The 169,417-nt window shown below is 39.0% G+C and carries 161 protein-coding genes, 2 pseudogenes and 4 riboswitches (1 of these 167 running past the window's edge); of the genes and pseudogenes, 116 read left to right on the forward strand and 47 right to left on the reverse strand.

What is annotated here, in order from left to right:
* Positions 1 to 3,158: the 3' portion of a lamin tail domain-containing metallophosphoesterase family protein gene (locus BKO01S_RS04050; protein WP_066048983.1), read on the forward strand. Its footprint begins 1,432 nt before the window's first position; the window shows 3,158 of its 4,590 coding nt (coding positions 1,433-4,590); its start codon lies off the left edge, out of view; it ends in the stop codon at positions 3,156 to 3,158.
* Positions 3,159 to 3,212: 54 nt separating this feature from the next.
* Here BKO01S_RS04050 and BKO01S_RS04055 read toward each other — a convergent pair whose 3' ends face one another.
* Entirely contained in the window at positions 3,213 to 3,572 is a 360-nt protein-coding gene (locus tag BKO01S_RS04055) for a Lin0512 family protein (protein ID WP_066049581.1), read from the reverse strand.
* Positions 3,573 to 4,252: 680 nt separating this feature from the next.
* Here BKO01S_RS04055 and BKO01S_RS04060 point away from each other — a divergent pair.
* The 6 genes from BKO01S_RS04060 to clpP all read left to right on the forward strand — a co-directional run bounded on the left by BKO01S_RS04060 (position 4,253) and on the right by clpP (position 9,121).
* A complete protein-coding gene (locus tag BKO01S_RS04060; protein ID WP_084361934.1) occupies positions 4,253 to 5,188 on the forward strand; it encodes a prolyl oligopeptidase family serine peptidase in 936 nt (311 codons plus the stop codon).
* A gap of 142 nt (positions 5,189 to 5,330) precedes the next feature.
* The gene (locus BKO01S_RS04065; RefSeq protein WP_066048985.1) at positions 5,331 to 6,107 is read left to right on the forward strand and encodes an ABC transporter permease subunit; all 777 of its coding nucleotides are present in this window, start codon (positions 5,331 to 5,333) and stop codon (positions 6,105 to 6,107) included.
* Between the two features lie 2 nt (positions 6,108 to 6,109).
* Positions 6,110 to 6,865 (forward strand): ABC transporter ATP-binding protein, encoded by a 756-nt coding sequence (locus tag BKO01S_RS04070; protein ID WP_066048988.1) that lies wholly within the window; start codon positions 6,110 to 6,112, stop codon positions 6,863 to 6,865.
* A gap of 90 nt (positions 6,866 to 6,955) precedes the next feature.
* Complete coding sequence (locus BKO01S_RS04075; protein ID WP_066048991.1) at positions 6,956 to 7,648, forward strand: hypothetical protein; 693 nt, start codon at positions 6,956 to 6,958, stop codon at positions 7,646 to 7,648.
* 163 nt (positions 7,649 to 7,811) lie between these two features.
* Positions 7,812 to 8,519: a sigma-70 family RNA polymerase sigma factor gene (locus BKO01S_RS04080; RefSeq protein WP_066048992.1), complete on the forward strand. Its 708-nt coding sequence runs from the start codon at positions 7,812 to 7,814 to the stop codon at positions 8,517 to 8,519.
* A gap of 26 nt (positions 8,520 to 8,545) precedes the next feature.
* On the forward strand, positions 8,546 to 9,121 hold the full coding sequence (gene clpP, locus BKO01S_RS04085; protein WP_066048994.1) for an ATP-dependent Clp endopeptidase proteolytic subunit ClpP: 576 nt from the start codon (positions 8,546 to 8,548) through the stop codon (positions 9,119 to 9,121).
* 37 nt (positions 9,122 to 9,158) lie between these two features.
* Here the strand turns inward: clpP and BKO01S_RS04090 are convergent, their stop codons facing one another.
* Both BKO01S_RS04090 and BKO01S_RS04095 read right to left on the reverse strand, forming a co-directional pair.
* Positions 9,159 to 9,473 carry a DMT family transporter gene (locus tag BKO01S_RS04090; protein WP_066048997.1) on the reverse strand — a complete coding sequence of 105 codons (315 nt, stop codon included), beginning with the start codon at positions 9,471 to 9,473 and terminating at the stop codon, positions 9,159 to 9,161.
* The gene (locus BKO01S_RS04095) at positions 9,473 to 9,814 is read right to left on the reverse strand and encodes a DMT family transporter (protein ID WP_066049000.1); all 342 of its coding nucleotides are present in this window, start codon (positions 9,812 to 9,814) and stop codon (positions 9,473 to 9,475) included. The genes BKO01S_RS04090 and BKO01S_RS04095 overlap by 1 nt, the downstream gene beginning before the upstream one ends.
* Before the next feature lie 66 nt (positions 9,815 to 9,880).
* Positions 9,881 to 9,978, reverse strand: a riboswitch (guanidine-I (ykkC/yxkD leader).
* 143 nt (positions 9,979 to 10,121) lie between these two features.
* Positions 10,122 to 10,164, forward strand: a riboswitch (PreQ1 riboswitch).
* A 52-nt stretch (positions 10,165 to 10,216) separates the two neighbouring features.
* Between BKO01S_RS04095 and queC the strand changes: the two genes are divergently transcribed.
* The 4 genes from queC to BKO01S_RS04115 all read left to right on the forward strand — a co-directional run bounded on the left by queC (position 10,217) and on the right by BKO01S_RS04115 (position 13,438).
* Positions 10,217 to 10,870, forward strand: coding sequence for a 7-cyano-7-deazaguanine synthase QueC (gene queC / locus BKO01S_RS04100; protein ID WP_066049003.1), 654 nt, complete (start codon positions 10,217 to 10,219; stop codon positions 10,868 to 10,870).
* A gap of 3 nt (positions 10,871 to 10,873) precedes the next feature.
* Positions 10,874 to 11,353 carry a 6-carboxytetrahydropterin synthase QueD gene (gene queD, locus BKO01S_RS04105; RefSeq protein WP_066049007.1) on the forward strand — a complete coding sequence of 160 codons (480 nt, stop codon included), beginning with the start codon at positions 10,874 to 10,876 and terminating at the stop codon, positions 11,351 to 11,353.
* Complete coding sequence (queE, locus tag BKO01S_RS04110; protein ID WP_066049010.1) at positions 11,350 to 12,078, forward strand: 7-carboxy-7-deazaguanine synthase QueE; 729 nt, start codon at positions 11,350 to 11,352, stop codon at positions 12,076 to 12,078. Before queD ends, queE begins: the two co-directional genes overlap by 4 nt.
* A gap of 151 nt (positions 12,079 to 12,229) precedes the next feature.
* Positions 12,230 to 13,438, forward strand: coding sequence for an MFS transporter (locus BKO01S_RS04115; protein ID WP_066049013.1), 1,209 nt, complete (start codon positions 12,230 to 12,232; stop codon positions 13,436 to 13,438).
* Between the two features lie 33 nt (positions 13,439 to 13,471).
* Here the strand turns inward: BKO01S_RS04115 and BKO01S_RS04120 are convergent, their stop codons facing one another.
* Positions 13,472 to 14,815: an MFS transporter gene (locus BKO01S_RS04120; RefSeq protein WP_066049016.1), complete on the reverse strand. Its 1,344-nt coding sequence runs from the start codon at positions 14,813 to 14,815 to the stop codon at positions 13,472 to 13,474.
* Positions 14,816 to 15,184: 369 nt separating this feature from the next.
* Between BKO01S_RS04120 and abnB the strand changes: the two genes are divergently transcribed.
* From abnB to BKO01S_RS04135, 4 genes are all read left to right on the forward strand, one after another.
* On the forward strand, positions 15,185 to 17,278 hold the full coding sequence (abnB, locus tag BKO01S_RS04125; protein WP_157077283.1) for an arabinan endo-1,5-alpha-L-arabinosidase AbnB: 2,094 nt from the start codon (positions 15,185 to 15,187) through the stop codon (positions 17,276 to 17,278).
* Complete coding sequence (locus BKO01S_RS24240; RefSeq protein WP_157077284.1) at positions 17,250 to 17,537, forward strand: LamG domain-containing protein; 288 nt, start codon at positions 17,250 to 17,252, stop codon at positions 17,535 to 17,537. The genes abnB and BKO01S_RS24240 overlap by 29 nt, the downstream gene beginning before the upstream one ends.
* A 183-nt stretch (positions 17,538 to 17,720) precedes the next feature.
* Complete coding sequence (locus BKO01S_RS04130; RefSeq protein ID WP_066049018.1) at positions 17,721 to 18,449, forward strand: SGNH/GDSL hydrolase family protein; 729 nt, start codon at positions 17,721 to 17,723, stop codon at positions 18,447 to 18,449.
* A 60-nt stretch (positions 18,450 to 18,509) separates the two neighbouring features.
* A complete protein-coding gene (locus BKO01S_RS04135) occupies positions 18,510 to 18,968 on the forward strand; it encodes a DinB family protein (RefSeq protein WP_066049019.1) in 459 nt (152 codons plus the stop codon).
* Positions 18,969 to 18,992: 24 nt separating this feature from the next.
* Here the strand turns inward: BKO01S_RS04135 and BKO01S_RS04140 are convergent, their stop codons facing one another.
* The 3 genes from BKO01S_RS04140 to BKO01S_RS04150 all read right to left on the reverse strand — a co-directional run bounded on the left by BKO01S_RS04140 (position 18,993) and on the right by BKO01S_RS04150 (position 21,278).
* Positions 18,993 to 20,045, reverse strand: coding sequence for an iron-containing alcohol dehydrogenase family protein (locus BKO01S_RS04140; protein ID WP_084361937.1), 1,053 nt, complete (start codon positions 20,043 to 20,045; stop codon positions 18,993 to 18,995).
* On the reverse strand, positions 20,045 to 20,698 hold the full coding sequence (locus BKO01S_RS04145; protein WP_066049028.1) for an MtnX-like HAD-IB family phosphatase: 654 nt from the start codon (positions 20,696 to 20,698) through the stop codon (positions 20,045 to 20,047). The genes BKO01S_RS04140 and BKO01S_RS04145 overlap by 1 nt, the downstream gene beginning before the upstream one ends.
* Before the next feature lie 106 nt (positions 20,699 to 20,804).
* The gene (locus tag BKO01S_RS04150) at positions 20,805 to 21,278 is read right to left on the reverse strand and encodes a hypothetical protein (RefSeq protein WP_066049032.1); all 474 of its coding nucleotides are present in this window, start codon (positions 21,276 to 21,278) and stop codon (positions 20,805 to 20,807) included.
* A gap of 43 nt (positions 21,279 to 21,321) precedes the next feature.
* On the opposite strand from BKO01S_RS04150, the gene BKO01S_RS04155 reads away from it, so the two are divergent.
* The 19 genes from BKO01S_RS04155 (at position 21,322) to BKO01S_RS04245 (ending at position 41,384) form a co-directional block, all read left to right on the forward strand.
* On the forward strand, positions 21,322 to 22,323 hold the full coding sequence (locus BKO01S_RS04155; protein ID WP_369690980.1) for a D-2-hydroxyacid dehydrogenase: 1,002 nt from the start codon (positions 21,322 to 21,324) through the stop codon (positions 22,321 to 22,323).
* 178 nt (positions 22,324 to 22,501) lie between these two features.
* The gene (locus tag BKO01S_RS04160; protein WP_066049038.1) at positions 22,502 to 24,208 is read left to right on the forward strand and encodes a methyl-accepting chemotaxis protein; all 1,707 of its coding nucleotides are present in this window, start codon (positions 22,502 to 22,504) and stop codon (positions 24,206 to 24,208) included.
* A gap of 25 nt (positions 24,209 to 24,233) precedes the next feature.
* Positions 24,234 to 25,289, forward strand: coding sequence for a sugar ABC transporter substrate-binding protein (locus BKO01S_RS04165; protein WP_066049040.1), 1,056 nt, complete (start codon positions 24,234 to 24,236; stop codon positions 25,287 to 25,289).
* Positions 25,290 to 25,681: 392 nt separating this feature from the next.
* On the forward strand, positions 25,682 to 27,031 hold the full coding sequence (locus BKO01S_RS04170) for an MATE family efflux transporter (RefSeq protein ID WP_066049042.1): 1,350 nt from the start codon (positions 25,682 to 25,684) through the stop codon (positions 27,029 to 27,031).
* 196 nt (positions 27,032 to 27,227) lie between these two features.
* A complete protein-coding gene (locus BKO01S_RS04175; protein WP_066049046.1) occupies positions 27,228 to 28,994 on the forward strand; it encodes a methyl-accepting chemotaxis protein in 1,767 nt (588 codons plus the stop codon).
* Between the two features lie 112 nt (positions 28,995 to 29,106).
* Positions 29,107 to 29,218: riboswitch (TPP riboswitch) on the forward strand.
* A gap of 121 nt (positions 29,219 to 29,339) precedes the next feature.
* Positions 29,340 to 30,158: a hydroxyethylthiazole kinase gene (thiM, locus tag BKO01S_RS04180; RefSeq protein ID WP_066049049.1), complete on the forward strand. Its 819-nt coding sequence runs from the start codon at positions 29,340 to 29,342 to the stop codon at positions 30,156 to 30,158.
* 13 nt (positions 30,159 to 30,171) lie between these two features.
* Positions 30,172 to 30,804: a thiamine phosphate synthase gene (thiE, locus tag BKO01S_RS04185; protein ID WP_066049052.1), complete on the forward strand. Its 633-nt coding sequence runs from the start codon at positions 30,172 to 30,174 to the stop codon at positions 30,802 to 30,804.
* Positions 30,805 to 30,822: 18 nt separating this feature from the next.
* On the forward strand, positions 30,823 to 31,635 hold the full coding sequence (gene thiD, locus BKO01S_RS04190) for a bifunctional hydroxymethylpyrimidine kinase/phosphomethylpyrimidine kinase (protein WP_066049055.1): 813 nt from the start codon (positions 30,823 to 30,825) through the stop codon (positions 31,633 to 31,635).
* A gap of 6 nt (positions 31,636 to 31,641) precedes the next feature.
* Positions 31,642 to 31,738: riboswitch (TPP riboswitch) on the forward strand.
* A gap of 101 nt (positions 31,739 to 31,839) precedes the next feature.
* Positions 31,840 to 32,610, forward strand: a complete 771-nt coding sequence (locus BKO01S_RS04195) for a thiazole synthase (protein WP_066049058.1) — start codon at positions 31,840 to 31,842, stop codon at positions 32,608 to 32,610.
* A gap of 9 nt (positions 32,611 to 32,619) precedes the next feature.
* Positions 32,620 to 33,735 carry a 2-iminoacetate synthase ThiH gene (thiH, locus tag BKO01S_RS04200; protein ID WP_066049059.1) on the forward strand — a complete coding sequence of 372 codons (1,116 nt, stop codon included), beginning with the start codon at positions 32,620 to 32,622 and terminating at the stop codon, positions 33,733 to 33,735.
* A gap of 13 nt (positions 33,736 to 33,748) precedes the next feature.
* On the forward strand, positions 33,749 to 34,816 hold the full coding sequence (locus BKO01S_RS04205; protein WP_066049062.1) for a LuxE/PaaK family acyltransferase: 1,068 nt from the start codon (positions 33,749 to 33,751) through the stop codon (positions 34,814 to 34,816).
* Complete coding sequence (locus BKO01S_RS04210) at positions 34,807 to 36,240, forward strand: acyl-CoA reductase (protein WP_066049065.1); 1,434 nt, start codon at positions 34,807 to 34,809, stop codon at positions 36,238 to 36,240. Before BKO01S_RS04205 ends, BKO01S_RS04210 begins: the two co-directional genes overlap by 10 nt.
* Positions 36,241 to 36,255: 15 nt before the next feature.
* Positions 36,256 to 37,008: an ABC transporter ATP-binding protein gene (locus BKO01S_RS04215; protein WP_066049068.1), complete on the forward strand. Its 753-nt coding sequence runs from the start codon at positions 36,256 to 36,258 to the stop codon at positions 37,006 to 37,008.
* Positions 37,005 to 37,772: an ABC transporter permease gene (locus tag BKO01S_RS04220; protein WP_066049071.1), complete on the forward strand. Its 768-nt coding sequence runs from the start codon at positions 37,005 to 37,007 to the stop codon at positions 37,770 to 37,772. Before BKO01S_RS04215 ends, BKO01S_RS04220 begins: the two co-directional genes overlap by 4 nt.
* Positions 37,769 to 38,752: an ABC transporter substrate-binding protein gene (locus tag BKO01S_RS04225; protein WP_232311153.1), complete on the forward strand. Its 984-nt coding sequence runs from the start codon at positions 37,769 to 37,771 to the stop codon at positions 38,750 to 38,752. The genes BKO01S_RS04220 and BKO01S_RS04225 overlap by 4 nt, the downstream gene beginning before the upstream one ends.
* 11 nt (positions 38,753 to 38,763) lie before the next feature.
* Positions 38,764 to 39,540 (forward strand): SDR family oxidoreductase, encoded by a 777-nt coding sequence (locus BKO01S_RS04230; protein WP_084361938.1) that lies wholly within the window; start codon positions 38,764 to 38,766, stop codon positions 39,538 to 39,540.
* Between the two features lie 10 nt (positions 39,541 to 39,550).
* A complete protein-coding gene (locus BKO01S_RS04235) occupies positions 39,551 to 40,162 on the forward strand; it encodes a thiamine phosphate synthase (protein ID WP_066049076.1) in 612 nt (203 codons plus the stop codon).
* The gene (thiS, locus tag BKO01S_RS04240; protein WP_066049079.1) at positions 40,159 to 40,362 is read left to right on the forward strand and encodes a sulfur carrier protein ThiS; all 204 of its coding nucleotides are present in this window, start codon (positions 40,159 to 40,161) and stop codon (positions 40,360 to 40,362) included. Before BKO01S_RS04235 ends, thiS begins: the two co-directional genes overlap by 4 nt.
* A 5-nt stretch (positions 40,363 to 40,367) precedes the next feature.
* Complete coding sequence (locus BKO01S_RS04245; protein ID WP_066049598.1) at positions 40,368 to 41,384, forward strand: thiazole biosynthesis adenylyltransferase ThiF; 1,017 nt, start codon at positions 40,368 to 40,370, stop codon at positions 41,382 to 41,384.
* Positions 41,385 to 41,440: 56 nt separating this feature from the next.
* Here the strand turns inward: BKO01S_RS04245 and BKO01S_RS04250 are convergent, their stop codons facing one another.
* Both BKO01S_RS04250 and BKO01S_RS04255 read right to left on the reverse strand, forming a co-directional pair.
* Positions 41,441 to 41,896: a hypothetical protein gene (locus tag BKO01S_RS04250; protein WP_066049082.1), complete on the reverse strand. Its 456-nt coding sequence runs from the start codon at positions 41,894 to 41,896 to the stop codon at positions 41,441 to 41,443.
* 11 nt (positions 41,897 to 41,907) lie between these two features.
* Positions 41,908 to 43,827, reverse strand: coding sequence for a peptidoglycan-binding protein (locus BKO01S_RS04255; protein WP_084361939.1), 1,920 nt, complete (start codon positions 43,825 to 43,827; stop codon positions 41,908 to 41,910).
* 130 nt (positions 43,828 to 43,957) lie between these two features.
* Here BKO01S_RS04255 and BKO01S_RS04260 point away from each other — a divergent pair, with 130 nt between their 5' ends.
* The 6 genes from BKO01S_RS04260 (at position 43,958) to BKO01S_RS04285 (ending at position 48,846) form a co-directional block, all read left to right on the forward strand.
* Complete coding sequence (locus tag BKO01S_RS04260) at positions 43,958 to 44,587, forward strand: HAD-IA family hydrolase (protein ID WP_232311154.1); 630 nt, start codon at positions 43,958 to 43,960, stop codon at positions 44,585 to 44,587.
* 75 nt (positions 44,588 to 44,662) lie between these two features.
* Positions 44,663 to 45,298, forward strand: a complete 636-nt coding sequence (locus BKO01S_RS04265; protein WP_066049085.1) for a FusB/FusC family EF-G-binding protein — start codon at positions 44,663 to 44,665, stop codon at positions 45,296 to 45,298.
* Positions 45,299 to 45,359: 61 nt separating this feature from the next.
* Complete coding sequence (locus BKO01S_RS04270) at positions 45,360 to 45,974, forward strand: TetR/AcrR family transcriptional regulator (protein WP_066049088.1); 615 nt, start codon at positions 45,360 to 45,362, stop codon at positions 45,972 to 45,974.
* A gap of 14 nt (positions 45,975 to 45,988) precedes the next feature.
* The gene (locus tag BKO01S_RS04275; RefSeq protein WP_369690981.1) at positions 45,989 to 46,510 is read left to right on the forward strand and encodes a GNAT family N-acetyltransferase; all 522 of its coding nucleotides are present in this window, start codon (positions 45,989 to 45,991) and stop codon (positions 46,508 to 46,510) included.
* 122 nt (positions 46,511 to 46,632) lie between these two features.
* A complete protein-coding gene (locus BKO01S_RS04280; protein ID WP_066049094.1) occupies positions 46,633 to 48,117 on the forward strand; it encodes a phytoene desaturase family protein in 1,485 nt (494 codons plus the stop codon).
* Positions 48,118 to 48,234: 117 nt separating this feature from the next.
* Positions 48,235 to 48,846 carry a YitT family protein gene (locus tag BKO01S_RS04285; protein WP_066049097.1) on the forward strand — a complete coding sequence of 204 codons (612 nt, stop codon included), beginning with the start codon at positions 48,235 to 48,237 and terminating at the stop codon, positions 48,844 to 48,846.
* Positions 48,847 to 48,848: 2 nt separating this feature from the next.
* Here BKO01S_RS04285 and BKO01S_RS04290 read toward each other — a convergent pair whose 3' ends face one another.
* Both BKO01S_RS04290 and BKO01S_RS04295 read right to left on the reverse strand, forming a co-directional pair.
* Complete coding sequence (locus BKO01S_RS04290) at positions 48,849 to 50,087, reverse strand: MFS transporter (protein WP_066049100.1); 1,239 nt, start codon at positions 50,085 to 50,087, stop codon at positions 48,849 to 48,851.
* 23 nt (positions 50,088 to 50,110) lie between these two features.
* Positions 50,111 to 50,611 carry a DUF3231 family protein gene (locus tag BKO01S_RS04295; protein WP_066049103.1) on the reverse strand — a complete coding sequence of 167 codons (501 nt, stop codon included), beginning with the start codon at positions 50,609 to 50,611 and terminating at the stop codon, positions 50,111 to 50,113.
* 176 nt (positions 50,612 to 50,787) lie between these two features.
* Here BKO01S_RS04295 and BKO01S_RS04300 point away from each other — a divergent pair, with 176 nt between their 5' ends.
* From BKO01S_RS04300 to BKO01S_RS04310, 3 genes are read left to right on the forward strand one after another with little or no spacing between them, the layout of a single operon-like run.
* Positions 50,788 to 51,768, forward strand: coding sequence for a sulfonate ABC transporter substrate-binding protein (locus BKO01S_RS04300; protein WP_066049106.1), 981 nt, complete (start codon positions 50,788 to 50,790; stop codon positions 51,766 to 51,768).
* Between the two features lie 26 nt (positions 51,769 to 51,794).
* Positions 51,795 to 52,559: an aliphatic sulfonate ABC transporter permease SsuC gene (gene ssuC, locus BKO01S_RS04305; protein ID WP_157077285.1), complete on the forward strand. Its 765-nt coding sequence runs from the start codon at positions 51,795 to 51,797 to the stop codon at positions 52,557 to 52,559.
* 19 nt (positions 52,560 to 52,578) lie between these two features.
* Positions 52,579 to 53,340: an ATP-binding cassette domain-containing protein gene (locus BKO01S_RS04310; RefSeq protein WP_232311171.1), complete on the forward strand. Its 762-nt coding sequence runs from the start codon at positions 52,579 to 52,581 to the stop codon at positions 53,338 to 53,340.
* 42 nt (positions 53,341 to 53,382) lie between these two features.
* Here BKO01S_RS04310 and BKO01S_RS04315 read toward each other — a convergent pair whose 3' ends face one another.
* Both BKO01S_RS04315 and BKO01S_RS24245 read right to left on the reverse strand, forming a co-directional pair.
* Positions 53,383 to 53,649, reverse strand: a complete 267-nt coding sequence (locus BKO01S_RS04315) for a YqhV family protein (protein WP_066049116.1) — start codon at positions 53,647 to 53,649, stop codon at positions 53,383 to 53,385.
* 84 nt (positions 53,650 to 53,733) lie between these two features.
* On the reverse strand, positions 53,734 to 53,904 hold the full coding sequence (locus BKO01S_RS24245) for a hypothetical protein (RefSeq protein WP_157077286.1): 171 nt from the start codon (positions 53,902 to 53,904) through the stop codon (positions 53,734 to 53,736).
* A gap of 130 nt (positions 53,905 to 54,034) precedes the next feature.
* Here BKO01S_RS24245 and BKO01S_RS04320 point away from each other — a divergent pair, with 130 nt between their 5' ends.
* Complete coding sequence (locus BKO01S_RS04320; RefSeq protein WP_066049119.1) at positions 54,035 to 55,024, forward strand: DUF3231 family protein; 990 nt, start codon at positions 54,035 to 54,037, stop codon at positions 55,022 to 55,024.
* Between the two features lie 34 nt (positions 55,025 to 55,058).
* On the opposite strand, the gene BKO01S_RS04325 is transcribed toward BKO01S_RS04320, so the two are convergent.
* Complete coding sequence (locus tag BKO01S_RS04325) at positions 55,059 to 56,024, reverse strand: alpha/beta hydrolase (protein ID WP_066049122.1); 966 nt, start codon at positions 56,022 to 56,024, stop codon at positions 55,059 to 55,061.
* Positions 56,025 to 56,036: 12 nt separating this feature from the next.
* A complete protein-coding gene (locus BKO01S_RS04330; protein ID WP_066049125.1) occupies positions 56,037 to 56,570 on the reverse strand; it encodes a helix-turn-helix domain-containing protein in 534 nt (177 codons plus the stop codon).
* Positions 56,571 to 56,802: 232 nt separating this feature from the next.
* On the opposite strand from BKO01S_RS04330, the gene BKO01S_RS04335 reads away from it, so the two are divergent.
* The 4 genes from BKO01S_RS04335 to BKO01S_RS04350 all read left to right on the forward strand — a co-directional run bounded on the left by BKO01S_RS04335 (position 56,803) and on the right by BKO01S_RS04350 (position 60,161).
* The gene (locus tag BKO01S_RS04335) at positions 56,803 to 57,024 is read left to right on the forward strand and encodes a hypothetical protein (RefSeq protein WP_232311155.1); all 222 of its coding nucleotides are present in this window, start codon (positions 56,803 to 56,805) and stop codon (positions 57,022 to 57,024) included.
* Between the two features lie 57 nt (positions 57,025 to 57,081).
* Positions 57,082 to 57,525, forward strand: coding sequence for a hypothetical protein (locus BKO01S_RS04340; RefSeq protein ID WP_066049128.1), 444 nt, complete (start codon positions 57,082 to 57,084; stop codon positions 57,523 to 57,525).
* Positions 57,526 to 57,543: 18 nt separating this feature from the next.
* A complete protein-coding gene (locus tag BKO01S_RS04345) occupies positions 57,544 to 58,092 on the forward strand; it encodes a GrpB family protein (protein WP_066049131.1) in 549 nt (182 codons plus the stop codon).
* 95 nt (positions 58,093 to 58,187) lie between these two features.
* A complete protein-coding gene (locus tag BKO01S_RS04350; protein ID WP_066049134.1) occupies positions 58,188 to 60,161 on the forward strand; it encodes a methyl-accepting chemotaxis protein in 1,974 nt (657 codons plus the stop codon).
* An 18-nt stretch (positions 60,162 to 60,179) separates the two neighbouring features.
* Here BKO01S_RS04350 and BKO01S_RS04355 read toward each other — a convergent pair whose 3' ends face one another.
* Positions 60,180 to 61,079, reverse strand: a complete 900-nt coding sequence (locus BKO01S_RS04355; RefSeq protein ID WP_439951028.1) for a Gfo/Idh/MocA family protein — start codon at positions 61,077 to 61,079, stop codon at positions 60,180 to 60,182.
* A gap of 216 nt (positions 61,080 to 61,295) precedes the next feature.
* Between BKO01S_RS04355 and BKO01S_RS04360 the strand changes: the two genes are divergently transcribed.
* The 10 genes from BKO01S_RS04360 to BKO01S_RS04405 all read left to right on the forward strand — a co-directional run bounded on the left by BKO01S_RS04360 (position 61,296) and on the right by BKO01S_RS04405 (position 70,181).
* Complete coding sequence (locus tag BKO01S_RS04360) at positions 61,296 to 62,096, forward strand: Cof-type HAD-IIB family hydrolase (RefSeq protein ID WP_066049140.1); 801 nt, start codon at positions 61,296 to 61,298, stop codon at positions 62,094 to 62,096.
* Between the two features lie 251 nt (positions 62,097 to 62,347).
* Positions 62,348 to 62,956: a TetR/AcrR family transcriptional regulator gene (locus BKO01S_RS04365; protein ID WP_066049143.1), complete on the forward strand. Its 609-nt coding sequence runs from the start codon at positions 62,348 to 62,350 to the stop codon at positions 62,954 to 62,956.
* An 11-nt stretch (positions 62,957 to 62,967) separates the two neighbouring features.
* Positions 62,968 to 63,579 carry a TetR/AcrR family transcriptional regulator gene (locus tag BKO01S_RS04370; protein WP_066049146.1) on the forward strand — a complete coding sequence of 204 codons (612 nt, stop codon included), beginning with the start codon at positions 62,968 to 62,970 and terminating at the stop codon, positions 63,577 to 63,579.
* Between the two features lie 149 nt (positions 63,580 to 63,728).
* Positions 63,729 to 65,243 carry a carboxypeptidase M32 gene (locus BKO01S_RS04375; protein WP_066049149.1) on the forward strand — a complete coding sequence of 505 codons (1,515 nt, stop codon included), beginning with the start codon at positions 63,729 to 63,731 and terminating at the stop codon, positions 65,241 to 65,243.
* Between the two features lie 72 nt (positions 65,244 to 65,315).
* The gene (locus BKO01S_RS04380; protein ID WP_066049150.1) at positions 65,316 to 66,191 is read left to right on the forward strand and encodes a GNAT family N-acetyltransferase; all 876 of its coding nucleotides are present in this window, start codon (positions 65,316 to 65,318) and stop codon (positions 66,189 to 66,191) included.
* A gap of 246 nt (positions 66,192 to 66,437) precedes the next feature.
* Complete coding sequence (locus BKO01S_RS04385; RefSeq protein WP_066049152.1) at positions 66,438 to 66,824, forward strand: hypothetical protein; 387 nt, start codon at positions 66,438 to 66,440, stop codon at positions 66,822 to 66,824.
* Positions 66,825 to 66,844: 20 nt separating this feature from the next.
* Positions 66,845 to 67,495, forward strand: a complete 651-nt coding sequence (locus BKO01S_RS04390; RefSeq protein ID WP_066049155.1) for a PspA/IM30 family protein — start codon at positions 66,845 to 66,847, stop codon at positions 67,493 to 67,495.
* A 116-nt stretch (positions 67,496 to 67,611) separates the two neighbouring features.
* Positions 67,612 to 67,806, forward strand: coding sequence for an IDEAL domain-containing protein (locus BKO01S_RS04395; protein ID WP_066049157.1), 195 nt, complete (start codon positions 67,612 to 67,614; stop codon positions 67,804 to 67,806).
* Positions 67,807 to 67,924: 118 nt separating this feature from the next.
* Positions 67,925 to 69,712: an oligoendopeptidase F gene (gene pepF, locus BKO01S_RS04400; RefSeq protein WP_066049160.1), complete on the forward strand. Its 1,788-nt coding sequence runs from the start codon at positions 67,925 to 67,927 to the stop codon at positions 69,710 to 69,712.
* A gap of 172 nt (positions 69,713 to 69,884) precedes the next feature.
* Positions 69,885 to 70,181: a hypothetical protein gene (locus BKO01S_RS04405; RefSeq protein WP_066049162.1), complete on the forward strand. Its 297-nt coding sequence runs from the start codon at positions 69,885 to 69,887 to the stop codon at positions 70,179 to 70,181.
* A gap of 69 nt (positions 70,182 to 70,250) precedes the next feature.
* Here BKO01S_RS04405 and BKO01S_RS04410 read toward each other — a convergent pair whose 3' ends face one another.
* Entirely contained in the window at positions 70,251 to 71,915 is a 1,665-nt protein-coding gene (locus BKO01S_RS04410; RefSeq protein ID WP_066049167.1) for a YrzE family protein, read from the reverse strand.
* Between the two features lie 166 nt (positions 71,916 to 72,081).
* Between BKO01S_RS04410 and BKO01S_RS04415 the strand changes: the two genes are divergently transcribed.
* On the forward strand, positions 72,082 to 72,747 hold the full coding sequence (locus BKO01S_RS04415) for a hypothetical protein (RefSeq protein WP_066049170.1): 666 nt from the start codon (positions 72,082 to 72,084) through the stop codon (positions 72,745 to 72,747).
* A gap of 245 nt (positions 72,748 to 72,992) precedes the next feature.
* Here BKO01S_RS04415 and BKO01S_RS04420 read toward each other — a convergent pair whose 3' ends face one another.
* Positions 72,993 to 73,244 carry a phage holin family protein gene (locus tag BKO01S_RS04420; protein ID WP_066049172.1) on the reverse strand — a complete coding sequence of 84 codons (252 nt, stop codon included), beginning with the start codon at positions 73,242 to 73,244 and terminating at the stop codon, positions 72,993 to 72,995.
* 200 nt (positions 73,245 to 73,444) lie between these two features.
* Here BKO01S_RS04420 and BKO01S_RS04425 point away from each other — a divergent pair, with 200 nt between their 5' ends.
* The 24 genes from BKO01S_RS04425 (at position 73,445) to ltaS (ending at position 106,438) form a co-directional block, all read left to right on the forward strand.
* Complete coding sequence (locus tag BKO01S_RS04425) at positions 73,445 to 73,588, forward strand: YvrJ family protein (protein ID WP_066049175.1); 144 nt, start codon at positions 73,445 to 73,447, stop codon at positions 73,586 to 73,588.
* A 219-nt stretch (positions 73,589 to 73,807) separates the two neighbouring features.
* On the forward strand, positions 73,808 to 74,008 hold the full coding sequence (locus tag BKO01S_RS04430) for a cold-shock protein (RefSeq protein WP_066049178.1): 201 nt from the start codon (positions 73,808 to 73,810) through the stop codon (positions 74,006 to 74,008).
* A 151-nt stretch (positions 74,009 to 74,159) separates the two neighbouring features.
* A complete protein-coding gene (locus BKO01S_RS04435; RefSeq protein ID WP_066049181.1) occupies positions 74,160 to 75,299 on the forward strand; it encodes an exonuclease SbcCD subunit D in 1,140 nt (379 codons plus the stop codon).
* A gap of 1 nt (position 75,300) precedes the next feature.
* On the forward strand, positions 75,301 to 78,438 hold the full coding sequence (locus BKO01S_RS04440) for an AAA family ATPase (RefSeq protein WP_066049184.1): 3,138 nt from the start codon (positions 75,301 to 75,303) through the stop codon (positions 78,436 to 78,438).
* A gap of 137 nt (positions 78,439 to 78,575) precedes the next feature.
* A complete protein-coding gene (locus BKO01S_RS04445) occupies positions 78,576 to 79,301 on the forward strand; it encodes a YwaF family protein (protein WP_066049187.1) in 726 nt (241 codons plus the stop codon).
* Positions 79,302 to 79,359: 58 nt separating this feature from the next.
* Complete coding sequence (gene selB / locus BKO01S_RS04450) at positions 79,360 to 81,240, forward strand: selenocysteine-specific translation elongation factor (protein WP_066049190.1); 1,881 nt, start codon at positions 79,360 to 79,362, stop codon at positions 81,238 to 81,240.
* A 57-nt stretch (positions 81,241 to 81,297) separates the two neighbouring features.
* On the forward strand, positions 81,298 to 81,552 hold the full coding sequence (locus BKO01S_RS04455; RefSeq protein WP_066049193.1) for a hypothetical protein: 255 nt from the start codon (positions 81,298 to 81,300) through the stop codon (positions 81,550 to 81,552).
* A gap of 556 nt (positions 81,553 to 82,108) precedes the next feature.
* Positions 82,109 to 82,993, forward strand: a complete 885-nt coding sequence (locus BKO01S_RS04460; protein ID WP_066049197.1) for a nitrilase-related carbon-nitrogen hydrolase — start codon at positions 82,109 to 82,111, stop codon at positions 82,991 to 82,993.
* Between the two features lie 45 nt (positions 82,994 to 83,038).
* On the forward strand, positions 83,039 to 84,412 hold the full coding sequence (locus BKO01S_RS04465) for an NAD(P)-dependent oxidoreductase (protein ID WP_066049198.1): 1,374 nt from the start codon (positions 83,039 to 83,041) through the stop codon (positions 84,410 to 84,412).
* A 32-nt stretch (positions 84,413 to 84,444) separates the two neighbouring features.
* Entirely contained in the window at positions 84,445 to 85,731 is a 1,287-nt protein-coding gene (gene preA / locus BKO01S_RS04470; RefSeq protein ID WP_066049199.1) for an NAD-dependent dihydropyrimidine dehydrogenase subunit PreA, read from the forward strand.
* 23 nt (positions 85,732 to 85,754) lie between these two features.
* Positions 85,755 to 87,170: a dihydropyrimidinase gene (hydA, locus tag BKO01S_RS04475; RefSeq protein ID WP_066049202.1), complete on the forward strand. Its 1,416-nt coding sequence runs from the start codon at positions 85,755 to 85,757 to the stop codon at positions 87,168 to 87,170.
* A gap of 90 nt (positions 87,171 to 87,260) precedes the next feature.
* Positions 87,261 to 88,733 carry an NCS1 family transporter gene (locus BKO01S_RS04480; RefSeq protein ID WP_066049205.1) on the forward strand — a complete coding sequence of 491 codons (1,473 nt, stop codon included), beginning with the start codon at positions 87,261 to 87,263 and terminating at the stop codon, positions 88,731 to 88,733.
* A gap of 17 nt (positions 88,734 to 88,750) precedes the next feature.
* Positions 88,751 to 88,972 (forward strand): hypothetical protein, encoded by a 222-nt coding sequence (locus BKO01S_RS04485; protein ID WP_066049208.1) that lies wholly within the window; start codon positions 88,751 to 88,753, stop codon positions 88,970 to 88,972.
* Positions 88,973 to 89,044: 72 nt separating this feature from the next.
* Positions 89,045 to 90,691 (forward strand): PucR family transcriptional regulator, encoded by a 1,647-nt coding sequence (locus BKO01S_RS04490; RefSeq protein ID WP_066049210.1) that lies wholly within the window; start codon positions 89,045 to 89,047, stop codon positions 90,689 to 90,691.
* A gap of 105 nt (positions 90,692 to 90,796) precedes the next feature.
* Positions 90,797 to 92,263 carry a CoA-acylating methylmalonate-semialdehyde dehydrogenase gene (locus tag BKO01S_RS04495; RefSeq protein WP_066049216.1) on the forward strand — a complete coding sequence of 489 codons (1,467 nt, stop codon included), beginning with the start codon at positions 90,797 to 90,799 and terminating at the stop codon, positions 92,261 to 92,263.
* A 32-nt stretch (positions 92,264 to 92,295) separates the two neighbouring features.
* Positions 92,296 to 93,654: an aspartate aminotransferase family protein gene (locus BKO01S_RS04500; RefSeq protein ID WP_066049219.1), complete on the forward strand. Its 1,359-nt coding sequence runs from the start codon at positions 92,296 to 92,298 to the stop codon at positions 93,652 to 93,654.
* A gap of 48 nt (positions 93,655 to 93,702) precedes the next feature.
* Positions 93,703 to 94,806 carry an alanine dehydrogenase gene (ald, locus tag BKO01S_RS04505; protein ID WP_066049222.1) on the forward strand — a complete coding sequence of 368 codons (1,104 nt, stop codon included), beginning with the start codon at positions 93,703 to 93,705 and terminating at the stop codon, positions 94,804 to 94,806.
* Positions 94,807 to 94,825: 19 nt separating this feature from the next.
* Positions 94,826 to 96,067 carry a M20 family metallo-hydrolase gene (locus BKO01S_RS04510; protein WP_066049225.1) on the forward strand — a complete coding sequence of 414 codons (1,242 nt, stop codon included), beginning with the start codon at positions 94,826 to 94,828 and terminating at the stop codon, positions 96,065 to 96,067.
* 246 nt (positions 96,068 to 96,313) lie between these two features.
* Entirely contained in the window at positions 96,314 to 99,022 is a 2,709-nt protein-coding gene (locus BKO01S_RS04515; RefSeq protein ID WP_066049228.1) for a tetratricopeptide repeat protein, read from the forward strand.
* Between the two features lie 202 nt (positions 99,023 to 99,224).
* Positions 99,225 to 101,660 (forward strand): nitrite reductase large subunit NirB, encoded by a 2,436-nt coding sequence (nirB, locus tag BKO01S_RS04520; protein WP_066049231.1) that lies wholly within the window; start codon positions 99,225 to 99,227, stop codon positions 101,658 to 101,660.
* A 76-nt stretch (positions 101,661 to 101,736) separates the two neighbouring features.
* Entirely contained in the window at positions 101,737 to 102,057 is a 321-nt protein-coding gene (gene nirD, locus BKO01S_RS04525) for a nitrite reductase small subunit NirD (protein WP_066049237.1), read from the forward strand.
* 48 nt (positions 102,058 to 102,105) lie between these two features.
* On the forward strand, positions 102,106 to 103,575 hold the full coding sequence (gene cobA, locus BKO01S_RS04530; RefSeq protein ID WP_066049240.1) for a uroporphyrinogen-III C-methyltransferase: 1,470 nt from the start codon (positions 102,106 to 102,108) through the stop codon (positions 103,573 to 103,575).
* 23 nt (positions 103,576 to 103,598) lie between these two features.
* A complete protein-coding gene (locus tag BKO01S_RS04535) occupies positions 103,599 to 104,225 on the forward strand; it encodes a precorrin-2 dehydrogenase/sirohydrochlorin ferrochelatase family protein (protein ID WP_066049245.1) in 627 nt (208 codons plus the stop codon).
* Positions 104,226 to 104,467: 242 nt separating this feature from the next.
* Positions 104,468 to 106,438, forward strand: coding sequence for a lipoteichoic acid synthase (gene ltaS / locus BKO01S_RS04540; RefSeq protein ID WP_066049248.1), 1,971 nt, complete (start codon positions 104,468 to 104,470; stop codon positions 106,436 to 106,438).
* Positions 106,439 to 106,469: 31 nt separating this feature from the next.
* On the opposite strand, the gene BKO01S_RS25155 is transcribed toward ltaS, so the two are convergent.
* Positions 106,470 to 106,931 (reverse strand): CBO0543 family protein, encoded by a 462-nt coding sequence (locus BKO01S_RS25155; protein WP_066049251.1) that lies wholly within the window; start codon positions 106,929 to 106,931, stop codon positions 106,470 to 106,472.
* 164 nt (positions 106,932 to 107,095) lie between these two features.
* Entirely contained in the window at positions 107,096 to 108,748 is a 1,653-nt protein-coding gene (locus BKO01S_RS04550) for a glutamine--tRNA ligase/YqeY domain fusion protein (RefSeq protein ID WP_066049254.1), read from the reverse strand.
* Positions 108,749 to 109,191: 443 nt separating this feature from the next.
* Here BKO01S_RS04550 and BKO01S_RS04555 point away from each other — a divergent pair, with 443 nt between their 5' ends.
* Positions 109,192 to 109,965 carry a C40 family peptidase gene (locus tag BKO01S_RS04555; protein ID WP_066049259.1) on the forward strand — a complete coding sequence of 258 codons (774 nt, stop codon included), beginning with the start codon at positions 109,192 to 109,194 and terminating at the stop codon, positions 109,963 to 109,965.
* A gap of 71 nt (positions 109,966 to 110,036) precedes the next feature.
* On the opposite strand, the gene BKO01S_RS24250 is transcribed toward BKO01S_RS04555, so the two are convergent.
* Together BKO01S_RS24250 and BKO01S_RS04560 are read right to left on the reverse strand one after the other, a co-directional pair.
* The gene (locus tag BKO01S_RS24250; protein WP_157077287.1) at positions 110,037 to 110,210 is read right to left on the reverse strand and encodes a hypothetical protein; all 174 of its coding nucleotides are present in this window, start codon (positions 110,208 to 110,210) and stop codon (positions 110,037 to 110,039) included.
* Positions 110,211 to 110,280: 70 nt separating this feature from the next.
* Positions 110,281 to 111,333: a M42 family metallopeptidase gene (locus BKO01S_RS04560; RefSeq protein WP_066049261.1), complete on the reverse strand. Its 1,053-nt coding sequence runs from the start codon at positions 111,331 to 111,333 to the stop codon at positions 110,281 to 110,283.
* 121 nt (positions 111,334 to 111,454) lie between these two features.
* On the opposite strand from BKO01S_RS04560, the gene BKO01S_RS04565 reads away from it, so the two are divergent.
* On the forward strand, positions 111,455 to 112,846 hold the full coding sequence (locus tag BKO01S_RS04565) for a PAS domain S-box protein (RefSeq protein ID WP_066049264.1): 1,392 nt from the start codon (positions 111,455 to 111,457) through the stop codon (positions 112,844 to 112,846).
* A gap of 19 nt (positions 112,847 to 112,865) precedes the next feature.
* Here the strand turns inward: BKO01S_RS04565 and BKO01S_RS04570 are convergent, their stop codons facing one another.
* Positions 112,866 to 113,477, reverse strand: a complete 612-nt coding sequence (locus BKO01S_RS04570; protein ID WP_066049267.1) for a YczE/YyaS/YitT family protein — start codon at positions 113,475 to 113,477, stop codon at positions 112,866 to 112,868.
* A gap of 165 nt (positions 113,478 to 113,642) precedes the next feature.
* Here BKO01S_RS04570 and BKO01S_RS04575 point away from each other — a divergent pair, with 165 nt between their 5' ends.
* The 4 genes from BKO01S_RS04575 to helD all read left to right on the forward strand — a co-directional run bounded on the left by BKO01S_RS04575 (position 113,643) and on the right by helD (position 118,804).
* A complete protein-coding gene (locus BKO01S_RS04575) occupies positions 113,643 to 113,879 on the forward strand; it encodes a group-specific protein (protein ID WP_066049269.1) in 237 nt (78 codons plus the stop codon).
* 149 nt (positions 113,880 to 114,028) lie between these two features.
* Positions 114,029 to 114,982 carry a Gfo/Idh/MocA family protein gene (locus BKO01S_RS04580; RefSeq protein ID WP_066049272.1) on the forward strand — a complete coding sequence of 318 codons (954 nt, stop codon included), beginning with the start codon at positions 114,029 to 114,031 and terminating at the stop codon, positions 114,980 to 114,982.
* Positions 114,983 to 115,067: 85 nt separating this feature from the next.
* A complete protein-coding gene (locus tag BKO01S_RS04585; RefSeq protein ID WP_232311156.1) occupies positions 115,068 to 116,363 on the forward strand; it encodes an MFS transporter in 1,296 nt (431 codons plus the stop codon).
* Between the two features lie 155 nt (positions 116,364 to 116,518).
* Positions 116,519 to 118,804 (forward strand): RNA polymerase recycling motor HelD, encoded by a 2,286-nt coding sequence (helD, locus tag BKO01S_RS04590; protein WP_157077288.1) that lies wholly within the window; start codon positions 116,519 to 116,521, stop codon positions 118,802 to 118,804.
* Positions 118,805 to 118,820: 16 nt separating this feature from the next.
* On the opposite strand, the gene BKO01S_RS04595 is transcribed toward helD, so the two are convergent.
* Positions 118,821 to 120,197: a dipeptidase gene (locus BKO01S_RS04595; protein ID WP_066049278.1), complete on the reverse strand. Its 1,377-nt coding sequence runs from the start codon at positions 120,195 to 120,197 to the stop codon at positions 118,821 to 118,823.
* Between the two features lie 159 nt (positions 120,198 to 120,356).
* Between BKO01S_RS04595 and BKO01S_RS04600 the strand changes: the two genes are divergently transcribed.
* From BKO01S_RS04600 to mscL, 3 genes are all read left to right on the forward strand, one after another.
* Positions 120,357 to 123,716 (forward strand): hypothetical protein, encoded by a 3,360-nt coding sequence (locus BKO01S_RS04600; RefSeq protein WP_066049280.1) that lies wholly within the window; start codon positions 120,357 to 120,359, stop codon positions 123,714 to 123,716.
* Between the two features lie 79 nt (positions 123,717 to 123,795).
* Positions 123,796 to 124,236, forward strand: coding sequence for a peptidylprolyl isomerase (locus tag BKO01S_RS04605; protein WP_066049283.1), 441 nt, complete (start codon positions 123,796 to 123,798; stop codon positions 124,234 to 124,236).
* 379 nt (positions 124,237 to 124,615) lie between these two features.
* Positions 124,616 to 125,194, forward strand: a complete 579-nt coding sequence (gene mscL / locus BKO01S_RS04610; RefSeq protein WP_084361941.1) for a large conductance mechanosensitive channel protein MscL — start codon at positions 124,616 to 124,618, stop codon at positions 125,192 to 125,194.
* Between the two features lie 23 nt (positions 125,195 to 125,217).
* Here the strand turns inward: mscL and BKO01S_RS04615 are convergent, their stop codons facing one another.
* The 7 genes from BKO01S_RS04615 to BKO01S_RS04645 all read right to left on the reverse strand — a co-directional run bounded on the left by BKO01S_RS04615 (position 125,218) and on the right by BKO01S_RS04645 (position 131,769).
* Complete coding sequence (locus BKO01S_RS04615) at positions 125,218 to 125,865, reverse strand: glycoside hydrolase family 25 domain-containing protein (protein WP_066049286.1); 648 nt, start codon at positions 125,863 to 125,865, stop codon at positions 125,218 to 125,220.
* Positions 125,866 to 125,941: 76 nt separating this feature from the next.
* Positions 125,942 to 126,553, reverse strand: coding sequence for a class D sortase, LPxTATN-specific (gene srtD / locus BKO01S_RS04620; RefSeq protein ID WP_084361942.1), 612 nt, complete (start codon positions 126,551 to 126,553; stop codon positions 125,942 to 125,944).
* Between the two features lies 1 nt (position 126,554).
* Positions 126,555 to 127,529 carry a processed acidic surface protein gene (locus BKO01S_RS04625; RefSeq protein ID WP_066049294.1) on the reverse strand — a complete coding sequence of 325 codons (975 nt, stop codon included), beginning with the start codon at positions 127,527 to 127,529 and terminating at the stop codon, positions 126,555 to 126,557.
* A 16-nt stretch (positions 127,530 to 127,545) separates the two neighbouring features.
* Complete coding sequence (locus BKO01S_RS04630; RefSeq protein WP_066049296.1) at positions 127,546 to 128,349, reverse strand: processed acidic surface protein; 804 nt, start codon at positions 128,347 to 128,349, stop codon at positions 127,546 to 127,548.
* Positions 128,350 to 128,496: 147 nt separating this feature from the next.
* Positions 128,497 to 130,116, reverse strand: coding sequence for a PhnE/PtxC family ABC transporter permease (locus tag BKO01S_RS04635; RefSeq protein ID WP_066049299.1), 1,620 nt, complete (start codon positions 130,114 to 130,116; stop codon positions 128,497 to 128,499).
* Positions 130,113 to 130,871 carry a phosphonate ABC transporter ATP-binding protein gene (locus BKO01S_RS04640; protein ID WP_066049302.1) on the reverse strand — a complete coding sequence of 253 codons (759 nt, stop codon included), beginning with the start codon at positions 130,869 to 130,871 and terminating at the stop codon, positions 130,113 to 130,115. The genes BKO01S_RS04635 and BKO01S_RS04640 overlap by 4 nt, the downstream gene beginning before the upstream one ends.
* A 10-nt stretch (positions 130,872 to 130,881) precedes the next feature.
* Entirely contained in the window at positions 130,882 to 131,769 is an 888-nt protein-coding gene (locus BKO01S_RS04645) for a putative selenate ABC transporter substrate-binding protein (protein WP_066049304.1), read from the reverse strand.
* Between the two features lie 339 nt (positions 131,770 to 132,108).
* On the opposite strand from BKO01S_RS04645, the gene BKO01S_RS04650 reads away from it, so the two are divergent.
* Together BKO01S_RS04650 and BKO01S_RS04655 are read left to right on the forward strand one after the other, a co-directional pair.
* The gene (locus BKO01S_RS04650; RefSeq protein WP_066049309.1) at positions 132,109 to 133,305 is read left to right on the forward strand and encodes a glycine C-acetyltransferase; all 1,197 of its coding nucleotides are present in this window, start codon (positions 132,109 to 132,111) and stop codon (positions 133,303 to 133,305) included.
* 19 nt (positions 133,306 to 133,324) lie between these two features.
* Complete coding sequence (locus tag BKO01S_RS04655; RefSeq protein ID WP_066049312.1) at positions 133,325 to 134,275, forward strand: L-threonine 3-dehydrogenase; 951 nt, start codon at positions 133,325 to 133,327, stop codon at positions 134,273 to 134,275.
* Between the two features lie 37 nt (positions 134,276 to 134,312).
* Here the strand turns inward: BKO01S_RS04655 and BKO01S_RS04660 are convergent, their stop codons facing one another.
* Together BKO01S_RS04660 and selD are read right to left on the reverse strand one after the other, a co-directional pair.
* Positions 134,313 to 134,606 carry a hypothetical protein gene (locus tag BKO01S_RS04660; RefSeq protein WP_066049315.1) on the reverse strand — a complete coding sequence of 98 codons (294 nt, stop codon included), beginning with the start codon at positions 134,604 to 134,606 and terminating at the stop codon, positions 134,313 to 134,315.
* A 118-nt stretch (positions 134,607 to 134,724) separates the two neighbouring features.
* The gene (selD, locus tag BKO01S_RS04665) at positions 134,725 to 135,762 is read right to left on the reverse strand and encodes a selenide, water dikinase SelD (protein ID WP_084361967.1); all 1,038 of its coding nucleotides are present in this window, start codon (positions 135,760 to 135,762) and stop codon (positions 134,725 to 134,727) included.
* A 230-nt stretch (positions 135,763 to 135,992) separates the two neighbouring features.
* Here selD and BKO01S_RS25160 point away from each other — a divergent pair.
* Positions 135,993 to 136,175: pseudogene (locus BKO01S_RS25160) on the forward strand (Rdx family protein); the annotation flags it as partial.
* Between the two features lie 62 nt (positions 136,176 to 136,237).
* On the opposite strand, the gene BKO01S_RS04670 reads toward BKO01S_RS25160, so the two are convergent.
* Positions 136,238 to 136,609, reverse strand: a complete 372-nt coding sequence (locus BKO01S_RS04670) for a hypothetical protein (RefSeq protein WP_066049324.1) — start codon at positions 136,607 to 136,609, stop codon at positions 136,238 to 136,240.
* Positions 136,610 to 136,718: 109 nt separating this feature from the next.
* Here BKO01S_RS04670 and selA point away from each other — a divergent pair, with 109 nt between their 5' ends.
* The gene (gene selA / locus BKO01S_RS04675; protein ID WP_066049327.1) at positions 136,719 to 138,143 is read left to right on the forward strand and encodes an L-seryl-tRNA(Sec) selenium transferase; all 1,425 of its coding nucleotides are present in this window, start codon (positions 136,719 to 136,721) and stop codon (positions 138,141 to 138,143) included.
* A gap of 24 nt (positions 138,144 to 138,167) precedes the next feature.
* Here the strand turns inward: selA and BKO01S_RS04680 are convergent, their stop codons facing one another.
* Complete coding sequence (locus BKO01S_RS04680; RefSeq protein ID WP_066049328.1) at positions 138,168 to 138,314, reverse strand: small acid-soluble spore protein P; 147 nt, start codon at positions 138,312 to 138,314, stop codon at positions 138,168 to 138,170.
* A 110-nt stretch (positions 138,315 to 138,424) separates the two neighbouring features.
* Here BKO01S_RS04680 and BKO01S_RS04685 point away from each other — a divergent pair, with 110 nt between their 5' ends.
* Positions 138,425 to 138,685 (forward strand): hypothetical protein, encoded by a 261-nt coding sequence (locus BKO01S_RS04685; RefSeq protein WP_066049330.1) that lies wholly within the window; start codon positions 138,425 to 138,427, stop codon positions 138,683 to 138,685.
* A gap of 53 nt (positions 138,686 to 138,738) precedes the next feature.
* Here the strand turns inward: BKO01S_RS04685 and sspO are convergent, their stop codons facing one another.
* Positions 138,739 to 138,888 (reverse strand): small acid-soluble spore protein SspO, encoded by a 150-nt coding sequence (gene sspO, locus BKO01S_RS04690; protein ID WP_066049333.1) that lies wholly within the window; start codon positions 138,886 to 138,888, stop codon positions 138,739 to 138,741.
* Between the two features lie 332 nt (positions 138,889 to 139,220).
* Between sspO and acnA the strand changes: the two genes are divergently transcribed.
* The 10 genes from acnA (at position 139,221) to BKO01S_RS04740 (ending at position 148,170) form a co-directional block, all read left to right on the forward strand.
* Entirely contained in the window at positions 139,221 to 141,929 is a 2,709-nt protein-coding gene (acnA, locus tag BKO01S_RS04695) for an aconitate hydratase AcnA (RefSeq protein WP_066049336.1), read from the forward strand.
* A gap of 115 nt (positions 141,930 to 142,044) precedes the next feature.
* Positions 142,045 to 143,097 (forward strand): S-methyl-5-thioribose-1-phosphate isomerase, encoded by a 1,053-nt coding sequence (mtnA, locus tag BKO01S_RS04700; protein WP_066049339.1) that lies wholly within the window; start codon positions 142,045 to 142,047, stop codon positions 143,095 to 143,097.
* Between the two features lie 64 nt (positions 143,098 to 143,161).
* Positions 143,162 to 143,590 carry a hypothetical protein gene (locus tag BKO01S_RS04705; RefSeq protein WP_066049341.1) on the forward strand — a complete coding sequence of 143 codons (429 nt, stop codon included), beginning with the start codon at positions 143,162 to 143,164 and terminating at the stop codon, positions 143,588 to 143,590.
* 23 nt (positions 143,591 to 143,613) lie between these two features.
* Positions 143,614 to 144,120 (forward strand): peroxiredoxin family protein, encoded by a 507-nt coding sequence (locus BKO01S_RS04710; protein ID WP_066049343.1) that lies wholly within the window; start codon positions 143,614 to 143,616, stop codon positions 144,118 to 144,120.
* A gap of 130 nt (positions 144,121 to 144,250) precedes the next feature.
* Positions 144,251 to 144,382: an FbpB family small basic protein gene (locus BKO01S_RS04715; protein ID WP_066049346.1), complete on the forward strand. Its 132-nt coding sequence runs from the start codon at positions 144,251 to 144,253 to the stop codon at positions 144,380 to 144,382.
* Between the two features lie 64 nt (positions 144,383 to 144,446).
* Positions 144,447 to 144,590, forward strand: a complete 144-nt coding sequence (locus BKO01S_RS04720; RefSeq protein WP_066049349.1) for an acid-soluble spore protein N — start codon at positions 144,447 to 144,449, stop codon at positions 144,588 to 144,590.
* A gap of 169 nt (positions 144,591 to 144,759) precedes the next feature.
* The gene (gene tlp / locus BKO01S_RS04725) at positions 144,760 to 144,996 is read left to right on the forward strand and encodes a small acid-soluble spore protein Tlp (protein ID WP_066049352.1); all 237 of its coding nucleotides are present in this window, start codon (positions 144,760 to 144,762) and stop codon (positions 144,994 to 144,996) included.
* A 97-nt stretch (positions 144,997 to 145,093) separates the two neighbouring features.
* On the forward strand, positions 145,094 to 147,421 hold the full coding sequence (locus BKO01S_RS04730; RefSeq protein WP_066049355.1) for an AAA family ATPase: 2,328 nt from the start codon (positions 145,094 to 145,096) through the stop codon (positions 147,419 to 147,421).
* Positions 147,421 to 147,855, forward strand: coding sequence for an acyl-CoA thioesterase (locus BKO01S_RS04735; protein WP_066049358.1), 435 nt, complete (start codon positions 147,421 to 147,423; stop codon positions 147,853 to 147,855). The genes BKO01S_RS04730 and BKO01S_RS04735 overlap by 1 nt, the downstream gene beginning before the upstream one ends.
* Positions 147,856 to 147,870: 15 nt before the next feature.
* Positions 147,871 to 148,170 carry a hypothetical protein gene (locus BKO01S_RS04740; protein WP_066049361.1) on the forward strand — a complete coding sequence of 100 codons (300 nt, stop codon included), beginning with the start codon at positions 147,871 to 147,873 and terminating at the stop codon, positions 148,168 to 148,170.
* Positions 148,171 to 148,195: 25 nt separating this feature from the next.
* On the opposite strand, the gene BKO01S_RS04745 is transcribed toward BKO01S_RS04740, so the two are convergent.
* The 4 genes from BKO01S_RS04745 to BKO01S_RS04760 all read right to left on the reverse strand — a co-directional run bounded on the left by BKO01S_RS04745 (position 148,196) and on the right by BKO01S_RS04760 (position 152,114).
* Positions 148,196 to 148,483: a HesB/YadR/YfhF family protein gene (locus BKO01S_RS04745; RefSeq protein ID WP_066049364.1), complete on the reverse strand. Its 288-nt coding sequence runs from the start codon at positions 148,481 to 148,483 to the stop codon at positions 148,196 to 148,198.
* 76 nt (positions 148,484 to 148,559) lie between these two features.
* Positions 148,560 to 149,294: a hypothetical protein gene (locus BKO01S_RS04750; protein ID WP_066049366.1), complete on the reverse strand. Its 735-nt coding sequence runs from the start codon at positions 149,292 to 149,294 to the stop codon at positions 148,560 to 148,562.
* Between the two features lie 132 nt (positions 149,295 to 149,426).
* Positions 149,427 to 150,599 (reverse strand): CapA family protein, encoded by a 1,173-nt coding sequence (locus tag BKO01S_RS04755; RefSeq protein ID WP_066049369.1) that lies wholly within the window; start codon positions 150,597 to 150,599, stop codon positions 149,427 to 149,429.
* Positions 150,600 to 151,058: 459 nt separating this feature from the next.
* Positions 151,059 to 152,114, reverse strand: coding sequence for a phosphatidylglycerol lysyltransferase domain-containing protein (locus BKO01S_RS04760; RefSeq protein ID WP_066049372.1), 1,056 nt, complete (start codon positions 152,112 to 152,114; stop codon positions 151,059 to 151,061).
* A gap of 176 nt (positions 152,115 to 152,290) precedes the next feature.
* Here BKO01S_RS04760 and BKO01S_RS24575 point away from each other — a divergent pair, with 176 nt between their 5' ends.
* Entirely contained in the window at positions 152,291 to 152,461 is a 171-nt protein-coding gene (locus tag BKO01S_RS24575; protein ID WP_198158759.1) for a hypothetical protein, read from the forward strand.
* A gap of 60 nt (positions 152,462 to 152,521) precedes the next feature.
* On the opposite strand, the gene BKO01S_RS04765 is transcribed toward BKO01S_RS24575, so the two are convergent.
* From BKO01S_RS04765 to plsY, 3 genes are all read right to left on the reverse strand, one after another.
* Complete coding sequence (locus BKO01S_RS04765) at positions 152,522 to 152,722, reverse strand: hypothetical protein (RefSeq protein ID WP_066049375.1); 201 nt, start codon at positions 152,720 to 152,722, stop codon at positions 152,522 to 152,524.
* A 90-nt stretch (positions 152,723 to 152,812) separates the two neighbouring features.
* Entirely contained in the window at positions 152,813 to 153,502 is a 690-nt protein-coding gene (locus tag BKO01S_RS04770; RefSeq protein ID WP_066049377.1) for a two-component system sensor histidine kinase NtrB, read from the reverse strand.
* A gap of 119 nt (positions 153,503 to 153,621) precedes the next feature.
* On the reverse strand, positions 153,622 to 154,209 hold the full coding sequence (plsY, locus tag BKO01S_RS04775; RefSeq protein ID WP_066049610.1) for a glycerol-3-phosphate 1-O-acyltransferase PlsY: 588 nt from the start codon (positions 154,207 to 154,209) through the stop codon (positions 153,622 to 153,624).
* Positions 154,210 to 154,420: 211 nt separating this feature from the next.
* Between plsY and BKO01S_RS04780 the strand changes: the two genes are divergently transcribed.
* The 4 genes from BKO01S_RS04780 to parC all read left to right on the forward strand — a co-directional run bounded on the left by BKO01S_RS04780 (position 154,421) and on the right by parC (position 161,402).
* Positions 154,421 to 156,142 carry a glycosyl hydrolase family 18 protein gene (locus BKO01S_RS04780; RefSeq protein WP_066049380.1) on the forward strand — a complete coding sequence of 574 codons (1,722 nt, stop codon included), beginning with the start codon at positions 154,421 to 154,423 and terminating at the stop codon, positions 156,140 to 156,142.
* A 96-nt stretch (positions 156,143 to 156,238) separates the two neighbouring features.
* Positions 156,239 to 156,652: a CoA-binding protein gene (locus BKO01S_RS04785; RefSeq protein ID WP_066049381.1), complete on the forward strand. Its 414-nt coding sequence runs from the start codon at positions 156,239 to 156,241 to the stop codon at positions 156,650 to 156,652.
* Positions 156,653 to 156,978: 326 nt separating this feature from the next.
* Positions 156,979 to 158,958 carry a DNA topoisomerase IV subunit B gene (parE, locus tag BKO01S_RS04790; RefSeq protein ID WP_066049385.1) on the forward strand — a complete coding sequence of 660 codons (1,980 nt, stop codon included), beginning with the start codon at positions 156,979 to 156,981 and terminating at the stop codon, positions 158,956 to 158,958.
* Positions 158,955 to 161,402, forward strand: coding sequence for a DNA topoisomerase IV subunit A (gene parC, locus BKO01S_RS04795; RefSeq protein ID WP_066049386.1), 2,448 nt, complete (start codon positions 158,955 to 158,957; stop codon positions 161,400 to 161,402). Before parE ends, parC begins: the two co-directional genes overlap by 4 nt.
* A 58-nt stretch (positions 161,403 to 161,460) precedes the next feature.
* Here the strand turns inward: parC and BKO01S_RS04800 are convergent, their stop codons facing one another.
* Positions 161,461 to 162,303 carry a GNAT family N-acetyltransferase gene (locus tag BKO01S_RS04800; RefSeq protein WP_066049389.1) on the reverse strand — a complete coding sequence of 281 codons (843 nt, stop codon included), beginning with the start codon at positions 162,301 to 162,303 and terminating at the stop codon, positions 161,461 to 161,463.
* A gap of 120 nt (positions 162,304 to 162,423) precedes the next feature.
* Between BKO01S_RS04800 and BKO01S_RS04805 the strand changes: the two genes are divergently transcribed.
* From BKO01S_RS04805 to BKO01S_RS04815, 3 genes are all read left to right on the forward strand, one after another.
* Positions 162,424 to 163,293: an NAD-dependent epimerase/dehydratase family protein gene (locus tag BKO01S_RS04805; RefSeq protein WP_066049391.1), complete on the forward strand. Its 870-nt coding sequence runs from the start codon at positions 162,424 to 162,426 to the stop codon at positions 163,291 to 163,293.
* 85 nt (positions 163,294 to 163,378) lie between these two features.
* Positions 163,379 to 164,155 carry a YybI family spore inner coat protein gene (locus BKO01S_RS04810; RefSeq protein ID WP_066049393.1) on the forward strand — a complete coding sequence of 259 codons (777 nt, stop codon included), beginning with the start codon at positions 163,379 to 163,381 and terminating at the stop codon, positions 164,153 to 164,155.
* 77 nt (positions 164,156 to 164,232) lie between these two features.
* Positions 164,233 to 164,712 carry a staygreen family protein gene (locus BKO01S_RS04815; RefSeq protein WP_066049398.1) on the forward strand — a complete coding sequence of 160 codons (480 nt, stop codon included), beginning with the start codon at positions 164,233 to 164,235 and terminating at the stop codon, positions 164,710 to 164,712.
* Positions 164,713 to 165,492: 780 nt separating this feature from the next.
* Here BKO01S_RS04815 and BKO01S_RS04820 read toward each other — a convergent pair.
* The 3 genes and pseudogenes from BKO01S_RS04820 to BKO01S_RS04835 all read right to left on the reverse strand — a co-directional run bounded on the left by BKO01S_RS04820 (position 165,493) and on the right by BKO01S_RS04835 (position 168,379).
* Complete coding sequence (locus BKO01S_RS04820) at positions 165,493 to 165,726, reverse strand: hypothetical protein (protein ID WP_066049400.1); 234 nt, start codon at positions 165,724 to 165,726, stop codon at positions 165,493 to 165,495.
* Positions 165,727 to 166,453: 727 nt separating this feature from the next.
* Positions 166,454 to 166,624, reverse strand: coding sequence for a hypothetical protein (locus BKO01S_RS24255; protein ID WP_157077289.1), 171 nt, complete (start codon positions 166,622 to 166,624; stop codon positions 166,454 to 166,456).
* A 1,088-nt stretch (positions 166,625 to 167,712) separates the two neighbouring features.
* Positions 167,713 to 168,379: pseudogene (locus BKO01S_RS04835) on the reverse strand (HAD family hydrolase).
* A 207-nt stretch (positions 168,380 to 168,586) separates the two neighbouring features.
* On the opposite strand from BKO01S_RS04835, the gene BKO01S_RS04840 reads away from it, so the two are divergent.
* On the forward strand, positions 168,587 to 169,075 hold the full coding sequence (locus tag BKO01S_RS04840) for an SRPBCC family protein (protein WP_066049409.1): 489 nt from the start codon (positions 168,587 to 168,589) through the stop codon (positions 169,073 to 169,075).
* The last annotated feature ends 342 nt before the right edge of the window (positions 169,076 to 169,417 follow it).

The raw sequence follows: 169,417 nt of genomic DNA on the forward strand, positions 1-169,417 counted from the left end.
ATTTTCGTACGGATTTAATAGAAAACGAGGATATCGTTCGCATTTATACCAGCGGGATGGCAAATGGTAGTATACGAGGCCTAGTGTTTGCAACGAACACTGGCAAAGAAAGGGCTGTCGCTTATTATAATGATGAATCCAATGTAGATGATACATTTGCAGACAAAGGAATTCAGTATAGGTATCCTACCGATAAAAGTAACAAGATGCATAAGCTAACGATTGAACCAGCAACACCTGGTAGTGTAAGGTCTGTACAAGTTCCAGTAACTCCACGAGAATACCCAGTTGATTCAACCAAGCCGGTAGTTGAAAACCTAACGGACGTCTCATCCGTTAATCAAAAAGAAAATATCGAAGTCATTGCAAAAGCAAGTGATGATAGTGAAGTGAAAACAGTTAAAATCTTTTACAAAATATCAGGTCAAACGGAGTTTACGGAAGCCATTGTGAAAGAAAATTTTGATGATAATTTCTTTCACCAAGTGATATACTCACCAGAGCTTATCGGAAAAGAGTATGTAGACTATTATCTTTTTGCATCCGATGGCACTAATGATGTAATAAGTGAGACATACCGAGTACAGATTACAAACGACTTGGATCAGTCTAGTCTACGCCTAAATATTAAAGAGGGAGAAATGGTAGCTGGGGAAAAAGTAGTTAAAGCAACCTCAACAGTCGATGCTCCTGAAAATGTTCAGGTATCTATCGATGATCAAGAAGTGACAACAAACTTGTATTCCTCTCTGGAACATACGGCTTATCTCGCATTTGAGGCAAATGGACTAAACACCTATTTCCAAAATGCCGTTACAATGGGTGAGGAAATTTTATATTTAATGAATAAAGATTGGCTATCAGCCTGGAAAACATTCTCTGTACCAATTACGCCGGACCGTTTGCAGATAGGAGACAATATCATCACGATCCGTTCAGGAAATAAAGCTTCTCCATTTGAGCTTAGTTCAGCAGAAAATCGGGATGATTATGATCTTCGTAATGTAAGGCTCGTATTAGCAGATGGAACCGTTATTAAGGACACAGCCTTTAACGATCCTGCGCGTATTTTAAAAATGAATGATGCTCATCCCTTTGTTGATTTTCATTTTCAGATTACCGAGGAGCACGCAAGGTCAAAGTCTTTTACGTGGAATACAACTACTGTTACAGATGGGGAACATACACTTACAGTTTCGGACCTTGATGAAGAAGTGAGTGCAACAGTATTAGTCGATAATACCATTCCTACCATCAATACGAATATCAAGGAAGGTAAAACCTATAAAGGGGCCTTTACGATTGAAGCAAAAGCAAAGGATGCTGGTGCTGGGGTTGAGTTGATGGAAGCATTTTTAGACGAGGAACCTATTAAACTACCGCTTGAAACTGCTTCATCAAAGCTCACAGCAGGTGAACACAAACTCTCTATTCAAGCAAAGGATTCAGTTGGGAATACAGCAACAACGATTGTACATTTTTCAGTTGTTAATGAAAATCCAGAGCAGCCAATCAATGAATCCTCCTTTGGAGAAACTCCTGTGAATGGAACCCCTTTACTCAAGGTAAAGGTAGCTGACCCAACCAATGATAAAATGGACGTCTCCTTTTATGAAGGGTTCCAATACGATGCAGGTGATAAATTACAAGTAACAGGCTATTCAAACGTTGCCAATGTGGAGCCACCTAACGAACCATCTCCTCAAGGAGAGGAGATATTTTCAGAGGAGCAAATTTCTCTCACCGCACAGCAAGACGGAAAATATGCAACGAAGGATTCGAGCGAAGGTTTTCCTTATCACCGATTTGATGTCACTGTTGATGAAAAAGTGGATTCAAATGATGTAGTTGAACTTTTTTGGAAAGGAAATTCTCTTCCTGGAAGAAAGGTATCTATGTACGCTTGGAATCATCTGACAAGTAAGTGGCAGTTAATCGATTATAAGATTGCTGGAGAAGAAGATTTTTCGTTAAAAGGACATGTTGAAGTGGAAGCATTTGTTCACGAACGGAAAATCAATGTACTTGTTCAAGACGAGATTCCTACCTCACCAACGGAGTATGACTACACCTTTGTTTGGATGTCGGATACACAATATTACTCGGAAAGTTATCCATATATTTATGAACAGCAAACCAAATGGATTGCAGAGCATCAAGATGATATGAAGATCAAATATGTGTTTCACACAGGGGATCTTGTGAACATCTCAACCGATATGACCCAGTGGAGCCGCGCAAATGAGTATATGATGGTGCTTGATGATCACAACGTTCCTTATGGTGTATTAGCAGGAAATCACGATGTTGATCAAGTTTCTACAGACTATACGAACTATTATCAATATTTTGGCGAAGATCGTTTTATGAATAAACCGTATTATGGTGGATCCTATTTGAATAATCGGGGACATTATGACCTCATCTCGGTAGGCGGAAATGATTATATCATGGTGTATCTAGGATGGGGCGTCACAGATGAAGGGATCCAATGGATAAATGATGTGTTACAAGCTCATCCGGACCGGAAAGCCATTCTAAACTTCCATGAATACCTTCTAGCCACAGGTACACGACACCCACTTGGAGAAAAGCTATACAATGAAATCGTCGTTCCAAACAAAAACGTCATGGCAGTATTAAGCGGACATTATCATGAAGCACAAACACTAATCGATGAAATCGATGACAATGGGGATGGAACACCTGATCGAAAGGTATACCAAATGTTAGCTGACTACCAAGCTGGTCCTGAGGGAGGCCAAGGCTATATGAGGTTATTACATTTTGATGTGGATCAAAATCGTGTGTTCGTCAATACGTACTCTCCATATTTGGATGATTACAATTTTTATAATACGGATACGTATGGTAGCAAAGATGAGTTTGTGATGGATTTAGACCTCGCCGCAGCCGACAAACGAGTGGCAACCGATTATTTTTCCGTTAACATTTACACAGATACCTTAATCGGGGAAGACCGAAATGTAAAAAGCGGGGAAATAGCCGAAACAGTCTGGAAGGGACTTGAGGAGAATCAAACGTATTCCTGGTACGCTGTGGCATCTGATAGATACACAGGGAAAACGACATCACCTATCTGGACCTTTTTGAAGGGAAAGAAGAGGATTAATGAAGGAAAACGAAGGGGCAAATAAGCTAAAAAGGAAAAACGAAGAAGGGCGGAGAATTTAATCTCCGCCCTGTTCTTATTAATAGCCAACCTCAACAGCTGCTACAACTATGTACATTAAATCATTTTTGTCTTCTTTATCAGGAAGAACAATCCCGCTTGTGGTAAGCATGCCGCCATCTTGAACCTGTACGGTCACCTCACCATATGGAAGTACTGCCTTTACTGCTTCAATATCAAGTAACTCCTTGTCACCAGGGACAGCCAATTTGACATTCACCTTCATATTTTCAAGCTTGTTCTCTGGAAGAACGGTACGAATACCAGGCATTGAGTTGAAATGAATCGCATTTTGGACCGCGCGTATAGCTGCTTTCGTCACGTTTTGGCCATGAACATCTATTCCCATTCCTGTTTCAATAAACATAATCTGATCCATGATTTTCCCTACCTTTATCATTTTTCTCCTTTTAAGGATAACGCAAATGACTCATTTAACCAACTATAAGGATGGAACAAACTAATAAAATAGAATAATTTGGTTAATTTATAAAATAAAGCAGTTTTAAAGTGGGAATGAAGACCTTAATCGGAGAAACGGCTGTACCCTCCAAATAAGAGTCCGCATGAAGTCTGATTAGGACTACAATGGTGCCTCCAACTAATTCACTGTCCGAATAACGGTCTGATTAGGACAGCAATAGCAGCTTAAACTGATTCACAGTCCGAATGACGGGCTGATTACGACAGCAACAGCAACGTAAACTGATCCAGAGTCCGAATGACCGTCTGATTAGGACAGCAACAGAAATTCCAACTAATTCACAGTCCGAATGGCGGTCCGATTAGGACAACAACAGCAGCTCCAACTAATTCACAGTCCGAATGACGGCCTGATTAGGACAGCAATAGCAGCTTAAACTGATTCACAGTCCGAATGACGGTCTGATTAGGATAGCAATAGCAGCTTAAACTGATTCACAGTCCGAATGACGGTCTGATTAGGACAGCAACAGCAGCTCAAACTAATTTTCAGTCCGAATGACCGTCTGACAAGGACAGCAACTGCCACACAAGCATCACCTTAATCAATCCAAAATAACAAAACGAGTTGATCGGATGAAAAAAAGCGTACTTTTAGTATTCATAATCGTGTTAACGAACTTAATAACAAGCTTCTCTTTTGCTGAAAACAACGTGGGTATTCAAACCATTCAAACGAAAAAGTCTGATTATAATGGTGTTCATCTTAAGGAGAACATTGTGTATGCGAGGACTGAAAGGAAACCGTTACATCTGCACATCCTACTACCAAAACAAAAGTCAACACCTCGTCCATTGATTGTGTTTATTAAAGGAGGGGGCTGGGGTTTCCATCATCCTCAAAGAACATTTGAATTTATCCCACAGTTAGTACCCTTTTCAAAAAACGGCTATGTGGTGGCAAGTATCGAGCATCGGACAAGTCACGAAGGCAAATTCCCGACGCAATTATTTGATGTTAAATCAGCGATTCGATATTTACGAGCGCACTCAGCTGAATACAATATCGATAAAAATCGGATCGGTGTCTGGGGTAACTCTTCTGGGGGGCACTTGGCAGCTCTACTCGGTACAACTGGCGGAGTAGAGGAATTGGAAGGCAATGGTGAATACTTGAGCGAATCAAGTAAGGTACAAGCAGTGGTTGATTGGTACGGACCAACCGATTTGTTACAGATGAGTAAATATCCCTCAGACTTTGATTTTGACTCCCCGGATTCAGCAGAATCGGTGTTAATTGGTGGCGCGCTTCAGGAAAATAAGGACAAAGTGAAGAGAGCGAACCCTATTACCTATATCACAAGTGACGACCCTCCGTTTCTAATTATGCACGGGGACAAGGATCGTCGCGTTCCATTCAATCAAAGCGTTCTCCTCTTTGACGCATTAAAAAAAGCAAACATAGAAGTGACTATGTATAAAATTAAAGGCGCGGGTCACGGTGGATTTTCACAACCTGAGATTCTAAAAACCGTACAACAATTTTTTGATACGCATTTACAGGGAAGGTGAGCCACTAGGTTCACCTTTTTGCATTCTACCTACATTGTTACATATATGGTAACAGAATCTTCATATTTATCCTTTTAAATGAGATAGAACAAACTACCAAGCTAAAAAAGTATCAATAGCAATGAAATGGGAGGGAAAGGGAATGTTTAATTGTACTTGGAGGCAAAAGCTAATTCCTTGGTTGATTCCTTTCTTTATCCTTGGGTTTTGGCAGATTTTTAGTATGAACGGGCTATTTCCAGCTACCATTCTTCCTTCACCTTTTGCGGTGATCCAAACAGGAGTAAAATTAACCGCATCAGGAGAATTAATCAATCACATTTCTATTAGTCTAGGGCGTGCCTTCATTGGCTTTATCATTGGAGGGATATTAGGATTTTTCTTCTGTTTAATGAATGGATTATGTAAACCAATGAATCTACTATTGCAACCTACCATTCGTATACTGAGAAGCATCCCGCATATATCTTTACTTCCGCTGGTGATCTCTTGGTTTGGCATGAATGAAGTGTCTTTCGTATTTCTAGTCACCTTAGGGGTTCTTTTTCCTATTTATATCCATACATATCAAGGGATCAAATCGGTTGATAAGAGACTTATTGAAATGGGAAGAGCTTATGGGCTGAAGGGTTATACCCTCTTCTTTCATGTGATGTTACCAGGTGCGTTATCTTCTATCTTTGTAGGAATCCGATATGCACTTGGTATGATGTGGATGACATTAATAGTGGTAGAGACCATCCCAGCGAATTCTGGAATCGGTTATTTGACCATGAACGAAAGGGAGTTCATGCAAATAGATATGATACTTCTAAGCATACTCATTTACTCCTTACTCGGAAAACTATCGGTTTGGATGGCCAAACTCTTTGAAAAGAAATGGTTGCTGGGGAAGCAATTGTCCCAAGAAGGAGAGTGATTATGATGGATTTTAACCCAATCTTACATGTTAATAATGTGCAAAAAAAGGATGGAAACCAGTCTGTATTAAAAGGAATTAACCTTTCTATTTATGAAGGGGAGTTTGTTTCCATCGTTGGGAAAAGTGGGTGCGGAAAAAGTACACTGCTTCGTATTATAGCTGGGCTAGAAGATAGTAATGAGGGATTAGTGAAAGTTAACGGAGAAAGGCTAACTTCTATAAATAACTATGCAAGAATCATGTTCCAAGATGGAAGGCTGATACCGTGGAAAACCATCCTGCAAAATGTCGGCTTGGGCTTAACAGGTGATTGGAAACCAAAAGCCATGTATGTATTACATCATGTTGGTTTGAAGGAACGTGCCAACCATTACCCTTCGTCGCTATCAGGCGGACAAAAGCAAAGAGTAGCACTCGCTCGTGCACTTGTCCATGAACCAAAACTATTACTGTTTGATGACCCACTGGCGACAGTTGACGCCTTAACACGTATAGACCTGCAAAACCTATTCGAGTCTGTATGGAAAGAAAATCGACTCTCAGCCATTCTGGTCACTCATGATGTGGAGGAAGCGCTCCTTCTATCCGACCGAGTGATCATTATGAGAGATGGAGAAGTGGTGTTGAATAAACTGATTGATTTGCCAAGGCCTAGAAGTCGATCCAATCCAACCTTCCATCATTATTCCGAGGAAATTCTTGATATGATTATGGGAGAGAACAAAGAAAAGAAGAATGGCTATAAAATAGTTTAATGATTCTTTCATCATTTGTTCATAAATTGGTAATAATTTCTGGACATCCTACCTTCTGTAGTACAAAACATAAGTTGAAGGAGGAAAGACATGGTGAAAAAGATTAGTGGATTATTTGTGATTGCTCTAGTTTTTGGATTGCTGATTTCCGTTCAAGCACTTGCTGCACCGGAGGACAAGAGTGAAGTTGAATCAAAGGAAGCGCATGCTCATAAGGGGCACTACCACCACAGTCCAGAGTTTCTTGAGAAAAAAGCAAAAGAGTTAGGGATTTCAACCGAAGGAAAAGATTCTGAGACGATCGCAAAAGAAGTAAGAGAAGCTATGATTAAGAAAAAAGCTGAGGAGTTCGGAATCCATACAGAAGGCAAGGACTTTGAAACCCTCGCGAAGGAAGTTAAAGAAACCTATATAAAAAAACAAGCAGATGAGCTCGGAATCAAAACCGAGGGGAAAGATATTGACACGTTAGCAAAAGAAGTACGAGAAACGAATATTAAAACAAAGGCAAAAGAACTTGGCATTTCCACTGAGGGTAAAGAACTGAAAGCCCTAGCGAAAGAATTACGAGAAGCCAGCATAAAGAAAGAAGCAAAAGAATTGGGAATATCTACAGAGAATAAGGATTTCCATCAATTAGCTCATGAAGTACGAGATGCAAAAATTCTGCAAACCGCAAAGAAATTAGGTATTTCTACGGAAGATAAGTCAACCGAGGAAATTCTTGAAGAGATTATGACCAATCATGAAGAGGAAGCAAAAAAGTTAAAACTGCTTCATTGAAGTGAAAAGTGACTATTCTTAAAATGAGTAGTCACTTTTTTATGTTCCAAATAGTGGTGCGAACGCATTCATTTCGTATAAACTAAAAAAAGAATGGTGACCCCGTATCTTTTCATGGATGTTCTTCGTTATAAGGATAGAGAGTGCTGAAGGAGTGGTGATTGTGCAAAGGAAAGTTAGGAAGAACGAGACGGATATACAGGAACATCCGAGTCCTACTCAAATGGAAGAGATGTATCCAAAGCTTTTGCGTTATTGTTTGTTTCTGTCCCAAAACAGCTGGGATGGAGAGGATTTGGCTCAGGAATCTTTCTTAAAGGCTTGGCAACATTATCAATATCAGTCGGATCTCTCTGCTGCGCTAGTGAATAAGATTGCTCATAATGAATGGATTGACACCATAAGAAGACGCAGCAAGGAATCTCTTGAAGACATTCCGGAACAATCTCAAAATGAAACAGAACAACTTGTTAACCGATTTGAAGTGATTCAACAGCTGATCCATCAATTAACACCAAAACAAGCGATCATGTTTGTTTTAAAAGAGGGCTTTCAGTTCCAACTGTCTGAAATAGCGAAGCTTTTGGATTCGTCAGAAACGGCTGTTAAGGCCGCCATATATCGGGCCAAACAGCGTATTGAGAAGAAGGATACTGACCATAAGAACCCTCTAATTGAGCAATATTGGAACGAAGAAGAAAGACAACAAATCGAATTCATTCTCCATGAATCTATTAAGTCTCAAGACCCGTCGATTCTCATTCATTCGATTCCAAACATTCGCTCGTTACAAAAAGGTCATCCTACTTGCACAATACAAAAATCACCTCGCTCTTATCATCCTTCACGCACTGTCTTTATGGCTGCTTAATTCGAAACGAAGGAGGAAAAACAAACATGAGTTTAATTCCATATGTAATTGAACAATCAAACCGCGGGGAACGCTCGTACGACATTTACTCTAGACTGTTAAAGGATCGGATCATTATGATCGGTGAGGAGATTAATGATGCTGTCGCTAATAATGTTGTGGCACAATTATTATTTTTAGCAGCCGATAATCCGGACAAAGACATTTCTATCTATATTAATAGTCCAGGCGGTTCTACAACAGCTGGCTTTGCGATATTTGATACGATGCAATACATTAAACCCGATGTCAGAACCATCTGTACTGGAATGGCTGCTTCCTTTGGGGCTATGCTTTTACTTGCTGGAACAAAAGGGAAACGGATGGCCCTTCCAAATAGTGAAATCATGATCCACCAACCTTTAGGTGGGGCCCGTGGGCAAGCTACCGAAATCGAAATTTCAGCCAAACGAATTTTAAAACTTCGTGAACATATTAACCGGATTATTTCCGAACGAACGGGCCAGCCTGTTGAGAAGATAGCAAGAGATACGGACCGAGATTATTTTATGACTGCGGAAGAAGCGAAGGAATATGGCATTATCGATGAAATCATTAGATAAAACAAAGAGGAGTAGCCTTCTATAGGGGCTACTCCTCTTATGATACTAGTTTTAATCCAATTACTGAGCCTAACACCATAGCAATAAAGAGCATACGTTTCCAATCTCCCGATTCACCGTAAAGCATAATGCCGATAATTGCACTGCCTGCAGTCCCAATCCCAGTCCAAATCGCATACGCAGTCCCCATCGGTATAGATTTCATCGCAAAGGAGAGTAGAAAAAAGCTCACTCCAAAACCAAGAACAACAAGAGCGAGTGATTGCAGGTTCCGTTTTAGATTGAATTGATTAATCAAGCTCACACCTACGATTTCAAACATTCCGGCTAAAATTAAAGCAAACCACGCCATTAGTTTTCCTCTCCTTCCTGAACCTTTTCCCCCGTGACTATTTTAAGCCCAATAATTCCTACTAATAAAATGAAAATAAGTACAATTTTTTCTATTTTAAATGATTCACCAAAAAACAAGATATCAGACAATACTGTACCGACGGTTCCGAGACCGACAAAGACCGCATACACGGTTCCAACAGGTAGTGTACGGCTAGCTTGCAAAATCACATAGAAGCTGACAGCAATGGAAACCACTGTCCCTATCCACCCCCATAGATTGTCGGCATGCTTTAAGCCAATGACCCAAAACACCTCAAAAAATGCAGCAATGACTACCATGAGCCAATTCTTATTCATTTAGATCCCTCCAAAATTATTATTCCCACAAAATAAAAAAGCCCGAGAGCTACTGAAAAATCAGTTACCTCCCGGGCTTTTATCCCTCCGTGACACAGAAAAAACTGTGAGTTTTCTCTCGGTCCAGGCCAACGAGCTGTTGCGGAACCCTAGAAAACATTTTCCATATATAACAAAATACATTATACACAAATATAAATGTAACGCAAATAGGTTACATAGTTTCTAGTTTTATAAATAAGTATAATAGTAAGATCAAATCATCTACCACTTTTGTCGAAATGTGATATAATTCTCAAGGGATAAATAAAAAGAGGTTCTAGCTACCCTCTCTAAAAAACTAAGGAAAACAGTGCTGCTTTCTTAGTGGCACTTTTTTTCCGTTAAAAAGGAGTATGCAAATTGAAAAACGATAAAGCAATTGTTGTGTTTAGTGGCGGGCAAGATAGCACGACATGTTTATTTTGGGCAATAAAGAACTTTAAAGAAGTCGAGGCTGTGACGTTTGACTATAATCAAAGACATAGCTTAGAAATCGAATGTGCAAAAAATATAGCGAATGAATTAGGTGTAAGACACCATATTTTAGATATGTCACTCCTTAATCAATTAGCACCAAATGCGTTAACACGCTCGGATATTGAAGTAAAAGAAGGGGAAGAAGGCGAACTTCCATCAACGTTCGTTCCAGGAAGAAACCTTTTATTCCTTACCTTTGCTGGTGTATTAGCACGCCAAGTAGGTGCAAAGCATTTAGTCACGGGCGTTTGCGAAACGGATTTTAGCGGGTATCCAGATTGCCGTGACATTTTCATTAAATCGTTAAATGTAACATTAAATCTTTCCATGGATGAGCAATTTGTGATTCATACCCCTCTTATGTGGTTAAACAAGGCAGAAACATGGGCATTAGCCGATGAACTTGGAAAGCTTGAATACGTACGTGAGAATACATTAACTTGCTACAACGGCGTCATTTCTGATGGGTGTGGAGAATGCCCAGCTTGTGTGTTACGTAAAAGAGGACTTGATGATTTTACCAACGGGAGGTTTTAACACATGTACGGATTTCGCATCGTAGAGAATCTTCAGAAGATTGATCAGGACATCAAACGGTCCGAATTAAAGTATCATACTAAGCGGGTACTTGTGAGCAAGGAATTTACGTTTGATGCTGCACACCATCTGCATTGCTATGAAGGGAAATGCAAAAATCTTCACGGCCATACGTACAGGGTCATTTTTGGCATTAGTGGCTTTGTTGATGATAGAGGGTTAATGATGGATTTTGGTGACATTAAGGACATTTGGAAAAATGAAATTGAAATTTTCCTTGATCATAGATATTTAAATGAAACTTTACCAACAATGAACACTACGGCGGAAAATATGGTTGTGTGGATCTATGAAAAAATGAAAGAAGCTGTTTCAACAGAAGAACGCCAAAAGCTTTATCATGGGGCCAGAGTGGAATTTGTTAAACTCTATGAAACTCCTACAAGTTACGCGGAAGCAAGAAGGGAGTGGATGGAGGAATGAGTAAGATTCCTGTTTTAGAAATTTTTGGTCCAACGATTCAAGGGGAAGGTATGGTCATTGGACAAAAAACGATGTTTGTCCGTACAGCCGGATGTGATTATTCGTGCAGCTGGTGTGACTCTGCCTTTACATGGGATGGTAGTGCCAAGGACGATATTCGCATGATGGAAGCAGAGGAGATATGGCACGAACTAAAAGAATTGGGCGGAGACAATTTTTCGTTTGTAACGATTTCTGGTGGGAACCCCGCACTGTTAAAAAATCTAGACGAATTGATTGGTCTGCTTAAAGATAACCAAATCAGTATCGGGATTGAAACACAGGGTAGTCGTTGGCAGGATTGGTTTTTACAAATCGATGAGCTGACCCTTTCTCCGAAGCCACCAAGCTCAGGAATGGAGACAAACTTTGAAGTGTTGGACAGTATTTTCGCCAACCTACAAGCCGGTGAATTTGCCAATCAAGTTAGTGTAAAAGTGGTAATTTTTGATGATAAGGATCTAGAATATGCTAAAATGGTCCATTCTAGATATCCAGCGATTCCATTTTACCTACAAGTAGGGAATGATGACCTGACTAACACAAATAACGATGATCTTGTGAAAAAGCTATTAGAAAAATATGAATGGCTAGTGGATCGTGTGGTTGCTGATCCTGAGCTAAATAATGTAAAAGTTCTGCCACAATTACATGCGTTTTTATGGGGTAATAAGCGCGGAGTATAAGATAAAATGGAAGCATTCACCTTTACGGTGGATGTTTTTTTATTTCAACCACCGAATATTTCGGGAGTGAAAATAATTCCATTTTATGTTAGTATATATAGATATAATTCTTGTACGTATTTGCGAATGATCAAAATTGGAGATGTAAAGGATGGAAATATGGAAACGAAATTTGTGGGTACTTTGGATTGGCGTCTTTTTTACAGCAGCTAGTTTCTCAATGGTCATTCCTTTTTTACCTATTTTTTTAATTGAGATTGGTGTTCACGACCATACCGAAATGTGGTCCGGATTATTGTTTAGCTCCGCCTTTTTTGCAGGAGCTATTGCTTCACCATTTTGGGGAAGAGTAGCAGATAAGTACGGAAGGAAACCAATGATTGTGAGGGCCGGGATTGTCCTGTTCTTCATTTATACTCTTATGGCCTTTGTAACCAATCCTTATCAAATATTGGTTCTTCGGATCCTACAGGGCTTACTAAGTGGCTTTATTCCTGGGGCGATTGCGTTAATCGGTACAAACACCCCAACCAAACACGTAGGAAATGCTTTATCACTCATATCGACAGCATCAGCATCCGGTATGATAGCAGGGCCGTTAATTGGTGGAGCCATCGCGGAGTGGGTAGGGAACAGATGGGCGTTTGCCACCGGCGGAATCATTGTATTCATCGCCACCGTTCTTATTATACTATGGGTAACAGAAGAAAACTTTGTTCCTAGTAAAGAAAGAGGATCGGTTAAGAACGATATTAAACTAGCGATGGCCAATCGTCCACTTATGATGGTCATTGTCCTCACTATTATTACCAGCTGTTCCATCATGACACTCGAGCCTGTTCTCCCATTGTATGTGGTAAAAATCGGTGGATCCTATGAAAATACTTCTCTATTAGCAGGAATCATCTTCTCCTTGCCTGGAATTGCTAGTGCCTTGTTTGCTCCGATATGGGGCAAATGGGCGGATAAGGTTGGTTTTCACAAGGTATTGTTTATCGGTCTTCTCGGCGGGGCCATTGGGATGCTCGCACAAATTGCTTTTACTCAAATTTGGGGATTTAGCATTGTACGCTTCTTGTTCGGCATCTTCTTCTGTGCCGTTTTCCCAGCCCTAAATGGTCTTGTGGTGAAAGCGACAGAGGAGGATTTCCGAGGGAGAGCCTTTGGATTGAACCAAACAGCCAATCAAATAGGCGGGATGATTGGACCGATGATTGGTGGAGCGATCGGTGGCCTTTTTCCTATCCAAACGGTTTTCCTTGTTACCGCAGTTTTATTATTTGCAGCAACGGCTTTTGTCTTCTGGAGTGGCAACAATGTTCAAAGCACAATGAAGAGAAGAGTCGCCCATAGCAAGTAAAAAAGGACGCCCAATGAGCATCCTTTTTTCATATTATCCTATTTTGGCAGCTTGAGTTGATTGCTCGGCTGCTTTTTTTTGAATGAGAAAAGAAGTGAATAGAGCCAAAATACTCCCAATAAATCCAAACTGAAACAAGTGATGAATTCCTTCCATATCTGTTGCACCTGTGGTTAACAAATACCCCATGACCGTAACCCCAATAACGGTTCCCATGTTACGGCAAAGCATAAAGAACGCCGTTGAAACTCCCTTTTCATGTACCCCCACTAGTTGTTGAACCCCAATGACTCCAACGGTGGATAGCATTCCAAAGGCGATACCTTGAATGATCATCACAAAGAATACAAACCAAAAGCCATGACCTGGGTTTAGAAGAAGTAACAATAGTCCAGAAATGAACAAGAATGCATTCCCAATAATAAGTAATCTTCGATAGCCATATTTAAGTATCCATTTTCCTGCAGGTACAGCTGCTGCCATCCAGCCAATAGCCGAACCAAGGAGTGCCACACCACTAAGGAAGAGAGAAAGGCCTGCAATATTTTGTAGAAATAATGGGATATAACTAGCTGTTCCAAAAAGGGCTAGATTCCCTATAAAACCATTAAAATTAATTCTAGAAATCATTTTGTTTTTAAACATAGAAAATGGAACAATGGGGGAAGCTTGTTTTTTCTCGAAGAAATAAAAACCTACCAGCAGAACCACTCCAACTGCCGCATAAATCCATCTACTTTCCTCAACGACAGTCACTAGAAGGAGACTAGTGATGCTAGCGCCAAATAAGATCGCACCAAAATAATCGACCTTAGCCTTCTTTGGTTCATATTCCTCCTTATAAGCCATCAGAGTGACAAAAGAAATAAGGCATATGGGTAGGTTAATATAGAATATCCACCTCCATGTTAACACTTCAACAAAAAAAGACCCTAACAGGGGGGCGAGTACAGCAGATAATCCCCACATACCTGTAAATAATGCCTGAATTTTCCCTCGTTTTTCAACAGAGAAAAGGTCTCCTGCAATAATAGCTGGAAAGGGCATCATAAACCCAGCTCCCATCCCTTGTACGGCTCGGAAAATAACCAATTGAATCATATTTGCGCTCATCCCACATAAAAGGGATCCAGCTAAGAAAAGTAAAATCCCGAAGCCGAACACTTTCTTTCTACCGAACAGATCTGATAATCTTCCAGCAACCGGGGATAAAATAGTACTAGCAATCATATACGAAGCAAAAGACCATGCATACAGATCAAAACGACCAAGCTCTTTAGCAATCACGGGCATGGTAGTATTCATGATCGTTGTATCAATGGATGCAACTAGCATAGCGAGTACGATACTAACCATGACGGTTACTCTACTTTTCATAAAAAAATCTCCTTTAGTTGAGTTAATCATTATTTATTACTTCGATAATAGAAGTATCTTGAACTTGAAGTATATTAAAACAATTGGGTGATTATGTCAAGGGGAAACTTGGATTTATTAGTTTCATATAATTTTGTAAACTTGATTGTACATATAATTACTAGTCTTTCCGTAATATAAATAACTTGACCGTACAAATATAGGTATTTAGTCACATTGATAGATTAGTAGTACTTAGTGTACTCTGTATTTAGGTTAGGTTGAAAGCGCTTAATCTAACTATGGTTGTACGTACATATAAAATAAAAAGGAGGAAGCTATTGTATTTATAGTGAAATCAGAATCTAAATCGGAAAGCGAGAGGAAAAGATGAGTAAACGAACTTTGCAAAAATTATTTATGGGTATTGTAGCGATTCTTTTAATTATTCCGATCTCGGCATTTGCAACTAGTAAAAATACTTCAGAGGTAACCCCAAGTAAAGCTCCAACTTTTAAAAATGCATCTGTACACGATCCATCCGTTATTAAAGCTGACGATACGTATTACGTGTTTGGATCTCATTTAGCAGCCGCTAAATCAAAGGATCTTATGCAATGGGAACAGGTAGCCAATGGAGTTAGCAGCAAAAATCCACTTTTTGAAGATGTGGTTAAAGAATTAAAAGAGACCTTCGATTGGGCTCAGTCAGATACCTTATGGGCAGCTGATGTGATTCAGCTCGAGGATGGAAAGTTTTATATGTATTACAATGCCTGTAAAGGGGACTCACCACGATCAGCACTTGGTATAGCAGTAGCTGATAGTGTAGAAGGCCCTTATAAAGATTTAGGAATCATTTTAAAATCCGGTATGTGGGATCAAACGAGTGAGGATGGGACCATTTACGATGCTAGAATTCATCCAAATGCCGTTGATCCAGATGTATTTTTTGATAAGGACGGAAAGCTTTGGATGATGTACGGTTCGTATTCCGGCGGTATCTTTATAATGGAAATGGATCCTGAAACAGGTAAGCCATTGCCAGGCCAAGGCTACGGGAAGAAATTATTAGGTGGAAATCACAGTAGAATTGAAGGCGCTTACGTCTTATACAGTCCAGAAACAGACTATTATTATATGTACCTATCATTTGGAGGTCTTGACGCCGTAGGTGGATATAATATGCGTGTTGTTCGCTCTGAGAATCCAGATGGTCCTTACTATGATGCAGAAGGCAATGACATGATCCATGTGAAGGCCGACCCTAGCCTTCCTATATTTGATGACAAGTCAATTGAGCCATATGGAGTAAAAATCATGGGCAATCACCTGTTTGATCGAAAGATTGGTGATGCAGGGATAGGAATCGGTACAGGTTATGTGTCACCGGGCCACAACTCTGCCTACTATGATCCTGAAACAGGTGAACACTTCTTGATTTTTCATGCTCGTTTCCCGCAACTTGGTGAAATGCATGAAATTCGAGTACATCAAATGGCTATGAATAAAGATGGTTGGCCAGTAGTTGCTCCTTATCGTTATGCAGGTGAGAAATTAGAGAAAGTATACCGTGAAGAAATCATTGGTGACTACAAATTAATCAATCACGGGAAGGAAATATCTGCAGAAATTAAGAAAACTGTAGATATTACGCTTGAGAAAAACAATAAGATTACCGGTGATGTAACAGGAACATGGAAGAAGACGGACCATAACTCAGCAGAGCTGACAATTGATGGAAGTACGTATAAAGGGGTATTTTTACGTCAGTGGGACCCAACCTCAGAAACATATGTGATGACCTTTAGTGCCTTATCTCGGGAGGGAATTGCTGTTTGGGGAAGCAAAGTTCCAACAAAAACCGATAAAGAAATCGTATCAGACATTGTAGCGGATTTAGCTATTGGTGACACGACTGCTGTTATTAATAATATCGAGCTTCCAACTGAAGGAACAAGAGATTCCGTTATTAGCTGGTCATCTTCAAATGAAGGTGTCGTTACAAACACTGGAATCATCACACGTCCTGAAGCCGGTTCTGACCCTACAGAAGCAACATTAACAGCAACAATTCAAAAAGGAAGCGAAACCGCAACAAAGGTCTTTACCATTACCGTTCTTCCAGGAAAGGCAAGTGGGGAGATTGCACACTATTCCTTTGAAGGAGATTTAACCGATTCATTAGGTAAAGTTGGAATGGGAACAGAGACCGGAGACCGTATTGATAATACAGGCGGAATCATTAGCTTCTCAGAAGGAAAAAATGGAGATGCAGCTGTTTTTAACGGCGCGTCAGGAGTACGATTACCAAATGGATTAATCTCAAGTGACTCCTATTCCGTTGCACTATGGTTAAAGCCTGAACAGCTAACACCATTTACAACAACCTTCTTTGGCGCAAGAGACGCAACTAACTGGCTGAGTCTTGTTCCAATGGGTTGGCAATCAAACGATGATTTGGTCTGGCACAGCCTGGTATGATGCCGTTACAGGTTTAACGATTCCAGCTGGCGAGTGGACACATCTTGCATTTACAGTCAACGAAGGGCAAATTTCGGTGTATGTAAATGGCGAAGAGAAGTTTAACAAAGGCGGCTTCCCGAATGTATTTACAACGACGAACGGAACCTTTGGTCTAGGAGTAAACTATTGGGACACACCATTTAAAGGTTTAATCGACGAATTACATGTCTATGAAGGGGCATTAACGGCGGAACAAGTAGCAGAATTAAGTAAGTAAATAGGAAATCCAACTCGCTGGTTTATAGCGAGTTGGATTTTTTAGTTTTTGGTATGAATAGAATGAAAGGATTGGCAAAAAATAACGAATTCTTCATTTAATAAAAAAATTATAGTGCCAATAGGAATTTTCGTTCTTAATCACGAATTAAAATAAAGAATAAGAAAAGGGGGAGAAGTGAATATGAAGAATAAAATTTTACGTTCTATGTTAATTGGTTCACTATTAGCATCCTTTCCGATGACAGCGTTTGCTAATGGCAGTAAACATGTCGATTATGTAGCTTTAGGTGATTCACTAGCCGCTGGGGTAACACCATATCATTCTATTGATAAAGGGTACGCTGATTTTCTAGTCAATCGCTTTGAACAATCGCAATACGACATACAATTAGATAACTACGGTTACCCAGGATACAAGACAACAAATATTGTAAATGAACTTCTTAATCCTACCAACCCAAAGTACGGGCCACTACGAGAATCCATAAAAGAAGCTGAGCTTGTTACAATTGATATTGGAGCCAATGACTTATTAGCCAATTTAGACAATATCAAGCAAAATCCGTCTACAGCACCAGCCGTATTAAATACAATCACCCAAAATGTATACCTTATTTTAAGTGAAATCGATAAAATCAATCCTAATATAAAGGTCTATGTCATGGGCTACTACAACCCATTCCCTCATTTCTCAAAGGAAGAGCAGGCTGCCCTACTTCCATTATTAGATGCCCTGAATCAAGCCATTGAAAAAGTAGCATCCGTCAACGGCGATGAATTTGTTCCAACTGCAAAAGTGATTGAAAAATATGAAACCGTTTATATACCTAACCCTAATGACATCCATTTAAGTCTAGAAGGATATCAGGCCGTGGCAAAAGAATTTTGGAAGGCGATACAAGAAGAGTAAAGTGGTACGACCTATCTTCACCATGAATAGGGCGTACCACTTTTAGAAGGAGAAGATAGAATGAAATCCATTCAAAGTATGTTTGATCATTTACATTGGGCAAATGTACGTATCATCAATACCTTACTTACACTAAATGAACCCAATAAACAAGCAGAAACATTATTCTCTCATATTCTTTTAGCAGAACGAGTTTGGATAACAAGGTTGATGGAGAAGAGCAGTTCTCAACTCCCGATATGGTCAGACCTATCGTTAGAAGATTGTAACGAACTGCTACAGGAAAATCATACGCATTATCGGTCTTATGTAACAAGATTAACAGAACTAGAGATAGAAAAAACGGTTACCTATAAAAATAGCAGGGGAGAGGAGTTTCATAACACGATTAGAGATATCCTTGTCCATGTAGCACTACACGGACAGTATCATCGAGGACAAATCAATCTCCTTCTCAGGAATAATGACGAAGAACCCATTGCCACAGACTATATCCTTTATAAAAGAGAAAAAGAATAAAGCGGATGCTGGCTAGCATCCACTTTATTCTTTAAATAAGGCCTTCAGTATAGCATCTTCATCCAGTAACTGTTTCGCTTTTTCCCGATACTTTTCTTCGTGTAAAAATGTATACCGATTTGGCTTGATGGTTGGTGCCAAATCAATGGCTTGTCGGTATTCTTCTTTATGTAATGATAATGTTTGAACATAATCAAAAAAGCCTGTACGTTCAAGCACCTTTCTTACGCGTTCAAATCTGTGATTCTGGACATTTGCTACGATATAGGTTGCGATCCCCACTTGAACACCGTGCATTTGAGGGGTAACAGATATTTTATCTAACGCATGTGAAATAAGATGCTCCGAGCCGCTAATCGGTGCGCTATTTCCGCTAATGTCGGTTGAGATTCCACCCATTGTCATCGAGCTTACTAATTCTTTTAAAAAAATTGGATTCTTAATGTCGGTCATCGGTGTTCGGATAAAGCTATTCACAGCTTTTTTACTTAACATGGCGGCAAATGCATTTACATAACCAACGCCATGTTTTTCTTCAAAATCCCAGTCATATAGTGCCGTAATATTCGACATTAAATCCCCGATCCCTGCTAGAATCATTTTTGTTGGAGCAGTCTGAATAATGTCAAGATCGACCACAATCCCATAAGGAATTTGAGCAGGAACGGTCGTTTTTTTGTTATTTACTACAATTGAACAATTGGAACTTGCAAATCCATCATTTGAAGCGGAGGTAGGGATGCTGATAAACGGAAATTTCCTAACAAAAGCAATATATTTCCCGTAATCGACTAGAGCACCACCACCCATGGCAAGGACCACATCATAGTTCTTTAACGAAAAGGCGACTTGGATTAGGTCATTTATACCCATACTTGAGTCCAAAACCTGGGTATGGAGAGAGATGCGTGAAAAGCTGGATTGAATCGATTCAGCAAAAGCTTCATTCGTGAATTCATCAAAAAAGATAATGGCTTCACGAAAGCCATGCTTAATTAAATGTGCTTCTAAATGGTGAATTACCCCACTGCCAATTTCTAATAATGAAGGAATCGAAACATTTGTACCTTGACGCATTATCGTGAAATCAGCCCTTTATTTATCAAATATTCTTCTATCTCTGTGAATTCTTCAACAGAGATGTAAGGAACCCCTTTTTCCTCAAGCATATCTTGAAGGGCATCCTTAGCAAATGTAAGATCAGCAAACACAGCCGGATGTGAGTCTGGTTCACTGTCACCAGCAAAAAACACAAGTTCGTATTCCTCTTTTAATTTTTGAATTACCTTCGATTTATCAATTCCATAGCGCTCAGAATACTTCCAATCATTTTGATCAATGCGCATATGAATATTTTTTTCATGAAAAAACCCTTCATTTGAAAACACAGTGACGTTTTTAATGTCGTATTTCTTAAGAATATGGTGAATATAATAATCTGTACCTGCGCTTAGGATGTAAAAATCTCCACCATTTTCTTGAACATTCTTGATAAAGTGAGGGACGTACTCGTCAATTGGAATTGTATGTATCTCCTCAATAATATGTGCTTCCTCCTGGTGAATCGATTGGAAAACGGTAGCAAGAAAGTCAATGTCTTTGATTTTACCAGCCTTCCAGTCCTTAAATAGCTCTTTGCCTTCTGAAAAATATTTATCAATTACCATCCAATAAAAATCCTTTTTCGAAATCGTACCATCAAAGTCAGATACAAATGCCCATTTTTTCATTCATGAAATCTCCTTTTATGAATTTAGGTGTTTCTCATATTATAAGCATAATTCGATAAACAAACGTAAAGAAATTATAAAAGACCCATGATTCGTTCATGGGCCATTAGCTGCTTGAGGATTGGTTTAAGTCTTTTTCGGGTTGAAATAACTTTGTGGATACAGCATTTAATTTATTTAAAAACCGATTAAAGCCAAAGCCGACAAAGAAAGCGAAACTAATTTGTGCATACGGTGTGTCTTCATATTCAATAAATTGAATTAATAAGATTCCACTTTGTATGAGGGTAACTGCCACCACGGCTGTTCCAGTAGCAAATATCGGGTAAAAAATATACATAATCCACTTTCGATAATCCGTTAATTCGCCTTTCATATAATGAGAACAAAACATATATAGGTGTCGTAGTGAACCACCAATGGCTCCCGCAAAGAAATAATATAAGAAAATTTCTATTTTTGAAACCTCCGGAATCCACTGTTCAATACTTCCAGTCCATAACAATCCTACAGCAATAAAACTTCCGAAAAATAAAAGGGATAAGTAGACGAGTATCACAATTTTTAACCATCTCTTCATATGATCACCCCGTTTTATATCGTATGAAGAAGGAGACCTCGAAATGTCAAAAGTCTACACCAATCCATCAAGCTATAGTAAAATACAAATAATCAGATATTCGGAGGTTCGTATGAACATACATAATATTCTCATAGCAGGAGAGTATCAGCGAGAATTTGAAACATTGTTTCCAAACAGAAAACAAAGAAAATTCCGATTTTTACCAGTAGAGGAGATAAAAGAACAGGACTTAGACTGGGCAGATGCATATGTGGGATTCAAACCTTGCCCTAACTTTCAATTGTCAAAGCTAAAATGGGTTCATTCATTTAATGCAGGTGTGAATAATTACTTAGACTTACCGGGTTGGAAAGAGAATCAAGTCATTCTCACTCGAACGATTTGTTCCTTTGGAGAAAGAATAAGTGAATACTGTTTAAGTTTTATCCTAAAAGACCTGCAACACCATTCACAATTTCAGAACCAGCAACAACGAAAAAAATGGATACAAAGTACACCAAAAATGCTTAAGGATATAACCATCATGATTTTTGGTACCGGGGCAATCGGTCAAGAAGTAGCTCGCACATTTACCCATTTTGGATCAACCGTTATTGGCATTTCCGAAAGCGGGAAGCAAAAGGATTCCTTTCATCAAATTGTCCCGATAGGTTCAGCATCCTCACTGATTGGAGAAGTAGACTGGATCATCAGTACTCTTCCACTGACCCAAAACACAAATAAGCTATTTACTGAGGAATATTTTTCTCGAATGAAGTCCGTTGGCTTTATAAATGTAGGTAGAGGAGCAACCGTTGATGAAAAAGCGCTTATCGGTGCATTAGATTCAGGGAACATCCATACTGCGATACTAGATGTAGTTGAGGTAGAACCATTACCAGAGCATTCAACACTTTGGCAAAGAAAAGAAGTGGTCATTACTCCACATATTTCTGCCGTCACAGAGCTGAATGAAGCGATTGATTGCTTTGCCCAAACGTTACACGCCCTCGAAACCAACCAACCCTTACCTAATCAAGTTAATTTTGATAAAGGATACTAAAAAAGATATAGCCTGTTTCTATCATTTATATAATGAGGGAAACAGGCTTTTCTAGTACATGATTCCTATCTTGCAATAAAATTGGAAGAAAACTTAACAAACTATTGTCCCAGACCGATAAGAAAATAGACGAATTTTGTCGAAAGGTAGATGTAACCACTAGGTCAGGGGGAGTTGTATGTTAAGTAAAATAAAATGGTCCAACATAAAAATTGGTGGTAAGTACATGGTTATCTTCTCATTTATGACCATTGCTTTTTTGATTTCTGTTGTTGTAACGGGAATTTTCATTAAAGACACGAGTCTTAAAATGGAAGATACAGTAACGAGAAATCAAGTAGCTGTAGATGCTGGAAACTTGGTAACCCTTTATCATGAAAAGTACTTGCTGGTTCCGGAATACATACTTTTATCTGATGAAGTAAAGCTAAATGTATATTTGGACCATAGCCAACAGTTTGTTAGCATTGCAAAAAAACTAAAGAAAAATCTAACAAGTGATCAATTAAAAACGTTTAATCAACTTATTGAAAATAATCATAAACTCGACGAGTATTTTTTTAGTACTATCGTCCCGAAGGTACAACAAATTAATACAGAAGAGTTCGCAACATTGGAAAACCAGGCAAGAGAACTGAAAAATGAAACCATCAAACTAGGATATGAGCTAAAAGAAACGGCAACTAAAAACAGCGAAGCTGACTTAGCAGCCGCAAAAAATCAACTGGAAAGACTGTATCTGATTCTTATTATTTCGTCCATCGGATCCATCGTTCTTTCTTTAATACTGATTTTCCTCCTAAGCCGAAAAATCAAGAAGAACCTAGAAGAAATCGTTGTACAAAGTAATGAGATAGCTAGTGGACGGTTAAATAATGAGGAATTAACCTATCGTGGGACTGATGAAATTGGACAGCTCGCTCATTCTATTAATATGATGGCTTCTAGCTTACGAGCAATGATTTCAGAAATCTCTACGCTTTCAGCTGACGTGGATAAGCAAAGTGTAACGTTGTTTGAGTCATCAGAGGAAGTTAAAATAGGTAGCGAACAAGTTTCTATCACCATTGAAGAAATGGCAAAAGGGGCAAGCTCACAAGCCGACAATGCTGCAAATATCTCTTCAAAAACAAAGGAATTCAATGATGAAATTATTCATTCCAACTCACAAGGGGAAAGATTAGTAGAATTCTCCGATCAAGTACTAGAAGTGGCCGTCCGTGGGGACAACCAAATGAAAGAATCTCTACAACAAATGAAGAGAATCAATGATGTGGTAAGTGAATCTGTTGACCAAGTAAAGAATTTAGAAAGCAAGACTCAATCAATCACAGAAATCGTTCATGTGATCAAATCGATCGCCGATCAAACGAACTTACTTGCATTAAATGCTTCCATCGAAGCGGCAAGAGCTGGAGAAGCAGGAAAAAGCTTTGCTGTAGTAGCAACGGAAGTAAGAAAATTAGCCGAAGAGGTTTCACGTTCTGTGGAAGGTATAGCTTCTATTGTCTTTAGCATTAAAGAGGAAACCTCGAAAATTGCTGACAATTTAAATGAAGGATACGGTGAGGTTAATAAAGGAACCGTCCAAATTGAGTTAACAGGTCAACAATTTGCCGACATTAAAGAAAAAGTAGAACATATGTCCTTTGGTGTAAAAACCATTTCAGAGAGCTTAAATAAAGTACAACAATCTAGTCAATCAATGAGTGAAAATATTGAGCATATTGCTGCTGTATCAGAAGAAACAGCTGCAGGTTCTGAGGAAATTTCAGCAGCTGTCCTTCAGCAAAATCAATCACTCGACAATATTTCGGTAAGTGCCAAAATGCTAACAAGTATGGTAGAGAGAATGAATAACTTGATCAAAAAATTCGAACTATAATAGCTTAGTAGGAAGGAGGAAGTATATGAAGATTTTCACAAAAAAGACATTACCAAGCATATTTCTTATTATTCTTATGATCGTTACGGCAGGTTGTTCCTCAACAGAGAAAGCATCAAGCAATAACGATTCTAAATTAATTACCGATGAATCAAAACCGTATGTCGGTTTCTTACTTGATACCCTAAAAGACGAAAGATGGTACAAGGATAAAGCTCTATTTGAAGAAGAGATTAAAAAACTTGGCGGCCAAGTAAAAACACTAGCTGCAAACGGCTTGGATGAAGTTCAAATCAAACAAGCAAAACTATTAATCGAAGAGGGAGTAGACGTGTTAGTCGTCGTTCCTCATGATGCGATCATTTCGGCTGAAATCGTAGAAATTGCTCATGAAGCAGGGGTAAAGGTTGTTTCCTACGACCGTCTAATTAAAAATGCCGATGTAGATTACTATATTTCCTTTGATAATGAAAAAGTAGGGGAAATTCAAGCAACCGAAATTCTAAAGCAAACACCTAGTGGGAATTTTGCCTATATTGGTGGATCAGAATCTGACAACAATGCAATCCTATTCCGCCAAGGTGCTATGAAGGTCTTACAGCCTTTGATTGATAATGGTCAAGTAAAGCTTGTTCATGATCAATACACAGATGACTGGAATCCTGACATCGCGAAGGAAAATATGAAAACCGCCCTTAGTAAAAATGGGAATGCCATTAACGCAGTTATTGCTGCTAACGATGGTACCGCTGGTGGAGTAATCGAATCATTAACAGCCGTTGGGTTAGCAGGGACAGTTCCGGTCTCTGGTCAGGACGCTGAGCTCGAAGGAGTTCGCCGTGTCGTTCAAGGCGTCCAAACGATGACGGTTTACAAACCTATCAACCTATTAGCTATTAAATCTGCCGAAATGGCCATGATGGTAGCAAAAGGGGAAGAAGTAAAGACAGACAAACAAATAAACAATGGCAAAACGGATGTACCAGCCATCTTCTTAGATCCTATTGCGATTACAAAAGAAAATGTTCGTGACACCGTAATTAAGGATGGATACTTGAAAGAGGAAGATGTATTTAAATAAAGAATAGGCTCAGCTTTAGTAAAAACTTGTTGAAACGTGATGAAAGGACTAACTGATTACAGTTAGTCCTTTATTTCCAAATTAACGATTGGACTAGGTTTCCTTATCATCTTGCTAGCAATGTGTATATATATTCCTATCAGTTTGCTACCAGGATATATCAGTGGATAGATAGCCATTTTTTTTGAGAATCATAGAGAGAATTCTCTCCCTTCAAGATATTATCTTGTTTGATCGCCATAGTAGAAATCCTAGGGACTAAGCTTACTTATCATTGTCATTCCAACTGACTTTATGTGATATAATTCTTGTGATGAAAAATGGGTGATTCTGATAGATTCGTACACAAAAGCGTTGTTACTAGCTACTATGCTGTAAGAAAGGGGAGTAGAATGAATTTAGCTTCCGTTAAACAAATGGTTCACCGTTATTCACATACATGTACTCATCGCCAATACTTTATTTTGGCTTTTCCTTTAATTCTGTCTGGAGTCTCTACCCCATTACTTGGGGTGGTAGATACTGCCGTCGTTGGAAGAATTCAAGACCCTACGGCGTTAGGTGGGGTCGCGATTGCTGCGGTTATTTTCAATACAATGTACTGGTTGCTCGGCTTTTTACGTGTAACGACAAGTGGCTTCACCTCACAAGCTGATGGAGCAAAAAATGAAGAAGGTATTATGCTCGCTCTATATCGTCCAATGATCATTGCTATCTTGATGGGTTTTATATTTATCCTTTTTCAGAAGCCTATCATCCATCTATCCCTACTCCTAATGGGAGGGAATGCAGAAACGAGTGCCTTAGCTGAGACTTATTTTCTCATTCGTATTTGGGGTGCCCCGTTTATTCTATTAAGCTATGTCACCATCGGTTGGCTAGTCGGACTAGGAAAAGTAAAAATGTCCTTATCTTTACAAATTGGTATGAATCTATTAAATATCGTCCTTGATATTGTCTTTGTACTCGGACTTCATATGGGGGTTGCAGGCGTTGCCTATGCTACATTAATCGCTGAAGTTTCCTCCGTATTAATTGGATTGTTCATTATTTATCATACAAATAAAGGGCGTTTCTTTTTTCCTTCGTATGCTGCGTTAATTAAAAAGGATACTTTAGTTCAAATGTTTCTAGTCAATCGTGACCATTTTCTCCGAACATTATGTTTGGTCACCATGACTGGAATTCTCACCTCAAGAGGAGCAAGCATGGGTGAGCTCACATTAGCTGCAAATGCAATCCTCTTACAGGTTCAGTACGTAATGGCATATCTTTTTGGAGGATTTGCTAATGCCTCAAGTATCTTAGTGGGAAGAGCGTTTGGAGCAAAGGACCCTTCTCTATATTTTCGAGCGTTGTCCCTATCCGCTACATGGGGTTTAGCTACAGCTATTTGTTTATCCCTTTTGACCTTCGTGTTTGGGGACTTTATCGTTTCATTATTCACAACCATTCATGAGGTGAAAGAAACAACCCATGTATATATATTTTGGATGTTTCTATTTCCACTTGTCGGATTTTGGGGATTACAACTAGAAGGGATTTTTTCTGGTGCAACGGACGCCAAATCTGTAAGAAACTCTATTTTCATCGCTTTAATTGTGTTTTTAGCGGCCATTTTCACCCTTGTGCCCGTCTATGGAAACCACGGAGTATGGAGCGCGTTTATCTTATTTAGTCTTTCCCGAAGTGTCTTTTTATCTCTTTATGTCAAGAAACTAACTAATCGGTTAGTCGCATAAGGAATTTTGCAGAGAAATGTCATAACCTGCGCTTGCCTAGGAAATACCTTCATTTCCTAGGTTTTTTGTGTCTCCGATAGGTCGAGAGAACCAGGTATAAGGTTGGATTATTTATACAATACTTACATTTCCTTTACAATCCCTTAACATTCCTTTGCCATAATGAATGGGACAACGGGTGAAGGATGTGTAGGGATTGAAGTCTATAAAAATACGGTTTAGAAAAGGTCTTAGTATAAAGGAGAATTTTCCGTTATTAAAAATTCGTATTCAATCACAAAGTATTCGCAAGAAAATCATGCTCAGCTTCGGACTCGTATTACTAGTTTCGAGTGGTCTAGCTATTTACTCCATGATCAATACCCAAAAAGCAAATGAATTGGCAAAAACACTTATTTTAGAAGAATCAGAGCAGTTAAATGATTTGCAGGATTTACGATTTTTGATGGCTGAGAGATTGAGGCTGGTAAATGAATACATGCTTGAAGGTTCGCCGCAGGCCAAAGAGAGCTTTGAAAGTAATATACAGATCAGTCAAAAGTTAGAAGCAAAATTACTAAATAACGTAAAGGAGAACAAGGACGAAAACTCAGTAAAAAAGGTCATCTCCGATGGTTCCAAATGGAATGAGACCATGATGAAGGATGCTTTTCATGTGTTTGATCGTGGGGAGACGCGCCAAGCACTGCTCAATGTAGGCTCTGAAAAATTTAAGGCTGAGCAAACCATGGCAAAATTAAAAGCTTTGGCTGACGAAAAAAATAAAAGTGTTGAAAAGCTTGGAGAAGAAATCATTTCAAACGGGAAAAAAGTACAGATATGGACGATGACTCTTACAGCAGCGGTGATTTTTATTTCCGTATTGGTTGCCGTTGTATTAATGAATTCTATTCATGGACCAATCCGTCGTTTATCGGAGAGAATCAAGGTCGTTGCTGAGGGTGACTTTAGTCAAGAGGAAATGAAGGTCACTTCTAATGATGAAATTGGTGAATTAACCAACACGTTTAACGGCATGGTAAAAGAGCTAAGAGCTCTAATTACACAAGCGTCTGATACAGCGACACAGGTATCTGCTTCAGCTGAAGATTTAACGGCAAGTTCAGAGGAAACAGCCCAGGGGTCAGAAACGATTACCTATTCGATTCAAGAGGTTGCTGCCTCCTCTCAAAAACAATTAGAAAGTGTAAATGAAACCATACATACAATGAACGAATTGGCTACCATCCAAACGACATTAACTACTTCATCAGAAGAACTTGAAGCGTCTGCAAATGTAGTCGAAGGAATATCTAAAAATGGTAAAAAGGTTGTACAGCATGCCATCAAGCAAATGTCGCAAATACATGACTCTGTTATTGAAGTGGCAGGAGTGATCGATACACTTGGTAGTCAATCAAAGGAAATCACTCTAATTACCAAGGTAATCACAAGCATTGCGGAACAAACGAATTTACTTGCTCTAAATGCCGCAATTGAGGCTGCCCGAGCAGGTGAACATGGAAAAGGCTTTGCCGTTGTGGCTGATGAGGTACGTAAACTAGCCGTCCAATCAAAAAACTCATCAAACGAAATTATTGGACTTATATTAAAAATTCAAAATGGTACTGAACAAGCTATAAAGGCAATGGAACAGAGTACACGGGAAGTAGAAAATGGATCTATTGCTGTAAACAAGGCAGGCACTTCTTTTACACAAATTACTGATTCCATTACAGACATACGTGTAACAATCCAGTCTATTCATCAATATGTACAAAGGATGGCTAAGAGCTCAAAACATGTGACTGAGAATATTGAAGTTTTAACAGAATTCGCAAAGGTTAATTCTACCTCCTCACACGCTGTTGCTGCATCAGCTGAAGCACAATTAGCAACGATGGAAGAAATCGCTTCATCCGTTCAAACAGTCAATGAGATGGTGACTAGCTTAAAAAAAGTGCTAAAGAAATTTAAAATGTAACAAAGCTCCTCTTGTTGATACAGGAGGATTTTTTTATTACTATTCCTATTTTCAGAAAGTTAATGGTTGCGTTATGAAAAACCTTCCACTATGATGGTATTATAGTTTTATATGAATCTACTAGGGGGGCTCGTTCGTTCGGGCTGAGAGAAAACAAATTCAGTTTTCGACTCTTGGAACCTGATCTGGCTCATACCAGCGGAGGGAAGTAGTTACTGCGAAAGTGAATGTTTATTTGTTTCGTAACTATGCCAGGTTCTATAAGAATCTGGCTTTTTTGTTGTTTTTTTACATAAAAAGAGCCAGAGCGGTAACAGTTTCTATAACGAAAGGGGAACGGAATAAATGAGCCATGAGTTTTTAACATTAATAGATAGAGTAAGAGAGAAAACACCCTTGGTCCATAATATGACGAATGTAGTGGTAACCAATTTTGTTGCCAACGGGTTGTTGGCACTCGGAGCATCCCCGGTTATGGCGTATGCCAAAGAAGAGGTTGCTGACATGGCAAGCATCGCAAATGCACTTGTGCTGAATATCGGAACATTAAGAGAACCCGAAGTAGAAGCGATGATCATTGCCGGAAAAGCTGCAAATGAGAAGGGGATTCCGGTCGTCCTTGATCCTGTTGGAGCTGGTGCAACACCATACCGCACAAATACCGTTAAACGCCTTCTCTCTGAAGTGAACGTTAGCATATTACGTGGAAATGCTGCCGAAGTAGCCAACGTAATAGGAGAAGAATGGCAAACACGAGGAGTAGATGTAGGAAAAGGAAAAGGCAATATCGCAGATCTCGCTCGAATTTCAGCTCGTAAATTAAAGATGACTGTTGTTATTACAGGTAAAGACGATGTCATTTCTAATGGAGAAGAATCCATTAGCATTTCTAACGGTCATCCCCTTCTAACAAAGGTAACAGGAACGGGTTGTCTATTTTCATCAGTGGTTGGAGCGTTTGCAGGTGTAGAAACCAATTATTTACTAGCCGCTGCAGGGGCTTCTGCCTTTTACGGAGCAGTGGCAGAGCGTGCTATTTTCGTCACAGGCGATCAGCAGGTGGGCTCCTTCCAGATCGAATTACTTAATCAACTCATGCTTACGTCTTCGGCTGATGTGATAGACCTCGCCAAAGTAAGCATTTCAGAAGTCACAACCATATGAGGAGCATAGGGAAATGGACTTACTAAAACTGTATTTTATTATGGGCAGTCAAGATTGCTTGGTTCGAACACCCGAAGAAACGTTATCTCTAGCGATAGAAGGCGGAATTACCAGCTTTCAATATCGAGAAAAAGGGAACCCATCTTTTGGAGAAGTAGAGAAATACGAGCTTGGAAAAAAACTGCGTGAACTCTGTGGGAAACATGGGATCCCATTTATCGTCAATGATGATTTATCACTTGCTATCGCTCTTGATGCTGATGGAGTACATGTTGGCCAAGACGATGAGAATGCAAGATATGCAAGGGAGAGCATTGGCCCAAACAAGATTCTTGGTGTTTCAACTCATACGATTGATGAGGGACTTCAAGCCGTTTTAGATGGAGCTGATTATTTAGGAATTGGACCGATGTACCCTACGATTTCAAAAGCAGATACGGTAAAGCAACAAAACTTGGCTATTTTTACTGAATTTCGAGGGGCAGGAATTCAGCTCCCACTAGTCGCAATTGGCGGAATTAATTCTACCAATGGAGAAGAGGTTATGAATTCAGGTGCCACTGGGCTAGCGATCATTTCCGATATTTGCCGAGCAAGTAATATCACAGAGCATACAAAGCTATTACGTAGATTAGTAAGTTATTAGGAAAGGAGGATATTCACGATGGTAGGGAAGGCATTAACGATTGCAGGATCTGATAGTGGTGGTGGTGCAGGTATTCAGGCCGACCTAAAGACATTCCAAGAACTAGATGTGTACGGAATGTCTGTTATAACAGCTGTAACTGCACAAAACACAACAGGGGTACAAGGGGTATTTTCGGTCCCAGTGGAAGGTATCATCGAACAACTAACATCAATTGGCGATGATTTACCTCCAGATGCACTAAAGACAGGGATGTTATTTAACAGTAAAACGATTGATGCTGTTGCAAGATTCATAGAATCATATTCAATGAAAAATATCGTCGTAGACCCAGTCATGATAGCCAAAGGCGGAGCTTCCCTTTTGCAAAAAGAAGCGGTGGAAGCTTTAAAAGATAAATTACTACCACTTGCGACGATTGTTACCCCAAACATTCCTGAAGCAGAGGTACTTACAGGAATAAAAATCGAGACAATGAATGACCGAAAACATGCAGCAAAACTCCTCTATTCTATGGGTGCCGAGACTGTCATGATCAAAGGTGGACACGATCAAGGAAGTGAAGAAATGATTGATCTGTTATTTGATGGACAACAATTCCATACTTTTACTTCGACTCGGGTTTCTACAAAGAATACCCATGGCACAGGCTGTACCTTTTCAGCAGCCATTACCGCTCAACTCGCAAAAGGAAGCTCTGTTGTTCAAGCGGTGGCAGTCGCAAAAGACTTTATACAGGCAGCGATTGAAGAGGACTTACACATCGGCTCCGGCCATGGTCCAACCAATCACTGGGCATACAAACGGAAAAGAGCAATAATCGTCAATTAAATGAACAAATTTAGCTAGGGGTGCCTATAAGGCTGAGAGGATGTATCCAACCCTTGAACCTGATTTGGTTAGAACCAACGTAGGGAAGCAATCACTTTGTATATCCGCTCTAATTAAGGGGCCGTTTATACGGGAATGTGAAGACTTGCCAATGTTGGTGAGTCTTTTTTATTTTTCCCAATAAAAACACTAGGAGGAACCACAATGACCGACTTATTAACGATTGGAAACACACAGCTACATAATCGACTATTAACAGGAACAGGTAAATTTTATAACCATAAGCTCATGAGAGAAGCGTTGATCCAATCCCAATCACAGGTGGTTACAGTTGCCTTAAGACGGGTCGACCTGGATGCTACCGGTGAAGAAAACATTCTTGAGGATATTCCTAAGGACATGATTTTACTACCGAATACATCCGGAGCGAGAACAGCCGATGAAGCCATACGAATTGCCCGACTTGCTCGAGCTGCTGGGATGGGGAATTGGATTAAAATTGAAGTGATTTCTGATCAAAAGTATTTGCTGCCAGACAACTACGAAACAGCCAAAGCAACTGAAATCCTAGCCAATGAGGGGTTTGTTGTTCTCCCTTATATGAGCCCTGACTTAATGGCAGCAAAAGCGATGCAAAATGCAGGAGCAGCGGCGATTATGCCACTTGGTTCACCAATCGGCTCAAACCGAGGAATACGAACGAAGGAGCTAATACAAATACTGATTGAAGAAATGGATGTTCCAATCATTGTTGATGCAGGTATTGGCAAGCCTTCAGAAGCAGCGGAGGCAATGGAAATGGGGGCAGCAGCTGTCCTTGTCAATACAGCAATCGCTACAGCAAAGGATCCGGTGGAAATGGCCATTGCCTTTGATTTAGCAGTAAAAGCTGGACGGAAAGCATTCATTAGTGGGGTTGGACCAACAACTACGACTGCACGAGCATCATCACCATTAACAGGATTTTTAGGGTAGGTGAGAGGAATGTCATTTTATGATGAATATCTAAAAGTGAAGAATTATCCATTTGACGACTTTTTTTCCATCATCACCACTCAAGACGTAAAAAGGGTCCTACAGAAAGAACGACTTCATACAGAGGATTTCTTAATCCTCTTATCTCCAGCAGCTGAACATTGTTTAGAGGAGATGGCGCAAAAAGCTCATCAGCGAACGGTGCAGCATTTTGGCCGTACGATTCAGCTATATGCACCACTTTATTTAACTGACTACTGTGTGAACAAATGTACGTACTGCAGCTTTAGTATCGATAACGACTTTCCACGTAGGAAGCTGACCATGGCTGAAATTGAAGAGGAATCACAAGCACTTGTCCAAATGGGCTTGAGACATATTATCCTTCTAACGGGCGAATCTCGCTTGCATTCTTCGGTCGATTATTTGTGTGAAACCATTGATGTGATGAAAAAGTATTTTTCCTCTTTATCTATTGAGATACAGCCATTAGACACCGATGAGTACCGTACGCTTGTCGCACGCGGTATTGACGGATTAACCGTTTATCAAGAGGTGTATAACGAAGAAATTTATAAAGAGCATCATCTAAAGGGACCAAAAAGAAATTATCGCTATCGATTAGATGCACCAGAACGAGGAGCCAAAGCAGGAATGAGATCCGTTAATATAGGCGCATTGCTTGGTATGGATGAGTGGAGAAGGGAAGTCTTTTTTACCGGACTACATGCTAGATACTTACAAAGAAATTATCTTGAAACAGATATTGCTCTTTCCTTCCCTCGCATTCGTCCGAATCTTGGTGGATTCCAACCTAAGGTCGATGTAACGGATAAAAATTTGGTTCAAGCGATGCTTGCATCTCGTTTATTCTTACCGAGGGCTGGCATGACACTTTCTACAAGAGAAAGCGCGGAACTAAGACGCCATTTACTTCCTTTGGGAGTGACGAAAATGTCTGCTGCTTCATCGACCGTTGTTGGCGGATATGCCAATAAAGATCACACACATAGTCAATTCGAAATATCAGATAAAAGAAGTGTTGCAGAAGTAAAGGAATCACTAAAAGAGCTTGGCTATCAACCAGTAGTTAAGGATTGGCAAATGCTTACACATTCTTCGTAAGGAGAGAAACACCATGAACTATGAACAAATCAAACAAAACATTCTTGCTTTTATTGAAAATGGAGAAAGTGATTCCTTTGAATCGTTAGCTTTACAGGTATTCACCTATCAGTACGAAAATAATCCTATTTACAGAAAGTTTTGTCGGGCAAGAAAAGTTCATCCCTCGATGCTTCAATCGTACGAGCAGATTCCTCCCGTTCCAGTTGGTGCTTTTAAGGAAGCTGATATTTCTTGTACGCCGATTGAAGAGACAGAGACGTATTTCCAAACAAGTGGAACGACAAGCGGAAGGCAAGGGAGAAACATTCATCGTGATCTAGATGTTTGGACAGCTTCGATGAAAGCTCATTTTGAAGAAAGTATGATGAAAGAGAAGAAACGAGTAAAAATGGCCATTCTTTTTCCACACCCAAAGGAAATGCCACATTCTTCCCTTGCACACTATTTATTTATAGCTCTTCGTGACTACGGAACGAAGGATAGTGAATATATCGCAACCAACGGGGACTATGATTTCGAAAAGTTCGTCGCCTTCATTGCAGAAGCCGAACAATCAAACACCCCAATCTATTTGTTAGGGGCTACGTTTTCATTTATTCACTTTGTCGAGTATATGGAAAATAACAACCTACGATTTCAACTACCAAAAGGAAGTCGTGTACTGGATACAGGTGGATCTAAAGGTCGAGCCATTGAAATGAGTTCAGACCACTTTAAACAGATGGTGGCAGAATCGTTCGCTTTGCCAAAATCGGATTGTGTCAACATGTACGGAATGACCGAGCTAAGCTCCCAGTTTTACGACCAGAGCGGAGAGGGAATTCAAAAAGCCCCTAATTGGGTAAAAACTGTGGTGATCAACCCGGAAAATGGGTTGCGTGTACAAAAAGGAGAGAAGGGAATTCTCGTTCATTATGACCTAGCCAACTTTCATTCCGTTCTTGGGGTAATGACGGAGGATTTGGGGATTGCCGAAAATGCTGGATTCAAGTTATTAGGTAGAAGCCAAGGGGCAGAAGCAAAGGGCTGTTCCCTTGCTGTAGAGCAATTTCGTAACGGTGTAAGCAGATGGAATTAAAAATCGGCTCGATCCCAAGTTTCATCTCACCAGCTTATGAGAAACGAACCTTTGATTCTCTCACTCTTCTTGTACCAAAACTTACAAGCGAGGAACTGAAACAGGTCATTTCCCATCTCAGACAACAGCATAGAAAGCTTCAAGCACGCAAAACAGATGAGATCATTAATATCATTGACCAAGCGATAAAGCTATGGCTAGACCCTAACTATCATTATAGAAAACTAGCAGAAGAGCTTCTCCCGATTGTTACAGGGTATGACTCAGAAATGATTCGAGTCTTTTTACATTCGTATTTGCGTTCGTTTCGTAAAGAAAAGCTTCAAAGAATGTTGGAGGTGGACTTTACCAATCCGCAGGTTCTTGACGAATTTCGTCCACGAACATCAGGGGGCCTTACAAGAGCCTATGGACCAGACCTAATCACACACGTTTTTTCCGGGAATGTTCCTGCCTTGCCGCTATGGAGTCTAGTCAGTGGTCTATTAGTTAAGTCTAGCACGATAGGAAAGCTTTCCTCATCTGAACCGCTGTTTCCCTCTTTGTTTGTAGAAACATTGAGAGAGATTGACCAGGAATTAGCTGAATGCATCGCAATCATTTGGTGGAAAGGTGGAGAGGAAGAGCTAGAGAAAGTTGCTTTCACTTCATCGGAAAGCATTATCGCGTACGGGAGCGAGGGGACCATTAATTCTATTAGAAAAAAAGCCCCTTCTCACGTCCGGCTACATGCACACGGTCATAAGTTGAGTGCTGGTTTCATTGCAAAAGACTGCTTACAGCGTGTACTTGTAACAGAAACCGCCAGGAAGGCTGCGAAGGATGCTTCTCAATTTGATCAACAAGCCTGCCTTTCTCCACATGTCTTTTTTGTTGAAGAGGAGGGAAGTGTATCTGTACGTGAGTTTGCTAGTTTGCTAGCTCAAGAAATGAATAATTATCAGGTGAAAATGCCAAGAGCCCGATTAACCGAACAAGAAAATCAGGCGATCATCCAGGCTCGCTCCAAGTATCAATTTCAAGCTTTTCAAACAAAGGAAATTACCATATTCGAGAGCGAGAAAAGTACATCTTGGACCGTGGTCTACGATCAAAAAGCGACTAGGTTTCCAATTTCTCCATTAAACCGGTTTGTGTATGTTATTCCCGTTCAATCCATTGATGATGTACCTCCATTCCTCCATCAGGTACGAGGTTTCATACAGACTTTTGGGGTCGCATGCACGCCGCATACCTTCCGCTCGATTCTAGAAGTACTCGGAGGATGCGGTGTCAATCGTATTACTTTTTTAGGCAGAATGGGGGAACCAGAACCTGGTTGGCACCATGATGGAAGACCCCATTTAGCCGATTTGGTCCGTTGGGTCGACGTGGAAGCTAGCGTAGAAATGGACATGGATGCATATGATCCCCATCGGGTATAAGGAGGAAACAAAGAAATGCAGCCACCCTATTTACAATTAAAGAATGTCGGGCTTACCTATGAGCAAGAACAGAAGGAAACAATCCGACAATTTTCCCTTGATATCAAAAAAGGGGAGTTTATTAGCATCATTGGAAAAAGTGGTTGCGGAAAAACCAGTCTGTTGCAGATAATATCAGGAATACAAAAGCCTACCACTGGTTTGATTTCGATAGGTAGTCAGGAAGTTAATGAACCGGTTGACGAGCTTTCGTATATCTTTCAAAAACCTATCTTGTTAGAATGGAAGACCGTATTAGAAAATGTCGTACTACCAATAGAGTTAAAGAGAAAATTGACCGAAAAGGATATGTATAAAGCAAAGGAAATGCTGGAAAGTGTCGGGCTCTCAGATGCGATTCATAAATTTCCTTATGAATGTTCTGGAGGAATGCAGTCGAGGGTCGCCATTGTCCGAGCATTAATTGAACAGCCAAGCATCCTCTTAATGGATGAACCTTTTTCGGCACTCGATTCTTTTACAAAGAATCAGCTGCATGTTCAGCTGAACCACTTAATCAATGCGTATAAACCAACTGTGGTTTTGGTCACACATGACCTTCAAGAAGCTTTTTTTCTGTCTGATCGTATCGTCCTTCTAGGCGGGGAACCCGGGACATTGCTACAAGAGTACCAGGTACCTTTTCCTCGACCGAGAAAGAAGAACATGTTAATTAGCCAAAAATTTTACGACTTTCAGCAAGATATTATTGAGAGGCTTCATCTATGAAAAAAAGCTATATCTATTCCACCGTATTATTTATTTCCCTACTCATTCTTTGGGAAGTAATTGTTCATGTAAAAAAAATATCACCATTGCTTTTACCAGCACCAACAACGATTGCAGAAAAGCTATTCACATTGTTACTAAGCGGTTATTTTACGCCACATATTTTTACAACCTTATTTGAGATCATTAGTGGTTTTTTTGCAGGAGTCCTTATCGGAATCGGACTTGGTCTGCTGGTTGCACAATCGGATACGCTTCGCCTTGTTCTAAAGCCGTATATTATTGCCACACAAGCAATGCCAAAGGTTGCCTTAGCTCCACTCCTCATTCTATGGTTTGGGTACGGATACACGCCGAAGATTTTGATTGTTGCATTGATTAGCTTTTTTCCATTGTTTGAAAGTACATTGACAGGCTTACTGGTGGTCGACAAGGACCGATTAATGCTTTTTCAGCTGATGAAAGCTAGCAAATGGCAAACCTTGTGGCGGCTGCAGCTCCCGACGGCCGTTCCTTATTTAATTTCAGGTATGAGGGTGGCAATCGTACTTAGTGTGGTTGGAGCGGTTGTTAGTGAGTTTATTGGTGCAAATGAAGGATTAGGCGCATTAATTATCGTCGCACAAGGAATGATGGATACTCCATTACTATTTTCAGCCTTTATCCTGTTAACAGCTATTGGCATTCTCTTGTACGCTTCAATATATGCAATTGAATTTCTATTTTTTAAAAAATACACTTCTTATCGGAGGAAAAAATCGTGAAAGTTCCTACAACATTGTTATCTATTTTATTAATCTTAGCAGTCGTATTGATAGGCTGTGCAAAGGAAACTCAGCAACCAATGGAAACCATTCGAATGGCGTCCTGGAGCAAACCGATTGTTGAGCAGAGTAACTTATATGTCGCTAAGGAAAAAGGTCTATTTGAAAAAGAAAACCTTACGTTTGAATATATACCGGGTGCAGGAGGGGGAGATGCAGTAAAAAACATCCTTGCTGGTAACGCTGATATTGCCTTCGCAAACCTGGAAGCAGTGCTGCTAGCTGCTGAAAAAGGCGAAAAATTGAAGATCATTTACAATATTTACCCAGAAAACGTATTTAATTTGGTTTCCTTAAAGGAAAGCAATATCGAATCCATTGAGGACTTAAAAGGGAAGAATGTAGGTGTTTACAGTCTAGCAAGTGGGACGTATCAAAATTTACAGGTGCTATTGCATCATGCAGGGATTAAGGAAGAAGATATTTCAATAACTGCAACGGGTGTTCTTAATTTTGCTCCCTTGATGGAGGGTCAAGTGGCTGCAACCGCAGCTACAGATACCGGATTGTATGATGCCAAGCAAAAAGGACTAGGTGAGGTAGATATTATTGAAGTAAAAGATGTTCTCAATACCCCGTCTGATGTGTTTGTTGTCACCGAAAAGGTTTATAACGAAAAGAAGGACGCCCTTATCCGCTTCCTTCAGGTATATAAAGACAGTATAGAGTACACGATGGAGAACCCTGATGAGGCTGCAGATATCGCGGCAAAACATGCAGTGGACGGTAGCGATGTCACACGAAATAAAGAGATTATTGCAATTAGAAACAAAACGAGTCTGAACAACAATGGTCTCGGTACGTTCGATTTTACTGTTTTAAAAGAGGTAGAAGCGTCTTACGTAGAAATGGGGTTATTACAAAAGCCGGTCAAAATTGAAGAACTTGCTACAAACGAACTCGTTGAAAAGTTGAAATAAGAGGTGAGGAAGTGAATTTGTCGTTAGCAGGAAGAGTCTGTATCATCACTGGCTCAAGTAGAGGGATTGGGGCAGCACTTGCAGAAAGCTTTGCCTCCGAAGGCTGTCATGTTGTCATAAATTATTTGAAAAATGCAGAAAAGGCAGAAATCCTTGCTCAGAGTTTACAAAAAGAATATGGAGTGGATTGTTTAGCCATTCAAGCGGACGTTACTAAGGAAGAAGATGTGAAAAGATTGATCGATGTGGTAGCAGAAGAGTTTGATCGGATAGACATCGTTGTGAATAATGCACTTCATGGATACCTTTTTGATCCTAGTGAAAGAAAATGGGCGTGGGAGGCACAGTGGGAGGATTATCAGAGACAGATCGATGGTTCATTAAAGGGAACCTATCTTATGTGTAAGTATGCGATTCCTCACATGAAAAACATAGCCTTCGGTCGAATCATTAATATGACTACAAACCTATTGTATCGTCCAACTGTTCCGTACCATGACTATAATACAGCCAAGGCAGCAGTATTGACATATTCGCAAAACTTAGCTGCAGATATTGGTAGATTTGGTATTACCGTAAATTGCATCGCACCAGGTCTAGTGTACCCGACAGAAGCTAGTAGACTAACAAAAGAAGAAGTAAAATCAGCTATTATTTCTGAAACACCACTAGGGAGAATTGCCAGACCTGAAGACATTACGGGAACTGCCCTATATTTAGCAAGCAACTGGGCACGATTTGTTACTGGTCAAAGCATCATTGTTGACGGTGGATATACGATGAAATAAGGAGCGGATTATGAAAAAAGAATTGCATGTCATCACAACGGGACATCAAAATCTAGCAGATGTGATTGAAATCGCAAGAAACATTCATTCCTGTGTAGATTGGATTCACTTACGAGAAAAACAACGGTCCACAGAAGAACTTCTGCACTGCATTCAACGCATGAAACAAGCGGGAGTCCCGCTGTCAAAAATGATTTTAAATGGTTCGGCAAGTGTAGCGTTAGCTGGAGGTGTAGGTGGGGTTCAGCTTTCTCATAGTGGAGAAGATGTACTAAGTGTAAAAAAGCATTTCCCGATGATACGAGCTGGATGTTCCGTTCATTCGCTAAGTGAAGCACTTGAAAAAGAAGAACGAGGAGCGGATTACTTGATTTTTGGTCATGTATTTGAAAGTTCCTCTAAATCAGGACTTCGTCCACGTGGACTGTTTGCTTTACAAGAACTTACCGCGTACATATCTATTCCTGTCATTGCGATTGGCGGCATTACCCCCTCAAATATGAAGAACGTACTAGCAGCAGGGGCTAGTGGAGTTGCTGTGTTGTCGGGGGTTTTTGGAGCAGATAATCCAGTGAAAGCGGCTTTACATTATAGAAGAATAATAGAGGAGGTTCAGCAATGAGTGTATTCGTTAATGGGAAAGAAATCGTGATTTCTACTGGTAAAAATACGATTTTGTCATTGATTGAAAGTTACGAGCTTAATCCAAAGCTTGTGATTGTTGAGCGAAACAAAGAGATTATTGAGAAAGATAACTATAAATCTACCATTCTAAAACAAGGAGATCACATCGAAATTGTTCATTTCGTTGGGGGAGGGTAATGACTGTGATTGATCGATATTCAAGACAAGAACTCTTTCAACCAATTGGGAAACTGGGGCAGCAGAACATTCGCAATTCTCATGCACTTGTCATTGGTGCAGGTGCTTTAGGAACAGCAATCGCGGAATCTCTTACACGAGCAGGGATAGGGAAATTAACGATTGTAGATCGAGACTATGTCGAATGGAGCAATCTCCAACGCCAACAGCTGTATAGTGAAGCAGACGCACGAGATCGAATCCCGAAAGCAGTTGCTGCAAAAAAACGTCTTTACGATATTAACTCTGATGTAGAAGTGGTTTCACAAGTAATGGATGTATCAATTGAGGAAATAGAACAGTTAATTATAGACGTTGATATCATTTTAGATGCAACCGATAATTTTGATACTAGACTACTAATCAATGATATATCACAAAAAGCAAACATTCCGTGGATCTACGGGGCATGTGTGGGGAGTTACGGGCTGTCTCTGACGATTATTCCTGGAGAAACTCCCTGCCTACAATGTTTATTAGACACCATTCCGCTAGGGGGGATGACGTGCGATACAGCAGGCATCATTTCACCAGCGGTTCAAATCGTTGTTGCACACCAGGTAACAGAAGCAATCAAGCTTTTAACCGGTAATCAATCCTCACTCAGAGGCTCGCTCTTGTCGTTTGATCTGTGGTTGAATCAATCCTCATCTATTGCAGTGGACAAAATGAAAAAAGAGGATTGTCCATCTTGCGGAAACATCCCAAGCTATCCGTTTTTAGATAAAGCCCATTCAACAAAAACAGCTGTTTTATGCGGGAGGAATACTGTACAAATTCGACCTGGGAAAAACACAACATTAAATCTTGAAAAACTAGCACTAGGATTAAAGCCATTAGGTCAAGTAAGTAAAAACGACTATTTATTGTCACTGACTACAGGGGAACACCGACTTGTTTTCTTTACGGATGGACGTGTTCTTGTTCATGGAACTAAGGATATTACTGAAGCTAAAAAATTATATCATCAATTTGTAGGGTAACATGAAAGAAGGGGATCCGAAGATTACGATACTAAGGATCCCCTTCTTATACAGTTCTACTGTCCGATCACTTGGACATTTCTTACCTCAAATACCGTTTCCTTTTTCTCTTTTGTTACAACAAATACATCCACTTGTGATGATTCACTCTCAAGTACGAAATCAAGTTCCTTTTTGCTCCAGTTGCTTGTTAGTTCAACTTCTCGTTCTTTATCTTTTAAAAATTTCCCTCTTGCATCCGTTTCTTCGATTCTTAAGATAACCGGACCCGTTCCTTTTAGCTCAACCTGAAACAAGATGCTTTTGGAACCAAGGTCTTTGGGTGTGAAAACAAAACCTTCGCCTACTTTTAATCCTTCTGTCTTAACCACAACTTCTCCATCTTGACCTTTTTCAATTGTTGCTCCTATACCTAGTAAGAGAATGCTTGTACTTTCTTTTGCAGCGATCAACTGACTATTCATCACAAACGTCATCAACACTACAAAAAACACTTGCATCGTTTTTTTCATTCTATATCCTCCTATTTTGTTACCGAATCTAATTTACTGAGGGTTGTCGGCCCTGCGATCCCATCGGCTTTTAATTTATATTTCTTTTGAAACACAATTACGGCATTTCTCGTTGCTGCATCATACGTGCCATGTGCATTCCCCCTATACACACCATTTTTCTTAAGCTTACTCTGCATATCTTTAACAGCCGTACCTTTTGAGCCAGTGCGGAGGGTAGGGTATTTTTTTACAGAGACAACGGCAGGTTTTGATGTAGTAGCTGCTTTGGTTGGTGCAATGACCGCATCTAGCTTTGACAAAGTAGCAGGTCCTGCAATCCCATCCGCTTTTAGCTTATATTTTTTTTGGAAGGCAATGACCGCATTACGAGTACTTGTATCGTATTTACCGTGTACACTTCCTTTATAGATACCTACTTTCTTAAGCTTATTTTGCATGTCTGTAACGGCAGCACCACTTGACCCTACACGAAGGGTTGGATATTTCTTGGCTGGAGCTGCAACGGCCGGTGCGGGTGCCCGTGGAGGAGTAATCGCCGGTTTGGGCGATGGAACAGGTACTGGAGCAGGCAAGGGCCCTAGGGCAGAGACCGCACCTGGTGTATTGGCAGCTGGTTCGCTTGGTACAGGTTGTTGAGTGGACGTTTGTAAGCTTTTTACTTTCAAAGCTTGTCCAATAAAAATGGCATCTGTTGTTAGATTGTTCCATGCTTTCAGCTCATCAACGCTCATTTTATAACTAGCTGCGATTTTCCAAAGGGTGTCTCCAGATTGCACGATATGTGTAATTGCAGTGGAAGGAGCCGTACTTCCTGCTTGCTCCTTTGGTTGAGTATCGCTTACAGGAGAAACTTCGACTTGTCCATCATGTGATAACCATGTCCGATACGACTGCCAGATAGAAGAGCTTTCTTGACCTAAGCTCCAGCTCCCTGATCCTTTTAGATTGTATTTATGGATTAGCTGTAATTTCGCTTTAATTGACTCATGATTTTCATACCAAATATGATATGTACCTGCCGTAAGTGTAGTACCTGCAATACTGATAGTTGGGTCTCCTGGTTTTATCGAAATTGTTGCTTTAGGAGACTGTGATGTCTCGTCATAGGAAACTGTACCGCCATATTTAGCGAGCATTTCATCGACACGGTGATTAGAAATACCGGCTCCGCCTGTTGCTTGACCTTCTTTCCAGTATCGTCCATAGAATGGAATACCGAGAACGATTTTGTCGGCAGCCACTCCTTGATTCAAAGAATATTGAATCGAGCGCTCCACCCATCCGTAACTCGCGACAGGTCCTTGTGGGCCACCCGAATAACTCTCATCATAGGCCATAATCATTAAATAGTTGGCATATTTCGCTAGTTCTTTGTAGTCGTAGGAGCCATGCCAACCCTTTGTCCATCCGTTCGGGTTAGCGGCAACTGCTACTGAAACCTCCTTGTTTGAAGGAAGTTTTTCACGTAACAAGCGAACCAAGTCTGTATAGGCGTCACGATCTAGATCGGTCACATTCTCAATATCTACCTGAATTCCATCTAGGTTATTTGTCACAATAAACTCGGCGAGTTGAGAAGATAGTTTTTCTCGATTGGCAAGAGCCTGCCGACCAAGCGTCCGGTCCCAATGATTACTAAGAAAGGGGACAACCTTTATCCCACGAGCGTGCATCTGAGTAACAAAAGCCTCATCAAATTGAGAAGTAATCTTAAGTGACCCATCAGCATTCAAATCAAAATAGCTTGGGGAAACGAGGCTTAAGTTTCCTTGTGTTTTGTCGACTTGAGAGATGTAAGAGCTCGTATTCCCAAAATACAAATAGCTCATATTAAAGGTTACTTCGTGTGCAGAAGTTCGTAGAGAAGGGAAGTTGGCAAGAATCTGACCGTCTTGTTGCTGTAATTCAATTCGAGAAAATTCATACATATTCTTGATCACCACCTTATGTTAGTATGTTCTATCGGCAAGTGAATCATCATATAAATTAGCCCATTGACACAACTAACGAACGTTAGTTAAAATGAACTTTATAAGCAATATATAAGGAGGAGAAAGCATGATTAAGTACGTAGTATTTGATTTTGATGGAACATTAGTAGATTCAAAATATGCTTTTCAAACCGCCTGGAACATATTGGCAGATAAATACGGGTTTGGAAGGATAGAAACGAATCAAATTCATTCGCTTAAAAACATGACGTTTAAAGAAAGAAGCAAACTATTACATTTTCCACTTTATAAAATACCGATGGTGGTTCCTGAGCTCACACGCCTGTATCGGGAATCGATGAAAAACGTTCATTTTTTTGATGGGATGAAAAATACGCTCCTCCGTTTATCGGAAGAAGGATTTCAGATAGCTATTATTTCATCAAATTCTGAAGATAATATCAGGGCTTTCCTTAAGGAAAACGATCTAGCCAGAATCGTGACAGAAGTCATGTGTTCTAGTCGAATTTTTGGTAAAGACAAGGTGATATCAAGATTTTTAAACAATCACAAGCTGCAAGCTTCTGAGATGGTGTATGTGGGCGATGAAAGTCGGGATATCATTGCCTGTAAGAGAATTGGAGTTAAAGTGATTTGGGTTGGATGGGGGTTTGATGCAGAAGAAATCGTTACCTTACACAAGCCAGACTATTTGGTTTATTCACCACATGAGCTGGAAAATTTACTTTTAAACTAAGAGGAATCATTCCAAACATAATTACTAACAAGCGTGTGTGATCCCACTTGTACTTATAACGATAGGAGAATAGAAATGGAAGCTATTACAAATGAACAATATAATTTTTTACAGTCACGGACCCAAAAACTAATAAACGCGTATTCAACTGTAAACGATCAGTCAGTGCTACATGCCTTAAAACAATTAATAGAGGAGGAAGTCAAAGAGCTTGTTTCAGTAATGAGTTTAGAAACACAACAGCTATTTCTAACCATAACTAGTGTACAGGACAAAATAACCGCTGATCAATATTTATCAAAGGTAAAACCGTATGTTCGTCCATTTATTGACGTGAGCGAAGATCAACTCAAAAAATTATTTTCAAAAGTAAAAAAATTCAAAGGCCCTGCACTTAATCAAATTCCTTTGCGAGAAATTTCTTATTTAAGCTGGGAGGATCAAGGAACAAACAAAAGATATATTGTGGCGCCTTACGAGAATCGTATAATTGGCTTACAAGGATCCTTTTCAACGAAGCATCAAAAGAATATTTGCTCGATTTGTAATAAATATGAATCTGTTGGATTGTTTTCAGTCGAGTCAAAGGGGAAAGTTCAAGGGACCTATACCATTAGGGGAAACTATATCTGTTCGGATTATTTAACATGCAACAGAAATCTAACCTCTCTTCAGAAGCTTCATGATTTTTTACTACCACTTTTATCCTAATATTTTGCTGAGCGAAAAATGTTAGTTACAATGACGAGAGAATAAACTAGGAGAGAAACAAATGAATGAAACTAAATCTACAAAGGAAAAGATTTTAGATGTTGCAACTGAGCTTTTTTCACAAAAAGGCTTTAGTGGTGTGTCAATTAGGGAAATTACAAAGGAAGTAGGAATTAAAGAAAGTTCACTATATAACCATTTTAAAAACAAAGATGAAATATTAGAAACCATTTTATCCAACTTTCGAGTAGAATTTGCAAAGATTATTCCCACTAAGGATCAATTAGACGCTATTTTGGCTTCATCTACACTAGAAGGTTTTTTTATTAGAGGATTTGAACGATTCCAGGAGCATCTTAGCAGGGAAAAAAATGAGAGATGCTGGAGGATTCTTTCTAATGAGCAATATCGTTTGCCTGCTGCCAGAGAAATTTATTTACATGATGTCATAGGCCTTTCTCTTCAATTTTTAGAAACTGTCTTTGCAAAATTAATCGTGCTTGGAAAACTTAAGGATACGTACAAACCCGCTGTTCTTGCTTCAGAATATCAATATACGATGTTTGCTATGTTAACCGAATATCATTTGCTTCGTTTTGATGGAAAGGACACAACTGAAATCGAACAGAAAATGAAAAATCATGTGCGGTTTTTTCTAGATACAATAAAGATATAAGAAGTCTCGGGGGAGTGAAAAAGTTGATTATTCGTAGAGCCTTACCTAGAGATGCAAGGGGGATTGCTAAGGTTCATGTGGATAGCTGGCGAACGACTTATAAGTCTATTTTTTCTGAAAATTATTTACAGTCAATAACATATGAAAGTCGGGAAGAATTATGGACTCGTGCCATCCCCAATGGGTATGTATTTGTTGCTGAAAATGAGCAGGGAGAAATCATTGGATTTTCTTCAGGGGGAAAAGAGAGAACTGGCAACTATCCAAAGTATAACGGTGAACTATATGCCATCTACATCCTACAGAATGACCAAGGCAAAGGGATTGGTCGACAACTAGTCAATTCTCTAATTGAAGAGTTAAAAAGTGATGGAATCCATTCCATGATTGTGTTGGTTCTGGAGGAGAATCCGTCAAAGCATTTTTATGAAACTCTTGGTGCATTTGAAATCGATCGACTGGAGGATACAGTGGCTGGGAAAGAAGTCATAGAGCTAGTCTATGGCTGGAAAGATTTTTCGCAATTTTATAATTAGCAAAAGGATGTGGATGGTGTAACCATACCCGTCCTTTTTTGTATTTACATATTAAAAATTGTAATTCTAGTTAGTTCGGTTGAAAATAGATTTATGCGATTCTCGTAGAGGAGAGAGATTGAATGAAACCATCTGTTTGTATCATTGGAGCAGGAATTGGCGGGTTAACCGCCGGTGCATTTTTGGCCAAAGATGGCTTTGATGTAACGATTTTAGAAAAAGCAACAACCGTTGGAGGTTCAGCAGGTTTTTATTATAGAAACAATAGACGGTTTCCTACAGGAGCAACCATTGCATTTGGGCTGGAAGAAGGCGGTGTACTTAAAAATTTGTTGGCTAAGCTAGGAATGAACCCACCCTTTATGGAGCTACTCCATCCAATGGATGTGATTTTACCAGATCGTGAGGTGTCGATTTACAAAGATAAAAGTGAATGGGAAAAAGAATTACAATTGAGCTTCTCAGAAAGGAAGGAGGATGTCCTATTATTTTGGGAAAAGCTTGAACAAATCGGGGAGGACGTCTTATCAGTCACAAAAAGTGAAGTTTCCCTTCCTATACAGCGAATCTATGATTTAGGAACATTGCCATCCTTTGCCGTAAAAAATCCTCTCTCATTAGCGAGACTAGCTAAGTATACGACATGGACTGTTGAGAAGCTGTTAAATGCTTACAAACTCGATACCTATATGCCTTTAAGACAATTTCTTAATGCCCAGTTGGTTGATGCAGTTCAAACCGATGTGTCTAAAGCAGCTTTATTACCTTCGAGTGTAGCTTTATCCATTTATCGTAAAGGAAGCTTTGTATTTGAAAATGGAATGGGTCAGCTATGCGAATTGCTTGAGGAGGAAATTAGAAAAAAAGGTGGTCGTGTATACCTTTCTTCTCCCTTGAAAGACGTAGCATATGATGCAACTAGTAAGCAATGGAAAGTGGAAAGCAGAAAGTGTAACAGCACATTCTCAACCATCATCAATAATTCCGGAGTTTCCTTTGGAGATAAGACATCATATGAGGCAGATGACTTTTCGTGGGGTGCTTTTCGAATAGATGGGACTGTGAAGGTAGACATTTTGGATCAATTACTTGGCAAAACACTGCCGTTCGCCTATCAAATCGTTTCCGATAATCCACACGTAAATAAATATTGTCATAATCCTATCTATGTCACCTTTCACCAATCCAAAAATAGTGCAGGGGAGAATGTATTGGACGAAGTAATGATGACAATCTCTGTCCATACAGAAGAGAATAAATGGCTTCAGCTTTCAAAGGAATCCTACAACGAAAACAAAGTTCTTTTAATGGAACTATTATTGGAAGAAGTAGAAAAGAACTTTCGATTAAAGGAACACCTCCTATTCGCTGAAGCTGGAACCCCTGTTACCTATAAAAAGTTTATGGGCAAATCAAAGGTGGGGGGATTTCCTTTAACTATAACAAATGCTGTGCTCAAACCAAGAAGTTTCCGTACAAATCTTCCAAATTGGTATATCGTCGGGGAGCATACATTTCCAGGTCCAGGTACATTATCCTCCGCCTTAAGCGGCTATTATGTATCGAGGGCAATTACAAAAGAATACTTTAAAAAAAGTGAACATTAGGTTCGCTTTTTTCCTTTTTGTCCAAGCAGTCATAAATACAAACTACATAGAATAAGATGTTGAGGATAAGCTTGTTCAGGGTGTAAGATAGTACTCTTTGACAGTAGGGATGTCACGATGAAAAAATTTTTAATAAAATATGGGTTTGTTATGGCAGGCGGCACCATACAGGGACTTGGAATGGGATTATTTTTGTTTCCCCATTCCATTCCATCTGGTGGTGCTGGAGGACTAGCCGTCCTATTAAATCACTTTTTACACATAAATATGGGACTGGCTCTTTGGATTGTCAATTTTTCCATGCTTGTATTGGCCATAAAATATTTAGGCAATTCAAGTGCTTTGTGGACAATGTTCGCTATAACCGTTACATCGTTTACCGTTATTTTTATTGAAGGCGAACTTCACTCCCCGATAGGGAATGTTTGGGTTGATCTCGTAATTGGTTCCTTGTTGTTAGGGACAGGAGTAGGCCTACTCTTGAGGAATGCAGTCTCTAACGGTGGAGTAGGCGTGATTGCCTTAATTATCGCTACAAAAAGAGAGACCTTACCCGGTAGACCTTTATTTTGGATAAATACTAGTATTTTTGTACTAACCGCATCAATCATTAGCTGGGAACTGATTATTCAAGCACTAATTAGTCAATGGATATCAACAAAAATGGTCGACCTTGTTTACTTTTATAATTATTATGGAGTGTATACTCTTGGTTGGAGAAAGAAATAGTCTTAGACATAATTATAACGGAAGGCAATTTTTTTATTCTTTTCATCTCCAGACTTCTCCACATGAATAAGAGTTAACGCTAAAAGCCCAACAATAAGCGCTAACACGGCTATAGAGATAAACATTCCTGTTCGTGACCAGTCCATTAACCGGGTAAAAACAGGGGGACCAACAGCTACTCCAATAAATCGAACAGAACCGTATAAAGAAGTTACGAAGCCTCTTCGTTCTTTCCCAACAGAGCCTGTAATTAAACTATTGATACAAGGGAGGACGAGCCCCGTCCCAACACTGCTAATGACAAGTACAAGTAGAAAAGGAACGATTTTCTCTATAAGCGTTAAAGTAATATAAGAGATAAACATAAGCATAAATCCAAGGACAGTTAATCTCTTCATTTTCACCATGTTTTTCCCTATTTTACTCCCTGTAATATAGGCGGTGGCTCCTTGGACAAGAAGTGGAATAGCTAGGATCAGACCCTTTTTCACCCCATTTATCCCGTATTGCTGTTCCAATACATCAGATAAGTAAAACAATATCCCAAAAAGAGTAAATAGGCAGGTGGCACCCGCTAGGTAGGTGGTAAATAACCATCTTCCTTCTCTTTTAAAAACGCTAATTAACCCTCGCGCATACTTGCCAAACGGTGGGGGAGCTTGGCGATTTCTCTTTTCCTTAATAAAAATCCAGCTAAGAAGGACGGAAATAAGACAAATAGCAGGGAAGGCGTAAAAAACGGCATACCAAGCTACAATCGCCAACAACGAGCCTATAATTGGTGATAACACCTTTCCCAAGCCATTTGAAGCCTCCACAATCCCAAGAACTCTACTTTCTTCTCCACCTTTAAATAAATCCCCGGTTAAGGCCATAGCAATAGGAGCTGTCCCAGCTGCTCCGATTCCTTGGAGAGTACGACCAATCAAAATCCACATATACGATTTTTCCAGCACGCTCGCTCCAAACCCTGCTAATAATCCACCTATACCATAAATAATAAGAGCAGGTACAATAATGATTTTTCGAGAAAAACGGTCTGATAAATACCCTAAAATAGGAATGAAAATAGCTGCAGCAATGGAAAACACGGTAATGGTTAAACTTGCTTGCAATTGGCTTAGGCCTAGCGCCGATTTCATCTGTGGTAAGATAGGAATGAGCATTGAATTTCCAAGTGTCATAATTAACGGGATGGATCCAATTGCAGTAATGAGCATTCCTTTATTCTTTGACGCCATGTTTTACACACCCTTCATTGACACTATTTTAAGCTCATTGGAGGCAACACCAGCCAGCCCTTTTCCTTTTGAATTTTTAATAATTTGTCTTCGTATTCTGCCTTTTGTACATGGAATTCTCCATACATCGAAGCAATATCCTCTCGAGTGGCAATTCCCATCACATAACTGCAAAGGATCTTGCCAGCTGCCAGTTCCTTACGTAGAAAAGATGCAATTTCTGGGTCATTAAACCTTGCACCTGCAGGGATATCTTCTACATGAACATCTGGTCGGTCAGGTGGAGCGGGTGGAAGGCGAATACCGCTTGTTTTTAAAATCGCTTCCGCTTGTTGTTCTTCCTGCTGAATACAATTTTCCATAAGGTCCTCTATAAAAACCTTTAAATCATGATCTCCACAATGATTATTTAATATTTGAAGTGTCACTAAGCTTTCTTTTGTAGCTAATAAATGTGACCATAAGTTAAAAACCTCACCCGAATGCAATGGCTCATCTTGTGGTTTTCCGCTTAAAATACCCATTTGGCCTAATCCTCCTTAACCATTCAATAAACAGCACGATTCTAGATTCTAGTTTGTCACCATATTGACTTTCTATGTTCCTTTTTTTCTACATACGGACAGGAACCTACTTTTTTTCTCTAACATACGTTAGAACAGTTAGGTTTAGACAAATTGGGGTTAGAGGAGTAGGAAATATGCTGAAAACTGTAAAGAAACATACCCTTTCCATTATTAGTTTGTTCTTGATGCTAAGCCTTTTTGTTGTAGGGTGCAGCAATACGTCAGAAACAAATACGAAAGAAATGGAAAAGGGATCTGAAAAGGTCGTGACCATTGGTTATCAAAAGAACTGTCCATTAGTCATACTTAAATCTCTTCAGACACTAGAGAAAAGGCTTGAACAAGAAGGATTCCAAGTGGAGTGGAAAGAGTTTCAAGCAGGTCCTGCCTTAGTGGAAGCACTGAATGCGGGAAGTATCGATTTTGGAAGAACAGGTGATTCACCACCAATTTTTGCACAGGCAGCAGATGCACCATTTGTTTATGTTGCAGCAGGTTTTTCTAAATTTCAAGGAAGCGGGATCCTGGTACCTAAGAATTCAGATATTAAAACTCTTGCTGATTTAAAAGGAAAGACCATTGGATTTGCAAAAGGATCTAGCTCTCATTATTTATTGGTTAAGGCTCTAGAAAAGGGCGGACTCCGTTATGATGAGATTACCCCAGCATTCCTCCAGCCAGGAGATGCAAGGGTTGCCTTTGAACAAGGAAATATCGATGCATGGGTGGTTTGGGATCCATTTGCTGCTGATACTGAACTAAACTCGGATGCTACAATGCTCGTCAATGGAGATGGACTAACGTCTGACCGTGATTTCTTTATAGCCAATAAGGCATTTGCAAAAGATCATATGGAAATCCTCGACATCATCATAGAGGAAGTTCAAGCTTCGTCTGAATGGGCAAATACCCATCATGATGAGCTTGTTACGATGTTGGCTCCGTTATTAAAGATTGATGAAGAATCCATTCGAAGAGCTGTTGAAAGAAGAGAATATGGGGTAGACCCATTAACCACTGAAATCATGGAAGAACAACAACAAAAAGCAGATACCTTTTACGAATTAGAAATTATCCCCAAAAAGGTTACCGTTCAAGAGGCAATGTTGGATTAAAAATTTTTAGAAAGGGGGTATTTCAGGTGAAATGGACAAATAACAGACTCTTCTCACAGTTAATTCCTTGGGCAATCCCTTTCTTAATCCTATTTATATGGCAATTTTTTTCGATCAAGGGTATCATATCTGACCGTATCTTGCCTGCTCCAACAGAGGTATTTAGTGCAGGATGGGAACTGATTGGGACAGGAGAACTAAGAGAGCATATCTCTATTAGCCTATGGAGAGCAATCGTTGGTTTCCTAATCGGCGGTATTCTCGGATTCTTCCTTGGATTATTCAACGGCCTTTTCAAAATTTCGGATATGCTTTTTGATACATCCATACAAATGATACGGAACATCCCGCACTTAGCACTAATCCCACTAGTGATCCTTTGGTTTGGAATTGATGAAACGTCTAAAATCTTTCTAGTCGCACTCGGTGTGTTATTTCCAGTTTATATTAATACGTACCATGGAATAAAGTCAGTGGATAAGGATCTCATTGAAATGGGAAGAGCATACGGATTAAAAGGTCCAGCCCTTTTTTTCTCTGTCATATTTCCAGGCGCGCTTTCCTCCATATTAGTAGGTGTTCGATTCTCATTAGGAGTCATGTGGTTAACCTTAATTGTTGCCGAAACCATCTCCGCACACTCGGGAATTGGATACATGGCAATGAATGCACGAGAGTTTATGCAAATGGATGTTATTGTCCTGAGCATCGTGCTTTACGCTTTATTCGGTAAGCTTTCTGATATGATTGCCAGGTATTTAGAAAGTAAGTGGCTCAGGTGGAATGCATAGCTTTAGTAAAGGAGTTTTGATTGTGGAAGATATCCATTCGCAAACTCACGTTTCTATTAGAAATCTTAGGAAAACGTACAATAATCGTGAGGTTTTAAAAGGAATCGATTTAAATATAGCAAAAGGGGAATTTGTAGCCATCGTTGGAAAAAGCGGGTGTGGAAAAAGCACCTTATTACGACTCCTGGCTGGTTTGGAGCCAAAAGACGATGGGGAAATCATCATAAATGGCACTGGATTGGCAGGGCTTAACTTAAATTCTCGGATAATGTTTCAGGACGGACGACTACTTCCATGGAAGAAAGTGTTAGACAATGTAGGGATTGGGCTTAAAGGGGATTGGAAACCTCGTGCCATTGAGGCATTAAGAAATGTTGGATTAGAGGACAGAGGGGAAGACTGGCCTTCGAAATTATCCGGAGGACAAAAGCAGCGGGTGGCGTTAGCAAGGGCACTAGTCCATGAACCGAATATCCTTTTATTAGATGAACCACTAGGAGCACTTGACGCATTAACAAGATTAGAAATGCAAGATCTAATTGAAAAGATTTGGAAAAAGGTCCAAATTACCTCTGTCTTTGTTACACACGATGTCGAAGAAGCCGTAGCCCTAGCTGATCGGATCATCTTGATTGAAGATGGAGATATCGTCTTAAATAAAAGCATTAACCTACCGAGACCACGCCAAAGGAGCAACTCTGCTTTTACCAATTATGTGGAGGACATTTTACGTAAAATCATGGACAGCAGTGATTTACGGTTGGTTGTTAAGCATAAATAAAACAGAGAAAGGAGGAGACTCGAATCTTCTCCTTTCTCTGTTTTAAGAACTCCGTAAGCCATATAAAATACATGCCACGCCTCCAAACACCCACATAAGTTTTATATAGGAAACTTTATCAGCGATTCCAATTAGGCCAATTGTTGTCGTCAAAATTAACACAATCGGCCCTATTAAAGCAAGTGAACTGTTTACCATCAGTGCCTTTTCTATATCGTTAAATTTTAAGAAAAGGAAAGCCGCAAACAATTCAGTACTTCCTGAAAGTATTCGCAAAAGTGCCATCCCTAAAATTGCCTTTTCAAACATATGTAAATAACCTCCCTAAACAATCCTTTTCAATTATATGGGATAAAAAAGGATTTTAGGACAGGTTATTTGAATCTTATTACATTAGTAAATCTGCTTTTCTTTTTTATTTATAAAGTTTTCAATACAACTCTCACAATATCCCTTTTCACCGTCAAATTCATACCATTTCCGGCAACTCAGGCATTTTTTGTGGAGAATATGATTAATAACTAAATCATAGCCATAGTAGGTCACTTTTTTCTCAATTCTCATAGGCAACCTCCATTTATTTCTTTCTTTCGTTATAGATTATGTACCCATATTTTTATTTGTGAATAAAAATCATTTCTTAATTGATTTCCTTGTTTTTGTAAAAACTATGATAAAAGATACTAAGGAGAGGGTGAAAGTTGAATATGCAAATTGTTTGACCGCTAGTGAACAAGGGTATCTTTGGTCGATGTACCAGTCTCTATCCATGAATATGTGCATTCTAAAGTACTTCGACCAAGTTGTAGAGGACGAAGAAATTAAAAAATTAAACAGCGATCTCTTGGCAGGTTGTGTGAGCACACAAGGTGAATTAACCACTATTATGAATCATGAAGGATTTCCCATTCCGGTTGCCTTTTCTGATCAAGATGTGAATTTACAAGCAGGAAAACTATTTACAGAGCCACTCATCCTTTATTATCACTGGTTCTTTTCAAAAGGAAACTTGAATTATTCCTCCATTGCGCTAAATACGATTGCCAGGGAGGATGTATTTGCGTTATTTAAGCGATTGAATAACGAGGCTCTAGAAAGATTAGATCAAGCAAGGAAGCTCTTACTTGAAAAAGGATTATGGATTCGTTCCCCGTATATTCCAATACCAAAAGAGGTGCAATTCGTCCAAAAACAAAGCTACTTGACGAAATGGCTTGGGGAGCATAGGCCGTTAACGGGACAAGAAATCTCCATGATCTTTTATAATATCTTAACGAATGAAATAGGACTGACAGTGATGAAAGGATTTATTCAGGTTACAGATGATGAACCCTTCAAATCATATTTGAGTAGAGGGAAGGAAATAGCTGCGAAGCATATGAACACGTTAAGTGAGATATTTCAGAAGGAGGAAATCTCAACACCTGGGGCATGGAGCGTAAGCACGACCTCATCAAAAACGGCTCCTTTTTCAACAAAGCTAATGATCTCTTTAGTTAACTTTTTAAATTCACAGGGAATTGCCAATTATGGTGTTGCCTTAACTACAGCAATGAGGAGCGATATTTATCGAACCTTTATTACCCTTATGGCTGATGTTTCTAGGTACACAGAAGATGGAGCTAATCTTCTTATTGAACATGGTTGGTTTGAATCTCCTCCACAAGCTCCAAAATTAACGTAAATTATAAACGACCATCTAAAAAAAGATGGTCGTTTCAACTTTTTTTATGCATTTTCACATCTAAAAATTGTTTATCTACCCAGTTTCGTAATAGGGTCTCTAATTCCGGATGTAAAGGAAGGGAAGACTCAGCGATCAAATCCTTCTTAATGGTAAGCATATGGGATGTTTGAGCCTGAAATTTCAGTGAATGTCCCATATTCTCCACGATATGAAATTCAGATTCTCCTTTAACAAAACTAGCTAAATCTTCTAAAACAGCAGGGTTTGCTTGAACATCTCTAGAACCAGTTATAGCTAAAACTGGGCATGTAACCTTGGTTAAATCCTCGCGTACGTTATAGGAAAAATGCTCCCGCATCCATTTCGCATTAATGGTTTGAAACTGTACCTTCATAATATCCTCTTTTGATGCTATGACCTTTTTCATGAAGGCTTGAGCTTGAGGTTCAATTTTTTTATCTGTTCTAAATAACCGCAATAGGAAACCAATAAACCCTTTTGCACTCCTCATATCAATTGCAGCAATTTCTCTCTGTCTTTTTAGCGCTTCTTCTAAACGCTCCACCGCACCAGCTAGTAAAATTAATCCTGCTATTGGTTCTCTAGCAGCAAGTGCTGTACCAATCGTACAACCTTCGCTATGGCCAAGGACTATTACTTTCTCGATATCGACACCATCCTGCATTTTTAAAAATTGGACTGCTGCTTGGGAATCGTCCACTAGGTCCCAAAGGCCTGTTCGGTTATAATCACCCTCACTTTTTCCAACACCACGTTTATCGTAACGTAAAGAAATAAATCCTAGCTCTGTAAAAAACTGAGCCAACTGTTTGTACACCTTTAGATCTAGCTTTTTATTTACTTTTCCGTCACGATTTAGCTTTCCTGTTCCCGGGATAAGCAGAATGGCTGGACATTTTTCCTGAACACGGTCAGGTAGGGTTAAGCTTCCACTTAAGGTAACCGCGGATTGAATGACAACCTCTGTTTCTCTCATGATTATCTCTCCCTAGTCATTTGGTTCTGGTATGATGATATTAGCAAACGTTCTTTTTCTTCGATTTGGCTCCTGCTTATTCGAAAGTACTTTTGAATATACTTGCCCGAGCTCTTGTAGGAGGGTAGTGAACTCTTCGTCAGATAAATACAGGGGGGCCTGTCGTAACGATACGCCATCCTTTATAAAATCCACCTTTTCCTGTGATACGTATCTTTCATACTCAGCCATGATATTAGCGATATATTTCATAAAAAGAGACATATATTGTTCTTTACTATAGTTGGCTAAATCATCTGTGGCTAAATTCACTTCCTTCGGTTGAAGGGCGTATAATTTTTCTATAGTTCCACGAATTTGTTGCTCGTCTACTACAAACACAACTTTTGATTCATATAATTTCTTTAAATGACGGTACAATGTTGCTTGAGGGATGTCCGGCAAACGTTCCTTCATCTGTTGAACAGTTAGGGGCTCGCTAACAAGAGACTGGATGATTCGCATGCGTACAGGGTGTAGGATCACATCTGCTTTTGATTCACTCATATAAGCAGCCTCCTTATCAAATTATATTATCATTATCAATATTGATAATATAACTCTTTTATTACCAAAAGTAAAGGAACAACTAGATAAAAATTACGAATAGAGGAGGGTAACTACATTCTAACATTGTGCTAGCAGACTGCTATCCAAATGCTTTCTTCTGGCCTAATATTGTATAAGTAGGCGTGGGATGCCCATACTAATATCAGTTTCTAATGAGGAGGGATGTTATGTGAAACACGATCATGACCATGGAGAAGATTCCATGACTCGGAAAACACTAAAACAAACATTAGAAGAAACACTTGATCTTGAAAATCAACTTTTACGCACATACGCAATTACCGCAGAAGCTATTCATGAAGACCATGAGCTTAAAACACGTCTACATAATATGGCTGAAGGGAATGCAAAACGAGTGAATCAAATTGAGTATGAGCTCGAAAAGTTATAAAATGGAAAATAGGGTGCCAAAACAAAGTGCACCCTTTTATATCGAAGGAGGGATAACATGAGTGCTTCTTGGTTATTTGTTGTTGCTTCAGCAATAGCGGTAGTCGGTATTTCCTTTGCATTTAACCAAATGATGAAACAAGTTCAAGAGAAATTAGAAAATGGTGAGAAGCTAGACCTACATACGATGCAAGCAACGCAGACAAAGTTTTTTATTCAAGTGGCGATGGCTGAGGCGATTCCTATTTTCATAATCGTATATGCGTTTTCACTTATTGGTCAAACAGTCGAAACCAATATAATGGTTCCACTCCTAGTTATTGTTGGGATTCTAGTAATTGCTTTTGTTTCATTACTTCGTATCAGAAAGGATATAATGGGAGCTTCAAAGATTAGTCAGGAATCAGTGGGCATGATCAATACATTGTTCTTTATCGGAGCTGCCCTGCTTTCCGCAATCCCAATTGTCTCTATTGTAGGGATCATGACCTCAAGCTCATAAAAGGGACGGATGATCTATATGCGTAAAACAAATATTGTACCTTGGTCAGAGGAATGGGCTAGCCTTTTTGAAGAAGAGGCTACAATTATCAAAACTATTTTTCAAGAAAGCTTACTTGAGATTCATCATATAGGTAGTACCTCTATAAAGACAATCGGTTACGCCAAGCCCATAATTGACATATTAGTGGTAGTTAAAGACATATCAAGCGTTGACCTTCTCAATCCACAATTGATCGAACTTGGATATGAGGCAAAAGGGGAAAACGGAATACCTGGTAGACGCTTCTTTCAAAAAGGCGGGGACAACCGGACTCATCATGTTCATATTTTTCAAAATGGAGATGAGCAGATTCATTATCATTTAGACTTTAAGACCTTTTTATTAGAACATCCAGAGCAAGCTTACAGATATAAACAAAAAAAGCTAGAACTAGTCTCTAAATTCCCCAATGAACACCAAAAATACCAAGAGGGTAAGCAAGAACTTGTTTTTGAGTTGGCAGAGCTAGCCGCAAGATGGGGAGCAAAATACCGAACAAGGAGAGAAAATAGCGTTCGCCACTAAATATAATTGGTTAAAACTACATAAATTTGTAGCATTTTTACCAAATATATGTATAATTACACGTAGTAATATTCTCCTATATAAGGTGGTTGAACATGAAAAAATCTCGGTCTTTAGTTCTGCAAATGCTAGTATTAGTCCTAGTACTTCTCGTACTCCCTATCTCCATCGCAGGTATTTATTTGTATAATGATATCAACTCTAATTTGCTTGATATGGAAAAAGAGAGAGTACAAGTCTCAAGCCAAGCGACCGTTAGCTTGCTTGATAAGTACGGAACGAACTTACTTGAAGTAAATAAAAGTAATTCAAACTGGGAAGATTTTCGACTGGCAACCGAAAATGAGGACATTCCATGGATTGAAGAAAATATAAATACTATATCTGAAGTGTCAGCAACTATTGATTTTATAAGTACCACGGACCTGTCAGGGACAGTCATTAGTCAAATTGGTGATGTGGAAGGATTTACAGGGAAGTTATCAGACAATAAGATTTTGGAAAAGCTTAAGCGAGACGGGGACTTTTCTGGTATTACAAAAACATCAAACGGACTTGCAATGATTGCAGTTACAAAAATTACGAATGATAATGGGACAGCAGATCCTGTCGGTTATGTAGTTTTTGGTAGAATACTAGATAACAAAGTTCTTTTAGAAATTAAAGAAACATTATCTGATGATATTGCCTTACTTGCTAGTAATGGCAGTCTATTAACGACCTCAAAAAAAATAACTGAAGATGATATTAATCTGTATAAAGATCATAAAAAGCCTGTATTCGATTCAGTTACTACCGGTTCTACAGATCTTGCTTTAATGGTGGAGCCATTACAAGATTATTCTGGTCAAGATATTGGAATAATGTATATTAGCCAGAAACAACCGACAAGTACGGCTGTAAAAGCTAGTCTTATTCATACGAATCTAATAATCGCTAGTATATTATTAGGATTAATGATATTGATTTCTTTTGTCGTAGCACGACAAATTATTTCTCCTATCAAACACTTAGTTCGCTTTTCAGAAACAATAGCAAAAGGAAATCTTCAAACAGAAATACAGCCTAGCATCTTCAATCGTAAAGATGAAATCGGTCAATTGGGGAATGCCATGAGTACGATGAAAACAAATTTCCAAATGCTTATAAAAGAGGTGTCTCACTCTATTGACCAGGTGGCAATATCTTCCGAAGAGCTTTCTGTAAGTTCAGAAGAAACATCAAAAGCCACACATGAAATTACATTGGCTATAAATGAAGTCGCTAGTGGGGCTGAAACTCAGCTAACAGGTGCCATAACTTCCTTACATGCGATGGAACAGTTAACTAAAGATATCCAGCAAATCGCAAGTACTGTTTCAGCTGTATCCGAGGACTCGCAAAGGGCAGAAAGCAAGGCAATGGAAGGAAATTCTTCTATTGAAAAAGCGGTTGAGCAAATGAAAGTAATTGACAAGTCCTTCTCTAATTCTGCTACTGTGGTCCAGCAATTGGCTAGCCGGTCAAAAGAAATTGGAACCATGGCAGAGCTAATTAAAGATATTGCAAATCAAACTAATTTATTAGCTTTAAACGCTGCCATTGAAGCAGCTAGAGCTGGCGAGCATGGAAAAGGATTTAGCGTTGTTGCTGATGAAGTAAGAAAACTAGCAGAACAAACAGCTGACTCAGCACAACAAGTCTCCTCTTTAGTTGAAACCATTCAAGTGAACTCTTCGTCATCCCTACAATCAATGAAGACGGTTAACGAAGAGGTAAAAGAGGGCTTAACTCAAATACTGAATATGGGGAAAGTATTTGAACAAATTTTGCTAACTGCCCAGCAGGTTGCTGAAAAAACAACTGACGTAGCTATTGTCTCTAAACAAATGGAGCAGCAGACCAAACTGGTCGCTTCTACCGTAGAAAAAATGGCAGATATTTCAAAGGATTCTTCACGCTCATCACATAATGTGGCAAGTGCATCCCAAGAACAATTAGCATCCATCGAAGAAATATCTGCATCATATCGTGCATTAACGGATATGGCACAGGAACTAAGGAATCAAATCAATAAATTTCAAGTATAATAAAGAAACCCCCACATTTTAAAAGTGGGGGTTTATTAATTGCATTAATAACTTCTGTGATTTCAACGCTTCTTCACCATCAACTAATGGTGTAATATCGTTTGCTACACAATGGATAAAATGATAAATGGCATCTTCAAATCCACGCTGTTTTAGGGTGGAATCCCAAGAAGCTGGATAGGAAGTAGAGATGGAATCACTAGCTTCAACTTCAGTCATATTCATATTTTTGACGCGTATGATAGCACCGTCAGTGACGAGTTCCAACTGCTCTAACCCCGTACCAGCATTTCGATGCATGGCCGTTGTCATTTGAAGTCCGTTGGTATTGGAGAATGTGTGCTGAGCAAAAACCATCTCGTTTTTTTCGGAAGTACGGATTGCCCCGTTCTGAACGAACAGTTCACCATCAGCCAACCAACGAATGGTATCAACAAGGTGTAAATAATCATCCAGCATTGTAAACTCAACATCGTGAGGCCCTACACTGTTCGCACGATGCTTTTCAAACCTGGCCCATGCAAGGTCTTTCGATTGTTCCTTTGCTTTGATATACATAGGAGCAAAACGACGATTAAAGCCTACCATTAATTTGCAGCTTGTTTTGTGTTGTAACTCAACCAATTTCTCTGCCTGGTCAAGGGTAGCTGCTAATGGCTTATCCACGTATACATGCTTGCCATTTGACAAAAGGGAGGAGATAACATCAAAATGTGTAGCAGTAGAACTATGAACAAACACCGCATCACACGCATCAGCTACAGCAGTAACACTTGAAAAATCCTCAATTCGATATTGGTTACAAATCATTTTTCTCTTTTCTATATTGGGAGTGAAAGCCCCAACGAATTCCCAATTTGTCTCTTTAGACAGAATCGGCAAATATGCCTTTTGTGCTATATTTCCGAGCCCAACCATGCCAATTTTTACGTTCAAGTTTTACCACCCTTTGCCATTAATGTACTTCTTTCATCATATAGAGGGAGTGGAACATCCGTCAACTGTTGCTTGCAATGACTTTCAAATCATTTAAAAAACCCATCTAATTGAATTGATAGGTGGTCGTTTTTATGTAAAAATAAGATATGTTAAAAAATATTACAAAAATTTAATTCTAGTTAGGTGTGAATATGTGTGAAATGTGTTGCCCTTGATTTAGATGGTACTTTGCTCAATTCAGAGCATGAGGTATCTGTTGAAAATGAAAAGACAATCCGAAAGCTACAAGAACAAGGGGTAGAGGTCATCTTAAATACGGGACGAGCTTATGCAGATGTCGTTAAAGTAAATGCCATTCGTGAGCTGAATTGCCCAATTTTAACGTTAAATGGATCTGCACTATATGGCAAGGACGGTTCCTTATTATACGAAACGACCATACCAGTTCCTGTCTACAAACAAATGCTAACTCAATTAAAAGAGCTATCTGTTGGAATATTGGTATATACAAATCACGGTGGGTTTCCGTGTACACTTCCAGGATTAAGGGGAAAAAGTGACGAGGAATTAAAAGAACTATTCCTTACATATGATTATGAACATATCTCACAAATAGAGGATTTGAAGATATTCAAATGCATTGCAGTGGTATCCTATGAAGAGCTTGAGAGAATTCAAGTCGTAAAAGAGAAGTTATCCGATTTTGAAGAGCTCACTTTAGCTTCCTCTTTCCCAAACAACGTGGAAATCATGTCAAAAGAAGCTCATAAAGGAAAGGCTATTCAGCGTTATGCTCTGATGCATAATCATGTGTTTTCTGAAATCTACGCATTTGGTGATGGGGGCAATGACTTACCAATGTTCGAGATTGCAACAGCTTCCATAGCCATGGAAAATGCACCAGATGAAATAAAAGAAAAAGCTACATACGTTACAAAATCGAATGATGAAGATGGTGTATCTCACGCCATTTATCATATTTTAAAGCTCTTATAAGGAGATACCGGTCGTATCCCTCTTGTTTTTGAGCAGGAGGGGGCGATTTTTTATAAAATTCTTAAAATCATCTTGTCGTTCTCTAACTTTTTTGCGATAATCAGAACTTATTTGCGATTATAAGACACTACTTGCGATTCGAAAAATATATTTGCGATTAAAAATTTTTATTTGCTATTTTCAGAATTTACTTGCGATTATTAAAATTTACTAGCGATCAATCATTTACTTAAAAATAAAAGGAGGAGCTTATGCCAATCGTTTCCGAGGAGTACAAAGAAGAGAAAAAAGAGCAGATTTTAGACAGTGCGTTTGAGTGCTTTGCTAAAAAAGGCTTCCAAACAGCAACAATGGATGATATCGTTGCCCATTCAGGTATGAGCAAAGGAGCCATCTACAATTATTTTTCAAGTAAGGAAGAAATCTACTTGGACCTCCTAACACGTGCAACCGACAAAAACTTTGTTCAATACAATAAACACTTTGCTAAACATCGAACAGCTAGCAGCAAAATGGATTACTTATTTAATGCCTATCTGTCTGCAAACCCGATTGATCGCAATCGTTTAGAATACATTGTGGTTTTCTATGAATTTAATCTTCATAGTACAAGAGACCCTGACCTTCTGAAGCAACTTCATGATAGAAAAAGAAAATTAGTTTCCTTAGTTAATGACATTATTCAAGAAGGGCAGGAGCAGGGTGAATTCAAACAAGATCTTGCATCTGAACTCTATGCTGAGAGATTTTGGACGATTATTGATGGAGTCAATCTTCATGCCGTCTATGATGATTTTCCTTATTACGATGTATTAAGGGAATTGAAGGATATGTATTTACAAGAACTAAAGTCGGAATAAGGGAGGGTACTATGCCTATCGTATCTGAAGAACATAAGAGACAAAGAAGAAATCATATTTTATTGAGCGCACAGCATTGCTTTGCGAAAAAGGGCTATCATATTACTTCAATGGATCAGCTAGTTCAGCATTCTGGGCTCTCAAGAGGAGCAATTTACAACTATTTTAAAAGCAAAGAAGAGATATACCTAGAGCTTATGAAAGGCGTTGTTAGTCGGGAAATCGAGCCCATCGAGTCCCATATAAAGACCCTTCCTACAAATATAGAAAAAATCTCCTATTTATTTGATCATTATTATCTGTTAGAACCGATGTGTGAGGAGCAAAAGGAAGCTTTTTTTGTCCAGCTTGATTTTCAATTGTCAGCTTCTAGAAACTCAGACATGATGAACATTTTAGACGAATTACATAAGGATATGAAGGTCAAATTAGTGAGATCCATTTTACAAGAAGGAAAAAATGCGGGCGAGCTGAAATCAAATATCCATGTTGATATTTTTACACATATGTTTTGGTCGTTTATCGATGCGGCAAATATGCAACGAATCTTATTTCCGGAGCTTCCGTATCAATCCATATTAATGGATCAAAAGCAATCCTTCCTAAATAAGATCTCTAAATAGACTTAGTGGTTTGTTAACACTCTTCCTTTGATATCACGCGTTTTTTCGCGAAAATTGACCTAATATTTACACTTGATAATATTCTGAATGTTCCATATAATGAAAATAAACCGATTAGTCGGTTAAAATCGTTAAAGGGGTGTTCGGCTATGACTCAATCGGTTCTACATACGGCTCTTGAAAAATTCGAAGCATTAGACGAAAAAATTTCGCACTTAGAAAGCATTTCGGGTCTCCTTTCATGGGATCAGAAGGTTATTGCGCCAAAAAAGGGTAGAGCCCAGTTCTCAAAAGCGTATGGGGCATTACAAACAGAAATATTCAATCTAATGATTTCTCAGGAGATGGGAGAGCTATTAGAGAAGCTGTCAGAAAGCAATGAGGAGTTCGACCTAGTAACAAAAGCAAAAATCCGTTTACGCAAACACTTCTATAATCGTTCAAAGAGCATTCCTTCTGATCTATATAAGGAATACTCCGTTCTATGCAGTGACGCGAATGATGCATGGGAAGAGGCCCGTGAAAAAAACAACTACGAGCTTTTTCTTCCATATTTAGAAAAGATCGTTGAGATTAAAAAGAAATTTGTCGAGTATTACGGATACGAGAAGCATCCATATGACGCATTACTTGATGAATTTGAGCCGGGATTAACAGTAGCGGTACTTGATCCACTATTTGCTAGCTTAAGAGAAAAAAGCATTGAACTGCTTACTAAAATCAAAGCAGCATCACATATTACACCTGTAGAAATTGTAAAACAGCCTTTTTCCATTGATAAGCAAAAAGAATTTAATCGATACATGCTTCCTCAATTAGGATTTGATTTGGATGCTGGAAGGCTTGATGAAACGGTACATCCATTTGCACAAACGGTGAACACAGGGGATGTTCGTATTACCACTCGCTATCTTGAGAATAATGTTCTTTCTGCCTTGTTCGGAACAATCCATGAAGCCGGTCATGGTATTTATGAACAGCAAATAAGTTCAGAACTAGAAGGAACGGTCCTTTGTGGAGGTACTTCATTTGGTATCCATGAATCACAGTCCCGCTTTTTAGAAAATATGGTAGGACGTAGTGAAGCATTTTGGCAATATTTCCTCCCTAAGCTAAAGGAATACTTCCCGACTCAGCTTCATAACGTGAAATTACAGGAATTTTACGAAGCCATTAATACCGTTCATCCGTCTTTTATTCGTGTGGAGGCAGATGAGCTGACGTATAATCTTCATATTATGCTTCGATATGAAATAGAGAAAGAATTGTTTGAAAACAAACTAGAGGTAAAGGATCTGCCAGCTGTTTGGAATAAAAAGATGGAAGAGTTCCTGGGAATTGTCCCTCCAACGGATACATTAGGTGTTCTTCAGGATGTTCACTGGTCATTCGGTGGTTTTGGTTACTTTCCGTCTTATTCATTAGGGAATCTGTATGCAGCACAACTTTTAAAAACCATGAAAAAAGAACTTCCAGAATTCGATCAATACCTAGAGGCTGGGAATTTAGAGCCAATTATCGGGTGGTTAAAGGAAAAGATTCATCAACATGGAAGCTTGTATACTCCAAATGAATTAATTGTATCTGTGACAGGTGAGGAACTAAATGCCACTCACTTAGTAGAATACCTAGAGGAAAAATATAGTCGAGTATATCAGTTGTAAATAATCATAGGGTGTGCCAAATAAAGGTGTAAAACACTTTCAGGCACACCCTCTTTTTAAGGGGAGATTCCGGTGCTAAGGATCAAGAGATTAAAAGATTGTACAATTACAGAAGCAGTAGAGGCATGGAATAGTGGTTTTGAAGGATATTATTTTGATTTGACAATGACGACAGAAAAATTTTTGGCGAGAATGGCTTCTGAAGAACTATCTGAGGAGCTGTCCGTTGTTGCTTTCTGGAATGAAAAACCAGTTGGATTAATTGTAAATGGAATCAGAGAATTTCAAGGACAATTAATCGGTTGGAATGGAGGCACAGCAGTCGACAAGGACTACCGAAGTAAAGGAATCGGTAGGAGGTTGCTTGAAGCCACTCTCGATATTCTGGAAGATCATGATGTTCATGTGTCCACTTTAGAGGCCATCAGCGAAAATAAGCGGGCCATTGCTCTCTACCAATCTCTTGGATATGACATTATTGACCACCTTGAGTGCTTAGAAAAGAAGAGAGGTCCTATACCATTTTTAAATTCAAACATTTATCAAATAATGAGAGTTCCTCCACAGGAAATAGGAAATCTATCATTTTATCAAGGGAAAAACCCTTGGCAAACCCACTGGCAAAGCGTCAAGGATGGGGAAGCATTGATTGCTCAAGATTCCAATGGAAATGCCATTGGTTATGCCTACTACCGTAAACTCTTCTCAGGGGACGGCACTCATACGGGTACTACCTTGTATCAATGTGAAGCAATGCGGAGCAGGAACGACCAAAAAGAGGTCATTCAATTTCTATTAGGAGCAGCTTTTGACACTTCGAGTGACCAAATTCGCTACTATGTGCCTAACCTTCCTATATTAAGCAGTTCCATTACTCATCAAGTATTAAATGAGATGGGATTTGAGCCTATTGTCAAACTCGTTTATATGAAACAGATACTAAAATAATCTTCAACACAGCCTTACTCAATAGAATGAGTAAGGTTTTTTATATTAATGATTTGTTCCTGCCTTTTCCTACATTTCGTCAAGGATCGTTAATAATTTAGACATATCTCCTCGATATGATAATACCAAGCCCAGGAGATAGCAGCCTCAGCTAAAAGAGAAACCCTTGGAATTCCCCCCTCCAATGAATAACTCATAAACTAAGAGGCTGCGAATCCGGTTAATAGGGAGAGGAGGTGTAGTTGATTGAAAAAGTTAAAGTGGCTGCTTTTCTTCCTTTTACTTGCGGTTGCTTATATATTAGGAGTCTATACAGCTCCCTATTTAAATGAAACAACACATTGGGTACAATCCTTCCCACATATAAGTAACTGGAATGTAAGTTATAATCCACTACCGTTTTTAATGGCACTTAGCATGTCAACGTTACTTACAATTAGTAAAATTGTTCTTGCGTTAATTGGTTGGCTCATTTGGAGTAAAACGAAAAAGCTGAATTTAGTTAAGCTATCAGGGTTACTATTGTTCGCCTTTTCCATCATTTCCTTATTACCGATGTTATTTGCAGTAGGATTGATTGGTTTAGCTTTATTTGTAGTAACGAAAAGTAGAAAAAGAACCATTATGGATTGAATTTGAGGAGGAACTATAATATGGGATTATTTAAACGTTTAAAAACAATCGCAACGGCAGATTTACATGATGTACTTGATCGAATGGAAGATCCAATTGTGATGCTGAAACAGCATTTACGTGAAATGGAACAAGATATTGCTAAAGGGGAAGAAGCGTTAGCAAAACAACTGTTTTTTGAGAAAAAACAAGAGGCACAATTGAATGAAACCCAAGCATTAATTAAAAAGAGAGTGGGACAAGCAGAGATAGCTGTAAAAAAAGGGGACGATGAGACAGCCAAACAATTAATCTTGGATAAAATTGAACTTGAAAAAAAAGAAAAGATTTATGCTTCACAGCTTGAAGCTTTATCTCAGCAAACAAAGAAACTAGTACAACAAATGGAAGATTATAAGCATAAATATAAGGAATTAAAAAATAAACAGCAGCTACTCATTTCAAGAGCTCATGTGGCAAAAGTGACTGAATCCATTGAACAATCATTCGCGACATTTACCCCTGGCAGTGCCGTGAAGGGATTTGAACGTGCGGAGGAAAAGATTCTTGCTCTTGAGGCAAGATCAAAGGCAAGGGAAATGTTTCATCCTACAATTGATTTAAATAAAGTATATGACTACGAATTAGAAGAACAAGTACAAAAGGAATTAGATGCACTAAAGAACAACTAATACAAACCGGTATGATCACTCCTTAACAAAGGTATTTTGAAAAAATAATTTATTTAAATATTGAATTTTCAGAAAACAAATGTTATTATAGAAAAAAGGTTAAGGAGTGATTTCCAATGGAAAAGTATTTGCTAAATTCACCGCAACAGCCAACTGAAGAACAGTTATCGTCTGCCGCAGATATGGTCATCCGTCAAGCACTACTTGATTATCGAAAAGATAAGTTAAGAAAGGAAATTGATGATTCCTTAGCCACGAGAAATAAAGAAGAGTTTTTCAGATTAACAGACGAATTAAAAAATTTAATGTAAGCACTCCATCTACGACCACACATTTGTGTGGTTTTTGTTTTTTATACGATAATCGATTTGCATTGGCGTATAATGGATATAAATAGAAAATAAAACATACTAAGGAGTTGTTTTGCCTATGACTACATATACGTCTCGAGAACAAGTACCTGCTCAAGAAAAGTGGAATTTAGATGATATATACACTGATCTAGATTCATGGGAGAGCGATTATAAGCAAGTCGAAGAAATGACGAATGAATTAAAAGCTTTTGATGGGAAGATTCATAACGGTGCTAGCCTTTTTGAATTTTTAAAGAAAAAAGAGGAGCTCTCCTACAAATTTAATCACTTATATGCCTATAGCATGCTAAGAGTGGATGAGGATACACGTGTCACGGAGTCTCAAAGCTATCTCGAACGAATGAAAAGCTTAGGTATTAAAGTAAGTTCCTCGACCTCATTTTTTATGCCTTATCTCTTAAGCTTGGAAGAAGAGCAGTTAAAGGCATACATTACGGAAGAGAAAGGCCTGAGTTACTTTGAAGAGGACCTATTAGAATCCTTCCGTTATAAGCCACATGTTCTGTCTAAGGAAAAAGAGGAGCTCGTTTCCCAGCTTGGAGAAGCTTTTTCTGCACCAAGTACTATCTTTGGAATGATCAACAATGCAGATATTAAGTTCGGAGAAGTGACAAAGGATGACGGAACAAAGGTCGAGCTTACACGTGGATTGTACTCAAAGCTGATTGAGGATGAAAACCGAGAGAAGAGAAAAGAAGCGTATAAAGCTTACTACGAGCCGTATATTCAGCTAAAAAATACGATAGCTTCCACACTCTCTAATTCGATTAAAAACAATGTAACGATGTCGAAATTAAGAAATTATCCGTCCGCACTCGAAAAATCATTGTTTGGTGATAATGTTCCAAAAGAAGTATACGATAATTTAATTATGTCAACAAAACAACATATCACACCGATGCATCGCTACAATCAAATTCGGAAGGAGAAGCTGAACCTCGATGAACTTCGAGCCTATGACTTAAGCGTTCCGATTGTAAGTGGAGTAAAAATGGACATCACCTATGAAGAGGCGTATGAAACGATGTTAAAAGCGCTAGCCCCACTTGGAACCGATTATATAGAAACGTTAAAGACATTCAAGGAGTCACGCTATATTGACGTTAGAGAAACAAAGGGGAAACGCTCTGGTGCTTACAACCTAGGTATTTATGGAGTCCATCCATATATTTTATTAAATCATCAGGATGATTTGGATAGCATGTTTACACTTGTCCATGAGTGTGGTCATGGTGTTCATAGTAAATTAAGTGCGGAGCACCAACCTCAAATTACAGCAAGATACAGTATTTTTGTAGCAGAGGTAGCATCCACAGTAAACGAAGTGCTATTGATTAATTATTTACTTGAACACGAAACAAACCCTGATATTCGAAAGCATCTTTTGAATCATTTTATTGATCAATTTAAAGGAACGTTTTTCACTCAAGTGATGTTTGCGGAATTTGAGAAGAAGACACATGAGCTTGCGGAACAGGGAACCCCATTAACCGTTGATGTTTTTAACTCAATATATGAAAAGTTATTCCAAGAGTACCATGGGGAAGAGCTCATTTTTGATGAGGAAGTAAAGTATGGCTGGTCACGTATTCCTCATTTTTATCGACCATTTTATGTATACAAATATGCGACTGGCTATGCATCCGCCATCCATATTGCCTCGAATCTTTTGTCAGGTGATGAAAAGATACTTGATTCCTATTTGGAGTTTCTAAAAAGTGGAAGTTCCGATTATCCACTCGAGCTTTTAAAGAAAACAGGTGTCGACCTTACAAATAGTAAACCAATCGAATCCGCTATGAAAAAGTTTTCTGAGCTTGTAGACGAATTTGCTAGTTTATAGATCCTATTTGGACTACTACCTTGAGGGGGAGTAGTTTTCTATGTACTTTTCCTATTACTACTATAGATTAAACACACATTTTACTAGAAAATAGTTATTTTCCCTCTACCGCTTGTTTTCCTTTGAATACGATACAGTGTAAGTAAAATCTAGTATTAGGAGGAATTCAAATATGGGTAACAGATACCGAAATGGGGATGTTGCTGGTGCTTTCGATCGACGCAGATGTGATCGAAATGGGGATGTTGCTGGTGCAATGGATAATCGTCGTCGTCGAGACAATAGAAATGGTGACGTGCTAGGTGCTTTTGACGAAGTGGATATCCCAAGAGTTAGAGTACGTGGCTATGTCGATGAAGAAGATCTTTGTCGTGCTGTGCGTCGTTGTTTACTCAATGATTTAGTAGCTGGTGCACAAGATGACAGAGATGACCACGATCATTGCTGTTGTCATAGAAGAAGACGCTAGTAATAACTGGAGAGATTTCATATTGGTAAATTTTATAAGGACGAACCCTATCGGTTCGTCCTCCATTTATTATTCAATACTATTAATGGTTAGCTTTTTCACCGGAAGAAAATCCTCTCCCGAATCCAAATACGTGATAGATACCTTATCTCCACGCTCTAAGTAAATTGCTAGAGGGTTATTTTCGGATGATACGGTATAATTCTGTTGATTGCTTAGTAGGAAGGAAACAATGGTATAATCACCAATTCGTTCCTTATAGACACGAATGACCTCTCCGCTCATTTCCTTTTCTTCGGCCTTTGAGGTTCCATCCAGAGTACTACCTACACGCTGAAGAGCGACCTTGTATTTTTTTAACGCTTCATTCGGTGTTTCAGCATAGGATGATATCTCTGGGTTGGCAGCAGAAACAATAAAATAATTTTGCAGGAAACCATTCGAATCAAGAACAGGAGTCAGCCAGCTTGCTTCCCCATAAAAATTATATAGAACAGGCATTTCTCCATCCCATTTTTTCTCGATAAATTTCTTTTCAATAATATCAAGAGCTCCTCTGGAATCCATATACGATTCCTCTAAATTCCCCGTATAAAACGTTGCTTTTCCCGTTCTTGCATTGGTTAACGAGTAACCCAGCATGGAATCCACACCTTCTTTTGGACTCGTAAAATCAGTAAAGTAGTACATAACACCGTTTTCGTCAAAAATGGGACTAACATTAGCCTCCGTACCTTCATCGGATGGAAGCTTCACATCTGATTTTCCAAATAAACTATTCCAAAACCCATGTACAAAGTTCCCGTAATAGCTATTTTGTAGACTCACAGCTTCAGGAGAGACAGAGCCATCAAGAAATTCAGGTGCTGAATCAAGATCATAGGCTTCTGTTTTACCAGTTGAGGGATCGACAAGCACGATTCCTTCCGCTTTAAAGCCGTTACGAGCAGACACAAAACCTCCATACGTTCGAATATAATAAGGCGTTCCATCATCATCTATCTCAAGCTGCACATCTCCGTAGAAGATGTCCATTGGATAGCTGAGACGTATATGACGTTCCAGGTTTTTCTGGAAATAGGAAGATGGGGTGTACGTCATTCTTGATTGAACAAATTTAGGATTCGCAGAGGAATCTGTTGCACTTAAAGTAAAATATCCTGGTGTTTCACCACCCTTAAACCACTTGAAAAACCCCGAGAATTCAACGGGAGCAATATAAACAAATTGTCCATTTACTTTCTGTATTTGTAAATTTCCAAGTTCGTAATAACTTGTATTTGGTACCTGGCCAAAGGCCTTCCTCATCTTGTTTCTAGCAAATTGAGGCGGGACACTCGCTGGAGTCACGCTTTCATCAAAGGCAGGGATTTCTACCTTTTCCTCCATCTTAGAAAGGTCAAATTTCTCATCTGCATTAAACACAAAGGCGGTTAAAAAATAAATTCCAATACCAAGTGCTCCAATAGAGATGATTCCTTTCATCTTTCTTTCTATTCCCTTAGAGGCGACAGCTCCCCCTAGCGATACAAGTAAAACTAACGGCCAAAGAGTACTGATGTTTTGGTCAAGCTTGGTTACATAAAAGAAGCCGAACACAATCAAAACAATAATGGCTGTAAACGCTAGAGCGATTCCTGTAACCTTCGTTTCTTTTGTCATTTTTGAAAAAGGAATTAAAAGAATGCTCGAAATAATTCCTGCTAGAAGTGAAAATATAAGAATGTTCCCCATGATTAAGCCCCTTTCGGTCGTTTTGTATGTTTTACGGGTGTGAAAGGACTTTTGTTTCAAGTTTTTAAATTTTGTAATAGGCTTGTAATATATTTACCAAAATCTGAAACTTTTTAATTTTGAAATCGTCTAATAAGTAAGGGAGTTATTTTTAGGGGGGAGTCATTTGAAAAAGAAAGTTTTGACCGTTTTGTCACTGCTCTTTGTTATTAGTGTTGTTGGTTTTACTCGTTTCTTAGATGTCGGAGCAATTGCTACTGCCGAAAAGGGATCATCAGCAAGCTCGACCGAGAACCATGATGTTCCTGCTAGAGCAAATGGTACTTTAGGAAAAACAATTGACAACGAGTCAGCTTTCTTGGTTACTTCTGAAGAAGAAGAGGTAATGGAAGTAGTAGCTGTTGTTTCTGAACCTGCTGTAGAAACCTTGGTGGACAATAAAAAAGAAGAAGAGACTCTTGCCCCTAATTCCATTGAATTGTTTGGTTCAACTTTTGAGAAGGTTACAGATGAAAAGTTTTCTGTTTATATAAATATGGCAAATGAAATAGGGGCAGGCTTTTACGCCATCCCAAATAGTGATGTTTTTTCGATGGTGAAGAATGGAGAAGTTGTATTTCAGATGTCTACTGGTATTAAGGCTGTTCCTTTAGATAATGTAGAATTATTGGTTAGTTTACTTGCAAAAAATGAAGAATTTAAAGATGTGGGTCCTATTGAAGAAGATATCCGGAAAGTGGCATCGACAGGGGAAACCATCAGTGTTGAAGGCGAAAACTACACGGGATATAGCGTATTTATTCAAGGCGGATGGATTCTCGTGTCGTTCTAATCAAACAAAAGGCCGCCTAAATGGGGGCTTTTTTCATTGGAAAAGGATTTTTGCCTCACATTATAAGCAGCCTATAAAATATCTCATCCAGGGGGGAGTGGATGGGAATAAATTGTTTGTTATCCCATTCCTTATATACCCTGACATGTGAAAAATAAAACCAAAAAAGATAAAAGCTACAATCAAGACTGTCCACTCCAGGCGGACAAAACCACCGAAACTGTCCACGAAGGGTGTCTGACACCCTATTTTTTTTGGATGGTTTGTTTGACCATTTGGTGACCTAGTACAGCGATTCCCGCTGCGATAATCGCGTTAATGACCCCTGTGTAAGAAAACCCCCAAGCTATCACTCCAAATACAAGGGAAAATCCTAATAAGACCCAAATAATAGACCAATTCGGTACACTAGGTGTACGCTTAAGTGCAAATCCAAGAACCCAAAGAGCAGGGACTAGCATATAATAATTTTCATTTAAAAAGGATGCTAAATCCATTTTCTCACCTCCTAACCGTTCTACTAACATGATATGAAGGCTTGTCGATAATGGTTTCATGCTCATGTCCTCAAAATGAAAAATATTCTTATTCAACGACCTGTCCAAATGAGTACGTCTGGTATATATAGAAGGTACAGGGTTACTAGGGATTAAAAACACCTACACCTTAATATCAAGAAGAAAGGAGATGGAAGCTAGTGGAACAACTAATCGGGTTCATTAGTGACGTCGGGTTTCCGATCGTAGTGACTCTATACTTGCTTCATCGAGTGGAAGCAAAGTTAGATGCAGTAGTACAATCCATCCAAAGTCTACCTGACCGTATTCGTGAATTCAATTAGTATTTATTTTTTTAATTTTCTAAATATTGTACGCAAAACAGTCCGATTTCCTTGACAGAAATAGGTGATAATGCTAAATTTAGGGTAACCGTTCTGCACCGTGTTAGAGTTTTTGTACGACTTTGTTCCACTTTTGGATGAGTAATGTTTGCAAATGCTAGACGTTGTAAATGGTAAATTTAAGGCATGGCTTTCAACAGCCATTAGGGGGATTTTGAGATGAAAAACGGAAAAGTAAAATGGTTCAATGCTGAAAAAGGTTTCGGTTTTATCGAAACTGAAGACGGTAACGACGTATTCGTTCATTACTCTGCCATCCAAGCTGAAGGTTTCAAAACACTAGAAGAAGGCCAAGAAGTAATATTTGAAGTAGTAGAAGGGGCACGTGGACCTCAAGCTGCAAACGTATCAAAAAAATAATTCTAATACCTTTTCAAGCAGTTTGACCACTTGCGGTTAAGCTGCTTTTTTATTTTTTTCAGAAATTAAGAACTTACAAAAATATGTAAAGAAAAACGAATGCACGTTCTGTTATAATAGAGAAATACACTAGACAAACGAGGTGGAAGGGTTGAAATTTATTCATACAGCGGATTGGCATTTAGGAAAGCTTGTCCACGGTATATATATGACGGACGACCAGAGAGAAGTATTAACCCAATTTATACAAGTGGTTGCAGAGGAACAGCCAGACGCTGTTGTCATTGCGGGAGACCTTTACGATCGCTCTGTCCCACCGACGGAAGCAGTTGAACTACTTGACCAAGTATTATTTGAAATCAATGTGGGACTAAATATTCCCGTAGTAGCCATTGCCGGAAACCACGATAGTGCAGAACGTTTATCCTTTGGTACGTCATGGTATCGAAATAGCCGGTTGTACTTAACAGGTAAACCAGAAGCGACCTTTCAACCAGTTCAAATAAATGGTGTGAACTTTTACTGTGTTCCTTATGCAGAGCCTGGTATCATTCGTCAATTATTAAACGAAGACTCCATTCATAGCCACCAGGAAGCCATGAAGCGAATCGTTGGAAAAATAGAGGAGCAGTTAAACCCCAACGAACCAAATGTATTTGTCGGACATGCCTTCGTGCTAGGGGGGGAATCGACGGATTCGGAGCGCTCCTTATCCGTAGGAGGTTCCGGATGTGTGACTCAGGATGTGTTTTCTCCTTTTCATTATACTGCGTTAGGTCATTTACACAGCCCTGATGCGATTAAGCATGATAAAATCTTTTATTCTGGATCTCTATTAAAATATTCCTTCTCAGAAGCGAAACAGAAAAAATCCATTCAGATTGTTGAGATGGATGATAAAGGGGTATTTTCGATTCGTTACCGTTCGTTAACACCGAAGCAGGACATGCGTGAATTAGTTGGGTATTTAGACGAACTATTAGATACGAGCTATTATGAAAAGCAGAAAGTGGATGATTATTTAAGCATTACTTTGCTAGACGAGGGCTCCTTACTTGATCCAATTGGAAAGCTTCGTCATGTCTATCCAAATGTCCTCCATTTAGAAAGACAAACCGTTCTAAAAGACATGAAAGATAAGAGACAAATCACCTCGATTGGCCAGGAAAGAAAATCAGAACTAGACCTATTCGAACAGTTTTATAAGGAAATGACGTCAGAAGAATTCTCCCATGAAAAGAAAACGATTATGGCAGGGGTCATCGAGAGTGTCTTAAAGGAGGAGCAATAATATGAGACCTTTGAAACTAACGATGCAGGCATTTGGCCCATACTCTCGTACAGAGGTTATCGATTTTTCCGAGCTAGGAAACCGAACAATGTTTGTCATCTCAGGGAAAACGGGTTCAGGGAAAACAACTATTTTTGATGGAATTAGCTATGCGATCTATGGAAAAGCGAGTGGGGAGGATCGAAATGGTACCGAGCTTCGAAGCCAATTTGCCGACAACGATACATTAACAGAGGTATCATTGGAATTTCGCCTCCGTGGCAAAACGTATGAAATTAGCCGTTCTCCACAGCAGGAAAAGAAAAAATCACGTGGTGAAGGCGTAACCTCCATCGGGGCAAAAGCGGAATTATATGTATACGATGAGGACGGTAAGAAGCGAATCCTTGCATCAAATGTTCGTGATGTGGAAGAAAAGATCAAACAAATCATGTTGATTGATAGCAATCAGTTCCGACAAATTATTATGATTCCTCAAGGAGAATTTAGAAAGCTATTAACCTCTGACAGCAAAGAAAAGGAAGCCATTTTGCAACGTTTATTCCATACACAGCTGTATAAGAGAATCGAGGAAAACTTGAAAGAAAATGCGGCTTCCTTAAAAGCAGCAGTAGAAAAACAACTCGCAGACCGAAACTTAGCAATTCGGAAAATTCACGCTCTGTTTTCTGAAGATTTGCAGGGATATATGGAAGCGGGGAGTACAAATGATTTGGTCATTGTTCCTGCGTTAATAGAAGAAATCCAAGCAATGTCTGAACAAATCTCGTTATTTGAAAAGGAAATGGTCGAAAAGGAGCAATTCCGTCAAGTAGAACAAAAAAAGCTCTATGATGCACAAGCTATCATTAAACAGTTCGAATCAAGGGAAGCGGCCCTTAAAAACAAGGGGCACCTTGAAAGCCAAAAGGATTTGTTTGACAAAAAAAGCTCCAATGTAGAATTGGGGAAGAAGGCCATTTTGCTACTACAGCAGGAGCAATTATGTGCTAGGTTAAAAAAAGAATTAACAGCTTACGAAACACAAGCGAATGACTTGCATTTAAAGCAAAAGAATTTACTAGAAGCCGTGCAAAAATTAGAAGCAGAATGGCAAGTTGAAAAGGGGAAAGAACCAGAAAAAAAGGCATTAGAGGAAAGTCTTCATAAGCTAAAATCCTTAAAGGATGACGTTTTTTCTTATGCTAGACTCGAGGCCGAAATTCGATCGCTAAAAAACCAATGTAAAAAGCTTGAAGAGGACAAGCTGGTGGCTGAGAAAAAGGGACCAGAAATTGACAACCGTATCCGCTTATACACTGAGAAAAAAGAAGAAATAGATGCAAGCAAACTTGTTTTTCTAGAAAATAAAAGCTTTCTTGACAAGCTACAGCGTCAAGTAGAACTAATTTCAAATTTAGAAAAACAGAGGGACAGCTTGTTGATTCATGAAGAAGGGTTAAATAGGAAACGGCTTGAGTTTGAACGGTCAACAGCGCGTTACTTGGATTCCAAATCCCTCGTTGAAGAACTAGAGAGCAGTTGGATGCATGGACAAGCTTCTATTTTAGCAAGTAAGCTTCAAGAGGGAGCCCCCTGTCCTGTCTGTGGATCAGAACATCATCCACAACCAACTCATCAAACCGAGAAATCTATCCCTAATGAAACCGACTTGAAAGCGGCCAAGCAACAACATGAATTATTAGAAAAAGACAGGAACGAAATACAATCACAGGTATTTAAGTTTCAATCAAGTGTGGAAGCCTCCACACTATTAGTCTCTCAAACATTAGAATCGTTACAAGTTAGTAATCCTGACTTTAAGATTGAAGAACTTTCTACTTTTAAAGAGACGATTATTAGTAAGAAAAAGGAAGTCGAGGCTGCGCAATCAAAATTACAATCAGGTCTTGAACAGCTTGATGGTATTGTGGAGGGATTAAGAAAGCTAGAAAAGGCTAAGGAAGAGTGGACACAAAAGGTCAAAGAACTAGACGGTTCCTACCAAGAAACTCGGCTCTCTTTTGCAGAAAAAAACAGTCATTTTACTAGACTTCAGGAATCGATTCCCGAATCCCTTCGTTCTATTGATGCATTCGAGCGAGAAGTAAACCGTCAGATGGACAAATTACAGGGACTCAACGCTAAGCTAGAACAGGCTCAAAATTCACTGCAAAACTCTAAAGTCTCTCTTTCCACTATAGAAGGACAACTTCAGTCCGTACTACAGTCAAAAGAGACAAAGCAAGCTGAGCTTCAAGTGGAACGGCAAGTGTTTAAGGAAAAACTTGAACAACAAGGCTTTCAAAACTATAAGCAATACGAGATAGCGAAACGTTCCGAGTTGGAGCTGCAACAGATGGAAACTGAGATTTCAAACTATCGTGAATCACTACGTTCAGCAACCGACCGCTACTTAGAGTTAGAAGCATTGTTAAAAGATGTGCCATTGCCTAATATTCATGAATTAACTGATATCATTGAACAAGCGACAAAGGAAATGAAGCACATTGATAACCAAAAGAGTGACTTAAGCTTTAAGAAGAGAGAAAATGAACAGATTTTAGAAACCATTCATTCCTTGAATAAAGAAATGAAGCAATTTGAACAACAATACAAAATCATTGGAAACCTTGCAGATATTTCTAAGGGCAATAATAATCTTCGAATTACATTTGAGAGATACGTTCTTGGTTCTTTTTTAGACGACATTTTACGTGAAGCTAATGGTCGATTACTAAAAATGACGAATGGAAGGTTTCAACTACTTCGAAAAATGGATAAATCAAAAGGGAACACACAAAGCGGGCTTGAGCTCCTCGTCGTAGACTCTTATACAGGGCAAGAACGTCATGTGAAGACATTATCAGGTGGTGAGAGCTTTAAGGCCTCACTCTCCTTAGCACTCGGGCTAGCGGATGTTGTCCAGAATTATGCAGGGGGTGTCTCGCTAGAAACGATGTTTATTGACGAAGGATTTGGGACGTTAGACCCTGAATCGCTAGATCAAGCCATCGAGGCACTTATTGACATCCAGAGTAGTGGACGCCTTGTGGGGATTATTTCACACGTACCTGAGCTAAAGGAACGCATTGATGCTCGCTTAGAGGTTGTGTCTAGTCAAAGCGGAAGTACAACTAATTTCCAATTTATTAATTAAACAAAACTGGGAGTAAAGGGATGATTTCGCCTTTACTCCTTTTTATTTGTTTATAAGGGGGATAGAATAGAAATAATTGGTATGAATGAAAAGGAAGCATATTATGTTGTTATAAGACCTTAGTTAGGAGCGAGAGAATGAAGGACCTGTTCGGCCATAATTATGACTCATACCCCTTTGGACTATTTCAGCTCCCTCACTGGTTGATGCTGTTACTATTATTAGTCGGCTGCATGTTCTTTTATTATTTCAGAAAAGTTCTTGTAAACTACGAAAAAAACATCACAATAACTATGTTTGGGGTCTTACTTGTCCTAGAAAGCCTTTACCATTGGTGGCTTATGAAGGGAGAGCAATGGGACCTTTCGTTTACGCTTCCATTACAGCTTTGCTCCATATCCCTATTACTTTCATTATTGCTTCTTCTAACAAAAAACGAGTTTATTTTTCAGCTCGTCTATTATTTAGGACTTTCAGGTGCAGTGCAAGCATTACTCACTCCAGAGCTGTTTGTAGGATTTCCCCATTTTCGGTTTTTCCAATTTTTTGTTACGCATATGATGATTATTTGGGTAGCTGTGTATTTTTTATTCGTCAAAAGCTATCGGCCAACCTTCAAAGGGCTCTGGCAGGCCTTTTTCTGTTTAAATGGGATTGCATTGTTTGTATTCTTTATTAACCATTGGGTTGATGGGAACTATATGTTTCTAGCTGGAAAACCGGTTAATCCGACTTTATTAGATTATTTAGGTCCATATCCTTATTATATTCTTTCATTAGAAGGCATTGCTCTTTTCCTATTTACGATGCTATTTTTACCATTTAAAGTGAAGAAACCTAAAGAGGTACGACAAAAAGGTTGAGCGAAAGGATGTTTAAAGATAAAGTAAAAGAATGCAGAACAATAAAGTAGGTGCAAACATGGATAAACGATATTTTACGATAGGTATGGCTGGTCATATCGACCACGGAAAAACAACTTTAACAAAGGCCCTAACCAATGTTGATACTGATCGTTTAAAAGAAGAGAAGGAACGGCAAATCTCTATTGAACTAGGTTTTGCCCCATTATATGAAGATGAAAATATACAAGTATCAGTGATTGATGTTCCAGGTCATGAACGCTTTATTAGACAAATGATTGCTGGTGTAGCAGGAATTGATTTGGTGGTTCTCGTGGTTGCGGCAGATGAAGGGGTTATGCCACAAACAAAAGAGCATTTAGAAATACTTGGATTTCTAGGAATACAGTCAGGAATCGTTGCTATCACCAAAATGGACAAGGTTGATGAGGAATTTTCAGAGCTAGTCAAAGATGACATTTATGAAGAATTACGTGGCACCGTTTTTGAAAACTCACCTTATGTCCTTGTTGACAGCCTGTCTAATAAAGGTATTGATGAGCTAAAAGCTTTAATCATAAAAACGTTAGCACAACAAGATGTACGAGATGCAAAAGGACCATTTCGCTTGCCGATTGACCAGGTATTTACCGTAAAAGGGCAAGGGACAGTAGTAAGAGGAACTGTGTACGAAGGAGCTGTCGAGGAAGGTCAGCTACTTACAATTATGCCTCAAGGAATTGAAGTAAGAGCAAGGCAGCTCCAAGTACATCACCAACCAGCAAAGCATGCCTTCGCTGGACAAAGAACGGCAATCAATGTATCAAACGTGACAAAAGATGAGATTGAACGTGGCGATGTACTTGTCTCTTCCGAGCATTTTAATATAACTCGTACGATTGACGTTGCCATTAAAATGGTAGAGGATCTCGAACACATGGTAAAGCAAAGAATGCCTATTAAATGTCATATTGGAACGGCCGAGATAATGGGAAGAATCGTGTTTTTTGACCGTAATGAACTAAAGGAAGAAAGTGGCGAAATCCTATGTCAGTTACGACTTGAGGAGGAAATTGTTACTAAGCGCGGAGACCGTTTTATTTTGCGAAGACCTAGCCCACAAGAAACGATTGGAGGGGGATGGGTCATTGATCCTAAAGGCGAAAAGTATCGTTTCGGGAATCAAACCATTGAAGAGCTCTCGAAAAAGAAAGAAGGTTCACCAGCGGAGCGCCTCACTGCGGCGTTAAAAGAGGCAAAGAGTTTATCCATTGATGAACTCATCAAGAGGACGTCTCTCGATAAAGAGGAAGTTTCACATGCGCTTCTTGGAGACGAATTTATCCCTTACACTAGCAAGGAATTCACCCTCCAGGTAATTATCAGAGATATGGAGGAAGATCTTTTCGACCGACTCAATGACTACCATAACCAATATCCATTACGAAACGGGGTAAATAAAGCTGAGCTTTTACAAGGCTTACAAAAATGGTATCCAAAGCCGTTAATTGAATACGTAATTGAACACAGTTCAGCTGCGAACTTATTTCAACGGAAAGGACAATTTGTATCTTTAAGCAGCTTTACTCCACATGTTCCTTCTAGCTGGAAAAAACGAACAGACAACCTATTGGAGGCATTAAAAAGAGATAGACTTCAAGTAAAATATTTACAGGATTACATGAAAGATGCCGGGATTCCAGAATCCTTAGTTGAAGACGTAAAGAGGTATTGGATTGAACAAGAAATCGTTATACCACTTGACGAAACCTATTATTATCATGGAGAGGTATTTTCTGACGCTGTGAAAAGGCTACAAGCTGAAACAGAAAGCGAATTTGATGTAGGAAAAGCGAAGGATGTTCTCGGATTGTCAAGGAAGTACATGATTCCTTTTCTAGAGAGATTAGATGAAAATGGGATCACAAAAAGAGTGGAAAACAAGCGAGTGTGGTTATAAAAAGTAGCATCATTTTAGATGATGCTATTTTTACGATTACATAGGGGGAAAAGATGAATGCATAAGAATGAAGAGCTCCATAAGTTTTTATTAGATAAATCTTGGCAGCTAACAGAGGACGGGAATGCTTCGTTAGATAAGAGCAAGCCTGCCGGTGTGTATTCCTCTCAGAATCCAGTAGTCATTAAAAACCTAAAGCAACAAAACTATCGTTTTCACTTGCAGCTTTGTGAAATATTCATAAAGGATGAAAAGCAATTTACACAGGATATTCATGAGTGGATACTGGAAATTGTGAAAGATGAGCAGTAACGGTGTCAGACACCCTTCGTGGACAAAACATGGCTATTTGTCCACCTCAGAAGGACAGTTAGGTAAACCACTTCTTTAATAGGAAGTGGTTTTTTGCTGATTACAAAAAGAATACGTCATGATATCTAACATAATAGTTCTCATTCCATAGTAGATAAGTATTATAATTGGCTTAATTGAATTTTGTTATATAATTTCACACACCCTTCATAACTGTTTTGTAAGATTTCCTTTCTTTACTCCACGAATGCCACTGCTTAATAAATATTGCTTAATTAAACTATCTATTATCCTCCTAGAGCTTATCGTCAGAACATCTAACCACCTAACAGACAGAATTAACAAAATGACTAGCCATTAGCTAGAAGAATTTTACATAATGTATCATGCGTTAGGAAACAAGCAAATGTAAAATTAATTAAAAGTTTTGATTTTTCTGTATTCAAAACAAAAGAGGAGGGATACTGTTTATCCACTAGAAATATAATGTACAAGATATGCATGAAATTACTTTGAAAAATTGAATAGATCTTTTCGGAAAAGGGGGAAATTAGCAATGGCAGATCAAGTAACCATTGGTTTAATTCAGGCTAGCAACGACGTGGATGGAAATGAAGCCGTCGAGGTTCATAAGCAAAAAGCAATTGAGAAACATATAAATCTCATTCGTGAAGCAAAAGCAAAAGGGGCGCAGATTGTTTGTTTACAAGAAATCTTTTATGGCCCCTATTTTTGTTCAGAGCAAAATACAAAATGGTATGATGCGGCAGAGGAAATTCCTAATGGCCCTACAACAAAACGATTTCAGGAGCTAGCCAAGGAACTTGGAATCGTAATCATACTCCCAATCTATGAGCGTGAGGGAATTGCCACGTATTATAACACGGCAGCGGTAATTGATGCGGACGGTTCCTATCTAGGAAAATACCGGAAACACCATATCCCACATGTTGCTGTAGGCGACCAAGGGCATGGATTTTGGGAGAAATATTATTTCAAACCAGGAAACCTAGGATATCCCGTGTTTGATACCGCATTTGCAAAGGTCGGAGTGTACATTTGTTATGATCGACATTTTCCAGAAGGGGCAAGAGTACTAGGGCTAAATGGAGCTGAAATTGTATTTAACCCGTCTGCCACAGTATCTGGAACTTCCGAGTACTTGTGGAAACTTGAACAGCCCGCCCATGCCGTTGCGAACGGATATTACGTGGCAGCTATTAATCGCGTTGGCTATGAAGGTCCATGGAATATGGGAGAGTTTTATGGTCAGTCCTACCTCGTTGACCCAAGAGGAAGCTTTGTTGCCATGGGTAGCCGTGATAAAGATGAAGTGATCATAGGCATAATGGATAAAAAGATGATTCGGGAAGTAAGAGATGTGTGGCAGTTTTACCGTGATAGACGTCCGGAAACGTATGAGAAAATGACCTCAATTTAGAAAGCAAATAGAATAGCAACCAAATAGCTTAGAGGGGGTATACATTTGAGCACGGTAAAACAATCAAGAATTTCCTACGATCACATAGCCACAAACTTTCAGGAGGTTCATCCTGGTCTAAGCAATCGAGAAGCGATAGAGGAAGCGAATCGCTGTCTTTATTGCTATGATGCACCTTGTATTACAGCCTGTCCAACTGGGATTGATATCCCCACCTTCATTAAAAAAATTGCCTCAGGAAATGTAAAAGGCTCCGCAACGACCATCATGACAGCCAATCCAATAGGTGCGAGCTGTTCCCGCGTCTGCCCAACAGAAGAATTATGTGAAGGCGCATGTGTACTCAACCATTCTACTAAACCAATTATGATTGGAAACCTACAGCGCTACGCTACCGATTGGGCAATGAAAAATGATCAAATCCTCTTTAAAGCTGGTAAGAAAAACGGGACATCGGTTGCCATTATCGGTGGAGGACCTGCCGGATTATCAGCCGCTCGAGAGCTCGGTATCCTCGGCTATGACGTCACGATTTTTGAAGCAGCTGAACATGCTGGCGGTCTCAATACGTACGGAATCGTGTCGTTTCGATTACCAAAGGAAGTTTCGTTTTGGGAAGTAAAGCAGGTCGAAAGTGTCGATGTAACAATCAAGACAAATACAAAGGTTGGAGTTGACATCTCCGTTCGTGAAATTCTAGATAACTATGACATTGTTATTTTAGCAATTGGCATGTCTAGTGTCCCTAATCTCGGGATTGAGGGAGAAGATTTACAAGGTGTATACGATGCGATTGAGTTTGTAAAACAAACGAAAACTCACCCTATTACAGATGAGTTCCTCGGTAAAAAGATTGTCGTTATCGGTGCAGGTAATACCGCAATTGACGGAGCTACTTGTTCCGTACGCCTTGGAGCAGAAAATGTAAAGATCTTATACAGAAGATCACTAGAGGAAATGACTGCTTACGATTTTGAATATGAATTTGCCAAACAGGATGGAGTCGAATTCCGATGGTTAACAGCACCTCTCCGTATCATTGGAGATGATCACGGAAACGTAAGAGCCATTGAATGTATCAAAATGGAGCTAACAGAAGCCGGGGAAGATGGACGTAGGAAGCCTATTCCGGTAAAAGGCTCTGAATTTGTATTAGAGGTGGATGCCGTTATTAAGGCAATTGGCCAATCCAGATACGTTAGCCTCATTGATGAAATGAACCTCGAACATGATGGTGGAGTTGTGAAAATAAACGAAAACACGTACCAAACCTCAAACAAAAAAGTTTTTGCGTGTGGAGATGTCATTTTCGGGAAGGGTCAAGGCGAGGCGATGGTTGTTTCCGCTGCACAACAAGGAAAGAAAACTGCCTACGCTATCCACCAAATGTTCACCAAAACAGCAAATGAAACCGCCTGATCTAGGGCAAATGAATTCAAGGAGGCATGATGATGGCAGATTTACGTATCAACTTGGCAGGGATCCAATCACCGAATCCTTTCTGGCTCGCGTCAGCTCCCCCAACAAACTCTGGATATCAAGTACAGAGAGCGTTTGAGGCTGGATGGGGTGGTGCGGTTTGGAAAACACTTGGAGAACCGATTCTAAATGTTTCGTCGCGATTTGCAGCTGTAAGTTTTAACGGACAAAGGGTGGCGGGATTTAACAATATTGAACTAATAACCGATCGACCACTTGAGGTAAATCTGAAGGAAATCGCGGAAACAAAAAAGAAATTCCCAAATCATACGATTATTGCTTCTCTTATGGTGGAGCCAAAACAAGAAAAGTGGCATGAAATCGTCAAAAAGGTAGAGGCGATTGGAGTGGACGGCTTAGAGCTGAATTTTGGTTGCCCACACGGGATGGCGGAAAGAGGTATGGGGTCAGCTTCTGGTCAAGTACCTGAGCTCGTCGAAAAGCAAACGTACTGGGTGAAGGAAGTTGCAAAAACACCCGTCATCGTTAAGCTAACGCCGAATATTACCGATATTACCGTAACAGCTGAGGCAGCTACACGCGGAGGAGCAGATGCCATCAGCATGATTAATACAATCAATAGCTTAGCTGGTGTGGACATAGACACTTGGAACACGATCCCACATGTTGCTGGTAAAGGGGCTCACGGTGGGTATTGTGGACCAGCTGTTAAGCCAATTGCTTTAAATATGGTAGGTGAATGTGCGAGAAACCCTCATATTAATGTTCCAATCTCAGGAATAGGTGGGATTTCTAGTTGGAGGGATACTGTTGAATTTTTGTTGATGGGAGCAACAGGCGTTCAAGTATGTACAGCCGCGATGCATCACGGCTTCCGAATCGTTGAGGATATGATTGAAGGATTAAATAATTACTTAGATGATAAAGGCATCGCTTCAGTTATGGATATCGTTGGTAAATCGGTACCAAAATACTCCGACTGGGGAAATCTTGACCTGAATTATAAAATCGTTGCAAGAATCAATAACGATATATGTATCAACTGTAATAAATGCCATATCGCTTGTGAGGATACCTCTCACCAATGCATTGATATGTTAAAAGCAGCCAATGGGGAAAGTATATTGCAAGTACGAGAAGAGGATTGTGTTGGATGTAATCTCTGCTCGATTGTATGTCCAGTCGATGGTGCAATCGACATGGTTGAGCTGCCAAATGAGTTACCACCTATGACATGGAACGAAAGGCAAGCTGCACTAGGGACAATGGCATGTGATGCAGACATTATAAAGAGATAATTTATTTAAAGGGGGAAACGGACTTGAAGAAAGTAATAAAAAACGGAACGATTGTAACAGCAACAGATACGTTTCAAGCTGACATACTTATTGAAAACGGAACAATTCGTCAAATCGGTGAAAATCTCCCATCAAACGATGCGGAACTAATTGATGCCTCGGGGAAATACGTGTTTCCTGGTGGCATCGATCCACATACACATCTAGATATGCCATTTGGTGGAACGGTAACAAAGGATGATTTTGAAACCGGTACGATTGCAGCGGCATTTGGTGGAACAACGACCGTCATCGATTTTTGTTTGACCAATAAGGGAGAACCATTAAAAAATGCCATAAAAGTCTGGCACGATAAATCAAAAGAAAAAGCGGTCATTGACTATAGCTTCCATCTAATGATCGGTGAAATGAATGACAAAGTTCTAGAAGAGCTTCCGACCATTATGAAGGAAGAGGGTATTACATCCTTTAAAGTGTTTATGGCATACAAAAATGTTTTCCAAGCAGATGACGAGACTCTGTTCCGTACCTTGTTAGCAGCAAAGGAGCATGGGGCACTAGTAATGGTTCATGCCGAAAATGGAGACGTGATTGATTTCTTAACAAAAAAAGCACTTGAGTTAAATCAAACAGATCCTATTTACCATGCGTTAACCCGCCCACCGGAAGTAGAGGGTGAGGCAACCGGAAGAGCCGCCACTTTAACCGGTCTAGCCGAGTCTCAACTCTATGTCGTTCATGTTTCCTGCGCACAAGCAGCTCAAAAAATTGCAGAAGCCCGCTCAAAAGGAATCGATATTTGGGGAGAAACCTGTCCACAGTATTTAGTTCTCGATCAATCCTACCTAGAAAAACCAAATTTTGAAGGAGCCAAATACGTCTGGTCACCACCATTGCGTGAGAAATGGAACCAAGATGTTTTATGGAATGCTCTTAAAACCGGGGAGCTACAAACGATCGGCTCCGATCAATGCTCCTTTGATTTTAACGGACAGAAAAGTCTAGGTAAGGGAGACTTTACTAAGATTCCAAATGGAGGTCCCATCATCGAAGACCGACTATCCATCTTGTTTTCTGAGGGTGTGAAAAAAGGAAGAATCTCTTTAAACCAGTTTGTAGAAATCACATCAACGAAGGTCGCAAAGCTATTCGGACTCTATCCGAAAAAGGGAACCATAGCCATTGGTGCCGATGCTGATATTGTACTATTTGATCCAAACGTGGAACGGACAATTTCTGCCAAAACACACCATATGGCGGTTGATTACAATGCCTTTGAAGGAATGAAGGTGATTGGAGAACCAGTGTCCGTTCTATCTAGGGGAGAATTTGTCATTCGTGACAAAGCCTTTGTTGGAAAGATTGGAGGAGGACAATATATTAAACGAGCAACGTATGGAGAACTGTTAAAAGCTGAAAACAACTCCGTACCAATTTAAATCGGGCTAGCTAATGGGAAGGATATAATTTTTCGGTACGCTTCATTACCAGAAAATTTTATATAAAAAAACCAGAAAAGGAGTGGTTTCATGAAAAAAAGTAGTGGTTATTTAAAGTCTCCAGATTTACTTCCCATTTCCCACAGCGATAAGAAAATTGGATCATTGGGCTTTTCAATTATTTGGGTGGGGATGGCAGTCGTTTTAGCAGCATTTGCGATTGGTGGCTCTGGCGTACAGAGCCTCCCACTTGGTTGGGTAATTGTAGCAACGATTATTGGTTCAGTCGCAATCGGAATCTTTATGACAATTATTGGAGACATAGGAATCGAACATGGATTATCCTTCCCTGTGTATATGAGGGCACCGTTTGGAACCATCGGTACACATTTCCCTTCCATTGTTCGGGGAGTAACCGCTGCTTGTTGGTTTGGTATTAATACTTATTTTGGTGCGACGGCTATGAACGGAATATTAAATGCACTTTTTCAATTTGATAATTGGTTTATCTGCTTTGTATTGTTTGCCACCGTTCAGCTAGTGAACACCGCCTTAGGGATTAAAGCCATTGAACGATTCGCAGATCTCGCTGCTCCAATCATCATTATCATCTCTGCATGGATGTATACATCCTTATCTGATAAAGCAATTGAGCAAGGTAGAGATGTATGGACGTGGGTGGAAAGTCCAGTAACAGGTGGTGCAGCATTAACTGCATTTATGGTTGTTGTCATGGCCAATATGGGCTTTTGGGCAACACTTGCCGCTGATATGCCTTCTTTATCCCGTTTTATCAAAGCACCCAAAAACGAGAGAAATTGGTTTAAACGAAACAAAGCTCAAATCTTTGGAAATGTCATTGCCATGCCGATTACAAATACGTTTATGGTGATTATCGGGGCAGTCTCATATATTGCCGTATTGAATTATGACCCGGTCGTTGCACTACAAGAAGCTGCAACTGGCTTTATTCTAGGAATTCTTCTACTAATGATCGTCTTAGCACAGTGGTCGACAAATACATCAGCAAATGTCATTCCAGCTGCTACGATTTTTTCAAATATTGGAGGACCTAAAGTTCCGTTTTGGGTTGGGGTTATTATTGCAGGGGTTATAGGGATTGTGGTTCAGCCATGGAGCTTATTTGGAGTGATCGTTCCTGCTTTACTCGTTATTGGAGGGATTTTATCAGCCATCGTAGGCATATTATTCACTGATTACTATGTAATCCGAAAAAGACGAGTAAACGTAGCAGACCTTTATGAAACAGATGGACAGTTTAAGTATATGAATGGAGTCAATCTTGCTGGCATGATTTCATGGATTATCGGAGGGGCAGCAGCATATTATTTATCAACCTATTCCTTTATTGTTGGATTTGTTGTCGGAGCCATTATTTACTATTTCCTAGCCAAGTTTTGGTGGTTTAAAAAGTATGAACAGGCCGAGCTCGTGAATCCGAGTGATGAAAAATACCTAGGTATAACCGTCGGACGTGATTGGCAGATAGAGGCAGGTGAAGAGTCTGTACTCGTAACCGAGCCGATTAACACACAAATATAAAACAAGGGGGCTACCCAATGTCCGAATACCAACAATATCTACAAGAAAGAGATAAAATCGATTTCTTTATTCAAAAGGGCTTTACAATAAAAAGTGTCACTGAAACGTTAAATGGTTCCTTTGTTGACTTTGTAAATGAACAAACCGAAGAAAAAGAAAGGGTCACCCTGCATGTTGCTACAGCTGAAGGGCGTAAGTATTTCTCAGTTATGATCCTGAAGCAGCAAAAGGGGGCATAATCAAACGCGAGTCACACAGACCATGTCTGCGTGACTCACGTTGTTTCATTTTGAATGAAAGGGGGCTGTTCCATGAAATCGTATATTACGGTTGGAGATTTATTACAAAGAAAGCATTTTGAAGATATTGAAGTGCTCGCTGGGGAAGAGGGCCTGATCCGTCCAGTAAAGTGGGTACATATTGTGGAAGTCACCAATATTCGTAAGCTTTTGCGTGGCGGAGAATTTATCTTATCCACTTGCGCCTTACTACATGACAATAAAGAGTTATTTTTATCAGTAGTAGAGCAGTTAATTGAAGTACGTGCTTCCGGCCTATGCATTGAACTCGGTACATATACTACACATATCCCTGAGGAGGTCATTGAGCTTTGCAACATTCATCAATTTCCGTTACTTATTTTTCATCATGAGGTACCCTTTGTGGAGATCACCCAAGACATTCATGCACTTCTGATCAACCGACAGTATCAAATGATTTCTGAGCTCGAAAGCTACACACAAGAACTCAACAAAAAACTGCTTACATTTGGGCACACAAAAGAGATTCTTCAATTTACTAAAGAATATTTACAAATCCAAGTCATGATTGTCTTTAATAATCAAGAAGTACAATTCCCCACTGATGTAAAAGAAAATGAAAAAAAGAGATTTCTACACATCATTCATAATGAAATCCATCATGGTACAGATCTAGCTCCTCAAACGATGACAAAGGTTCCGATTCATATATTAGGTGATACATATGCAGAGTTATACTTAATCGCTGAAAATCGTACACTCACTGAATTTGATCACTTAATTCTAGATCGAACCGCAACTGCTTTGGCTCAACTGCTTTTAAGAGAGCTATACGTTGAGGAGAAAAAAAGAATTGAGGAATCTGAATGGCTCACAGGTTGGCTTGACGGTGAACATAATGAGGACGCTATTCATGACTATTTGGCCTATCATTCTCCAAAGATTAAGCCAAAGGGAGCCGTTGTTTGTCAATTCAAACTAGAATCACTGTTCGACTATTCCATGCTTGATATAACCTATTTTAATTTATACGTACGTGCTTTTTTTGAGCCTCAAGGCTTTACTCTCTTTTCGATTGAAAAGAAACATACGATTACCTTTATTTTCATTAACGAACGAAATACCTCAACCTGGAAAGCTAGAATAAAGGAAGGAATTCAACGCTTAGAAAAATCAGAAATCAAAATGGCCAATCAAAAAATCCCTTTTGTTCTCGGGGTAGGAAAGTTCGTTACTCAATTATCCCATGTACATGATAGCTACTTAACCTCCTTAGAAACCATCCGCATCCATGACCGCTTGACCGTACCTTCTCAAAGTCATTTTTACGACGACCTGCATATTTTCCGCCTTATTTCCTTGTTAAATAAATATATTAATCTACAAGAAATTGTTATGGAATACCTTGAGCCCGTCCTAACCTATGACGACATGTACAATGGCAAGCTACTAGAAACATTAAAAACATATTTAGCCTGTAACGGATCGAAGCAGGAGACAGCTAAGCGATTATTTATCGTTCGACAAACGCTTTATCATCGAATTGAAAAATTAGAAAGGCTCCTTGGCGATGATTTTTTACATCATGAAAAACGGCTCGCCATAGAGTTCATGATTCTGTCTCACGAATTCCTCCTTTCTTCACAGCAAAAGAAGAAGGGAGTGACTTATTTTTCCTCAAATGAAGGCAAAATGTAAAGTTTAACACAAGCATTTTTTCACAAAACGTCTAATGCTCCAAAGAGGCACATCCTTGATAATAAAACTAGAAGATAACTAATCATTTATGAGGGGGATGCACGAATGACAGTAATCAAAAAGCAAACAGAAAAGCTCAAAAACTATATTAATGGTGAGTGGGTTGAGGCTGCTAGTTCGAAGACATTGGAAGTGATTAATCCTGCCACCTCAGAGGTAATCGCTATCGTTCCCCTTTCCTCCAAAGAGGACGTAGACCAAGCAGTTAAAGCGGCAAACCTTTCTTTTCAAACGTGGAAAAACACTCCTGTGCCAAAAAGAGCAAGGATTTTATATAAATACCATTATTTATTAACAGAAAATCATGAAAAATTAGCTCGATTAGTCGTACAAGAAAATGGCAAAGCGTATAAGGAAGCGTATGGTGAGGTCCAACGGGGAATTGAATGTGTCGAGTTCGCTGCGGGAGCTCCTACGTTAATGATGGGGGAAACGTTATCAAATATCGCCGAAGAGATTGATTCCGAAATGTACCGTTATCCGTTAGGGGTTGTCGGTGGGATTACCCCCTTTAACTTTCCAATGATGGTTCCACTATGGATGTTCCCACTAGCGATTGCCTGCGGAAATACATTTGTATTAAAGCCATCGGAACGAACACCTCTATTAGCTAGTGAACTCGTTGAATTATTTACTCAAGCAGGAGCTCCTAGAGGAGTATTAAATATTGTTCATGGTGCTCATGATGTTGTTAATGGATTGATTGAGCATGAAGATGTAAAAGCGATTTCCTTTGTTGGCTCACAACCAGTTGCCAAATATGTATACGAACAGTCTGCTGCACAAGGGAAAAGAGTTCAGGCGTTATCTGGTGCCAAAAACCATCATGTCGTCATGCCTGATGCCAGTTTAGAAAAAGCCGTATCCCATATCATTAGTTCTGCCTACGGTAGCGCCGGCCAAAGATGTATGGCATGTAGTGCAGTCGTTGTTGTTGGGGATGGAGAAGAATTTGTAGCAGCACTAAAAGATAAGGCAGATGAACTACTGATCGGAAATGGCCTTGATGAGGAGGTTTTGCTAACACCTGTTATTCGTAATTCTCACCGCGAAAAGGTATTACAGTACATCGAAATCGGCGTAAAAGAAGGGGCCACTCTTGTTCGTGACGGTCGTGCGGAAATGGAAGATCATAAAGAAGGAAGCTTCCTTGGACCAACCATTTTTGACCACGTCACTCCCGATATGAAGATAGCAAAGGATGAAATTTTCGCCCCGGTCCTAAGCCTGTTGCGTGCAAAAGACCTTGATGAGGCTTTATTGTTTATTCGCAAATCCAGGTACGGGAATGGTGCAACCATTTACACAAAGGATGCATCTGCCATTCGTAAGTTCCGAGAAGAAGCTGATGCTGGCATGCTTGGAATTAATGTAGGTGTACCTGCAACCATGGCCTTTTTTCCATTTTCCGGATGGAAGGACTCTTTTTATGGAGACTTACATGTAAATGGAAAGGATGGAGTTAATTTCTTTACACGAAAGAAAATGATTACATCCCGTTTCGATTATTAAAAACACAAGAGGGTGAGAAAGGGGAATATGCGATGGATCAGATGAAGCAAAGAGAAGATTTTCTAACAAAGGATAAAGACTTTTTATGGCACTCCATGAAACCGTACAATCCAAACAGTACGATGATTGCTGAAAAAGCAGAAGGTTCTTGGGTGACCGATCATGATGGAAATCGCTTTTTAGATGGAATGGCTGGTCTTTGGTGTGTCAATGTTGGATATGGCCGGACAGAACTAGCTGATGCAGCTTATGACCAACTGAAAAAGATGGCCTATTTCCCGCTCACTCAAAGCCATACACCAGCCATTCAACTCGCTGAAAAGCTTAATGAACTATTGGGTGACGAATACGTAATCTTTTTTTCAAATAGTGGGTCAGAAGCCAATGAAACGGCATTTAAAATTGCTAGACAGTATCATCAGCAAAAGGGGGAGCACTCACGATATAAATTTATTTCTCGTTACCGAGCCTACCATGGAAACACAATGGGGTCTTTGGCTGCAACGGGGCAAGCACAGCGTAAATATAGATACGAACCACTAGCTCCGGGGTTTGTTCATGTGCCACCGCCAGACTCCTATCGTTCAAAAGATCAAATGAACAGTCCATCCTCAGAGCTTGAGTCTGTAAAAGATATCGAACGAGTCATGACCTGGGAACTTAGTGAAACGATTGCTGGGGTTATTATGGAACCAATTATCACCGGTGGAGGCATCCTAATTCCGCCAGATAACTATATGAAGGGGGTTAAGGAAGCGTGCGAAAAACATGGGGCCTTGTTGATTGTTGATGAGGTCATTTGCGGATTCGGTCGTACGGGGAAAGCATTCGGATTTATGAATTATGGAGTTAAGCCCGATATCGTTACGATGGCAAAAGGGATTACAAGCGCCTATCTTCCCTTATCAGCAACAGCAGTAAAAAAGGAAATCTATGAAGCTTTTAAAGGTACTGAGGAATATGACTACTTCCGCCACGTAAATACATTTGGCGGCAATCCAGCTGCCTGTGCTCTAGCAATAAAAAACCTAGAGATTATGCAGAGTGAGAACCTGTTTGAACGGTCAGCTAATTTAGGTGACCAACTAAAGCAAAGATTATCTGAAAGCTTACGAAACCATCCATTCGTAGGAGATGTTCGAGGAAAAGGATTACTTTTAGGAATCGAACTGGTGAAGGATAAAGCGTCTAAAGAACCATTAGATGTGGACTTGGTTAATCAAGTCCTAACAGGCTGTAAGAAAAAAGGACTTATCATTGGAAAAAATGGGGCAACCGTAGCAGGATTTAATAACGTCCTTACGATATCTCCACCTTTATCCATAAAAAAAGAAGACCTCGACTTTTTGTTTACAACCGTCATCACTGAGCTACAAGAACTGATCAAATAAACTTTGAGCATCGTGCGTTTTCATTAACTACTAGAAAGGAAGAATACTATGAAAATCGGAGTTCCAAAAGAGATAAAAAGCCAAGAGAACCGCGTTGCTCTTACACCTGCTGGCGTCCTACAACTAAGTACAAAAGGCCATAATGTTTTTGTGGAAAAGGGAGCCGGCTTGGCTTCAGGTTTTTTTGATGAAGAGTATATAGAAGCTGGGGCTTGCATTGTTGAGACAGCTGCTGAGGCATGGGCATGCGAAATGGTCATTAAAGTGAAAGAGCCTATCCCATGTGAATATGCTTATTTTTATGAAGGTCTTATCCTTTTCACCTATTTGCACTTAGCGGCAAACTTTACTTTAACGGAAGCTCTCATTCAAAAGAAGGTAGTAGCCATATCCTACGAAACGGTTCAACTAGCCGATCGCAGTTTGCCACTATTAACACCGATGAGCGAGGTGGCGGGTAGAATGGCTGCTCAGATTGGTGCGTCCTACTTAGAAAAAAGCAAAGGTGGAAAGGGAATCCTCCTTGGTGGAGTTCCTGGTGTGAATCGTGGAAAAGTTACGATTATTGGTGGTGGGGTAGTTGGTACGAATGCGGCAAAGATTGCTATAGGTCTAGGAGCAAAGGTATCAATCCTTGATGTTAGTGCAGCTAGATTAAGAGAATTAGACGATATCTTTGGGTCATCAATAACGACACTAATGTCGAATCCATATACCATCAGTCAGGCAGTCGCTGATTCGGATTTGGTCATTGGTGCTGTTCTTCTACCTGGAATGAAAGCACCTAAGCTAGTAACGGAAGAAATGGTTCGTTTAATGGAGGAAGGTTCTGTCATTGTAGATGTGGCGATTGACCAAGGAGGAATTTTCGAAACGGTCACACACGTAACCACACATGCGGATCCAACCTATACAAAGTATGGAGTGGTCCATTATGCAGTTGGCAATATGCCAGGAGCTGTTCCTAGAACATCAACCATTGCACTAACTAATGTCACCGTTCCTTACATTATAGAAATAGCAGATAAAGGCTACAAAATAGCTTTTGCTGAAAACAATGCTTTATTCAAAGGCTTAAATGTAATTGATGGAAAGGTCGTTTACGAAGGGGTAGCCTTGGCGCATAATCTTCCATACGTTTCCACTATTTAATATTTAAGGAGGGACTTAGATGACTTTGCAAACACTCTCCATCAATAAGGAGCGTTTAGAAAAAAGGATACATGAGTTAGCAGAGATTGGGAAAATTTCCGATACAGGTGTTTGTCGATTAGCTCTCTCGAAGGAAGACAGGAAGGCAGTTGAAACCGTGAAAAGATGGATGGAGGAGGCAGGCTTAACAGCACGCATTGACCATTTTGGAAACTTAATTGGCAGACTAGAAGGAAAAAGTCCAGATGCACCTATTCTAATGGTCGGCTCTCACATCGACTCGCAACCATATGGTGGAAGATTTGATGGAGTGATTGGTGTATTAGGTGCCCTAGAGGTTGTTCAAACCATGCTAGAAAAGAATATTGTCCCCGATACCCCCATTGAAGTAGTGGCCTTTTGTGACGAGGAAGGATGCCGATTTAACAAAGGTCTCTTCGGAGTAAGAGGTATTCTTGGTAAGCTAGAAGAAGGAGAGCTTGAACGGAAGGACAAAAATGGAGTAACAAGAAGAGAGGCTCTCATCGAGTTTGGCTGTGATCCTACTAAATTTAAGGAATCAGAGTATAACGAGGGCAGCATTGGTGCCTTTTTAGAGATGCATATTGAGCAGGGACCTATATTAGAAGCAAAGGATGTACCCGTTGGAATTGTCACAGGGATCTCTGGCCCACTTTGGCTTTCAGTGGAGCTCGAGGGCTTTGCAGGTCATGCAGGTTCCGTTCCGATGTCAATGCGACAGGATGCCTTAGTTGGTGCAGCCAAAGTAATTGTCGCATTAAATGAACTTTCAAGTCAGGATCCAAGTGCGCCAACTGTTGGAACAGTCGGAAGTCTACAGGTTTTCCCGGATTCTCGAAATATTATCCCAGAGAAAGTAACATTTACTGTTGATTTACGAGATATTGATATTAATAGAAGACATGTGATTGAAGCAAATCTGCGTAAACAAATTAAAGAAATAACGAAAACCCACGGATTACAATGCACCATCACCGAAGATACAAATAGTGAACCAAGATATTGCTCTGAGAGATTAATGAATATTATGAGGCAACAAAGTGCAAAGATCGGTCTTAGCCCCATTGAACTGATGAGCGGACCTTTCCACGATTCTCTATCCATGTCCTACGCTTGCGAATACGGGATGATTTTTGTAAGGTGCAAGGACGGAATCAGCCACAACCCCAAGGAATTTTCAACTATCGAGGATATTGTACTCGGAACCGAACTCCTTTACCACACCGTCATCAATTACTAAAGGTGACAGACACGATCCATCGAAAAATTCGTTGTTTTTGTCCGCCCTTAGCTGGACATAGAAAACACCTAGTTCCTTTCAGCTAGGTGTTTTTGTTCATTTTACGACAGAAAAGGAGTTTTCTATCCGAAATATGTAGAATCGTATTATAATAACAGAATCAATAAAGAGTTACATAGCATTATAGCATATTTTACTCTATCGGTTATTAAAATGAATGGGGAGAAAAAATATGGAGGAATTATTATGACATCAGAGAAGCTATTCGTTCAAAAAAAATATTATCAAACCCTGATTGAACAAGAAACGGATTTCCCCGTACGTACACTTGGGGAAACATATTATAGGGAACAACAAAAGGACGTACCCGACTTGACACCGATTCGTTTTGCACAAGGGGAAGTGTATTTCCTTTACAAAGACTTCGAATCAGCAATCTTTAAATGGGAAAGTATTCAAAATGATTTAGCACCCTGGGCGAAGAAAAATATCGCCGATGCGTACCTGGAGTTAGAGCAATACTCAACTGCGGAGGAAATATATAAACGTGTAAACACCGAATCCACTGTGCTACATACAGAAGTTTCGTTACAGTTATTTAGACTGTATGTAAAAGATGGACGTACCCATGAAGCGACATCCATTATCAGTGAGATCAGTAACAATCATCCCGACTATCCAGGGGTTACCGAGCTTGCCCGTCTTTTCTTTGAAGAAATAGGAGATTGGGCTAACGCGATCAATCTAGCCATGAAAGAATTTATGCGAACCAATGCTCCTGAATGGATCGATGTGATTAAAAAATATTGTGATGATAAACGAACAACGATTTTCAAACCTGAAGAGTACACGACATTTTTATCCTACTTGTTAAGCCTTGATCGAATTCGTTTCGAAAAAACCGTTTTCAAGCTATGGGAAAATTATGAGGAACAGTCAGAGTTACTGGGTTGGGTCAACACGCTTAACTCGTTATTGGCCGACTCAGAGCTCCCTGAACCGTTATCATGGAAGCTTTTATCTCAAAAATACTTAAATACATTTCAGTTATTTATAAGCGGAAAATATTCCTTACAAGAGATTCAAGCTCTTATTCCATCGTTGTTAACAAATTGGATGCGATTTGCCGAGTCCAATCATTTTGTCTATACAGCCTGCGCAGCACTGGCATGGAATGAAGTGTTCCCAGGAACGATTGATGAGTCCACCGTAATGGAGGCACAGCATGCTTTATCGAATTCAGCGTCTGGACTAATCGATGTTCATCAGACAAAACAATTATTCTCTAGTATCGTTACATGGGCGGAAGAAGAAGATATGCCGGTTAGCAATAAGCTAAAATGGATCATGGAGAATCTTCAAAATAAGCAAAATACCATTGCATTATTTACTGGAACAAGTAAGCTGCAAACAACGATTTTAAGTGATGTCCTAGGCCATGAACAAGTAAACCAATTGTCGTCTAAGTTGGCCATGTACAGCTACTTGTCAGAAGCTGAATTGCTAGAAGTGAACTCTGTGGAATCCAAAAAAGTAGAAAGTCCTTCAGACATTGGTTCGACGGATCATTACATCCACTCAAAAGGACCGTTTGACCTGTTAAAAGTGACGAACACATCACTTATGTCTATACCACCATATCGTGGGACCGTACAAGAGAGAAGTTCTCTTTCCGTTAACTTAAATATGGCTGAAAACATCATTTTTGTTTTAAACGAGGAAAATCCCTTAAACGAAATGGAAATCAATCTACTTAAGCAAATGAAGCAGCAAGCTAACGAACAGAGGTTCATCTTTATCCTTCCGATAACAACAGCAGTAGAGGAAGAGACTGGCGTTTCCTATTATGTGGAAACCATCAAGAAAAACCTGAATCACATTTTCGAGAATGCTGACATATACCCTTACACGGCCTCTCAGTCTGTGGACTGGAGCGGTGTTTTAACCGATTTAAATAGTGAGCGTCCATACGAAGGAAGAACAAGAAAAGAGCTTTATTTTATTAAAGAAACTCTACACTATCTGCTAGCTAAACGGGTCGATAAAGAAGAAAAACTCATAGATGTAATTCAGTGGAATAAGGAAATGTTAGCAAAGGTTAGCGGAGCGTCCATGCAGCTTGGGGATTTAGAACAGGAAGTTGGAGATAGACTGAAGATGGATTATCTTACAATCTTGCAAGAGATTTCTTCTGAAGTAGAGGCTGAAATACCAAATGTTCTAAAGACGACTGCTGAAACAATTACGAATCAGAGTAACCTTGCTACGATCCACCTTCAATTAAATGAGGAAATGAATCGACGTTTGGAGGAGTATTTACAAAATACAACCCTTCCTAAGCTGTATTCTTCTATTCAAAAATGGATTGGTCATACGAAAGAGGAGCTACAGCAAATTCGTGCTTACTTAGATGAGATGGCTACGAGCTTTAATGGCTTATATGGTATTGAAAAATTCCAATTTCCAGTAGACGATCAGTTACTGCATGATTGGAGAAGAGATACCGGGAGGTTGACAAGTGGTGTTCAATTAGAGCATATCAACATTATGTTAAAGCATAATCCTACCCAATTGTTATTAAAGGGTGCAGGTAAGCTTTTCGCAGGCATAGGGCAAAATAAATCCATGCTGCAGCAAAAATATAAGCGCTACGTCGAAACGGAAGATTACTCAGAGGTAGCAACACAAGTAAGTAAACAGTTTTTTGCGCCTTATCAATTTTTTGCTATGGCGATACAAAGGGATTTAGAAACGTTTTTTCAAAAGCCAAAGGATGAGTTAACACATACGGCAGAAGACTTAGTCGAGAAAATCAGTCAATATGAAAAGTCTTTAACAAAGCTACAGCAAAATCCAACTGCTTTTGAGGATCCAATTAAGCTATTTACAATCCGATATAAGCAATATGAATACCTATTTAACGGGCTTCCTAAAGTGAAACAAGAAGTAAAATGAGCTTACAAGCTGGTGCATAACGCACCAGCTTTTTTTTGACTCAAAAAGTCACAAACTTTGAACAAAATGTGAATTCATTCACATAGTTCATAAAAGTGTGACAAACTTCACAAGTTTCCAACATAAAAGGAGTTAAAATAGAGCTATCAAAGAGATTGTGAAACAACGAGCATAAAGCTCAGGCTAGGGAGGATAAAACAAAATGGAAAAACGACATTTAGTTCTTATTGGTAACGGGATGGCAGGAGTAAGAGTAGTTGAAGAAATACTAAAGCTGACACCTGATGCTTTTCAAATAACGATTTTTGGAAATGAGCCATACCCAAACTATAACCGTATTCAACTTTCAAATGTTCTACAAGGGAAGACAACTATAGATGAAATCTTTCTTAATGAGTGGGAGTGGTACCGTGAAAACAATATTACCCTTCACACAAATGAGGCAGTTGCCAAAATCAATCCTCAATTAAAAACGATTGTATCTTCTACTGGAAGAATCGTCGCCTACGATGAGCTTATTATAGCAACCGGCTCAAGTTCATTCATCCTACCAGTCCCAGGTGCGGATAAGCAAGGGGTAACAGGCTTCCGTGATATTCAAGATTGTGAAAAAATGATGGAAGTGGCACGTACTCATAAAAAAGCAGTCGTAATAGGTGGAGGTCTTCTTGGTCTAGAAGCAGCTAGAGGATTAATCGACCTTGGAATGCAAGTACATGTCGTTCACTTAATGCCACACTTAATGGAAAGACAATTAGATGAGACAGCTTCAACAATGCTGAAAGAAGAATTAGAATCTCAAGGGATGAAATTTCTATTTGAAAAACAAACAAGTGAAATTCTAGGTGATAACCGTGTAACAGGCCTTCGTTTTACTGATGGAACAGAAATCGAAACTGACCTTGTGGTAATGGCTGTTGGAATTAAACCAAATACACAGCTAGCAAAAGAAGCTGGAATTAATGTGAACCGTGGGATTGTCGTAAACGACTTCATGGAAACAAATACACAAAATGTATTCGCGGTTGGGGAATGTGCAGAACATAGAGAAATCACTTACGGAATGGTTGCCCCTTTATATGAACAAGGGAAGGTCTTAGCTCAAAGAATCCTTGGTTTAGAGGTTGCACCGTACGAAGGATCAGTAACAGGGACTCAATTGAAAGTATCTGATGTGGATTTATATTCTGCAGGTGAAATTATCGATGATAAAACGACAAAAGCTATTAAAGTCCATAATGAATTTGAAGGCATATATAAAAAGATACTAGTAAGAGACAATCGAGTAGTTGGGATTGTTCTATACGGTGATACAAAGGATAGCACAAAATTGTTCCGCATGCTTGTTGATAAAGAAGATGTTAGTGGTAAAACAAGTGCAAGTATCCTAGACTCTGGTTGCTGTGGCGGAGGTCAAGCAGATATGAGCGTTGACTCGATGCCGGATACGGAAATTGTGTGTGGATGTAACGGTGTATCAAAAGGAACCATCGTTGAGGCGATTCAAACAAAAGGACTTACTACGGTTGACCAAGTGTCTAGCTGTACGAATGCGGGACGTTCATGCGGTCGTTGTAAAGGTTTAGTAGGCGATATTCTTGCTTATACTCTAGGCGATCAATTTGATTCAACAAAAGCAAACAAAAAGACACTTTGTGGATGTACAACATTAAGTCGCGATGAGGTAGTTGCTGAAATTAAAGAAAAAGGCATGATGAGTACGAAAGAAGTCATGAATGTGCTTGAATGGAACAACGAGGAAGGCTGTAGCAAATGCCGTCCAGCTCTAAACTACTACCTAGGTATGCTGCACCCTGATGAGTATCGTGACGAACGCGACTCACGTCTAGTAAACGAAAAAATGCATGCAAATATCCAAAAGGATGGAACGTATTCTGTTGTTCCAAGAATGTATGGTGGAGTAACGAATGCCGAAGACTTAAAGAAAATTGCTGAAGTAACCGAGAAGTACAATATACCGCTAGTTAAACTCACAGGTGGACAGCGTATCGCATTACTAGGTGTAAAAAAGGAAGATCTTACAAATGTTTGGGAAGACCTTGGAATGCCGTCTGGTTATGCCTATGGTAAAACATTGCGTACCGTAAAAACATGCGTAGGATCTCAATTCTGTCGTTATGGCACACAAGATACCATGCAGCTAGGGATCGATCTTGAGAAGAAGTTTGAACGTTTAGACACTCCACATAAATTTAAGATGGGTGTATCTGGATGCCCTCGTAACTGTGCTGAAGCTGGAATTAAAGATATGGGTATTGTCGGAATCGATGGTGGATTTGAGTTGTATGTAGGAGGAAATGGCGGAACAGATCTTCGCGCTGGTGACCTTTTATGCACATTAAAAACAGAAGAAGAAGTGATGGAAATGATTAGTGCTTATATCCAATACTACCGTGAGACAGCAAATTATTTGGAGCGTACGTCCACTTGGATCGAACGTGTTGGTCTTGATCACGTAAAAGAAGTATTACAAAATGGTGAAGTCAGAAAAGAATTAACTGCAAAACTAGATCAATCCCTGACAAGATATACGGAGCCATGGAAAGAAGCATTAGAAAATCAACAAATTCGTGAAAAGTACTACGAAACAGAAGAAATCCCTGAAGTTTTAGTCTAAAATCAAAATTGAAAATAAATCATTTACGTAGACGAAAATGATGGGTAAAATTATATGAAAGGTTTTGGTGATTGATATGCCACAAACATTAACAAAGGTTGATGTCGGAAATTATCAAACTTTAGCACATCAAGCAGGAAAAGTGATCCGACTTGGAGAAGAAGAAATAGTCCTATTTAAATTATCAACTGGAGAAGTAAAAGCAGTTGAAAACAAGAGTCCACATCCTAAGGGAGGTACATTAGCTGATGGCTTAGTAAGTGGAAGCTATGTATACTGCCCACTTTATGATTGGAAAATCTCATTGATTGATGGAAAAGTGCAAGCACCAGACGAAGGACAAGTAAAAACGTATGAAGTTGAAGTAGAAGATAATCGCATTTTATTACTAATATAAAGGATGGGGGCGATTTCGCCCCCATTTGCCTTAGGGGAGGAAGTTTGTATGACAACAGGAAAAGCATTTTTAGTAGGAGCAGGACCCGGAGATATTGGTCTTATTACAGTAAAAGGCCTAGAAGCCATTCAACAAGCGGAGGTAATTCTATATGACCGGCTTGCAAACCCAAAGCTGTTAGATTTTGCACCGCAAAATTGTGAATTCATCTACTGTGGAAAGCTTCCTGATCGTCATACCCTCAGGCAGGAAAAAATAAATGATCTACTTGTAGAGAAAACAGCTGAAGGAAAAAGGGTGGTTCGATTAAAGGGTGGGGACCCAGGTGTTTTTGGTCGAGTAGGGGAAGAAGCCGAAGCGTTAGCTCAAAATGGTCTTCCGTTTGAAATGATTCCAGGGATTACTTCTGGAATTGCTGCTCCACTTTACGCAGGCATTCCTGTAACTCATCGAGAATATGGAGAATCCTTTGCCATAGTTACTGCACATGATAAATCAAAGGATGGCAAATCTGCACTCAATTGGGAAGGGCTAGCAAAAGGGATAGATACCATTGCTTTTTACATGGGAGTAGGTAATCTTTCACATATATGTACAAATTTACTATCCCATGGTAAACCAGCTTCAACACCTGTTACGCTAATTCAATGGGGAACGTTGGGACGTCAAAAGACACTCGAAGGTACTCTTGAAACGATCGTCCAGCGTGTAGAGGATGCAAAGTTTACAAATCCAGCGATTACACTTGTAGGAAACATAGCTTCTCTGAGAGAAAAAATTAGTTGGTTTGAAAAAAAACCATTATTTGGCCGTCAGGTATTACTTCCACGAACAGGTTTAAACACAAGCAATATGGCAAAAGCTTTAGAAGAACAAGGGGCAGACGTTATTGAATTCCCTAAATGGAAACAGGTGAAAATCACACCAGATCCCTTTATATTATCTAAGCTCTCTATGTATTCTTCTATTATATTTACATCACCTGAAAGTGTTGATGAATTTTTCCAAATCTTGATGGAGGAAAAAATAGATATTCGTTCCATCCAGGGTGATTTATACGGCTTGTCAAAAAAATCAGTAAATCAACTATTAAATAAAGGCCTACTAGCTAATCCTATTGAGAAGTTAAGAAAGGGAGGGACTATCCTCCTTATTGGAAATAGTAATAATATAGAAGAAACTAGTCAAACCGTCTTGAACTTTGGGAATTTTGATACCTTTACTACTTCATTAAAAGAATTGGATGAGACCTATTTACCCATTTTCAAACGTATGCTTGACGACACAAAGCTTAATACAGTTATTTTCCCTAGTTCTGCTTCTGTACCCATCTTTATAAAAGCACTCGAAAAAACGGATTTCTTAGGAATAGATTCATTTAAAGAGCTAGAAATCTACTGCTTAGGAAAGCATACAATGGAGGCACTTCAAGAACATAATATCCAAGGGGCTAAGCAATCAAATGAGGCAACCATTCCATCACTTATATCAACCTTAGCAAGTAACTCGTTATCCTAAATAGCTGATGAACGGTGAGTAAAATGGACAACTTATATCCTGTTTTTTTAAATTTAACAAATAAAAAAGTTTACGTAATTGGCGGAGGACAAATTGCTGCTCGAAAGATAGAAGGGTTATTGCAATCCGGCGCAACCATAACCATTATAAGTCCCACTGTCATTGATTCTATTGGCTGTTATGTGAATAAGGGTCTGGTTCATTGGATTCAAAAGACCTTTGAATTAGGGGATATCGAAGATGCGTTTTATATTATATCTGCTACAAATGATCCCCATGTTAGTAGTGATCTCAAGAAGGGGGTAAACCCCAACCAACTAGTGAATTTTGCTGATGACCATTCCTCTTCTAATACCATTGTGCCTTCTGTTGTTAGAAGAGGACGACTTGCCATTGCCGTTTCCACTTCAGGTGCAAGTCCGAGCTTGACCAAAAAAATAAAACACGAGCTAGAGGAAAATTATGGTCAGGAATATGAAGATTATGTTGAGTTCCTGATGCAAAAGCGCATCTATATTCAAGAACATATAGATGATTTACATAAGAGAAGAAAGTTGCTATCATTGTTAGTAGAGGACCCAATCTATCGAACGGACGAGAGAGAAAAGCGCTTCCAAAAAATTTACAAAAAGATTAATGGAGAAATGTGAGTAAGGGGTGCCTTACTCTTTTTTTTTGTGGTATAATCAGTCTTTGTAAACAGGATGCTAATAATTAATGGCATTTTTAAAGAAAATGTTAAATATTTTTTAATATTAGACAAAAGTCGTCACAATTTGTTAATAACTATGTTGTACACTATTGTTTGTTACCCGCTACTATTTAAGATATTGACTACTACAAAAAATAAGCTATTATAGTAAAGGTTTTAATGAAAAAGAGGTGACTAATTATGCTTAACAAAAAATTAACACATATACAATTTTATTTTGTAGCAATTATTCTTTTGTGGATTAAAACATATGGAGCATATCGATTTGAATTTAACTTGGATCTGGATAATGGAATTCAGAAGTTTTTGTTATTTATAAACCCAATTAGTTCAGCAATTCTATTTCTCGGACTTGCTTTATTGTTTAAGGGAAAAAGATCACTAAAGATGTTAGTGACCTTTAACTTCCTACTAACTTTCTTATTGTTTGCTAACATTGTCTACTACCGATTTTTCTCTGATTTCATAACGTTACCGACATTAACTCAAACAGGTAACGCATCGGATCTTGGAGGAAGTATTCTAGCTTTACTTCGCCCAACGGATTCCTTGTATTTCTTTGATACATTGATTCTACTTACATTGTTGCTAACTAAGCGAGTAACACCAATGGTTGGAAAGCTTAAAAGACGTCAACTTTCTCTAGTTTTTCTTACTGGTCTCGGTTTTTTTGCAGTAAACCTTGGCCTGGCAGAGACAGATCGTCCTCAGCTATTAACAAGAACATTTGACCGTAACTATATCGTTAAATATTTAGGTATGTATAACTTCACCATCTATGACGCGATTCAAAGTACAGGGGTATCTGCACAACGCGCAATGGCCGACACCGACGATATTACCGAAGTGCAAAACTTCACAAGAGCGTTATACGCTGAACCAAACCCAGAATTATTTGGTGTAGCCAAAGGGAAGAACGTTATTTATATTCACTTAGAGTCGGTTCAAAATTTCTTGATTGACTACAAACTAAACGGACAAGAAGTAACTCCGTTTATGAACTCATTAACGAGAGATGCAAATACGTTTTATTTTGATAATTTCTTCCATCAGACTGGACAAGGGAAAACGGCTGATGCTGAATTTATGCTAGAAAACTCATTATATGGATTACCACAAGGCTCTGCTTTCTCTACAAGAGGACGTAACACGTACCAAGCAGCTCCTGCCATTCTTGGACAGCAAGGCTACACATCGGCAGTGTTCCATGGAAACAATCGTACATTCTGGAACCGCGATGAAATTTATAAACGACTCGGCTTCGATAAGTTTTATGATTTAAGCTATTACAATGCAAAGGAAGAGGATGTACTCAACTACGGTCTTAAAGATAAGCCGTTCTTCCAGGAATCGGTTTCATTGTTAGAAACAGTTCCGCAGCCGTTTTATGCTAAATTTATCACTTTATCAAATCACTTCCCATATCCTATGGATCAAGAGGAAGCCACAATTGAAAAGCATACAACAGGTGACACATCTGTAGATAACTATTTCCAAACCGCACGTTATTTGGATGAAGCATTAAGTGAATTCTTTACGTACCTTAAGGAAAGTGGTTTATACGATAATTCAATGATCGTTATGTATGGTGACCATTATGGCATTTCAGAAAACCATAATAAAGCCATGTCAATTGTTCTAGATAAAGAGGTTGAAGAATTCGAAAGTGCTCAACTTCAAAGAGTGCCACTTTTCATTCACATTCCAGGTGTAGAAGGTGACACGATGCATCAATATGGTGGTCAAATCGATTTAATGCCAACCGTTCTTCACTTACTTGGTGTAAGTACGAAGGAATATGTACAGCTTGGTACAGATTTATTTTCACCACAGCACGATGCTGTTGTACCATTCCGTAATGGAAACTTTATTAGTGAATCTGTCACTTACATTGATGGCAGACTCTACAATACAGCAACAGGTGAGCGCATCGAGGAAACCGAAGAAATCACTCGTATGAAGGAGCAAACGGAAGAAAAGCTCCGTACATCTGATGTTATTGTAAATAAAGACTTACTACGTTTCTACACACCAGATGGTTTTACTGCGATAAATCCTGCAGACTATGACTATACAAACAAGGCTGAAGAAGAAGAAACTGAAGACAGTACCGATGCCGAAGCACCAATAAAAGAAGAGATAAGCCAATAAAAAACTGCAAGGAGCATTCTCCTTGCAGTTTTTATTTACTAAATTTCCTAACCAAGCCTATAAAAAGCCGTGTCCCAATAAAGGTAATCATCTCAGAGAGTAAGGTATGAATCCATGTCCATTGTTTTTTAAATTCAATCAGTTTTGTATTTTTCTCAAAGATTACCTCAAAAATGGTCATAGGTATACTAAATAGAAAGGCTTTTATCATAATTCCAGAGAGTTTCGAATTATATGTCCATTGATTAAAAAAGACACAACTAATCGGAAATAGTAAATAGTCAAACAGAACATTAATCTGAAAATATTCGGGCAAAAATCGTTTTGGATACGAGACTTTATTGTGTTTAATTAGGAGAGTATCCATAATACTCGAAAAAAATCCTTTTAATAAAAAGATAATAATCCAATCTTTTTTGTGTTTTCCTCTTATAGTAAAAGGTATGAGAAATAATCCTAATATGAGAAATCCTTTTAATATCCTTTTCTCCATAAAATCCCCCCATATATGTATATCATGATATATTTTGCTGTTTTCTATTACTTTTTCTATTATTTCCAAAATCGATTAAATAGCATGGCAATTAACCTAAAGAATAGTAACTAAATTCTTACAAAACAAAAGATCAATCCATATTCTGGATTGATCTTCTTTTTTTATAATTTGAAAGAGCTCTTTAAAGAAACGATTTGATTAAATACGATATGGGCAGGATTTGAGTCTTTTGGATCTACATTAAAGTATCCATGACGGAAAAATTGAAACTTGTCATGAGCTTTGATCTCAGCCATATTCGGTTCAATAAAACCTTTAATCTTTTCCAACGAACTTTCGTTCACATAATCAAGGAATGTTTTGTTTTCTGACTCTTCTTCATCTACCGTATTGTCTAAAATAAGAGGCTCATACAGTCGAAACTCTGCTGGAATCGCTTGTGATGCTTCAACCCAATGGAGGGTACCCTTAACCTTTCTGCCCGTAAAGCCAGTTCCACTCTTTGTCTCTGGGTCATACGTGCAATGAATTTCTACCACATTACCGCTCTCATCTTTAATTACGTCTTCACATTTAATAAAGTAAGCGTGCTTGAGTCTTACTTCATTCCCAGGGAAGAGGCGGAAGTATTTATTAGGAGGATTCTCCATAAAGTCATCTTGCTCAATATAAATTTCTCTAGAGAACGGAATTTGTCTTATGCCCATTTCAGGATTCTCAGGATTTATCTCAGCATCAAGCATTTCTACTTGTCCTTCAGGATAATTCTTAATTACTACCTTTAATGGTCGAAGTACCCCCATCGTTCTTGGTGCTTTAAGTTTTAAGTCTTCACGAACAAAATGCTCAAGCATAGCAGAATCAACCACACCTGACCCTTTTGAAATTCCTGTTTCTTTTACAAATTCACGGATGGCTTCAGGGGTATAGCCTTTTCTTCGTAAACCAGAAATCGTCGGCATGCGAGGATCGTCCCATCCATCCACAAAGCCTTCATCGACAAGCTGTTTTAGTTTTCTCTTACTCATAACAGTATTCGTAAGCCCTAGGCGGCCGAACTCGATTTGTTGAGGCTTGCTTGCCATTTCACATTGCTCAACAACCCAGTTATAAAGAGGGCGTTGATCCTCAAATTCAGTTGTACATAATGAGTGAGTAACACCCTCAATCGCATCCTCTAACGGATGTGCGAAAGCGTACATTGGGTAGATACACCATTTGTCACCTGTATTATGATGATGTGCATGAGATACACGATAAATGACTGGATCACGAAGGTTAATGTTAGGTGAGCCCATGTCGATTTTTGCACGAAGTACTTTCTGACCGTTCTCAAACTCTCCACCACGCATGCGAGCAAAAAGGTCAAGGTTTTCTTCAATCGAACGGTTTCTAAATGGGCTTTCTTTCCCGGGCTCTGTAAGCGTACCACGATATTCGCGAATTTCATCTGCCGTTAAATCGTCTACGTAAGCAAGACCTTTATTAATTAATAAAACGGCTCTGTCATACATTTCATCGAAATAGTCAGAGGCAAACCGCAGCTCTTCCCATTCAAACCCAAGCCACTTTACATCTTCCTTAATAGAATCAACGTATTCTTGATCCTCTTTCAATGGATTTGTATCGTCAAAGCGTAGGTTTGTACGTCCGTTAAAATCGTCTGCTAAACCAAAGTTAATCACAATCGATTTTGCATGACCAATATGTAAGTATCCGTTTGGTTCAGGAGGGAAGCGGGTAATAATCTCTTTATGTTTCCCCGAATCCAGATCCTCCTTAATAATTGTCTTAATAAAATTTGAAGTTTCCAACCAGAATCAGCCTTTCTATGTAACTGTTTTAAATATCTATTGTCTTCCATTATAATATATCAGCAACATAATTAAAAACCCTTATTATTTGCGATTTCTCAATAAAGTCAAGACTTGTTTTCAGATTATTTTATTAATCATTAGCATGAAACACATTTTTATACATGAAACCGTTTTTATTGGTAACATTGCCCAAAAACAAAAAACTTTTCCAATAAAAATTTATGTCTGTAACATTCCCGTAATATTTCGATCACAAACAGAATAGAGCATTGAAATCCAATGTGTAACATTCCTGAAATATAAAATGTACTATTTGCCAGTATATACTAACTTCCCCATACTTGTTTATAATTAACTTTCTCTCCAATGATTAGTTATACCTTTCTAGTAAAATACCAACTATCATAAAGGTATCAACAAGAGCTAACAGGAGGGAACACATGAAAAAACAACTATTAACAGCAGCGGTTACAGCAGGGTTACTTTTCACATCCTTCAATAGTACGGCGAGCGCACATGAAAAAACACATAAAGTTTCTTCTGGTGATACTCTCTATCGAATTGCATTAAACAATCAACTATCAGTCTCACAAATTATGGAGTGGAACAAACTTTCTTCTTCAAGCATATATGTTGGACAAACATTAAGTTTACTTGCACCACATTCTCACGAAACAGCTACTACTTCTTCTACTTACACAGTAAAATCTGGTGATACACTATGGGGAATTTCATCAAGAAATGGGATGACTGTTGATCAGTTAAAAGCTTTAAACAATTTAACAACAAACACATTGTATGTTGGACAAGTATTGGAATTATCTGGATCAGCACCAACTCCAACAACGACTTCAACAACAATTAATGCACTAATTGCTGAATCAAAAAAGTATATCGGTGTTCCTTATGTATGGGGTGGAAGTACACCATCTGGCTTTGACTGCAGCGGTTACTTAAATTATGTTTTTGCAAAAGTAGGAGTTTCTATTCCTCGTACTGTCGAAACCATTTGGGGAGCTACAAAGTCCGTTTCTGCACCACGAGTAGGTGACCTAGTATTCTTTACAACATATAAAGCTGGTCCATCACACGCAGGTATATATCTTGGGAATAACCAGTTTATCCATGCTAGTTCTTCTCTAGGCGTAACGATTTCAGATATGAACAATACGTACTGGAAAGCACGTTATTTAGGAGCTCGTACAACCTTTTAATGTACGAGAAACAGAAGAACCTGTTCACACGGTTAATGACGATCATAACTGGGTGAACAGGTTTTTTATATTTAGTCGTTTCCTATTGCATCGACTTCCTGCTTAAGGTTTGTTCCAAAGCGATTAGAAACTCGTAAGTCATGACCTTCATCTTCTGAGGCCACATGAATAATATCTTCAACTGCACCACGCTTGCTTGCTCGTCTGTTTTCCGATTCACTACTTGTCATATCTTCATTTTTCAAATGACTCACCTCAAAGGATAGTATGTTCCATCAAAAAACATCTATTCTCTTTAAAGGGTGAGCATACAACTTATAATTGTACCATTTTAGACTGAATGTAATGAAACAAAAGCTTTCCTGTATTTTCAATGGAAGATTCATGAGTTCGCTCAAATGCATGAGAAGAATCGATTCCAGGTCCAATTAATCCATGAACGATATCGTTTCCTGATCGAATCGCAGCAGAAGCGTCTGATCCATAATATGGGTAAATATCAAGCTTATACTCAATATTATTTTCTTCAGCTAATTGAACCAAATGTTTTCGAAGCTCATAATGATACGGACCACTCGCATCCTTGACACAAATCGAAACCGTATATTCATCGGTTGATTGCCCATCACCCATTGCACCCATATCTACAGCTAAATACTCAACGGTTTCAGGAGTGATATTGGAGTTTCCACCATAACCGATTTCCTCGTTGTTAGAAATAAGGAAATGGGTAGTATACGGAAGTTCAATGGAAGCTTCCTTAATCGTTTTTATTAATTGAAGTAAGATTGCTACACTTGCCTTGTCATCGAGGTGGCGTGACTTAATATATCCACTCTCTGTTCGTTCCACTCGAGGGTCAAAGGATACAAAATCTCCAACCTCAATCCCAAGTTTCCTAACATCGTCACTATTTTTCACCACTTCATCAATTCTAACTTCCATATTTTCTTGGTTTCTTTCCGCTTTGCCCGCATCCTTATATACATGAACAGACGTTTGACGCATCAAAATAGTTCCCGTAAACTTCTTTCCACTACTAGTTTCTATTTGGCAATACTCGCCCTCAATGGAGTTGTATTGAAAGCCGCCGATTAAATCAATCTTCAGGCGACCGTTTGACTTTACTTCCTTCACCATTGCCCCCAATGTATCAACATGGGCAGTCAGCATTCGATGATGGCTATCAAGTTGCCCTTTAATGGTAGCAAGTAAACCACCTTTGCGGTTTCTTCTTGTTTCAACTCCTATTTCCTCTAAAAACGTTTCAACAAACGTAATCACTTCATTCGTGTTTCCTGAAGGACTCGGTATAGAGACCAACTCCGTTAATAAATCTAATGTTTCATTTAAATCTATGTAGGTCATGCATAATTCCTCCTTTTCCCTTAAATAGTAGCATTGGTCCTAGAAAAAATACAGCATCGAGTTTTATAAAAGGATATTTTTGGATATAGATGGAAAACGAGTAATGAAAAGGAGAGAATAGATGTTTAGGGATATTTTTCACCAATCCGGTTTACCCCAGGTCATTATTGAGCCTGATTTAACATATCTAGAAATGAATCATGCCTTTTGCGAATTTCTTGGTTACACAAAAGAAGAGTATGAAACTTTGACAATTGAAAGTGTTTCCCATCCAGATGATTTTCTATTGGATTATAGACAATTTCAGAGATTAGTGAAAGGGAGCATAACGGAATATGAAATGGTAAAGCGTTACATACATAAAAATGGCTCTATTAAAACGGGGCGATTAAAAGTATCTAGAATACGTGACCGTGCTACCCAACGTGTATTATATTTAGGTCAGGTTTACGATTTAACTGAATTCACTAAGATTTATGAGGGATTAAGACAAAGTGAACAAAAATATCGGCTTCTTGCCGAAAACAGTTCTGATATCATTTGTCTGCACGACTCTTTTGGCCACTTTCTCTATATTAGTCCATCCATCAAAGCAGAGCTTGGTTACGACCCTGAAGAGCTAATTGGATGCTATTCACCTCACCTGATCCATCCTGAAGACCAAGATGTAGTTACTTTTAAGGAGCAAACGATTACTTTTCGAGCTAAAAGAAAAAACGGTTCTTATATTTGGATGGAAACAACCATCAAAAGAGTGATCAATGATGAAACATGTGCATGTAGTCAATTTATTACAGTTTCTCGAAATATACAAAAGCGGAAGGAAACCGATGAACTCCTGACTAAATCAGAAAAGTTAGCTATTGTTGGGCAAATGGCTGCTGCAGTTGCTCATGAAATTCGTAACCCTTTAACACCCATTAAAGGGTTTATACAGTTACTAAACTCAGGCATGGAGGTTTCTTCTCAATACTCATCGATCGTATTAAATGAAATTAATCGAATAGAATCAATCCTATCTGAATTTCTGACTCTTGCAAAGCCAACGGAAAGAAAGATGGAAGCAATTTGCGTAGATGAGCTACTAGAACAAGTGATTCAAATCTTTTCACCACAGGCTTTCTTAGCAAACAAGGAAATCATTTTCCAAAAAAGTGGCCGTTCGAATAGAAAGATTAAAGGTGATAGCAACTCCCTAAAGCAAGTATTCTACAACGTTTTTCAAAACGCATTGGACGCGATAGAGGAAAAAGGAAGGATCATGGTGACCCTTGAAGAAGGGGGAGAGGTCCTTTGTGTCCGTGTCATTGACAACGGATGTGGAATACCTGAAGAACGTATCAAACTGATTGGAGAACCCTTTTACTCTACAAAGGAAAAAGGTACAGGCTTAGGTTTAATGACTAGCTACAATATAATAGAAAATCATGATGGTACCATTAGCTTCGAAAGTAAGGAAGGAAAGGGAACAACGGTTACGATTTCGTTTCCATATGTTGAAAAAGAGGCGTAACCTAAAAAATGAGAGCTCATCAACTGTGAGCTCTCATTTTTTTATGATATAGCTTTTCAAAATAGGGGTGCAAATGCTGGACTACATATCCTAATGTTAACGTTACAACAATCGTCCCGACTCCAATTTCGCCTCTGAAGAGAAGCGCAAGGATAAATGCCGATCCTTCTGCGATTACTCGGGCCACTCCAAACGAAAGACCAAAGCGATCGTGGATGGCAACCATTAAAACATCCATAGGACTTGAAGGAAGCTTGGCTTGAAGATAAATAGATATTCCTAGTCCTAAAATAATTATTCCGCATATAAGGGATATGACTTGTAACGGAAGTGATTCAGGGTGATAGTGGTTAAATAAGACAAAAAACCAGAAATCGATTAATAAGCCAATGGTTAAAATCGTCAGACCTGCTAAGTATTCTGGCCTCTTTTTTTGCAGAATGGAATTGATAATAATAAGGATAATACCATTAATTAATACACAGGTCCCCATGCTAAGACCAAAAACACGTGCCTCTCCAATCGCCAATGCATCCCAAGCACCTGCGCCTAAACCTGCTTGAATAATTAAGCACACACCAAACGTGAGAATAATGATCCCACATAGGAAAAATACAATTCTGTTTTTCATAAGATGCTCCTTTTTTTACTAGTACATATATTGTTTCCAGTCCTGTTTTGAACATACAACCTGCCAATTGTACTATTAAAGAACTTGTTTGTCATGTATAGAATTTCCCTACACATGTATTATAGAGTATAGTAGAACAAAACCCTGTAAATGGAGGAACTTGCTATGGAGAATAACTGTAACATAAATCATCCCCTTGATGATGTCCGTAACAAATACGAATTCCAAAAAGAATATTTACCAACAGAAATGAATGCGTCTTTTGAATCATTTTTTAATCATGAACATACTCAGGATATTTTAAATGATGTGTTTCACCTTTTAAAAAAATACGACCTTGCCACAGAAGAGGAAAGAGAACATAGAAATAAGCGTTTATACATGGTTTTACATAATTTATAAAAAAGAAAAGCGGACACGGTGTTCGCTTTTCTTTTTGTAACGAGACAAACCTGTGGAATCGTCCATTTAAATAGAAATAAATTGAAAATTCTAAAAATCAAAAAGAGAAGATATAATAAATACAATGTTAAAGAATTAGGGGTGTAGTTATGAAAAAGGAAGTTAAGGTAGCAATGATAGGAATTGGTGCCATTGGAGAACGTGTCTTGCGTAAATTCCAGTACCATTCAGGTGTGGAGCTCGTTGCTGTTTGTGATCAAAATGCTGAAAAGTTACAAGCGCTTAAAGAAGACCTTGAAGATGTGGCTCTCCATACCGATTATGTTGAGATGTTACAAAGTAACAAGATTGATTTAGTATATATCGCAGTCCCTCCCAAATACCATCATGAAATTGCCTTATACGTGTTAAAGCAAAAGAAGCATGTTTTATGTGAAAAGCCACTAGCAAATTCACTACATGAAGCCCTTGAAATGCTTCATGCAGCTAAGGAAGCTCAAGTAACACATGCGATGAATTTTCCTATGGTGTATACAAATGTGTACCAATTATTTAAAGATAAAGTGGTTACAGGGGAAATTGGGGAGATAAAGAGAGTGGAGGTTCATTTACATTTCACCGAATGGCCTCGTCCTTGGCAAAAAAATAATTGGATTTCTAGCCGAGAACAAGGCGGTTTTATAAGGGAAGTTGCACCACATTATATTCACATGATTCACGATATGCTTGGAGAACTACAAGACGTAACCTCGTTTGTGAATTACCCAGAAGATCACTCTTTGTGTGAAACCTCGTTTGTATCACATATGAAGCTTCCTAGTGGCGTGACCGTATTATTTAACGGTGTTAGTGGAATTGGACAAAAGGAGCATCTTTCTTTTAAAGTGTTTGGAGAGAAAGGGACGCTTGACTTAACAAACTGGAGCCAACTTTCCATGAGTTCCCCGGATAAACCGACAACCGTTCTACCTATTGAAAGAACGGAGCAGCATGATATTGTGATGGAAATCCTTAATGCGATTGAAGGGAAAGAAGCAAAAATTGTAACGTTTGACCAAGGTTATCAAGTACAACAAGTGTTAGAGAAAATTTTAAGTGATTAGCACAAAGACACCTTACATGGTGTCTTTTTTCGGTATTCGAAAGATTCCTATTGCAGAGAGAAACCTATTGGGAGTATGATAACGATTGGATAGTGTAAAATGGAAAAAGAAAGAAGCTGAGTGTATGAAACATTCTTCCTACGAGTATAATGAGAAGCTTAGTATACAAAACGGAATCGCTTCAACGGTCGTTACTAATATTACAAATAATTACTTTACTTTATTTGCAATCAGCGCCTTAGGGGCTAGCAATTATCAGATTGGGTTAATGAATTCTCTACCGCAATTTATAGGTATGTTTGCCATGATCACAGGCTCGATTTTATTAGGTCGCTTACATGAAAAAAAGAAATTTACAGCCATATCTGTTTTGTATACTCGATTATTTCTGTTATTAATGACATTTGTTATTTATATTCCCGATGATTACAGAAGCTGGGTTTTTGTCCTACTAGTTGGATTGATGAATTTTCCTGGTTCGTTTGCACTTGTCAGCTGGCAATCTTTTATTGGAGATTTGATTCCAGAGTCACGGAGAAGTAATTTCTTTAGTAACCGCAATCGTATTTTAACAATTGTAGGTATGATTTCAACCTTTTTTATCGGGTTGGCATTACAGTATTTTCATCCTTCTAATCCATTACCGTACCAGGTTTTATTTTTTCTTGCCTTTTTATTTGGATTAGTCGAAGTGTATTATTTATTTAAACATAAAGAGCCAAAACTAGAAAAGAAAGCTCAAATCAGAAATAAGGGATTAGGTTTGCATGTGTATAAACACAAGCCATTTTTATATTTCTTAGCCTGTGGATTATTCTTTAATTTTGCTTGGCAAATGGCTTGGTCACTATTCAGCATTTATCAGATTAAATATGCGATGGCAACTGGTCTTTGGATTAGCTTATTTGCTGTTGCCAACCAAATCGCACAAATTGTAAGCTTTAAATGGTGGGGAAGAATGGCAGACAAGCATAGCAATGCGAAAATGATGATTTTAGTCTCCATCGGAATGGCATCTGCACCTATTTTAAACGTGTTATCTACGAATCTAGTATACTTATTACTGGTGAATGGCTTCTCTGGTTTCTTCGTTTCCGGTACGGTCTTGATTTTATTTAATCAGCTGCTGGAAGTAACAAAAGAAGAAAACCGAAGCTTATGTATTTCCCATTACAATGTTTTATTAGCATTTGTTGCTTTTATTGCTCCTCAGTTTGGGGTATATTTACTTGAAACCACATCCATGGACATGGCCATGACGACAGCAACGGTATTACGAGGACTGAATGCTTTTCTTTTCTTAGCACTTTATATATTTATGAAAAAAGAGAAAGTAAAGCAAAACTCGCTTATTCCTTCGGTTACACGTACCTCTGGCTAACAATTGTTCTAGAAAGACCTTTTTCAGTCTATACTAACAAAAAGAGGTCGGCATATTCGGTATAACATATAAGCAAGAAGTCATCTTCATACGAGGGTGACTATTTCTTTTCACATGAAATCACTCATGTAGTTTGGATAAAGGGGGAATCGCTAGTGGAATTGGATCGAGAACTTGAACAGAAGAGGGTCAACGAAATTATAAAAGTGATTAACTACAAATCGAACAAAATCTTTAAGCATCTCGAGAAAGTCGGTGGAGATGCACTCGAAATCAGGCAAAACTTCTGGAGCGACGTAACTGTAAATACGTCCGAGACAGATGACCTAGAAGAAACATTCTCAAGTATCAAACAACAAGCGCAGCTCTTATTAGAAAGAGAACGAAGTCAAAGTCAGCTCGATAAGCAAATTAAAACCTTAGCTCGGTTAAAGAATTCACCATACTTTGGTCGTGTAGACTTTTTAGAAAATGGCGAACCAGCAACCGATTCCATTTACATAGGAATTAGCTCCTTAATGGATGAAAACGATGAGAACTTTCTTATATTTGATTGGAGAGCCCCGATATCCAGTCTTTATTACGATTACTCCCCAGGAGAGGCAAAGTATATCACTCCAGAAGGGACCATTGAAGGTGTAATTGAATTAAAGCGTCAATTTTTAATCCGTAACAGTGAGATTCAAGGTATGTTTGATACTGGGATTACCATTGGCGACGAAATGCTACAAGAAGTACTAGGGAATAACGCGAATTCACAAATGAAAAGTATCGTTGCTACTATTCAAAAGGAACAAAATCGAATTATTCGAGATGAGAAGAGCAAGCTCTTAATTGTCCAAGGAGTAGCAGGTAGCGGTAAAACCTCAGCAGCCTTACAGCGGGTAGCGTATTTGCTTTACCGATATCGTGGGAAAATTACTTCTCAAAACATCATGTTATTTTCGCCTAATCCCTTGTTTAATAGCTATGTGTCTACGGTTTTACCAGAGCTTGGTGAAGAAAACATGCAGCAAAGTACGTTCTTAGAATTTCTCTCGTCAAGAGTAGGTGGAAAGCTTGAGCTTGAGGATTCCTTTATGCAGCTTGAAAGCCTCCTCTCCTCCGAGCAAATCAGTTCGTACGAGTTACGAATGAAGAGCATAAAGTTAAAGTCGAGTTTGGACTATAAGGAAATTCTTGACGAATATATTCAAAAACTGGACCATTCAGGACTTCAGTTTCACCCTATTGTTTTTAAAGGGAAGGTTCTTATTTCAGCTAAAGATATAACAGAAAAGTTTTATGGTCTCGATAAACAGGCTAGTATCCCAAGCAGGATGGAAGAGCTAAAGGAATGGTTATTAAAAGAAGTTCGTAAATACAAACGTACAGAAGCAAAGAAAGACTGGGTAAAGGAAGAAATCCAGTTTCTAGATAAAGAAGACTACTTAGAAAGCTTCAAAAAGCTTCAGAAAAAAGAAAATGATGGGTTTCACGATTTTGATGTAGAAGAGAGATTTTTATCAAGTGTGGTCGTTGCCAGATACTTTAAGCCGCTCATCAGAAAAATAAAAAGATATCAGTTTATTGACTACGAACAATTATACCGAAACCTTTTCTTCACTCTATCTGGAGAATGGGAGGAGGTCGTTGGACTTTCATTAAGGCAATTAGAAGAGGGTGTTTTAACCTACGAGGATGCGACACCGTTTGTCTATTTAAAAGAAAAAATAGAAGGAAGCAAATCAAGGCTTGCTATTAAGCATGTGTTTATTGATGAGGCACAGGATTATTCACCATTTCAATTTGCATATATTCGTGAATTGTTTCCGGTTAGCAAAATGACTTTACTTGGCGATATCAATCAAGGGATTTATGCACATACGGATGACACAAGCTCCATTTTACTTGGAGAAGATGTGACAGATAAAGAAACCATTATTTTAACGAAGAGCTATCGATCAACAAGACCAATTGTTGAATTTACAAAAGACCTATTACCAAATGGGAAATTGATTGAACCTTTTAACCGTGAAGGTGAAAAACCAACGATAAGGACTTTTAATAACAAGGAAAGCCATGAACAGGGGTTACAAAGGCTACTTGATCAACTCGTTCGAGCTGGGCATGAAACGATTGCCGTGATTTGTAAAACTGCTAAGGAAAGTGCTACTGTCTACGCTTCCTTAAAAACTAGTCTTGATGTACACCTGGTGGAAAAGGGGACCATCTCTTTCGAAAAAGGGATTACGGTCATTCCCGCATATTTAGCAAAGGGAATTGAATTTGACGCAGTCATCATACATGATGCCTCAGAGCATACGTACTTTCGAGAAAATGAACGAAGACTCTTTTATACCGCATGTACAAGAGCGATGCACGAGCTTCATCTACTTTCTCTAGGTGAGCCGTCAATACTTTTAAGAGATAGTATGGAAAAACTACAGGCAGCCGAATGATCGGCTGCCTGTTTTCTTATGATAAAGACTTAGCTAGCTCGAACCAATACGTACACAGCGTCTCAAGGCCTTTGTCAAAATTATCCAAATGAAAATGCTCATTAGGAGCATGGAAGTGTTCCGTTGATAAACCAAAGCCCATCAATACGACAGGTAAACCTAATAACTGATCAAAAGCTGCAACAATTGGAATCGATCCGCCACCTCGAGTGTAGGCAGTTGGAACATGATACACGGCTTCATATGCTCTACCTGCAGCTTGAATGGCTGGATGATCAAGAGGTGTAACATACGGATGACCTTGATCAAACAAGGAAACATTTACTGTAACTCCTGCTGGAATATGAGCGTTTATATGTTTGGTAAGAAGTTCGGCAATTTCAGCTGGATCTTGATTTGGAACTAAACGGCATGTAATTTTCGCTGACGCTTTAGCTGGGATCACCGTTTTGATGCCATCCCCTTGAAAGCCCCCATAAAAGCCATTCACTTCTAATGTAGGTCTTACATATGTACGTTCTCGGGCAGTAAAGCCTGGTTCTCCATGTAACTCAGAAACTCCTAACTGTTCCTTTAGCTCCTCTTCTATATCACCTAGTGCGGCAAAAGCTTCTCTTTCTTCGTCTGTAATGTCTTGAACTTTGTCATAAAAACCTTCAACTAACACTTTTCCGTCAGGACTGTGAAAGGAATTTACAATCTCCACTAGCGCATGGATGGAATTTTGTATAGCCCCACCATATAGTCCTGAATGAAGGTCACTATTGGCACCAATTACATCAATTTGTAGCCCGCACAATCCGCGTAATCCATAACAAATTGCTGGCTTCCCGGGGCCTTGCATACCTGTATCTGAAATGACAATCACATCAGCAGCCAACAGCTCTTTATTTTCTTCTACAAACTGAGGAAGAGTAGGGCTCCCAATTTCTTCTTCACCCTCAATACAAAATTTGAAATTAACAGGAAGACTACCAGTCGTTCGTAAAATCGCTTCAACGGCTTTAATATGCATAAAAACTTGGCCTTTATCATCACTAGCCCCACGAGCGTATATTTTATTATCACGGATATTCGCTTCAAAGGGAGGCGTATCCCAAAGTTCAAGAGGATCTACAGGCTGAACATCATAATGTCCGTAAACGAGTACAGTTGGCTTTCCTTCATGCTTTAGCCAGTCGCCATACACAACAGGGTGTCCCTTTGTTTCATACACTTGAACATTTTCTATCCCGGCTTCCTCTAAAGCTCTTGCTGTCCATTTCGCAGCTTCTTTCACATCATCTTTGTGCTCTGGGAGGGAGCTAATACTAGGAATCGCCAAGTACTCTGTAAGCTCCTCTAAATGTTTGCTTCGATTCGACGTTAAATGCTGAATAACCTCTTTGTTCATGGATCATTCTCCTTTTATATAACAATTCTCCTTAGTATTTCGATAGACGAAACGAAAAACCCTTTTAAAAAATCCATGGAATTTTTCATAATATTGGTAGATAAAAAAAGGCAAAAAGGGTATAATGGTGTAAAATTACACAAAAAGGAGGATATGACAATGAACTCCAGAGAGAAGGAACGAAGAAATCAAATTTTTCGAGAAGAGCTTTATCTGCTCAAAGAAAAACAACGGATTTCTCATACCATCTATAATCAGGTACTCGAGGAATATGAAGATTACTATCATACAAGTATCCAAAAAGAAATGATAAAGGAAATAAAAACAACACCAGTAAAAACAGTGGTTGTGAAGCCAAAGATAAAGGAAATTGTTCGTGAAAAGAAGAAGCGGACACCCGAGCAATTGCGTGAGAGAAATATCACTTGGTTGCTTAATTTAGGTGTGATCTTGTTACTAATCGGTGGTTTGTATGTTGCAACAAGCAACTGGGAAACCATGTCAAATTGGATGAAGGCTAGTGCTATCGGATTGGTTGCTTGCTTATTCTTCGGAATGGCCTATATTTCAAAAAGGATTCTTCATATCAACCAAACAGCCTTTGCATTTACCGTGCTAGGGAGCTTATTTCTACCGATTTTCCTGTTATCACTTGGGTGGTTTCAGCTATTAGGATCTTATTTCTCTTTTACTGGGGAGGGAAGATACTTCCTAGGAATGGCAAGTGGCTACATACTTGTACCGGTCTATCTATATTTAGCTAAAAAGATTTCATCCCGTCTATTCGTTTGGTTTGCCGGAATTGCTACAACGATAGGTACTGTTTTTTTCCTCACGGCATTACCAATTAAAAGAGATGTTTTTTATCTCGGGATGATTTTGTACCATGCAACCTTGATGATGCTCCATTTTTATATGAAGAAGAAACCATCTTTTACTCTGTTTACGAAAGAGCTTCTTCCGTTTTTTCAAGCCAGCTTAGTCCTGACGACGGCCTTTATGCTACTCCTATTCAATAATCCTGTATTCTATGGGATAAACATCCTATTAACTGCCATTTTATTTATATCAATGGTTTATGTTACTGGTCATAAAAACTATCATTTTGTATTTACGTTATTTTTGGTGTATGGAGTTTATCAGATTGTTGAGAATTCAATTCTTCTAACGATAGGACCACTTATGTATGCATTAGTAGGAACTTTCTTACTAGGGTTGCCTTTCATTCTAAAGGGAGTGGAGTGGAAGAGAATCTTTTCCATGACAAGTGCGATTGTATCACTAGTTGCATTTGTGTATATATCCGCCAAGTCCTTTATCGTCAGCATTGGAGATCCAACTGTTGTTATGATGATCTCTTATCTAATTCTAGCAGGTAATTATTATTATTTAGCTTTTACTGAGAAAAAGCAGTGGTATGCGTACATTACTTCTGGCTTTTTACTAGCTGCTTTATTTGAGCTAATGATGCTGGGTAATAAGGTTGTCATGTTCAATTCTATTCTTCCGTTGTTTTTTATCGGTTTCATCCTTTTCCTTCTCTTTGGTGTAAATGTACCTTCACTGATTAGCCAAAGCTCAAGAGATCTCGGGATAGGAGTTATGCTCTTACCGCTTCTTCCGTCTTGGCTCATGCACAATTGGTGGGAAACAGGGGTAATGTTTGGGCTATTATCACTTTGTTTTATCCTTGGCAACAAAGTGGAAAATCGTTCAATTTATCGGGATATGATTCCTTGGATCATTCCAATTTGTTACGGATTGTGTACGGCCGCCTTTTTCGAGGAAGGAAAGGAATGGTTCCACTGGGATAAGGAAGAAGTGGGTCCAGCTCTTAATTTTATCGCAGGAAGCCTTATTCTACTATTAATCGGAAAAACCAAGAAACTGACCTTTCTTGTATCACAAGCCTTCTATTTGATTGGAATCCTCTATTCATTTAGTTTACCAGTTAATGATTTTCTCAGAGTATTCATTTTCTCTGGGGGGATTGCGATGGCGTATTTGCTTTATCAACAGACTATAAAGAAGGCCTTCACTTATTACGTGACCATTTGCTCTCTCATTTCCTATCTCACTCTTTTATACGCAATTCATGGTAGCGCCCGTTTTCCAATTTGGCTAGAGGAAGAACAGTGGGTCATCGGTGGAGCGATTCTGATTGTAATCAGCTATGTATTTCGGAGCCGCTACCCGGAACTGTCTACTAGCTTCTTATATACAGCCCATGTCTATCTACTAGCATCCATACTACTAACCTTCTTTTTCTATGAAAGTGAGGGAATATGGAGCTTTGTTATTTCGACCGTGTTGTACGGAATGAGTGTCAATCTAACAAGCAAAGGATGGTTGACAAGAGGGTTCCTTTACGGCTGTTATGTAAGCTTATTTATAACGATTAGACTGTTCTTTACCGAGCCGGAGTGGGCTCCCTACTCTTTTTTTGTGACAAGTATCGTTCTATCGATTTGGTGGGGTATTGCTAAAAAGGAATGGAAGGTGTGGACAACCGATTTTCTTGTTCCATTTTCGATTATTGGAATGCTCTCCATACTAACATCGTATCCATTTGGTGAAATTACGTACATTTGTCTTATGCTTTATGGGATTGGGTTATTGATCCTATTACACCTTGAAAACTGGGATTTCCTTGTATTATTCCCATTGATCGTTATGTTAGCTGGCAGTATTCAACTGTCCTTTGTCTCTAGCTTATTTATTCCAGAGAGTAAGACGGTGCTTTTTGCGGTCCTCGGATTGGCATCCTATTTAGCAGGAAAAAGGCTATATAAGGGCCTATTCGTGACAAATGCAAAGCTTCCTTTTCGTTATATCGATGCGTATACAGTCACAGCCTTCCTGTACATCTTATGTTTGTATACGATTGAAACTGAGGGGATTCTCTTCCGGATTTTGCCTGGAATTCTTATATCCATGTTCCTGTGGACACAACAAACCCGTTTAAGCACAAAGCTAGGATGGATCCCTAGATTTTTAGCTGGAGGCTATTTATTAGAGCCATATTATGAAGTGCTAGATCACCTCTCAATTCCTGCCTTAATTGAGAGGGAGCTATATGTTATGCCATTCATTGCACTAGGAATTTATCTAGGACGATGTCTACAGGGAGAATACTCCACACTAATTCAAAGAATTCAATGGGGAATATTAATCGGAGTTTCTCTGTTACTTGTACAAGATGGCTTACAAAGCAACACCGTGTATGACGCTATTATTGTTGGTACACTTTCATTCGTTTCGATTTTGGCTGGGGTTATCCTTCGAATCAAATCGTACTTCTTCGTAGGTTCAGGGGTCCTCTTACTAAATGTCCTACTACAAACTAGACCTTATTGGGGAAATCTCCCATGGTGGGTGTACCTGCTTCTTTCTGGCTCTCTCTTAATTACTGTCGCTAGTTATAACGAATGGCATAAACAAAAGCGGGGAAAAGCCGAGTCGTCAAAGCTTGAAGAGATAGGAAAGAAGATTTTGATGAGACTAAACACATGGAAATAAAAACTGTAATGTTTGTTTTTTCTACTAGAGTAATGATATGATATAAACTGATTTTACATAAGAAGGAGATGTTCTCATAATGGCTAAAAAAGGATACATAACAATGGAAAATGGGGAAAAAATTGAATTCGATTTATTCCCGAACGAAGCACCTGGTACAGTTGAAAACTTTGAAAAATTAGCAAAAGAAGGATTCTACGATGGAGTTACTTTCCACCGTGTTATCCCTGGGTTTGTAAGCCAAGGTGGAGACCCAACTGGAACTGGAGCAGGCGGCCCTGGTTATTCTATTAAATGTGAAACAGTAGGAAACCCTCACAAGCATGAAGAGGGAAGCCTTTCTATGGCACATGCTGGAAAAGATACAGGCGGAAGCCAATTCTTTATCGTTCATGAGCCTCAACCACATTTAAACGGAGTTCATACTGTATTCGGTAAAGTAACTTCAGGAATGAGCACAGTGAAAGCGATGAGAAACGGCGACACAATGAAAGAAGTTCGCGTATTTGACGCTGAGTAATACAAAGGAAGAGTCCAAATTGGGCTCTTTTATTTGTTTGTAAAAAGCTGTAAGTAGATGAGAGGGAAGCGTAACGAAAAGGGGAAAGACGTTGGCTCCTTGGATTCTGAAACAAAAATAATCTTCATTTGTACAGATGAACTTCATTTGCTCCAACTTTTCGGCGTTTAATGATCCTCATAGGAGCGATGAACTTCATTTCCTCCTTTTTTCCAGCATCTAATGATCTTCATAAGGGTGATGACCTTCATTTGCTTCAACTTTTCGGCTTTTAATGATCTTCATAACAACGATGACCTTCATTTACCTCAACTTTTCCGCTTCTAATAATCATCATAAACACGATTAAACTTACCCGCAACATGCAACTTCCCAACGAATGAACCTTAGTCCCCATTCATATATTGGTACAAGTGTGCAAAAAAGGGAGGGGACGACCATTCGTTTTTTAAGAAATTTTAAAGAGTTCGCAACGAGGGGAACTGTCGTTGAGATGGCGATAGGAGTCATTGTTGGTACAGCTTTTGTAAAGATGGTGGATTCGTTTGTGAAGGATATCATAACCCCACCGCTAGGATTAATTTTAGGAAGAGTTAATTTCTCAAATATGTATATCTCCCTTACCGGAAAAAGCTATACGACTCTAGCTGAAGCCAGGGAAGCGGGGGCCATTACGGTCAACTATGGCGTATTTATCGGAACAATTATTGATTTTGCGATCATCTCTCTTGCTACTTATTTTGTTCTTTTACAGATAGGTCGTTTAAAAAAGGCACCTGTTGTAAGCATCCCAGTCAAGGAATGTCCATTCTGTTTAGCTAATATTCCGGCTAAAGCGATACGTTGTTCACAGTGTACCTCCCATTTAACAATGGGTGGGGAAAATCAGACCGGGGAACAGGACAACGATAAGCGAGTAAAGATTCATTTTCGACAAAATAAAAAGCGCTTGAGCTAATCATTCTCAAGTGCTTTACAATTTTACCAAAGCAATTCATATAGACGACTATTAATTAAATTCGTGTCAATCGGACATTGTGGCGCATCCCGGCCATATTGCCAACCCCAAACATTCGCCTTACATGGCGGCTTTTTCGGACGGAAGTTAGGCGCACTTCTTGGTCTCGTTGGTCCTGGCTCAGGCTCTGCACTCCATAAAATAAGTTGATTGGCTACTTTATTATCTTTAGCAACAGCCGCGCAATAGGCTTTGTTAAACTCTCCACGAACCGGATCAAGATATAAGCCAGCCTTGTATCCACTAGGGTACATCGCATCAACAAAACCTCTAATCCATTCTTCATCGACTTTAAAATACTTCTCAATATTGCCAAACACCACTTTGCCTTTAGGGATACTTAATCGTCTTGCGTGGTAAATTGCATTTTGTGCAACAACTTTCCCTTCACGATACCCTATGGCTTCACGGAAATTACTTATGATCGGTAACAGCTTCGTACCTCTATTACGAATAAAACTAACTTCTTCTCTAGTGAGCCCAGCTACCTTTCCAGGAATAGGTGCTAAATATCTTCCCCAATAAGAGGGCTTCCCAAATTCCTCTTCCACACAACTATACAGGTCCTCTGTTACTTCTGCAGCAGAGTCAACACCCCAATAATAAGCCAATGGTCATTCTCCCTTCAACTTATGCTAACTTTAGATTATATCGGGAGATTCATGTCCTTATTCCAAAAAAGCGTGATTACCTGGGATGATTCCAAGTAACCACGCGCTGTTTATTTATAAGCTTAGCACTAATAATATAGCGCTCAGGTGCATTTCCTAAAAAATAAAAGGGATAACAGGTTGTTACGGTCAACGTTGCTCTCGGCTTAGGAGTCATTACTGTTTGATCATCTGCTTTTACAATACGTATCCGGTGGATTTTATAGGTGAATGTTCCTTCCGCAGTTGTAACAACCAATTCATCACCTTCCTTCAGATGACGCAAGCCTCTAAAAACGGTGTCTCGATGGCCGGAAAGAATCGTATTATTCTCCTCACCTGGGAGAGCACTTCGAATATAATGACCGACTCCGGTACGCAATACTTCTTTTCCTGTACCCTCAAAAATAGGAAACGATTGTTCCAGTCGGGGGATGTACAGTTCACCTAGTTTCTCACAGATAGCTGGTTTTACCTCATATACTGGCCACTGTTGCTCAGAAGGAGCTTCTGTCACTTCTGCCGGAGAAGAGGGATTTGTTTTGACCGGTTGGACGGAAAGGTATCCTTGAAGGTAATAAAATGTATTTACGGCAGTAAGGCTTATCCCAATAAGGAGTAAGCCCACAGCCAGACACTTTATTTTCATACTATTTAATCAGGTAAATCTTCTTCTTTTTACGTGTAATGTAAAGGATACCTACCCCTAATACGATGATCATAACTCCCAGAATGGTATACATCATATAGTGACTTGCCGTATCAGGTAATGCATTGTGGCGAAGGTTGGTTAACTCGCCAGCTAAATCGGCAATATCTGTTACTTTTTCTGCTGCGTTTAATACAAAGTCCCCGGTTAGCATTTCCTCTGAAAGCTGAACATCCATTAAAAGCTCTCCCGCAGTATTGTATAATTCAACCATGAGTGACATCCCCGTAAAGTCAGTCATCTCAGTTAATGCGGCAAAGGATATCGGAGTTTTTTCACCATTCATATTAACTTGATAGAACTTTGCTTGCAAATCAAAGGCACTGATCATTTCTCCCCATAGATTTTGAAGCTCTTGTTTTTGTTCATCCGTTAGTTCTGCTTCAGGATCTAGCATCATAAGCTCCTCTAGGCGAGCTCCAACTTCTTCCATCTTCGCCTCTAACTGAAGTTCATCTAATGATTCAAAATGAGCAAATAATCTCTCCGATTCTTCTTCCGTTATCCCGATTGCTGATAAGAACTGTTCTAAATCCTCGAGCATTGTATCGTGATTTAACGCAAAGTCAATCGTCAGATCAAGTTCTTCGATGGAAAAATGCTCCTCGACTGTCATGCCGAACTCCTCTAATAAAGCGTCCAGTTCTTCACGGGTCATCCCATATTGATCGAGGAGAAGGGATACGGACTCCTCCGTAATCGGTGTTCCAATGAACTCACTTAATTCCGCTGCATTCGCAAAATCGTCTAACGTCATCTCATAGTAATCAAACATTTCTTGAAGACGCTCACGAGTGATTCCTTTTTCTGCAATAACTGTACTTACCTCATCCTCTGTTACAGCTGCCATAACGTTTGGAGTAAATACATGTAATGACAATACGAGCACTAAAGCTAAAGCAATGATTTTGTTCATGTATACCTTCCTTTTATTATTTTAATGTGGAGATTGTTTTTTTCCTTATTATGAAAAGACCAAATCCTGACAGAGCAAGAATGAGGCCGAGTAAAATACCGGTTCCATAAAAGCTCGCGGTATCAGGAAGCTCTGCTACTAATTCGCCAACATCTGCGACCTTCTCAAAAGCACTTAATACAAAATCTCCCGATAGCATTTCGTTCGTTAGTTCGACATCAGCAAGTAACTCACCAGTTGTACTATTCAATTGTACAAGGAGAGCATCACTAGTAAATTCTTTTGCTTGTAATAGCTGCTCATACGATATAGCTGTATTTTCTCCCGTAGAATCCACTAAATAAAAGGTAGGCTCAAGCTGCATAACATTCATCATTTCAACAAATAGGGAAGAGAGCTCTTCTCTTTCTGTATCTGAGAATACTGAGTCAGAAGCCATCATTACTTCCTCAATTCTTGTATCAATAGCCACCATTTGTTGCTGCATTTCATCCGAATCGATTTTCTCAAGGTGGTCAAATAGTCTATCAGCTTCCTCCTCCGTAATACCAATTGAGGCTAAAAATTCCTCTAGATCCTTTAATACAGAGAGGTGATTCAAGTAAAAATCTACGGCATTTGCTAATTCTTGTTTGGATTCATGCTCATCAATTGATGTACCATATTCGGCCAAAATTACATCCAGTTCTTCTCTCGATAAATCGTACTCTGCTAATATTTCGTTAACTTCCGTATCTGTCACAGCTGCATTTGCAATCGGAATACCCAATTGCAAAAAAATAAGACCGAACAAGATAAGCGCACTTATTTTTCTCACCATACTAATCCTCCATTTCGAAAGTATCGATAATGGTATTGTTTGTAAATTAATGAAAAACATACTCGTTTTTCCTAATGAATGTTATTGTTTGCTATTATTGGAATAAAAAAAGAGCACCTTAGTGAAAAGGTACTCAAAATGATTTGATCATTTGGCCGCTTTACGCGAAAGCTCGGATAAAAAGTCCGCTAACCAAACAAGTAGTAAATAACAAAGGATAATTAATGTAATATCTGAATAATGGAAATAGCTCATACTTAGTTTAAACTGCTGACCAAGCCCGCCAGCACCGACAAAACCTACAACAATCGTCGTTCTCATAATTACTTCCCAACGATAGAGGATAAAGCTTAAAAACTTCGGAAGTACAGAGGGAAGAACACCATATAACAGGATTTGTGCGTGACTTGCTCCTGAAGAGGACAGATGTCGGATCGGTCTCTCATCCAAATCTTCAATGACCTCCGCACATAACTTCCCAAGTATACCAAAGTTATGTAGAGCTAAGGCGACAGCTCCTGGAAGAATGCCAGGCTGAAAAATAAATATAATCATCATTGCCCAGATTAATTCCGGTACCGCTCTACTTAAAATATAGGACGCTCGAATGAGCAGGAAGGATACCCAAGAAAAAAAGGAACGGCTCATCGTAAGCTTACCATTCGCCACATTTCGTGCAGCAGGCACAACCGTAATCAGCATGACAATCGTAGCCATACCTATAGCAATAATACTCATCATCAATGTATCGTAAGTAAGCTGCAGGGTATGTATCCAGCTCTGAGCTGAAAAAAAGGTAGGTGTCTCTTCACCAATTCCTAGTAAGCTCAGGAAAAACTTTTTCGCATATTCACCATTTTCATCTGTAAACAAAGTGAAAAAGGAGGCATGCTCGACTTTATACAAGTACATCCAAGATCCAATCACTAAAGATAAAGAGAGTAAGAATGATAGCATGGAAAAGCGTGACGAACCTTTGGATAAGCGAGAACGCCACCCGCTACTCCACCCATCTATAACGATAACAATCGCCATCAAAAACAACACAAACGTCCACACTTCTTCATAGTTCAAATCATCTAATGAAAGCTGGATCTGATACCCAAGTCCACCTAAACCAACAAAGCTCATAACCGCAGAGGAACGAACCGCGCATTCGAAACGGTACATCGTATAAGAAATCATATTGGCTCTTACAAGAGGAAAATACCCATAAAACAACAGCTGCCACTTGGAAGCACCCGTTGACTGTAAAGATTGTATCGGTTCTTTTTTAACATCTGATAGCATATCGGCAAAGATTCGTCCGAGTATCCCTCCATAAGGAATCGCGATAGCCAAAATTGCGGAGTAAGGTGTAAGACCGAAAGCAGAAACAAACAGCAATGCCCAAACTAGCTCATGAATGGCGCGAAGAAATCCAAGTAATCCACGGAAAAATCTTTTACTAAGCATAGATAATGGGTGTTGAGAGTTCTGTATTACACCCGAAGCCAAAACCCCAAATATAACGGCAATAACGATAGCAATGGTCATTCCAGCTACCGCATACGTAAGTGTCACCCAAGCAGAGTCAAGGGCGAGAAGAAGGATTTCTGGAGAAAGATTTGGATGTAGCATCGCCTCAATAATCTGTAGGAAGGTCGCGCCTCCACCTGGGTGAAGTAGTGGTTCCTTCCAATCAATCACCCGTAAGCTCCATAAAAAAACGAGAACCAATAAAAGGGTGAGAATATTCTTTTGTTGAAATCGAAGACTCTGTTTCATTCCATCGTCTCCCCCAATTTATAAAGCTCACTTAGGTGACGATCGGTTAATTCACCAACAGGAAGATCGAAAACTAGAGCGCCCTCTCTAAGACCAATGACTCTAGTAAAGTATTTTTTTGCATAGTCGACGGAATGAAGACTAGCAATCAGTGTTTGCTTCTCTTCTAGAACAAGCTTCGTTAAAATGTCTAACACATCTTCTGCTCTAGCGGGATCAAGAGAGGCGACTGGCTCGTCCGCTAAAATAATTTCCGGCTCCTGGACAAGCAATCTTGCTAATGCTACACGCTGCTGCTCACCACCAGATAACGAGCCAGTTTGTTCAAGAATTTTATGAGCCAAACCCACTCGTGTAAGTGCTTTTTTTGCCATTTCTTTTTCTTGAGGAATCACTAAAGAAAGGATAGATTTCACTAAACTCCAGTCCGCTAGTTTTCCAGCTAAAACGTTATGTACAACGGGGAGCGCATTAACTAAATCGAACTGCTGACGAATGACACCAATTTTTTTGGCACGTACTTTTCGATTTCGATAATAGGAGGGAGGTTGCCCATCAATTATTAGCATTCCTGTCCCACTGACTTGAGACAAAGATAAGACATTCAAGAGCGTGCTCTTTCCAGCACCACTTGGTCCAATAAGAGCGATTCTTTCCCCCTTATTAATCAATAAAGAAAGGGAAGATAAGGCTATCTTCCCGTCAAATGAGACTGATACATCTTTTAGATCGATGATGTTTTGACTGGTCTCCACATCTACACCTCTACTTAATAATACCGATTTGTTTTGCCACTTTTTCAATGGCTTCATAGTTTTCATTTTTTGTTTCGATAAACTTATCCGTTTGGAAAAGATCCAAAATGGTTTGCTGTTCACTGTCCATAGAAAGGAGGGCATCTGTTATTTTTTGCTTTACTCCTGAATCGTATCCCTCAAGCGTATTAATCGTCCAGTGATAGTCATAGTAGGCAGGGGTTGTATAAAATACATCCACTTTGCTCGTATCGACTTTTCCTTCGGCAACCGCCGCTTCCCAAACCGCTTCGTTTAAGGCACCCGTTTGAAAAGCACCTGATTCTACTAGTTTATACGTTTTATCATGTGAACCTGAATAAGATGGGTTCCCGTTAAAATCTTGTTCGGCATTAATGCCTTCTTCCATTAAATAATATCGGGGCATTAAATGTCCAGAAGTTGAGCTTTCACTACCAAAAGTAAAGCTTTTCCCCTTTATGTCACTTAACGATTTTAATCCCAGTTCTTTTTGAGCAATAAAGACCGAATGGAATTCTTCATCACGAGGTCTTTGGGCAATGGCTTCCGCGTCAGGAACCCGGTTTCTTGCTTGAACACCTGTTAACCCTCCGAACCAAGCTAGTTGGATTTCTCCACGCTCAAATGCAGTAACTAGTGCTGCGTAGTCTACTGATGGCACATACTCAACCTCTAAGCCTGTTTCAGCAGAAAGGTAGTCTGCCACTTCACCCATGCTGCGGCTTAAAACCGAAACATCCTGGTCAGGAATCGCACCAATTTTAAGTGTTTGTTTCGTTGTTTCTTCTTGTTCCACGGCTTCTTCCTTATCCTCTGCACAACCACTTAAAAGACCGAGTAGCAGTACAAATGCTAGGAACGATACTAACTTTTTCATTAATAATTTCCCCCAATCATTACTAATTACTATTTATGTAGAATAACAACCCTCACAATTTTTACCCTCACCTTATCAGGTAATCGTAAAAAACCTCATTTTCTAATCATACTAAAATTTTAAGCTTAACACTACTGATTTATTGCTTTAGAAATGATTTATCAATTATTCTCATAAATCCTTCTCCAAATATGTCCACGCACTATGCACAACGAAATAAAATATGATAAAGTAAATAGTATAAAAACCTTTATTTTCAACGTTTCATCTACATAACGACTGTCTTTCACCAGTGGACAGTTGTTTATTTCGCAACAACATAACAAGGGGGATATTGGTATGTCAAGTAAGAAATTAGCCGCGTATTTAAATGGAAATTTAGAAGATTTAAAGGGGAAGGGTCTATATAACGTAATCGACCCACTTGAAAGCGCAAACGGTCCAATGATTACGATTACCGGAAAAGAGCTCGTGAATCTTTCTTCCAATAATTATCTAGGACTCGCCACCGATTCTCGTCTTAAGGAAGCAGCATTGGAAGCCATCCAACAGTATGGGGTAGGAGCGGGTGCTGTTAGAACAATTAATGGAACGTTAAAGCTTCACATAGAACTAGAGGAAAAGTTAGCTCAATTTAAGCAAACAGAAGCCGCGATTGCTTACCAGTCAGGTTTCAACTGTAATATGGCTGCCATCTCAGGCATTATGGATAAAAACGATGCCATTCTTTCTGATGAGTTAAATCATGCGTCTATTATAGATGGATGCCGTTTATCTAGAGCAAAAGTCATTCGCTACAATCATTCTGACATGGACGATCTTCGTGCAAAAGCAAAGGAAGCAATGGAATCAGGTCTTTACAATAAAGTAATGGTGATAACGGATGGTGTGTTTTCCATGGATGGCGACATTGCAAAGCTACCTGAAATCGTTGAAATTGCAGAGGAGTTTGATTTAATCACATATGTGGATGATGCTCACGGATCTGGTGTCCTTGGAAAGGGTGCTGGAACGGTAAAGCACTTCGGATTATCAGACAAAGTAGATCTACAAATCGGGACTCTATCAAAAGCTATCGGAGTTGTCGGTGGTTATGTAGCGGGGAATCAAGATTTAATAGACTGGTTAAAGGTCCGTAGTAGACCGTTTTTATTCTCTACCTCATTAACTCCAGCTGATGTTGCTGCTAGTATTCGTGCCATTGAATTATTAATGGAAAGCTCTGAGTTAAACGAAAAGCTTTGGGAAAATGCCAACTATCTAAAAGAAGGCCTAGTTAAATTAGGCTTTAATATTGGTGACAGTGAAACTCCGATTACGCCATGTATTATTGGTGATGAAGTGAAAACTCAGGAGTTTAGCAAGCGACTTTACGAAGAAGGTGTTTACGCAAAATCAATCGTCTTCCCAACCGTACCAAAAGGGACTGGAAGAGTGAGAAACATGCCATCGGCTGCGCACTCAAAAGAAATGCTAGACAAAGCACTTGTTATTTATGAAAAGGTTGGGAAAGAGCTAGGAATCATCACAGAGTAAGCATAATTGGAGGAGAAACATGAAACGCATTTTGATTACCGGTGCATTAGGACAAATCGGATCAGAGTTAACCGTCAAGTTAAGAGAAATTTATGGTACTGACAATGTGGTGGCAACTGACATTCGCAAAAATGAAAGTAAAGCAGCTTTAAATGGACCATTTGAGATGGTAGACGTGACAGACGGGGCTAGAATGCTAGAAGTAGCGAAGAACTATAAAACAGATACTGTTATTCATATGGCAGCACTCCTATCAGCGACGGCAGAAGCAAATCCTGTGTTTGCTTGGAATTTGAATATGGGTGGACTGATGAATGCACTTGAAACAGCTCGTGAGACGAAAAGTCAGTTTTTTACACCGAGCTCGATTGGAGCCTTTGGTCCTACCACACCTAAAGTAAATACCCCTCAGGACACGATCCACCGTCCAACGACGATGTATGGTGTAAATAAGGTAGCAGGTGAGCTACTTTCGGATTATTACTATCATCGGTACGGGGTTGATACAAGAGGTCTTCGATTCCCTGGATTAATATCGTATGAAACTGCACCAGGTGGAGGTACAACTGATTACGCAGTCGAAATTTATTACAAGGCTCTTAAGTTTGGACAGTATACCTCCTATATAAAAGAAGGGACGTACATGGATATGATGTACATGCCTGATGCGCTAAATGCCATCGTTGATTTAATGGAGGCGGATGCATCCCGACTCGTCCATCGAAATTCCTTTAATGTGACAGCCATGAGCTTTGCGCCTGAGGAAATTGCCGCCGAAATCAGAAAGCACATTCCATATTTTACAATAAAATACGATGTGGACCCCATTCGTCAAGGAATTGCTGACAGCTGGCCAGACTCAATTGATTGTACCGCTGCTAGGGAAGAATGGGGCTTTAAAACGGACTTTACATTAGAGACAATGACGATTGATATGCTGGAACAATTAAGAAAAAAGATTATTTCATAAGGGAAGAAGGGAGCTGTTCATTATGGCAGCCCCTTTTTTATCGGTTATGACAATATACCCCTAACATATCTTTTACTGTATTGGCATCATTCGTTTGAATATAATAGTGGTCACCGTCTAACTGTCCAGAAAATTCTTTGATTCCTTGCTGCTTTAAAAAGTCATCCACATCCTCAATAGAATCAGATTGATTTAATAAGATCTTATATCCAACAAAATCATTGTTTACATAGATTTCATAGCGATCATCCTGTAGCTTTCCATTAGCAAAATCTTCTGATGGAAAAAAATTCCCACTAACAATTTGCGACTGTATACGTGAATCCGACATAGTTTAGTTCCCCCCTTTAATCTCTTTAAAGGTTAGCATCTCCGTATATCCTGAAGCTATGGATGGTAGTTATACACAAAAAAGCAGCGAATGTGAGCATTCACTGCCTTTGTATAGATCATTTTACATAAATTAGCTTATCTTTCTTTTCCACAACTTGGCCAATAATGGTATATACGGAATCAATTGACGTATACTGCTCAGCTTCCTCTGAAGAAAGAGCGATCAAAAGTCCACCTGAAGTAATGGCATCACAAAGGACCAGCTGTTGTTGTAACGTTATTTCACTGCTATAATCGATAACCTTTTCAAGCCATTTATGATTAGACTTGGAACCGCCTGGAACAATCCCTTGCTCAGCAAGCTCGTAGGTCCCATCAAGAACAGGTACTTTTTCAAGATCAATCTCAAAACTCACGTCACTGCCCCTAGCGATCTCACTCGCATGACCTAGTAAGCCAAAACCTGTGACATCTGTAACGGCATGTGGAGAGAAGTCCTTTAATCGTTCACAAGCAACTTTGTTCAACTCCGCCATAAGCAGCGTAACCGTTTCCTCTTGTTCCTTTGTTACGACAGAGCGTTTAATTCCAGTAGTCATAATACCAACACCAATTGGCTTTGTTAAAACAAGCACATCACCAGGCTTTGCCCCAATGTTTTTCCAAATTTTGTTTGGGTCAACGATACCTGTCACCGAAAGTCCGAATTTAGGCTCTTGATCATCAATGGAGTGACCACCGATCGTTAATGCTCCGGCCTCAACCACCTTATCACTCGCGCCTTTTAAAATCTCAGATAAAATTTCTGCTCCTAGCTTTTTAACAGGATAGCCAACAATATTTAATGCCGTTTTCGGTGTTCCACCCATGGCGTACACGTCACTCAATGCATTAGCTGCTGCAATTTGACCAAACATATATGGGTCATCAACAATTGGTGTAAAATAATCAATTGTTTGAATGATGGCTAAAGAATCTGTTAACTGATATACCCCTGCATCGTCAGACGTTTCATGTCCGACTAACAGCTCTGGGGTTCTTTTTTGTTCAGGTAAAAGGCGCAAAACTTGCGCTAAGTCCTCAGGACCAATTTTACAGCCTCAACCAGCCTTCGTAGAAAGGGAAGTTAGTCGTACTTTTTCTAACTCGCTCATCATCACTCACCTCCAAGATTTAGTATACAACCTATACGGAGGAAAATCACTTTTTTAGTAGTACGGATAAAGGGAAGTTAGTAACCTTGCGAAAACTAGTAAAACTGTAATAAAATAGCTTTATCACAAATAAATGAAAGTTTTGTGAAATCTTTCTGCAGAAAATGGAGGAAGCTACGATGTCTTTTGAGGTTAAAGTTGAATTTTGCATGATGTGAAACTACGCACCAAAAGCCGCGAGTTTCGCGGAAGACCTGTTTAATCATTTCCGTAAGGATATTACGAAATTAGAGCTTATACCTGGTTCTGGTGGCGTTTTCGAAGTAACGGTAAATGGTGAAAAGATTTATTCAAAGGCTGAAACGGGAGTTTTCCCAAAAAGCCCAGACATTATCGCTAAAATGGAAAGCTAATATAGCAACAAAAGCCGTCTATTTACCTTAGACGGCTTTTCATTTTGTATTAAAGGAAGAGGTTACCTCTTTATCTCTATCTGACGGTCAACAGGCGCTAACGTTTTTTCTTTATCAATACTAACTTCTAGTATTTGCTCGAATTGTCTCGCACCAACCACATGTTCTCTTACATCAAATGGCCAATCCACTTTTCTTTTTCGAAGCTTTCCGTTACAGATGACAGAAATAATTACCTTATGATCTTGAAGGGATACATTAGTTTCGGATGTCTCTTCAGGTATTACGGCTTCAATAATAAATTGTGTCCCAGATTCAAATAAATCTAAGCGAAAGGCGGTTTCGTCCAAAAAAGTTGTTAGCGGATCCAAAAACAAGGTTTCTAACCATTTGTCTATAGAATGAGAGTCAGAATTCTTTTTTGAAGATGTCATCGTTGTATTCCTCTCGTGTATTTGATAACTGTTATTATGGTATGAGAATTTTTTCTAACGGTGAAACATGGTATACTAAACAGGCAAAATAAGGGCTGGAGGGTTACTTTTGAAGGAGTCTGTTCGATACATACCACCGATTCACGAGCTTCAAAAAGATGTTCGTTTTTCTACACTCGCACAAACATACGGAATTGACACAAACGAAATGAATACTGTTTTAAAAAGCGCCGTCAATACTATCCGCAATCAATTACTTTCAGGAGGCTGGGAAGGCGAATTGCCTGGAACTCAACCATTTATAGATGAACTATTTGAGCAAACGGAACAGGATCTAAAACAAACTTTTCAATACACGATTAAAAGAGTGATCAATGCAACAGGAACCATATTACATACAAACCTTGGTAGGGCACGCCTCAGTGAAAACGCAATGGCCCATGTCATTCAAACTGCCCAACACTACTCTAACCTAGAATACAAGTTAGCTGAAGGAGAAAGGGGATCCAGGCATGCTCATGTAGAGGAGCTTATTAAACGATTAACCGGTGCAGAAGCCGCTATGGTCGTAAATAACAATGCTGCTGCCGTTTTCCTAGTATTACGGGCGCTAGCGTATCAAAAAGAAGTAATTGTTTCAAGGGGACAATTGGTTGAAATAGGAGGTTCTTTCCGTATTTCTTCTATTATGGAAGAGAGCGGAGCAAAGCTGGTAGAGGTAGGAACAACAAACAAAACCCATTTGTATGATTTTGAATATGCTATTAGTGAAGAAACAGCCATGATCCTGAAGGTACATACGAGTAATTTTAAGGTCATTGGATTTACTAAGTCTGTTGAGACATCAGATTTAGTAAACCTCACAAAAAAACATGAGAACGTCATTTTTTATGAGGATTTAGGGAGTGGAGCATTATACGACTATAGTCAGCATGGAATTGGGGAAGAACCAGTTGTATCTGACGTTCTTAAGCAAGGGGTTGATATTGTCTCTTTTAGCGGGGATAAGCTACTAGGTGGACCACAAGCAGGTATCATTGCTGGTAAAAAGTCTTTAATTGATCAGCTGAAGAAGCATCAACTGGCTCGAGTGCTGCGTGTTGATAAAATGACACTTGCGGCACTTGAGGGAACCTTACAAGATTACAGTAAAGGAACAGCAGCGAGTCAGACCATTCCCGTTGTTCGAGATCTGCTTGCCACCAAGTCAGAGATACAAAAACGAACCAAGCAGTTTATTGAAAGGTTAACAACCCAAACGAATGCTTATACAGTGACAAGTAAGGAGTCTATCAGTCAAGTGGGGGGAGGGACGATGCCTGACGTTGAACTACCCACGGTAGTTGTCCATATCAAAAGTGAGACCATGGCGGCAGAAACATTAGCTAACCGTCTTAGAACCGAAAATACTCCTCCTATTGTGGCACGTATTCAAAAGGAAGAACTGCTACTGGATTTACGAACGGTGACAGTCGAAGAAGAGGATATTATTGTAAATGCGCTAGTTTTCATAGATAGGATGAAAGAGCTGTAGGGAATGACCTACAGCTCTTTATTTTTACATATCATGTCCTGAGTTATGCTTTTGTCTTGTATGGTTACGGTTTTTTACCTTTTTAGACCCGCTGAGTGGCTCTGGTTGGCTACCGTTGTTGTGACCTTTTGGTGCATTTTTACGTATGTCTTTTCCGTCATTTTTGTTCATTTTCATCCCTCCTATTGATAGGATGGAATGTGCAAGATTTTTTATACCGAATATTTTTATCGTTACCTGCACAATTTAACCTCAAGCAAATAAAGAAAGGAGAGGCTTACATGCCTTACAAAGAGGATAAACAGCATGCATTTTTAGCAGCTCAGCAAGGCGTAAATGAAGCGCAAGAGCTGTATAACGATATTGTTCAAGACAGCGCTAACTACGGTCATCAATTAAAGCACTTGAAAAAAGAAGTAAATGAAGCATATGCGCAAATCGAAAATGCGCTTGAAGTAGCATCTGAAACTCAAAGAGCTCAGCTAGAAAGATTTCAACAGGATTTACAATCCATTGTTACAGAAGTAAATATGACTGAATAATATAGATAAAGCTGACTCGAGATTATCGAGTCAGCTTTTGTTCGTAATACTATTTATTGATTCTTTTTTCTTTTCTTATTATTTTTCTTTTGCATTTCTGTTAGTGGTTCATTCGAATACTCTTCATTATAACCAGCTCCCATACCTTGAGCACTAGCAGCGTTCGTGGTTGGGATTACATGGTTTGCTTTTCTTTTTGCCATCTCTATCACCTCCAATGATATTTTCACCAAATTGATATGGATAATACTGTCCAAAATAAAGCCACTACTTTTCCACCATAGTTTTACTTCAAACCTTTTACTTTCCAAATAAAAAGAACCAATTAAACATACCAAGATTTTAATGATACTAAACAGGAGAACAGGAAATAACATAAGGTGAACTTATCAAAAACAATAACTTTCTTGTTATTTACTTATACAAAAGGTTGTATTAAGATAATATTGAAAGGAAAGTTTGAAGAAAATTCATTTTTTTCACTTTTCGACTATCAATCTATCGGTATATGAACATTGTAATGGGGGTAATTCATATGTCTAATCAAGATGTATTCAAGTCCCGTAAGTCCTTTGAAATCGACGGGAAGCGCTATCACTACTATCATTTGGGAGCATTAGAAGAAGCTGGAATTGGAAAAGTTTCTAATCTACCTTACTCTATTAAAGTGTTACTAGAGTCAGTCCTTCGTCAGTATGATGGCCGAGTTATTACGAAAGAGCATGTTGAAAACTTAGCAAAATGGGGAACAAGTGAAGTAAAAGAAGTAGATGTACCTTTTAAGCCTTCACGTGTTATCCTACAAGACTTCACTGGTGTTCCAGCAGTTGTTGACTTAGCATCATTAAGAAAAGCAATGGCTGATCTTGGTGGAGATCCAAACAAAATTAACCCAGAAAAACCAGTTGACCTAGTTATTGACCACTCTGTACAGGTTGATAAATATGGTACAGCAGACGCACTTCAAGCAAATATGGATCTTGAATTTGAACGTAACACAGAGCGTTATCAGTTCCTTAGCTGGGCTCAAAAAGCATTTGATAACTATCGTGCGGTTCCACCAGCTACAGGTATTGTTCACCAAGTTAACCTTGAATTCTTAGCAGGTGTGGTTTTAACTAACCAAACTGCTGATGGTGAATTCGAAGCATTCCCAGACACACTAGTTGGAACAGATTCACACACAACAATGATCAACGGTATCGGTGTTCTTGGATGGGGTGTAGGTGGTATTGAAGCAGAAGCAGGAATGCTCGGTCAACCTTCATACTTCCCAGTACCTGAAGTTGTTGGGGTTAAATTAATTGGAGAACTTCCAAACGGTGCAACAGCTACTGACCTTGCACTTAAAGTAACACAAGTTCTTCGTAAGCAAGGCGTAGTTAACAAGTTCGTTGAATTCTTTGGACCTGGTGTGGTTTCTTTACCATTAGCAGACCGTGCAACAGTTGCTAATATGGCTCCAGAATACGGAGCAACTTGTGGATTCTTCCCAGTAGACGGAGAAGCACTAGAGTATATGCGTCTAACAGGACGTACAGAAGAGCAAATCAAGCTTGTTGAAACGTATTGCCAAGCAAACGGTTTATTCTTCGATCCAGAACTAAACCCTGTGTATACAGATGTAGTTGAAATTAATCTTGCTGAAATCGAAGCGAACCTTTCTGGTCCTAAGCGTCCACAAGACTTAATTCCACTATCTCAAATGAAAGAGGAATTCAATCAGGCTATTACTGCTCCTCAAGGAAACCAAGGCTTTGGTTTAACAGAAGCTGAAAAAGATAAAGAAATAACAGTAAAATTTGATAATGGCGACACCACGGTTATGAAGACTGGCGCAGTGGCAATCGCTGCGATTACGAGCTGTACAAATACTTCTAACCCATACGTATTAGTAGGGGCTGGCTTAGTGGCGAAAAAAGCTGTTGAGCTTGGTATGGAAGTACCTAAATTCGTTAAAACATCTTTAGCACCTGGATCAAAGGTTGTTACAGGTTATCTTTCGGATTCTGGCTTACTTCCTTATCTTGATCAATTAGGCTTCAACCTAGTCGGTTACGGATGTACGACATGTATCGGTAACTCTGGACCACTAAAGGATGAAATCGAGAAAGCAGTGGCAGAAAATGACCTGCTTATCACATCTGTTCTTTCTGGTAACCGTAACTTTGAAGGACGTATTCATCCACTTGTAAAAGGAAACTACTTAGCTTCACCACCACTAGTCGTTGCATATGCACTTGCTGGTACAGTAGATATCGATCTACAAAACGAGTCAATCGGAAAAGATCGTAACGGGAATGATGTATTCTTCAAGGACATCTGGCCAACTACTGCTGAAGTAAATGAAGTAGTAAAACAAACAGTTACACCTGAGCTATTCCGAAGAGAATATGAAAATGTATTTGATGACAATGCTCGTTGGAATGAAATCCAAACTAGTAATGATTCTTTATACAGTTTTGATGATACTTCAACATATATTCAAAACCCACCGTTCTTTGAAGGCTTAAAACCAGATCCAGAAGAGGTAAAACCTTTAGGTGGATTAAAGGTAGTAGCGAAATTTGGTGATTCTGTAACAACTGACCATATTTCCCCTGCTGGTGCTATCGGCAAAAACACACCTGCTGGAAAATACCTTCTTGAAAACGGAGTAGAAATTCGTGATTTCAACTCTTACGGATCTCGTCGTGGTAACCACGAAGTAATGATGCGCGGAACATTCGCAAATATTCGTATCCGTAACCAAGTGGCTCCAGGTACAGAAGGTGGGTTAACAACTTACTGGCCAACTGGTGAAGTAACATCTATCTACGATGCATGTATGAAATATAAGCAAGATGGAACGGGCCTAATTGTTCTAGCGGGTAAGGACTACGGAATGGGTTCTTCACGTGACTGGGCAGCAAAAGGTACAAACCTTCTTGGAATCAAGACAGTTTTAGCTGAGAGCTTTGAGCGTATTCACCGTTCGAACCTTGTTTTAATGGGTGTATTACCACTCCAATTCAAGGATGGCGAAAATGCTGATACACTTGGCCTAACTGGCAAAGAAACAATCGACGTTCAAGTGGATGAAAACGTAAGACCACGTGACCTATTAAAAGTTACAGCTACTGCTGAAGACGGAAGCAAGAAAGAATTCGAAGTTCTTGTTCGTTTCGACTCAGAAGTAGAGATCGATTACTACCGTCACGGTGGGATCCTACCAATGGTATTACGTGAAAAGCTTCAAAACTAATATGCATGCCGTACAGCAAAAGCTGTACGGTTTTTTTCTTAAAAAATAGTTGCTCAAATACAGAATATTGTTAAAATATAATAGCAACCAATTACAACTTTAAGAGGAGCAAGAGATGACAACTAACTTTATCCAATCCGTTACTTTTGACGACCAAGGTCGATTGCATATTCTAGATCAAACAAAACTTCCACATGTTACAGAGTTTATTGAAATTCAATCCGTAGAAGATACATGGGACGCGATTAAACAACTAAAGGTAAGAGGAGCGCCGGCCATCGGTATAGCAGCCGCATACGGCCTCGTATTAGCTGTAAAGGATGCACCAGAAGACAGCTTTGATTCGTTTTATCAAGTTTTTAAAAAGCACCTTGATTACTTAGCTTCATCTAGACCGACAGCAGTTAATCTTTTTTGGGCTTTAAATCGCTTGGACGAACTTGTCAAACAACAACAAACCCAATCAATTGGTAAGGTCAAAGCCTCTCTCATCAAAGAAGCACATGCCATCAGAAATGAAGACGAAGAACTATGCCGTGCCATTGGTGAACATGCCCTAACTCTTCTTGAAGATGGAATGACGGTTCTTACACACTGTAATGCAGGTGGAATAGCGACCGCGAAATATGGAACAGCCCTTGCACCTATTTACTTAGCTAAAGAAAAAGGGATGAATATAAAAGTATTCGCTGATGAAACGAGACCGCTTCTTCAAGGAGCACGCTTAACAACCTGGGAATTAATGCAAGCAGGTGTAGATGTAACCTTGATAGCCGATAACATGGCAGCTATGGTTATGAAAAAGGGAATGGTACAAGCTGTCATTGTTGGTTGTGACCGTGTGGCAGCTAATGGAGATGCTGCTAATAAAATCGGAACATATGGAGTGGCTTTGTTAGCAAAAGCACACAATATTCCTTTTTATGTCGCAGCACCAACTCCTACCATTGATTTAGAAACACTAACGGGAGACGATATTCCGATTGAAGAACGAGGTTCAGAAGAAATAACAGAAGCATTTGGGATTGAAACAGCTCCTCAGGGTGTAAATGTATTTAATCCAGCCTTTGACGTAACCCCACATGACCTCATCACTGCAATTATTACCGAAAAAGGGGTCATTAAAGGGAACTATAGTGAGGAATTAAAGAAGTTATTTACCAATTAAGTTAACGTAAGGAGAGCTCTTGTAGCTCTCTTTTTTATTAGAAAAGAGGTAGGGGGAATAAACGATGAAAACAATCATTTTAGGTCCGCTACTAATCCCTTATAAATGGATATATTTCGTTTTAGCGGGTATAACTACATACATTACGGTAAAAATTACGTTAAAAGATCATAAGGCTTTCTTCAAAGTTTTTATGGATGAACTAACGAATTCTTTATTCATATGGTTTCTCATTTACAAATTAAGCATTCTTATTTTTCGTCCAAGTATTCTATTCGAAAGACCAATAGAAATTATTTATTTTACAGGTGGTTCAAAGGGACTGCTATTAGGTTCAATTGTTTCCATTTTCCTGTTTTTAAGAAAGGCTTTTAAAAACAAATGGAATATTCCTTTAACGCTACAGGCAGCCATTTATACGATCCTTACCTATGTTATTTCTTATTGGACTTATTTGACATTCCACACTCTCTTTACACTATTTCTACAGTAATAATTTAAAATGGAGGGGTCCTTATGCTAAAAAAATTAACGTTAACGATCATCGCATTATCCTTGATGACCATAACTCTTACACATACGATTGTTTCAGCATCTACAGATAATCTCCCAGGATTACGAGTAGGAGAGGCGGCACCTGATTTTGAGCTTAAAACCCTTGAAGGAAAAACGGTTAAGTTATCTGATTACCGGGGTAAAAAGGTGATCGTCAATTTTTGGGCAACTTGGTGTCCACCATGCAAGGCTGAAATGCCAGATATACAGAAGTATTACAATGATGCTGGTGAGAACGTAGAAATTTTAGCTGTGAATATTGATCCTCAATACGATGTTCAAAAATTTGTTCGTGAAGCCAATGTAACTTTTCCCGTATTATTAGATAGTAAAGACGAAGTGAATACACTGTACCGAATCCTGACCATTCCCACCACTTATTTTATCGATCAAGACGGAATCATACGAAGTAAGTATTTAAGTGTAATGACAGTTGATACGATTCGTGAACATATGGAAAACATGTAATCTGCCTTTCAAAAGGCAGGTTTTTTTTGTAAATGCTTGCACTTTATTAAATTTTCAAAAAGTTGTAATAATTACAGGCACTACTGGCCATAATGACTGTTATAATAGTGATAAGGATGGTGATTACGACATGAGAAAACCTAGAAAACGGTCCTTTGAGGAACTAGTAGCTGAAAACAAACTTCAGTTATTACGTGATCGAGAGGCTTTAGATAAAATAGAAGCAAAGCTTGAGGAAAAAAGACTAGGCAAAGCAGAATAAGGCAAGTATTCCCTAACATGTTTCTCTTCGAAAAAGCTGATACTTTTACTGAGGGGGGATAGAAATGGGAAATCCGAAAAGACATCCAGAACATTATGTTCCAAGTCACCTGGGTACTCAGCCACGTGGGTTTAGTGGAAATAATGGAAAGAAAATGCAGGATAAATCTGGTAAGCATGCACAAGTGATTCAAACCAAGGGTGAATAACCCAACGATTCAAACAAAAGGCGAATAATTTATAAAAACCCGTCCATTAGGCGGGTTTTATTTTGCTAAAAAGATAAAGAAAACCACCATTCGTTTCCTCTTTTATTTATGATTTAAAAAGGCAAACCTATCTTTGTAACGCATCAATAGAACGAGGGAGGAATTAACGATGGTCAAACACAAGCCAAATCCTGATGATAGAAGCGATAATGTGGAGAACATTCAATCGATTATTGTACACACAATAGAGAATATGGAAGAAGCAGAAGCAGCTATGGTACATGGAAATGCGAAAGATGTTGCTGATATAGAAGCCAAGAACGAAAGACGTAGAGTAGCACTTGATGCTCTACGTTCTGAAGTGAAAGAAGAAGCGCAAGCTCGACAAAATGGGGCTACTGAATAAGTAAGGATGAAGAGGCTGTACACTCAGCCTCTTTCTTCATGCTTTGAGATAAATATGGTAATATAGAAAAAAATAAAGATAAAAAAGAAGTGATACTATGGAACAACAACTAGATCTACATACCTTAACACCTGATGCAATTGATCGGTGGGAAACAGAACTCCGCGAAAATGGAGTTCTAGAAGACGAGACAAGAATCATTCATGCGATTCACTCCCTTGATAAGCAAAAGGATGCCATTCTCCTTTCCCAATTACTTTCTATGGCTTCCTTGTCAAGAGCTGCTAAGTATGGTCAAGAGGATCATCTTAGCTTACTGTGGATGAGCAAAGCACATGAACTTCATTCATCTAACCAACGGGCAAGTGAATTTCTGGCACAGTTTGAGTGGAAGAAAAAGAAATCAATCTTGGATTCCCTGAAGTTTCCAATCATGCGAGAAACAGACAATCGAGCTGCTAAAAAGAAGGTTGCCGAAGACATTATAGCCATTTGTCAGCGTTTCTTATCTGCGAGTGATGAACAGATGGACGAGTTGGAAACGGGTTATCAACTCGCTTACCGGAACCAAACGGGAGAATTAGTCAGTATATACCGAAGCCTGATTGATACGCTAGTAGAGGTACAAGAGGTCGTTGGGGTCATGTTAAAAGCAGCTGAGGAATACGATGAATCCATATCTGGAGTGTTTCATACGGCCGTTCACTTCCAAGAGTTAAAAGGGTCGCTACAGGAACTCGATCGTCTTAAGGAAAAATGGGAAGAACTATTCGGCGAAGATGATACCGTGAAGCAAAAACAGTACTCACTAGATACCCTTCACGAAATGATTGGGATGGATAAGGTAAAAGAACGTGTTACACAGCTATATGAATTTTTAAAATATCAAAAAGAAAGAAAAAAGCAGGGCTACCAGTCAAAGGATGAACAGAGCCTGCACATGGTTCTCACAGGAAATCCAGGTACAGGTAAAACAACCCTCGTTCGTCTATTGGCAAAAATCTACCACGAACTTGGTATCCTACCACGAGAAGAGGTCATCGAGACCGATCGTACGCGACTGGTTGGTGCATTTGTTGGTCAAACGGAGGAGAATGTTCGCCAAGCGGTCGAGCAGGCAATCGGTGGGGTTCTGTTTATTGATGAGGCTTATAGCTTAAAGAGGGAAGGCCAAACAGGGAACGATTATGGACAAGTAGCTATCGATACTTTGGTGTCTTTAATGACAGGAAAAGAGTACGGAGGCAAATTCGCTGTTGTTCTTGCCGGTTATCCCGAAGAAATGAGGCAATTTCTTCATTCCAATACAGGACTAAGAAGCAGATTTCCTCGATCCAACCATATCCACCTTGATAATTATTCAACCGAGGAACTCTTAATGATTGCTGAAAAATTCGCACAGGATAATGATTACCTACTTACTCCTGACGCAAAAAAAGAGTTGGAGCATCGTATCGACATGGAAAGAGTGGACGACACGTTCGGAAATGCCAGAACCGTACAAACACTCGTCCTTGATGCGATTTTTAAAAAAGGATCAAAGAAACAGGCAGAACGATCTGTTTTGGATTTCACAGTCCTTGATAGGAATGATTTTGCAAGTGACTCAGAACAGGACGAGAAGCAGGCTGAGGAGCTATTAGATTCACTAGTCGGATTGGATCATGTCAAAGATGAAGTGGAAAAGCTTGTTTCGTTTGTAAAAGTTCAAAAAATGAGATTACGAAGTGGCTTACCCATATTACCTGTTCAATTACACTCAGTATTCACAGGAAATCCCGGAACTGGAAAGACGACCGTAGCGAAGGTCTTCTCAAAAGCATTAAAGGAAATAGGTTATTTAAAGAGGGGCCACTTAATTGTCACAAGTAGAGCTGACTTTGTGGCTGGTTATGTCGGACAAACTGCCGCTAAAACAAAAAAGAAAATTCGTGAGGCACTCGGAGGAGTGTTATTTATTGACGAAGCATACTCATTACTTAGTAAATCACCTGGGGATTTTGGGAAGGAAGCGATTGATACGCTTGTAGATGAAATGACCAAGCACAATGAAAATTTAGTGGTTATCTTAGCTGGGTATCCAAATGAGATGAAACAGCTTCTCGAAAGCAACCCAGGTTTGCAATCCCGATTTAAAAAGTTTTTTCATTTTCATGATTACAAGATAGACGAGCTCATTGAAATAATGGTCTCTTACGCAACAAGCTACCACTATATATTAGAGCCGGACGCTCTTACCTATTTAAATGAGGAGCTCACCGGGTTGCCTGTAAGTGGGAATGGGAGATTTGCGACAAATGTCATTGACGAAGCCATTCAAGTTCAAGCGTTACGTATATCAAAAGAGAAGGTCTCTGATCTTTCACTCTTAAACAAAGAGGATATTAGAATGGCTTTGCACAAAGTAGGAAAAGGGGAATCATAATGTTGGTAGGAAAAAAAGAGATAGAGGTTCGTTATGCAGAAACCGACCAAATGGGAGTCGTATACCATGCGAATTACCTTGTTTGGATGGAGCTTGGTCGAACAAGTATTATTGAGGAGCTTGGGTTTAAATATTCGGATATGGAGAAAGCAGGAGTCCTTTCTCCTGTTATCGACATTCAAGCATCGTATAAAAAACCAGTAAGATACGGGGAAAAGGCAATGGTCCACACGTGGATTGAAGAGTACGATGGATTTCGTGTAACGTATGGCTATGAGATTTACACGGAAAGCGGAGACTTGGCTCTAAAGGGAGAATCTAAGCATGTTTGTGTCATGCAGGAAACATTCCGCCCGATTTCCATTCGAAAGAAATTTCCGTCTTGGCATGAGGTATACGAAAAGCATAAAAAGCAACCAGTTGTATCCCAGTAAGAAGGAGAGAACCTGATGGCTTTTGGCATAAAAAGAGAAGAATTACGAGCATGGAAGAAGAAAATTGATCGTGGAGAGATTGCGTTTCTCACACATTACTGGTTGGACGATCGGTTTCCAGATTGCAATACGGTAACAAAGGTAGGTTGTCGAGATCTTGATCAGTTAGCCAAATGGGGAGAAACTTATAACCTGAAACGAGAGTGGATTCATCATAGAGAAAATGGGTATTCCCATTTTGATTTACTTGGAGAACATCAAAAAAGAGTGCTGTTATATGAGAAAGAAGCAGCAACAAAATTATTCCAGAAATAAAGCTGATCCGTATTGGATCAGCTTTTTACTCGTATCGAAAAACTGGCTCATTTGCCTGTTCGTTAAAATCAACGTATAAGTCCTTACCATCAAAATACCATAGGTCTTTTTCTTCAATATAGTAATGAATATCCTCCTTAACCACTTCAAAACCAATTTGATGCGGTGTTTCCGAAGATACTCCTAATGAAAAGCCCTGTTGCACCGTACTACAACCACCATAACGAGCAAAAAAGCGAATGTAATCACCCTTATTTAACAGCATCTCTTCCTTATACCAAGACGCAGCACGATCATTTACTATAATATTCATTGTGAAAACTCCTTCCGTATATCAAGTATTATAATGGAAATTGAACGTAATTGCTAAAAACTAGCTCGGAACCAGACTAATGAGTAAGAGCTGGAAATCCCCCTATTAAAATAAATAGAAATACAAGTACAGAGTGAACGGTATAAACGGGTAACAAACTTTTATATGTCGTTACTATCCATCCATACCCAAGCCCTATAAGACCAATTAGTAATAAAGAAATCATTGAATAGCCTAAAGAGGAAAAAGGAAGTGCGAAAATAATAGCTGCACCTATGACACTTAGCCGTTGGCTGGTCAGTGAACGTAAACGAGTCAGAAAAATACCAAATGAAAGGAATATTTTTAACTGTGAGACTAGTAGGGAAAAGACAAGTACCTTAACCCACTCATTCAACCCATTTATTGTTCCTATTCCAGAAAGGAAAAATACCAACACTAATATAAAGAGCGTATTCCTAGTTTTTGTTCTCTGTATCTGCATTTCCTTATCTAACAATGGACTTTTAAAGGAGTACGAAATATAAGCGCCAAAAAGAATAGGAATGATCCATAAGCATTCACTTAGTAAAAAAAGATTTCCTTGTTGAAAAGGAAGCTCTGAAATAAAGCGATCCCCATACCTCATGAGAAGGAGTCCTAGTAAGAGCGATACCATCATCCAAACCCATATTCTTTGATTTTCTGATAAGAAAAACACGAGTAACAGATGGACAAGAAGAAGAGCCATAAAAATAGAAGGCAAGTGTAGATGATACACAGCAAAAGTAAATAACGATAAAAAAACAAGAATGGTATGATTAACTTTCAAGATTCTACTACCTTTCAATTAGGCCTTTTCTTTATTCTAACAAATAATTTCACTGCAAGGGTATGCAATTCGGGTGGTTGGGAAGGATGGAAGAGGAAAGAAAAGCAGTGTCTTTAATAAGACACCGCTTACTCATTTTAGATGATTTGTCATATGTGTCAGTATCTCATTGTACTTACTTTCCGCGTTACTCATTCCAAAATCCCCAGCTTCTTGTAATGGGACGACCCGATAATTTTGAAGCTTTTGATTGGATACATAGGTTGGATAAAAACCTGGTTCGGACAGACGGATAGAAGTGCCATCTGAATGAATATGCTTCGTCACACGAATAGAGGCCATTCCGCCAATATCTTTATAGTCTCTCATTTGCCCAGAAAGAAAATTCCCTAGAGAGTAGACAACAAGAGCTTGTCTCCCATCAGAAGCATTCAGCCATTCCATTGGTTGTAGAACATGGGGGTGATGACCAAAGATGATATCTACTCCTTCATCCACAAGAAATTGAGCAAGTTCTTCCTGCTCATTGGTAGGGAAACGTTGGTATTCATTGCCCCAATGAATGCTCATGACGGTTACATCTGCCGCTTCACGTGCTCGATGGATTTCGTTTTTCATGGCTTCCTTATCGATTAAGTTGACTAAATAGTCTTTACCTTTTGGAATCGGCATCCCGTTCGTTCCATAGGTATACGACAAATAGGCGACCTTGATTCCGTTCTCTTCCATCAAAGTTACTGTTTGCTGGTCCTCCACACTTGAGTATGTTCCAACACTAGGAATACCAATTTGATCTAGATTGGTTAGGGAAGTGAGAAGCCCTTTTTCATGTTTGTCTAATGAGTGATTATTAGCAGTGGAAACAATGTCTACACCTGCATCTTTTATAGCGTTTCCAATTTCAACAGGACTGTTAAACATCGGATAACTTGAAATACCTAAATCCACTCCACCAAGTATCGTTTCCTGGTTTGCTAACAGAATATCCGGTTGAGAGAGTGTCGATGAAACGTGCTCAAACATTGGATGAAAATCGTATCCATTGCCTGTTTGTGCATCCTCATACACCCAATCATGAATCAGAATATCTCCAATGGCACCTAGAGTGATTGTCTGCTCATAACTTTTCGCTTCTACCCCAAGTGCTCTAGGTGATACATTTTTTTCATTATGTACGACTGGACTTGCATTTGCACTTTCATACATATTGACAAATAAAATAAGAGACGCAGTGACTAAAAAACCCGAAAGAATGGCTCCTACCCATATATTGTTTTTCCGCTTTTTCTTTCTAACTCTCCTCATAACAACACCTACTACATACAGATTATTGGAAATCGATGTACTTTTTCGCTAAGATGGGAATCATAAAGCTCGTCTTTTCTTCATTATGTCATAAAAGCGTTACAATATGCGACAATTTTCTTGTTAGAAAGGAGCAGAAGATGTTAAAACTAACCGAAGTAGCGTATCAAATTTTGTTATCTGCTGTTGAAAAAGAGAAAAAAACCGAAGAAGAAGTCCTATACGTTAGGTTAACGATGGGGATTGGCTGAGGAGGGCCACAATTACAGCTTTCTCTGGAAGAGAAGCCATTACAGGAAGATCAACAAATCACCTTTCATGACCTTAACATCGTTATTCATAATCGCGATATCGTATACTTTGAACACACCAAGCTTGACTATCAAACCGATGTACTAGGTAAGGGACGATTTCAAGTGTTAAAGCTATAAAAAAGAGGTGAGCCTTTTGGTTCACCTCTTACACCGCTTTTTTGATTAAATATTTTAGCTTCCTAACAACCTTATTTGTCTTTGTTGATAAAGGAGGTTGATTGATTAATAGAATTAATTGAATGATCACAAGAAGCAAAGGTGACTTTTTATAAGCCAAGTACTTTGGTTCCCAACTAGAAGTAAATTTGCCTTTAAATTCTTGAAGGCCTTTAAATTTATAAAGTGCATTTCCATGTAAAAAGATATAACGGATCAATTTTTCACAAGTTATGGAATATTTACTTTTTCCGACATTGGCCAGGGGAGCCATACCTAAGCTACAATACTCATAGCCATGTTCTTTTACCCATTGAAAGATATGAATAAAAAGGACGTCCATCGTTCCGTAAGAGGAGCTGGTTGTTTTTCTCATTAAATCAATTGTTACTGTGTCTTTGTAATCTGTTGGTAATGTGGCAAAGGCAACAACTTGACCTTCTGTATTCGTTAATAATGCAACTGGAAAGGAAGAAACATATTCTTCACTGAATGATACAACGGAAAACCCTTTTTCCTTTTGGTCTCCTAACCATTCATCAGATATCGCACGCAGTTCTGTAAGAAGGGAGTGCGAATAGGGAGGAGAGACGACTCGAAAGTGAAAGTTTTCTCTCGCGAACTTGTTAAACTTCGTACGAAGCTTCGCCCCCTGTTTTCCAGCAAGTGAGAAGTTTTTTACATTCACAATTCCTTCCTCACCAAGCTTCATAAAGGAAAAACCTGTTTCGTGATAAACGTGCATGAATCGAGCACTTATCTGGTAAAAAACAGGAGTGAGACCTAGTTGATCACAGTATTCATGAAATTCCTTTATCGCATCACTCATGTAGACTTCATTCCCGATGGGATCACCTAACACAACCAATTTATTTGCAATTTTTTTATAGGCAATTAACACCTTTTGTTGTACTGCCCAAAATAACTCTTTATCGCGCAACAAAATTAAGTGGGAAGCATGATTTCCTCCATTTTCTTGTAGAAAGGAAAGTACTTGCTCATCCTTATGCTCTGTTTTACTAAGAGAGAACATGGTATTCGTCATATCGTTCGTTCCTCCTGATAAAATTCACCTCCATAAAGATACCATATTCCGCTAGGTAAGAGGGATAAAATTTTTACCAAACAATAAAAAACTGGATTTAAGTAAATAGGACTGTCATAATTGAGTAATACTTTACTTTCAAAGGATCAAAATTTAAATAGAGACAGGATGAGAGAATGAAAAAGAATTTATATAACAACGGAGAAGAAGTAAGCATAAAAGTGTCTGGTGAATCTGTCGTCATCTCTAAATGTCAATATGTTAAGAATATGAAAAGGTATTCGTATATTGTAGAGGAATACCCCAATACATTTTTCTTTGAAGATGAATTAATCAAACATACGTAAATCCTAGAGAAAGAAAAAGGACCAGCGGAAGCAGAAACAATGCTCTCGTTGGTCCTTTTTCTATACATATTCAGTAAGGTCATTGATGACGATTTTTGTATCGATTTCCTCTAATAAATCCATAAATTCATCGAAATTCCTTGTCCTTCTAATTTTTTCATTCCCTTCAGAATTATCAAACCATGTTAAAGGGAACTCACCATCTTCGTAGTGCTCTGTTGAGGTCGAAAACGTTAGATTTTCTGGTATAAATCCTTTCATTTTTCACCATCCACCTTTCACATAATGGCATCTGCTTCTTACTATAATCGTATCCTATTTCCTAAGTGAAAAGGTTTTATCTTATGACAATTAGTCGACATCTATTGGAGAAGATGGCAGTGCAATTTGGATGGTGGTTCCCATACTTTTTTGGCTCTTAACAGAAATTATTCCATCATGCTTTTCAATAATTTTCTTACAAATCGGTAAACCTAAGCCTGTACCAAACGATTTTTCTGTATAGAAGGGAGTAAACAATTGAGTAATGGTTGATTGATCCATTCCAGAACCGTTATCTTCTACAATCACATGTATCCTCTGTCCTTGCATCTTCGTTTTTAAGGTAATCACACGCATTCGGTTGTCCTTAACCTCTACCAGAGCCTCAACCGCATTTTTCACTAAATTAACTAGTACCTGCTTAAACTCATTACGACAAACATTCACCTTTGGAAAGTTGGGGTCCAGTTCCGCGTGAAATTGAATTCGATTCACATTTGCTTCTCTTTCAAAAAGCAATTTCATTTCCTCCAGTACCGTGTTCACACATACAAGCTTTCGCTTTGGAGAAATGGACGTATTTGAATTCAAATACGCATTAAGTAACTCATTCGCACGATTAATCTCACTTATTGCGATATCAGCATAACGTTCTTTTTCAATCATCACCAAGTATGGCTTCAGTAATTGCAGCAAGCCCTTCACGGTTGTTAAAGGATTCTTTACTTCGTGAACCATTTCGGCAACCAATGTGTCACTCTTTTTCATGTCGTCGGTCATTTTTTTATCTCCCATCTAGCGTAATCTTTACTGCATTTATATGGGGAATTTCATCGTAATATGATAAAAAAAGTCAAAACTCCGCAAAATTTTTGACAAAAAAAAGACCCATGACGGGTCTACATCCATTTGATCTTTGGCTCTGTTTTATTAATGATTCTTTTTATATTCGCTCGATGACGATAGATTACAAATAAAGACAGAAGCGAAACGACAATAATTAACATTGGTTCCCATACAATCACTGAGTAAATCACTGCTACAATGGATGCAATGATAGAGGAGAGGGAAACAAATTTCGTTATGTATAAGCTAAGCAAAAATACAATAACCATTACGATAAACATAATAGGAGCACATGCTAGAAGTACTCCACCTGACGTTGCTACTGCTTTTCCACCCTTAAAATTAGCAAACACAGGATACATATGCCCAACAACCGCAATCATCCCCGCAATTAAAGGATCAAATTGGCCATCCACTCCGAATATAGCCGGTAGGAACGAGGCAAGAGTACCTTTTAGGATATCAGCAGCGGTAACGATGATTCCTGCTTTTTTTCCTAGTGTACGGAACGTATTCGTTCCACCTAAATTCCCACTACCATGCTCACGGATATCAATTCCGTAAAAAGCTTTTCCAACAATTAACCCTGATGGGATGGAACCTAGTAGGTAAGAAACTATAACAATTAATGCAATTTCCATCATACAAATACTCCTTCACACTTCATATACCGTTTTATTATTGTACCATGTATTGCATAAAAAACCATGTACAAATAGTTTTTTCTATGATATTCTCGTAACTTTTTGTTTATTCCAACGTCATATTTAGAGGCTAAAATGAACATTTGTCGAAACCCTCTTTTCAAAGGATTGTCATTTCGGGTACGATTGGAGTAAGGGAGAGTGAACGATGGCACGTTTAGAAACATATAAGAAAAAACCTCATTTATCAAAAGGATGGATTGTTACTGGTCTAATTGCGTCCATTCTTTTTATTATTTCTAGTATTCTACTATACTTTTATCCTTTTGCTTCAAGTGAAAAAACTAGTTACTTCACAGGAGATAATCCCGTTTTATTTCAAGGGAAGCAAGAAGGGAATGCCATTATTGATGGGGAAAGCGTCTATATAGCATTAGACTTCTTGAAGGAACATATTGATGACACGATTTTCTTTGATGAAAAATCGAATTCCATCATTATCACCACTTCAAATAAAGTGATTCAAATGCCAACAGAATCCTTAACCTATTTTATTAATGAACAACCCGTTGATCTGCAATTTGCTCCTTTAGTAGATGAAAAAGGAACATTATTTGTTGCACTTGACCCAATCATCCAGTTCTATCCTGTCACCTATCAAGTGCTAGAACAAACCAATGTGGTGTTGATTCAAAAAGACGGGGAGGCCCTCCAGAACAGTGTTGTTACAATGGAGGATGTGCACGAGGAAAAACTTCGACTGCGAACAGATGCTACCTTACGATCACCATATGTTGCTGACGTTTCAAGCGGGGAGAAGGTTTGGATTGAAGATGAAAAGGAAGAATTCTATTTTGTAAGAAGAAAAGATGGAGTTGCCGGCTATATTTCAAAGGACCTAATTGAAAAGCAGCAAGAGGAAACCATCGCCGTAGAATACGAAAAGGGTGCAGTAAATGCTCCAACATTCGAAGGACCGATCAACCTAACTTGGGAAGCCGTATATACAAAAAATCCAGACACAAGTATGATCCCTAAAATGAATGGGGTAAACATTGTTTCTCCAACCTGGTTCGAGTTAAAGGATGACACAGGAAGCATCGGAAATCTTGCCTCTTTAGAGTATACTAAATGGGCGAAGGACCAGGGCTATCAGGTATGGGGTCTATTCTCTAATGCGTTTGATCCCGATCTTACTCACGCAGCCTTTAAGGATTATGAGACGAGACAGAAAATGATTCGAGAGCTCCTCCATTACAGTCAGTTATATGAACTAAATGGAATCAATATTGATATTGAAAATGTTAGAGAAGAAGATGGACCACTTGTGACACAATTTGTTCGTGAGGCAACCCCCTATTTTCATGAAGCAGGCTTGATCGTTTCTATGGACGTTACCTTCATAGCTGAAGGCAATTGGTCTGCTTTTTACGAACGCGAGAAGCTCGCAGAAATTGTCGATTACCTTGCCATTATGGCATATGACGAACATTGGGGCTCCTCACCGAAAGCAGGTAGCGTAGCAAGCCTTCCTTGGGTTGAAACAAACCTGCAAAAGCTTTTGGAAATCATTCCAAATGAAAAGCTGATTTTAGGGATTCCTCTTTATACAAGGCTATGGGAAATTAAAGACAGCGGAGAGGTATCTTCAAAATCCAAGAGCATGGCCCAAATCAAGGAATGGTTAACGACCAATAACTTAACTCCCTCGTATGATGCCGATAGCGGACAAAACTATGCAGAGCTTTATGTCCCTGATCAGGCAACTACGTACAAGGTGTGGCTTGAAGATGAGCAGTCTCTTACTGCCCGAACAAATTTAGCAATAAAGTATGATCTTGCCGGAGTGGCCAGCTGGTCTAGGTATTTTGCAGATGAAACGGCATGGACAGCACTCCAATCATTTAACCAACAAATAACAAAAAAGTAGCAGAGGCTAGGAGTTTCTCCTAGCCTTTTGTTATTCAATTGGCTATGATTAAAGAATGTAAGGGCATACTAAACAAAAATTAGAGGAGTGAGTTGGATGCCAATCGAATATCCTAGCCGTGAAGAATTAGGACAAATTTTAAAAAAGTCAAAACGAATCGCTGTTGTTGGAATTAGCAACAATCCTGAGCGAACCTCTTATATGGTTTCTGAAGCCATGAAAAATGCAGGATATGAAATTATTCCCGTAAACCCTACCGTTGATGAAGTATTTGGCATTAAAGCAGTAGCCAAATTAACAGATATTGAAGGCCATGTAGATATTGTGAATGTTTTTAGACGATCTGAATTTCTGCCAGAGGTGGCAAGGGAGTTCGATCAAATGGATGCTGATGTATTTTGGGCACAGTTAGGATTAGAAAATGAGGAAGCGTACGAATTTTTAAAAAGCAAAGGCTACACCGTCGTTATGAATCGATGCATTAAAGTAGAACATGCTTTGACAAAATAATTTTTTCTCCTTCACTCTAGTCGTTAGGATTAGGGTGTTTTTCTTTTTATCATAGGCTTTGTAAACATTTCTATTATCGAAGAATATTCGTCTAAAATACTTTTCTTTTTAAAATATCCATTTGCCAAATCACAAGAAATATATACAATAAAGCATAGGTGTCTAAAAAAATGTGATAAAATACGAGATAAGAACATTTGTTCTATATCATTCGTTTCATAATATTAAAAGGATTATTCACTTGAAAGAACGAATACGTATAAGACGTTCAGATCCATTACATAGATAGAGACATGTAGCTGCACGGAAGGAAAGGGGTATTGTACGTGGCAAAAAATCAAGGAACGTTTGAATACAACGATGATGCCATTCAGGTACTAGAGGGGTTAGATGCGGTTCGAAAACGCCCAGGTATGTATATTGGTAGTACAGATACACGAGGGCTTCACCATTTGGTGTATGAAATTGTAGATAACTCTGTCGATGAAGCACTAGCTGGTCATGGAGACCAGATTATTGTAAAAATACACAAAGATAATTCCATAAGTGTGCAAGATAAAGGGCGAGGAATGCCAACCGGTATGCACAAAATGGGGAAACCCACTCCTGAGGTCATCTTAACCGTCCTACACGCAGGTGGAAAATTTGGCCAGGGTGGTTACAAAACTAGTGGTGGTTTACACGGTGTAGGTGCATCCGTTGTAAATGCTTTGAGCGAATGGCTCGTAGTAAAGATTAAACGAGACGGTTTTGTATATGAACAGCGCTTTGAAAACGGCGGGAAACCTGTAACTACTTTAGAAAAAGTAGGAAAAACCAATCAAACAGGAACGACGATCCACTTTAAGCCGGATGCGTCAATTTTTTCGACGACTACCTACAATTATGAAACGCTTTGTGAGCGCTTGAGAGAATCTGCCTTTCTTTTAAAAGGCATGAAAATAGAAATTATTGATGACCGCAATGACTTCCATGAGGTCTTCCATTATGAAAATGGCATTGAAGCGTTTGTTCAATATTTAAACGAAGAAAAAGACGTATTACATCCTGTTATCAGTTTTGAAGGGACAAGCGGTGGAATTGAAGTGGATTACGCTTTTCAATTCAATGATGGATATTCGGAAAATGTACTATCCTTCGTCAATAATGTTCGAACAAAAGATGGTGGGACACACGAAGCAGGTGCAAAAACAGCCATGACTCGTGTATTTAATGAATATGCCCGCAAAATCGGTTTGTTAAAGGAAAAAGATAAAAACCTTGATGGGGCAGATATTCGCGAAGGTTTCGCAGCGATCATTTCCGTACGTGTTCCAGAAGAACTTCTTCAATTCGAGGGACAAACAAAAGGAAAGCTTGGAACAAGTGAAGCACGTTCTGCAGTAGACTCGGTTGTATCTGAGTATCTTTCTTACTTTTTAGAAGAAAACCCTGAGACCAGTACGTTATTGATACGTAAAGCGATTAAGGCGTATCAAGCTCGTGAAGCCGCTCGTAAAGCTAGAGAAGAAGCTCGTAGCGGGAAGAAAAGAAAACGATCTGAGGCTGTTTTATCAGGAAAGCTAACACCTGCCCAATCTAGAAATCCTCAGAAAAATGAGCTTTACTTAGTGGAGGGTGACTCTGCTGGTGGATCTGCTAAGCAAGGTCGTGACCGCCGTTTCCAGGCGATTCTACCTTTACGAGGAAAAGTTATTAATACTGAAAAAGCAAAGCTTCAGGATATCTTCAAAAACGAAGAAATTAATACCATCATCCATGCCATCGGTGGTGGAATTGGAGCAGATTTTAATATCGACGATATCAACTACGATAAAATCGTCATTATGACTGATGCCGATACCGACGGTGCACATATCCAGGTTCTTCTTCTTACCTTCTTTTACCGTTATATGAAGCCGCTTCTTGAAGCAGGAAGAGTATTCATCGCCCTTCCACCGCTTTATAAAGTAAGTAAAGGAACTGGCAAGAAGGAAATTATTGAGTATGCATGGAGCGACGATGACTTACAATCAGCCATTAAAAAGGTTGGTAAGGGTTATATGATTCAACGTTACAAAGGACTAGGTGAGATGAACGCTGACCAGCTTTGGGATACAACCATGAATCCTGAGACGAGAACATTAATTCGTGTACGCATTGATGACGCTGCTCGTGCAGAGCGTCGTGTGACCACATTAATGGGCGATAAGGTTGAACCTCGCCGTAAGTGGATTGAAACACATGTAGCCTTCGGTTTAGAGGAAGACGGAAGTATTTTAGAAAATGAAAATATTTCTGTTGCAGAGGAGGATACTGAACAGTGAGTTTGACGGAAAAATTTCGCGATTTACCACTTGAAGAGGTCATTGGTGATCGCTTCGGAAGATACAGTAAATATATCATTCAAGACCGTGCCTTACCTGACGCAAGGGACGGTTTAAAACCAGTACAAAGACGTATCCTTTATGCGATGCATGTTGAAGGAAATACAAACGATAAGGGGTTCCGTAAATCTGCTAAAACAGTTGGTAACGTAATCGGTAACTATCATCCACACGGTGATTCCTCCGTGTACGATGCGATGGTTCGTATGAGCCAAGACTGGAAGCTTCGTAACCTTCTTGTTGAAATGCACGGAAACAACGGTAGCATCGACGGAGATCCACCAGCTGCGATGCGTTATACGGAAGCACGTCTGAGCGCGATTTCGTCTGAGTTATTGCGAGATATTGACAAAAGAACGGTTGATTTCGTACCAAACTTTGATGATACAGCGAATGAACCGACCGTATTACCAGCCATGTTTCCTAACCTTTTAGTAAATGGTTCTACAGGAATATCTGCTGGATATGCAACAGAAATTCCGCCGCATCACTTGAATGAGATCATTGATGGTGTCTTCATGAGAATGGACCAGCCAAACTGTACAGTGGATGATCTAATGACCGTTATCAAAGGACCTGATTTCCCAACTGGTGGAATTATTCAAGGAGTAGACGGCATAAAGAAGGCATACGAAACGGGCAAGGGAAAAATTATTGTCCGTGGAAAAGCTGAAATTGAAACCGTTCGTGGCGGGAAGCAACAAATCGTTATTACAGAAATTCCATTTGAAGTCAACAAGGCGAACCTTGTGAAAAAGATGGATGAATTCCGCTTGGACCGTAAAATTGAAGGAATGTCTGAGGTTCGTGATGAAACAGACCGTACTGGTCTCCGTATCGTTATTGAACTTAAAAAGGAAGCAGATGCTGAAGGTGTTCTACACTACCTATACAAAAATACAGACCTTCAAATTGCATACAACTTTAACATGGTTGCCATCCATCATCGTCGTCCAACGCTAATGGGAATTACACAGCTTTTGGATGCGTACATTGAGCATCAAAAGGAAGTAGTAACCAGACGCTCCCAATTTGATCTACAAAAAGCAAAAGACCGTCAGCATATTGTAGCTGGTTTAATGAAGGCCTTATCTATCCTTGATGAAGTCATCCAAACCATTCGTGGGTCAAAAGACAAGCGAGATGCAAAAGACAATTTGATTATGAAGTTTGGCTTTACGGAAGCGCAATCAGAAGCGATTGTTTCTTTGCAGCTTTACCGATTAACAAACACAGATATTACTGCTCTTCAAAACGAGGCAGACGAGCTTGCCAAGAAAATTGAGGAACTTACTGCTATTTTAGAAAGTGAAAGCAAACTTCTTTCTGTGATCAAAAAAGAGCTCAAAGATGTACGAAAACGCTTTGCGGATCAACGCCGTACCATCATTGAAGCAGAAATCGAAGAAATTAAAATCAATTTAGAAGTAATGGTAGCAAGCGAAGATGTGATTGTAACCGTGACGAAAGAAGGCTACATTAAACGTACTAGCCCAAGGTCATATGCTGCTTCGAATGGTCAGGACTTCGGTATGAAGGATTCGGACCAATTACTCGCACAGCTTGATATGAACACAACCGATGTCGTTCTCCTGTTTACGAATAAAGGGAATTACTTGTACTGTCCGGTACATGAACTACCAGACATTCGTTGGAAAGATCTCGGTCAGCATATTGCGAATCTGGTTCCAATTGATCGTAACGAAACAATTGTAAGGGTACTTCCTGTTAAAGATTTTGAGAAGGACGCCTTCTTGTTATTTATTACGAAAAATGGAATGGTCAAGAAAACGGAATTGAAGGCATATAAGGCTCAAAGGTATTCAAAACCACTTGTCGCGATTAATGTAAAAGATGACGACGAAGTACTTGATGTTCATGAAACAGATGGTACGAAGGAGTTGTTATTAACCACTCATCTAGGCTACGGATTACGTTTTTCTGAAGATGAAGTGAATATTGTTGGAGCTAGAGCCGCAGGTGTGAAGGGAATTAACCTAAAGGATGGCGACTTCCTAACAGCTGGTAAAATCGTCGATGATCCTCGTTCTCAAAGTATTGTCATTGTAACTCAGCGTGGAGCAATTAAAAAGATGAAGCTAGATGAGTTCGAGATAACTTCACGGGCGAAACGTGGAGTGGTGATGCTGAGAGAATTAAAGGCGAATCCACACCGAGTGATTGGTGCCGTCATTGTAAGTGAAAAAGACCAAATCTTTGTGAGTACCGAAAAAGGAAAAATCGAGGAAGTAAGTGCCTCAGATCTTAGACATAATGACCGATACTCTAACGGATCATTTATTATTGATGAAACCGATGCGGGTAAATCAAAGTCCGTATGGTCGGTTGCTCTTAAAGATGAAAGCGAAGTTACAAATAACTAACTAAAGTGAATCGTATACATGCAAAAGACCAAATCACATTGATTTGGTCTTTTGCCATTTACATTTTATAAAACTGAAACATGAATTGAATTTGAAAGCCTACTTCTTCATACAGCTTAAGAGCATGTGTATTCTCAACTTCCACATCAAGGGATACAGAACGATAGCCTTCTTGAAAAAGAATATCGACAGCTTCATGTAAAGCAGCTCTTCCTATCCCTTTCTTTTGATGGGCCGGATGAACGGCAAGCGCTGTAATAAATGCATCCTCAGATCGAATAAGATTGATTGTACCAACGATTTCATCATATACATGGATACCATAAAGAGTCCTACTTGGCTGTGTCAGCGACAATTGAATAATCGCTTCGGCTTCTTCTAGGTCATCTCCAAAACTGTCCATTAATACTGCCCGGTATTCATTGTGTCGTGTAGAATGATACTGAATTAGCTGGGTAGGAAGCACAGGCTTCTTACCACTTAGTTGAGTAATCATTAATTGTGCTTCACACACCTCATTATTTGCTCCTAATTTTAATAATGCATCTCTCTCAAGTGTTGCTATCTCATCTATTACTGCTGTGATAGAGTTTGGAAAGTGTAGTTGTAGATCCTCGTGAATTACCTTCAACAAATCAATTGCCGTTTGTTCGTCTTTAGCAGAAAAACCAATCTCAAAATCTTTTGTTTTTAACAGATCGGCAACGACTGCAGCAGATACTATACCTTCGCCGTCATACATAATAAAAATATAATCTAGAGAACCGTCCATCTCTAAAACAGAGGAGAGATTCATGGGCACTTCTAAGTTAATATTTCGTGCCGTTTGTTGTTTAGACACCCATAGTGCTAACTGGTCATAAAGTTCAGTTGTATAGGGGGAAGTATATTTTTTCAGCATATGTCTTTACCTTTCTTGCAATCTTTCCTAATTTTAACAGAAAGGAAGAAAGGTGAATAGGTACGAATGGTTGAATATATATAGATAGGATTCAAGTAATACTAGAGGGAGGAAGAGGAAATGAAAACAGCTTTAGTATTTGGGGGAACCAGGTTCTTCGGTGTGAATTTAGTCAAGGCATTACTTAGCAAAGGTGTAACAGTTACGGTAGCAACAAGGCAAAACAGCGAGGTTCCATTTGATAAAAATGTGGACACACTCAAGGTTGACCGGCTTGATTTTGAGTCTGTGAACGAAGCTGTAAGAGGTAGAACGTGGGATATGGTATTTGATCAAATTTGCTATAATGCTAGAGATGCAAAAATAGCAGTTCAAGCACTACATGGCAAGACTCGAAAATACATATTTACTTCCACGATGTCAGTATATGACTTCGCCGAAAATGTGAGTGAGGCAGATTTTAATCCGTACACATATCCCATTTCCGATACACCACCAGATCAAGTAACTTATCAGGAAGGGAAACGCCAAGCGGAGGCGGTATTATTCCAGATGGCAGACTTTCCAGTAATCGCTGTTAGAATTCCAATTGTTCTCGGTGAGCAAGATTATACCGAACGTTTACTTTTACATATTAATCGGACAAAAGATGGGTCCGTGATTGGATTCCCGAACCTACTAGCAAAAATGGGTTTTATCCATCAAGAGGAGGCTGGACACTTTCTTGCCTGGATCAGTGAGCAAGATTTCTCTGGTCCGATTAACGCCTGTTCAAACGAGATCATATCGATGGCAGAACTGATGGCACTTATTGAATGCGAGGTTGGCAGGAAGCCTAGTCTCCCGAGTACTTTTGATCCTTCCGAACACTCACCATATGGTGTTGAAAACACCTGGAATATGAGTAATGTTAAGGCTAGAGAACTAGGTTATCGTTTTAGTACTCTAAATGATTGGTTACCAGGACTGATTAAGCATTTAGCAAACTAATCTTTTGTTAAATTTGTTTTTTCTACATCTTTTTTCCACTTATGGGCAAACTAAAATAATGAATTTGCTCAGGGAGGAATTTTAGATGAAAAAAGAGCTATTGTTTGCTTTTGCTGCCTTCTTTTTTATGTCACTATCCGCGATAACAGGCGTATATGCAGTAGAAGAAGCTAACAAGCTTGAAAGCGTCATAGTCAAAGAACAAGTGGATGTTACCGGAGATGGAAAACTCGATACCATCTATGTAAAGGGGGAGCCTTTTGAAGAAGGGGCAATCTTTTTACGTTCCATTACTTTGGATATCTTTTCTGCAACGGGGAAAAACCAGAAAATCAATCTCGAAGGTGGGTACGAACCACGAATTGACTTTAAAGATTTAAACAATGATGGAGTCAAAGATCTATTTCTCTCGGTAAACACAGGAGGAAGTGGCGGATTATCTAATCACTATTTATATACTCTCAAGGATAACCAGCTAACCGATTTAACCGTACCAGAACCACTAGTAATCCAATCTTCCTTTCTAAACGGCTATAAAGCCAATATGACCATTGAAAATACAAATGAGTCGTATCAATTTGACTTAAGAAATAGAGCAAAGGATTACGAAAGACTTGGATTATATCATAATGGCAAACTAAATGAACCTGCAGAACTCATGGTCCTGCCTTTGGGAACGCTTAAACCTGTTAAAGTAATCGGGAATCGAATAGGTCTAAAAGGATCCCAACGGATTAGTGGAGCCTACAATGCCGATTCGATTGCCTATGTGGAGTCATCATGGGTATTGGAAAACGGAAAATGGAAGCTGCTAGATACGAATGTCATGGAATTACGCAAGAATACAACAAAGAAAAAATAGGCAGTTGTCACATTTAACAGCGAATCACATAAACTACAGTAGTAAACAACTTCATCATCCAGGGGAGTGAGGCTTACATGAGTAAGTTTGATCCGTCTTTGTTAAATGTGACATACTTTCCACCGGCAACACCCTTTAAACCTGTAGATGAGAGAAAATATACATTAACGCACTCAGATATGACAGGGGAGCTATTTTTAACCATTGGATATTGCTACGATTTCGATGCCATCAATAGCAAATTTCGTGATGAAGTGTTGGCAGAGTGGAAACCTGTCATGGGTCAATACACATTATCAGGAAAAGTGTATATAACTAACGGAGAATTCGATGAAAAATATTCGATGATTCGATATCTCATTTTCCAAAAAGAAATACCATTAGCCTTAACCGCGATGGTATACGGTGACCAAAAATTCTATCAAAATTACCCATGGTTATTAGACTCTCCAATATATATACAATTCGAGTCTTCCTTTCCACAATATAATCAATACATGTACTATGGCACCCCTAGATTCTATTTAACAACCGCCCTTCAAGAGCGTGTTGTTTAACCGTTAAACCTGACAGACGTTAGGTTTTTTGTTTGGGACGGACTTTTTACCCTGATTAGCGAATAGAGCGAGGTACATTTCAAGAACTCCACTGGTAGACCAGATTCAAAGGATTGAGAAGGAGTACAGAAAGGAGGTCAATACATACGAGAACTGTTAATATGATCAAGTGAAGGATTAATTGAATATATAGCAAGTGTAAACACTTTTTAGCTAGGCGTTTTTTGAAGAGAAAAGTTGCATATAATAATATTATGTAAACTAATAACAACAAAGAGATCTAGATGAATACTAATAGTAATATAATTGCTAGTTAAAGATGTAAATAATTAATCCAAACAACCAAATCAAAAGAACCGAGAACAAAAGTAATTTCAGATAAACGTCGAATCTGAATTAACTCCTGAACAATTTAAATACTAAAACTGGAATCTCAGATCAAAAAAAACAGTTTCGTCTCACTATTGTAAGTATACTTAGTTATTGAGACCTCATCTGTCTCTCTTCCTGGAACTGTGTATAATAGATATTATGTAAACTAGAAAAATGAATTTTATTGGATGCCTCTACTCTCTTGACGTGTTGTTGTTGACGAGCGACACAAAAATACTTACAACAGTGACACAAACATACTGAAACTGATGTTTTGACCAGTATCTTTAGATTAATAAGGGTAATATAAAATTCTTCGATAACCATAGATACATAAACAATAAATTATCCCCCTTACTCCCTATATTTAAAACAAGATAGCCTATTTAATAAGAGTTATAAAAACTTCTACACTAAGATTTCCTTTATTTTATTTAATACTGTGGAAATATAGGAACTATCATGAGGCAAAAAGTCACCTTTAATTACTAAACTATCTAAATGGACTACCTTCAAATTCTCATTTAACACAATACCTTTCGCTTGTATGCTATCTATTTTTTCTAGCCATAATTCCTCAAAGGATTCTAACTCAATCATAACCATTCCAGATACTTCTTCAATTTGAAATTTATAATTCATTTCTAATTTCTCAGGAATAATATAGACGAATACGTGCCCTAATTCCCTATCAATTATATTGCCCTCAACAATCTCATCAGATATGTTTCCAATATAAATTAAATCTTCTATCGAAACATTTACACCTAACTCTTCATGAACTTCTCTAATACCATCTGTAACTGCTTCATGTGCCTTTATGTCCAGCAGCAGAAATATCCAAAGTATTTGGGAAATCCCTTTTTTGTTTACTTCTCAGTTGGAAGTGTAAAAAATGTTTATTGTTCTTCTTACTCACAAACCAACAATGGAATGTTTCATGCCAAAAACCTTTACTTGTACTTCCTCTCTACTAGATGTCCCTATGCATTTTCGATTCTGATCAAAAATCTTAAGTAGTTCTGAACTCATTTTATCACCTTTACTTTTTCTAATTCGTCTGTTCAATTCATAGTTATTTTTAAACCCGTTTATATCCCCTGAAAATCCCCTTCTTTGTAACACATTATATATTAACATATTATTACAATTTTTCTCGAAGAAAACTTCACCTATCCTACAATAAAAAATTTAACATAAAGAGACCTTAATCCTTCCTGGATCAAAGCCCTCTTTTCTTATGCTAAATAACCTTAGCTAAATATGTTTTGATTAATTACTAAATCGAGAAATCCAACCGTCTTCAGTATAAAGTTCGCCAGCTAGTCATCACTTAAGTCTTTATGACAAACCTTTTTATAATTTTCACTTAATGCAATATTAATAACTCTTCTAGTTCTAATGTCCAAAGTAAGTGATGTAATGTTGTATCGACAATTTGAGGAACTAATTCATTTATTAATTCACTTTGACCACTAGCAGCAATAATATTAAATAATCTCCTGCATTCTTCACTACTAATTTTTCCTTCAATAGTCATTCCCCATTGCTCAATAGCCTCATCCGAACTTTTTGTTTAATATCTCTCCAAATTAGTCTAAGAATTTGTTGATCATAATTATCATAAATCTATTGTCATTACTCATTTATAGTATAAATTTAAAAAATTAGCCTTCTTATAAAATTAACCTGGATCGTTTGTAAATTTAGGCATAATCCACCTAAGTTCAACTAAACCACTATTCCAGAAAAACACTTTATTACATCTTGTATTTTTCTTGATATGCTTTAAACTGCTGCTCGTATTTTTGAAGCCTTTTTACATCTGACTTCAAATTCCTTTGCTTCGGCTTCGGCTTAAATTACGTTAATTGAGCATAATAACACTTTTACAAGACGATTTCGAAAATAAAATTATGAACGCAAAAAGACGCCATATTTTACTATGGCGGCATTAATATATTTGTATTTAATGTTTACTACTTCTTCTAAAAGTTTAGCGATATCCTCCCTTTCAATTTATCATACAAATATTGTACCCCATATAATAAATACGCTTTGTAGTGTATGTAAATAAAGAATTGAAGATGATTTAACCGATTTAAACGAAGAATTTTTAATTTTTCAAGAACCGGAATGAATATAAATGCAAAGAATGCATTAAATATTACATTGACTAGTACAAACTTTTTGAAGTTCCCATACGTATATTTAAGTATCCACATAGATATTGGGACGTAAGGACCTATATCAAAAGGAAATTCATCCCTAATAAATGATCTTCGCTTATCGTAAAACTTCCAATACTTCTTCTTCTTTCCATATATATGACTAATTGTCTCATATATAGCTATCAAGACACTAGAAACAGAGTAACGCTTAATAGTAGGTTTATCTAAAAATAATACCGACAACCAAGGAATAACAATTAATATGAAATTAAAAATTTTGTGCTTCTTTGAAATCATATCTATATCACCTCGACTCAATATTGTATATCATTAGATAAAAAACTAAACACTGAAACAAAAACCACTCCGAAAAGGAATGGTTTTTGCTTGAAAAATAGGACCAATATCAAAAGGAATTTCATCCCTTATAAAAGATTGTGGCGAAGAACAGCAGTCATTATGAAAAATAACTTAATAATCCATCAAAGGAATTGACCTCGGCATATGGTTTTATGTCGGTATCATTCTTGTTATTAAGAGGATTGAACCATATCCCCTTTATATTTGCATTTTGACAACCACCAATATCCTTTTCTAAGTCATCTCCAATGAATAATGCATCTTCGGGTTTTACATTTAGCTTATTTAGTGCTAATTCAAATATGCGTTTGTCAGGTTTACTAAATCCCACTTCTTCAGAAATAATTATTATTTCGAAACAACTATTTAAATTAGTATTAATTATTTTAGCTTTTTGTCTCTGAGTTGAGCCATTTGTTATAATTGCAAATTTAACTTGCATCTTTAGTCTAGTTACTATATTAATAGTATTTGGATTTATAGTGAAACATTTAGGAAAATTATTATTCCAAAAATCTTGAATGTCGTAGCGTGGCAACCTATATTTTGGTGGGAATTCATCAAAAAATATTTCAAAACTTTTGTTTTTCATTATGACCATAGCTTTCTTTATCATATTCTTTGAATTTCTTTAACATTTCATTTTTCACTGAATGTTTAACATCCTCATAACACTTATCTAAAAACATTAAAAATATTCGCTCTATTGCCTTATCCCTATTAAGAAAGGTTTCATCTAAATCAAAAATAGCAGCCTTAATCATTGTTTTTTCTCCTCTTATATTGTTTCAATTATATCTCCTTGTTTAAGTAACCTGCTTCTATAGTCGAATAAGAAAAAGCGATCTCCTTATGGAAGAATCGCCCCCTTTAGTTCAATAAGGCTATAAAACATACACCCAAAATCTTTCGAAATTTTTTCAATAATGTTACTATTTAAGTGTAATTATTTTACAAAAGGAGAGGTTCTTTTGACAACTACCACAAATGATAAAGCTATAATTAAAGAGGTAACTATTAATGCACCATTAAATTTAGTATGGTTTGCCTGGACAATTTCTGAAAGAGTTTCTGAATGGTTTGCACCTGAAACAATTGTAGAAGCTAAAGAAGGTGGTGCATACGAACTTTACTTTATACCTGGAAATAATAAGGGTATGAATACAAAGGGTTGTAAAATCACAAAGCTCATTAATGAAAAAGAGCTACATTTTACTTGGAAAGGACCAGACCAATTTGAGACATTAATGAACAATGAAAATGAATTAACAAATGTTAATGTAAGTTTCAAAACAATTAATGAGGATTCTACCAAAGTGATTGTTGAACATATTGGATTTAAAGATAATGAGGAGTGGGCTGAAGCAATTAAGTGGCACCAAATGGCTTGGTCAGGAGTTCTTGATAGTCTAAAATCTGCTCTCGAAAAGGGCGAAGGAAATTTATGTTGCCAACCCTAAAAAACAATATTTTACGACACCATCTATATTTTTTTAAGAATGTAGGTGGTTTTTTATTTCCTAAAATGTATTCAGAACCTATCTTGTGATGTAGCAATAATTGTTGAACTATCCTCCCTCAATAAACAAAGTGAAAACTCACGTTTTCTCAAGTATTCTCAGTATTTTATAGAATGTTATTTTAGAGTTAATGCTCGCTACTATGGTTGGATTTATCTCGTAAGGATAAATTTAGGCTTTTGAAGCAAAAAAACTGATGGCTCATTAGCCACCCACTTACAAAAAATGGTGGATGAGTTAAAATATGATCGCACTGGTGGATGTCCACATATCTCATGGATG

Origin of the sequence: Robertmurraya korlensis NBRC 107688 (assembly GCF_001591645.1) — a bacterium.
Lineage (GTDB): Bacteria > Bacillota > Bacilli > Bacillales > Cytobacillaceae > Robertmurraya_A.

Bases quoted from the DNA above. Each gene is read 5' to 3' on its own strand.
- BKO01S_RS04055 (WP_066049581.1), bottom strand. From the start codon at position 3,572: ATGGATCAGATTATGTTTATTGAAACAGGAATGGGAATAGATGTTCAT.
- BKO01S_RS04060 (WP_084361934.1), top strand. From the start codon at position 4,253: ATGAAAAAAAGCGTACTTTTAGTATTCATAATCGTGTTAACGAACTTA.
- BKO01S_RS04065 (WP_066048985.1), top strand. From the start codon at position 5,331: ATGTTTAATTGTACTTGGAGGCAAAAGCTAATTCCTTGGTTGATTCCT.
- BKO01S_RS04070 (WP_066048988.1), top strand. From the start codon at position 6,110: ATGATGGATTTTAACCCAATCTTACATGTTAATAATGTGCAAAAAAAG.
- BKO01S_RS04075 (WP_066048991.1), top strand. From the start codon at position 6,956: ATGGTGAAAAAGATTAGTGGATTATTTGTGATTGCTCTAGTTTTTGGA.
- clpP (WP_066048994.1), top strand. From the start codon at position 8,546: ATGAGTTTAATTCCATATGTAATTGAACAATCAAACCGCGGGGAACGC.
- BKO01S_RS04090 (WP_066048997.1), bottom strand. From the start codon at position 9,473: ATGGCGTGGTTTGCTTTAATTTTAGCCGGAATGTTTGAAATCGTAGGT.
- BKO01S_RS04095 (WP_066049000.1), bottom strand. From the start codon at position 9,814: ATGAATAAGAATTGGCTCATGGTAGTCATTGCTGCATTTTTTGAGGTG.
- queD (WP_066049007.1), top strand. From the start codon at position 10,874: ATGTACGGATTTCGCATCGTAGAGAATCTTCAGAAGATTGATCAGGAC.
- queE (WP_066049010.1), top strand. From the start codon at position 11,350: ATGAGTAAGATTCCTGTTTTAGAAATTTTTGGTCCAACGATTCAAGGG.
- BKO01S_RS04115 (WP_066049013.1), top strand. From the start codon at position 12,230: ATGGAAATATGGAAACGAAATTTGTGGGTACTTTGGATTGGCGTCTTT.
- BKO01S_RS04120 (WP_066049016.1), bottom strand. From the start codon at position 14,815: ATGAAAAGTAGAGTAACCGTCATGGTTAGTATCGTACTCGCTATGCTA.
- abnB (WP_157077283.1), top strand. From the start codon at position 15,185: ATGAGTAAACGAACTTTGCAAAAATTATTTATGGGTATTGTAGCGATT.
- BKO01S_RS24240 (WP_157077284.1), top strand. From the start codon at position 17,250: ATGATTTGGTCTGGCACAGCCTGGTATGATGCCGTTACAGGTTTAACG.
- BKO01S_RS04130 (WP_066049018.1), top strand. From the start codon at position 17,721: ATGAAGAATAAAATTTTACGTTCTATGTTAATTGGTTCACTATTAGCA.
- BKO01S_RS04135 (WP_066049019.1), top strand. From the start codon at position 18,510: ATGAAATCCATTCAAAGTATGTTTGATCATTTACATTGGGCAAATGTA.
- BKO01S_RS04140 (WP_084361937.1), bottom strand. From the start codon at position 20,045: ATGCGTCAAGGTACAAATGTTTCGATTCCTTCATTATTAGAAATTGGC.
- BKO01S_RS04145 (WP_066049028.1), bottom strand. From the start codon at position 20,698: ATGAAAAAATGGGCATTTGTATCTGACTTTGATGGTACGATTTCGAAA.
- BKO01S_RS04150 (WP_066049032.1), bottom strand. From the start codon at position 21,278: ATGAAGAGATGGTTAAAAATTGTGATACTCGTCTACTTATCCCTTTTA.
- BKO01S_RS04155 (WP_369690980.1), top strand. From the start codon at position 21,322: ATGTCAAAAGTCTACACCAATCCATCAAGCTATAGTAAAATACAAATA.
- BKO01S_RS04160 (WP_066049038.1), top strand. From the start codon at position 22,502: ATGTTAAGTAAAATAAAATGGTCCAACATAAAAATTGGTGGTAAGTAC.
- BKO01S_RS04165 (WP_066049040.1), top strand. From the start codon at position 24,234: ATGAAGATTTTCACAAAAAAGACATTACCAAGCATATTTCTTATTATT.
- BKO01S_RS04170 (WP_066049042.1), top strand. From the start codon at position 25,682: ATGAATTTAGCTTCCGTTAAACAAATGGTTCACCGTTATTCACATACA.
- thiM (WP_066049049.1), top strand. From the start codon at position 29,340: ATGAGCCATGAGTTTTTAACATTAATAGATAGAGTAAGAGAGAAAACA.
- thiE (WP_066049052.1), top strand. From the start codon at position 30,172: ATGGACTTACTAAAACTGTATTTTATTATGGGCAGTCAAGATTGCTTG.
- thiD (WP_066049055.1), top strand. From the start codon at position 30,823: ATGGTAGGGAAGGCATTAACGATTGCAGGATCTGATAGTGGTGGTGGT.
- BKO01S_RS04195 (WP_066049058.1), top strand. From the start codon at position 31,840: ATGACCGACTTATTAACGATTGGAAACACACAGCTACATAATCGACTA.
- thiH (WP_066049059.1), top strand. From the start codon at position 32,620: ATGTCATTTTATGATGAATATCTAAAAGTGAAGAATTATCCATTTGAC.
- BKO01S_RS04205 (WP_066049062.1), top strand. From the start codon at position 33,749: ATGAACTATGAACAAATCAAACAAAACATTCTTGCTTTTATTGAAAAT.
- BKO01S_RS04210 (WP_066049065.1), top strand. From the start codon at position 34,807: ATGGAATTAAAAATCGGCTCGATCCCAAGTTTCATCTCACCAGCTTAT.
- BKO01S_RS04215 (WP_066049068.1), top strand. From the start codon at position 36,256: ATGCAGCCACCCTATTTACAATTAAAGAATGTCGGGCTTACCTATGAG.
- BKO01S_RS04220 (WP_066049071.1), top strand. From the start codon at position 37,005: ATGAAAAAAAGCTATATCTATTCCACCGTATTATTTATTTCCCTACTC.
- BKO01S_RS04235 (WP_066049076.1), top strand. From the start codon at position 39,551: ATGAAAAAAGAATTGCATGTCATCACAACGGGACATCAAAATCTAGCA.
- thiS (WP_066049079.1), top strand. From the start codon at position 40,159: ATGAGTGTATTCGTTAATGGGAAAGAAATCGTGATTTCTACTGGTAAA.
- BKO01S_RS04250 (WP_066049082.1), bottom strand. From the start codon at position 41,896: ATGAAAAAAACGATGCAAGTGTTTTTTGTAGTGTTGATGACGTTTGTG.
- BKO01S_RS04255 (WP_084361939.1), bottom strand. From the start codon at position 43,827: ATGTATGAATTTTCTCGAATTGAATTACAGCAACAAGACGGTCAGATT.
- BKO01S_RS04260 (WP_232311154.1), top strand. From the start codon at position 43,958: ATGATTAAGTACGTAGTATTTGATTTTGATGGAACATTAGTAGATTCA.
- BKO01S_RS04265 (WP_066049085.1), top strand. From the start codon at position 44,663: ATGGAAGCTATTACAAATGAACAATATAATTTTTTACAGTCACGGACC.
- BKO01S_RS04270 (WP_066049088.1), top strand. From the start codon at position 45,360: ATGAATGAAACTAAATCTACAAAGGAAAAGATTTTAGATGTTGCAACT.
- BKO01S_RS04280 (WP_066049094.1), top strand. From the start codon at position 46,633: ATGAAACCATCTGTTTGTATCATTGGAGCAGGAATTGGCGGGTTAACC.
- BKO01S_RS04285 (WP_066049097.1), top strand. From the start codon at position 48,235: ATGAAAAAATTTTTAATAAAATATGGGTTTGTTATGGCAGGCGGCACC.
- BKO01S_RS04290 (WP_066049100.1), bottom strand. From the start codon at position 50,087: ATGGCGTCAAAGAATAAAGGAATGCTCATTACTGCAATTGGATCCATC.
- BKO01S_RS04295 (WP_066049103.1), bottom strand. From the start codon at position 50,611: ATGGGTATTTTAAGCGGAAAACCACAAGATGAGCCATTGCATTCGGGT.
- BKO01S_RS04300 (WP_066049106.1), top strand. From the start codon at position 50,788: ATGCTGAAAACTGTAAAGAAACATACCCTTTCCATTATTAGTTTGTTC.
- BKO01S_RS04315 (WP_066049116.1), bottom strand. From the start codon at position 53,649: ATGTTTGAAAAGGCAATTTTAGGGATGGCACTTTTGCGAATACTTTCA.
- BKO01S_RS24245 (WP_157077286.1), bottom strand. From the start codon at position 53,904: ATGAGAATTGAGAAAAAAGTGACCTACTATGGCTATGATTTAGTTATT.
- BKO01S_RS04325 (WP_066049122.1), bottom strand. From the start codon at position 56,024: ATGAGAGAAACAGAGGTTGTCATTCAATCCGCGGTTACCTTAAGTGGA.
- BKO01S_RS04330 (WP_066049125.1), bottom strand. From the start codon at position 56,570: ATGAGTGAATCAAAAGCAGATGTGATCCTACACCCTGTACGCATGCGA.
- BKO01S_RS04340 (WP_066049128.1), top strand. From the start codon at position 57,082: ATGAGTGCTTCTTGGTTATTTGTTGTTGCTTCAGCAATAGCGGTAGTC.
- BKO01S_RS04345 (WP_066049131.1), top strand. From the start codon at position 57,544: ATGCGTAAAACAAATATTGTACCTTGGTCAGAGGAATGGGCTAGCCTT.
- BKO01S_RS04350 (WP_066049134.1), top strand. From the start codon at position 58,188: ATGAAAAAATCTCGGTCTTTAGTTCTGCAAATGCTAGTATTAGTCCTA.
- BKO01S_RS04355 (WP_439951028.1), bottom strand. From the start codon at position 61,079: ATGGTTGGGCTCGGAAATATAGCACAAAAGGCATATTTGCCGATTCTG.
- BKO01S_RS04365 (WP_066049143.1), top strand. From the start codon at position 62,348: ATGCCAATCGTTTCCGAGGAGTACAAAGAAGAGAAAAAAGAGCAGATT.
- BKO01S_RS04370 (WP_066049146.1), top strand. From the start codon at position 62,968: ATGCCTATCGTATCTGAAGAACATAAGAGACAAAGAAGAAATCATATT.
- BKO01S_RS04375 (WP_066049149.1), top strand. From the start codon at position 63,729: ATGACTCAATCGGTTCTACATACGGCTCTTGAAAAATTCGAAGCATTA.
- BKO01S_RS04390 (WP_066049155.1), top strand. From the start codon at position 66,845: ATGGGATTATTTAAACGTTTAAAAACAATCGCAACGGCAGATTTACAT.
- BKO01S_RS04395 (WP_066049157.1), top strand. From the start codon at position 67,612: ATGGAAAAGTATTTGCTAAATTCACCGCAACAGCCAACTGAAGAACAG.
- pepF (WP_066049160.1), top strand. From the start codon at position 67,925: ATGACTACATATACGTCTCGAGAACAAGTACCTGCTCAAGAAAAGTGG.
- BKO01S_RS04405 (WP_066049162.1), top strand. From the start codon at position 69,885: ATGGGTAACAGATACCGAAATGGGGATGTTGCTGGTGCTTTCGATCGA.
- BKO01S_RS04410 (WP_066049167.1), bottom strand. From the start codon at position 71,915: ATGGGGAACATTCTTATATTTTCACTTCTAGCAGGAATTATTTCGAGC.
- BKO01S_RS04420 (WP_066049172.1), bottom strand. From the start codon at position 73,244: ATGGATTTAGCATCCTTTTTAAATGAAAATTATTATATGCTAGTCCCT.
- BKO01S_RS04430 (WP_066049178.1), top strand. From the start codon at position 73,808: ATGAAAAACGGAAAAGTAAAATGGTTCAATGCTGAAAAAGGTTTCGGT.
- BKO01S_RS04440 (WP_066049184.1), top strand. From the start codon at position 75,301: ATGAGACCTTTGAAACTAACGATGCAGGCATTTGGCCCATACTCTCGT.
- BKO01S_RS04445 (WP_066049187.1), top strand. From the start codon at position 78,576: ATGAAGGACCTGTTCGGCCATAATTATGACTCATACCCCTTTGGACTA.
- selB (WP_066049190.1), top strand. From the start codon at position 79,360: ATGGATAAACGATATTTTACGATAGGTATGGCTGGTCATATCGACCAC.
- BKO01S_RS04455 (WP_066049193.1), top strand. From the start codon at position 81,298: ATGCATAAGAATGAAGAGCTCCATAAGTTTTTATTAGATAAATCTTGG.
- BKO01S_RS04460 (WP_066049197.1), top strand. From the start codon at position 82,109: ATGGCAGATCAAGTAACCATTGGTTTAATTCAGGCTAGCAACGACGTG.
- preA (WP_066049199.1), top strand. From the start codon at position 84,445: ATGGCAGATTTACGTATCAACTTGGCAGGGATCCAATCACCGAATCCT.
- BKO01S_RS04480 (WP_066049205.1), top strand. From the start codon at position 87,261: ATGAAAAAAAGTAGTGGTTATTTAAAGTCTCCAGATTTACTTCCCATT.
- BKO01S_RS04485 (WP_066049208.1), top strand. From the start codon at position 88,751: ATGTCCGAATACCAACAATATCTACAAGAAAGAGATAAAATCGATTTC.
- BKO01S_RS04490 (WP_066049210.1), top strand. From the start codon at position 89,045: ATGAAATCGTATATTACGGTTGGAGATTTATTACAAAGAAAGCATTTT.
- BKO01S_RS04495 (WP_066049216.1), top strand. From the start codon at position 90,797: ATGACAGTAATCAAAAAGCAAACAGAAAAGCTCAAAAACTATATTAAT.
- BKO01S_RS04500 (WP_066049219.1), top strand. From the start codon at position 92,296: ATGGATCAGATGAAGCAAAGAGAAGATTTTCTAACAAAGGATAAAGAC.
- ald (WP_066049222.1), top strand. From the start codon at position 93,703: ATGAAAATCGGAGTTCCAAAAGAGATAAAAAGCCAAGAGAACCGCGTT.
- BKO01S_RS04510 (WP_066049225.1), top strand. From the start codon at position 94,826: ATGACTTTGCAAACACTCTCCATCAATAAGGAGCGTTTAGAAAAAAGG.
- BKO01S_RS04515 (WP_066049228.1), top strand. From the start codon at position 96,314: ATGACATCAGAGAAGCTATTCGTTCAAAAAAAATATTATCAAACCCTG.
- nirB (WP_066049231.1), top strand. From the start codon at position 99,225: ATGGAAAAACGACATTTAGTTCTTATTGGTAACGGGATGGCAGGAGTA.
- nirD (WP_066049237.1), top strand. From the start codon at position 101,737: ATGCCACAAACATTAACAAAGGTTGATGTCGGAAATTATCAAACTTTA.
- cobA (WP_066049240.1), top strand. From the start codon at position 102,106: ATGACAACAGGAAAAGCATTTTTAGTAGGAGCAGGACCCGGAGATATT.
- BKO01S_RS04535 (WP_066049245.1), top strand. From the start codon at position 103,599: ATGGACAACTTATATCCTGTTTTTTTAAATTTAACAAATAAAAAAGTT.
- ltaS (WP_066049248.1), top strand. From the start codon at position 104,468: ATGCTTAACAAAAAATTAACACATATACAATTTTATTTTGTAGCAATT.
- BKO01S_RS25155 (WP_066049251.1), bottom strand. From the start codon at position 106,931: ATGGAGAAAAGGATATTAAAAGGATTTCTCATATTAGGATTATTTCTC.
- BKO01S_RS04555 (WP_066049259.1), top strand. From the start codon at position 109,192: ATGAAAAAACAACTATTAACAGCAGCGGTTACAGCAGGGTTACTTTTC.
- BKO01S_RS04560 (WP_066049261.1), bottom strand. From the start codon at position 111,333: ATGACCTACATAGATTTAAATGAAACATTAGATTTATTAACGGAGTTG.
- BKO01S_RS04565 (WP_066049264.1), top strand. From the start codon at position 111,455: ATGTTTAGGGATATTTTTCACCAATCCGGTTTACCCCAGGTCATTATT.
- BKO01S_RS04570 (WP_066049267.1), bottom strand. From the start codon at position 113,477: ATGAAAAACAGAATTGTATTTTTCCTATGTGGGATCATTATTCTCACG.
- BKO01S_RS04575 (WP_066049269.1), top strand. From the start codon at position 113,643: ATGGAGAATAACTGTAACATAAATCATCCCCTTGATGATGTCCGTAAC.
- BKO01S_RS04580 (WP_066049272.1), top strand. From the start codon at position 114,029: ATGAAAAAGGAAGTTAAGGTAGCAATGATAGGAATTGGTGCCATTGGA.
- BKO01S_RS04595 (WP_066049278.1), bottom strand. From the start codon at position 120,197: ATGAACAAAGAGGTTATTCAGCATTTAACGTCGAATCGAAGCAAACAT.
- BKO01S_RS04600 (WP_066049280.1), top strand. From the start codon at position 120,357: ATGAACTCCAGAGAGAAGGAACGAAGAAATCAAATTTTTCGAGAAGAG.
- BKO01S_RS04605 (WP_066049283.1), top strand. From the start codon at position 123,796: ATGGCTAAAAAAGGATACATAACAATGGAAAATGGGGAAAAAATTGAA.
- mscL (WP_084361941.1), top strand. From the start codon at position 124,616: ATGAACCTTAGTCCCCATTCATATATTGGTACAAGTGTGCAAAAAAGG.
- srtD (WP_084361942.1), bottom strand. From the start codon at position 126,553: ATGAAAATAAAGTGTCTGGCTGTGGGCTTACTCCTTATTGGGATAAGC.
- BKO01S_RS04625 (WP_066049294.1), bottom strand. From the start codon at position 127,529: ATGAACAAAATCATTGCTTTAGCTTTAGTGCTCGTATTGTCATTACAT.
- BKO01S_RS04630 (WP_066049296.1), bottom strand. From the start codon at position 128,349: ATGGTGAGAAAAATAAGTGCGCTTATCTTGTTCGGTCTTATTTTTTTG.
- BKO01S_RS04635 (WP_066049299.1), bottom strand. From the start codon at position 130,116: ATGAAACAGAGTCTTCGATTTCAACAAAAGAATATTCTCACCCTTTTA.
- BKO01S_RS04645 (WP_066049304.1), bottom strand. From the start codon at position 131,769: ATGAAAAAGTTAGTATCGTTCCTAGCATTTGTACTGCTACTCGGTCTT.
- BKO01S_RS04650 (WP_066049309.1), top strand. From the start codon at position 132,109: ATGTCAAGTAAGAAATTAGCCGCGTATTTAAATGGAAATTTAGAAGAT.
- BKO01S_RS04655 (WP_066049312.1), top strand. From the start codon at position 133,325: ATGAAACGCATTTTGATTACCGGTGCATTAGGACAAATCGGATCAGAG.
- BKO01S_RS04660 (WP_066049315.1), bottom strand. From the start codon at position 134,606: ATGTCGGATTCACGTATACAGTCGCAAATTGTTAGTGGGAATTTTTTT.
- BKO01S_RS04670 (WP_066049324.1), bottom strand. From the start codon at position 136,609: ATGACATCTTCAAAAAAGAATTCTGACTCTCATTCTATAGACAAATGG.
- BKO01S_RS04680 (WP_066049328.1), bottom strand. From the start codon at position 138,314: ATGAACAAAAATGACGGAAAAGACATACGTAAAAATGCACCAAAAGGT.
- BKO01S_RS04685 (WP_066049330.1), top strand. From the start codon at position 138,425: ATGCCTTACAAAGAGGATAAACAGCATGCATTTTTAGCAGCTCAGCAA.
- sspO (WP_066049333.1), bottom strand. From the start codon at position 138,888: ATGGCAAAAAGAAAAGCAAACCATGTAATCCCAACCACGAACGCTGCT.
- acnA (WP_066049336.1), top strand. From the start codon at position 139,221: ATGTCTAATCAAGATGTATTCAAGTCCCGTAAGTCCTTTGAAATCGAC.
- mtnA (WP_066049339.1), top strand. From the start codon at position 142,045: ATGACAACTAACTTTATCCAATCCGTTACTTTTGACGACCAAGGTCGA.
- BKO01S_RS04705 (WP_066049341.1), top strand. From the start codon at position 143,162: ATGAAAACAATCATTTTAGGTCCGCTACTAATCCCTTATAAATGGATA.
- BKO01S_RS04710 (WP_066049343.1), top strand. From the start codon at position 143,614: ATGCTAAAAAAATTAACGTTAACGATCATCGCATTATCCTTGATGACC.
- BKO01S_RS04715 (WP_066049346.1), top strand. From the start codon at position 144,251: ATGAGAAAACCTAGAAAACGGTCCTTTGAGGAACTAGTAGCTGAAAAC.
- BKO01S_RS04720 (WP_066049349.1), top strand. From the start codon at position 144,447: ATGGGAAATCCGAAAAGACATCCAGAACATTATGTTCCAAGTCACCTG.
- tlp (WP_066049352.1), top strand. From the start codon at position 144,760: ATGGTCAAACACAAGCCAAATCCTGATGATAGAAGCGATAATGTGGAG.
- BKO01S_RS04730 (WP_066049355.1), top strand. From the start codon at position 145,094: ATGGAACAACAACTAGATCTACATACCTTAACACCTGATGCAATTGAT.
- BKO01S_RS04735 (WP_066049358.1), top strand. From the start codon at position 147,421: ATGTTGGTAGGAAAAAAAGAGATAGAGGTTCGTTATGCAGAAACCGAC.
- BKO01S_RS04740 (WP_066049361.1), top strand. From the start codon at position 147,871: ATGGCTTTTGGCATAAAAAGAGAAGAATTACGAGCATGGAAGAAGAAA.
- BKO01S_RS04745 (WP_066049364.1), bottom strand. From the start codon at position 148,483: ATGAATATTATAGTAAATGATCGTGCTGCGTCTTGGTATAAGGAAGAG.
- BKO01S_RS04755 (WP_066049369.1), bottom strand. From the start codon at position 150,599: ATGAGGAGAGTTAGAAAGAAAAAGCGGAAAAACAATATATGGGTAGGA.
- BKO01S_RS04760 (WP_066049372.1), bottom strand. From the start codon at position 152,114: ATGACGAATACCATGTTCTCTCTTAGTAAAACAGAGCATAAGGATGAG.
- BKO01S_RS24575 (WP_198158759.1), top strand. From the start codon at position 152,291: ATGAAAAAGAATTTATATAACAACGGAGAAGAAGTAAGCATAAAAGTG.
- BKO01S_RS04765 (WP_066049375.1), bottom strand. From the start codon at position 152,722: ATGAAAGGATTTATACCAGAAAATCTAACGTTTTCGACCTCAACAGAG.
- BKO01S_RS04770 (WP_066049377.1), bottom strand. From the start codon at position 153,502: ATGACCGACGACATGAAAAAGAGTGACACATTGGTTGCCGAAATGGTT.
- plsY (WP_066049610.1), bottom strand. From the start codon at position 154,209: ATGGAAATTGCATTAATTGTTATAGTTTCTTACCTACTAGGTTCCATC.
- BKO01S_RS04780 (WP_066049380.1), top strand. From the start codon at position 154,421: ATGGCACGTTTAGAAACATATAAGAAAAAACCTCATTTATCAAAAGGA.
- BKO01S_RS04785 (WP_066049381.1), top strand. From the start codon at position 156,239: ATGCCAATCGAATATCCTAGCCGTGAAGAATTAGGACAAATTTTAAAA.
- BKO01S_RS04800 (WP_066049389.1), bottom strand. From the start codon at position 162,303: ATGCTGAAAAAATATACTTCCCCCTATACAACTGAACTTTATGACCAG.
- BKO01S_RS04805 (WP_066049391.1), top strand. From the start codon at position 162,424: ATGAAAACAGCTTTAGTATTTGGGGGAACCAGGTTCTTCGGTGTGAAT.
- BKO01S_RS04810 (WP_066049393.1), top strand. From the start codon at position 163,379: ATGAAAAAAGAGCTATTGTTTGCTTTTGCTGCCTTCTTTTTTATGTCA.
- BKO01S_RS04815 (WP_066049398.1), top strand. From the start codon at position 164,233: ATGAGTAAGTTTGATCCGTCTTTGTTAAATGTGACATACTTTCCACCG.
- BKO01S_RS04820 (WP_066049400.1), bottom strand. From the start codon at position 165,726: ATGAATTATAAATTTCAAATTGAAGAAGTATCTGGAATGGTTATGATT.
- BKO01S_RS24255 (WP_157077289.1), bottom strand. From the start codon at position 166,624: ATGACTATTGAAGGAAAAATTAGTAGTGAAGAATGCAGGAGATTATTT.